This window comes from Rhodoferax saidenbachensis, assembly GCF_031457975.1.
GTDB classification, from domain to species: Bacteria; Pseudomonadota; Gammaproteobacteria; order Burkholderiales; family Burkholderiaceae_C; genus Allorhodoferax; species Allorhodoferax saidenbachensis_A.
Window position 1 is genome coordinate 1 of sequence record NZ_JAVDXO010000008.1, and the last position, 213,568, is coordinate 213,568.

Here is a 213,568-nt window from a genome sequence, read left to right on the forward strand (position 1 = left end):
CGGATTCGGTCTTCGTACGAATACATGAACTACCTCCAAGTAGTCCAAGATTTTGTCCGCACCCCCAGTGGATCAGTTTTCAACGGAAATCAACAATGTCAGCGCAGCTGGCCCGCAACGATGCCGAGTTGCCCGCTCTCAGTAGCGGTGTCCGTCTCTTGCCCAGGTGGATTCCCGCATCCGTCTGATATCGCGATTTGGTGGCTCGCCAAATAGTCGGCTGTATTCCCGACTGAACTGGGATGCGCTCTCATACCCGACACGCACCGCCGCGCTGCCCGCATCCAGGTTTTCATTGAGCATCAGTTGTCGGGCATCCTGCAGGCGATGGTTCTTCAGGTACTGCAAGGGGCTCATGCCGACCACAGCACGAAAATGCTGCCGGAATGTTGATGGACTCATATGGGCTTTAGCCGCAAGATCATCCATCGGTACGTTCTCCGTGTAGTTCTGTTTCAGCCAGGTGATTACCTTGGCAATTTGCTGGCTCGGGGAGCCAACCGCAACGAGGCGGCGCAGACAGGGGCCATGCCCACCACTCAGCAAACGGACAACGATCTCCTGCTGGATCAAGGGGGCAAGGAGGGGAATCAGCGGCGGTTCGGCCAGCAGCCGGACTAGCCGGGTCAGCGCGTCCTTCAGGCCTTCATCCAGCGTTTCGACGGACATTGCTCGCGTCGTCGAAGCCTGGAGCGGCATCGCAAACTCCATTTCTGCCGCCAACTGGGCGATGACGCGGGCATCCAGTTCCAGCCACATCCCGAGGAACGGTTCTGCGGAGCTGGCGCGGGTGACATACGACACAACGGGCAAGTCCACGGTTGCGATAAGGGATTGTCCAGCCCCGTAGTCGAAGACATCATCGCCCAGTGTGACCCGCTTGCCGCCCTGCACGATGAGCACAAGGCCCAGACCATAGATGCAGGGCATCGGATCGGTGGTGGAACTGCAGCGACGAAACTTCAGCGCCGGAATCGGCGTATCGTAGTCTCCATCGTTTTGTGCAATGTTGTCGATCAGACCGGCAAGTTCACTGATATCCGGTTGTGCTTGAATCACCATTCAATATCTCCGTGAAGTTGCGTCTTTGGCTTCAAACTGCAGAACCAAAGTTTAGCATTTTCCGATATCAACAAAATCCAGTTTTGATTGACTTTCATTGAATTGGGCAAAAAACGTGGCGGTTTTGGCAAATGAATCAGAGGCATTCAGGGCCACACTACTTGCCATCAGTCCACAACCGGCCGCGGACTTTCTTTTTCAACAACGGAGATTCAATTCAATGACCCAAACCAAAACGAAGCTGTTCCAGCCTTTTGCTTTCAAGAACGGTGTGATCCTGCGCAACCGCGCCGTGATGGCGCCGATGACGACCTGGTCGTCCAACCCGGACGGCACCATCTCCGACCAGGAGGTGGCCTACTACCGGGCGCGCGTCAAAGGCGTCGGCATGGTGGTGACGGGTTGCACGCACGTGACGCCGGACGGCATCGGCTTCACCGACGAGTTCGCCAGTCATGACGACCGCTTCATTCCCAGCCTTCGTCGCTTGTCAGAAGCAGCCAAGTGCGGCGGCGCTCCCGCCATCCTGCAGATCTTCCATGCAGGCAACAAGGCCCTTCCACAACTAGTGCCGGATGGCCGCGTTGTCAGTGCCAGCGCACTGAAGGTGCCTCCCAGCCCGTTCAATGACAATGAAGTGACCAGCCACGCCCTGACCCAGGAAGAAGTTGAGGAGATCATCATGGCTTTTGGCGACGCGGCCCGCCGCGCCATCGAGGCAGGCTTCGACGGCATCGAGCTGCATGGTGCCCATGGCTTTCTTATCCAGAATTTCTTCTCGCCTTTCTCCAACCAGCGCAATGATGAATGGGGTGGCTCTCTCGAAAACCGCATGCGCTTTCCGCTGGCCGTGGTGCGCGAAGTGCAGCGGGTAATCGCCGAACGCGCCAAGCGGCCTTTCCTGCTTGGCTACCGCATTTCGCCGGAAGAGTCGGACGAGGGAGGACTGCGCATTGGCGATACCTACGTGCTGATCGATCGGCTGATTGAGACCGGCATCGACTACATCCATGCATCGCTCTTTGACATTCCGAATGCCAAACCCGTGGACCATACCGGCGAGCACACGACCGCCGAGCTGATTGTCCAGCACGTGGGTGACCGCGTTCCTTTGATTGCGGCGGGTCTTATCCGGACGCCGGGGGACGCCGAAAAAGCATTAACGGTTGGCCTGTCACTAGTCGCAATCGGACAGGGTTTGGTGATGAATCCGAAGTGGGTCGAACTCGCCAGCGAAGGCCGGGAGGCAGAAATTACCACGATGCTTGATTCTGAACACGTACCACTGCTGGCGATCCCCGACAGCTTGTGGAATGTGATCCGGGCCATGAAGGGTTGGTTCACGCTCGCCAAGGAAGCTGCGGTTGTGGAGTGAACGAGTGAATTGCTTGGGAATCGGCTACAAAGGCTGACGCACGGAGTCCGTATGAACAAGTCCCTGTCTGCCCTCGCAATCGCCTCCATCGCCCTGTTCGCCGCCGTTGCTTTCTGCCAGGACAAGGGCTAAGCCGTGACCACCACCGTGGTGGACCGCGCTGGCACTGTGCGCGCCGTGCGACGTGCAGACAACGCTGTGGCGGTGCACCTGGCGGTCACCTGGACGAGCAGTACACGGGCCTGCTGGTGGCTGCCGGGGCCGATCCCAAGCTTCACCGACCGCAGCGGCAACGCACCGCAGCAGCTGCCTTAGTCTGGCGTCTTGGGTACCAGGGTGTAGGCCGGGTGCTGCCCGGTCAGCAGCAAAAACATGGCGAACATGGGGCCCTGCATGCAGCGCTCGTCGGTAGGGCTTTCCAGCGCCTGCCAAGTGCGGGACTGCAGGCCGCCGCGGCTGCCGGTTTGCAATGAGTAACCCATTAGCTCGGCCGCCTGGGCCTGGTTCAGCCCGGCCGCAACGCGCGCGGCCTTGAGCTGCTCGCCCGTGGGAATGGGCATGGTCAGCGTGATGGGCAGTGGGCGTGGAGTGGGGGTGGTGGCGGTGTCTGGCGTCATGCCCCGGACTGTAACGCGCGCAGCACGTTTTCGGCCGTGGCCGGGGCGGTTAGCCGCACCGCAGTGCCGTCTCCACGCGCCTGCGCCACCGCGTCGCGCAGCGCTTCGTAGACGCTGATGGCCAGCATGAACGGCGGCTCGCCCACGGCCTTGCTGCCAAACACGTTGTCCTCGCGGTTGGGCTCGGGCCACAGGTCCACCTTGAAGTGCTCGGGCACATCGCCGGCGGTGGGAATCTTGTAGGTGCTGGGCGCGTGGGTGCTCAGGTAACCCTTGTCGTTCCACACCAGCTGCTCAGTGGTCAGCCAGCCCATGCCCTGCACAAAGCCGCCTTCGATCTGCCCCACGTCGATGGCCGGGTTGATGCTGCGGCCCACGTCGTGGAGGATGTCCACTTTGAGCACCTTGCTTTCGCCCGTCAGAGTGTCGATGACGACTTCGGTGCAAGCTGCGCCATAGGCAAAGTAGTAGAACGGCCGGCCGGTGAGCGTGGTCTTGTCGTAGTGGATTTTGGGCGTGCGGTAGAAGCCGTCGCTCCACAGCTGGATGCGGTTGGCGTAGGCCAGCTTCACCACCTCGTCAAAGCTGCGCGTGGCTACGGGCGAGAACACCTGCCCACCCTTGAACTTGATGGCGCCGGCGCCGCAGCTGTCCAGCCCGCAGACAAAGGCTGCCAGGTTGTCGCGCACATGGCGCGCGGCAAACTGGGCGGCGCGGCCGTTCAGGTCGGTGCCGGCGCTGGCGGCGGTGGCCGATGCGTTGGGCACCTTGCTGGTGTCGCTCGCGGTGCACAGCACGCGCACAAACGGAATGCCCAGCTCGTCCGCCACGATCTGCGCCACCTTGGTGTGCAGGCCCTGGCCCATCTCGGTGCCGCCGTGGTTCACCTGCACGCTGCCGTCGGTGTACACATGCACCAGCGCGCCAGCCTGGTTGAACAGCGTGGCGGTGAAGCTGATGCCGAACTTGACCGGCGTGATGGCAATACCGCGCTTGAGCACCGGGCTGCTGGCGTTCCAAGTAGAAATGGCCGCTACCCGGCGTCGGTAGTGCGCGGATAGCTCCAGTTTTGATAGCAGCGGCTGGAGGATGTTGTCCTCCACCTTCATCTGGTAGTGGGTCGTATCCCGCTTCTGGTCGGTGCCGGCAATGGCCTCGTCGCTGTACAGGTTGCGCAGGCGCACATCCAGCGGGTCCAACTTGAGAGCGCGGGCGATGTCGCCCATGATGGTCTCGATGAGGATGACGCCCTGTGGGCCACCGAAGCCACGAAACGCCGTGTGGCTCTGCGTGTTCGTCTTGCAGCGGTACGACGTGATGTCCACATCCTGCAGGTAGTAGGCGTTGTCGCTGTGGAAGATGGCGCGGTCGGCCACGGGGCCCGACAGGTCGGCGCTGAAGCCGCAGTTGGCCGCCATCTGCAGCTGCAGCGCTGTCAGGCGGCCGCTGTCGTCAAAGCCCGCTGTGTACTCGTAGGCAAAGGGGTGGCGCTTGCCGGTGACCATGAAGTCATCGTCGCGGTCCATGCGCAGCTTGACGGCGCGCTTGGTCTTCACTGCGGCCACGGCGGCCCACACGGCCAGGTGGCCGGCTTGCGTTTCCTTGCCGCCGAAGCCGCCGCCCATGCGCCGGCACTCCACGCGCACGGCATGGTTGTCGATGCCCAACGCGTGGCTCACCCAGTGCTGCACTTCGCCCGGGTGCTGGGTGCTGCTGTAAATCCACCACTGGTTTTGCTCCAGCGGCATGGCATAGGCAATTTGCCCTTCCAGGTAAAAGTGCTCCTGGCCGCCCACCTCCAGCGTGCCGTGCAGCGTGTGCGGCGCCGCGGCCAGTGCAGCGGAGGCGTCGCCGCGCTTCACGGTCACGGGGGGCAGCACAAAACTCTTGGCGTCCAGCGCCTGCTGCACGGTCAGCACGGCGGGCAGGGCTTCAATGTTGAGCCTGACCTTGCGCGCCGCGTGGCGCGCCTGCATGGCGGTGTGCGCCACCACCACGCCCACCACCTGGCCGACAAACTGCACGGTGTCCATGGCAAACACGGGCTCGTCGCCGGCAAAGGCGGCCAGCATGGGGTCGCCGGGAATGTCCTCGCTCAGCACTACGCTCACCACGCCAGGCATGGCCAGCGCGGCGCTGCTGTCCACGCCCAGCAGCTTGCCGTGCGCGACGTTCGAGAGGATGGGCGCCGCATGCAGCGTACCGCGCACTTCCGGCAGGTCGTCGATGTAGTGCACCGCGCCGGCCACCTGGGCCACGGCGCTTTCGTGCGCGTGGGACACGCCGGCGGCGTGGGTGGGCAGCAGGCCGGTGAGGGGGGTGTTGGCGTTCATGCGGCTTCTCCTTCCAGCACAAAGCTTTCCAGGTTGACGGCGGCCAGGCCCTGGCTCTCCAGCCAGTAGCGTTGCAGCAGGTTGCCCAGCACCTCGGTGCGGTAGGCGCTGCTGGCGCGCATGTCCGAGATGGGCGAGAACTCGCCGCGCAGCGTGGCCATGGCGGTCATCACGGTGTCGGCCGTCCAGGCCTCGCCGGTCAGCGCCGCTTCGGTCTTGCGGGCCCGCACCGGCGTGGCTGCCACGCCGCCCACGCCAACGCTGGCGTGCACCACCTGGCCATCCACGATATGCAGGTTCAGCGCCAGGCAGACGGCCGAGATGTCATCTTCAAAGCGCTTGGAGATTTTGTAAACCCTAGACCTTTCCGCAGGCACCGCCTTGGGCACCTTGATCCAGGCCAGCACCTCGTCCGGGGCCATCACGTTTTTGCGGTAGCCGGTGTACAGGTCTTCCAGGCGCAGCTCGCGGTGGGTTACCTTTCCTTTGCGCAATGCCATCAGCACCACGTTGGCCCCCAGGGCAATCAAGAGCGGCATGGAGTCGCCAATCGGCGAGCCATTGGCCACATTGCCGCCCAGCGTGCCGGCGTTGCGCACCGGCAGGCCGGCAAAGCGGCTGGCAAAGGCGCCCAGCTGTGGCCGGTCGGCCACCAGCGCGGCAAAGGCGTCGGTCAGCGTGACGGCTGCGCCGACGGCGATGTGGTGGCGGTAGTGCTCCACGCGGCGCAGTTCGGCCACCTGGGTCACGTCCAGCACCTGGGGGAAGTCCATGTGCATCTTGTTGACCCACAGGCCCACGTCGGTACAGCCGGCCACGATTTGCGCCTGCGGGTGCTTGGCGCGCGCTGCCAGCAGCGCGGGCAGCGTGGTGGGTGATTTATATGCCAAATCGGCTTCTAGCCCCCGTGGAATCTGCGCGAGCTGCTTCAGTTTTGATAGCGTCTTGGCCTCGTCCACGGGTACGGCGGGCAGGCCCAGCATGGTCTGCGCCGCGTCCAGAATCGGCCGGTAGCCGGTGCAGCGGCACAGGTTGCCGCTCAGCGCGTGCTGGGCGTCGGCCCGGGTGATGGGCTGGCCGGCGTGGGCGTGCTGCTGGTACAGGCCAAACAGGCTCATGACAAAGCCGGGCGTGCAAAAGCCGCACTGGCTGCCGTGGCACTGCACCATGGCTTCTTGGGCGGGGTGCAGGCAGCCGTCGTCGGCGGCAATGTCTTCCACGGTCCACAGCGCCTTGCCGTCCAGGCTGTGCGCCATCTTGATACAGCTGTTGACGGCCTTGGTCTGCAGTTGGCCATTGACTTCTTCACCCACCACCACGGTGCAGGCGCCGCAGTCGCCTTCGTTGCAGCCTTCCTTGGTGCCAGTGCAGTGCAGGTCCTCGCGCAGCACCTCCAGCAGGGTGCGGGTGGGGGGCACATCGGCCAGTGTCACGATCTCGCCGCGGCGGATGAATCTCAAAACTTGGGTTGTCATGGAATGGGTTCCTCGTGCGGGAGGGTAAGTCGGGAGTGGCATCGCTCCCATACGCATTAGCATATGGCACCAATTTACACGCCTGTATGAGAGACCAATCCCTTTTCGACAAGATAGACCTTCATCTCATCAGGGTCCTTCATACCGTGTTAACCGAGCGCAGCGTTTCCAAAGCCGCCATCCGTCTGGGCATGCACCAGCCGGCGGTGAGCGCGTCGCTGAAGCGCCTGCGGGACTTTGCCGGTGACCCCCTGTTGGTGCGTTCCGGCTCGGGCATGGTGCCCACCGAGACGGCGTTGCGCATGCTGGAGCCCAGTGCCAGCATATTGCGTGCCGCCGAGATGCTGTTCTCCGACGCTCGCGGCTTCGAGCCCGCCACCGCGCGCAACACCTTCCGCCTGGCCGCCAGCGACTACCTGGACCCGCTGTTTCTGCCCCAGCTGGTGGCGCAGATCAAGTCGCACGCGCCCATGGCAGAGATCGAGATCCACGCGCTGTCTGGCGCCAGTGACTACCGCGCGCTGCTGGCCCAGGGCGATATTGACGTGGTGATTGGCAACTGGCCGCAGCCCCCCGACGACCTGCACCTGGGCCGCCTGTTTGGCGACGAGGTGGTGTGCCTGGTGTCCAAAAAGCACCCCGCGGTGCGCCGCGGCTGGGACCAGACCTCCTGGCTGGAGGCCGAGCACATTGCGCCCGGCGCCACCCACCCCGGAGCCAAGGGCGTGATTGACGACCACCTGAGTGGCCTGGGCCTGCAGCGCCATATCGTGGCGCGCTGCCCGCATTTCGGGCTGATTCCGGGCATGGTGGCATCAACCTTGCTGGTGCTCACCACCGGCCGGCAGTACTGCGAACGGTTTGTGGACACACTGCCCGTCAAAATACTGCCTTGCCCCGTGGAGTTCCCTCGCATGATGTATTACCAGCTTTGGCACGCCCGCACCCATACCAGCGCTTCCAACAAGTGGCTGCGTGAGCGCATCAAGTCGGTCGCGGCCGAACTCCGAAAAGAATAAAAGACACGCACCCATGGCCCCACCTGTACCAGACTCCCCGCATTCCTCCGTTCCCCGCCTGCAGCTCACCGGCATCACCAAGGCCTACCCCGGCGTGGTGGCCAACAGCGACGTGTCGCTCAGCGTGCTGCCGGGCCAGACCCATGCGGTGTTGGGCGAAAACGGGGCCGGCAAGTCCACGCTGATGAAGATCATCTACGGCTCGGTCAAGCCCGATGCCGGCCAGGTGCTGTTCAATGGCAAGCCCGTCACCATCCGCAACCCCAAAGAAGCACGGGCCCTGGGCATCAGCATGGTGTTCCAGCACTTCAACCTGTTTGACACCATCACCGTGGCCGAGAACGTCTGGCTGGGCCTGGACAAGGCGCAAAGCCTGGAGCATGTGACGGCCAGCATCACCGCCAAGGCCACCGAATACGGCCTGGACATCGACCCCAGCCGCCCGGTGCACACGCTCAGCGTGGGCGAGATGCAGCGGGTGGAAATCATCCGTGCGCTGCTGACCAACCCGCAGCTGCTGATCCTGGACGAGCCCACCTCCGTGCTGACACCGCAGGCGGTTGAGAAGTTGTTTGTGGTGCTGAAAAAGCTGGCCTCGCAGGGCTGCAGCATCCTCTACATCAGCCACAAGCTGCACGAAATCCGCGAACTCTGCAACGCGTGCACTGTGCTGCGCGGCGGCAAGGTCACCGGCGTGTGCAACCCGGCCGAAGAATCGAACGCCTCGCTCTCGCGCCTGATGATTGGTGCCGAGCCGCCGCAGCTGGAGCACCGGCCCCTGCATGCCGGCGCCCCGGTGTTGAGCGTGAGCCAGCTGAGCCTGGCGCGTGAAGACCAGTTTGGCGTGGACCTGGATGGCATCTCGCTGACCGTGCATGCGGGCGAGGTGGTCGGCATTGCCGGGGTGTCGGGCAATGGCCAAAAAGAACTGCTGTACGCGCTATCGGGCGAGGACTTCCGCGCACCCAAGGGCAGCGTGCGCATGGGGGCGACCGATGTGTCGGCCTTGCACCCGGGCGCACGGCGTGCGCTGGGTCTGCACTTTGTGCCTGAAGAGCGCCTGGGCCGCGGCGCCGTGCCCACGCTGAGCCTTGCGCAGAACATGTTGCTGACCCGCACCGGCTCCATCTCCATGCCCAAGTTTGCCGGGGGCTGGATCCGCGTGCGCCAACTCGAAGAGCATGCCGCCCGCATCATCAAGACCTTCGGTGTGAAAGCCAACGGGCCCACCGCCGTGGCGCGCTCGCTGTCGGGCGGCAATCTGCAGAAGTTCATCGTCGGGCGCGAGATTGACGCAGCACCCAAGCTGTTCATCGTGTCCCAGCCCACCTGGGGTGTGGACGTGGGGGCGGCCGCGCAAATCCGCGGTGCCATCCTGGCCCTGCGCGACGCGGGTTGCGCCGTGCTGGTGGTCAGCGAAGAACTGGAAGAGCTGTTTGAGGTGAGCGACCGCCTGCACGTGATTGCACGTGGCAAGCTGTCGCCTTCGGTGCCAGTGGCCGAGGCCACGGTGGAAAAGATTGGAGAGTGGATGAGTGGTTTGTGGAACGCGCCTGTGCAAGCGGAGGTGGCCCATGGCTGATTTCCGCTTCAAGCTGGAGGCCCGCCAGCAGCCCTCGCAATTCTGGAGCTACGGCTCTCCGTTACTGGCACTGTTGTGCACCGTGCTCATCGGGGTGGCGCTGTTCGCGCTGGTGGGCAAAGACCCGGTGCGCGGCCTGCAGGTGTTTTTCTGGGAGCCCATCAAAAGCGGCTATGCATTGGGCGAGCTGGCGGTCAAAGCCACGCCGCTGTTGCTTATTGCACTTGGCCTGGCGGTGAGTTTCCGTTCCAACGTCTGGAACATCGGGGCAGAGGGGCAGTACATCATTGGCGCGGTGGCAGCCAGCGGTGTGGCCCTGATGGCCGAAAAGACCACGGGCGGCTGGATCGTCATTCCCATTCTGCTGGCGGGCATTGTCGGCGGCATGCTGTGGGCCGGGCTGACCGCGTTTCTGCGCGACAAATGCAATGCCAATGAAATTCTGGTTAGTCTGATGCTGGTGTATGTGGCCGTGCAGGTGCTGGGCTATGTGGTGGTGGGGCCATGGAAAGACCCCGGCGGTTATAACTTTCCCCAAACCAAGACCTTTGAAGTGGCCACCCGCATCCCGCGTTTGTTCCAGGGGTCGCGCCTGAGCATTGGCGCCATCCTGGCGCTGCTGGGGGTGGCAGGCCTGTGGGTGTTTTTGTTCCGCACCCGGGCTGGCTTTGCCCAACAGGTGGGCGGCCTGGCTCCGGCAGCTGCACGCTATGCGGGCTTCTCGTCGCGCCGCGCACTGTGGATTGCGTTGCTGGTGTCCGGTGGGCTGGCCGGCATGGCGGGTGCGCTGGAAGTGGCCGGACCCATCGGGCAGCTCACGCCCTATGTGCCTGCCGGCTACGGTTTTGCCGCCATCATCGTGGCCTATGTGGGGCGCCTGCACCCGGTGGGCATGGTGTTTTCCGCGCTGCTGATGAGCATGTTCTATATCGGCGGTGAGCTGGCGCAGTCCCGCCTGGGCCTGCCCAAGTCGCTCACCGGTGTGTTCCAGGGGCTGCTGTTGTTTTCCTTGCTGGCCTGCGACACGCTGGTGAACTACCGCTTCAAACGGGTCGCGCAGGGAGGGAAAGTCTGATGGAATCCTACGCACTTCTGATTGCGGCCACGCTGAATGCGGGCACGCTGCTGGCCATTGCTTCGCTGGGTCTGTTGATCAACGAGAAAGCCGGCATCGTGAACCTGGGGGCCGAGGGCATCATGCTCTGCGCCGCCATTGCGGGCTTTGCCACGGTGGTCCACACCGGCAGTGACACCATGGGTTTTGCGGCCGGCATGGGGGCCGGGGCCCTGATGGCCGCCATTTTTGGCGGCCTGGTCATTTGGCTCAATACCAACCAGTACGCCACCGGCCTGGCGCTGAGCCTGTTTGGTGGCGGCTTCTCGGCCTTTGTCGGCATCTCCTATGTGCAGGAGAAGATTCCCCAGCGCCCGGTCTTCGCCATCCCCGGTTTGTCAGACATCCCTTTCCTGGGCTCGGCCGTATTCAAACAACACCCGCTGGTGTACCTCACGGTGGTGTTTGCCGGCGCCCTGATTTGGTTTTTGTACCGCACCCGCTCGGGCCTGATCCTGCGCAGCGTGGGTGAGAGCCCGGAGTCTGCCCATGCGCTGGGCTACCCGGTGCGCCGCATTCGCCTGCTGGCGGTCATCGTGGGTGGGGCCTTGTGTGGCCTGGCCGGCGCGTACCTGTCGATTGTCTACACCCCCGGCTGGACCCAGGACATGGTCGCCGGCAAGGGCTGGATTGCCCTGGCGCTGACGACCTTCGCCACCTGGCGCCCGGCACGGGTGTTGCTTGGAGCCTACCTGTTTGGCGGCGTCACCATGCTGGACTTTCATTTGCAGAGCATTGGCGTAGACATTCCCAGCCAGTTGCTCAGCAGCATGCCCTATGTGGCCACCATCGTGGTGCTGGCCCTGATATCGCGAAACCCGCGTTGGATTCGGATTAACATGCCTGCTTCCATTGGCAAGCCGTTTTATCCGGGCTCGTGATACCTGATTGTTTCGTTTTCATCCCTCGTTTTTTATAAGGAAGTGACATGACAGATTTGCAGAAACGTTCATTGCTCAAGATTGCGGCCCTGACGGCCGTTGCGAGCGCTGCCCTGGTGGGTTGCGGCAAGAAGGAAGAGCCGGCACCTGCGCCCGCACCGGCACCTGCCGCGTCGGCTCCCGCACCAGCCAAGCCAGAACCCCTGAAGATTGCATTCGCCTACGTGGGCCCTGTGGGCGACGGCGGCTGGACATTTGCGCACGACAACGGTCGCAAGGCGCTGGAAAAAGAGTTTGGCGACAAGATCGTCACGTCTTTTGTGGAAAACGTGCCGGAGTCGGCCGACGCTGAGCGCGTGATCCGCGACATGGCTTCCCAAGGCAACAAGCTGATTTTCGGTACCACCTTCGGCTACATGGAAACCATGCTCAAGGTGGCTCCTGAATTCAAGGACGTGAAGTTCGAGCACGCCACCGGCTACAAGACTGCCGAGAACATGGCCACCTACGACAGCCGTACCTATGAAGGCGCGTATATGGCAGGCGTGATTGCCGGCAAGATGACCAAGACCGGTACGCTGGGCGTGGTGGCTTCGGTGCCAATCCCTGAAGTGATCCGCAACATCAACAGCTTCACCTTGGGCGCCCAGAGCAGCAACCCCAAGATCAAGACCAAGGTGGTATGGGTGAACGAGTGGTTCAACCCACCCAAAGAAACCGAAGCCGCTACCAGCCTGATCAATGGCGGTGCCGACGTTCTGTTCCAAAACACCGACTCTCCCGCCGTGCTGAAGACCGCCGAAGCCAAGGGCAAGCGCGCCTTCGGCTGGGATTCCGACATGACCGCCTACGGTCCCAAGGCTCACCTGGCTTCCAGCGTGATCAACTGGGGTCCGTACTACATCAAGACCACCAAAGATGCGCTGGCCGGTAAATGGGCCAGTGGCAGCAGCTGGTGGGGCGTGAAAGAAGGCGCGATTGACATCGTGTCCATCGCGGAAGACGTGCCTGCAGAAACCAAGGCCAAGGTCGACGAAGTGAAGAAGGGTCTGGCCGACGGCACCTTCGCCATCTGGAAGGGCCCGCTGAAAGACAACGCTGGCAAGGAAGTCTTGAAAGACGGCGAAACGGCCGACGACAAGTTCCTGTCTGGTGTGAACTTCTACGTCAAGGGCGTGGAAGGCAAGGTCCCTGGCGCCAAGTAATTGGTTGTTGCAATCGAAAAGGCCGCATTCATGCGGCCTTTTTTTAATTTCAAAAGTAAAAAGGGAGAGATGTGAGTACTATAAAAAACACACGCCTTCACATCAGCTACTGGGCCAACCAGGCTCGAACAAGTATGCCGGTAGCTTGGTTAGTGTTGAGCGTTTTGCTTGTTGGATGTGCGGTTGAAAAGAAGCCGGAGCCAGTCGTTGCGTCTAATCCGGCTCTGCTTCCATTTGTTCCGCGGCCTGCGTCAGTGTCCGCGACAGCAGTAACGAGCGTCCAGCCTTTGCCAAAGGCGGCCCCACTCAATGTTCTCTTTTTATATGTTGGCCCTGTGGGGGATGGCGGTTGGACTTTTTCGCATGAAAAAGCAAGAAAAGAATTGGTACGCGTGTTTGGGGACAAGATTCAAACAACCTATATTGAAAATGTCCCAGAGTCCGAGGTTGCATTGCGCGTAATTCGTGAAGGTGCCATACGAGGCAATACCTTGATTTTTGGTACCACCTTTGGGTACATGGAGCCCATGCTCAAAGCTGCTTCTCAGTTCAAAGGGGTGAAGTTTGAGCACGCCACTGGCTATAAGCTAGCCGAGAACATGAGCACCTACGATGGCCGCACCTACGAAGGTGCTTACTTGGCTGGTGTGATAGCCGGAAAGATGACCAAGACCGGCACGCTGGGTGTAGTGGCCTCCATCCCAATCCCTGAAGTGATCCGCAACATTAATGGCTTTACCCTGGGGGCTCAAAGCAGCAATCCCAAGGTCAGGACCAAGGTGGTGTGGGTGAATGAATGGTTCAATCCGCCGAAAGAGGCAGCGGCTGCCACAAACCTGATGGATGGCGGTGCTGACATCCTGTTCCAGAATACCGATTCACCAGCAGTACTCCAAACGGCGCAGGACAAAGGTAAGCGTGCCATCGGTTGGGATTCCGATATGACCGCCTACGGTCCCAAGGCCCACCTGGCATCCTCCGTCATTAACTGGGGGCCGTACTACATTAAGGCTACTAAAGATGTCTTGGATGGAACATGGACTATGGGGCAGCGCTGGTGGGGTGTGAAAGAGGGTGTGATCGACGTCGTCTCTATCGCCGATGATGTGCCGGCGGACGTCAAAGCGCGGGTCGATGCGGTCAAAGCAGGGTTGAGGAAGGGAAGTTTTTCAGTCTGGAAAGGCCCTATCTTGGACAATACCGGCAGAGAGATGTTGAAGAAGGGAGAGGTGGGTAATGACCTGTTTCTTGCTGGGATGAACTTCTACGTCAAGGGTGTGGAAGGCAAAGTGCCGGGCTCCAGGTAAGGCCATTTGCGGCAGATGTAGGTCCTTCCTAGATTTTTGATTGAAGAGGCAAAAACGTGATTGAGCACACCTTCTGGCATCCCGTGGCCTTAGTTAGCGAATTGACAGACCAACCGTTGGGCATGGAATTGCTGGGTGAAGCGCTGGTGCTGTGGCGCGATGCCGAAGGCCAGCCTCACGCCTGGGCCGACCGCTGTCCCCACCGCGGTGCCCAGTTGTCGCTGGGCCGGGTGTGCAACGGGCATTTGGAGTGCCCCTACCATGGTTGGCAATTTGACGCCCATGGGCAATGCACGCATGTGCCGGCCCTGCCTGGCTTCAAGGCACCGGCCACCCATGTCGCGCATACCCATGCGGCGCAAGAGGCTTACGGCTTGGTGTGGGTGTGCTTGCAGGCCGATGCGGTGGATGGCGTTGCCTTGCCCGTGTTTGCCGCAGAGACCGATGCCCAGTTGCGCAAGGTCAACTGCGGCCCCTACGACGTGGCCACCAGTGCGCCGCGCATCATCGAGAACTTTCTGGACATGGCCCATTTCGGTTTTGTGCACGACGGCTGGCTCGGCATGCGCGAGGCCACGGCCATCGACGATTACACGGTGGAACCCACTCCCACCGGGCTGCGCGCTACGCAGTGCAAGGCCTGGCAGCCGCAGAGCAATGTGCATTCCACTGCGCCCGCGCAGGTGGAGTACACCTACGAGGTGGTCGCGCCCTATACCGCGGTGCTGACCAAGGTGCCCGATGCCGCCAGCGTGGCCTTGCAGGGGTTTCGTGAATCGATCGCGCTTTTCATCTGCCCGTTGACGCCAGAGAGCAGCCGCGTCTGGTTTCGACTGGCCATGGCCGACTTCACTAGTCCCGACACCAAACTGCAAGATTTCCAGCACACCATCTTCATGCAGGACAAGCCGGTGCTGGAATCGCAGACCCCGAAGCGTCTGCCCCTGGACCTGCGGGCCGAACTGCACACGGCCGCGGACAAGGCATCGTCCGCCTACCGCCGCTACCTGAAACAACAGAACATTACTTTTGGAGTCTGCTAATGGCCTCTACGCACCCCACCATCAAACCCGTTGCGGCAGACCGCATGCCGGCCCTGCTACGCGCCATGCCCAAGGCCGAGCTGCATATGCACATCGAAGGCTCGCTCGAGCCCGAACTGATGTTTGCATTGGCAAAGCGCAACAAAGTGCCGCTGCGCTTTCCCAGCGAACAGGCGCTGCGCGACGCCTATGTGTTCAACAACCTGCAGGAGTTTTTGGACATTTACCACGAGGGCACCATGGTGCTGAAGACCGAGCAGGACTTCTACGACATGACCTGCGCCTACTTAGCACGTGCACAGGCCGACAACGTGTTGCACACCGAAATCTTCTTCGACACGCAGACGCACACCGGCCATGGCCTGAGCGCCGATGTCGTCATCAACGGCCTGTACCGCGCCTGCGCCGATGCGCCCGCCAAGTTCGGCATGACTGCCTCACTGATCCTGTGTTTTTTGCGGCACCTGAGCGAGGAAGAAGCCTTTGAATGCCTGGAGCAGGCGCTGCCACTGCGCGACAAGATTGTCGGCATTGGCCTGGCCAGCAGCGAAGTGGGCCACCCGCCCGAAAAATTTGCCAAGGTCTACGCACGCGCCCGGCAACTGGGCTTTCGCCTGGTGGCCCATGCGGGTGAGGAGGCACCGCCGGCCTATATCTGGAGCGCGCTCGATGTGCTCAAGGTCGAGCGTATCGACCACGGCGTGCAGGCCATCCACGACGCTGCCCTCATGCAGCGCCTGGCCCAGGACAAGATGCCGCTGACGGTGTGCCCGCTGTCCAATCTGAAGCTGCGCGTGTTCCCCACCCTGGCGCAGCACAACATCGGCACCATGCTGGATGCCGGCATTGTGGCCACCATCAACTCGGACGACCCGGCCTACTTTGGCGGCTACGTCAATGAAAACTACACCCAGACCTTTGCGGCACTAGGTTTGACCGCACAGCACGCCTACACGCTGGCACGCAACAGCTTTGAGGCCAGCTTCATCGATGCGTCATTGCGCCAGCAGTACCTGCAGAGGCTGGATGCGGTGTTCGAGACCTTCAGGTAGGCGCCTGGGTCTCCAGCAAGGCGGTCACGATCTGCCCCAGGCGGCGCAGGCCCTGTTCCACGTCATGCTGGTGCGGCCAGCCGCAGTTGATGCGCAGGTAGGAGTCAAAGCGCAGGCTGTTGGAAAACATCTGCCCCGGCGTCACCAGAATCTGCTGCGCCAGGGCAGCGTCGAACACGCGCCGGCTGGAGAGCTTCTGCGGCAGCTCCACCCAGAGCGACAGCCCGCCGTCGGGCACATTCAGGCGCGTGCCTTCGGGGAAGTAGCTGGCAATGGCTTGCGCCGTTTTTTCACGTTGCACATGCAGCGTGCTGCGCAGGCGGCGCAAATGGCGGTCGTAGGCGGGTGAGGCCATGTAGTCGGCCAAGGCCAGCTGCGACAACTCTTCGTTGCTGCGGGTCTGGGTGAACTTCAGCATTTCCACCCGCGCCTGCCAGCGGCCTGCCGCCATCCAGCCCACACGGGCACCAGGCGCCAGGATCTTGTGCAACGAGGCGCAATAGATCACGTTGCCCGTGGTGTCCCAGGATTTCATGGCGCGTAAGGGCGTGTCGCCGCGGGTACTTTCATTGACCAGCTCGCTATAGGTGTCGTCTTCAATCAGGGCAACGCCCTGGCGTTCGCAGAGCTGTACCAGGCCCTGTTTGTGCGCGTCCGGCATGATGCTGCCCAGCGGGTTTTGCAGGTGTGGGACGACTACGACGGCCTTGATGTTGTCGTAGGTCTGCATCGCCATTTCCAGCGCGTCCAGCGAGATGCCGGTTTGCGGGCTGGTCGGTATTTCCAGCGCCCGGAAGCCCAGCGCTTCCAGCACCTGTAGCAGGCCATAGAAAGTGGGCGATTCCACCGCAATGGTGTCGCCGGGCTGGGCCACGGCGCGCAGTGCCAGGTTTAGTGCCTCAATGCAGCCATTGGTGACCTGCACGTCGGCGGGTGACAAGGTAACGCCCAGACTCAGCGCGCGCTTGGCCAGCACCGCGCGAAACTCCGGATTGCCGCGCGGGGACGAGGCCGACACCAACAGCTGGGGGTGCGTGCGCAGCACTCGCATGGCCGCCAGTTTCAGGGCCTCGGCAGGGTAAAGCTCGGGCGCACAGCGCGCCACGGCCAGATTGGTCTTGACCATCTGCAGCCGGCCGCGTGCGATGAAGTCAGACACCCGGGCATGGATGCCAACGTACTGCGCCGGGTCGGGCGTGATGTCCATGCGTGGCTCGCTCACCATGGCCAGGGTATTGCGCAAGGGCTTGCGCACGAAGTAGCCCGAGCGTGGCCGCGCTTCCAGCCAGCCTTCGCCTTCCAACTGGCGGCTCAGCTGCATGGCGGTGGACAGGCTGACCTCGTGCTGGCGCATCAGGCTGCGCAGCGAGGGCATGCGGTCGCCTACGACCAGAGAACCGGCCTGGATGGCGCCGCGGTAGTGCGCGGCCAGGCGCTGGTAAATGGGTTCTGTCGCGGGTGGGCTGCGGTGCGCTGCGCTGGTGGTCAATGCGGTGTCCATGGCCGATGGTCCTTCATCCGGGGTGGAGAGAACAGATACAGATTTAGCAAAACCGTACCGTAACAGATGCCCGGTGAGGCCTCTGTTCTGCCCAAGACAATACACCGCTGTGCCTGTTGCGAACACGGCGGGATGCCTACGATTTCTCCCATGCCCGACGCCATCCGGCCGGGCCTTTACCGCAGCAAACAGGAGGTGTTGTATGTCAAGCGGCACAGGATCATTCCAAACCCGCCAGCTGAGCCTGGCCAAGGGGCAGTCCCTGTTCGACAAAATGCCGCGTGGCACGGTGATCCGGGTCGCTGTCGGCACGGTGGCCCGGGTGCAGCGTATCGCTCTGGACCAGAGTACGCTGGTCCAGCGCACGGTCATGGCACGCGGTGCGGTGCACTGTGTGCAGGTGTCGGGCTGGCTGGACCTCGTGGCCCAGTCAGATGCCGAGCTGGTGCTGCTGGTGCCTCAGCCGGTGTCCTGGCAGCCGCTATGGGGCGCGCTGGCCGCGTGCTTGGCTAAGATGCTGCCGCGTCGGGCAGGGCGTCCAACATCTGCCGGCCAACCGCTTGAAACGCAGGGTGGGGTGACTGCAGCAGTTGCTCGCCCACCAGCCGCTTGTAGCCCGGGGTAGCCGTTAGCGGCACCTTGCGCAACCAGTCCAGCGCTTCGTCCATCTGGCCGCGGGCGGCCAACAGGCTGGCGTAGTTGAACTGGCCGCGGAAGTCGCCGCCGCGCGCACCGCCCTCAAACCAGGTGAAGGCGGCCGCGGCATCCTGCGCTACCACGCGGCCATCTTCATAAAAGTAGCCGATCTTGGTCATGGATTTGGCGTGTCCCTGGGCCGCGGCTTTGCGGTACCACTGCAGGGCGGCTTCGGCATCTTGTTTCACGCCCTGGCCCGTGGCCAGCAGGTTGGCGTAGTTGTACATGCCTGCGTCCAGGCCCTTGGCCGCGGCCTGGCGGAACCAGTTCGCGGCAGCAAACATGTCCACCGCTGTGCCCCAGCCATTCTCAAAACAGCGCCCCGCCATGGTGATGCCCAGGGGGTGGCCCTGTGCCGCCGCCTTGAGAAACCAGGCTAGGCCATCCGCCGGGTTGCGTGCCAGCCCATGGCCATTCAGCAGCCACTGGCCCAGGATGGTCTGGGCATCGGCATGGCCCATGCGGGCGCAGTGCAGCATCCACTGTGCGGCGGCCCCCGGCTCTGCCGCGCTGGCAGCTTGCCAGTCAGCGGGCGTCAGCGCAGCCAGTGCCTCCGGGGTCTGGGGCAAGGGTGGCAGGGGGGAGGGGGCAACAGCAGGCGAGGACATGATAACTATTCAAATAAGAATTATTCTCAATTATGCCAAGCTTGCCACCCCCTTTTTCAGAGTTCGTCGATGGGCGTGACCGTGGCCGCGTTGGTGCCTCGGCAATGCAGAGCGGTGCCACCGCGCGCGAAGGGCGGGTGTGCAGGCCCACGTTTTCCAGCTCGCTCTGGTGGGCCGGCAGGCGCTCGCCGCAGCGGTGCATTTGTTCGGCCATGGCCTCGTCGGTCATGTGCACCACAAACTCCTTGGTGCGCACGATGTTGGCGGCCGTGTCTTTCAGGTGCCCGTCGTTCAGCCGGTTGATGCTGACCATCACGATGGGGGGGCTCCTCGCCCAGCGTGGTGATGAGCGCAATGGGCCGCGGCACGATGAGGCTGGCCATCAGCTTGTAGCGCTGGTATTCGGTGAGCTGGGTGAAGTCGATGTCCATGGACCCGTTGGAAAGCAAAACCTGCGCCACACCGCGCAGTCGCTCAGCGGTTAAAATACGCCCCGAGGCCCGCTGCTCCGGCGGGCTTTGTCTTTTGTGTTCGGAGCCATGTAGAGGACTACCATGTATAAAAACCTCGCAGCCACATCCGTGGACGCTTGCCGTTTTCTCGCCATTCCCTTTCGCTAGGGATTCATATATGGCGTACCAGATCAAAGAAATTTTTTACACCCTGCAGGGCGAAGGCTCGAATGCAGGCCGCCCCGCGGTGTTCTGCCGCTTTGCCGGTTGCAACCTGTGGACCGGCCGCGAGCAGGACCGCGCCAGCGCCGTCTGCCAGTTTTGCGACACCGACTTTGTGGGCACCGACGGCACGCTGGGCGGCAAGTTCAAGACCGCGCAGGCGCTGGCCGAGTGCATTGCCGCGCAGTGGCCCGACACCGATGCGGCCCACCGCTTTGTGGTGCTGACCGGCGGCGAGCCGCTGCTGCAGGTGGACGCTGCGCTGATCGACGCGCTGCACGCGCAGGGTTTTACGATTGCGGTGGAAACCAATGGCACCATCGCGGCGCCCGCGGGCATCGACTGGATCTGCGTGAGCCCCAAGGCCGGCTCCACCTGGGTGCAACGCAGCGGGCACGAGCTCAAGCTGGTCTGGCCCCAGCCCGGCATCACGCTGGCCGACTGCGAGGCGGCGGACTTTACCCACCGCTACCTGCAGCCCATGGACAACATCCTGCGGGCCGACAACACGCGGGCCTGCATTGCCCAGTGCCTGGCGCGCCCGCAGTGGCGCCTGTCCCTGCAAACCCACAAGATCACAGGCATCCGATGACCCAAGCGCCATCCATCCCCATTCCGCGCCGCTGCGAGGTGAGCCAGAAGTTTTTCTTCGACGCCGCCCACACCCTCAAGCGCACGCTGGACGACGCGGAGGAGGTCGCCGGCAGCCGCCGCATCCACGGCCACACCTACCATGCCGAAGTCACCGTGGCTGGCAATGCCGACGAAGACACCGGCATGGTGATGGACCTGGCCCACCTGCGCCATGCCATTGCGGTGCTGCGCCCCCGCCTGGACCACCATTTGCTGGACGAAGTGGAAGGCCTGGGCCCGCCCACGCTGGAAAACCTGGCCGCCTTCATCTGGCGCGCCATGGCGGCGGAGTTCACCGGCCTGTGGCAGGTGCGCGTCTGGCGCGAGGGCATTGGCGACAGCTGCACCCTGCGGGCCTGACCGCGTACTATGCTTGCCCGCATGAAAGCCTATCGCACCTCCCTTTTGTGGTTTGCTCCCGATGTACCGGGGCAGGCCCGTTTTGAAACCGATGGCCTGCTCGTCGTCGGCCCCAATGCCCAAGGCACCCAGGTGGTGCAAGCCATCGGTGCCTACAGCGCCATTGCCCCGCAGTACCCGCAGGTGGCCGTGCAGCACTTCCCGGGCCGCATCATCGCGCCGGGCTTTATCGACCTGCACATCCACTACCCGCAGACCAACGTCATCGGCTCGCCCGCGCCCGGCCTGCTGCCTTGGCTGGAAAACTACACCTTTCCAGAAGAAAAACGCTTTGTAGCCCCCGAATACAGTGCGCAAGCAGCTACTTTTTTTATAGCAGAGCTGTTGCGCAACGGTGTCACCACCGCGCTCACCTTCGCCACCTCGCACCCTGAATCGGTCAACGCGCTGTTTGCCGAAGCCCAGGCTCAACGCCTGCGCCTGATCACCGGCCTGTGCCTGATGGACCGCCACGCACCTGCCGATTTGTTGAACCAGGGGCAGGGCAGCGTGAGCGGCACTGAGCAAAGCCTGCGCGACACCGAGGCGCTTATCCAGCGCTGGCACGGCGTGGGCCGCCTGGGCTACGCCATCACCCCGCGCTTTGCCCCCACCAGTACCGAGGCCCAGCTGCGCGGCGCGGGCGAGCTGGCCCAGCAATATGGTGACGTGTGGATCCAGAGCCACGTAGCCGAGAACAAGGACGAAATCACCTGGGCACGCGAGTTGTTCCCGGCGTCCCGCAGCTACCTGGCCACCTACGACGACTTTGGCCTGATGCGCGACCGCGCCATCTACGCCCACTGCGTCCACTTTGACGACGACGACCGCGCGCTGATGCGCGACACCGGCGCGGCCGCGGCCGTCAGCCCCACCAGCAACCTGTTTCTGGGCAGCGGCTTTTTTGACTACGAAGGTGCCAACCGCGTGGGCTACCACTACGGCCTGGCCAGTGACGTGGGCGGTGGCACCAGCTTCAGCCCCTTCCACACCATGCTGGCCGCCTACTACGTGGGCCGCGAAGGGCAAACCAAACCCGGCCTCTCGCTCTTGCCCCAGCACCTGTGGTGGCAGCACACGGCGGGCGCCGCGGCGGCCTTGGGGCTGGGTGGCGTGGTGGGCAACCTGTTGCCCGGCTGCGAGGCTGACTTCGTCGTCATCAACCCCCAGGCCACGCCGTTGTTGGCCCGCAAGACGGCGCTGGCCTCCAATTTGGACGAGCTGCTGTTCTCCCTGATCGTGCTGGGCGACGACCGGCTGATAGAGCAGACCGTCATTTCTCAAGCCCTGTGAGACGCGAGCCCATCCCAAGGAACCCATGATCGCGACAGAAGACGTCACTCCGCTGACACGGCTGCAAATTATTTTGGTGATCGTGGCGCTGGCCTGTGGTGGCTTCGCCATCGGCACCGGCGAGTTCGCCATCATGGGCCTGCTGCCCGATGTGGCCAGTACCTTTGCCGTCACCACCCCGCAGGCCGGCTACGTCATCAGTGCTTATGCCCTGGGCGTGGTGGTGGGCGCACCACTCATTGCCATTGCTGGCGCCAAGTCCTCGCGCCGCACGCTGCTGCTGATCCTCATGGCGGTCTTCACCCTTGGCAACCTTGCCAGCGCGCTGGCGCCGGGTTTTCTGAGCTTCATCGTGCTGCGCTTTCTCTCGGGCCTGCCGCACGGGGCCTACTTTGGGGTGTCCGCGCTGGTCGCTGCGTCGCTGGTCCCATTGGACATGCGCGCCCGCACGGTTGGCTACGTGATGCTGGGGCTGACCGGCGCAACATTGGCCGGTACGCCGGTCATGGCGCTCTTTGGCCAGTACCTCAGCTGGCGTGTCATGTTCCTCTCGGTTGGATTGATCAGCGCGCTCACGGTAACGCTCATCTGGATCTACCTGCCACGCGACAAGCCCGCCGAGGGCGCCAGCGTGGTGCGAGAACTGGTGGCGTTCACCCACCCGCAGGTGTTGCTGACACTCACATTGGCCGCCACCGGCTTTGGCGGCATGTTCTCCATCTTCTCCTACATCGCCAGCACGGCCACCGAGGTGGCGCACATGCCGGCGGGAATGATTCCCGTGATCATGGTGCTGTTCGGCATCGGCATGAACGTGGGCAATGTGGTGGGCTCCAAGCTGGCGGACATCGCGCTGATGGGAACGATAGGCGGCATGCTGGTTTTCAACATCGTGGTGATGACGCTTTTCAGCCTCACCGCCGCCTCTCCCTGGATGCTGTGCACGTCGGTGTTCCTGATTGGGTGCACCTTTGCAGCGGGCCCGGCCGTTCAGACGCGGTTGATGGATGTGGCGTCCGACGGCCAGACGCTGGCGGCCGCGTCCATGCACTCGGCCTTCAATATTGCCAACGCCCTGGGCGCCTGGCTGGGCGGTCTGGCCATTGCACTGGGCTACGGCTATGCCGCTACGGGCTATGTCGGCGCCTTCCTGTCGTTCATTGGCCTCTTCGTATTTGCGGCGTCGGTCTGGCTGGAGCGACGTGGCAGCTCCAGGCGCAGCACAGCGGGCTTGGTGTCCCTTCGGCAGGAATGATAGGCTTGGGGACATGAAAAATCTTCCCCTGCTCCACTGGCATTCGATGTTCATGGGGGTGGCGCTGCTGGCGTCAGGCCGCTCCAAGGACGCACGCAAGCGCAATGGCGCCTGCATCGTTAGCCCAGACAACAAGATTTCCGGCGTGGGTTACAACGGCCTGCCGCGCGGCTGCGACGACAATGATGAGCAGTATTGGCAGGACGACGACACCGACCCGCTGAACTCGCGCCATAGCTACATCGTCCATGCGGAGCAAAACGCGATCCTCAACTGCACCACGCTGCCGCTACACGGTTCGACCATCTACGCCACCCAGTACCCCTGCCCCAAGTGCGTGCAGTCCATCATCCAGGTCGGCATCAAGCGCGTGGTCTATCTGGACAAAAAGACGCACCAGGAGCGCATCAACGGGGCGTCCGAAAAAATGCTGGCCGATGCCGGCGTCGAGATCGCCTCCCTGCAGGAGCTGCACCCCGAGTCCGCCGACTGGTCAGGCGAACTGGCCCAGTTCATAGAAAACTCGACGGATAAAAAAACCACATCGTGACATTGCCCAAGGCTTGTGGGCCTAACCAGACTAGTTTGCGGTCACTTACAAAACGCCTTCAGACAAGCAGCGGTCAATAGACTTCCTTTTCTCCTACAACACGTCGGCCGTTTGGCTGATGGCGGCGGCGAGGCCGGCTCCATAGGATTCAGTCAGGTTCTAGACCTCGCACTGTGAATAGGAGCTCAGCATGGCAGCCACTGAAACCTCTACCGGTTTTTCGCCTACCTCTGTGGAGGGCAGCTTGGCGCATTCCTGTCGGTATTGGCCCTGCGAACTCCTGTCGGCGTTCATCCTGCAAATGGCGGCCAAGGGGCAGTGCGTGAATGAATCCATGATGCTGGGCAGCCGCGCATACGCGGTGAACAAGCTTGCCAATGCCCAAACCCTGAACGACGACGGTCTGCGCGAACTGGCTGTGCGTATGGAAACCTATTTTGACGATGAGCCCTGCCACGCCGTGGCTGCGCTGGTTGCGGCATCACAGCACCACTGAGCGCGGACCGTTTGCCTGCACTGCAGTACAGTGGCGCAGACGTTGGCGCATCTGCCAGCACCCCCTTGCGCTCTATAGGACGAGATCAGTATGAAATGGGAAGGTAACCGCCAATCGGACAACGTGGAGGATCGCCGCGACGGTGGTTCGGGTGGTGGTTTTAGCGGCGGCGGCCTGGGTGGCTTGCTAGGCGGGCTGCTGGGTAGCAAGTTGGGCGTGGGCACCATCGTTGTGGCCCTCTTGGGCGGCTGGGCGCTGGGTATCAACCCGCTCACCATCCTGGGCATGCTCAGTGGCGAGGGTGGCCCCGCACCCATGGTGCAGCAAGCCCCCGCCAAGCGCCCGCCGGCGGACGACCGCATGGCCAAGTTTGTTTCCACCGTGCTGGCCGATACCGAGGACGTGTGGACCGATGTGTTCAAAAAAGGCGGGGCCGACTACCAAAAGCCCAAGCTGGTGCTGTTCCGCGGCGCCACGTCCACTGCCTGCGGCCAGGGCCAGAGCGCCATGGGCCCGTTTTACTGCCCGGCGGACCAGAAGGTCTATATCGACCTGGGCTTTTACGAGACCCTGCAAAAGCAGCTGGGTGCGCCCGGCGACTTCGCCCAGGCCTATGTGATCGCCCATGAGGTGGGCCACCATGTGCAAAACCTGCTGGGCATCAGTGAAAAGGTGCAGCAGGCGCGCAGCCGCGCCAGCGCGGCCGAGTCCAACGCCCTGAGCGTGCGCCTGGAGCTGCAGGCCGACTGCCTGGCCGGCGTTTGGGCCCACCACGCCGACAACGCCCGTCAGCTGCTGGAAAAAGGCGATGTGGAAGAGGCCATGAATGCCGCCGCCAAGATTGGCGACGACGCCCTGCAGCGCGGCAGCGGCCACGCCGTGGTACCCGAGAGCTTCACCCATGGCAGCAGTGCCCAGCGCCAGCGCTGGTTTGACAAGGGCCTGAAAACCGGCACCGTCAAGGCCTGCGACACCTTCTCCAAAGGCGCAATCTGAGAGAGCCTTCGGGGCTGACCCTCCAGAAATTGCCGTTTCACGGGAGTGGGGGATAATACGGGGTTGCCCCCGGCGTCGGGGCGCAATCAGCTATCGGATGGATAGCACCCTTTATGGCTATGCCTGACCGACTTGACTACTGAACTGACTCCCACCCCCGCACCGTCCAACGAGCTGACGGCGGACACCCCCATCATGGCGTTTGCCCAGCTGCAGCTGGCCGCCCCCATTGCCCGTGCCGTGGCCGAAATGGGCTACGAAACCATGACGCCCATCCAGGCGCAGGCCATTCCCGTGGTGCTGACCGGCCAGGACGTCATGGGCGCTGCCCAGACCGGTACCGGCAAAACCGCCGCTTTCGCGCTGCCCCTGCTGCAGCGCATGATGAAGCACGAAAACCCCTCCACATCCCCCGCCCGCCACCCTGTGCGCGCGCTGGTGCTGCTGCCCACGCGTGAGCTGGCCGACCAGGTGGCTCAGCAGGTCAAGCTGTACGCCAAGTACACCAACCTGCGCAGCGCCGTGGTGTTTGGCGGCATGGACATGAAGCCCCAGACCCTGGAGCTCAAAAAAGGTGTGGAAGTGCTGGTAGCCACCCCCGGCCGCCTGCTGGACCACATCGAAGCCAAAAACGCCGTGCTCAACCAGGTCGAGTACGTGGTGCTGGACGAAGCCGACCGCATGCTGGACATCGGCTTTTTGCCAGACCTGCAGCGCATCCTGAGCTACCTGCCCAAGCAGCGCACCACGCTCTTGTTCAGCGCCACCTTCTCGCCTGAGATCAAGCGCCTGGCCAACAGCTACCTGCAAAACCCCGTCACCATCGAAGTGGCCCGCTCCAACGCCACGGCGTCTACGGTCGAGCAGCACTTCTACAGCGTGGGCGAAGACAACAAGCGCCACGCGCTGCACCAGATCCTGAAGACCCGCGGCATGAAGCAGGCCTTTGTGTTTGTGAACAGCAAGCTGGGCTGCGCCCGCCTGGCCCGTTCGCTGGAGCGCGAAGGCCTGAAGACCGCTGCCCTGCACGGCGACAAAAGCCAGGACGAGCGCCTGAAAGCGCTGGAATCCTTCAAAAAGGGCGAAGTGGACTTGCTGGTGTGTACCGATGTGGCCGCCCGCGGCCTGGACATCAAGGACGTGCCTGCGGTGTTCAACTTCGACATCCCCTTCAACGCCGAAGACTATGTGCACCGCATTGGCCGCACCGGCCGCGCCGGTGCCTCCGGCCTGGCCGTGACCTTTGTGGGCGGCGGCAACGACGCCCGCCTGCTGGCCGACATCGAGAAGCTGATCAAAACCAAGATCGAGCTCGAAGCGGTGGAGTTTGAAGAAGACCAGCCCGACATTCGCAAGCAAGGCCGCATCAACGATGGCCGCCGCATGTACCACGAAGACGGCAGTGCAGTGAGCGACAACGGCCGCAGCGCTGGTCGCGGCGAGGGCCGTGCCCCGCGTGACGATGGCGACCGTGTGCGCGTGCCCCGCGCCCCGCGCAACGACTACAACCGCCCGGTGCAAGTCTCGCGCGATCCGTTTTTTGACAAGCCCTACGAGCCTACCGCGGCTGCGCCCGAGGCTGCACCATCGTGGGAAGCCACGGCACGCACCACCACACGCAGCATCTCGGCCAACATCAAGCCCAAACGCAAGGTGGCGGCGCTGTTCAAGGCAAATTAAGCCTCATTCCCCCGGCTTTTGCGATTGTTCGCAGTGCACCTGCAGCAGCTCGGTACGCCAGGGGGCGCCCGCCGCCACGCCAGGCTCCACGCGCAGCGCACTCAGACAGCCACCCCACACACAGCCCGTGTCCAGCGCCAGCACATCGGGCCGGCCCAGCCAGCCCAGCGTAGACCAGTGGCCAAACGCCACGGTCACGTGGGCCGTTTGGCGCCCGGGTGCCTCGTACCAGGGCAGGTAGCCAGCGGGCGCCTGGTCGGCCGCACCGGAGGTGGCGAACTCCATGGCGCCTTCGGGCGTGCAAAAGCGCATGCGCGTCAGCGCGTTCACGATCACGCGCAGCCGCTCTATGCCCGCCAGGTCATCGCTCCACTGCGCCGGCGCATTGCCATACATGGCCTGGAAGAAGGCGCCCACGTCGTCCGAGCGCAGCACGGCCTCCACCTCTGCCGCCAGTGCTATGGTTTTGGTAGCTGTCCACGCAGGTAATACGCCGGCGTGCACCATTAAAAGGTCTGAACCACCGACGCGCTCCAGCATCGCCATGCGCTGTTGGCGCAACCAGTCCAGCAGGGCGGGGCGGTCAGGGGCGGCCAGCAAGTCGTCCAGCGTGTCGTGGCGGCCGGGCTTGCGCACGCCATGGGCCACGGCCAGCAAATGCAGGTCGTGGTTGCCCAGCAGGCAGCGGGCCGATGCGCCGTAGCCCACCAGCCGACGCAGCACCGCGGCCGAGTCGGGCCCGCGGTTCACCAGATCGCCCAGCAGGTACAACGTGTCGCGGCTGGGGGAGAAGTCGATCAGTTGGGTGAGCTGGTGCAGGGCTGCGTCGCAGCCCTGCACATCACCAATAAGGTACATTGCCATGGTCTCGATTCTCGCTTGGGTTCCATGGATTTTTTGCTGATCATTGTTCTGACCTTGTTGAATGGCGCTTTCGCCATGTCAGAGCTGGCGCTCACCGCCAGCCGCAAAGTGCGGCTGCACACCATGGCCGATGCCGGCGACAAGGGCGCCAAGGCTGCCCTGACGCTGATGGACAACCCCACCCAGTTCCTCTCGTCCGTGCAGGTGGGCATCACGTCCATCGGCATGCTCAACGGCATCGTGGGCGAGGCCGCTTTCAGCGATGGCGTGGCACGCTGGCTGGACGCCACGCTGCCCATCTCGCACCGCGCAGCGGAGATCTCGGCCACCGCGCTGGTGGTCACCATCATCACCTTTGTCACCATTTTGTTTGGTGAGCTGGTGCCCAAGCGCATTGGCCAGCTCTACCCCGAGACCGTGGCGCGCATCATGTCGCGCCCCATGACCTGGGTGGCCACCGGAGCCAAGCCCTTTGTGCGCCTGCTCTCCATGTGCACCCACGGCATGCTCAAGCTGCTGCGCATCGACACCACCGACACCCGCGCCGTGACCGAGGCCGAAATCTCCGCCAGCCTGGAAGAGGGCGTGGACGCCGGCATCATCGAAGAACACGAACACCAGATGGTGCGCAACGTGTTCCATCTGGACGACCGCCTGCTCACTTCCATGATGCTGCCGCGTACCGACATGGCCTGGCTGGAAGCCAGCCACACCGTGGCCCAGAGCCTGGCGCAGGTGGGGGCCAATGCCATGCACGGCGGCCACTCGTGGTACCCGGTGTGCCGCGAATCGTTGGACAACGTGGTCGGCATCATCAGCGTGGCGCGGTTGCTGGCGCTCAGCGCCCACGACGGTCCGATCGAGGCCGTGGTGGAGCCCGCTGTGTTTGTACCTGAGACGCTGAGTGGCATGGAGCTGATCGAGCAGTTTCGCGTCAAGTCGGCGCGCATGGTGTTTGTGGTGGACGAATACGGCGTGGTGCAGGGCCTGATCACCCCGCACGACCTGCTGGAAGCCATTACCGGCGAGCTGCAGCCCGACGCGCAAACCGAGGCCTGGGCCACGCTGCAGGACGACGGCACCTGGGTGCTGGACGGCCTGATGCCCGTGGGCGAGCTGAAAGCCCGGCTAGAGATTGACGACGAGCTGCCCGACGAAGAGCGTGGCCGCTACAACACGCTGGCGGGTTTGCTCATGGCCGTGTCGGGCAACCTGCCCGCGCAGGGCGAGCGAATCATCTGCGCGCAGTGGGCGTTTGAGGTGCTGCTGCTGGAAGGCCGCCGTATCGACAAGGTGCTGGCCCGCCGCACCTTGGGCGAGCCCTGAGCTACATGCGCCCGGTGAGCTTGTAGGCCACCAGGCCCAGCAGTTCGTGCAGCGCCAACTGCCAGTTCACTGCGCCGCTTGCCATCGAAAATTCCAGCCAGTCGCTGCTGTCGCCAGTGCGAAAGTCCACCGGGTAGGCCGTCACATTCCAGCCCGCTTTGGTAAACGTGGCCATGGAGCGCGGCATGTGCCAGGCCGAGGTGACCAACAGCCAGCGCTGCATGGGGTCTACGCCCGGCAGCTGCGCGGTCAGCACCGCGTTTTCATAGGTGTTGCGGGAGACCGATTCGTACTGCACCTGCGGCCCGCTCACGCCCATACTGTCGAAGAACATCTTGGCGCGCTCGGCCTCGGTCTGGCCAACGCCCATCAGTGATCCTTCGCCACCGGTGTACAGCAAGCGCAGCTTGGGGTTGCTGCGCAGCGCCGCCACGGGTGCCGTCATGCGCTCGGCCGCGTCGTTGAACATGGGCTGCACATGCGCCATCTGCGTGCGGCCCGACTCAGTAGCCCCACCCAGTACCACCATGCCAGCGTAGCCACTCAGGTCGGCCTGCGGCGCCAGCTCGGGGTATTGGGCCTCTAGCCGGCGAATGATCAGCTCGGGCAGCGGCTGCCAAGCCGTCAGCACCATCAGCACCAGTGCCAGGCCCAGCAGGCGCTTGCCTGTGCGTGGGCGGCGCTTCAGCACCAGCAGGCTCAGCACCATCAATACGAGCACCCACAGCAGCGGCTGGGACAACAGACCAAGAAGTTTGGAAGCAATGAACATGTAGAAAGGAGATGGGGAGGGTTATTTGGTGTCGTCTGGCATGGGGCGTGCTTGCTGCATGGCGCCCTCTACCGATTGTTTGACCTGCTGCTGAATCTGCTGGCTTTGCTGCTGCGGGGTGGCGCCTGGCGTGGCCCCGGGCACCACGGCGGTGGTGCCGCCCAACTGCTTCTTGGCCAACACGCCGACGATGGCCAAGACGACCAGCAAACTGACGATTCCAAAGAGTGCGCGCATGGGTGTCCTTCAGGGGTGGGGCGGCGAGCGGGGCCTCATTTTGACCGATGGTCAGCCGCACCGTGGCAAGATGGGCGCTATTTTGAAATGTGTGGGAGAACCATGGCGCGCATTCTTGTCGTTGACGACGACGCAGACCTGCTGAAGTCCCTGTCCATGCGCCTGCGCTACGAGGGGCACGACGTGACCTCGGCCGACGGCGGCCCCATGGCGCTCGCCAAGCTCGACCTCGAAGTGCCCCACATGGTCATCACCGACCTGCGCATGCCCGAGATGGACGGCCTGCAGCTGTTCGAAGCCATCCACCGCCGCTTCCCGCTCATGCCTGTGGTCATCCTCACGGCCAATGGCACCATCCCCGACGCCGTGCGCGCCATGCAAAAAGGCGTGTTCGGCTACATCACCAAGCCGTTTGAAGGCGCCGCGCTGATGCGCGAGGTGGACCGCGCCTTGGCCATCTCCAGCGCGCTGGGCGCCGACATGCCGGGCGATGGCCCGGGCGAAAGCTGGCGCGAGGCCATCATCACCCGCAGTCCGCGCATGGAGAAGCTACTGGCCGAAGCCCGCCGCATGGCGCAGAGCGATGCCTCGGTGCTCATCCACGGCGAGAGCGGCACTGGCAAAGAGTTGCTGGCCCGCGCCGTGCACGCCTCCAGCACGCGGGCGGACGAAGCCTTTGTGGCCGTGAACTGCGGCGCCATCCCCGAGAACCTGGTGGAGGCCGAGCTGTTTGGCCATGTGAAGGGCGCGTTTACCGGCGCCGTGCGCGACAACCCCGGCATGTTCACCAGCGCCCACAAGGGCACCATTTTTCTGGACGAAATTGCCGACCTGCCGCTGGCCATGCAGGTCAAGCTGCTGCGCGTGCTGCAAGAGCGCGAGGTGCGCCCCGTGGGCGCCAGCAAGCCGCACAAAGTGGACGTACGCGTCATCTCCGCATCGCACCGCACGCTGGAGGCCGAGGTGGCCGCCGGCACCTTCCGTGAAGACCTGTACTACCGCCTCAACGTCGTCGGCCTCACCCTGCCGCCGCTGGCCGACAGGCGAGAAGACATCCCGCTACTGGCTAACTACTTTTTGCAAAGCCTGGCGCTGCGCTACGCCAAGCCCGTCAACACCTTTGCGCCCGGAGGGCTGGAGCAGCTCAGCGTGGCGGCCTGGCCCGGCAATGTGCGGCAGCTGCAAAACGTGGTGGAAAAGTGCGTGGTGATGAGCACCGGCGCCGTCATCCCCGCCACGCTGGTGCAAAGCGCCATTAGCACCCAGGGGCCCGAGCTGCTCTCGCTGGACGAGGCGCGCAAAGAGTTTGAGCGCGACTACCTCACCAGCCTGCTCAAGATCACCAACGGCAACGTTGCCCAGGCCGCCAAGCTGGCCCAGCGCAACCGCACCGACTTTTATGCGCTCATGGCCCGCCACCAGCTGGAACCCGCGCAGTTCAAAAACTGAGCCTGCGGGCCGGCCCAAACTGTCGGCAAACGCCGACACCCTAAGTTGTTGATTTCATTGGGGTTTTGTTTTTGGGCGCAGGGCCGTGTCGGTGTTTGCCGACAAACCGCCACCCCTGTTTTGCGCTAAGTGGTTGATTTCATTGAAGAAAAGTTTTGGCACGCTTCGTGGATAGTAGTGCGGGTCTTATTCAACACGTACCCCAAGGTAAACACCATGAACTCCGAACAAATCAACCTCGTCCAGGCCTCCTTCGAAGACGTGCGCCCCATCGCCGCCACCGCGGCCGAGCTGTTTTACGACCGCCTCTTTACGCTGGACCCCTCGCTTAAGCAATTGTTCAAGGGCGACATGCCCAACCAGGGCCGCATGCTCATGTCCATGATCGGCTCGGCCGTGCACGGCCTGAAGGACCTGGACAACCTGGCCCCCGTTCTGCGCAGCCTGGGCGCCCGCCACGTGGGCTATGGCGTGCGCGAAGAACACTATGTGACCGTGGGCACCGCCCTGCTGTGGACGCTGAGCGCCGGCCTGGGCGAGAAGTTCACCCCCGAAGTGCGCGAAGCCTGGACCGCCGCCTACGGCCTGCTGGCCGATGTGATGCAGTTTGGCGCGCTGGAAGCGGAGCGCATCAAGCGGCATCAGGAGCAGGATGCGGCTACTGTTTGAGGCGGTAGTGCATCTGTCCGGCTTGCTTGGTCGTTTCGCAGATGATCAATACAGAGGATTTGAACAGCTGGCGCAAACCTAATTAATTCCTGCACATCAATCCATTCCACCTCCCTAACTTCCCCCTGAGGTTGGGGATGCCCACTCCATTGAGCTTCGAAACAGAGGAGTTCGACTTCTCCCGGTTCTCCGTAGGCTGGCCCTTGCACGGTATAGAGATAGCGCACGGTAGTGGGATCCGCGTGAATACCCAGCTCTTCCAGCAATTCGCGTTGGAGTGCAACTTCTGGTTGTTCCTCTGGTTCAATTTTTCCACCAGGTAAGTACCAGTGCATATTCCCACGCACACGTACCAACAACAACTTCTCATCTTGTACTGCGACCAGGCAGGCACAACGTATTGGTTTCATATAGTTGTTCCGAAAGCTGAATGTGAAGTGGCCTTAGTTAGGATATGCGGAGTATTGATCCGCTACTGCCCACCACTTCTCTGATTCTTTCACGAAGAAAAAGAGATCACGTCCGCCCATATGGATAGTTTGTCCGTTCATGTCGAATGACATGTCGAAGTCATAGGCGACAACGGCAGAGTCACCGTAAACATGAACGACGGGATCAATCTCTGTCCAGTGGTGAATGCGGGTCGATGTAGCGAAGCCTTTCCAACCTGCGATACAGGCTGCACCACCGTTTAGGCGATTGCGCTCGGTCGCAGTGATTGCAACCATGTTCCGGTGGAAATACATTGCTAGGTCATCCGGATTGCCCTTTGTCCAAGCATCGTTCAGCGCTCGCAATGTGGTCCACACTTCCTGTTGAGCTGGGCTGTTGAAAGACATTTGAGGAGTGTTCATAAGGTTTTCTTGGAGGTTCAGTGGAGTTGAAGTAGTGTTTGGAAGCTCTCGCCCGTGAGTGTTTCACGCAACTTTGAAACCAAGTCTGGTGCGTCGACAAATGGGTGCTCTCGGTACAAGGTGGTATTGGTGTCGTCGATCAAGGTGTCAAATGTCTTGCGCCCCTCGATTGAAATGTCCTTTACGCGAATGACATGTGTTCTGGCAAACACGAGTTTTGATGGATCCACAATTCCATCCCGCACAAAAGCCCGGGTCTTTCGCGCACAACGGCAAGGGTTGAGCGGATTTACCAAACCACACCGATCCTGCATGAAAGCGCTCAATTCCTGCCGCGCGCGTGACAACAACTGGCGGAAGTTGTCTTTGCTGATTTCCAACACTTGGCTGCCTACGGTGTCGCTGATCTCGAAAATCTCACCCAAGAGGAATATCAAGCGTTGCCGACGATCCAGACAGAGAAGCATTCCCATCAAGCAACTGAGTTTGGCCTCTTCTACAAGGAGGTTGCGCTCGGGCGCAGAACCATACTCAACGCCTAGATCTTCATCGACTGCGCGGGCCAAATAGTCGGCATAACAGTTGAACCCTTGCACGGCCACTTCTGGGGCGCTGCGCTTTCGATCAAGAATAAGATTGAAGGCAATCCGATAGGCCCAGGTGCTGAAAGCGCTGTGCCCCCGAAATGTTGATAGATGGGTGATGATTTTTAGCAGACTCTCTTGTGTGGCTTCTTCGGCATCTTGAGGCTGCTGGAGCATGCGCAACGCTACGTTGTAAAGCCAGTCTTGATGGCGACGCAGCAAAATATTCAGTGATTGCGTATCGCCCGACAGTGAGAGTTCTACCAGGTGTTCATCCGTGTGCATGAAATGGGCATCGTCTGAAATAGGCAAGCGTGATGGTGGATTTCTGCGGTACATGCCAATTTAGACGGTTCAGAGATAGGCACTGTGACAGTTTTGGCGAAAAAACTGAGAGCACCGTCAAAGCACATCGAGTTGAAAAAAGCCCCTAGCCATAACAGCTAGGGGCTTTCAAATTTTGGTGCCGGAGAGATGAATCGAACACCCGACCTTCTCATTACGAATGAGCTGCTCTACCGACTGAGCTACACCGGCAACTAAGCCCGCAATTATAGCGGGCTGCCTCTCACCGTCAGGCCGCTTCCGAGTGGTAGCGGGTGGCGCGTTCCACCTCGTTTTTCGATCCCAGGAACACGGCGACGCGCTGGTGCAGCTTGGTGGGTTGGATGTCCAGAATGCGTTGCTTGCCATCGGTGGCTGCGCCGCCAGCTTGCTCGATCAACCAGCCCATGGGGTTGGCTTCGTACATCAGGCGCAGCTTGCCTGGCTTCTCGGGTTCGCGCTTGTCCCAGGGGTACATGAAGACGCCGCCGCGGGTCAGGATGCGGTGCACATCGGCCACCATGCTGGCAATCCAGCGCATGTTGAAGTCTTTGCTGCGCGGGCCATCTTTGCCCTGCAGGCATTCGTCGATGTAGCGCTTCACGGGCTCGTCCCAGTGGCGCATATTGCTCATGTTGACGGCGAACTCTTGCGTGTCCTCGGGCACGCGCACGTTCTCTTGCGTCAGCACAAACGAGCCTTGCTCGCGGTCCAGCGTGAACATGGCCACGCCTTCGCCCAGCGTCAGCACCAGCGTGGTTTGCGGGCCATACAGGCAGTAGCCCGCGGCCACTTGCTGGGTGCCGGGTTGCAAAAAGTCTTGCTCGCTCACGGCGGGGCCTTCGGGCGACTTGAGCAGCACGCTGAAGATGGTGCCGATGCTGACGTTCACGTCGATGTTGCTGGAGCCGTCCAGCGGGTCAAACATCAGCAGGTATTCGCCTTGCGGGTAGCGGTTGGGCACCACGTAGATGCCTTCCATTTCCTCGCTGGCCATGGCGGCCAGGTGGCCACCCCATTCGTTGGCTTCGATCAGCACTTCGTTGGCAATGATGTCCAGCTTCTTCTGGATTTCGCCCTGCACGTTTTCGCTCTCGGCTGTGCCCAGCACGCCGCCCAGGGCGCCCTTGGTCACGGCCAGGCTGATGCTTTTGCAGGCGCGGGCCACCACCTCCAGCAGCAGGCGCAGCTGCGGCGGAATGGCACCCTGGCCGGCCAACTGGCCTTCGTGGCCGCGCTGCTTCTCGATCAGGTAGCGCGTGAGCGATATACGTTGTGTCATGGAATGGTCCCTAAGTTAAAAATCAGTCGGCTTGTTCGCGTTCGGTCAGTTCGTCCAGCCGGGCTTGTGCGTCTTCCAGCAGGTCTTCGTCGCCGCTGGCGCGGGCGATGGCTACGCGTTGTTCAAGCAAGTCGCGGGCCCGTGCCGCATCGCCTGCCTCATGCGCCAGCACGCCTTGTTGAAACAGCGTGTCCAGAACGATGTCGTTGTCTTGCAAGGCCTGGCCCAGCGCCAGGCGCTGCTGCAGGTAGGCCTGTGCCTGGGCGTGGTCGCCCAGTTCGTAGGCGTTTTGCGCCAGGTTGTTGATGACGCCAGACAGGCGCTCATCGGTGGCTGTGCCAAAGGCGCTCTGCGCATCGGCCAGCAGCTGTTGGTTGTGGGCCAGGGCTTCAGCGTAGCGCTCGGCCTCGTGCAGGGCGTAGCCAATCTCTTCGCGGATGCCCAGCTTCTGGTCCAGGCTAAGCGTGGCGCTGGCGTGCGCAGACCATTCGGCGGCCTGCTGCAGGTGGGTTATGGCCGCATCGTATTCCTCGGCCTGCACGGCCGATTTGCCGATGGCGTAGTGCTGCTCGTAGCGGTCGGTGGGGGTCAGGCCACCACGCGACTCGCGGATGGCCAGCGCGCGCAGGCCCAGGGGCAGGCCCTCAGAGTCCCACTGGCGCTTGGCAAACACCACAAACTGCAACCACAGCAGGTCGGCCATCTCCGCAGACTCCGCGCCCACCTTCTCCGCCAGCGGCAGCAGCGCTTCCAGGTCTTCCGACATGGCCGAGCCGCTGAACATGGCGTCGGCGTCGTACACCGTGTCGCGCAGCGGGTTAAACCGCCGCGCAAACTTGTCTGCAGGGGATGCGAAACCGAAGAGGGCCATGGCCGTGTGCGGTACGTTTAGTCGGCCAGCGCGCGGTCTACCACCTCGCGCACATCGTTGCTGAGGTCGACCTTGGCGGCCACGCGCACCAGCGCTTCGCGCGCGGCGCTGCGGTAGGGCTCGGCCAGCTTCTTCCAGCGGTCCAGCGCGCGGGCCAGGCGGGCAGCCACCTGGGGGTTGATGCCGTCCAGCTCCATCACGCGGTCGGCCCAGAACACGTAGCCTGCGGCGTCCGCCCTGTGGAAGCCACCGGGGTTGGCGCTGCAGTAGCTGAAGATGACGCTGCGCGCGCGGTTGGGGTTGCGCAGGTTGAAGTCTGGGTGGGCCATGAGCTGGCGCACGGCGGGCAGCACCTGGCCGCCGCGGTCGCTCGTTCCCGCTTGCAGGGCAAACCATTTGTCCAGCACCAGCGCCTCGTCTTTGAACAACGCGTGGAAACGGGCCAGGGCCTGGGCCGCCAGCGCATGGCCGCTGCCCACCAGGGCGGCGAGGGCGTTGAAGCGGTCGGTCATGTTGCCCGCGTCCTTGAAGCGCTGCAGCGTTTTGCCGGGCCACACGGTGTCACCGCTCTGCACGGCGGCCAGGTTCAAGAAGGTGAGCGCCAGGCCGGCCAGCGCGCGGCGGCCGCTGGATACGGGGTCGGGCTCGTAGGCACCGTTGTACTGGTGGGCATCAAACGCCCATTCCCAGTCGGCCTGCAGGGCCGTGGCCAGCTGCAGGCGCATGGCTTCGCGCACCGCGTGGATGCGCTGTGGGTCCACCACGTCCAGTTGCTCGGCGATGTAGGTCTCGCTGGGCAGGGTCAGCACCAGTTCCTTGAACGCGGCGTCCAGCGTGGGGTGACGCAGCACGGCGCGCATGGCGTCGATGTATGCATCATTTAAGGGTGTAGCCCCCGTGGAATATGCGCCAGCAGCTATGCAATTGATAGCGCTACGCAGCGCCAAGCGCTGGCCGGCTTCCCAGCGGTTGAACGGGTCAGGGTCGTTGGCCAGCAGGGTGAGCAGCTGGGCGTCGGTGTAGTCAAAGTCCAGCACCACGGGGGCCGAGAAGCCGCGCAGGATGGAGGGCACGGGCTCTTCGGTCACGTTGTTGAAGGTCAGGCTTTGCGCGGCCTCGGTCATCACAAACAGCTGGGTGTCGGTGTGGCTGGTGGCACCCACCAGGCCCAAGCTGACCGGGATGACAAAAGGCTCTTTGGCCACCTGGCCCGGCGTGGGCGCGCAGCTTTGGGTGAAGTGCAGGGTGTAGGTCTGCGCCGCTGCGTCGTATTCGCCGCGGGCGGCCAGGCGGGGTGTGCCGGCTTGGCTGTACCAGCGTTTGAACTGTGGCAGCAGTTTGGCCAACGCCGAATCTGGGTTGGCGTCGGCAATGCTTTGCGCGAAGTCGTCACACGTCACGGCTTGGCCGTCAAAGCGCTCGAAGTACAGCGTCATGCCCTTGGCAAAGCCGACGCGGCTGGTCAGGGTCTGCATCATGCGAACCACCTCCGCACCCTTCTCGTAGATGGTGACGGTGTAGAAGTTGTTGATCTCGATGTAGCTGTCGGGCCGCACCGGGTGGGCCATGGGGCCCGCGTCTTCGGGGAACTGGGCGGTGCGCAGCACGCGCACGTCTTCAATGCGCTTGACGGCACGGGCCGATGGCTCGGCGCACAGGTCCTGGCTGAATTCCTGGTCGCGGAACACGGTCAGGCCTTCTTTCAAGGAGAGCTGGAACCAGTCGCGGCAGGTGATGCGGTTGCCGGTCCAGTTGTGGAAGTACTCGTGGCCCACCACGCTCTCGATGTTGCTGTAGTCCACATCGGTGGCGGTGGCCTGGTTGGCCAACACGTACTTGGTGTTGAAAATGTTCAGGCCCTTGTTCTCCATGGCGCCCATGTTGAAGTCGCTGGTGGCGACGATCATGAAGCGCTCCAGGTCCAGCGGCAGGCCGAAGCGAGCTTCGTCCCAGGCCACGCTGGCCATCAGGCTGTTCATGGCGTGTTCGGTTTTGTCCAGATCGCCGGGGCGCACGTACACCTGCAGCAAATGCTCTTTGCCTGCTCGGCTGGTGATGCGCTGCTCGCGCGCCACCAGCTGGCCCGCCACCAGCGCAAACAGGTAGGAGGGCTTCTTGTGCGGGTCCACCCACTTGGCGAAGTGGCGGCCATCTTCCAGCGTGCCGTGCTCCACCAGGTTGCCGTTGGAGAGCAGCACGGGGTACTTGGCCTTGTCAGCACGCAGGGTCACCGTGTACATGGCCATCACGTCGGGACGGTCCAGGAAGTAGGTGATGCGGCGGAAGCCCTCGGCCTCGCACTGCGTGAAGAACGACTCGTTGCTGACGTACAAGCCCATGAGCTTGGTGTTCTTCACGGGCGCGCAGGTGGTGAAGATTTCCAGCGCAAAGGGCTCGTGGCCTTCGGGCAGGTTTTCCAGCACCAGCTGGTTGTTTTCCATCTTGAAGCTGGTGCCTTGGCCGTTCACCAGCACGCGGGCCAGGTTCAGCTCTTCGCCGTCCAGGCGCAGGGGGCCAGCTTCCACATCCGGGTTGCGGCGCAGCGTCATCTTGTTGAGCACGCGCGTCTTGGCGGGGTCCAGGTCAAAACTCAGATCGACGGTGTCGATCCAGTAGGCGGGGGCGGTGTAGTCGCCGCGGTGGATCACCGCAGCTGGGCCCGAGGCCTCACGAAGTTGCAACATGGTGTGTCTCCAGAAATTGGGATGTGATCAAAGCGTGGTAATCGGGTACCACGGCCAGCACGTGCGGGCCGCGGAGTTCTTCGGGCGCGTGGCTGCTGGCAATGCCCACGGCGCGCATGCCGGCGCGGCGTGCGGCTTCGATGCCCAGCGGCGCGTCTTCAAACACGATGCAGCGCGCGGGCTCCACGCCCATGCGGCGCGCGGCTTCCAGAAAGATGGCAGGGTCGGGTTTGCCGGGCAGGCCCTCGTCGCCACCCACGGTGGTGAGCGGGGCGATGGGCATTTGCAGGTTGGCGTAGGCAAAGGCCTGATTGCGGCGGTCGCCCGCCGTGCCCACGCCGAGCTTGAGGCCGCGCGCATGGGCCTGCTGAAAGAAGGCCTTGAAGCCTGCCACCTCGGCAAAGATGGGCGCAAAGATCTCACGGTACACGGCTTCTTTCTCGTGCACATGGGCCATGGCCTCGGCCGCGTCCATATCGGGGCGGCCAAACAGATCGCGCATGCACTCCAGGCCCGTGCGGCCGGTGGTACGGCGCATCAGGTCGGCAATGTCCACGTCCAGGCCCTGGCGCTGGGCAAACACCGCCCAGCTCTCCTGGTGCGAGGGCATGGAGTCGATCATGGTGCCGTCCATGTCGAAGATCAAAGCGTCCAGCATGCCTTAGATGCCCTGCTTCAACGAAGCCTGGATGAACACATCCAGATCGCCGTCCAGCACCTTTTGGGTAGCTGACACTTCGACGTTGGTGCGCAGGTCCTTGATGCGGCTGTTGTCCAGCACATAGCTGCGGATCTGGTGGCCCCAGCCCACGTCGGTCTTGGTGTCTTCCAGCTTTTGCTGGGCCTCTTGCTGCTTGCGCAGCTCGAAGTCATACAGGCGGCTGCGCAGGCGTTTCCACGCCACGTCGCGGTTGCTGTGCTGGCTGCGGCCGTCCTGGCACTGCACCACGATGCCGGTGGGGATGTGCGTCAGGCGCACGGCCGAGTCGGTCTTGTTGATGTGCTGACCGCCGGCGCCAGACGCGCGGAAGGTGTCGGTGCGCACATCGCTGGGGTTGATCTCGATCTCGATCGAGTCATCAATCTCGGGGTACACAAAGACGGACGCGAACGAGGTGTGGCGGCCACCCGATGAATCGAACGGCGACTTGCGCACCAGGCGGTGCACGCCGGTTTCGGTGCGCAGCAGGCCAAAGGCGTATTCGCCCTCGATCTTGATGGTGGCGCCCTTGATGCCGGCCGTGTCGCCATCGGTGATGTCTTCCACCGTGGCGGTGAAGCCCTTGCGTTCTGCGTACTTCAGGTACTGGCGCAGCAGCATGCTGGCCCAGTCACACGCCTCGGTGCCACCGGCGCCGGCCTGGATGTCCAGGAAGCAGGGCAGGGGGTCGGCCGGGTTGTTGAACATGCGGCGGAATTCCAGGCCCTCGATGATGGTGGCCTGTTTGGCGGTCTCGGCCTCGATGGTGAGCAGGCCGGCTTCGTCGCCGTCTTCCTTGCTCATCTCGAACAACTCGGTGTTGTCGGCCAGGTTGCTGGTCAGGTCATTGAGCGTGACAACCACGCCGTCCAGCATCTTCTTTTCTTTGCCCAGCTCCTGGGCGCGTTTGGGGTCGTTCCAGACGGTGGGGTCTTCTAACGATGCATTGACGGTGCGCAGGCGCTCGGCTTTGGCATCGTAGTCAAAGATACCCCCGAAGTTCCTGGGTCCTGGCGGTCAGGTCTGCCAGGGTGGTGCCGATAAGGTTGACGCGCTCTGCTTCGATCATGGTGTTCTCGTTCTGCGGAAAGGGAAAACCTCGATTTTCTCATGCTTGGGGGCCTGCGCCCCGCGCCAGCCCTAGCGGCCGAACAGGCCCTTGAGCACATTGCCCAAGCCGGGAACTCCGGGCACGGCCGGTAGCAGCGATTTGTTGGACTGGGAATCGTCCGGCACATCGGGTTTGGCAGGGGGCTCCGCACGTCCGCTCGCCGCGGCGTCCAGCGGCAAGGTGGCCACGCTTTTCACGCGCACGCGGGCGGCCCAGTCGGGCGCCCAAGGCACTTTTTTATCCGTGGGGCGGGGTGGGTAGACCAGGTTCAGCTCTTGCCCATAGGCAATGCCGCGCACCATGGCGCCCTTGGACTTGGCAAAAATGCCGGCCGGAATGGCGCACTGGGTCTGGCTGGTGGGCAGCAGGGTCTTGTCGGCCAGCCATTTGTCGAGGTTGGGCGTGCTCAGGTAGTCCATCAGGCCCCAGCCGGGTTCGGGCGTCTCGGCCGAGCTCCACAGCACCATTTCTCCATCACTGCCGCCCATGGCGTTCAGAAAGTAAGCGCGCGCCTGCGGCTGGGCCGGCCAGGCCAGGCTGGCGGCGGCGGCACCGCCGCCCGTGGCCGCCAGGGTCAGCGGCGGCATGAAGTCTTGCACCTGGCCAATACCAAACTGCAGGCTGGCGGGAATGCCATCGCCCGCCACCTTGTGGTCGCCCACCAGGGATGCGCCCTTGGGCACCAGTTGTTTGTTCTGCGGGTTGGGCCAGATGGCGTTGCCGGGCGCAGCGGTGGCGCCACGCTCCCGCGTGGCGCGCCCCAGCATGAACTTGGCGTAGTCCTCGGGCTTGGTGTTGGCCAGGTCCAGCACCTTGGGCTGGCCGGCACGCACCGTGTCGCCGCAACCCCAGTACAGCAGGATGCGGCCCTTGGGCTGCTCGGGTACGTTGTCTTCGGTGCCCTGGCCCTGGGGTGCGGCGGGCTTGCTGGCCACGGGCTCCGGGGGCAGCAGCGTGAGGCTGGCGCCCAGGTTCAGGCCCGGTGGAATGGTTTGGGTGGCGGTGGTGCCCGCGGGCTTGCGCTGGGTGGTGACGGCAATGTCCAGCCAGCGGCCGGGCATCATGCCCTTGGTGGCGCCAAAGCTGTTGTCGCCCATGCCTTTGACGCCCGCCATACTGGCCGCCAGGCCGCCCATGGTGCCCAGGTTGGGCAGCTCGTCCATGTCGGCCATGCGCACCGTGGCCACGTCCATCCAGTACTGCGCCACGGGGGGCTTGACGACCTGGGTTTGTGCATGGCTGGCGTTGCTGCCCAGCGCCATCAAGACGGTGGTGGCGAGAAGGCTGTGGCGGTGGCTGGTTGGCATGGGGGTCTCCTGAGGAAGGGGGCTCTCAGCCAATCATTATGGGGCGCCTAGGCGATAAAGCGTTCAATCAACCGGGCCAGTACCTCGGGTTGGTCGTGGTGCATCATGTGGCCGGCATCCTCGATGCGGGCGATTTCCACGTTGGGCACCACCTTCAGGCGCTCGTGGTACTCGGCCAGCGTGTACTTGCCTTTCCACCACAGGTCCAGGCTGTTGTCTGACGCTTCCACGGCCAGCACGGGCATGGAGAGGCGCTTGTATATCTCCGTCACCTCGTCCACACGGTACAGCTGCGCATTCGTCACCTTGTGCGCGGCGTCGCCCTGGATGGCCCATTTGCCGTCCGCCGTTTCGGCCGCCCAGTGGCGGGCCAGCCAGTCGGCCTTGTCCTGGCCCAGGCGAGGGTTGGTCTTCATGAGGCGGCGGGCCACGCCGTCGGCGCTGTTGTAGGCCTTCAGGTCCATGTCGCCCGCGCGCAGCTTCTTCAGCTCGTCCATCCAGGTCGCCAAGCGGCCGGGCGCCTGCGCGGGAATGGTGGTGGGCATGCCAAAGCCTTCCAGGTTCACCAGGCGGCGAATGCGCTCGGGGCGCACGCCGCCGTACATCATCACCACATTGCCACCCATGCTGTGGCCCACCAGGTTCACGGGCTGGTCTTGCACGTAGTGGTCCAGCAGAAAGTCCAGGTCGGCCAGGTAGTCGGGGTACCAGTAGTTGTCGGTGTGGGGGGCTTTGGTTTTTCCATAGCCGCGCCAGTCGGGGGCGATGATGTAGTGGTCGGCGGCAAACGCGTCCACCACAAACTGGTAGCTGGCGGCTACGTCCATCCAGCCATGCACCATGACCAACGGCACCTTGCCGGGCGCGGGCTGGCCCCAGACTTGCACGTGGTAGGTGAGATTACGGATGGGGACGAATTCGCTTTGGCAGGGTCTTTTGACTTGGTACATTCACCGAATCATAAGGACGCACAAGGAGACAGGGCATGCCAGTCAGTCAACACAGAGACACTACCCCGCCCGCGCTGCCCCCTGGCTACGCCGCGCTGCACGCGGGCTTTGGCTGGCAGGTGCCGGAGTTCTTCAACATGGCGCAGGCCTGCTGTGGCCGCTGGGCAGCACAGCCAGATGCTACGAAAAGAATAGCTGTTCGCGCATATTCCACGGGGGCTAGCAGTACTTTTTATACGTATGCAGAGCTGCAGGCGCAGGCCAACCGCTTGTCCAACCTGCTGCACCAGCTGGGCGTGCAGCGCGGGGACCGTGTGGGCATCGTGCTGCCGCAGCGGTTTGAGACTGCCGTGGCCTATATGGCGGTGCTGCAGCTGGGCGCGGTGGCCATGCCGCTGTCCATGCTGTTTGGGCCCGAGGCGCTGCAGTACCGCCTGCACGACAGCGAGGCCGTGGTGGCGATTTGCGATGCCACGTCGCTGGAAGCGCTGAGCAGCGTGCGTGATGACTGCCCGCTGCTGCGCACGGTTGTCGGTGTGGGGACGACTGCCGCTACGCGCAGCGCTGATCTGAATTACGCCGCAGCGCTGGCCAAGGCGCCCAAGCACTTCACCGCGGTGGATACGCGCGCCGACGAGGCCGCCGTGCTGATCTACACCAGCGGGACCACCGGCAACCCCAAGGGCGCGCTGATTCCGCACCGCGCGCTCATCGGCAACCTGCCGGGCTTTGTGGCCAGCCACAACTGGTTTGGGTTCAATGGCAAGGACAACCAGCGCTCCAACGCCGTCTTCTGGTCGCCGGCCGACTGGGCCTGGACCGGCGGGCTCATGGATGCCCTGCTGCCCAGCCTGTACTTCGGCCGGCCCATCGTGGCCTACAACGGGCGCTTCAGCCCGCAGACGGCGTTGGAATTGATGCGCGACTGCGGCGTGACCCACACCTTCCTCTTTCCGACCGCGCTCAAGGCCATGATGAAGGCTTACCCGGGCGAGGGTGGGGCACGGGGTAAAACCGTGCGCCAGCAGTTCAAGCTGAAGCTGGACGCCATCATGAGCGCGGGCGAGGCCGTGGGCGACGCAGTGTTTGGCTACTGCGAGCGGCAGCTGGGTGTGACGCCCAACGAGATGTTTGGCCAGACCGAGATGAACTACATCGTGGGCAACTCCAGCCGCCACTGGCCCGCCAAGGGCGGCAGCATGGGCATGGGCTACCCCGGCCACCGCGTGGCGGTGATTGACGACGCGGGTAACGAGTGTGCGGTGGGCATGCCGGGTGACGTGGCGTTGCACCGCCTGGACGTGCACGGCCACCCGGACCCCATCTTCTTTTTGGGCTACTGGAAGAACCCCACCGCCACGGCCGCCAAGTTCACCGGCGACTGGTGCCGCACAGGCGACCTGGCGGTGCGCGATGCCGAGGGCTACCTCTGGTACCAGGGCCGCAGCGACGATGTGTTCAAGGCCGCGGGCTACCGCATTGGCCCGGGCGAAATCGAGAACTGCCTGGTCAAGCACCCGGCCGTGATCAACGCCGCCGTGGTGCCCAAGCCCGACGCCGAGCGCGGCGCGCTGGTCAAGGCCTATGTCGTCATTGCTCCTGATTTCATAGCTGCTTGCGCAGGAGATACGGGGGCTATAGGCCAATTGCATGCCAAACTCACCGTGGAGCTGCAAGTCCACGTGAAGGGCCAGCTGGCGCCCTATGAGTACCCCAAGGAGATCGAGTTTGTGGACACCCTGCCCATGACCACCACCGGCAAGGTGCAGCGCCGCGTGCTGCGCCTGCAAGAGGAGGCGCGCTATGCAGCTGCCCGCGCTTAACGCCAGGTTTCGGCCGACATTGCTTCGGCGTATCAGCTGGCTGAGCTGGGGCAAGTGGCTGGCGGTGCCCCTGTTCTCCCTCATGCAGTATGCCGCCAGCCCCTGGCGCAGCATGTTTTTTCTGGCCCTGGTGCTGAGCGGTGCACTGTCCGTGTTTGTATTTTTTGCTTTGCGGGCCTGGGAGCTGAGCCTGCGCCGCCAGTTTGTGCGCGAGGCGCCGCTGCCACGCTTTCTGGGCGCCAAGCTCATGGCGCAGTACCCGCAGCTCAGCGCGCGCGACACCGAGCTGGTGCTGCACGGCCTGCGCCAGTTCTTCATCGCGTATCTACGCAGCAAGCGCCAGTTTGTGGCCATGCCCTCCAAGGTGGTGGACGCGGCCTGGCACGAGTTCATCCTGCACACACGCGGCTACCAGCAGTGGTGCGACGCCGCGTTTGGCAGCCTGTTGCACCACAGCCCGGCCGAGGTGCTGGGCCGCGACGCCAAGCGCAACAGCGGCCTGCGCCGCGCCTGGTTCTGGGCCTGCAAGGAAGAAAGCATCAACCCAGGCGCGCCCACGCGCCTGCCACTGCTGTTTGCGCTGGACAAGAAGTTCGCCATTGCCGGCGGCTTCACCTATGTGCCCAACTGCCGCGACATCGACAACAAGGCTGGCTCCGACGCGTACTGCGGCACCAGCTTCAGCGATGGCGGTGGTGGCGGATGTGGGGGAGGGGGCGATGGATCGTCCGACGGTTTCAGCTTCAGCTCCGACAGCAGTTCGGACAGCGGCTGTGGCGGCGACAGCGGTTGCGGGGGAGGAGGCTGTGGTGGCGACTAGGTCTTTCACTCCGCGCTACCATCGCCCGACTTCTCCTTCAACCCACCTTCTTTTGCGAGCTGCCTTCCCATGAAAACCGTTCAACTTGGCTCCAGCGACCTGCACGTCACCCCTATCTGCCTGGGCACCATGGTGTTTGGCGAACAGGTGGACGAACCCACCTCCCACGCCATCCTCAGCCATTCGCTGGAGCGCGGCATCAACTTCATCGACACCGCTGAGATGTACGCGGTGCCACCGCGTGCCGAGACCTTCAACCTGACCGAAAAAATCATCGGCAACTGGATCAAAAAGAATCCCACGGCCCGCGAAAAGCTGGTCATCGCCACCAAAGTGGCCGGCCCCTCACGCGGCATGCCCTGGGTGCGCAATGGCAGCAGCAACCTGACGGCCGAAGACATCATTGCCGCGTGTGAGGGCAGCCTCAAGCGCATGAACATCGAGACCATCGACCTATACCAGATCCACTGGCCCGTGCGCCACGTGCCCATGTTTGGCGGCATGTACTACGACCCCAAGAATGAAAACGTGGGTGGCAGCAGCATTGAAGTGCAGCTGCGCGCCATGGACACCTTGGTGAAGGCCGGAAAAGTCCGCGCCATCGGCCTGTCCAACGAAACGCCGTACGGCGTGCACGAGTTTGTGCGCCTGGCCGAGCAGCACGGCCTGCCACGCATTGCCACGGTGCAAAACAACTACGGCCTGCTGTCCCGCACGGTGGAAAACGGCCTGGACGAAACCCTGCACCGCCTGGGCGTGTCGCTGCTGCCGTATTCGCCACTGGCCTTTGGCCTTTTGACCGGCAAGTACGATGAAACTGGTTTGACCGGCGAAGGCGCGCCCAAAGACGCCCGCCTGGGCAAGTTCGAATCCACCCGCAAGCAACGCTGGGGCCGCCCCGATGCGCTCAAGGCCGCACGCCGCTACAACGCGCTGGCCAAAGAGCACGGCCTCACCCCCACGCAATTGGCCCTGGCCTTCTGCTACACCAAATGGCAAGTCGCCAGCACCATCATCGGCGTGCGTACGCTGGAGCAGTTGGACGAGAACATCAACGCCTGGGGCACTACGCTGTCGCCCGAACTGCTGACCCAGATCGACGCCATCCGCTGGGAGATTCGCGATCCGGCGGTGTGAGGGGGAGTGGGGCAAGAAATAGCCCCACAGCGGAGGTTGTGCGGCGAAACCAGATTCGCCATGACAAGGTCCAGTTTGATTCAATTCCAACGACCCTTTCAAACATCATTCGATAAGTTGCGTCAATGTCTCGCTTCGTTCTTACCTTCCGAAACCACGCGGAAAGTCCGCATACGTACTGGATCGAACCGTGGGCCCACGACTTTACGTTGCTGCAAGACGAAATGTTGGCATTACGGATCAGCTCCGCCGGCGAGCCGCTCGTGGAATTTGTCCACGGGACAACCGACACGCAGATATACATCAACGATGAGAACTGGTCGGTGGTGCAGGGCGACCAGGAGCTCCCGCTTGGACACAATCGCCAATACGCACTTTCAATGCAAGGCAAAAGCACATCGTGAACGAACAACTTAACTTGTTGATCGATTGGGCCTAACGTGGAATCGAAACCGTATGACGCACTCATAGGCCTTGCCGTCGTAGCAGCTGCCGCATTAGCCATTTGGTACACACTGGATATCAGGACGCTTCTCTGGGTTTTTGGGCTACTCTTATTTGGCATCGTGATTCTGAATCTCTGGTCTTCGAAATCGGCAGCAGCGAAAGTCCTGGCGGTCGTTTTAATGCCGGCCATTCTTCTGGTCTATCTGGTTCCGAAGAGCACGAAGCGAGTAATTCAATCAGGCTCAACAGGAGGCCATATTGGCGGGGACAACAGGTCATGAGTCCAACTCTTCATTCAAGCAGACTGGCTTCGCCAGGCACTGAATTCAATCTTCGGGTGTCACCATGAGCGGCTACCTCTGCACAACCTGCGGCAAACGGCACGATGAATTGCCAATGTGCTTTGGCTCGAGCGCTCCATACCTTTGGTACTCAATACCAGAGGCCGAGCGAGGAGCGCGAGGCGAGCTTTCATCAGATCAGTGCGTGATAGATGGCAAACATTTCTTTGTCCTTGGGCGCATCACAATCCCCGTAACCGACGGGCCTGGCCCATTCATTTGGTTGGCTTGGGTCTCGTTGAGTGAAGAAAACTTCCTTCGCACATGTCAGCTGTGGGAGAGTGAAGGCAGGGAAAACGAGCCACCATACTTTGGCTGGCTACAAAGCGCTCTGCCTTATGAGTCGACAACGCTGAGTCTCAAAACACAGCTCCAAACAATGCCGCTTGGTGAACGGCCAAGTATTGTGTTGGAGAAAACTAGCCACCCTCTTTCTGTGGAGCAACACACCGGCATATCAATGGCTCGAGTCCAGCAAATTGCCGAAGCCGCACTACATGGGAGCGGTGACGCCCAACTCAAACGATGACGACTATTTTGGAACGGTGCGAGGCGTTTGTCGGCTCGTTCCGTGAGTTCATGACAAACTATGCGAATGACCCAGGCAGCATTCTGGCTCCGGGATTCCACGTTTTTCGTCTCTGACATGCGGCACCGTAGTCTTTGAAATGCCTTTGTCTTTTTGAACCCCGACCCGCCCAATATGCATGCTGGAAAAGTTGTTTTGGTATCGAGCTCACCGTACACCGTCGGTTGCGGTGCCGCTGTGCTGCAGCAGTTAGTGGATGACAAAGTTGAACTATTTTGTGCTGTTGGCGTTGATGCCGCCAATTGGGAAGATGCGCTGGATTGGCTGTGTATCGGACCTAGTGGCGAAAGCCTCCATTTCATTACTACTACTTCTCATCCGGATGAATCAGTTGAGGAAGTTATTGCTTTTGCCGAATCCTTCACCTGTGTTCAGACGCATAAAGTTGAGGTAATTTATGTTTGAAGTTGCCTCGATGTGGCGAATTCGGAATTGCGCTTTCAATCTTCAGCAGCAATGAGACCGCTCAACCTCAGTCAGTTTCCGCAGCCGGAATCGAACGAATCAGGTAGCGTGGAGGCAGCACTCGACGCCCTTCGCCACGCGGAGGACGAATCGACGGCGGACGAAGCCTACGATGCGTTTCTCTGGGCAATAGGAAACAACCACGCCGGAACCTTCTATCCAGTCGTATTGGGTGTTCTTCCTGAAATTGAACAGATCCTCATGCATGGGAAAGCATGGGCCCAGCGAGCGGTGATGGAGTCACTCATTGATCTCGGTGGCTCATTCGTGCCGGAAGAGGGTTACGAGAACTACCTCGGGGCTTCAGTCCAAGAAACACTCAACGCGTTCATTCGTTCAATGCGTCGGCAGGTCGCGCCGCTCGCTAAAGGGAACGACGAGTGCGCCAAGAGTGCAGCTGACCTGTTGGAGCTCATTGATGACCAAGTGGCCTAGCCTCTCGATCAAGAGGATGCCCCCAAGTCGTATGAAAATACGCCCCTATGGCCAAAAAAGACCACGTCTCTGAAACCCCCGCGACCCAGCTGCTGAAGGCGAACAAGGTTGCCTTTACCGAGCACCCCTATGAGTACCTGGAGCACGGCGGCGCGCAGCACAGTGCCGAGGTGCTGGGGTTTGATCCGTTCACGGTGGTGAAGACGCTGATCATGCAGGACCAGGACGCCAAGCCGCTGGTGGTGCTGATGCATGGCAACCGCAAGGTGTCGACGAAGAACCTGGCGCGGCAGATTGGCGCCAAATCGGTAGAGCCCTGCGCGCCCGAGGTGGCCAATCGGCACAGCGGCTACCTGGTGGGCGGCACCTCGCCGTTTGGCACGCGCAAGACCATGCCGGTGTACATCGAGTCCACCATTCTGGAGCTGCCCCGCATCTGCATCAACGGCGGGCGGCGTGGCTATCTGGTGGGGATAGACCCTAGTGTTTGCGTGCAGTTGCTGGGCGCCAAGCAGGTACAGTGCGCACTGGACGATTGACCCGCGCACCGCGCATGGACTGGAGACTGGTTTGAATTCTGTTGCAGCTTTTTACCCCGCCCTGGCGGCGCTGGCGGGCTACCTGGTGGGCTCGCTCTCGTTTGCCGTGATCGTGAGCCGCGTGATGGGCCTGAACGATCCGCGTACTTATGGCAGCAAGAATCCTGGCGCCACCAATGTGTTGCGCTCGGGCTCCAAGGCCGCAGCCATTGTGACGCTGCTGCTCGATGCCCTCAAGGGCTGGCTGCCGGTGATGGCTGTGGCCTGGTGGGGTAAGCCCTATGGGTTGGAAGAGGGCACCATGGCGCTGGTGGGGCTGGCCGCGTTTTTGGGCCACCTGTACCCGGTGTTCTTCCGCTTTGTGGGCGGCAAGGGCGTGGCCACGGCCATGGGCGTGATTGTGGCCACTAGCGGCTGGCTGGGGCTGGCCGTGGGGCTGACCTGGCTGATCATTGCCTATGCCTTCCGCTACTCGTCGCTGGCCTCTCTGGTGGCGGCGGTGTTTGCGCCGGTGTACTACGCGTTTGGTGACGGCGTGGCCTGGGTGATGGACAAGAGCCTGCTGCTGTCCGCCATCGTGATGTCCCTGCTGCTGATCTGGCGCCATTCGGAAAACATCTCGCGCCTGATCAAGGGCACCGAGTCCAAGCTCGGCAGCAAAAAGAAAGCGTGATGCGGCGGGTGGCCGCGCGGGCTCAGGCCAGCGCGTGGCTGCCCAGCTGCAGGATGTGGAAGTGGTTGAGCGGCGAGCGCACCGCTGCTGAGGGCAGGGCCGAGCGGATGCGCGGATAGGCCTCTGCCGTGCTGTGCAGCCGCGGGCTGGGTTCCAGTTCACCGCTGGGCTTGCCCACCACCACTACAAAGGGCTGGTTGTTCTTGTGGCTGCGCCGCACCACCACGGCCAGCTCTTCGTTGTCCAGCCGCACATAGGTGCCGGGCGGGCACAGGCCCACGGCGCGCACCAGGGCGTGGCCAATTTCGTCCACTGAAGATGTGGCGCGGGTCATGATGGAACGTGCTGATTCAATGGCACTGCGGCCCGAACGTGATTTGCGCGGGCTGATCATGGCCGCATAGCGGTCCACCACCATGAGGATGCGCGCGAGCTTTGCCGACACTGCGGCGGTGCGCAGGTCTTCCTTTTCCAGGCTCTCGTCGTGGTGGCTGGAGACGATGTCCAGCCAGTCGTCGTCGCTCACGCCCAGGTTGGCCAGCATCATCGCGCCCTTGATGGTGTGGGCGCGGATGGCGTCTTGCTGCTGCGGGCTGGGCTTTTCCACCTGGCTGGCCAGCTCGTCCTGCAGGGCCGTCATGGCGATGTTCATGGTCAGCGCGGCATGCACCAGGCTGTTGCGTTCTTTGACGGGCAGGTTTTGTTCGGTGGCCACCAGGTGGCACAGCACGCCGCACACCAGCGCGTGGGAGGCGCTGTAGCCCACGGGCGAGTTGCTCGCCAGCTGGAACAGCAGGTACAGGCCCACATCGGGGTCGCGCTGCAGCAGACCCTGCATCCAGCGGTCGTACTGCACCACGCGGTGCGCAAACTGCTGGGTGTTGGCCGGGTTGCTGAGGATGATGCCCAGGCCACTCTCCAGGTCCGACCATTGGCCCAGCAGGTCCTCGTATTCGTTTTCGTCGCGGACTTTCATCGCAAGGCCTAGAAGCGTCTCTCCAGCACCATCTGGTCGTTGTTGCGGTTCATTTGAAAACGATTTAAGAAACTGTTTCCAAGCAACACATAGGGCATGCTGCTGGGGGACACCACGGCATCGACACCCGTCACCATGACATCTCCGACACGCACCGAGTCGAGGGTGACACGCCAACCTTGGGTGACGCCGTTCGCCGTTCCCATTTGCACAGGTTGGCCGCTTTGGTAGTTCAGGCCGATGCGCTTGGCATCACTGACGCTGAGCGCCACCGTGGTGGCACCCGTGTCCACCATGAACTGCACCACGCGGCCGTTGATCTGGCCTTCGCTCATGAAGTGGCCGCCGGGGCCGGCCGTCAGCACCACGCGACTGCCGCTGAGCTGCTGGCCGACGCCGCTGCCCACGCTGGAGGGCGCATCGCCCACGCGCACGGTGTGCTTCTGGCCGCCCACTTCTACAGTCACTGCGTCGCCGCGGATGGAAACTACCTTGACACCCTTGTAGGTTTCGCCAGTTGCCACGCTCTTGGGAAACCCCCCATCCACAATCACCAGCGCCTTGTCACCCAGCAGCCCGTTGATGGCCACGGTCTGCCCCCAGGCGCTGTGCGCCAGGAACAGGCAGGCTGCTGCGAGGAGGGGGCGGACGCAGGCCATCAGTCGCGGAAGTTGTCGAAGCTCAGGGGGATATCGGTCACGTCCTTGCGGATCAGGGCCATGGCGGCCTGCAGGTCGTCGCGCTTGGCACCGGTGATGCGCACTTTTTCTTCCTGGATGGCGGCCTGCACCTTGAGTTTGCTGTCCTTCATCAGGCGCTGGATTTTCTTGGCCAGCTCGCTCTCGATGCCGTTGCGCACCTTGATAACGACCTTGACCTTGTCGCCGCCCATTTTTTGTACATCGCCACGGTCCAGAAAGCGCACATCCACTTCCTGCTTGGTCAGTTTGTTGCGCAGCACGTCTTCAATCTGGTCGAGTTGGAACTCGGCATCCCCGATCAGGGTGATTTCCTTGTCCTTGATCTCGATCTTGGCGGACGTGCCCTTGAAGTCGAAGCGGGTGGTGATTTCCTTGACGGTGTTTTCCACACCGTTTTTCACCTTGACCAGGTTGGCTTCGCAGACGGTATCAAAAGAGGGCATACGGGACTCGAAATGGCAGTGAGACAATCCTGCCATGTTAGTCGAGAAAAACGTTCCCCTGCAGGCCTACAACACCTTTCGCATCGTCGCCAAGGCCCATGCGCTGGCGCGCATTGCCAGCGAGGCTGACCTGCAAGCCTTGCTGGCCGACCCCACCTGGGGCCCGGCCCCCAAGTTCGTACTGGGCGGGGGCAGCAACATCGTGCTGACGGGCGACGTGAAGCCCCTGGTGCTGAAGGTGGAGGTGCCCGGGCGCCGCCTGGTGGCCGAGACCGACAAACACTATGTGGTGGAAGCCGGCGCCGGCGAGGCTTGGCACGACTTTGTCACCTGGACGCTGGACCAGGGCTACCCCGGCCTGGAAAACATGGCGCTGATTCCCGGCACCGTGGGCGCCGCCCCGGTGCAAAACGTGGGCGCCTACGGCGTGGAGCTGCAGGACCGGTTTGAATCGCTGGACGCCATCGACCTGCAAACCGGCCAGGTCTTCACGCTGAACGCCGCCCAGTGCGCCTTTGGCTACCGCGATTCAGTGTTCAAGCACGGCGGCCCGTTGCCCACGGCTGGGGGGCAGTCGCTGGGCCTGAAAGACCGGGCGCTGATTTTGCGCGTGCGCTTTGCGTTGCCCAAGGTCTGGAAACCCGTGCTGGGCTATGCCGACCTGGAACGCAAGATGGCCGATAGTGGCATCCAACAGCCCACGGCGCGCCAGATTTACAACTGGGTGTGCGAGGTGCGCCGCGCCAAGCTGCCCGACCCCGCCGTCATCGGCAACGCCGGCAGCTTCTTCAAGAACCCCACGGTCAGCGTCGAGCAGTGCGCCGACATCATCGCCCGCGACCCCAAGGTGGTGCACTACCGCATGGACGACGGCTCGGTGAAGCTGGCCGCCGGCTGGCTCATCGACTCCTGCGGCTGGAAGGGCAAGAGCGTGGGCCAGGCCGGCGTGTACGAGCGCCAGGCCCTGGTGCTGGTGAACCGCGGCGCGGGCGTGGACGGCAACGGCGCCACGGGTGGCGAGGTGATGACGCTGGCCAAAGCCATCCAGACCAGCGTGTACGAGCGCTTTGGCATCCGGCTGGAGCCAGAGCCTGTGGTGGTGTAAACACGCGGCAAAGTCCCCCTGCGCGGGCTTGCTTACCACCCGCAATCGGACTAACGTTGCCTCCATGTCTTTGCAGAAATGGAGGTTGTCATGTCTGCCTTTGCACCCATCGAACATGCAGGCTACTGCGCCCGCGTCAGCACCGAACGCAAGTCCACCCACCGCTGGCGCGCCGCCGTCTGTATAGAGCGCGGCGCCGAATTCACCCGCCTGAAAACCGAAACCGCCCCACGCCGCGCAGTGCCCAACGACTTCCCCAGCGAAGAGCAGGCGGTGTTGGCGGCGTATGACTATGCGCGGGCGTTGATTGATGCGGGGCGGGTGTGAGGGAGGGCCTTTAGGAGTACCTCCAAGGAGCCCGATATCGTGCAGTTGCGGCAACTGGTATAGCCGGCGCCCGGGAGGGCGCTATGCTTTTGATAGCTGCTTGCGCATATTCCACGGGGCTATCGGTCAGTTTTGCTTGTAGAGAGTTAGCGGCCACGGGTTTCGGTCCGTCGGGCCCTTCTATTCAAGCTCGCTTTAAAAGCGGCGCTTTCTATTAAAGACATCTTTCGAACCGTGCGCAGCACTGATGTCTGGGTGCTGTATGAAATAACAGTATCATTGCCTGACATGGTGAGCCAACCTCGGGAAGCAACTCTCCGGAATTTCCGGATAACTGAAAGGGCACCGAACGGCCAGCCAAAAGTGGAGTAATTATGAAAACTGAAATCGTGCAGTCCCTCACCGACACCTTTGAAGGCCACGCGCAGCAAACAGAAGGTGGAGTGGAGTACTGGCTGGCCCGCGACATTCAGCACTTGCTGGGCTACACCGAGTGGCGCAATTTTGGTCAAGTAGTGAGCAAAGCCAAAACTGCTTGTGAGGTCAGCGGTCACACAGTGAGCAACCATTTTGTTGACGTCAACAAAATGGTTCAACTCGGGTCCGGCAGTGAGCGTGAAATTGACGACATCATCCTCACGCGCTATGCCTGCTATCTCATTGCCCAGAATGGCGATCCACGCAAACCTGAGATTGCCTTTGCACAGACGTACTTTGCTGTGCAGACCCGCCGCGCTGAACTCATCGAAGAGCGCATGCTTGCTCTGGAGCGCGTACACGCCCGACGCAAACTCAGCGAGACCGAAAAAGAGCTCTCGCACGTGATCTTTGAGCAGACTGGCGGCAACCAGGATTTCGCCCTCATCCGCAGCAAAGGCGACCACGCGCTGTTCGGCAAAAGCACCCAGGCTATGAAAGCCCAGTGGAAGGTGCCCGATAGCCGCCCGCTGGCCGACTTTGCGCCAACCATCCTGCTCAAGGCCAAAGACTTCGCCACCGAAATCACCATCTTCAACGCCCGCCAGCACCAGATGGAAAGCGAACAGGTTATCTCTGCCGAGCACATCACCAACAACAAGGCCGTGCGCAATACCTTGCTGGAGCGAGGTATTCGTCCGGAGGCCCTGCCGCCTGCGGAGGATGTAAAAAAGGTGGAGCGGCGGCTGGCATCCGAAGACAAGAAGGCGATTGACAAGCCAGACAGACTAGACACCTGAAGCATCCGCCGCACCATGGCTTTGGTGCAATTGCTCTCCCCGGGCGCAGGTATAGTCTTGCGATAAAACGGGAGAGGTAAAAAACCATGCTGATCAAATCAGCCGACGACAAGTCCAAGCTCCTGGCGCTGCTGGAAGACCTGCAAAAGTCCAGCCTGCTGGACAACCGCCAAAAAGACTGGCTGCGCGACGAACTGCGCAACCTGAATGCAGGCATCAAGGGCGAGCGCGCCGCCGCCTTTTACCTGGATGGCCACTATAAAGACGGCCAAAACAATGTGCTGCTGCACGACCTGCGCCTGCAGGTGGACGGCGAAGTAGCCCAGATCGACCACCTGGTCATCAATCGCACCGGCTACATGGTGCTGATCGAGACCAAAACTACTCGGGCGATCTGGAAGTCAACGCCCATGGTAGGTTCACCGTGCGCTATGGCAAAGACCGCTACGGCATTCCATCCCCCTACGAGCAAAGCCGCCGCCACGCGTGCATCCTGGTGGGCATTACCAAAGTTAGGCCAAACGCCCGCCCAATCAAATCAACAAGTTACGTGCACAGAATTCAAGATTAGAGCGCTCAAGTTGTCAAAGTTAGCCACTCTATTTGGAGCCCAACCTTAGCCACCACCTACGGCGGCAAAAAGTGCTGCCAGGATCCCCAAGCCAATCAATACTTCTCCAGCGCTTACAGACCTCTCATCTGTGACGGATACACCTTAGGCATTCCAAATGCCGGACATAACCATCTGCTTCAGCAAGCAGTTCATGTGGACTAGCCCCCAATTGCCTTGCGATCTGACGCATATGAACGCGGCTGAGTGCAGATTGCCCGGCTTCCAATTTTGAGCAACATGGGGGCACCAGCGCAGCAATAACAACTGATCCTTCTGGGCTACCAGGGTCGCGTGGGGCTGCCTTTAGAAGATGATCACCTGACCGCGCACGGCGTTTGACCTCTGACCGTTGATGATGGCTTTGATCGTGGTCACGTCGGCAGGGATCGTATAGCGGAAGATTTCCCCCGCCCCGACGGTGAATTGCCCGCCTGGCAGCGTCACCCACATCAGATCGTCCGTGGCCTTGTAGACGCGCACCGGCATCGCCAGTTGCCCCGTGTTCCGGAACTCCACCGTGTCATCGCCGGTGATGGTGATTGCGTCACCCGGACTGGCCAGCCCCAGGAAGCGGTCGTTTGCCGTCAGCCGCACTTGGCTCAGCATCTTGTGGAAGACCCAGGTCCCGAACTGGTTCGGCGGAACATTGAACTCTCCGGCTGGCAGCGGCGCCAGCATCGCTGTGTCACCCGGATTGAAGACCTTGACCAATTGATCGCCAGGTGTCGCATTGGTGATCTTGAAGCTGCGCTCAACCGCCGCCGGGTCAGGGGTCGGGATCGCGGGTGGCATGATGAAGGCATAGCCTTGGCTGAAGAAGGCGAAGACGTTTTCTACCACTTCCTTCCTGGCGGAATCGATATGCGAATGCCACATCCGGGTCGTCTGGCGCGGATTGCCGAGGTCCAGGTTGATCCGCACGTTGTTGTCGTCAGGGCAGTTTGGATCATAGACGAGGATCGATAGGTCATTGCCGTCCATGTCATAGCCATAGGCCAGCACCTGATGGTTGTTGCCCATCTGGAAAACGTCGCGGTCCTTGATTAGGATTAGCGCCATCGGCATTGGCATACCGCCATCGATCCCGGCGCGGATCTTCGGCCATTCCTCGACGATCGTCACCCAGGCCCGGCCATGCGGCGCAAGGCCGATCTCGCTCAATGCGGTCTCGTGATCAGGCAAGTCTGGGCTCATCAGAGCGGCGTAGCGGGCCGGGCCGACCGGAATTTCGAAGCTGTCAAACAGCCGCCGAACCAGTAGGTCGAACAGCACCCCCGAGGTCGGGCTGTCCTTCCGCGCCGGAGGCCGCTGCCCAGCCTGGAAGAAATCGCGCGCCGCAAAGGCCATGCCGCCGCACAGTCCGTTGGCCGCGTCGCCAATGGCAACATTCTGGCCCAGGATGTTGATCTGGATATCCGGCGCATGGGCGAAGGCGTTCGAGAAATGGAATCCGTTCATCGTGGGCAAGAAGCCTGTCACCCGCATCATCGTGATGTTGGTGCCGGTGGCCCATAGGGGCGTGCCGTCGACACCATAGATCACCAGGTTGCCGTCATCCTGCATGACCAGCACCGCGCCGGGATGCCCATCGGTACCCGAGGCCCAGACCGGGCCGTTCGAGTCATACATCACCAGGTTGCCATCGCCCTGCATGATGATCCCACCAATGGCGCGGCCATCGGTTCCGGTCGCCCATTTCGGCGTGCCGTTGGCGCGGTACACGACGAAATTGCCATCGCCCTGCATCACTGCACGGTGTTGGCCATTGGGAGACGCGATCTCGCTGCCTGCAGCAAGAGTCTGGTCGGGAGTAAGCCGGTCGGTCATTGGAGCCTCCTTGAGAAAGGAAAAACGTGCTACGACACGTGCAGGATGCGCGCTTCCTGTTGCGCTTGCCATTCTGGAATAGGTGCCCCAGCGGGCCTGTTGGCCCATGGTAGGACACCACCGCTATGGTCGCAGATGCGAGTAGGAATTTCAACCACATGTGACCAGGTATGGCACAGGTTTGGTGCCTCACAGGAGGCCCGTGATTTCCTTCAGAGTCATCGCGTATCTCCAGCTGGCCACAGGCACAAAAAAATCCTGTTCTCGCCAAAATTAGGCCCATCGCTCGTCTAGTTTAATGAACGAGTTACGCGCACGATATTCAGAATTGGAGCGATCAAGTGAGTCAAAGTTGTTGTCCCTAGAAACGAGGGGCACCGGACATCTCGTTCGGTCAAAATTGCTTTGACAAGAGAGCAGAACCCTAAACGCAATTGACCTGGGTCGTCGATTTGAGTTAAGCAACAACTCATGCGGCCGCCACGACATGGACAACGACACAAGCCAACAACCTGAATTCCCATCAAGGGCACTGCAAGCTTCTCTCGCGCGCGAACACATCTACGATCTAGTTTGGAAAGCGCCTATGCTACGTGTCGCAGAACAACTGGGGGTTTCCTCCAGCTATGCACCGAACTCCGCATCCCGCGACCTCCGCGCGGCTATTGGGCCCAACTTGAGTTTGGCAAGACGCCTGCTCGACCTTCCTTGTCGGCCTTAGACGTGGCGACATTGAATGTCATCAGGCGTTGGGCACTACGGGAACAAGTGTCCATCCGCGAAATATCCAGGTGTACAGGCCTGGCTCGCAACACCGTGAAGAAGTACCTGAGTTCAGAGGAAATTGAGCCTGCCTACCCAAGGCGGGTCAGTTCAAAGAAGCTGGATTCCTATGCCGAAAAGCTGGCCGGCTGGCTGGAATTGGAGGCAACAAAATCTCGGAAACAGCGGCGCAATCTGAAGCAGATCTACACAATTTAGCTTATTTGTGCGATTTCGAGAGTCCGTGTCCGTCCAGAGATGGTGGAGGATGCCCAGCTCCATAAGAAAGTTTCGATGCATCTTGAAGCGGTTCAAGACGTCCGCCGTGACGAACTTCCCCGACTTGACCTCCACCACATGAACCGCTCCCGTGGTGAGTCCCACAAAGAAATCCGGAGTCGCGTCAGGCCCACCAATCTCCTGCAGGTTGAACGGCTGCGGCTTGTAGCGTGCGAGGTATCCGAATGCCTCCCGATGGGCGTCAACCTTGAGGTAGTTTGGTGTTAATTACTCGATTCGTGGAACAAAAAAAGCCCGCCAAGTATTTCGCTTAGCGGGCTTTTTGCTTTTTAGGCTGGAGTTGGTCTACTTACCCAACTTCAAGAAATCATCACCCTTGCCCAGCTCTAGCAACCCTGCATTCGAATACACCTGCAGCTTGGCGCGGGTGTCGGTGATGTCCAGGTTACGCATGGTCAATTGGCCGATGCGGTCCAGCGGACTGAAAGGCGCGTCTTCCACCTTTTCCATGCTCAGGCGCTCTGGCGCATAGGTCAGGTTGGGGGACTCGGTGTTCAGCAGGCTGTAGTCGTTGCCGCGGCGCAGTTCCAGGGTCACGGTACCGGTAATGGCCTTGGCCACCCAGCGCTGGGCGGTTTCGCGCAGCATGATGGCCTGGCTGTCGAACCAGCGGCCCTGGTACAGCAAGCGGCCGAGCTTGCGGCCGTTGTCGCGGTATTGCTCGATGGTGTCTTCGTTGTGGATGCCGGTGACCAGGCGCTCGTAGGCGATGAACAGCAGGGCTAGGCCAGGGGCTTCGTAGATGCCGCGGCTCTTGGCTTCGATGATGCGGTTCTCGATCTGGTCGCTCATGCCCAGGCCGTGGCGACCGCCGATCTCATTCGCCTTGAGGATCAGGCTGACCAGGTCGGGGTACTGCACGCCGTTCAGCGCCACAGGGCGGCCTTCTTCAAAGGTCACGCTCACTTCTTCGGCCTTGACCACGCAGTCGTCGCGCCAGAACGGCACGCCCATGATGGGGTTCACGATCTTCATGCCGCTGTTCAAGAACTCCAGGTCCTTGGCCTCGTGCGTGGCGCCCAACATGTTGCTGTCGGTGCTGTAGGCTTTTTCGGCGCTCATCTTGTAGCCAAAGCCGTTGGCGGTGATGAAGGCCGACATTTCAGAGCGGCCGCCCAGTTCGTCGATGAACTGCTGGTCCAGCCAGGGCTTGTAGATCTTCAGCGCGGGGTTGGTCAGCAGGCCGTAGCGGTAGAAGCGCTCGATGTCGTTGCCCTTGAAGGTCGATCCATCGCCCCAGATGTTCACATCGTCCTGCTTCATGGCCGACACCAGCATCGTGCCGGTGACGGCGCGGCCCAGCGGGGTGGTGTTGAAGTAGGTGTTGCCCGCGGTGGTGATGTGGAAGGCGCCGGACTGCAGGGCGGCAATGCCTTCAGCAGCCAGCTGGGGGCGGCAGTCAATCAGGCGGGCCTTGATGGCGCCGTATTCCATGGCCTTGCGCGGGATCTCGTCGTAGTCGGCTTCGTCCGGCTGGCCCAGGTTGGCGGTGTAGGCGTAGGGCAGGGCGCCCTTTTGCTTCATCCACAGCAGGGCGGCGCTGGTGTCCAGCCCGCCAGAGAAGGCGATGCCGACCTTTTGGCCGACGGGGATGTTTTGCAGAATGGTGTTTGACATGAAATGTTCCTCTAGCCCGCGTGGAATATGCGCAAGCAGCTATGGATTTAGGAGTGACTGACTCTGTGGATCAACCGCGAATCAACCAAAGTGGCAGATGTAGTGGTAAGCCTCAAAGCCCTCGGTCACGCGGATCTGGAACTTGGCGTTGCCGGGCACGCTGAACTTTTGGCCTTCGCCGCTGGTGACCCAGGCGTCGGTGCCGTCCAGCTTGTAGTCGCAGCTGCCACCCACGCATTCCATGATTTCGGGCGCGCCGGTGTTGAAGGTCAGCGTGGCGGGCAGGATCACGCCCACCGACTTCTTGGTGCCGTCGGCCAGGGTGAAGCCGTGGCTCACGCACTTGCCGTCGAAGTAGACATTGGCCTTGGTGGTGACGGAAACGTTGTCGAAGTGGGTCGTGGTCATGGTGCTGGGCAAAAAGTAATGGAAATGAGGGCCCGGCGCGCCAGGCACCGGGCAACCCGCGATTTTACGGGAGGCGGGCCGCAAAGGCCGCGTCGCTAAAGCCGACGGTGACCGTACCGTCGCCCCAGACGACCACGGGCCGCTTGATGACGCTGCTGTGTTCCTGCATCACGGCCATGGCCGATGGCGTGTCCACCACGCTGGCTTGCGTGGCCTCGTCCAGCTTGCGCCAGGTGGGGCCGCGGCGGTTGATCAGGGTGTCCAGGCCCGCGGTGGCAATCCAGCCGGGCAGCAGGTCGGTGGGGACGCCTTGCTTTTTGAAGTCGTGAAACTGGTAGTCCACACCGTGCTGGGTAAGCCAGTCGCGGGCTTTTTTGACGGTGTCGCAGTTGGGAATGCCGTAGAGGGTGGTCATGGGTGCTATTTTGCACTCGCCCGCAGCGGAGCAACGCCTTCGGATATTCCTTCTTGGTGTGCCAGCACGGTGGTAGATCAGGCGGTGTGGGCGTTCTGCGTAGGTCAAGGAGGAGCGCGTAGCGCGGGGGACACGAAGCAGAGCGCCCACACCGCCTGATCCGAAGCACACCGCCTGATCCAAAAAGCTATGCCTGCGACAATCCACCCCAATGGAAACACCACCCAATACCCTACAAGACTGGCTAGCCCACTGCGAGCGCCTGCACCCCAAGGGCATCAACGGCATCGAACTGGGCCTGGACCGCGTCCGCGCCGTCGCCCAGCGGCTGAACCTGAAGTTCACCTGCCCTGTCATCACCGTGGCCGGCACCAACGGCAAAGGCTCCACCTGCGCCATGCTCGAATCCATTTTGGGCCAGGCGGGCTACAAGACCGGGGTCTACACATCGCCCCACCTGGTGCACTTTGAAGAACGCATGCGCCTCAATGGCGAGGCGGCGCCTGCTAGCAAATTTGTAGCTGCCTTCGCAGACGTGGAGGGGGCTAGACTGGGAAATGACGGTCAACATGGCCCCGAAATCTCGCTCACTTACTTCGAATTCACCACCCTGGGCATCCTGCTGGCCCTGTCCCGCGAAGGGCTGGACGTGGTGATTCTGGAAGTCGGTCTGGGGGGGCGGCTGGACGCCGTCAACATCATCGACACCGACTGCGCGGTGATCACCAGCATCGACCTGGACCACATGGAGCTGCTGGGCAACACCCGCGAAGCCATTGGGTTCGAGAAGGCCGGCATCATGCGCACGGGCCGTCCGGTCATCGTGAGCGACCCCGTGCCGCCGCAAAGCGTGCTGGACCGCGCGATGGAAGTGGGCGCTGACCTGTGGCGCGTGGGCACCGACTTCAATGTGTCGGGCGACAAACAGCAATGGGGCTGGGCCGGCCGTGGGCGGCGCTACAGCGGCCTGGCCTACCCGGCGCTGCGGGGCGCCAACCAGCTGGTCAATGCGTCCGGCGTGCTGGCCGCGCTGACCGCCTTGCGCGAAAAGCTGCCCGTCACAGCCCAGGCCGTGCGCGTGGGCCTGGCGCTGGTGGAGCTGCCGGGGCGCTTCCAGATCATTCCCGGCCAGCCCACGCTGGTGCTGGACGTGGCGCACAACCCGCATTCGGTGGCCGCACTGGCCGCCAACCTGGACGCCATGGGCTTTTACCCCACCACCCACGCCATTTTTGGCGCCATGGCCGACAAAGACCTGGCGCCCATGTTCGCCAAGGTGTCGCCAGTGATGGACCGTTGGTACTTCACCGATCTGCCTTCGCCGCGCGCCGCGTCGGGCGCTGACCTGCAGGCCCAGTGGAGCGTCCACAACACGCGCAAAGACGCCTCCGCCCAGGCGTTTGCCGACCCCATGCAGGCCCTGCAGGCGGCCATCGCTGCCGCAGACCCCGCTGATAGAATCGTGGTCTTCGGATCGTTCTACACCGTGGGTGGTGTCTTGCAGCAGGGCACGCCCAGGTTGCACGCCAAACACTTCCCGCCCCAAGCCACCTGAACCGTCACCCCATCCATGGCCTTTTTCAAGTTTCGCAAAGGCGGCGACGAGCAGCCCACCCCACCCACCGCCGCCGAGAGCGTGGAGGCCATGCGCAAGCGCGCACGGCACCGGTTGATTGGGGCCGCGGTACTCGTCTTGCTGGGCGTCATCGGTTTCCCTCTGCTGTTTGACAGCCAGCCGCGCCCCATCGCGGTGGACATCCCCATCGAGATTCCCGACAAGGCCAAAGTGCGCCCCCTGGGTACGCCCCAGGTGAATGTGGCCAGCGGTGCTCCGTCGCAGGTCAGCGGTGGCGCCATTGAGGGCGAAACGCCTGTGCCGGTGGCCTCTGCACCCGCCAAGCCCGAGCCCAAACCCGAAGCCAAGCCCGCTGCCAAGCCGGAGCCCAAGGCTGAGACCATCATCACCGAGTCCAAGCCGGTGCCCAAGCCCACAGCCAAGGTTGAAGCCAAACCCGAGCCCAAACCCGAGCCCAAACCGGCGGCCCCTGCTGAAAAGCCGGCCGCCAAGGTAGCCGACGCTGCCAAAGCCCAGGCCCTGCTGGATGGCAAGCCCGTGGCCGCAGCCGCCAAGCCAGCCGAGAAAAAATCGGATGCGACCGATGGCCGCTATGTGGTTCAGGTGGGCGCCTATGTAGAAGCCGCCAAGCTGCGCGAAGCGCGCCAGAAGGTGGAGTCGCTGGGCTTCAAGACCTACACCCAGGTGGTGGGCACCAAGGACGCACAGCGCACCCGCGTGCGCATTGGCCCCTTTGCCAACAAGGCCGAGGCGCAAAAGGCGGCCGACAAGATCAAAAAACTCAGCCTGCCTGCGGCCATCTTGGAACTGTAAGCAGCGGCCCCACATGCCCACCTTGGACTGGATATTTCTGGCGGTGCTGCTGCTGTCCATGGTCATAGGTGCCTGGCGTGGCCTGGTGTTTGAGGTGCTGTCGTTGCTGACCTGGGCCGTGGCCTTTGTGGTGGCGCAGTGGTTTGCGCCCGATGCGGCCGGCTGGCTGCCCATGGGCAATGCGGCAGAGCCGGTGCGCTATGCGGCAGGCTTTGTGCTGGTGTTTGTCGTGGCGATTTTTGCGGGCAGCCTGGTGGCGTTCCTGATCAAGAAATTGGTAGCGGCGGTGGGGCTGCGGCCCGCCGACCGGCTGTTGGGTGCGGGCTTTGGCCTGGTGCGTGGCGTGGTGCTGTTGTTGGCCGTGACGGTGGTGGTGGGCATGACGCCGCTGCACACCGCCACCTGGTGGCAGGAAGCCAGCGGCCCCAAGGTCACCACCGTGGTGCTTGGCGGCCTCAAGCCTCTGCTGCCTGAAGAGTTTGGCAAATATTTACCTTGAGTGAGTGAAACCCTATGTGTGGAATCGTTGGCGTTGTTAGCAATGCACCTGTAAACCAGCTCATCTATGACGCCTTGCTGCTGCTGCAGCACCGCGGCCAGGACGCAGCCGGCATCGTGACCCAGCAAGAGCGCAAGTTCTTCATGCACAAGGCCAAGGGCATGGTGAAGGACGTGTTCCGCACGCGCAATATGCGCAGCCTGCTGGGCAACTGCGGTCTGGGCCAGGTGCGTTACCCCACGGCGGGCAACGCCTTCAGCGAAGAAGAGGCGCAGCCTTTCTACGTGAACGCACCCTTCGGCATCGTGCTGGTGCACAACGGCAACCTGACCAACGCGCATGCGCTGAAGGCCGAGCTGTTCAACACCGACCACCGCCACATCAATACCGAGAGCGACTCGGAAGTGCTGCTCAACGTGCTGGCGCACGAGATCGAGAAAACCACGCGCGGCCTGCCGCTGCAGCCGCTGGACATCTTTGCCGCGGTGCGCAATGTGCACAAGCGCGTGAAGGGTTCGTATGCGGTGATCGCGCTTATCGCTGGCCACGGCGTGCTGGCCTTCCGCGACCCCTACGGCATCCGCCCTCTGTGCATGGGCAAGAATGGCGACGGCAACGTGATGCTGGCCAGCGAATCGGTGACGCTGGAAGGCACGGGCTTTCAGTTCGACCGCAATGTGGACCCCGGCGAGGCCGTGTTCGTGGATCTGGACGGCAAGGTGCACGCTCAGCAGTGCGCCGAGTCCCCCACACTCAAGCCCTGTATTTTTGAATTCGTCTACCTGGCCCGCCCGGACTCGGTCATGGACGGTATCTCGGTCTACCAGGCGCGCCTGAACCTGGGCGAGACGCTGGCCAAGCGCGTGATCTCCACCGTGCCGCCCAACGAGATCGACGTGGTCATCCCCATCCCCGAATCCAGCCGCCCCAGCGCTGCGCAGCTGGCCCAACTGCTGGGCTTGCCGTACCGCGAAGGCTTTGTGAAGAACCGCTATGTGGGCCGCACCTTCATCATGCCCGGCCAGGGCGTGCGCAAGAAATCGGTGCGCCAGAAGCTCAACGTGATTGCCAGCGAATTCAAGGGCCGCAATGTGCTGCTGGTGGACGACTCCATCGTGCGCGGCACCACCAGCCGCGAGATCGTGCAGATGGCGCGTGATGCCGGTGCCCGCAAGGTGTATTTGGCCAGCGCCGCGCCGCCCGTTCGCTTCCCCAACGTCTACGGCATCGACATGCCCACCAGCAGCGAGCTGGTGGCACACGACCGCACCGTAGAGCAGATCCGTGAAATCATTGGCTGCGACGCGCTGATCTACCAGGATGTGGACGGCATGAAGAAGGCCATCGGCTCGCTGAGTACCAAGCTGGCGGGCTTTGATGCGTCGTGCTTTGACGGCATTTACGTCACCGGCGATATCTCATCCGATGACATCGAACGCCTGAACGAAAAGCGCGTGGGCGGCGAAGAGAACCAGGAAGACACCTCGCGCCTGGCCCTGCCCAACCCTGCGGACTGACCCATGGCCCACAGCAATTTACCCGACGGCCTGCACCTCGATACCTTGGCGGTCCGCACGGCCGTGGAGCGCAGCCAGTACGGCGAAAACTCCGAGGCCCTGTACCTCACCAGCGGCTACGTGCAGTCCAGCGCCGCGTCCAGCGCCGCGCGCTTTGCCATGGAAGAAGAGGGCTTCACCTACTCGCGCGTGGGCAACCCCACGGTCAGCAGTATGGAAATGCGACTGGCCGCGTTGGAAGGCACCGAGGCGGCCATCGCCACCTCGTCCGGTATGTCCGCCGTTTTACTGCTGGGCATGGCCCTGCTCAAGGCCGGCGACCACGTGATCTGTTCGCAGTCGGTGTTCGGCTCGGTCATTCCCATGTTCAGCCGCGAGTTTGCGAAGTTCGGCGTGGAAACCACCTTTGTGCCGCAAACCGATCTCGCTGCTTGGAAGGCCGCTGTGCGCCCCACCACCAAGCTGCTGTTTGCCGAGACGCCCACCAACCCGCTGACCGAGGTGTGCGATATCCAGGCCCTGGCCGATATCGCGCACAACGCGGGCGCCTTCCTGGCCGTGGACAACTGCTTTGCCACACCCGTGCTGCAGCGCCCCGTGCGCATGGGCGCGGATTTCATTATCCACTCTGGCACCAAGTTTCTGGACGGCCAGGGCCGTGTCATGGCAGGCGCCATTTGCTGCACGCAAAAGCAGCGTGACGAAGTCTTCCTGCCCGTGATCCGCACGGCCGGTATGGTGCTCGCGCCTTTCAATGCCTGGGTGCTGCTCAAGGGCATGGAAACCCTGGCGATCCGCGTCAAGGCCCAGTCCGCCAGCACGCTGGCCGTGGCCCAGTGGCTGGAAACCCAGCCGCAGGTAGCCCGTGTTTTCTACCCCGGCCTTGCCAGCCATGCGCAACACGAACTGGCCATGCGCCAGCAGTCGGGTTGCGGCGGCGCGGTGCTGTCGTTTGAAGTGAAGGCTGCTGACGCGGACGCCGCACGCAAGAACGCCTTCCATGTGCTGGACAGCATGCAGGTTCTGTCGCTGTGCACCAACCTGGGCGACACCAAAACCTTGGCGGCTCACCCGGCCAGCACCTCGCATGGCCGCTTGACCGAAGTGCAGCGCCAAGCCGCTGGCATTGGCCAAGGCCTGATTCGCGTGGCCGTGGGCCTGGAATATCTTGATGACATCACCGCCGACTTGGCGCGTGGTCTGAATACCCTTTGAACATGAGCAAAATTCGCACGCGCATTGCGCCTTCCCCCACCGGTTTTCTGCACCTTGGTACCGCCCGCACCGCGCTGTATTCGTGGGCCTATGCCCGCCACTTTGGTGGCGAGTTTGTGCTGCGCATCGAAGACACCGACGTGGCCCGCTCCACACAAGATTCGGTGGACCAGATCCTGGCCTCCATGCGCTGGTTGGGTTTGGAGTATGACGAAGGCCCGGTCTACCAGATGCAGCGCCTGGACCGCTACAAGGCGGTGGTTGATCAGTTGATTGCGGAAGGCAAGGCCTATTACTGCTACAGCACGCCCGAAGAGTTGGATGCCGTGCGCGAAGCCAAGAAGGCGCGTGGCGAGAAGGCGCTGTACGACGGAACCTGGCGCCCCACACCCGGCAAGACCCTGCCGCCCGTGCCAGAAGGTGTGAAGCCCGTGGTGCGTTTTTGCAATCCACCCGATGGTGATGTGACTTGGAACGACCTCGTCAAAGGCCCTATCACCATCAGCAACCGAGAGATCGATGACCTCATCATCGTGCGCACGGATGGCATCCCCACCTACAACTTTGCAGTGGCGGTGGACGACTGGGACATGCAGATCACCCACGTGTTTCGTGGCGACGAGCACATCAACAACACGCCCTGGCAGATCAATATTTTCCACGCGCTGGGCGCAACGCTGCCGCAGTTCGGCCACTGCCCGGTGATCCTGGGCGACGACGGACAAAAGCTGTCCAAGCGCCGCGGTGCGGTCAGCGTCACCGCCTACGAAGAGGGTGGCTATCTGCCCGAGGCTATGCTCAACTACCTGGCCCGCCTGGGCTGGAGCCATGGCGACGAAGAGCTGTTCACGCGCGAGCAACTGGTGAGCTGGTTTGACGGCACCCACCTGAACAAGAGCCCCGCGCAATGGGATCCAGCCAAGCTGCTGTGGGTCAATGCGCATTACATCAAGCAGGCTGATAACGCACGCCTGGCCGCGCTGGTGGCGGCGCAGTTGGTCAAGCAAGGCATCAGCCTGTCGGAAGACGTCGTTGCCTCTCACTTGCCGCTGGTCTGTGGTTTGCTGAAGGACCGTTGCGACACCACGGTGGCCTTGGCGACCTGGGCTGCGAAGTTTTACAGCGACGTGGCGGTGGATGCGGCCGAGAAGGCGCAGCACGTGACCGATGCAGTGCAGCCCGCCATTGCCTTGTTGAAAGACAAGCTGCAAGCCTGTGCATGGGACAAGGCGAGCATTGCCGCCGTCATTAAGGAAGTGCTGACAGCCACGGGCCTGAAGATGCCGCAACTGGCCATGCCCGTGCGCGTGCTGGTTATGGGCACGGCGCAGACGCCATCGCTCGATGCGGTGCTTGAATTGAGCGGAAGAGAAAAAGTTATCGCCAGACTTGCCAGAGGCTGAAAAACTTGTATATAATTTGAGGCTCGGAAGATAAGAACACTACATAAGTAGCTTTCTTAGGATTAGGGGGTATAGCTCAGCTGGGAGAGCGCTTGCATGGCATGCAAGAGGTCAGCGGTTCGATCCCGCTTACCTCCACCACATCTTCTGAAACGGACAAGTTCCAAGGTTTTGACCCTATCGTCTAGAGGCCTAGGACATCACCCTTTCACGGTGAGTACCGGGGTTCGAATCCCCGTAGGGTCGCCAAGTTTTTAGCGAAAGCTAAGACGGCACAAGTTGGTAACCGCAAGCCCGCAAGGGCAGGCGACTTGGCTCGAAAGAGCAAACGTTACTACTACCAGGAGTGGTAGTTCAGTTGGTTAGAATACCGGCCTGTCACGCCGGGGGTCGCGGGTTCGAGTCCCGTCCACTCCGCCAACATAAGGCAAAGCCCTTGTAAGTCATTGATTTACAAGGGCTTTTTCCTTTTTTGCTACACAGTTTTCGAGTTTGCGGTGCTACACAGAATGCCCTTCTGTGTAGCAACTTTGTGTAGCAGTCGGGTAGCAAGCCGTATGCACTGACTTAATCGTTGGCGGCATGTTCTGGTATTGCTGACAGTTGCACATTGGAGCTGCGCGGAGGGGTTCGTCACGAACCTGACCGGAGTACCACGCAATGTCATTCGCCCCCGCTTTGAGACCTAATGCAGCACCAGAACGCCAAAGTTCAAAGCTGCCCAAGTACCTGCATCGTCGCGGTAGAAATTACTATTTCAAACGAAGAATACCGACCGATGTAGCAGATGGGTTCCCTGATTACAAAGGCCAGGTCTGGAAGTCACTCGACACTGACAATCTCACACAAGCCCGCCTGTTTCTTGCTGTCGAACTCTCAGAGTTTGACCTCACCGTTGCGGAGCTGAGGCGAACCAGGGCCCAGGAACAAGCGCAACGTAGCCCTGTGACACCTGGGACTGTACCGTTCACCATCGTCAGAAGAGCGTCCATCAGGACTGACACAGTTGGTGAGTCCATCGAGATGGCGGATGAAAAGGCCGACGACGCGAACACCTCGTCGCATGTGTTCTGGCCATCACATGGCAAGCCATCGCCAGAAGAATCCGCGAGGCAAAGCGCGGAGAGACTGACGAAATCAAATGTCCTTGCAGCAATTGGCAGAGGTGCAAGGCGCGAGTCCAGAGTGGATTCCACGGTGATTGCACCCACCATGACGCACCTGTTCGAAAGCTGGAGGCTGAAGCAGGACCGACAGCGCTCCATCAATGCGGTGCACACAGCACTTATGGAGTTTCGCACCGTCCATGGTCCCATCCCAGTAGAAGCAATTGAGAGACGGCATGCGCGCATCTATCGCGATTGGCTAATTGAGAGAGGGTTGTGCAAACGGACCATAGAAAATCGGCTGGGCTTCATGTCGACCTTGATGCGCCACGGCATGCGAGAGATAGTCGAGCACCTGAACTTCAATCCATTTGAGTTCATCGATGTCGTTGGAGCAACTGGACTGCGGCAGCCAAAAGACAGGCGTGCCTACAGAGTGTCCGAACTGAACTGCATCTACGCAAGTAGCCTGTACACAGCTGGATATCGACCAGAGGGACAAGCTGTTGATGCAGCGTACTGGCTTCCATTGCTGGGGCCATTCGTAGGTGCGCGAATCGAAGAAGTGTGTCAGATGCGCATCGAAGACGTTCAGCGAGTGAACGGTGTTTGGTGCCTGCGTCTTTGCGATTTGGACGTGAACCAGGAACTGAAAAATCCGAATAGCTTCCGTCGCGTCCCGCTGCATGAGGTGGTCATCAAATCCGGCTTCCTCCTCTACGCAGCGCAGATGGCCAATGCGGGACACGAGCGTGTCTTCCCCACGCTGACCAATGACAATACCAATGGAATCTATTCCAATGCGGTGGGCAAATGGTATGGAAGATACCTCGAGACCATTGGGTTGACTGACCACCGGCTTGACTACCATTCCTACCGATATACGTTTCGGCAACAGTGTTCACTCAGTGGCGTAGACAACGAAGTCCGAGATGCTCTCACAGGACACTGGGTTGGGAAGAACGACTCAGGTCGAACGTACATGAAAGGCGAGAATAACCAGTACTCCTTCCCCAAGCTCGTTGAAGCGATTCAGCAGTTACGTTACGACGAGTTGAAGGTGTCTCACTTGTTTGTCGAAAACCCTTTGGAGGGCGTGGAGGCTGCATTGCTGCAGTAGGGTCCTGGCAGCCATTGAATATGAATTGAGGGACATGCTGAGAGGCATGTCCCTTTTCAATTGGGGGCAGCACTCGGTCAAGGTCGAAGAATTTGCAGGTGTGCCACTGGCACAATCTCAGCATAGCCAGCGGAACTCAAATTGGTTCATCCGAAACCTGCGCTGGTGTCCCGGGACGTAGATGGAAAATCAAGGCAAGAGTGTGGCTGCAAGCGCAGCCAATGGCAAAGATGGCGTGACCAAGCCGAAGTACCTAAAGTTGCGGGGTGGTACTTACTACTTCATGCGCCGAATCCCTTCCAAGGTCGTCGCGGCCCTCGACTTAGCCAGCGACCAAATGTGGCGTTCACTGTGGACATCGGACTTGAATGAGGCTGTTAAGGCTATGCCTGACAAGCTCCGTGAGTTTGACGAGCTTGTAGCATCCGCCAAGCCCAAAAGGGAGAAATTTGGAGGACGCAAAGTCCCCGACAAGCCGCGTGAGCAAGGTACGACAAAGTACCTTCTTGATGAGCACATTCCTTCCATCTTGAATCGGTATGAGTTCGGCCTCCTGGATACGGATGACGAGCTACGGAAGGTAATGACGCGAGAGGACCGAGCTGAGTACAGGGAAATGTTGGTTGAAGGTCTTGAGGTCCTGTACGACGAGGCCTCTGCAAATGATTTCAGCAACATGGCCGAGATAGCAGAGCAACTCCTGAGCCTTGAGCGACTCATTGCGCCGCCAGGTTCCAACGCCTACACCGAGCTACTAAAACAACTCTTGCAGCGGGACATCGAGGTTACAGAGACTCTTGTCGACAGATTGAGGGGAAAGGTTCGCCTCACTCCAAGGGAGCTGCCGGCAGCTCCACGGGACCTACCAACGATGCTTGACCTAGTGAAAAACTGGAGTCGAAAGCAGAATGAGATTCGCACCATTGAGACCTACGCATCTAACGTAGAAGAGTTTGAGGCTATCAATGGCGCATTGCCCGTCATTGCCATTACCAAGAGCCACGCTGAAGGCTACCGAGACCATCTGAAGCAGTCGGGACTCTGGCGTGCCACTGTGAAAAACCGCCTGGGTGGGCTGAGCACGTTGGTGCGACATGGTCTAACCAAGAGCCTCATATCGCCCCTGACCAATCCGTTTGACAATGTTGATTTGGATGACGTCCCTGAGCGACCTGCTCTTGAAGACCGACGCCCATACAGCGCGGACGAACTGAATGTGCTATTTCAGTCACCCCTGTACACAGCGGGACCTCAGACACTGGGTCAAGCAAGGGAGTCTTCGTATTGGGCGCCACTTCTGGGTCCCTTCGTTGGTGCGCGAATCGAAGAAATTGCTCAGCTGCGAATCGAGGATGTTCTTCTCATCAACGGAATATGGGCACTTCGCATTGCTAATCTGGGGCCAGACCAAAAGCTGAAAACTGAAACCAGCTACCGTTACGTTCCATTGCATAGAGAAGTGATTCAATGCGGCTTTTTAGCCTACTGGGCAGAGACAAAGCAAGCCGGGCATAAGCGACTGTTTCCTTCACACAAGAACGAGAATAAGCACCGACGATGGTCAAACGCCTTTGGCAAGTGGTATTCCAGTTACCTGACCAAGATTGGCCTCATAGACGAGCGCCTTTGCTATCACTCATTTCGCTTCACCTTTAAGCAGCGATGTACTCAAAGCGGTATCGAAAGCGAAGTTCGTGACGCCTTGACTGGCCATTGGGTTTCCAAGAGCGATTCCGGCCGTGGGTATATGAAAGCTGAAGAACGGCAGTACCCCTTTCCTGCGCTTGTGGCTGCCATCAATAAGCTTCGCTATGACGAACTTGATTTGAAGCATCTTCACGTTGCAGAACCATTTCAAGGCGTTGAAGAAGGTCAGCATAGGACTTGCTTGTAGAGCCCGTCCGTGCAATGAAGATAAATCCTAATGGAGGACCACAATGAAATTCGAGCACCTCTCCACGCTTGAAGCCTTCTTGACTGATGTTGAGTCCGAATTGTTGGCGGAAACAAATCGAGTGGCAGTGCAATTCCCATCAGCGTCAATTTCGCCTTGGAGTGGCCGTGAACTCACCACGGCCAATGAAGCGCTACTCGCTAAGGCGTCCAAGTCGGCAAATTTATATGCGATATTCACGGCGGCGCAAGGAACCGACGGTCATTCACTTCGCTATTTGGGGAAAACGACCAAGAAGCTGGCCCGTCAGCGCATAACCAATCATCTGTTCAAGAAGGACGATAGAACTGGCTCCAAGCTAGCTGAAGTCATTAAGCATGTTGGCAGTGGTGGGGCGGTCTGGATAGCTTGGGTCGGAATTCAAACGGAGTCGCTTCGCAACTACCTTGAAGAAGAATTGATTAACAGGCATCCCGAGGCTGACTGGAACCGGGAGAACAGACAAGCAACATCCAAAGGCCAGTAAGTGGCCTCGAGCTTCGAGGCCCACAGGCAAGCATAGGACGCGATGAATGGCTGCGGACCTATCAACATTTTCTGGAGCAACCTGTGCCGCAGTGCCCTATTGGATTTTCTTGCGAATCAGTCGTGCATTCCGTGGGGGTCAAATTCCGTGGTGAAGTCGGGCTCCAGCAGTTCTGGGTCCCCACTTTGCGCGAACTGGGAGATATGGCCTGGGCCAAGCAGCTGTTTGCCGAGTTTGGGATAAACAACTTCTGCGTTGAACGGGACTTGGTAGTCGGCGTCGGACGCGACATAGACCAAGCCAGTCACGTTCCACGTCCACTGCCCAACCGACGCATCTATTGACGTAACGGCGTTGAACGAGAAAACCAGGGAGTTGTTAGGCTGACCGTTGAGCCTCCTGGCGATTTCATCTTTGATGGGATGTGCACTGTCCAGAACCAAGGGGGAAATGAGATTCCCGAAGGTGTTCAAGGCAACGGGGTAGGGCCCATTCATTCGGCACTTTTGACGGATAGCCTGAACGACATCAATGCAGTGGGCCGATGACAATTGCAGTTGAAATTCGCTTGCGCGCTGTTGCATCCTGTCGGTATCCAGCACCGCGTATTTCGCGGTTTCCATGGCGTCGACTTCCTGCAAACTGAATGATGCAAAGGACGCGTGGCCAAGACCCGCAGACAGGACTTGATGGACTTGTCCCAGAGGAATAGGAATGCCTGCCGTTTTGAGGGAGGCACGTGCGAGGTGGGACCAGGTTGAAAAAACAGACATGGGAACTCCAGTCGACGACGGACGTAGAGCGTTTAGCGTCCGCCGCATGGAGAACCATGGATGACGGGGGGTATCTGTCGAAAATGTCCCGGTTGAAGCCGCTCAAAACTTAGGCTGGGAGCCCAGGCAGGATATGCCACGGGGCAATTCTGCCATGAACGCAAAAACTCCGTCAACGTTGTTGGGCAGGGAAGTCGCGTGCGCAATGTGGGGCTTGAAATTACAACGGTTGCAGCAACGGCGAGGCTACCTTGCTCCAGGGCTTGTCAGTCCAGGGCCTGGCATAAGGCAGGTAGTTTTCATCAAACCAGCCCGCCAATGAATGACAGTTCGACGCGTCAATCCGAACCTTGGGCAACCAGGTGGGCAGCAGTTGGATGATGACTTGACCACTTAGAACATCCACGAGCTCAGTGCGTCCGTCGGCCAAAGGCATTTCCTGCGCATTCCAGACCTCGTAGGTGCCAGGCGTCTGCTCCCTGAAGTGGCGTCGTCCAGATACCAGTACCTCCGAGTTGTTGCCTTTGGCCAGTCCTTCCAGAACGGCAAGCGCCCGCAGGCGGATACGTTCCGTTTTGCAAAAGACGATGACTCGGCGCAAATTGCTGCCGTCCTTGAGCGTTCGCCCTACCGAGCTGGCCAGGGCGCGCAGCGACGCCTCGCGGTCGGTACCCCGTTTGCTGCGGTCAACCTCGAGCCAGGTGGTTCCGTCCGCCTCCATGGCAACAGCGTCCGGGCGCAACAGCATCGACCGACCTTTACTCGCCTGCTGAATTTGTACCGACAGAAGGCCTTGAATCAGGGCATGGCCGGGTTTGGTGTTTCGGTTGAGGTGCTGCAAAAGTTCTTGTTCTGTCCTCGCCTGGAGCCCCCGTGCTTCGCACGCTAGGGTCCAGAACTGTGCCCATAAGCGGTGCTCGGGGTTGGTCATATCGCTGACCCTGCGCACCGATGAGGACGCCTCAAACCCGGCCTCAGCAAGCCAGTCCACACCGCCCTGCGTCAGGCCATACACCGTCTGAAAGCGGTCGGTCCGGTACCGTCTTAGCAGGTTGGCCTTGACCATTCCTCGCATTGCCCGTTGCGCAGCAGTCAGCGCCGCTTTGTAGGGGCGTTCGGCAAAGCAGCACACGGCGACGTCAATGGTTCGAATGACCCGAAAGCGATTGGCAACCAGGAGCGTCCGTGTCCATATTCCACTGTGCAGACTCTTGGTTGATATCGATGCGGCAAGGCCGCGTGCAACGCGAGCCGATTTTTTGGCGGCCACTGGCCTCGCTTCAGAACAAGTCTTTTGGCCCACAGAGGCACCTCTGCGAGGTACCGCGTGGCCTGTTGGTTGGTCCACAGTGGTGCCTGTGGACGTGACACTGTCTGCGCCGGGTTCCGCCAAAGTGGTGTGTATGCGTGTTCCCTGTGGCTTGGATTTGTGTACTGCGGTGGACTTTTTCATGGCTACTGTTCTCACGGTTGCGGTTTTGACGGGGCGCCAAATTTGGTGGAGGCCCAAGGGCAAATTTGGCGAGGTGCACCGTCTAGCTACCGCTGAAGAATCGCGCTACCAATGCTCGACAGCCAGCACACCACGTGACTTCGATGCGTTGAATCGAGGGTGACTGCACGGCCATCAGAGGGCAGGGAGCAAGCGTTTTCCCCCTCTGATAGCCTCACCCGAAAGCGTTCGGGTGACAGCCAGGTTTTCGCCGTGACGACCTTCAAGGAGACTGTTTTGTCTGCCGGCTGCGCCGGTGCAAAACCGCCGCCGTCCCGAAAGACCTTCTTCCAAAAATAGGTGTGTATTCAGGGACGGCTTGCCCAGACGTTCATTCAGCGAGCCCGGTCGTCGTGTCTTGCCCCAAAAATCACGTCAGACGTTCATCGGTGATTCCCGGGGACCCCGAGACACTGGCGTGCGGTCGCTGACGCGCCGCGCACCCGCCTTGCAAGGTCGGCACGCGCTCGGGACGGCGGCGGTTTTGCACCGCCTTAGCCGCCCCAGTCACGACCATCTGTTCTCTCATAGCTGTGTCGCAATGGAGGCGTGACTCCGGTACGCACCAACTGTTTCAGCAATGCACAGGGCTGAACGCCCCGCGAAAGCTTGGCTAGGTTCAACAAGGGGTAAATGGATGGGTGCCTTCAGGCCGGATGCATTCAGAAGCTGTTGCGTTCGACGCCGTGGGTCCTGCCGCTCTCAACAGGCGCTGCATCCGAAGTTCCTATACCTGTTACGCCAGACCGGCGCATTTACAGGAAATATTTAGGACACCAATGAATCAACCAAATCAAACCTATTTCGACGGATTTCAAGCGGCGATGGAAATGCCGTACTACGTTGCGCGCCTGATGTCGCCTCCCGAGGTTGTTCAGGCCACCCAACGGCATCCCGCACCAGTACGGAGTTTTACCAAGGGGAAATGGTCACTCTGTGGTGACGTATCGACAACGATGTACCGTGCCATGGAGTCGTCGGAGGACAAGTGCTTCCCGACCCGTCTCACCTGCATGACAACCCCCAAGGGGGTCGACTTCGCGGTCATCAGTCATCAAGCGGGACACTTTCAGCACCGATTCCTACTCCCGCTCTTTGACGGCTCGGTTCAGAGCTTCATTGCGGCTCAGGAGCGAGAGGGACTGATGTTCATGCTGGCCAATGATGGAAGTAGTGAGTCGCTACTGTTTGCCAACATTGTTTCCAAGGCCTGCTTTCAGAGGGTGGCCAAGCGGCTGCATCCGTTCACAACGGATGAACAACGGCAGGCTACGACGGAAATGGGCTTGGTATCGGATGAGGTACGGCAACCCAATCGAATTCCCAGTCTGCTTGCTGACTTCCCGGTACGTGATGTCAGTGTGTCGGTGGTCATGCCGGCGGTGATGAGTGAGGTGGTTGACGCGCTCTATGACCGACTGTTCAGCAACCTCCATTGAGACAAAAAAGGAAAGATGGTGCGGCGTTAGCCGTCTGATTCGTGGGCCCGCGTAAGCGGGCTCACTTTTTCCATGGCCCCAATTTCACTACCTATACGCCATGCGCTATCTCGCGCATTAACAGGAAACTATGGTGAATCAAAGAAACACATTGAACGTGCGACAACAAGGAGAATTCGTCCAGCATATCGGGGTTGCTGCTTTGCAAAGCCCTGCAGAAGTACAACTTGAGTTGGCGCAATACAGTGGTGAACAACAATCGACCCTCCAAGGCAGATGGCTGTTGTCTGGGCTCTTGAGCAATTCTATGTTCGAGAGGTTGCGTCAGAACTATCCCCATGATGTCAACGCCAAGATTGAAGCCTACCCTACAAGCTGCGGAGCTTTGTATACGGTGCTGACAAACCAGATAGGGAGCTACCAGCATCGATTCTTGCTGCCTGGGTTTTCAAAGGCGTTGTCAACGTACTCCCAGGACGCTAGTGAAGGCACCCTCAATCTATTTCTTGAAGACTCAGAGAGACCGGGCGAGGGATTGCTGTACCAGGTGGACAAAGCCTTGGTAAGCATGGGAATTCAGTATGCGATGTCCCAACCTATGGGACATCGCCCTTTGCGCGATTTGATAGCTGAAATTCCACTGCAGATTGTCCGATTCTCCCGGCTCTATTCTGTCGAAAGTTTGATTCCGGGCGTTGAGGTCAAGGCAGCAGATGTTTCCATTTTGATTTCAGACGCAGAGCTACTGGCCTGGTCGACGTCAGAAGCCAGAGTGATGGCTGGAGTGGATTGACTTGGTTAATCCATCGAGCGGTGGCCCATAGGCGCAGTGCTGTAGTACCCAGACATCGAGCTTGTGGATATTGCATTTGGAGTTTTTGCCAGAGATGTTGATTCCGATTGAGCCTCCTTCATGGAGGCTCTTTTTTTTAAACGTCTTTTGCCCTGGGTTGTGCCACGGTGCTGACACCCCCCTGCGAGACGTGGAACTGGTGTGTGTACTCAGTGGCTCACCTTGCGTTCACTGTGGCTATACCAAGGTACTGATAGTTACCAACGGAGTGCACATGTACATCAAAACACGGGGCCAACGGAAGTTGCTCTACCGTTCAAAATGGGTTCGAAAAGGGGAGGCAGACAACACCCACGGTTATGCCAAGCCCTATCGGGTATGGAGCTTGCCTGCTGACACGCAGGAGCTCCCTGCCGAGCTGTCGGCGATTCTCACGATGGAAGAGCGTGCATTTGTAGACGCGAATGTCTGCGCCGTCGCGCGCCTAGAAGCTGAGAGGGTTCGAAAGAATGAGGTGGACCCCATTTGGCGCCTGGAAGAAGCGGAACGTTTGGCGTTGGAAGCCGCAAGGTGCAGTGAACGCGGCGTGGTTCCCGACAGCAAGGTGGCAGCCGTTCAATCTGCGCTGCTCAAAGTAAGGACTATGTCCACCTTCAAATCGCAGGTGTCGCCAGTTGAGGCGCCACTTTCTGCAAGCCAGTCAAAGCCTGACCCGATGCGTGAGGCTCTGAAGGCCATTCAGACCGCACGTGATGCAGTTCTTGCGGGACGGTATGGCAGTGCTCCTGCGGAGGGCGTCCGAAGCACCCAGACCTATAAGCTTTGGTCGGAAATCTTCGATGTGGTTGGAGGGGCCGACGGCAACAGCCTAATGCGTGCTCTGCAGGGCCGGGGGTTTGCAAAGACCAGGGGCAAGTAGCCCGTACGGTGCAGACTCCGTGCTTGCTCCGCTGACAGGGCTCTATCGACTCAGCAACATCCCGAGTAGCGGCGTTCCAACCAAATAGAGGATTGTCAAGTTCAGGACTACAGTGAACCAATGCATCATCCGGAAGGATGGCTTTGTGGTTTTGTGACGGAGTACCTGTTGGGCAACGATGGCGCCAGGCCAGCCACAGAACACACCCATCAATATCAGTGCTTCTTCACTGGTCCGCCACTCGCCCAGACGGGCAGACACCTTGTCATGCCAATAGAAGCCTGCACAAACAATGCTCATAACGAGGTAGGCCGCACCCACTAGTAAGGGTAACTTCCACGCCAACGACATGACGACGTAGCTCACCGCAAAAATTGACAACGCCACAACACTTGAAGTCTCCCAACTCCTGGATTGGCGGCCCTTCTGTGTATTTGTTCGTGCAGCCGACTTGCTCGCTTGCGGGAGTTGGACACGCACGGCGCGCTTTTTTCCTTCAGCGGCCGGTTCCACTTCAAAGGTCACCTTGGAACCCACTATGGGCCTTCCCATCGATGTGGGAAAAGCTTTGATGTGTACAAACAATTCCTGGCCACCGCCCGTAGGCTCGATGAAGCCAAAACCGCGGTCATCGTGCCAAGTCTTTATCGTTCCCTCGAATCGCATCTCTCATCCCGAATATTTATCTGGGTGGCATGGTAATGCAGTCCAGAAACTCAATTTAGGTGCCCGAAATTGAGGCACCCGCGCGCAGGCCTTTGTCTGCGCAGGCTTGAGCGCTTGTTCAACTGTTATCCACAGGGTAGGGCACATATTCGGTGGAGAACTCCGATGAGTTTTTTTCTATCGAGGGATAAAACCAGGGGCTAGACCTGTCACTTGGGGTCACTTTCCGGCACCAGGTGGCATTCAGCGGTTCAAACGGAGGTCGCGATGTCTTTCAAGACTCCGTGTGAAAGTAGCAATTTATGAAAGAGAACGCTGTTGACCAGCATCGTTTGCTCGACCTGGGCGAGGTGGCGCAAATTCTCGGGTGCAGTCCTGGGACTATCAAGAACAATTTGAGACGTAATCCCAATGCGGTACCACGGAGATTGGTGGTGCCCGGGGGGCGCATGTTGCGTTGGCGTCTTGAGGATGTCGTTTCATGGCTTTCGGGTCACGTGGAGGAGTCTAAAGAATGAGTATCTCGGCCACCACAACCAATTCGAATCCGGCACAACTGTCCCTTTCACTATTTGGCGACCAGGTCGAGTCTTTGAAGCTTTTGCGCCCCGCGGACCTGAAATCGCAGCCACCCTTGAGCTGGAAGGTGAAGGGGCTGTTGCCAGACACTGGAACAGCTCTGTTCTACGGTGCATCTGGCGCAGCCAAAAGCTTTTTGCTGCTTGACCTAGCCTGCGCCATTGCAGAGGGCCTGCCATGGTTCGGGCATCTCACATCGGCCTCACCGGTCATCTACCTTTGCCTGGAAGGGGCTGCCGGATTTTCCAATCGAATCCAGGCCTGGGAAAAGGGAAGCGGCCGCAGCTTTCCTGAGAATGTGCGATTCATCGTTGAGCAGTTCAGCCTCTTTGATGTTGCAAATGTCTCCGCGCTCATCAAGATTGCAAGTGCCCTGAAAGTCGAGCTTGCACACCTTGGCTCGCCGGTGGTAGTCGTTGACACCCTGAATAGGGCGATGCCTGGAGGCGACGAAAACGGTAGTCAGCACATAGGATTGATTTTGCAATCGTGCAGCCACATTGCGGGAGTCAGCGGTGGTTTGGTCATCCTTGCCCACCATATTGGGAAGGACGCCGACAGGGGGCCTCGAGGTCACTCGTCGATGATTCCCAGTGTGGATGCATCGATTGTGGTTAAGCGTAGCAAGGGTGAGCGCACATGGGAGAGTCAGAAGGTGAAGGATGGCCAAGACGGCAGGGGGTTTCAGTTTGCATTGGATTCGGTAGTGCTGGGAATCGATAGCGACGGCGACCCAATTACCAGCTGTCATATTAGGCCTGGAGCTCTGAAAGAGGAGGCGAATGGAACGGAGAATGAGCCGCTCAGTGACCAGCAGCTACTCGGTCTTCAGTCGCTTGCCGAGGTGCTTTGTGCTGGAGCTCCGGGGTGCCATATGTCCGGCGATATCGAGGCTTGGCGCTCTTCCTTCTACGCCAGGACCTCAGCCAAGAGCGATAGCGGAAAGCGGAATGCCTTTAACCGTGCGCGCAGCGACCTGCGGGAGCGGGGACTGGTGAGAGAAGAGGGGCAGGCAGTTTTCTGGGAAAATGCGGCTAATGCCTTTCACTGCCCGGCTATGACTAGTGTCTAGTCGTGTTGTTACGCGACTCACTGACTCTCACCCTAAAGGGTGAGAGTCAGTGAGTCGCATTTATCCCCCTGGGTTGAGCCCCGTTTATGCGTGATTCGCCAATCAACTAGTGGAAGTCTCGACTGGGAGCGGCCAGCCGTCCTAAGAGATTTGTCAAATCAATAAAGTGTTTGGCCACCAGATTCCGTACTTCGCCTTCGCGTTGCCAAATCCCCGCCACTCCCAACAGTCGGGCGTTCATGAGCTCTTTCCGCTGCTGTTCGCGTACGCCCTTCCAGACAATGACTTGAACCGCACCAAACTCATCTTCCAGCGAGACAAAGATGACTCCATTAGCCGTCTCGGGCTGCTGTCTGAGAGTCACGATTCCGCAAGCTCTGACAAGCCGTCCATTCGGCAAGTCTCTGAGTTCTTGCGATGACTTGAAGCGCTTCATGGACAACTGGGTTCTCAAAAGAGCCATCGGATGTCGGCGCAGTGTCAAACCGAGCGAGGCGTAGTCAAACACGATTTCCTCCCCTTCGGGTGCCTCGGGAAGTTCCAGCAAGTCTTCTTCTACGGGCGCATCACGAAGCAGGGCAGGCGGTGCATGCAGCGCAGAGGCGTCCCATACTTGCTGGCGACGGTGACCGGACAGACTGCGCAGTGCGTCGGCTGCAGCAAGAATTCGCATTTCATGCTGCTCTAGGTTCGCACGCCGTGACAAGTCCTCGGCCCCCTCGAAAGGGTGGTCCGCCCGCGCGGCAACGATACGTTCAGCAGACGTACTTTTTAATCCAGAAATCAACCGCAGACCAAGGCGTACCGCTGGCTCATGCGGTAAGTCCTCCAATGTCGCATCCACATCGCTGTACATCACGTCGACAGCTCGTACCTCCACGCCATGCCGCTTGGCGTCCTGGACCAGTTGGTTTGGCGAGTAAAAGCCCAGCGGCTGAGAATTTAGCATCGCAGCTAGGAAGCATGCCGGCTCGGCATGCTTGAGCCAGCAACTGGCGTAGACCAGGAGGGCGAATGATGCCGCATGTGACTCTGGGAATCCGTACTCGCTGAATCCTTTGATTTGCTCAAAGATTTGCTCTGCATAGGCCTTCTCATAGCCGCGCGATGTCATACCATCCACGATTTTTGAATAGTATTTTTCCAATCCACCTTTGCGCTTCCAGGCCGCCATGGCCCGGCGCAGACTATCGGCTTCCCCGGCCGTAAAACCAGCAGCGAGCATCGCAATCTGCATCACCTGTTCCTGGAAAACCGGCACGCCCAAAGTGCGCCCAAGTGCTTCCTCCAATTGTTCACTCGGGTAGTCCACGGGCTCCTTGCCCTGGCGGCGATTGAGGTACGGATGAACCATGCCACCCTGGATTGGGCCTGGCCGTACCAGGGCCACTTCGATGACCAGGTCGTAGAAGCAACGGGGCTGAAGCCGAGGCAACATTGACATCTGCGCCCGCGACTCAATCTGGAACACTCCGACCGTGTCCGCCTTGCAAATCATGTCGTAGGTGCCTGGGTCCTCTGCAGGGATGTCCTGCATCTCAAACTGGAAGCCGCGCTTGGTGCTGACGAATTCAAGCGACTTGCGCAAGGCAGTCAGCATGCCTAGAGCGAGGACGTCGACCTTGAGCAGTCCCATGGCATCAATGTCGTCCTTATCCCACTGAATGACGGTTCGGTCCGCCATGGCTGCCGATTCAATCGGCACCATCCGGGATAGAGGACCCCTGGTAAGAACGAACCCGCCTGGGTGTTGTGAAAGGTGGCGAGGGAACCCCATTAGTTGCTTGGTCAAGTCCAGCAGCTGCCGAACATCTAGGTCGTCAGCATTCAGTCCTACCTCTGCCAACCGCTCGGGGCTGACCTCTCGACCATCAAACCAGTGGTGCCCTTTGGCCAGGCGCTCCAAGACTTCGAGTTCAAAACCCAGCGCCTTGCCAACGTCACGGATAGCCGACTTGGGCCTGTACGAAATGATGACGCCTGTAAGTGCTGCACGGTGGCGCCCGTACTTTTGGTAGAGGTACTGGATGACCTCTTCACGGCGTTCGTGTTCAAAGTCGATGTCGATGTCCGGCGGTTCATTGCGCTCCTTGCTGATGAAGCGTTCGAAGAGCACGGACATGCGGGCAGGGTCGACTTCGGTGACCCCAAGGCAATAGCAGACGACGCTGTTGGCCGCACTACCGCGGCCTTGGCAAAGAATGTGCCTGGACCTGGCAAATGCAACGACATCGTAGACAGTCAGAAAATACTGTTCGTATTTGAGCTCGCAAATCAGGGCCAATTCATGTTCAATCTGCCGCTGAACCTTTGCGCTCATGCCATTGGGCCAACGGCGGCCGGCACCCTCGTAGGTCACCCTGCGCAAGTAAGACTCCGGCGACTCGCCCTTGGGAACCACTTCTTCGGGATACTGATACTGGAGCTCCCCAAGGGAAAACGTACATCGAGCGGCCACGTTGAGAGTCTCTGCCAGCAAGTCATCCGGAAATGCCTGTCCTAGGCGCAAGCGCGTACGCAAATGGCGCTCCGCGTTCTGCTGCAGCTCTAGGCCGCATTCGGTCAGGGGTTTGCACACCCGGGTCGCAGTCAGCACGTCCTGCAGGGGTTTGCGCGAGCGCACGTGCATGTACACACCACCGACGGCAACCAAGGGCATGGCCGTGGCAGCACTGGCCTCGCGCATCTTGTGCAACCAGATTTCGTCATCAATCAGCCGCAGCTGCTCCACACCGAGCCAGCAGCGCCCGAGAAAGTGCTGGAGGGACCAGCGCCCAATGGACAGCAGCAGCTCTGGGCTGCTGCCCCTGGCAGGCATAACGACCACGACGCAGTCCTTCAAATCCTCACCCTGCAGGTCCTCCTGCCGGAGGCGATAGGTTCCCTTTTTGTCGGAGGCACGTCGGAGGCGAGTGATGAATTCGCAGAGGTTGCCGTAGCCGTTGATGTCCTGTGCGAGCACGACAAGAGTGAAGGGGGTTTCGCTCTGGACGTCGAACTGAGACCCTATGAGCAGCTTGAGACCTGCAGACTTGGCCTCCACATGGGCTCTGACCACACCAGCCAGGCTGCACTCATCCACTATGGCGAGGGCGGAGTAGCCCAGCTTCTTCGCACGGATGACCAGCTCCTCAGGCTTGCTGGCACCTTTGAGGAAAGAGAAGTTAGAGAGGCAGCAAAGCTCTGCGTATGAGGGCAGTAGTGACACTTGTCTGCCTCACGCGAAGAGTCCGTGCAAGTACCAAGACGCTTTTGCATCATCCGGCAGGCGCTGCTGAAAAATCCACAAGGCCCCAGCGAATGGGCTCAGCGCCACCCAGTAGTCTCGAACCGTGACCAGATTACGTTGGCCGTTGGAGTCCTTCACCCGATGCCACCAGCCACCCTCGATGCGTTCAGGCCCTAGCAGCAGTTGCAGCGGGCCTTGATACAACGGCTGGTCGTTGCTGACGTCCAGTCGCAACGGGGTGCGCAGCATCCAAGTGGGTTGCGGGCCAGGCACTTGCTTGGCCTTTGCAGGGGGGCGTTTCTCGTTCGCCGGCTGCCAGCGGTGCATGAACTCGAGGCGGTGGTCCTCGGTTAGGACCGGACGCAACACCCGACCTTTGCCCAGTCGCGCTTCAATGCGCTCCAGCACCAGGTCAATGGCTTCGCCCGTGGCCCTGTCGTCCGGTATCAGGGACCTGCTTTCCTCAACAATGGGCGTGACCTCAGTCGCGCTCAACACCAAGTCACCTGCAGGCGCCTTCAAGGTAACCTTGGCTAGGTTCTCACTCAGCAACCGAGAAAGGTGCTCGACGTTCTGGGTCGCCTGGGCGGTGCGGATGATGAGCTCGCCGCCGTCGCCGGCATCCTTCGACCGCATGGTGTCGTGACACCACTCCAAGGTGAAGGCTGTTACCCCACAGTGTCTGGCGGCAAGCCAGCCACTCATTTGCACGAGCAGGCGGCGAGCGCCGAACATCAGGCCAACAGCGTTGTCTACCCGGCCAGGCAACTCCAACCGTGCAGAAAAGGTTTCAGGCAAAGTGGCCCAGCGGTAGCTCTCAGGGCGCAGTCCATAGGCCTGGTCCATTGCCAAAAGTAGCTCGCTATCGAAGCGTCGACTGATGCCTCCCCGAGGGAGCCGGCGTACGTCCGCCAGGGTTTTGCAACCTAAGCGTGCCAGGGTGGCCCCATGCTTGGCCACGGCTTCAAGCGTTTCAAAAGGCAGGCGGTCCAGCAACTTTGGCAGGGGTTCGGCAAAGCCGTCTGGGATACCCACGCGTGCGAAGGCCAGGGCCGCCAGGCTGGTTGGAGCCCAAGCAAGGGAAGACACACCCAACTCTCCGGCGCCGTCCTCTATCAAGCCTCGTAGGACGTCCTCACCCCCAAACAGCCGCAGACTCTGTTCCACCTCCAACAGCACCGCCTGGTCCACTTGCGCGACACGGTTTGTGTACTGCAGAGCCCAGACCGCAATTCCGGCGGAGTCAGTGGGTAGCGAGCTGTCGGAGGCGACGTCGGTGAGCAGCGCTACCCAATGTGCGGACATTGGAGACCTCTGGTTGGACAATCAGCTGACTCGGATGCATCAGCCGCGGCGTGAAAAAACTTGCCAAGGTGCCAGGCACGGAATCCAAGGCAATGGACCCATCCATCAAGGCACCTTTGCGTTTCAAGATGTGCACTTGCAGCTCCCAGTCGGTACCAAGGGTCGCTAGGACTCTTAAGGGGGCAGGTGAGGCATCGCGCTGGGCAGCTTCCGGGCGGAAAAGGAATACAGGGCAGTCGCAGTTCTGCGCATGCACTTGCAGTCGCCGAAGCTGCTCCGCCCGGGCCTGGGGAAGCCAGGCGAGGATGGCGCCACCTCGAGGGTTGGCCTTGATGAGTTGCTCCGTGGTCCATAGACGCTCAGCGGGGGTGTCCGCAGCAATCCAGACCAAGCTCTTTTCGGGAATGCCCAGCTTGCTCAGCCCTGGGGTGTGGGGGCGCTTGGGAGGTCCAACGAGCAGCACCTGGCCGCCTGCCGAGGCGACTTGCGAAAGAGCTGGCGACAGGAGCCGCCACTCGCAAAGGGAGGGCTGCGGCTGCAATAGCTCAGTCAATGAGTTGCACGGCCAACCGCCTCCGGGGAGCTGGGCGTCCAGAGCGGAGAAGCCAGTCGGAACGACCGCTTCAGTGGCATGCCCGACCTCCGTTCCCCTCCAAATTGCTTGTGAAACGCTGTTTGGCAACAGTCCGGCATCGAAGTGACGCAACCCATCCTCTCCCAGAGGGGAAGGGGTGTTGACGATGCGCTGAGCTAGCGTGGACATGGATGGTTTTAAGAAGACTGTATGCGCATCCAGTATACTGAGATTGTCCAATCCGGCAAAATAACGACGTCTTTAGTCAACCATGCGCGCCACCCGCAAGTCCCACCCGGAGTTCGACCCAGCAGGTCTCTATGAGTACCCCGAGCATCTGCGCGGGCACATCGAAGGGATGCCACAAGCACCTGGCGTTTACATCTTCCATGGAAAGGAGGGGACCTGCCGCTGTACATCGGCAAGTCCGTTAACCTGCGCAACCGCGTACTGTCCCACCTACGTAATGAGGAAGAAGCTCGGATGCTGCGCCAGAGCCGGCGCATCAGCTACCAGCGTACGGCCGGCGAGATTGGGGCCTTGTTGCTTGAGGCCAGTCTTATCAAGACAATGCACCCGCTTTTCAATCAGAAGTTGCGCCGCAGCCGCCAGCTATGCGCATGGCAGCTTCCAGCATCCGGCCCACCCGTCCCAGAGCTGGTGTTTTCTACGGAAATCAATTTCAGCAGCAGCCCGCGTCTTTACGGCCTTTACTCCAGCCGCCGTTCCGCATTGCTGGCACTGCAGGCCATCGCAGACCTGCACAAGCTCTGCTACGGCGTACTGGGCCGGGAGAAGCTCGCCTCAGGCAGAGGGTGCTTTCGGGCCATGCTTCAGCAATGCGCGGGTGCCTGCTGTGGAAAGGAAAGTCGGGAGTCGCACGACGCCCGACTCCTGGCTGCTCTTGAAGAGGTTCAAGTCCAATGCTGGCCTTATCCTGGCGCTATTGGCTTAGTGGAGACCTTTGAAGACACTCAGCAGGTACACGTCATTCATCAATGGTGCTACCTCGGTAGTGCAAACACAGTCGAGGCGGCGAGCAAGCTGCAATGCACGGCTCCAGGGTTTGATGCAGATGGCTATAAGATTCTTTGCAAGCCATTGATGACCGGTCGGCAAGAGGTCATCTTGCTTTGACGCCCACGAGGTCGGCACCCTCGGCACCATCCAGGGACGGCGCCCAATATCAATGACCAGTCGCATGTAGCCGCCGTCATCACCCATTTATGATGGTGCAAAAGCATCTAAATCAGGGGGGAATATGGCACGCAGGGATAAATCGAGTCCGGCTGAGGACTTCATCGTTGTGGCATCCAAATTGCCCTGGTGGGTTTCGCTACTACTTGCATTGGTTAGCTACCTCGTGCTTCGCGCTTTTGCCAACCAGCCCATTGTGATTTCGACAGTCCCCGGAAAATCGATGGACTACCTCCTCCCATCGATGCTGAAAGGCATCGCAACATACGGACAGTACGTATTGCCAATTTTGCTGGTCATCGCTGCTGGCGTGTCTTGGTACAAGTCATGCAAAGCTGAGACCACGCAACAGCCAGCTTCTGGACTGGGTACTAAGCCCAGCCCAGTTTCAAACCAACAGTCGCCCAGTTGCCCAGTTTGCTCCAGCGCAATGATTCTGAGAGAGGCCAAGCGCGGCGCCAACGCAGGTAAGTCCTTTTTTGGATGCTCTGACTATCCCCGGTGCAAGGGCACCAGAGCTGCCGGCTGACTCTGTCGAACCGGTTTGACATGCCTAGAATTTGGGCCCCGTCAAAGCTAGGCAAGCTGATTACCGGTGCGCCTGAGTGGGTCCTTGCCCTGGATGGTGAGCAATTCATCTTGACGGTGGAAGACAAATCCCTCAGGGACGGTGTCTTGCTGCTGTCGGACTTGGAAATCAAGACCGGGCTCATCTGGGCGACATTGCGCCTAACCCTGAACAAAGGACAGTGGCGAACGCTCGGAGGCATTCCAAACCGAAAGGCAAAGGAACTCCACAAAGCCATCAACCAGGCAGTGCAGGTTCGGAGGTTCAAGTCAGCCCAAGGGCCATTGATGGTCTGGGCGACTGAACTGACACAAACAGCGAAGACCCAACTGCGCATGAAGGGATGGCTCAGCGGTGAGTTCATCAAGCGCCAAATCCAAAGCAAGCCCGTTGACCTGGGCAGCCTGCTATCCACTCCAGAGGTTGTCAAACACATCGAGGGCGAGTCGCCCCAGGTTCAAGAGGCTGTCAAACTGTGGAAACACGATTTGCAGGTGTTCTTCAGCAAAATCAATGAAGGCCACCTCGCCAAACAGATTGTCGACTTCAAGCCATTCTTTGACACTGTGGAGAAGTCGCCCCTGACCCAGGAGCAGGCCAAGGCCGTGGTCTGCCTGGATAACCGCGTGCTCCTGGTCGCCTCCGCTGGGTCGGGGAAGACCTCCACGATGGTCGCCAAGGCGGGCTACGCGCTGAAGAATGGCTATTTCGAGCCAGAGCGCATGCTCCTACTAGCGTTCAACAGCGACGCGGCCAAGGAGCTTGGGCAGCGCCTCAAGGAGCGGCTGACGCCTCTTGGACTGCCGGCAGAGCGCGTCGTGGCCAAGACGTTCCATGCCTTTGGCCTTGATGTCATCGGTCAGGCGACTGGTAAGCGTCCATCTCTTGCGCCTTGGCTCGAGAACGGCAAGGACCTCGAACATCTGCTGGAAATCGTGGATGACCTCAAAGACCGAGACGTCGTCTTTCGCGCCAGCTGGGACATCTTCCGAATCGTTCTGGTCCAAGACCTTCCCAAATTTGGGAAGGAGGAAGAATCCCCAGACTCTTGGGACGGGGCCACTAAACAAGAGGGGTTCAGGACGCTCAACAACGAAGTCGTCAAGAGCCGTGGAGAACAAGTCATTGCAAACTGGCTCTTCTACAACGGTGTCAAGTATGTCTACGAAGCAGATTACAAGGTCGACACCGCTGATGCTCAGCATCGACAGTACAAGCCAGACTTCTACTTCCCCGATGCAGACGCCTATCTGGAACATTGGGGTGTGAATGAAAAGGGAGAGCCGCCCCCCTCATTCGTTGGCTACAAGGAGAGCATGTCGTGGAAGCGGGAGGTGCATACCCGAAATGGGACCAAACTCCTTGAAACGACCATGGCTGACCTCTGGTCGGGCAAAGCCTTCCAGTACCTTGAGGCAGAGTTGCCGAAGCTTGGCATAACGCTGGACCCGGACCCCGAAAGACCCGTGCCAGGCCGGGCACCCATCGAGAACCCACGGCTTGCCCGAACCATCCGTTCATTCATTACCCATTGCAAAAGCAACCGCCTGTCGGGTAGTGAGCTGCGGGCTCGGCTGGACTCCGGGGTTGCGGGGAACTTCAAGTTTCGACACGCGCTGTTCCTCAGACTGGCTGAGAGGATTTCCGAAGAATGGGAAGCTCGCCTGAAGCAAGCCAACTGCATTGACTTCGAAGACATGCTGAACCATGCGACTGATTGCGTCGAGCAAGGGCGGTGGACCAGTCCCTATGAGCTGGTGATGGTGGATGAGTTTCAGGACGCGAGCCAGGCCCGCGCTAGGCTGGTCGCGGCGCTGGTGAAGGCCTCGGATAAGTATCTGTTTGCGGTGGGCGATGACTGGCAGAGCATCAACAGGTTTGCAGGTGCAGATTTGGGCGTGATGACTGACTTCGAGAGCAAGTTCGGACGTGCAGTCACGCTGAAGCTGGAGACGACCTTCCGTTGCCCGCAGGAACTATGCGACATCAGCAGCGCATTCGTCCAGAAGAATCCAGCTCAGCTGCGAAAGGTGGTTCGTTCATCACAGCAGCATGTTGAAGACCCTGTAAGTATTGTCCGGGTTGAGGATGAGGCTCAGATTCGGACCGCGGTGGCCAAGCGGCTTGCGCAAATCGCGGAAGCGGTCAGCCCAGGCAGCAAGCAAAAGGTCTTGCTCTTGGGGCGATACCAAAAAGACAGAAGCTATCTACCGCTGGACTACGACCAGACTCGAATTGAGCTGGAGTTCATTACGGTTCACTCGTCGAAAGGGCTTGAGGGCGACCATGTCATTCTGCCGAGAGTTACTTCTGAGACCTTGGGATTCCCGAGCGGTGTGGCTGACGACCCTGTGTTGCGGCTGGCGATGCCTGGAGGCGATGCGTACGACTATGCAGAAGAGCGGCGGCTGTTCTATGTGGCGCTCACCAGAGCTCGCTCGACGGTGACGCTGGTCACCATGGCGCACAAGGAATCTCCTTTCATCACAGAGTTAGTGAAAGAGCACCAGATTGGGCTGCGGAAACTGGACGGGTCGGTCGGTTCCGAGGAACTGTGCCCCAAGTGCAGCAAGGGATTCATGGTGCAGCGCCGGGGCAAGTATGGGCTTTTCATGGCGTGCAGCGCCTTTCCAAAGTGCAAGCACACGCAGAAAGCTCAGGGTGTAGCTAAAGCCCCTTGTAGAGAGACCAATTAGTTGAGAAATTGCTTCTTGGCGAAACAAGGACTTACGGCTTTGTGAGAACCATACTCTGAGAAATTAGCATTCATAACCTGAGAAAAAACGCTTGCATATCTAGTCCCCGCATTTCAGTTGACTGAAGATTTCTACTTAACCGGTCACATGACTTTCCGGCGAGCGCAACCAAGGCCAATTCGGCGATGAGCGGACAGACGGCTACTACGCCGTAACTATAGCCGCCTAGGAATCGCCGTGGGTTGGTTTACCTGGACAGGATGAGTGCCTACATCCTGTGTTTCGGGCGTGGTCTCGGCTTTGGTGCTTCCCTTGTGCAACAGCAAATGTGTCCACATCCTGGGCATGTGCACGACAAGAGACACGAAGGCATTCCCTTCGGCGGAGTGTGATTTTGCGAATGCTCTTTGTAGAGCGATGCACCGCAAGCGGGGCAAGTGTAGTTGCCTTCGCTAACGCACAGGCACTCGCTAGATGGCTGACTCATGTGTTCACGTCCTCGGTACTTTGGAAGTATGGACGTTACCCGCTTTCGTAGACATAAATCAACTTCCAGTTTGAAGTTGCTCGAACGCAGGCGGGCTCATTTGGTCAAGATGACTGTGCCTGTGGGCCCGATTGCAAAAACCTTCAATGTAATCAAACACGTCTGACTTGGCTTCCTGGCGAGAAGCATAGATACGACGTTTGAATCGCTCTTTCTTCAAGTTGCTGAAGAAGCATTCGGCAACGGCATTGTCCCAGCAGTTCCCCAGCGGCTCATGCTGGGCACCAGGTGGTCGTCATTGCACCAGCGGTTGAACTCATCACTGCCAAAATGGCTGCCTTGGTCAGAATGAATCATCACCGGGGTTTTGGGGCGCCTGCGCCACACCGCCATCATTAATGCATCCAGCACCAATTCGGTGGCTATGGTGGGTTTCATGGACCAGCCGACCACTGCGCGTGAGTACAGGTCAATCACCACCGTCAGATACAGCCACCCCATGCGTTTTGCGGATTTTTCGGGCGCGGCTACTTCTGCTGTCATGTTTTCTCCCTGTATTGGTTGTCCAATTTGGCAGCAGTTTAACGCTCAAGTGCTGGGGCTGGAGCCGACTCCTTGCTAGCTACCTCGATTGACTTCAGCCATCTTTTTCTTGTTGCCGAATTCTCAGTTAGACCAGAGCAGAGTGCCGCAAAATAGCGCTGCATAAATTCTAAATTTCAGGAGGAATCATGAGCGTCACACATAGCGTAAACACATCTTGGGACCCCGATGAAAACCAGCTTATTCAGCGTGCGCGTCTGCTGAACTCAAGCCCGGAGGTGGTTTACGACGAATTGATGGCGTATGGGAGTTTTTTATCCTCCGGTCACATGATTCTCAATAGGTTCGACAAGGAGCTTGAGGTTAAGCTTGCAGAGCGTAACGACCCCTTGATTAATCTGGGGCTCGCTTACAACGGGGTCAATCACGAAGTGCTGAGAAATCTTTACGCTCAAGCCAAAAGCGGCAGCGGAGATGCCGCGTACAACAAGGCCCTACAAGTCGCTGTCCTTTCAAACAAAGCGGCAGCGGACATGGACATCTCATTTGCGATGCTTCCGGCTATCAGCAAAGATGAGTTCTGGAGAATCGCGAAAGAGGGCGATGAGGACGAACTTTCTGCACTATTGAGAAACCCGGGTGCACGAGGAGTGTTGAAAGATATTTTCAACAGAAATCCTCCGCTGGATTCGCTTCCGGATGAGCGATGGAGACAGCTGGTCATGTATGCCACAAGTAATCCAGGACTTAACTATGACGACAGTAACGAGCACGGCCCGGATTTGACTGCCTGGGATATTCAGAAGGGCGTACTTAATGTACTGAGGACAGCGCCAGTGGATTCGCACTGGGTTTGGGCACTTCACCCGCTACTTATGGTCCTGAATCCATCAAACGTTTCAAGGCTGCCGTCGAAAGATGAGGCAATCAAGCTAATCGAGCGCTGGCGCAACGTGAAGGTGTCAAAGATGTTCGGCGAAGACAAAAATGAGGATGACGAGGGGTATTACACAGGAGCAAGGATGTCAGATGAGTTCTCTTGTTTGCTTGCCGCACTCTTTGGGCGGGTCTTCGTTAACAACAAATTCGAGAATATTGGCAGCAAAGGACATGAAGACCTGGTAATGCGGTGCGCGTGGTATGGCAGCGAAAAAATGAAGTCAGAAGAGGTTCAAGCCGGCATAGACAAAGACGGAAACGTCTTTGCGATGACTGCGCTACTTAATGACAACATACTTCTCGACAAGGGGTGCCGTCGAATACTTGAGACGACACTATCTAGGCCACTTGCGGCAATGTATAAGAGGCGGTGCGAACAGATGAGGTTGCGCTACAAATGGTTTGACACCTCGCCAGTTTCGGAAGATTTTGAAGAAGAGTCTGTAACGGATGAAATATCAGCGCTTGCAGATGCGGCTTCGGTTAAAGCCTTGGCAACGGAGTTGGCTGTGCTGAAAACAAGCCTCGCTGCGATATCAAGGTCCATATTCTGGGCTACCCTGATTCTTGGCGGGCTCATCCTGTACAAGTGAGCACTTCGAGCCCTAGTGGACGGCAGGTAACAGATAGTCATTTAGCGGAAGACCATCTGTAACACAGTGTGTCAGAATCATCCAAAAATATTCAAGGAGGTGGGATGGTTGCTGTTGTCGAGGTTGGCCTAGGCGCGCTTGGCGAGAGTTTCCTTTGCGGGGAATTCGTCAAGGTAGTGCATAAGGAGTAACCATGGAAACCAAGCATCAGGTCCCAAGGTGGCAGCGCGACTTCGAGCGATTTCTACCGCTAAAGAGCCAGTTTGTTCTTTCTGGAAACGTGCGAGACCTCCAAGTAGTGGAGGTTCAACCAGGTGTGGTTACCGCACAGGCTCTCAACCAGTCGATGGCCGCAGCCCTCAAGCGTGTGGGATATGCACACGTCTTGATGTTTCAGCCTTTGGCCGGCTTCAGCGTCATTTCCTCACTAGGCGCTACCAACGATAGCGGCGCAGCCCTTTTGCAGGAGCTTGGCTTGGCGAGCGAGGGGACGCAGGGTAGAGCCGGCGCAGAAGTCCTGGCGAGCGGCCTTGGTCAAATCGTGCGCCGCCAAGGCGAGCCGATTGCGCTCATTGTCGACTTCGCCGCCCGGCTGCTCACCCGGCCCACAGACCCTACCGCTGCCGAACACCATTTGTTCACTCAAGCTTTGTTACTGTCCCAGCAGGCGGTGCCAAGGCCCTCAGGCCCTGAGCGCAAACCCTTCTACAACACAGTGGTCTGGGTTGTGGAGAAAGAGGGAGACTTGCCCGACTGGTTCATCGTAGGCAACCCGCGCCTTCGCCACATTCCTGTGCCTCGACCCGACAACCGAGCTCGGCGTTCATTAGCCCCCGCGCTGCTCAAGCCACTAGTTGGGGCTGACAAAGTTAACGCGGAGGCCCTCAAGAAGGCGCAAGACGACTTCGTCGATGGAACGGAAGGAATGTTGCTGGCAGACGTAAACGCAATTTCCGTCCTGGCGCGTGTCGAGGGCGTAAGCGTTGACAAGATTGCAGATGCAGTGCGGCGTTACAAGGTCGGCGTTACTGAAGACCCGTGGCTACAGCTCGACCGCCAAAAAATTAAGAACGCTGAAGAATTTATCCGTGCGCGCGTGAAAGGCCAGCCTGACGCAGTCGTACATATGCTGGACATCGTCAAGCGCGCCGTCACCGGCGTTGGTGCAGGCCGGCGCGGTGGTCGCCCACGCGGGGTCGCGTTTCTTGCCGGACCTACCGGTGTGGGGAAGACCGAGCTCGCAAAGACCATTACTAGCCTCCTTTTCGGAGACGAGAGCGCCTACATACGTTTTGACATGTCCGAGTTCAGTGCGGAGCATGCCGACCAGCGGTTGCTTGGGGCTCCTCCGGGCTACATTGGCTACGACGCTGGAGGGGAGCTGACGAATGCGATTCGTGAGAAGCCTTTCAGCGTTGTTCTATTCGACGAAATTGAAAAGGCGCATCCCAGGGTGCTGGACAAGTTCCTGCAAATTCTGGACGACGGCGTCTTGACCTCAGGCCGCGGCGACCGTGTTTACTTCTCTGAGGCACTCATCGTCTTCACGTCAAATCTTGGCATCTATAAGTCCACGGACACAGGTGAAAGGACCTTGAACGTATCCCCCAGCGAGCCATTCCAAATGGTCAAGCAAAAGGTCGAGGAAGAAATCGAGCGGCACTTTAAATTCGTCCTGAACCGTCCTGAAATCTTGAATCGCATGGGCGAAAACATCATCGTCTTCGACTTCATCCGCGAGGACACTGCGGAGCAAATCTTTGAGCAGATGGTGAGCAGCACACTTGCTGACCTGAAGGCACAGGAAATGAGCGTCTCGATAGTGCCGGAAGCCAAGGCTAGTTTGAAGACACTGTGCCTGGCAGATTTGTCTAATGGTGGCCGGGGCATCCGTAATCAGGTCGAGGCGAACTTGCTAAACCCACTTGCTAGGGCTTTGTTCGACGCTGATGCCGAACCAGGGAGTAGCTTCTCCATTACGTCGCTGCAGGCAGGGCAGTTAAGCCTGGAAGCCGTCGCCTGATGGAAATCTCCCTGTCGAGAGTCCACTTTCCAGTGACTACGCTGGGGCCAGGTCGCCGGGTTGGCATTTGGATGCAGGGATGCTCCATTCGATGCCCCGGGTGCATCTCGTCCGATACTTGGGTTGAGAAGGCGCCTGGTACAACCGTGGACGAACTGCTCGTGCGCGTTGGCTCGTGGCTAGAGGAATGCGACGGCGTGACTATTTCAGGGGGAGAGCCGTTCGAGCAGGCCCCCGCACTCGAGATGCTGCTGCGGGGAATCCGCAAATTGACGAAGGCAAACATTCTGGTCTACAGCGGCAAGCGTTTTTCAGCGCTGACTGAGGAGTCGTCCGTCACTGCAGGTCTCATTGACTGCATGATTTCCGAGCCTTTCGAGCTCGATTCGCCTCAGACAAGGTACCTAATGGGAAGCGACAACCAACGAATGACGTTCATCACACCGCTTGGGCGGAAGGTGTTTGGTCCCTTGAATCGTCAGGCAGAGGACTCGGACCGCCGCTTGGACGTGATGTTTGATGAAGATGGCGTTGTTTGGCTAGCTGGCATCCCTGGTCGTGGGGACATGGCTCGTCTGCAGGTCCTCCTGGAAGAGAAGGGTACCTACTTGCGAACGACTGAGGCCAAAGCATGACGGAACTCGTTCGCTACTGCCCGAGCTGCCATACAGAGCGCCCTGTCTCTGAATTCTCATGCGAGGGCCTGGTCGATGGCCACCTGTGCAACTGGCCGCTATTGGAAATCCAGATTACTCCCGCCGGATGGAGACCTGCGACCGTCGTGCCTGCGGAGCAGCAGACTGCACCAGTCGAACCGACACCTTCCGTCTGTATCAACGGTCACCCTCTCGAGTTGGGCGACTTTATTTGCAGCACTTGCGGAGCTGATGCTGCAGGGCCTGAGCAGAGTGCCCCCTCGTTTGAGGACCCCCAGCCGGGGGGGAGCGCTGAAACGGTCATCGCTGGATGGCGCGTACTGCGCATGGCTAGTTCGACAGCGGGTCGCAGAGACAGATACCTAGTGCAGGAAGAAGCCGGGGAAGGCCAAGCAATCCTGACCCTGTATCACCATGGATGGGAACCGGACCCAGCCGTTTACGACGCGCTGCGAAGAGTGTCGTTGGAGCATGTGCCCCAGATTTTGACTACTGGACGGTGGCAGGATAGGGCATATGAGGTCGCCGAGGCACTCACGGGCGGAACGCTCACTGACCTTGGCATTGTTGCGTCTGATTCTGACTCAGTGCGACGCATCGCCTACGAGTTGGGAAAGGCGCTGGACGCCTTGGCCGAGGTCGGTTTACGGCATCGTGATATTCGCCCAGGGACGCTGCTGGTGCGAAACCGCAACCCTCTCGACCTCGTCATCGGGGGATTCGGTTCTGCCCGGCTTTCGGAGCACGACCTAGACATCGTCTCGCCTTTGGAGGTAACTAGATACACGGCACCTGAGGCGGTTGCTGGTGGCGTTGCGGCTGCATCGGATTGGTGGAGCTTGGGCATCGTATTGCTCGAGCAAGTGACTGCCGGCAAGTGCTTTGAGGGCATCGACCAGCAGGCGTTCCTCATACACGTGCTCGCCAATGGTGTGCCTATTCCGCCAGAGGTGCCGCAGGACGTCGCGCTGCTGCTGCGTGGGCTCTTGGCGCGTGACCGTCACAAACGGTGGAAGTGGAAGGAAGTTCAAGCCTGGCTCGACGGTCAATCCCCTGAAGCGCCAGAGGCCGGTGCAGAGGGCGGCGGCGGTGTAGGTCCTGCAATTACGCTTGGTGGCAAGGAGTACCGCAATCTAACTTCGTATGCCCTTGCGGCAGCCTCTGCTGACAAATGGGACGAAGCGCGAGACCAGTTGCTCCGAGGCGTTGTCACAGACTGGACGCAGGCCAGGGTGGCGCCAGCGGCCCAGGTTGCGGCGTTGCGGCGAATCGCCAAGGATGAATCCGTTACTGACGACTGGCGTCTCCTTGTCGCCCTGAAGGTGCTCAATCCCGACATGCCCCCGGTGATAAAGGGGGCCATCGTCAGTCCGAAATGGCTGCTAGAAAACCCCCTGGAAGGATATGAGCTCATTTGCGGTCCGGTACCAGACCTGCTGCATGAGCTGGACCAGGACAACTGGCTCCTGCGCCTGAAGGTTAGAGCCGCCACGGTGAGGGAACGGGCGGAACACCTGCACATTGAGCTGGATGAAGACACCCTGCGTGTGTATTTGCTCAGCACCTCTAGGGCGAGGCTGACGGCCGAATGGAGCGCTCGCCGGCGTGTGTTCCCCGACTCGGAGCACCTCGGGCTGTTGAATCTCTTGGAGCGACGTAGCCTCGCAGAAGAAGACCTTATCGTGGTGCTGAGCGCGGCCCCCACGCAGTTTCGCTCATGTGAAGCGCTGGTGGAGGAAGCACGCCAGCTTGCTCTGTCCGGAGGGGTTTCGACCTTCGATGTGGCCGTTGCGACAGACATGGTCAATTGGCCGCGGGGTGAGATTCTTGAGGCGGCAACCGAGCGCATCGAGGGCTTTGCCACGTGCGCTTACGCGCTAGTAAACGAGTGGGCGGACCGGTTCCGGCTTGACCGGCGGATGCCACTTTCCCAGGCGTTGGTGCTCCTTTCCGTACCCAAAGAGCAGTGGCAGGAACCTCATAAACAGCAGTACGTATCCCACCTGCTTTCCTTCTTCGAGAAGAAGGTCGTCTCGACCGTCATGCGTGGGCCCCTTGTGCGAATGACTATTGGCAAGAGCACGCCTAGGGTAGACATCAAGGAGCTACACACCAAGCGAATGGATGCTAGCGGACTCTTGGACCATCTTCTCAAGCGTACCGCCACTACTCAAACGCTGGACCCAACTGCACTAGACCCTTCCACGACGACGGCTTTCCGCCTTCAGGCGCTGGACCGAAGCAGCGAGTTGTACAAGCGAGATACAGGCATCGACGGCATGTACCTCGGGTTCCCATTTCTGCTGACCAAGGAAAGAAAATCAGGTGCAAGTACGCGTATCGCACCCGTCCTGCTGTGGCCGGTTCGCGTACATCACGAGGTCGGTGCCCGCAACAATGTCCAAGTATCCTTTGACAACGACCGGGAGGAGGTTCGCTTAAACCCAGCGCTGGAAGCGCTCGTCGGACAGGAAACTGTCAAGAAGTGGGCCAAGGTCGCGGAGGAGCTGCTTGGGCGTTCCGCCTTGCGGGCGGTAGACGTCATCGACGCTTTCGGAGCTCTGGCCACCCCCCGCTCCCGAGAGCTGTCGCCGTTGCCCAATCCGAAGACAGATGTGCCGGTAAACAGCATGCAACTCGAGTATGCGGCCGTGTTGTTCCACATGACCTTCATGGGACAGGCTATCGGAGAGGAGATTCGCAACCTGAAGGCACTCCCGCCGGCTGGAACAGGACTGGAGACAGCGCTGCGCCTACGCAATAGCGAGGCGGCTACACCTGCCGCATCGCCCCGGCCGAAGGAGCTGGACCGGTTCTTCACTGTATTCAGCGACCCATCTCAGGAAGCGGCAGTGTTGCAAGCGAGAACGGCTCCCGGCTTGCTCGTGGAGGGACCGCCCGGTACGGGTAAGAGCCAGACCATCGTGAATATGGTCGGTGACGCCATTGGGCGAGGCAAGAGCATCCTCATCGTTTGCCAGAAGCACGCTGCGCTGGAAGTTGTGCACAAGCGATTGGTTGCAGAGGGCTTGGGCGAGCGCATCGTCATGGTCAACGACGTAAACAAGGACCGACAGCCCATCATCAGGGCGGTGCGAGAGCAGCTCGATACGGTGGTGCGCCGGCCAACCGATGCAGCAGCGCAGATTCAACGTAAGAGAGAGGCTGTGGCGGCTCGCATCGAATCGAACGAAGCGACGCTGGACAAGCACCACACTTCTTTGCACCAAGTCGATGAGGCCATCGGCCTGAGTTACCGCGTCCTGCTAGGAGAACTCATTGAGCTGGAGCAGCCCTCGGCCCCCCCTGAAGTTCCAGCTCTTCGGGCGATGCTCCAGCGGATGAACATTGGCCAACTCGTTACGTTGGAGGAGGAAGTAGCACCAGCTGTTCGCTATTGGCTTCCAGCCAAGTACGAGAGCAGCGCCCTGGCCTCCCTGCAGCCGTTCGCAGCGGATTTGGCGACTCTGAACGATTTCCGAGCGGCTTTCGAGCAATTTGCGAGAACCGAAGAAACACGTCATCAGGTACTGACCACGCGGGCATGCAGCTTTGAGGTCGACGACCCACAGCCGCACCGCATCTGGCTGTCGTCGTACGGGAATGAATTCCTTTCGATGCCTGAGGAACAGCGGGCATTTCTAGCGAAGTGGCTTTCGCTTTTCCGCGAATCCGGGGCGGCAGAGCCTGCGGGCATACGGCTAATAGACCAGCTCCGCAAGCTACGTGATGGTCTTTCTGCCTGTCGCAACCAAGATTACGACTCGAAGCTCTCCAGTGTTGTCGCGCGTTTGCCCGTGGATGGCCTGGAGCAGCTGCGCGTCTTGACCAAGGAAGCCCTCGAGCCTCTGAGCTTTTTCGGCCGGCTGAACATCTTCCGCATCCTGCGCAAAGGCAAGGTATCTAAGTTCCTTCAATTCGCTGGCGATGTGGCAACCGAAGAGCGCATTACAAGGCTTCTTGCGGCGGTGCAGTTGGAGCAAGCTTGGCGGCCTTACCGTGGAACCGCTGGGCAGTTGCATTCGGAGCTTTCTTTGCCCGGGTTAGACCCGGACGCTGGCCCGACGATGCTCGCCACCGAGGCGAAAACGTTGTCTTCCTTGCAAGCAGTGGCTACCCAAGCCGCACACCTGCAGTCGGCGCCTTGGGCGAACCGGATGGATGTTACCGCTCTGACTGGAAGCCGTGACGCTTTTCTCAAGCTCTTTGCCGAGTTCGATTCCGCGTTTGCCCGACACGAGGTGCGCACGGACAGCCTTGTCGCGCTAAATGACTTGAGGCCTTGGATGCAGCCTCCCTGGCTGCAGGAGTGTCAGCAGACCATCATTCGCAACGAAGGAAACGGGCAGCGTGTCACACCTATCGCATCTGCCATGCCTTCTCTGGCGGCTTATCAGTTGTTCCGCGGGCGGGCTGCCAAGCTGTCGCAGCAGGCCTTACAGGTCTTCGCTGTACTTCGCACCAAAGAAGGCCAGTTGGCCGCATTGCCTGCCGCAAATTTGGAAGACGTCACCCGTCGCATCTTGAATCGCGAGGCCCGGCTGGCCTGGAAGCAGGCGATGGAGCAGAGCGTGCCCGAGTTGTCGATGGAACGGCGCGAGTTAGCTCAGAAGGTTTCGGTCTTGGAGCAGTTGGATAAGGAGATGCGTCTATTGAATCGCCAGCTCCTCCAAGTGAATTTCGACTTGGCCAGTATTCGCCCCGCGAGGGAGTGGGACGACATCACTAGACTGGTCGGCGCCCGGGCTAGGCGCCTTCGGGAGTTCATCGAACTTGGAACAGGACTCGGCTTGATGAAGCTACGTCCTGTCTGGCTGATGAACCCAGATGTTGCTAGCCGCGTCCTGCCGCTCAAGGCTGGCCTGTTTGACACAGTCATTTATGACGAAGCGTCACAGATGCCAGTGGAGTACGCTTTGCCGACGCTCTTCCGGGGCAAGGTGACAGTGGTGAGTGGGGACGAAAAACAGATGCCGCCCACGGCCTTTTTCGCAAGCAAGGTGGAAAGTGACGAGGGGAATGCTTTTGATGGCGAGCTTCCAGATGAGGACGCCACTGCGGAAGAGAAAGATGCCTTCGAGGAAACCTGGAACCGTCGGGAAATCAAGGATTGCCCTGACCTTTTGCTGCTTGCACGGTCGAATTTGCCCAATGCGCGGCTGCAGATTCACTACCGTTCTTTGTTCCGCGAGTTGATTGGGTATTCCAACGCTGCCTTCTACGCAAACGACCTGAGTGTTCCGGTGCGCCACCCTGAAGAGATTGTCAGAGCGGCACGCCCTATCGAGCTGGTAAGGGTTGATGGCGTTTACACGGAGCAGACCAACCCGGCTGAAGCGCAGCGTGTGGTTGAGATTCTTGCTCAGCTCTGGAGCGTGCCTCACGGGCAACGTCCGTCCGTGGGCATCGTGACTTTCAACCGCAAACAAGCAGACGTCATAGAGGATGCTATTGAAGCGCGGGCCGAGGAGGATGCTGCTTTCAGGTCTGCCTACAGCCAGGAGAGTCAACGATACGAAGATGGCGAGGACATGAGTGTTTTCGTAAAGAACGTCGAAAACGTGCAGGGCGACGAGCGCGACGTTATCGTGTTCTCTTCGACGTTTGGGCGAAATGCACAGGGCTCGTTCCTGCGATTCTTTGGCGTTCTGGGTCAAAAAGGCGGTGAGCGGCGTTTGAATGTTGCGGTGACCCGCTCGCGCAAGAAGGTCTATATGGTGACGTCCATGCCCATTCCGGAAATCAGTGACTTGCTGACCACGCGGCGTGCTCCCGCAACGCCCCGGGATTTCCTGCAGGGCTACATGGAGTTTGCGCGGCTCATATCCTCTGGTGAGTTTGCCGCTGCCAAGGCGCTGCTCGCACGCATAACCCCTCGGCGAGACGTTGTGCGTTCCGAGACTTACGGTGGTGGAGCCGACGATGCCTTCTACCGCTCCGTGGGTGACTATTTGCGCTCGTTGGGTTATGAAGTCAAGGCTTCGGAGGATGCGGACGCTTTCGGCCTAGATTACGCCATCGAGCACCCGGAGACAGGTCTGTTCGCCATTGGCATCGAGTGCGACTCCCCTCGCCATCCTCTGCTCGCGCACGCCAGGGCACGGGAGGTCTGGCGTCCACAAGTGCTCCAGCGCTCACTGTCAGTTTTGCACCGGGTTTCCTGCCATGGCTGGTTCCATGACGGAGAGCAGGAGCGGGTGAGGTTACTGAACGCCGTGAAGATGGCGCTGGAAATGAGGCAAGCCGCATGAGTGGACCAAAGGTCGTCAGAGTTGTTACCCGAGAAGAGCTCGTTGCAGCAGGCACGTCCCTTCTCGCCCGGCTTGATGCAGCTGTCCAACAGTGGCAACGCAATTGTGGTGACTCGGCGAAGCCGGCTGATGTGCAGGTCACGAAAAGCCGGCGTGACGCTTTGGCAGCGATGCTGGCTGCGGACAGATTCTCTGAGTTTGAACAAGCGGCAGCCAAAGAAATCGACTTTTTGCAGGCCGATACAGAACAGCGCCGCGAACGCGCCGCTCAAGCCCGGGCTCAAGAACGAATTCGAAATGCGAACGGCCAGCAGTTGGCGAGAACGCTACTGCGGTCTGGCTCGAATCTAACTTCGCAGGTGCGCACAGAACTAGAGAAAGCGTCCGCGGGGCAGCTGTCCGTGGCTGAGATGGATGCGGCTTTGTCCCGCGCAAGACAAGCATTGTTCCCTGCCGCTTCTCAAGACATTACGCCCGAGCAAAAGTCGCTTGCGCAGCGGCTGGGAGTACAGGAGACGGAGACGTCCTTCGAAACGTGGAAAGCCAAATCGGCGAAGCCGGATGTTCGTCTTCAGTCTGTATTCACGCACCTCGCGGAGCTTGAGACGCTTGGTTTTGGGGCGGAAGCGGGTGGGCTCGAGGCGCAGCTACGCTCGGTGCAGTCGATGGACGAAGACGCTAACCGTGACATGCGCCTGGACACGCTCGTCCTTGCGGTACGCAAGGCGAAGGATGGAGCAGTTGCCAAGGTGAAGCGTCTCAATCAGGTCGAGTTGCATGCCGCGGAGCTATCCGCAGCTGTTGGCGACTCAGAGACGCTGAGTAAGCTGCGCAGCGTTACTCTCGCCACAAGTCAGGAACAGCTTCAGGCGATGGTCACGCTAGCCCAAACAGAACTCGCTAAGTCGCAAGAGGCTGCCAGCGCAGCTGCGCGTCGCAAGGCTGTTCTTGAGGGCTTGCAAAAGCTTGGCTACCTGGTTCAGGAAGGTCTATCGACTATGGCGGTCGACTCAGGCCGACTCATTGCGCGTAGTCCCGTGAATGGTGTCTATGGAGTCGAGCTCGTGACGGGTGCGAATCAGAAGGTGCAGGTCAGGTCTATAGCCTTTGACGCTGCGCGTGACTCGTCCCAAGACGTAGCCGAGGAGCGCAGGTGGTGTGGAGACTTCGGCAAACTGCAGGCCGCCCTGCAGGCAGGCGGCTGCGAAGTGGTGGTGGAGAAGGCGCTCGGTGTTGGCGCAACGCCTCTGCGTGTCGTAGAGGCGGTCGAGGAAAACCGACGTGGCCAAACTTCGCCCGGAGTGGTTGGTCGGAGTAGGTAACCGTAACTATTATCCGCAGCAAGCTGAAAACGCAGTTCTGCGGTCGTCCAATCAGCCCCAGGTCTAGCCTGGGCCGAGTACGAACCGATGCAAGTTGGAGGCGAGAACTGAGACCACCTCAATAGGCCTGAGCAGCAAGCATTTCCATGGCAAACCAATTTTCGGGACTGTCCCACCCAACAAGATTCTTCTCGAGTTTGTCGATACCCTTGTTGCTGTTCTCCTTGATGGCAGTCGTTAGCGCCGATGTGTTGAAGCGTAAGTGCAGCATTTTCAATCTCCAAAGCTCACTGTCTACTTCGTGGCGCTTTGAGTCGGAATCCATCCAAACAAATGCCATTTGGTCGACACAAACAAGAAAGACTTGCCAAGCGCACAATGCAGACAAGATGTTTGGAGCAGACAAAAATTGGTTCCACCAATGGCGGGCATGATGGGCGCGAATTTGCATTTCTTGAGCGCGTATCCGCAGGTCCTCCCAACTACTGTCTGCCAATCCTTCACGCCATTTTGGCTGAAAGGTTGAGGAAGGCGGCAGAAAGCCGCGAAGCGTGATTGCCCGCCTTCTGCGAAAAGGCTCGATTGCTTGTTCATCTCGGACAATTGCGGCTTCCAGCCATGCAATTGCACCTTGGCTGATTGCTGCAAGCACTAGGTCAAAGTATGACTTGTCATTGGCATTTTCTGAGATGCAATAGACCTGCTGCCTGAGTTCGAGCACAGAGTTGCTTTCGGGTGCTCTAAAGAGCATTAGCAACAGCTCGTTGAGTTGGCCGACCCCAACAAAACTAATAGCAAGATGTCGCCTCAGCACTTGCCAAAGCTGCGCTCCGCGCGGAGGGTCGGATTCAAGCAATGACTCGCACAGCGCTAGGTACAGCCCGCCAGCCAAGTTGATTCGGAGCAGAAGTTCCTTTGTCGTGCCTTCAAGCCCATCAAGCCATCGGGACACCGAAGTCGGGCAGGACGTTACCAGCATTTTTGCAGCTGCATTGCTTACAACGCGGGTGGCCATTGTGGCGCCGGCGGACTTGACGTTGCGGATATAAGATTCGCCAGACTCTCGAGCAGTCTCGAGTCGCGCATACCGTGCATCAGCATCAAGCGAAAAGAAGAAATCATCAGCATCGGTGACCTCGGAGCTCGGCTCAATTGAAATGAAGTTCCTCTCTCCGATGGAATCAACTGAGATTTGAGCCACGGTTGGAATAGCTGAAAAAACGTCAGACCGGAGTGTTTTCTCAATTGCCTGTGCGGCCACTTCAAGGTCTTCAAGGAGTCCCCCGCGCGCCACGGCTGTATCCAAAAGAAACCATGCTGGAACCAAGTCAGCGATTTCAGTGAGGCTACTTTCCGAAGATGCAGAGAGCACCGCTTTACTCCCGGCTTCCTGCAAGAACTCGTGGTCTGGCTGGGATGCTTTCCACCCTTTGCTAACTAGAAACTTTCCAAAATCTCGACACCGACAAGCCGATAGAGCCATAAACGCAAGCGTCTGATGTTCTCCACCCGGAGTTAGGGAATGCTGAATCAGTCGCTGGAACAAGTCATCATCTATTTCTGTGGGGTGCCGCCACAAATAGTTGCAAATCACCTCCAGTGCTCTAGGTTTCTCAAGCCCCCATCGGTGAACAAACTCACGGACTGTGTCGGCATTCGGTGGCCGAAAAGCGTCTGCGAGTGCAGTCGAAATAAATGCTGTTTGCTCAGTTACCACCAGGTCCAACTGAGCTTCCACGGGAGCACTTAGAAGCTCACCCTGCAATAGTTGTAGAAGAACAAATTGCTCTTGTTTGTCGGAGTTCTTTGGGGCTCGTTGCCGCATTTCACGTATCTTTGCAACGTCTATGGGCATTGCCAAGATAGCAAAGCGGGGTACCCTTTGTGCAATCCAGCGACGTTCTTCGCCCTCTCTGCTGCCGAGCTGGTCGAACCAGCGTGACACGATGCTAGCGATGGTCTGTGAAGACACCCGGGCCACTAAGGGGAGAATCGACTCAAAGTCGTGGTCTTCGGCCGTGTAGTAGCGACCTCGGCTTAGCCCTCCTATGTTGAATGAGTCTCCCCACTCAATCACCTCTTGCAGAAGGCTTTCATGAAGGGGCATAGAGGGGTCAGGAAAAAGCGCTTTGCCTCGCTGAGATTTTCTCGATAGGGAAACTTTGTCGCTCTGCCAGAATATGTCGCCGTGTCTGTGTTCAATTGCAAAAAGGCTCAGTGCTGGGTCTGCCAAATAGTCAGTGCTATAGCGGAAGAGTTCGGGAGTTTCTACTCGCCGCCTGCTTGCCTCGCGTTCCAGTTGCTCGTCTCCGGTCAGAAAATTGAGCAGGTTGCTCACGCGTTGTACAACGTGAGGATGAACGTGAGTTTCCCAATCACCGACCAGGGCGAACGTAGAGGCGTCCTCGAGCGCCACTTGGAGCTGGGCCCTATCCACTGAATTCAGCATTACCAGCCATTTCAATCCTTGCCATGATTTAGGCGGGTATGTGACGGCTGCTGCTACCGCTGCTGCAACTAAAACTTTCAGTGCGGGTATGAGTGGCTTACCTAGTAGTAGTTGAGGTACGTATGTGCCAAGGTTGTCGTGCTCCGCCGTGTGCAATTGCAGTGGGACTCCGAGCACCATTTGCAATCCGGGTGCGGCGGTACCGATACTTTTCTCTAGAGATTTGACTTGCTCGGGGCGAGGGAAATCGGTACGCGCTACCCACGTGACCATCCGATTGACGATGACCTCCCATGCCAACGAATTCAAAGCTGGGATTCCGCGTAGCGCGACCAAGGCCCAGTGGCGTGCCGACGCATTCGCTCGGCTATTCGAGTCCTCCACCACATGTAGTAGAGGCTCGACCAGTGCTGGTGCAAGGCGAACTGCATGTTGTCGTTGCTCATCCGTCGCGTTTTGACTTTGCAATAGCGCCGATAGGACTAGTCGTGGTATCGCCGAAGCTGGAGACCATTCTTTCTCAACGAGGACTGAAAGCGCTGCGGTCAGTATGCTGGCAGTTGCTGGCAATGACCGAATTGGGTCCAAGTACTCGTCAAGCATTCGAGCCGCATGCTGAGTACTCCTCTGCTCGGCGGCATCAAGCGTGCCAATCACTGCAAGACCCAAAGCTAGGTGGATAGTTATTTTTTTAGGTCTGAACCTTCCGAAGGTTCCTGGTATCTGCTCCAACCAGGTTCCACTCATAATTTCATGCAGCCGCCGGTTTGTTTCATCCGGCGACCCAGAGGGGTCCCGGACCATCTCTGCTAGCTCCCTTCTCGAAAATCCCGTATGGTCATCCTCAACCGAGTCACCCGCAGCAATATCTTGCCAGTACCTTGTCGCGAGTTCTTGTAGCCACTCGGCCCAATCGGTTTCGCTTAGTGAGCGCCGAGACTTTAGCCCCAGCTCATCAAGCGCATGTGCCCAGAGTAGTCGCTCTACAGTCGGCGCACCTAAAAAAGCCGCATCGTTCCTCATCCGTATTGTCAATTCAAACAGGCGTGGAACCCGAGCAAGCTCAATTACCTCTGGTGGCAGGTGAGAACGGCTTATCCCGTGTTGCGTTAGCAGGGTGTCGAACTCTCCGCCGTTGGACAGTTCATACTGGCCAACTTCAAGTTTCATTATGGGATTCGTTAGTCCTCGCAAACTGTTGAGGTCTTCTTGGAGGAAGTGAGTCTGAGCAGTAAAGACAATCCGTACGCGGCCACTAAATGAATCGCCTTCCATCAATTGAAGAAAACGAAACCAATCAAACGATGGCTCTTGGTTTGCTCCGTCCACAAATAGAAGCACTGCTGGGCCGGCGTTTAGCGGTCGCTGAAGAAGTCGCTCCATCCGTGCCTGCCAGTAAATCTTGTCCGCGCCCCGGTTAAGGTCATGAAGCGCTACCCCGAGGAACTCAATGACGCTTGAGTTCGTGATGCCATTCAACACTTTGAATGCAGATGAGGGCATCATGAGGACGATGGGCAGAGTGTCCATTCGACTTTGCACCCACTGCAAAACACTCCAGGTCTTACCCATGCCCTCTGCGCCATGTACGACCGCTGCGCCCTTTGTGTTGGATGCCCACCAAGACTCCATTCCCTTCGACACGGATTCTCTGACTACCAGCGGTACAAGGCCACCAGCAACGTTCTGGCCGAATACACTTTTTGACTCGGCTGCATCACGCCACAGTTTCTTAAGATAGGTCCTAGAGCTGGACAAGAGGCCTTTGTATCCGATGGCCCAGGGTGATAGCTCTCGCCTTAGGCGTGTGACCATAGGAGCCGCTGCTCTCGCGACAGCTGGGGACTGGGACACCTTTCCGTAGTGCTTGTCCACGATATTGGGAGCCCACGCACACAACGCAGCAAGGGTTGGAAGGTCAGCGCTGTCATCTCTCCAATCGACTACGATAACTGGCACGCCCGTCGTTCTGGCTTTGATTTGCAGGCTATCTTCAGTTTGCTGATTGATTCCGCGTGTGGAAACAAGAATCCAGGCCTCAAGGGCAGAGTTTCGCTTTATCGCATCGTCGATTTCACCCTGCAGATTCCGGTCATCAAGCGGCGAGTTGTCCGCATAGCGCTTGCATTCAAGACTCAAGTGTCTTCCTACACGTCCGCCAGTACCTGCGTCTGAGCCATGCTGAAATCCGGATTTGGCAACGCTCAGTCGAACGCCAAGGAGCTTGCTGATTAGGTCTGTCGCAAGCAGTTCAAGTTTTCTTGGGTCGCCCTTTTGAAGTTTTTTCTTAAGTTCGTTCAAGTACTTTTTCGTCATAGACTCTCCCTTCAACAGCTCGCTGCTCGACACTTATCTGCTTGTTCATTGTTGGACTATTCCTCTACAGTCGAAGCGAAAGCAAAGCGCATATTCAGTCTTCATCAACGTTCGTCCCTGGAAAATGCCGCTCAATAATTTGGCGCAATTCAGGTCTACCTGAATTCCTCTCCCTGTCCCTTGCCTCACGGATGAGGTTGCGTCCGCGCCAGTCCTTTCTGCTGATGTCAACTTTGTAGCTGCAAAGAATCTCTAAAGCCTCTAGGCTGGGCGGGTCGCCTTTGGCAGTAAGCATGGCGGCGTTCGACCCATTGAGTGACACTGCATTGACATCCGCCCCGGCTTCAAGCAAGCGGCGAACCACTGGTAAATGCTTTCGATTGACGGCCCACATAAGCGGCGTGTAACCGGTGGTCAACTCCTGCTCGAGAAGCGGTTCGTCAGGACTCTTGTTGGCAACAAGCAAAGCATCGACGATTGTCAAATAGCCTCGCATAGCTGCATGAGCCATGGAGCCGTCGCCTAGGTATGCGCCTCCGCGCAGAATGAACTCATGTGCGAGCTGGAGATTTCCCGCTGAGATGGCCGCGACCAACGGGGACTGGCCAAACTCTCCTACAGACTTTTGTAGAGTACCCGGCGTTGCCAAGCGTAGCGCCGCGGCGTCATCACCTTGCTCAATGGCTGAAAAAATCCTTGCCCGAAATCGGCGACGAAACTGAAGGCGGAAGTCGTGCCACCACTTTGAAAACCGATACGGGTCAACCAGAATTACTCGTGCCATTCAATGCCTTGCATGAAAGTGAGGGTCCGTCTCGGCCGAACCTTGCCTTGACCACTGACTTTAAGGCACTATTTCTGAGTAGCCTGATGGACGCGAAACTGTCTTGAGTTTGAACCAAGTCTCTTTGACTAAGTTGACCGGACTCCCTAGTCCCCGTACGATAAATCGCACTGTGCCGCTCAAACCTCCTACGCCCGCCGCCACGCCTGCCTCTCCACCGGATATTGGTGACGAGTCTATTCGGAGAATTTCCAATCAAACTAGCGTGCCTACGGCGGGCGTTCGTACGTTTGCGGCGATTTCTGACCCCAAGGATTCCGAGCACTTCACGGTCGAAAGTGCACTGAAAGCCTTTAGAAATTCTGCGGAGAGCCGTCCCGAAGTGGAGGAGCCCCCTTATGCAGCCCTACAGAGAGAAGTCCAACGCAGGCTAGGCCGATGCCTCATCCGAATTCAGCAGTACGAGATTCTCCTGAGGGAGATGGTCGCGAAGCTGGAGGTCACAGGCATGCTTGGAGTGAGTACTGTGCAGACCGCTGAAGCATCCTCTGCCTTGCCAAATATGACGATGGGCAATCTGGTCGGAGAGCTCACCGGCAAGTATTTTCGGCCCACATTGCTCGACTCAGGTGAGACGCAATCGGACGAGCCCAATGACGAAACTGAGCATCCAGTCGGATGGATGTGCTTTCGCTCTAGCGTGTCGATGCCGCCCGATGCTCATGCCAAGCTGACGACGGACCTGCAAGAGCTTGTGGACCTGCGAAACGACCTGGTGCACCACTTTGTTGAAGGGCAGGACCTCGTCACGGAAGTGGGATGCATCGCAGCTGACATGTATCTGCATGACTGCTACGATGAGATTGACCGCCATGTAGTGACTATGGAGAGCTGGGCGAAATCTAGGAATGACGCATTGCGCTCGATGGACGCGTTCATTACGAGTGATGCATACAAGGACTTCCTTCGAACGGAGGTTTCGGAACCTGCAGCGCCGCGCGAGGTCGGGGTCCAAGAGCTGGTTGAGTTGCTTTCCAGGGCCGAGGGCGAACTGACCGGAAACGGTTGGACTTCATTGGATGCGGCGATTGAGTTCATCAGGACGGTGGCGCCCGAAGCCAGTCCAAGACAGCACGGGTTCGGTAGCTGGCGTCATATGATGAGCAAATCACAGGCATTTGACGTTCGCAGAGGGCCGACGGGCCCACAGGGCCGAATGGAAACACGGTACCGTTCACGCGCCGGTGCTGAGTGAATGCAGCCAAGCTCCTGCTGATACCGTCTCGGCTTTCGGATAAGCTGGGAGTCATGAACGCTCTCGATTTGACATTCCTTCTGTGGTCGCTGGACGAGATACTCGCGAAGTGAACGAACTCAACGACCTGCTCGGCGCAGCGACTTCGGCAGTCGAGCACATCTACTTTCAACTCCCGATAGCAGGTCAAGCCCCTGCCTATCGAGAGCGGGTGTATTGCTATGAGCTTTACCACCAGCTTAGACTTCGTTGGCCTCAGGGTTGTCCTTTCAAACTCAATGGAGAGGTGGATAAGGCCGGGCATAAGCTCCTTCGACAAGTTGAAGCGGACAAGTACAAGCCAGACCTCCTGGTTCACATCCCCGGCGACATGAGTGGAAACTTCGCTGCCATTGAGGTGAAACCGTGCACTGCGAGTCTCAATGCGATAAGGAAGGACTTGAGGAGCTTGGCTTTGTTTTCAAATAGCGTCGGCTACCAGCGGGCCATCTACTTGGTTTACGGCAACGAGACGGCGCGAGCGGTGAAACGAATTCAACGAGCGATGACCGAGATTGGTGGAACCGAGAAAATTGAGCTGTGGCTCCATCCCGGAGCTTACATTCCAGCTGCTCTGTGGCACCAGTAGCAATGTTCACGTTTAGCACCATTGCGCCCAAAGTCGCGATAGCTCCATAGGCAGCCACCAAAATTCAGCATCGAAAATTTAACAGGCGGCCTGCGCGGGATGCTGGCGGTGTTCAGGACAAGTGCACTGGTCACCAATTGCCGGAGCGATGGACAGTGAGTTCCGGCGTATGCAGATTGCTAAATCCGCTCTGCAAAATGAAGCTGGCCGGGGCACTTGGCAAGCCGCCTTAGAACAGGTCGCCCGTGGTGCCGATGCCTGGTTCTTTGGGAGGCAGCGTCTTGCCCCTCTTCGTTTTCTGGATTGGCCCAACCGCTCCCGACATCCCAGCACCGCTGCGTAGCTCGTCGTCACCGGCAATCAGGTCCAAAAGGGACGTCGAGTCCGAACGGGGCGTGGCCGTCCTTTTGGGACGCTTCGGCAGCGGCACAGGCTCACCCACCAGCTCTCCATGCCATTGTTGGCAGTACCTCGCCTTTGCCTCCGAAACCGGGCAGGTCAGCCACCCCTCAAAGTCCTCTGGCTCAAGGATAACGACCATGCGCTTTTCGTCGCCCGGTGCATGGAATTGACGCATGAAGGGGTGGTCATCGGCATTCACGGTCAGCATTGAAAATGCGAACATCTCTCTGCCGCCAGGTCCCTGGTAGCTACGGTAGATGCCAGCGACGCCTATGGGCTCGCCGTTTCCCTTTCGGATACGCCACCGGACCGACTGACCGGACTCGTAGTTCGGCTCGTAGATTGCCTCAGTTGGGATGATGCACCGATGCCCAGCCGCCCAAGCCTTCTTGTACGTGGTCTTGGTGTCAACGGTCTCAGCCCGGGCGTTGTAGGTGTGGCGTGCCCAGTCGACCTTCGCAATGAAGTCCGGCACGAACCGAAAGATGCCGTCCGCTACGGTGCGAATGAGCTCACCCGACTCGGTGCCATCTGGTGCGAGCCGAATGAAAGGGGCTCGGCCCGCTGGGAAGACGTCTCGCTCTGGTTCGTCCACACCACGGACTACTCCGAAAAATTGGAGGAGCCGTTCAGCACTGGTGACCGGGATGTAGTTCGCGCACATGGTGCGGAAAAGCTTACCCCAAACGCATTCAGAGCGACAGTCTGCTGCGCACAGACAAGCCGATGCAGAGCGGTACCTTAGCCTGGCGTGCCGCGATTCTCTTCCCAGATAGCCTTTGTCCGAGAGATAACTCGCTGCGCTTCGATTGAAAGCTCAATGCGATTTTGCGTCTGAGGGCGAACGATAAACGGCCAGGGCCTGGCGTTTCGGCGCTGACCCGCTTGGGCTGAGTTGGGGCGTGATGTATTTATTTGCATGGGTCCTCCCGGGTCTTTCTTATGAGCCCAATGCTACATGAATACTGTACGAATAAACAGTAACAAATCGCAACGAAACTCGGAAATCGCACCTGCAGAGCTGGAGACTAAATTTGCCTCAGGCTCTTAGGCGTGCCTACGAAGGCCGAGGCCGGGAAAGCGTTAGCCCAAACGCTTGCAAGCCTTCTACTTGCCCTGCGCAGTGGCTGCGAACTGTTGGCTGCGCATCTTCTAGATTGTTCTTTACGGCGCGCGAAATTGAAAGGGCAGACGTCGTGCGCGTTGTTCGATAGAGCTGTGGCCAGCGGCGTGCCTCACTCGAATGGGGGAGGGGAAAACCCTCGCGAGCACACTTTCAAAGGGCAAATGAACTGCAGCGCCCCATGGGCTCAGCTTTCAACGAAGAGAAGCGGAGGATTTCTGGAATACTCCCCGAGTGGAAATGCGATTTCTCAGAGCCACTCCATGCCCGTTGGAGTTCTCCGCACTTATAGAGTGAATATCCCGCCTTCCATCATCTAGATGAACCTGAATACACCTTATGTCACGGGGCCAATGGCCACAACAGATTTGCACGCAGGTGGAGTTTTCTTCAGTCTTGTGTACCGTGAATGTCTACAGTTTGAAGCGAATGGTGCCGTGTCATGGTGGAGGGAAGTGCTTGATTCCTCTCGCCCATACTGGGATAGCGTCGAAGAGTTTGCAAAGTATCGCCTGGCCGGGACGTACCTTACAAATGACCGTGACCTCCTTGTCTGCACGTTTCCCACCATGCATTTGACAGGCGCTCAATGTAGGGAGCGTGTCGACCTTCTTGCCTTTAATGTCTGGTTTCCGGGTTCTCAAACGTCTGATGGACGTGTTTTTCAATTGCCGTCCTAGCATTCGATGAAACCGACTCAGCTCATTCGTTCTGTGTTGGACGTTGCTCTTAGCGCCGGTCTGTTCGCATGGGCAATCTGTGCTCAATATGCCCTTGCGGAGGAACCCCCTGGGGCGCCCGGCACGGAGCAAAGCGCCAAGCAGCCCCTTGTCGAGTCAGAAAGAGTTGAGCGGAGAAAGCAAGAATTCAAAGTTACGCCGATTAGCTTGGCGTACGTAGGTCGACTTAGAACAGAAGTCATACGCAACTTGGTCTACAAGGGCGAGGTTGAAGGCGTGAATCCTACCGACGTAGAAGTAAGAACTGCCGCGGATGGAGTAATCCTCGACTTCCGAATTGTCAAATCCAGCGGAACCCTGGCGTGGGACGACGCGGTGCTGGGCGCAATCAAAAAAATCGACCGACTCCCTCTTGATGGCTTTGGACGCGTTCCGCCAATTATTGTCTTCCACATGCTTCCTGCAGCAGTTCCTGGACGATATTGAACGAGAGCTTATGTCTACAGGCCTCACCATCGTCGTTGTACTGCTCGGAATCACTATTGGTGCCTGGGTATGGTGGAAACTGTTCAATACGCCAGATGGCGAGCGCTATTTGAAGATGCGCACCCAGGGTCCATTTGCACCAATAAATGCAGACGCTCCCGACAAAGCGAAACGTGGCGATTTAGACCGGATAGCAGTGGAAGACACGCCGCTTCATATCGTCTACACAGAGTCAGAGATGCTCCTGTCGAAGAAGGCGTATGCGTCGTGGAGAGAAATCCAGGACGAGTACCAAGAGTTCAAGTCTTCGCTTGGGCCGTGGCCGGCCGATGAAGTCATCGAATACCTCGAGTCTGACTATCCAAAACTGGAACCTTCGGCTTCCGTCCAAGTAAGCACGTTCATCGCGATGGATTGTGAGACCCACCGCCTGACTTTCAAAGAAACCCAAGCCGAGCCTCTGCCGCACATGGGAGAGAGGTCAATAAGTGGGGAGGCAAAGCTTGTTCTACTGATTGAAACGCTCTCGGAACTTGTGACTGTGCTCGCTCTCGACCCCAGTTGCCAGTGGCATGAACACTTCCAGGGCTGTCTTTCTGAAGCGATGGGATTGCGGTCCGGTAGGGTCGACCAGAAGGCATTGAGCATGCTTTCTGCCTCTATTCGCTCAGTTTACGGAGGTGCCGGAAGTTTCAACGACTATGTCCCTGTCGTGTTCGACGCCGCCGGTTCATATGCCGTTATCAAAGGAGCGGAGGGTTTTGAAGCGTTAGCCAGCAGAACTTACGACTTAGCCCTTGAGCTTGTCGCTTCTGGGAAGCTCTAAGCCATCTTTGGAGCTAATGAGAATTGCTGGAGCGGGCTGAAGTACCAGCAGCTCCAGGTCAAATTCATCAGTTCGGAACCCCGTAGCAGGTAACGTCCACCGATTCACTCGAATGGGGGATGGTCAAATCACGCTATGGCCAACACAATCCCCCAGGAGTGAAATTCGCCCATCTCTACGACCCAATTTACAAGAATGAATTGCCCAGAATTGCCGGTAGCCTTCTGCGAGGTGCAGACAGATGAAAAGACTGTCACATACGTCACCTTATCTGAGCCCGCCAACGCGTTTAAGCGGGGCCTTGTATCCGAGCAAATCATTGGCCAGTTGCTCAATCCGCTAAAAGCTGGTGAGGCACTTGAGCCCGACAACTTTGGGCGCAATCCGGCATTCGTGAGCTTTCTGCACGCATCAATTAAGTCTCGTGGACCAAGTGTTCCTGGACTCATCGACGCGGCACAAAAACAGGGCGATGGGCTGGTCGTCATCACAGATGGCAGGACTCGAACCCCTCAAGATGCAATTCCTCCGGAAGACATTCTTGGCGGATTTGAGGTTGTAGCGGGTTTCATTGTTCCTGACGCTTACCACCCAAATCCGAACCACAGACTGCTCACCAGCGACGGCTTTTTCCGGTTAGAGGCAACCTTGCTTGAGGGTTTGCTTGAGGACATCGCAAACATCAACACGCACGAACCAAGTTGAAACAGCTCACAAGCCGCACCGCCATGAAGCTACTAGCTTCAGTCATTCTCGTCGTTGCATTCTCATCCCTCGCAAATGCGGGGCCGAAAGAGCCAAACTTGGAGGGAAGCTATAGCGTGAAAGGTGAGTGCGCATTTCGAGCCAAAAATGGCGAATACAAGAAATGCGTTGAGTGGAACAGGCTCGCACTCAAGAAGGCGCCGTCGGCCAATGAGTACATCTTCGACTTGTATACAAATACCTTCGCGACGACACAAGGCTCATGTCAGTTCGAAGGGAAATTTCGACTCGAAAGCACAAACGGGGGCCGACGGCTTGTGCACTCAGACCCCGTCGAGGATGGATGCCATTCCCCTCTGATTGGAAAGCTCCAGTGAAGTCATAAAAAAATATCAAATCTTCTAAAACCCCTTGAGATTTACGCTACATTACGTCCATCAATTAATGACTAGCCCAACAGCTAGCTCATCCCACGGCAAGTAACGCTGAAAAGCGTGAACGTTGTCACTCGCCCAAAACGCTAGACGATGCGGGCCGGCAAAGAGACCCTCCGGGGTCTCGAAAAAATCTTCTATTTGTCAGTTTTCGCCAAAGGCTTCTTCGCTTTGGTTTTAGCTCTCCGCATCGCCGGACTGCGTTGGTTCATTAAAAATTTACGAGCAGCCAGATGACCGACAAGGTGAGCGTTACTCTGTCCTATGAGACGAAACCCACCCTCGGGGTACGCAATGCGTAGAACCTGACAGGCTGAGAAGGTGAGTACCAAGGGTCCCACCAACCGCTGGAACTGCGGTGTGATAGTGAAGACTGAATTCAGAAATTCATAGATGGTCATGTGCCAGGCATGTGGCCGGCAGCCTGAGAGCTGTCAAACCCACTAGCTATACCTAGCTAGTCAAACAACAAATTCAAGGAAATACAAAATGGCAAATATCGATGGCTACCAACTTCAACAACGTGACATCCTCGTGTATCCAGAAATCTGGGACGACAAGAAGAAGACACTCAAGCCTATCAAAAGCATGGCTGAACTAGACCTTCATGAGGTGCTTGACAGCATCACTTTGGCCGTTGAAGCCGGCGCACTGGATAACTACAAGTGGCCACAGCAAATTTTCGCAAAGAAGTCTGCATTCGAAGACTTTATTGAACAACTCAGCGAGTATGACGATTTCTACCGAATTACGGACCGTTGGTGGTGGGCGTTGGCCACAATTTGCGAGGGCGGCGACGAGGAGGGGTTTGTTAGCAGCTCTGAAATTGCTCGTGAACTGCTGGTCAAGGCGATGGAAGACGGAAAACTCGACAACTTCGGAAAAAAATCCCCCTCTCACAAATTCTCGGTGGAGGAGTGCATTGCGGCTAGTTTGAGCATTTCAAGGGACTGCGGTTCAGGCTACAACTTGCTGAGCCAAGATGAGCGCGTCAAAGCGCAGGACATCTCTTCGTATGGGCGGTACTACACCCAACGTGCCACGAAAGCAGAACATACGGCGGCCTACCAAGAAGGTGTCGTCCTCGAAAAGCAAAAGCGCGCCGCTGAGAAAGCCGCATCCAAGAAGACAACCACTCGCAAGGCGGGTAAACAGCATGCGTAAATTTTCAATTGAAGGCTACCCCCTGAGCATGCAGCCATCTGACGCTGTTGAGCAGAAGAAGGACGCCATGCGCGCAATGGCCCACCAGTTTCTCCTATCTGTTTTGGAGGCGTTGGCAAAAAGATTCAGGGACCAACCCGAGGCTACTGAAGTAGCAAGGCTCCACCAGGAACTGAGCTGTATGGAACCCACAACCGAAGCGCTTGAGCAAGCAACCCGATATTGCACAAGTGACCGGTGCAGGGGTCTAACGATTGAATAGAAATTGATTGCATGAAGCCACCGTGAGAGGTGGCTTCATTTTTGGACTTGGAACGATTGAAGATGAATTCGATGTCGTTGTTGCTTCAATGCACCGAGTCGGTACGTGATACCTCCTTCGCCAATCCAGATGCACTATGACGTGGGTGTCCATGTCCAGTGTATGCACTTTGCACTTGCCGAAAGTGGCACGTTTTGTTAAAATGATTACTTCAGTGGCCAACTATTCTGCATGGTCACATTACTCAAGTAGCGGTTACCCCGTGAACGATGTCATTACCCAAAGCGCGTAAGCGCTGCGGCAACACGAGCCTCTAGAGCGGCTCAAAGACTAATCTCAATTTAGTCCCGAAGCACTTTGCTTCGGATTCGGCGCGTCCCAGTTTTGGGCCGCAGCTAAAACACGTCTGAAAGAACTAAATGAACACTGAAACGAATACAACTGAGAGTGCGGACACTGGACTTCCAATGGCCGAATTCATGAACCTCTTGTCTGCCGACGGCGGGGCTGAATACGAGCGCGACTACTGGGAACATAGGGAATGCCAATACCTGAAAGAGCAAATTGACCTGCGAAATGGAAGCTTGGGAACCTCTGCCCGAATACAAATTCCTGCTCAGTTTGTGGGTCGAGAAGCCGCCTCAAGACACTTCAAACTGATGGAATTTACGCGGTACTCACTACGCCACGTGTTTACTGAAAAGGAGATGGTCATCATTTTGAACACCACCTGCGACACAGTATGGGAATGGCGCCCAGGTCGTAGCTCTGTAGCTGGCATGGTGGCCGATGACAATGGGATAGAGCACCCCAACCTCCTGCCAAAAGACTCATTGCTATATGGGTTACTTGTGAAGTTGAGCAACCTAACGCCTGCTCAGAACTTGGCTCTGGTCGACGTATGCGAAGGCGTTTGGCGCGCCCTAAGCGGTGGGCCGCTAGGTGAGATGTGCGACAAGCTTGGAATGCCACTCGCCGAATAAAGCTGAACTCCGCGGGTGCCCCCCAAGTCAAAAGGGCACCCTCAAATTTCTGCTACCTGGCATCTTCAGCCGCTTGTGTGCTGAAGGAATTGCCACGGATGCAACTTAAGAATCTACAAACTAATTATGAAAATGAATACAAACAGCTCCGTAACAATTGACCTGAAGAAAGCTATTGCAATTGATGGTTCGTCCCCGCGGTGGTCCGGAGAATTTGATGTCGTGGAATTGCGGAGACCTGGTGGCCCGCTAATTGCGGCACTCGTTCGATGCGCAAAAGAAAGATTCCTTATGAAAAAGGACTTGGCTCTTAAGTTGGGCGTGACATACGGCTACATCAATCAGTTGAGAAATGGAATCCGCCCGGTCAAATGCATCTCTGAAAAGTTCTCTTCCGCATGCGCAAGATTTCTTGGAGTGCCTCGCATGAGGGTATTAGTTCTTGCTGGCATAGTGACCATCGATGACCTAAGCGAGTGCAAAAGCATGCTCGCTACTGAGGTTCATCGCGCGATGGACTTCATTTGTGCTGACCCAAGTTGGGGGCCGCAAATGACACATGAGATTCGCCAGTCAGATGAGCTAAGCCTGTTTGGTGTGGTGAAACTCTTTGAAGCAGCGACTGGCAAAGTTCTGCTCAGCGCGAGCTTGACTGCCGAGAATTTGCTCGAAGAACTGGAAGTACTGAAGTCACTGCAGGCCTATAGGGCCTTGAAGGTGGAGGAATACAAAGCGAAGAAGAGACGATTCCGCGATTAAATTACTGACCTCGGACTGAACCTTGCCCGACGTTGCCGCAGGGTGGTAAAGTCTCCGCTGGCCATACGGCCCTCTGTCTTACCTCCCTGGACAGAGCCCTAAAGGGGTTAGCCCAGCCATCGTGCTGGGCTTCTTTTTTTTTGCGAATCGCATTGATGTTTCACACAAAGCATTTGAATCCAAAGCTGCGACGATTTGCGTGCGCTATCGTTGTTCGAATGTTGGCCATGCTCGCCACAGTGGCATTTGCCTCTCAGGCCGGTGCATGGGGTGTCCAAGGCCATCAGGTGGTAGCCGGCATTGCGCAAAAGCACTTGAGTCCTAAGACTCGCGCCGAAGTTGAACGCCTTCTTCAGGTTGAGCCAGGAGCGACGCTCGAGTCCATTTCCACATGGGCTGATGAACACAAAAATCGTACAACCGCTCCCTGGCATTACGTCAATTTTCCGCGAGATACTTGCGTCTATGAAGCAAAGCGGGACTGCCCTGATGGCCAATGTCTGATTGCAGCCATTCAGCGGCAGATTGAAGCACTCGGCTCAGCCGTACCAGACGAAAAGCGCCTACTGGCTCTGAAGTACCTTGTGCACTTGATTGCGGACGTCCACCAGCCGCTGCATGCGGGCTATCTGGACGACAAGGGAGGCAACAAGTACCAGCTACAAGCGTTTATGCGTGGCTCAAACTTGCATGCTGTTTGGGATACCGGACTCATTCGAAATTTAGATGAAGGGCCCAGCGAAATAGCCAAAAGGCTTACTGACGCGTCTCTGAACCAGGCTTCACTCGAACTTGAACCCATTCGAGCTGCAGAGGAGTCTTGCAAGATTGTGGGTACACCAGGGTTCTATCCTGACCGGAAAATTGATGCGACCTACATTCGCAGGTACACGCCAGTGATGGAAAGCAGGTTGCAGCTGGCAGGTCTTCGGTTGGCTGGTATCTTGAACAGAGCGCTGAAGTAGGGATGAGCACCGTGCCCGCTGGTTTCTTGCTTCGTAAGTCCTTGATTTCAAAAAGGTTTAACGGTTGAACGATTGCAAAGTGCTTCATCCAGAGGTACCCAGACATAATCGTTGGGTCTGCACAAACTGCAGAGCACGCAATAGTGCCTGATGCTTTTCAGACCCGGCATTACAAACAAATATGTCGGCGTCGCGAGAGTTGTTCCAGCGTTGATTTCCGCGGGAGACCCAGCGCGCCCGCACCCGGAATGCAGGGACTATGAGGATGTGCGGGGCAGGGGGGACAGATTGGACTGTCTATGCCGGAGGTTGCCTATGGCTGCGCTGGACACTCCGTTACCGTAACCTGTTATCGAATCTTTTGGAGTGTCCGGCGCGTGCGCTTTTGCCGTGAAACAATTGCTGTTTCTGGACCGTAAAAGGGCTGGAAACCTAGTACTGGCGCGGGTTTCGGCGTGGGTGCTGTGAAACCCGTGAAACATTGAACTTTCCGGCGCTTAGAAGTCTTGCCTCGAGGCAAGATTCAGATGTTCTCGTAATGGCCGCAAGGCGGCGTAGGTAGTCTTGGACACCCATTTGCAATTGATACCCCTGGTCTGCGCTTGCTCCAAACAAAAAATGGTTTCTGAATGGAGAAACGACACGACCTGTCACTCACGACATGAATACTGCACTTCCTCAAAACTACTTAATAGGAGTGAAATCATGTTCTGGCTAGCAATCATTGGTCTTGGAGTGTCGTTCGCCTTTATCAAACTAGGCGCGCTATCGGTATGGGTGGGGATATTGGCGGCGGGCATAAAACTAGCGCTGCTCGTCATCTCTAGTCTTGTGGTCGTGCTGATTTGGAAGATGACGTTTGGTTCAAAAAGCTGAGCGACCGATTGTGGGGGCTCGAAATAGGAGCATTGAGCGATATCAAGTTCAGTGCCCACCTTGGAGCCAATCCCGCTAATATCATCATTCAAACAAGTGCGGAAACCGCAAAGAACATTTCATAACGGGGGGATTTATGGCCGTAGGCGCTCAGGCAATGTTGAATGTCGCAAATTTGCATCCAGCAGGGATGGTGCTGAGTTCAATGGCCACGGCCATTCAAGGCATTTACAACATGGGTACTTCAGTCAATGAGTTCATTGACGACCACATCGACTTGATGAAGAAGTCTGAAAATTCGACCGTTTCAAAGACGGGTCGGGTTCTGGAAATGGCGAAGTTCGGGTTCGGTCTTGGATACATGAGCTCCGTCACCATCATTGCAACCGGACAATTGCTGCTTGGGAATACCCTCGCCGCGGCTGGGACTGTTGCAACCGCAGTAACGTTGACGAATCCGATTGCAATGACATGCGCTGCATTCGGGGCAATCTATTACGGCTGGAACGCGCTAAGCGACGCTGAACGCAATGAGCTTCTTGACAAGTTACGCGCAGGATTAGAAATTGGGGTTGAAACAATCAAGGCAATTATTGCGTTCGTTGTAAAGACAACCAATGAAATATTGAGCCCGGAAAACATCGCGGAATTCAAAGGCTTTATCAAAACCTATGCCGCAAAGTTTGGAAGGAGTCTGTCAGACGTCACCGGCAGGATGGTTGATATCTTGAAGGATGCCGCTGAACAGACTGTAAAGAAATCGAGCGAGATTTATGAGTCAACCGCAGGCGTTCTCTCAGAGGTTGCCACCCAAACAGGACAAGTTGCTTCCAGCGCAGCCGAAGCCACATCCAGTGCTGCAAAGAGTGCGCTGGAGTCAACCGGGGCCATGTTGGGAACAACGTCTATGGCAGTCAAAGGCGCGGTGGGCAAAGCCAGTGAAGCCGCATCCGAAACTGCAAAGGGACTTTACGTACGGACGGTTGATGCCGCGCAGCAGTTGAAAACGTCCAAAGCGAAGCCTGGATTACTAGCGGTTGATACATCTAAGGCTGTAGCGGACGAAGAGGTAGCAAAGGACATCCACCCCCCGAAGGTTTGATTGCAGCGAATCTTTAAGCCTACTGACTTGTACCTTGACTGTTGCCAACCACGACACCCTTGTTCGCCGCCTGGCGATGATTCTCATTAAGCTCAATCAAGGTGAGAAGCTGGACCCAAGGCAACTTGCACACGAGTTCGACGTCAATTTGCGAACAGTGCAACGGGATATCAACGAACGATTCAGCTATTTGCCATTAGAGAAGAGTGAAGGCAAGTACTATTTGAATCCCGCCTTCCTTGGCAAGCTCGCATTGAAAGACATTGAGCGCTTCGCAAGCCTGGCAGGAGTGGCAGGCCTTTTCCCGACACTCTCAGAAGACTTCCTTCGGGAAATATTCGACGCGCGGATTCAATCGGCGCTCCTGATAAGGGGGCATCACTATGAAGACCTTCGGGGAAAGGAAGAGTCCTTCAAAAAGCTCGAGCAGGCCATCTTTGCGCGCGCTATTGTCAGTTTTTTTTACCAGGGCACTGACAGTTCAAAGGTCTATGACGTTGAACCTTATAGGCTCGTGAATAACAAGGGAGTTTGGTACCTTGCAGCCAGGCATTCCGACAAGTTAAAGACCTTCTCATTTTCAAAAATTGAAGGCCTTCTGGTATCCGAGCAGAAGTACCACTTTAATCAGAGCGTGAATGACACGCTGGATTTGGAAGAAGGGGTTTGGCTCAGCGAGCAACCCACCGAAATTGTTCTGAAAGTGGACAAGGCCATCGCCCCTTATTTCAAACGACGCAAACTCATTGCCAATCAGGTTATCGAAAAGGAACTTGTAGACGGCAGCCTGATTTTGTCGGCGAAAGTCGGCCATCGCAACCAGGTGGTTCCCATCGTCAGGTATTGGATTCCCAACATTTGGGTCATCAGCCCTGATGGATTGCAGGAAGAAATTGACACTGAGTTGCGTGGCTATTTGTCAGATAGCCGAAAAAATCATTGCCATGATTGAGTGCGGTATGAAGAGCGAGGGCTTTCGCTGGGCAGTCAGAATCGTTACGGACCCGCCCATCTTCATAGACTGGCGAGGCTTTCCAATGGGCATAATTGGCCATATCAAAGGCGCTTTTAAGCGCTTGAAATCGCATTTCGGGGAGTGCACATGAACTTAGGTTTTCCAAGGTTAGACCCTCCAACTTTGCTTTTTTCAGTCGCTATTCTTGCGGCAATGTTGGGAACGGTTGCATTCACAATGGCCCGTGGAAACATCGGTAGTCAGTCTGCCCTCAGATATTGGGGCAAGAGCATGGCCTGTGGCGCGGGGACTTTTTTCCTTTGGACCTTTACGGGGTATTGGCCTTTTATAGCGACATTTCTTATTGCAAATTTGTTCGCGATTTCAGCAGTTCCGTTGGGCACGATTGCCTATTCAAAACTTTTTCAAGTCGAGCCGCCCAAGCAGGTATTTCAGGCTACTGTTTTGTTCGGTTTAGCTGGAGTGCTCGGTACGTATTTTTTTGATACATCCAGAGGCATTGCCATCTTCACTATGAATGCGAGTTTGGCTGTTCAGCTCGCTGTAATGGGGCATTTGGTCTTCCGACACAGAGGGGAACACACGCTGGGAATTTCCGTTCTAGCAACCCTTGTTATTGCTTTTTTGGCGCTGACACATAGTGCTCGAGCAGTTACAGCGATTATTGGTAATACTTCTGCCGTAATTCCTACGGGCAATTCGATTACTCTTATTTTTTACTACCTGACATTTGTTGCGTACATCTCCTCAACATCCATTGCTCTCTTTGCAATAAACAATGAAAAGAACCGCCGCGAAACAGTTGAAAGATTGCGCCGAGACGGATTGACTGGACTCTACACGCGGACGGCGTTCGTCGAGATGGAACAGGAAATCGAAAATGCTGGTCGCATCGACGGCTACGCACTCATGATGATTGACATTGACCACTTCAAGTCAATCAATGACCGTTTTGGTCATGGCGGTGGAGATGTCGTGCTAGCGCACGTAGGACGTCTACTCACGAATGCTTTCCGATTGTCAGACATTGTTGTCCGATACGGTGGTGAAGAGTTTTGTGTCGTGTTGCGTGCTTGCTTAGAGACGGATGCTGAAAAATATGCGAGCAGGCTCGTTAAAGATGCAAATGCGCAAACGGTCAGACTGCCCGATGGAAAAACTGCCCGGTTTACTCTGTCCGTCGGTTACGCCAGCGCTTTGCCTGCTTCCAGCAATAATACTCTGCCGGAGTCACTCCAAAGCGTCATCAATCGGGCAGACGCGGCACTTTACAAGGCCAAGGAAGCAGGGCGAAATCAAGCAGTTTCGGCAGCTCCGTTAGAGTTGTTGGTTGCGGTATAGCTCAAGCCGTTGTTCTGAACTGCTGTCATGTACACAGCAAAGGGCCACAACCGTTCACTCGTCAATGACCGCTTGGGGGGCAAGCGTCGCACGGACAACGTAAGCGCGCGGCGAAGTCTCCTTGACAACTCTCGGCGAGCTCACCAGCGCCAAGCGAGGACACGATGACAGAAAAGACCGCATGGGAGAAGGCGGCTGCGGCAAACGGAACGACCCCGTCAGAGCGGGCGCTTGCGAGCCTCGCGCGCAAGGCATTCCTAAGCTTATGGAGCTATCCGAACGTCTTCACGGACGAGGGACGGGCCAATGGCAAAGGGGATGGCAAGGAGCTCTGCGACCTGCTGGTTGTTTTCGGAAACGACGTGCTGCTGTTCTCAGACAAAGACTGCGCCTACCAGAGCAATCTGGATGTGAAGGTCGCCTGGCCCCGTTGGTACAGAAGCGCAATTGACAAGTCGGCGAGGCAACTTGCGGGAGCCGAAAAGTTCATCAAGGCATTCCCGAAGCGAATCTTCTTGGACAAGGCATGTCAATCCCTGCTGCCCATAGAGCTCCCCGACGCCAGCGTAGCGCGCTACTACCTCATCGCTGTGACACGAGGGTCGCACTTGCCCGCGCAGCAGTTTTTTGGCGGTGGAAGCTCGGGAAGCGTCATGCTGTTCAACCATCTGGTGGGAAAAGCAGCTCATGCACAAACACCGTTCCACATCGGCCTCCCCTTGGAGAGCCGCCGTTTTGTCCATGTCCTTGACGAGATGACGGTTGACATTCTGCTCGAAGAGCTCGACACGGTGCCCGACTTGGTTGGATACCTTAGGAAGAAGGAGGAGTTCATGCAGCAACCCGGTGTCATCGTCTCCGTACCGGGTGAGGAAGAGCTACTTGCACGATATATGTCCACGATGCGCGACGAGGAACACGCATTCCCCAAAACACCGAAGGGCGTCGACTTCGTCGCTCTTCCGGAGGGCGACTGGGCGGTGTATCGAGCAAGTCCACAATGGAAAGCCAAGCAAAAGGCCAACGAAATCAGCTACATGTGGGATGCGCTCATCGAACACCAGAGCGGGTTTATCCGCTCTGGCAAAGCTATCACCGTACCCTGGCTGCCGAACACGGACGGCGTTAATCACGAGCGTATCGTTCGAGCCCTCGCCGCCCAACCGCGTCTCGTCCGGCGCAGCCTGTCCACGGACCTTCAAGTTGCGATGCACCGCAGCGACCCGGGCCACATGTTCGCCCGCGTCAAGATGACCGGCCGTCCACCCGACCAAGCCTTCGTTTTCCTTACCATCCCCAGGACAGAAGGCGAGGACTACGACACGACCTACCGGCACCGGCGGATGCACACCCTCATGGTCTACTGCCACGCCGTCAAAGACGCAATGCCAACGCTGAAGGAAGCCATCGGGGTGGCCAGTGAGCCGTTCTCAGAGGGGACAGCGTCCCAAGATTTCATACACGTTGACCTGTCTGAGATGTCTGACGAGGAACTCAAGGAATGGCGTGAGCAAGCGGACGAACTCGACATTCTGCGACCGAAAACCGAGACGAAATTATTTCGGCACACCGAGCCCGAATTTCCTGCCCCGTTCCGGTTCGTCGACTCCTCACCACGCTATCTTGGCGAAGGAGGCCTGCCAATGAATAGGGCCGCGCGGCGGCAGGCGGATAAAGAAGCGCGGCGAGACCGGAAGACCCGCTAGGTGGGGCTTCGAGGTGCGTGGCTGGTGTCCGCTATGCGGCGAGCAACTCAGCGCCCTAGAAGTCGCTTCAGGGCCCGTAGGCGTCGTTAGTGCCTCTCTGAATCTGACAGCTCCATATTTGTAATCAAATCAGCTCATGCGCCGACTCTGCCGGGCTATACACGCCGCACTCTTCCTCCGCCGGGGAGTAGCACACTGGAAGCAGGTCGTCCTCGGGGGGCGGCACGTCGAGCGCTTTTAAGTGCTGCAGTACTTCAAACAGACCGATTTGCGTTATACAAGTTTCCTTTTTACCAACGGTTAATCTTTCTTGTAATCAATTCATCTGCAGCTGCGAGCCGGTCCTCTGCCTGTACCACCGACAGCACCTCCGCCTCGCTCACCGGCATTTGAAAAAGCTGCAGGCTGAAGGCGTACTGGTGCGCAAATTTACGGGAGAGGTGGTAGTAGCGCTCAACGACGATTAAGGCCTCCTGGGCGGACTCTGGCCAGTCATCCAAAATCTTTTCTGGCTTCATTCGGCTGGCGTGCCCCGTTTCCGCCGAGCACGGAATTCGGCCAAGCGCTCAGGCGACAGAACTTCCTCAAGCGAAATTGACTGGTCCCCGCGCGGGTACTTCTCTGCAATCTTTGCCATCAACGTTGCCTCATCAACAGGTGCAGTGACTGAAAGCAAAATCAGGTGCGACAGTTCTTCCTTGGTCACCAGCCCGTACCTATGCAGTTCCCGGGCAGTTTCGGTTAGCTCTTGCATCACTCGAGAGCCGCCATCAACGCGCACGTGTTTGAAGGCCTCGAATGCAGCTTCTTTAGTGAATAAATGCCTGTTGTCAGGGTCGGAGATAGCGCAAAACGTGCTCCAAACCGCCGGGTCAATACCGTGCTTTGGTGGAGGGTAGTTCTTGCGCTCTGTCAATGCTGCTCTCCCGCCATCTCCAGGAGTTTTTCCTTGATTTCAAAAAGCACTTCCGGGTCAGAAATGCCTTCGTTTTCGTCGGTTTGAATAAACCTCCCCGCGGCTTCGGGCGGCCAGCCCTCATTCGTATCATCTAATGCCAACCAAGCGCGCGGCCGGCGGCGCAGAACGTCTTCGTACACCTGCAGCCCCCGTGGCTTGTCGTACTGAAATTCAGACCTCGACATGTGTCTCGAATGAAACGTCCCACCAATAACACGGCGCTGCAAAGCCTCTGGCAGTCGCTTCGCTGCGCCAGTCACCCCGTACTGGAGCGCCCACGACGTACTGAGCACTATCTGCACTTCCGGGAATGGCTCCAGCAGCTCTGCAAGCAGTGAGGCGTGCTGGAACAGTTCGTACCCAGGGGGTACGTGTAAATACGCCCCTTTCTTGGGGTGCCAAAGGACATTTTCATGATGCATGACGCCATCAAAATCCAGGTACAGCACCAATCCGTCTCGGCCTCTCACTGTCATTCCAATATCACTCCCTGGATATCCCCGTCCGGGGCAATCTCATAACTCCGGATGGGCAGTGGAAAATCTGCCAACTTCTCTACCGCTCGCATCTGCACTGGCAGCGGTTTAGAGCACAGGCCGAACACAATGTACGCGTCAGCAAGTTCGTTATTTCTGGGCTGCACAACAACAGCATCCTGCGGCTGTTGTTGCAAATGTGCAATCAATTCAGCGACGGTCATACCTTCTGCTTCTCCAATTTCCGACAAGCTGGTGAGTAATCTGTACTTAATTCCGTGGAAGTAGTGCCAGTCCGTCACTATCTATCTCCCGCTTGCGAAGTTGCATCCAAGATTCCCAGAATTTCCGGGTTCTGGATGACGCGCTGGAAAGGCGGCACCGGCCCAAATACTTCTGGAAGTTCTTTGTGTGCAGCTTCAATGTCTCGCAACGTCGGGAAGTGACGCAGGAGCGCTTCTGCCTCGGTCACCATTGTCAACGGCAGCACGTCATCCCCAAGGGAACACAAGCGGTGCAAGAATTCTTTTGTCAGCACGAGCGACCGCGTGCGCTGGTACGGTGTTGTCATTTCTTGCTCCGTCTGCGTCTGTGTACAAACGCACTTAGCTCAACCAGCGTGCCGCCCCCAAAGTCTGGGGTGCTCTGCATACGTGCAATGAGCGCGTCGTCGCCGACGTGGTCGCGCGCCTCCATTCGTGCCATCTCTTGCAGCTCTGTAGCAGTTACCGTGTCAACTGACAAGGTGTTTCCATCCTCGCGAAGCACTTCGACTTCGTAAGCCTCGCCATCTTTGTACGTGTGCACGACTACGCCCGTTGCCCCCGGCTTCACTCGATTTGCGTACAGCTTTACGGCGTTCTCAAGTGAAAAAGCTTCGCAATTGATGCCCCGTAGCCATGCCTCTTGCGCTGTCGTCAACACCGGCACCGGCCGTGGTGGTACGACGTCCAGCAACGAATCGAGCACTGCTCCGTGCTGGGCAGTGGCTGCTTTTCCGAGAGCAGCGTGCTGCGCGGGAGTTAGCGGCGCGAAGTCTGTGCGTTGCATTTTTGATAGCAAATCTCGCTGCATTCTCCGGACCGCTTTCTGTTGATTGCGGGTGTAATTCTTCCAAAAGTATTCCAGTTCTGGATATCTGTTTTCAAGCTGCAATCTTGCTATTGCTCGCAAAGCCGGACGCCAATCGCGAGATATTCGAACTGGCATCAATTCATCCCCCGTCTTGACTGCAACCGGTTCAGCTCACGCTCCTGCGCAGCCGTAAGCGGCAACAAGGTGCGCATTTTTCTTTGCACGCAAATCTTGCCGACCATCTCCTCAGTGCGGTCCCAGAAATCTGAGGTGTACTGTTCGCCGGCAGGCAGGAGCCACACTACGCCCTCCACATCGAGGGCTAGATTCTTTTCAGTGTCGAAAAACCTAATGACCCCTGATTCCATGGGCTCGCCATCGCGGTAATCGAGCCCGGACAGGGTGTATGCCTCACCGTAGGGCGAGCAACGCAAAGCCAGCACTTTCCACTGGCGGAGGACTCGGTCTGGGCGACGGTGGATAGGGGCTTCCAACATCCCCAAAGTTTATGAATTCCACTGTCAAAACGCCAGAAAACACCCCCAGAATTCTGGTGCTGGTGTGCAACTGAACATCCAGTATTGCTAACTAGAAGATTGCTTTTTTTCGGGCGTGCACACTCGTGAGAGACGCTGGTACCTCCCCGGCCTTGAGGGCTTCCAGGTGCTCCTGCATGAAGCGGTACACCGGCCCTTTTTCCATGGCTTCTCCCGCATCGGTTTGGAGCGTCAGCCCATCGGCGGACTCGTAGGCAACGAAGAGCTTGCCCTGGACGGTCAGTGCAGCCAGCAGGTTTCGTTGCCCAAAGAAATTAAAAACCTGCGTCTCCCCAATAGCCTTGGGAAGAAAGGAGGGCGGTCGTTTGCAGTGGATGGGAGTCATCCACTGTGTAGCAACGCCTGGATAGGTTTTGCAGCAACTGATTTCACCGTTCCAAATAAAAAAGCCACCCAGAACAGGTGGCTTTCCGAATCACTGGACGATGGGTCCTTCTCGATAGCGACGGTTTCGCGTCAGTCGTACCAACCGTCGTTGTTGGTAGGTACGCGCTGCACAACGCTGACTGGCTCCTCGGGTGAGGTGACAGCTTCGCCGGTCGACCTTTTTTTTTCTTGGGCCTGTGCTTGTGCCTGTAAGTCAGCCATCAGGGCCGCCGGCTTGGCAATCTTCTGGGCCTCGAACGCAATCACCAGGAGATTCCCGGTGGGTTTGCCTTCGCGGCTCATATAAAAGTCGGCCTTGAGCTTGCCGGTGACCCGAACGAAGTCCCCTTTTTCCAATTGGGGGTCGACGTCCTTCATGACGCGCACCGTATAAAAAGTGGGGGAAGAATCTATGCCCCGTTGGCTCTCAGCTAGCCTCATCTCGTAATACCCGCGCTGGGTGGTTTTTGACACCTTGCGCTCTGGATTTTTTGCGATGTTGCCGAATACCTGCATGTGTTTGTCCTCAATTAAATGGGATGGCAAGTGCCATCTGAGAACGTATAGCGACGTGATTCGGGTGGGACTATGTCCAGTGCTTTCTCAGCGTGAGAGCTGATGTATGGACGTCAACGGTGGTGCACCATGAGGGGGCAGCGTCGATTAAGATGAAGTCGGCATTTCAGACTTGCTGTTTGACCTGCTACACAGGTTACGGTACCATTCTGCAACACCGCAGATTCAAAAATTGCAATAGAAACAAGGTCTTGCGAGTGGGTGGGGATAGTCCCGTCCACTCCGCCAAATTGAGAAGCCCTTGCATGCAAATGCAAGGGCTTTTTCTTTGGTCAAGCTGAGTAGCCCACTCTAGCCATCCGATGAAGCGCCTGTCTCTACCTAGGTAGTTGAAGGGTTTTGCGTCGCATCTAGCATCAGGCGATGCGGATCATCACCAGGGTTTGGTTCAGTAACTGGTAGGCAATTTCGCCAAAGGTTACCGGGCCTTGCACGCCACCGATGGCCTTGCCTTCGAGTTCGCCGTAGAGGAAGTTCAGGATGCAGTTGCAGCCCAGTACCACCCCGGCGGGGTCCACCTCGGCTAGGCGGGCGCGGAAGGCTCCGGCATAGTCGGGCACCGGTTTGGCCAAGTGGTAGTCCACCCCCGGAAACACTGGCGCGTACAGGTTGACCAGGCCCTTGGCGTCGTCGATGCTTTGCAGAGATACGTTGACGTGCGCACCGGCGAAGTCACCCACCAGCGGCAGCTTGCCGTGGTCCAGCCCGCGACTGCGCAGGTACTGGGCCAAGTCGACCCGTTCGCCATTGACTTCACACTCGCGGACCTGGAACGAGGTTTCGCTGAAACGCAGCACATCGCCATCATCGGGTTCAAACAGGTTGACGATTTCCAGCGAGGCCATTTTGTCGGCGGGAAGCCCGACATAGGCTACCACTGCGCGGTCTTCGTACTTGGTCGCGGTGCGGCCATCGTAGACCTTGGGACAGATACGGCCCAGGTCGGACAGGTGCACGCCAGAAATCCAGCCCACCGTGGGTTTAAGGAACGCGTCGGGGTTGTTCGAAGCCTCAGCAGCATAGCGTTGGTGGCACTGGCCGCCTGCGGGAATGATGGTCAGGGAAAAACCGTTGTCCGGCGCATTTTTCACGATCCCCGCCAAGGCATCGGGACCATAGCAGGCGATGTGGACTTCACCGAGATGGGACAGGTCGGTGGCGAACACCTTGCCTTCGGTCACTACGGTGCCGCCGCCGACGACCATGAAGTAGGGAATGGTGCCGCCGATCCAGTTGCCCGTGGGCAATTGGTCCAGGGCCGACTCGGGGCCGGCCAGGCTGAGTGAAGCACCGCTGCGGATCAGTTCGGCTGCAGCGCCGATGGAGATGAGTTCGTTCATGGTGACTTCCGATCAGAGGGTTGCAAGTTGTTGGACTTCGTTGGGCAGTGCACGCTCCCATCTGGCAAAGTACGCGTGGAGTTCACCTGCCTTGACGGAGATGGGGTCGGTGCTGCGCTCGATGCGCTTGGTCATTAGCTGGGTTCCCAGGTGCTGCGTCTTCAGCCGCGACAGGGTGCCGCCGGCAAGGCGCTGCCAGCATGGATGGTTGGGGCCGGGAACAGTCATAGGGATATCTCCGTTTTTGATGGCTAGGTGGACTGACATACGGTGTCGCATCCGTCGCGCCTAGTATTTGTGAAGAGGTCGCTACCGGCCTGCGAGCCGCAACATGATGGTGCTTGCTGAGCGCCTTCAGCCATTTGTGCTGGATCAAAAGGACGCGCAAATTTTGTACTGATGAATTGCGCCGGAGATGCGCTTGGCAAGTGGCGCTCGTTGTGTTTCGCTAAAACCGGTTGCTATGCATGGAGTTGAATTTCAAGTGGGACTTTGATCGAAATCAAATCCAATCAGGTCTTTGCTGATGAAGATAGAAACATCGGTAGGTGGCATCGGACTACCCGCCCCAGGAGGCAACATATGCAGCAACATCGAGAGACTGGGAGCTTGGTGATTTGTCGTTTCAAATCTAGACAACGGCGCCGGTGCTCCTGCGCACACATAGACTGGAAGACGGCCCCATCCCTGCGAGTTCAGCCATGACTCGCAATAGCCCCCTGACAGACTTCTGCGCCCAGGACGTCTTGGCAGGGGATGCGGAACATTCGATGGACACATGGGCACCAGAGATCATTGCATCGGCCCCCGATGGGGTTTTGCTGGTGAATCTGGAGGGCATTATTTTGCTCACGAACCAGGCCATGGAGAACATCTCTGGGTACTCCGAATCTGAACTCGTGGGCCACCCGGTGGAGATTCTTCTGCCCGCAGAATTGCGGGCGCGCCACAAAGAGAGCTCCCGTCGCTTTGGTAGCAATCCTGTGCGTCGCCCGATGGGAATGGTCAAGGATCTTTGCCTACAACACAAGGATGGCACATCTGTAGCCGTGGACATCGCATTGAGCCAGTGCGTGGCGCACGGCGCAACTGCAACGATCGTTTTTGTGCGGGATATCTCAGGCATCAAGTTGCTTCAGAAGCAAATGCAATTCCAGGCAACACGAGATGCCCTCACCGGCATGCCGAATCGTTGGATGCTAGGCCAACACCTGGGGCACGCGCTCTTGCAGGCAAGACAGAACCAGACGCAACTGGCTGTGTTGATGATTGACCTGGATGACTTCAAGTCGGTCAAGGACCTCCATGGGCATAGCCTCGGAGACAAGGTCCTGATTGAGGCGTCCCAACGCATCGCTGAAAGCGTGCGTCCGTGCGACACCGTCGCTCGGCTGAGCGGTGATGAATTTGTCGTTCTGTTGAACGGACTCAGCATGCCGACGGAGGCAGTTGCGGTAGCTGACACGCTGGGGTATCGGCTGGAGCAGCCCTGCAGCGTGGAGGGTCAGAAGATCCGCCTGAGCGGCAGCGTTGGTATTGCGATCTACCCTGACGACGCAAAGGACGCGGAAACACTGATGCGCTGCGCCAACATGGCCATGTTCCGCGCAAAGGCTGAGGGAGGGGGGCGCTACGCCCTGTACTCTGTCAGCATGGCGGCGCGGGTAGCAGAACGAGTACGAATCCAGGACCGACTTGAAACGGCGATCAGAACCAATACCCTTGAACTTCATTACCAGCCGCAGATCGATGTGGTGACCGGTGCCATTGTGGGTGTCGAGGCGCTGTTGCGCTGGACGGACGAAGAGCTCGGGGATATGCCACCCGATCGATTCCTGTCCATCGCGGAAGAAACGGGTTTGATCATTCCACTGGGTAACTGGGTGCTGGACAGTGCCTGCCGGCAGGCTGCGATTTGGTTTCGGGCAGGCTTTCCGATCCGGGTCGCCGTCAATATATCCGCACGTCAGTTCCGTCAACCCGACTTGTCCGAACAGGTACAGCGGCGAATCCGGGAGGCAGGCTTGCCGCCGCATCTGATCGAACTGGAGATTACAGAGTCTGAGGCGATGACAGACCCGCAGCAAACGAAAGCGCTACTGACCGAGCTTTCCGGGCTGGGTGTGGCGGTCGCTCTGGATGATTTTGGTACCGGGCATTCGTCGCTGGCCTACATACGCGACTTTCCGATTTCCCGCTTGAAAATTGACCGCTCTTTTGTCCAACCGATCACACAACGCAAAACAGATGCCGCATTGGTGAAAGCCATTTTGGTGTTGGCCCACATAATGAGCCTTGAGGTCGTTGCGGAAGGGGTTGAAACCCAGAGTCAGTTGGAGTTTCTGCGCGCACATGGCTGCAACTACTACCAAGGATGGCTGTTTTCCAAAGCAGTGTCCGCTGGGGAAATCAGTGCGATGTTGCAACGATCCCAGCAGCTTCTTGCCGTTTGATACAGCGGTGCGGCTAAGCAGCGTGCTCTCACCGGACGAATCGTCGAACGGGTAACGTGACAGCGTCGAACTGCGGGCGAGTTTTTATGCCGATGATGGCTCATCGTGTCGAATTGCGCTGAACCCCCATACGGACTGCTGCGCCCCAATGGTCTTGGCGACCGCGATACAACCCTGTTGCAGCGCTAGGTTGTGTCTTTGGGTATTTTGGGCGGTGATCGGTTCAGCGCCAGTGGTGATGCCCACCCCAGCCCCAGCCGTATCCAAAGTGCAGGTTGACGGGCGGGTAGTAGGGCCGCGTGTAGTAGATGGGGTACACCGGTTGCGACATCACGACCACGGGTGGCTGGGTGTAGACGGGCTGCGGCGGTGCCGCCGCATAGGCGGGGGGCATCTCTTGCTGTGGGCTAGCGCCTATTGGGGCTACCGACAGCGGGATGGTGGGGCCTGGGTCGTTGGGCATTTGCACCGAATACTGCCTGCCCGCATATTCGTAGACCACGTTGTAGGCCACGGTGCGGTTCTCGTAAAAGTTTTGCGTGCTGCAGGTTTGTACGGTCTGCACTTGTGGCTCGGGATTGCCCTCAATACGGTTGCCCACGATGGCGCCACCAATCAACCCGATCACCGTGGCGGCCGCCTGGCCAGAGCCGCGGCCGACAGCATTCCCCATGGCGCCGCCCGCAATGGCACCCATGACCGCACCGGCGCCTGATTTTTGTGGCTGCACCGCCACTTGCTGGTTGGAACACACCTGGCGTGGCATGGCCACTTGCTGCTGTACCGGTGTGGATGAGAGCACGCGCCCCACGTCCTGGGGCTGGGCCTGCGCAAGGCACGTACCGCCCAAGGCCAGGACGAAGGAGGACACAAGGGTTTTGGCAAGGGGTGTCATGGTGTGGTTTTCAACGGCTTTGTGTAGTTGGAATAGGCAAACTCACTCTTTAACGCGCTCCCTTCTGCCGCCCGTTGACAGGGTTCATGTAAAGCTGCGGCCACCCCATTTCATGTTGCGGCGCAACACGACGACAATGGCTTATGCGCAAACACTTCTCTGAAACCACAGGGCATCAGCGCCTGGTCTATGGCGCCATCGCGGGCGGCTTGATGGCGGTGCTGCCGCTGCCGATTGGCGCACCGTCACGGGCCCTGCTGGCCTGGACCGTGGGCGCCAGCGCCTATCTGGTGTTGTCGTGGTGGCTGGCCGTAGAGTTTGATGCGCAGCGCACGCGGGCTCGCGCGCAAGCGCAGGACCAACCAGGCATGATGCTGTTTGCGCTGCTATTGCTCTCGGTATTCGCCAGCTTTGCGGCCATCGCGCTGATGCTGCTGCACGTCAAGGACCTGTCGGGCGCGCAGCGCGCGGCGCACTTGGGTCTGAGCATGCTGGCGCTGGCGTCCACCTGGTTGCTGATGCAAACCATCTTTGCGTTCCGCTACGCCCATGTGTACTACCAGGAAGAGCTGCGCGGCCATCCGCGGGGCGCGGGGCTGGAGTTTCCGGGCAAGTTGCCGCCGGATTACTTTGATTTCATGTACTACGCCCACGTGGTGGGTATGACCTCGCAGGTGTCGGATGTGGTGGTCACCGCGCGCCATATGCGCCGCCTGACCCTGATGCACAGCGTGAGTGCCTTTGGATTCAACATGCTGGTGCTGGCGCTGTCCATCAACGTCATGGCCGGCGCGATCCAATGATGCCGGTGGATAGCGAAGTCCCCAGCAAAATCACCAGGCCGCAGCCCACCATCCACGGGGTGACCACCTCGCCCAGCAGCACCACGCCGTAGAACACGGCAAACACCGGCACGGCAAAGGTCACAGCCAGCGCCTTGGCCGGCCCGGCGCGTTCGATCAAGCGGAAGTAAAGAATGTAGGCAATGCCGGTGCACACCACGCCCAGCGCCAGCACGGCCAGCCAGGCCTTGGCGCTCACCGTGTGGTCCGGCCAGAAGTACCAGGCCAGTGGCGCCAGGCCCAGCGTGGCACCCAACTGGCTGCCGGTGGCCAGCACCAACGAGGGCACACCGGCCAAGTAGCGCCGCGCAAAGCTGGCCGAGAAACCGTAGAAGAAGCACGCCGCAAGGCAGGCCAACACGGCCCAGCCGGTGGACACGCCTTCGGCATTGGGCTTGAAGCTGGCCTTGTTCCAGGCCAGCAGCGCCACGCCTAGAAAACCGATGAGCAGGCCCAGAATGCGCATGCCGTGTGGCCGGTCTTTCAGCCACAGCCAAGCGACCGCGGCGCCAAACAGCGGCACCGTGGCATTCAGGATGGACGACAAGCCCGTGGAGATGGACAGCAGCGCAAACGACAGGCAGGCAAACGGAATGGCCGAGTTCATTACGCCCACGGCGAACAGCAGCTTCCAGTGCTGGCGCAGTGTGACCACCTGCCCCTTGTAGGCGAGCAATGGCAGCAAAAACAGTGCGGCAATGCCGACGCGCACACCGGCCGTGGGCAGCGCGCCAAACTCCACCGCGCCCAAGCGCATGAACAAAAAAGACGAGCCCCAGATGGCGGCCAACAACAAAAAGTCTCGCACCCAGGCGGGGGTGTGCGAAGGGGAAGAAGAGGTCGGTTCAGTCACACAAGGCTTTCAAGTTGCAGCAGGGCCACCTTACGGTCCAGGCCGCCGGCGTAGCCGGTGAGCGCGCCATTGGCACCCAGCACGCGGTGGCAGGGCACGATGATGCTGATGGGGTTGCGCCCCACAGCCGCACCCACCGCCCGTACTGCCAGCGGGTTGCGCATCTGCTGGCCAATGTGGCCGTAGCTGACGGTGGCGCCACTGGCAATGGCCCGCAACTGTGCCCACACCTGTTGCTGAAAAGCGGTGCCGCCCGACAGGTCCAGCGGCAGGTCAAACACCGTGCGCTCTTTCGCGAAGTACTGCTGCAATTGATCGCCAGCAGTCTGCATCACGGGGTGCTTGGTCGTTTGTGGCCAGATGCTGGTATCGGGCTGGTGGCTTTGCCCGTCAAACCACAGGCCGACGAGTGCGGTGTCGGTGGCCGCCAGGATGATGGTGCCCAGCGGGCTGCGCAGGGTGCTGCGGGTGGTGGTAGATGGATATTTCATACAAATAGGCCTGTAGCCCCCGTGGAATATGCGCAAGAAGCTATGGTTTTCATAGCGTCTCTGTGGTGGATGGATCGACGTGGTTGCCCGACCAGGCGCGCACCGTGGCGTAGCTGCGCCACGGTTGCCAGGCGTGTGATGCTTGCTCTGCAGCCAGCGCAGGGCGCTTGGCGTCCCGCACGCCCAGCGCTTTTTGCAGCGCCACATCACCGGCCGGAAACGCGTCGGGCCAGCGCAGCGCGCGCATGGCGATGTATTGCGCGGTCCAGGGACCCAAGCCCGGCAATGCCTGCAGAGCTGCCACCGTGCCGGGCACGTCGGCGCTGGGGTTCAGCACCAGCGCGCCATCGGCCATGGCGGCGGCCAGCGCGCGGATGGCGTTCTGCCGCTGGCGCACGATGCCAAGCTGGCCCAAGTCATCGTCACTGGCATGGCGCAGCACCTGTGGTGTAGGAAACAGGTGCGTGAGTCCGGTCACAGGAGTGGCCAGCGGCGCACCAAAGCGCGCCACCAGCCGCGCACCCAGCGTGCGCGCGGCCTGCACCGTGATCTGCTGGCCCAGCACGGCACGCACGGCCAGCTCAAAGCCATCCAGCGTGCCGGGCACGCGCAGGCCCGCGCTGTTCGGAAAGCTCGGGCTCAGCACCGCGTGGATGGCGTTGGGGTCAGCGTCCAGGTCCAGCAGCGCACGCAGGCGCACCAGCACCAGGGGCAGGGCGGCGATCAGTGATTCGCTGACCAGGGCCTGCACCTCACAGCGGACCTCGTCCACGCGTAGCTGCACCCAGCCCTGCAGGTGTTGGCCCGCCCAGTCCAGTGCCAGGGTGCGGGCCAGCGTGTGGGTGGGCAGGTCCACGTGCTCCACGCCGTCCAGCGCGCGCGTGGCAAAGAACTGCAACAGCGCCGTGGCGTCCAGCGGCGGACGGTAGGCCAGTTTGCAGCGCACGCCGCTGTGGTCCGCGGGCACTGTGCCCTCGGCATCGCTACCCGCCTTGCGCAGTGCACGGGGCTGAAAGCGGTATTGCTCGGCAAACACGGTGTTGAAGCGCCGCACGCTGGCAAAGCCGCTGAGCGCCGCCACCTGGGCGATGGGCAGATGTGTGTCCGTCAGCAGCTGCTTGGCCGTCAGCAGGCGGCGCGTCTGCAAATACTGCAGGGGTGAGACGCCCCAGTGTGTCTCGAAGATGCGGCGCAGGTGGCGTTCGCTCACGCCCAGGCGCTGGGCGGTTTGCGCCATGCTGGGGCAGCCGTCGCTCCACAGCTGCGGCGCGTCCAGCAGGCCTGCCGCCTGGCGCGCCAGGATGGCGGAGGCGTCTTGCGTGGACCAGGCCCGTGCGCCCAGTACATGCAGGGCGGAGGGCGCCAGCTCGGGGCGGCAGCGCATGCAGGGCCGAAAGCCCGCGGCTTCGGCCTGCGAGGCCAGGGTGAAGAAGCGGCAGTTTTCGGCGCGCGGCGTGCGGACCTTGCAGACCGGGCGGCAGTAGATGCCGGTGCTGGTCACGCCCGTGAAAAAGCGCCCGTCAAAGCGCGCATCGCGCGCCTTCAGCGCCAGGTAGTTCGCCTGGTCGCTATGGGTCGTGGTATCTGCGTTGGTCGGCACTGTGGGGGTGGGCATGGGGTCATGATACGCAGCCGTTGGCGACAAATGCGCCGTTTTCGGACATGTGCCTGGGGCGCAGTGCACAGGTGCACCCTACAATCCACGGCCAACCTGAAAGTGCCTTTCTCTCCATGCAAGTTGCGGCCAGCCTGTTCAAGGCTTATGACCTTCGCGGCATCGTGCCCGCCACCCTCACGCCCGCCGTGGCGCTGGGCCTGGGCCGCGCCTTCGGCACGCTGGCCATGGCCCGGGGCGAGACCACGGTGGCCGTGGGGCGCGATGGCCGTTTGAGCGGCCCCGTGCTGGTGGCCGCCGTTATCGAGGGCCTGCAGGACACTGGGGTGCAGGTCATTGACGTGGGTATGGTCACCACGCCCATGCTGTACTTCGCCACCAGCACGCTGTGCCGCAGTGGCATCCAGGTCACGGGCAGCCACAACCCGCGCGACTACAACGGCTTCAAGATGGTGCTGGCTGGGGCCGCACTGTATGGCGACGCCATCCAGGCGCTGCGCCAAACCATGGAAGCCGAGACTTGGGTGCTGCAGTCCGGCGGCAGCTGCCGCAGTGTGGAGCTGCTGGCCGACTACACGGCACGCATCGCGGGCGATATCACATTGGCGCGCCCGATCAAGATCGTGGTGGACAGTGGCAACGGCGTGGCCGGTGCCTCGGCGCCCGGCGTGCTGCGTGCCATTGGCTGCGAGGTGCAGGAGCTGTTCAGCACCGTCGATGGCAACTTTCCCAACCACCACCCCGACCCTAGCCAGCCCGAGAACTTGCGGGACCTCATTGCCGCGCTGCAGGCGGGCGATGCCGAACTGGGCCTGGCCTTTGATGGCGATGGCGACCGTCTGGGCGTGGTGACGCGTGATGGAGCCACCATTTACGCCGACCGCCAGATGATGCTGTTCGCGCGCGATGCGCTATCGCGCACGCCCGGCGGCACCGTGGTGTTTGATGTGAAGTGCTCGCAGCTGCTGGCTCCCGTGATTGAGGCCGCGGGTGGCACGCCGCTGATGTGGAAGACGGGCCATTCGCTGATCAAGGCCAAGATGCGGGAAGTGAACGCACTGCTGGGCGGCGAAATGACGGGCCATATCTTCTTCCAGGAGCGCTGGTACGGCTTTGACGACGGCACTTACGCCGCCGCCCGCCTGCTCGAAATTTTGAGCCGTGCGCCCGATGCGGGTGCCGTGCTGCAGGCCCTACCCAGCAGCTATTCCACGCCAGAACTGCATGTGGCCTGCGAAGAGGCGCATGCGGTGGTGCCGCAGTTGGTGGCCCACGCGCAATTCGCAGCACCGGCCACAGTCAGCACCGTGGACGGCCTGCGTGTGGACTGGCCCGATGGCTTTGGCCTGGTGCGCGCCTCCAACACCACCCCCGCTTTGGTGCTGCGCTTTGAGGGCCAGACCGAAGCCGCATTGCAGCGCATCCAGGCCGACATGCTGGCCCTGCTGCGCACCGTGCTGCCGCACGTCCAACTGAGTAAGGTGACCCATTGAAAGCAGCGACTATCCAACGCATTCTGATCGTCAAGCTCTCGTCGCTGGGCGACGTGGTGCACGCCATGCCCGCGGTGCAGGACCTGCGCCGTGCCTACCCCCAGGCGCAGATCGACTGGGTGGTGGAGGGCGCGTTTGCGCCGCTGGTGGCGCGCTGCGAGGGCGTGGGCCAGGTGATCGCCTGCGACCTGCGCCGCTGGCGCAAGGCCCCCTTCGCCACCACCACGCGCCGCGAGTGGAAAGCCTTCAAGACGCAGCTGCAGGCCCAGGCCTACGATGCGGTGATTGACCTGCAGGGCCTGAGCAAATCGGCGCTGGTGTCCTGGCTGGCCCGCACCACGCCCAAGGGCAAGCGCTACGGTCTGGCCAACCAAACGGAAGGCTCGGGCTTTGAGGCCCCGGCACGCTGGGTGGCCGATGTGGCTATCGAGATCGAGCCCCATGTGCACGCGGTGCAGCGCTCGCGCATCCTGTGCGCCGCATCGCTGGGCTATGACTTGCAGGGCCCCGCGCTGTGCGGCCTCAAGCCTGGTGACTTGGCCATCGTCCAGCCCGGTCCGATTGGCCAGGTGGACAACCCGTTCACCCCCAAGAAGGCGGTGGTGGCGCTGGTGCATGGCACCTCGCGCGTCGACAAGGAATGGCCATTGGCTGCCTGGGTGGAGCTGGGCCAGCGCCTGAACCACGCGGGCTTTGCCGTGGCCCTGCCGCATGGCAATGCAGCCGAGAAGGCGACTAGCGAGGCCATCGCCCAACAACTGCAAGACGCCTGGGTCTGGCCCGCCATGGCGCTGGACGCGATGACCGACACGCTGGCCCACTGCGCCGGCGTGGTGGGGGTGGACAGTGGCGTGAGCCACATTGCCGTGGCGCTGGATTTGCCGCATGTGCAGATCTACAACTTCGACACCGCCTGGCGTACCGGGCCCGAGGTGCTGGCTGGCACCGACGCGGCCACCGCGCCGCGCCTGCCGCTGCGCCAGCTCAGCGTGTTTGGCCAGCCGCAGCCCACGGTGGATGCGGTCTGGCAGGCCTGGGACAGCCTGGCCACGCCGGTGCTGTGCCGATGATGCGTGCGATCTATTCCTGTGCCACCTGGCTGATGCAGCCGCTGGTGCGTCGCAAGCTGCGCCGCCGCGCCGTGGCCGAGCCGCTGTATGGCGAGCAGATGGACGAACGCTTTGGCCACTACACGCAGCCTGCTCCCACCGGCGAAGGCCCGCTGGTCTGGCTGCACGCGGTGTCGCTGGGTGAAACCCGGGCTGCCGTCGCATTGCTGAAGGAGTTGCGCCTGGCGTTGCCTGGCATGCGCCTGCTGCTCACGCATGGCACGGCCACGGGGCGCGAGGCCGGCCGCAGCCTGCTGCAACCGGGTGATGTGCAGGTCTGGCAACCGTGGGACACGTTGGGCGCGGTGCACCGTTTCCTTGCGTACTTTCGGCCACAGATCGGTCTGCTCATGGAGACTGAGTTGTGGCCCAATTTGGTGGCAGAGAGTGCGCGTGCCGGTGTGCCGCTGTGCCTGGTAAATGCGCGCCTGAGCGAAAAGAGCCTGCGCCAGGCGCTGCGCCTAGCCTGGCTGGCCCGCCCCACCTACCGGGCTTTGCATGCGGTGTGGGCGCAGTCCCTGGCCGATGCGGATCGTCTGCAGCAACTGGGCGCGCCAGTGCGCGGCGTGTTCGGCAATTTCAAGTTTGACGCCACGCCCAATGCGGCGCTGCTGGCCCAGGGGCTCGCGTGGCGCGCTGCGGCTGCGTATCCCGTGCTGATGTTTGCCAGTTCGCGCGAGGGGGAAGAGGCGATGCTGCTGGAGGTTTTGAAGCGAAATAGGCCTCTAGCCCCCGTGAAATATGCGCCAACAGCTCCTGAAACCATAGCATCCGGTGTGCAGTGGTTGATCGTGCCACGCCACCCGCAGCGCTTTGACGATGTCGCTGCGCTGTTCACCGCCGCGGGCTACACGGTTGCGCGCCGCAGCCAGTGGGGCGATACGCCCGTGGTGGCGGATGTGTGGCTGGGCGATTCGTTGGGAGAGATGGCGCTGTACTTTGGCCTGGCCCAAGCGGCACTCCTGGGTGGCAGCTTTGCGCGCCTGGGTGGGCAAAACCTGATTGAAGCGGCGGCCTGCGGCGTGCCCGTGTTCATGGGGCCGCACACCTACAACTTTGCAGAGGCCGCGCAGTTGGCAGCCGAGGCCGGTGCGGCGTTTGCCTGTGCCGATCTGGCGCAGGCCTTGGACCGTGCAACTGCGATGCTGCACGACGACGCGGCGCTGGCCCAAGCGCAGCAGGCCGCCTTGGGCCTGGGCGCAGCCCACCGCGGTGCGGCACTGCGCACCGCGCAGGCCGTGGCCGCGGTGCTGACGCTCAGTTCGTGAGCTGGCTGTTGATGGGGCTCAGGTCTTCGGCCTTGAGCGTGCCATTGGCCTGGCGCAGCTTCAGCCCACCCACCAGCACGTCGTAGCGCGCCTTGGCCAGCTTGGCCTTGGTGTCAAACAGCTGGCTTTGCGAGTTCAGCACGTCGATGTTGATGCGCACACCCACTTGGTAGCCCAGCTTGTTGGCGTCCAGCGCGCTTTGGCTGGATGCCTCGGCCGCTTCCAACGCCTTCACCTGGCCCTGGCCCGACAGCACGCCGAAGAAGGCGGTGCGCGTGCCCTGCGCCACGTTGCGGCGGGTGGCTTCCAGATCGGTACGGGCCTTGTCTTCCAGCGCCAGGGTTTCCTTGATGCGGTTTTGCGTGGCGAAGCCGGCAAACAGCGGCAGGTTGAAGGCCAGGCCCACGGTGGCCACATTGCTGCGCGTGTCATACGCGGTGGGGCCGCTGGAGCTGCCTTTCTGGCTGTTGGCCACGGTGTAGCTGCCGGTCAGGTCCAGCGTGGGTTTGTGGCCAGCTTCGGCCTTGGCGGTTTCCAGCTTGGCCACTTCCAGCGCCACCTTCAGTTGGGCCAGGCCGGGGTGCTGGTCTTCCGACTGTTGCACCCAGACTTCTGCATCGGCTGGCTCCAGCGGGGCCAACACCACGGGTGCGGCCAGGGGCTTAGGCGCGGCGTCGCTCTTGCCCACCAATTGGTTGAGCGCAATGCCCTTGACGCGCAGGTCATTCTCGGCGGCCAGTTCCTGTGCAATCACCAGGTCGTAGCGGGCCTGGGCTTCGCGGCTGTCGGTGATGGTGGAGGTGCCCACTTCAAAGTTGCGCTTGGCCGAGGCCAGTTGTTCGGCCACCGCCGTTTTCTGGCTCTTCACAAAGGCCAGGCTGTCGCTGGCGGCCAGCACATCAAAGTAGGCCTGGCTCACCCGCACGATCAAGTCCTGTTCAGCCGCCAACAGCTGGGCATTGGCCAGTTCGACCTGCTTCACGCCCTGGTCGTAGCTGGCCTTGTTGGCGGGGCGGTACAGCGGCTGCGCAGCGCTGACGGTGGCAGTCTGGGAGTCGTAGCTGAAGCTGCGGTTGACCACCGGCGAGTTGACGTCCTGGTTGTTGGTGTTGGCGCCCAACGATAAGTTGGCCGTGGGCAACAGCAGGGCCTTGGCCTGGTCGGCCTTGGCCAGCGTCGCATCGAACTGCGACTTGGCCGACTGGTAGGTGGCATCAAAGCCGCGCGCGGCGGTGTACAGGTCAACCAGGCTTTGGGCCTGCGCGGATGCGGCCAGGCAAGAGGCCATGGCCACAAACAGGGGTAGCAGGCGCAGGTGGGTGGAGGCAGTAGATCGGGACATGGAGTGCTTTCTCAGGCTCGGGGAGGTGGAACTATCGGGTGGGGAATGACGCCGGTTCAGTAGCGCGCCACGCTGGCGTCGCGCTCTGCCGACCAGGCGTCAATGCCGCCGGCAATATTGGCCACGTGGGTGAACCCGTGGCTGTGGAGAAACATAGCCACCTGCATGCTGCGTGCGCCGTGGTGGCACAGGCAGGCCACAGGCCTGGAAGCATCTAGCTCAGTGAGTCGCTGCGGCACCGTGCCCATGGGAATGGCCAGCAGCTCAAACCCGTCGGCTTGCACGCTGGCAACGGCCAGTTCGTGCGGCTCGCGCACGTCCAGTACCAGCGGCGCGCCGTGCTCGGCCACGCTGGCAAACCAGGGTGTAAGTTGGGAAGGGCGGACTTGGTCAATCATGGGCAGGGCGCACAGCGTGAACTAGCGGGTTAGAGGGCAGGTTAGAAAGAAAAGCGCGAAGGCTCGGCAAAGTGCTGCAGTCGGGGGGCATTCACATCCCAGGGCTGGGTGGTGCGGAAATCGGTAGTGCTGGTGCGGGTAACAAAGGTGGCGCGCATCTGCGGCTCATCGCCCACCACAGCCGCCAGGCGGCCACCTACATTCAGGCGTTGCAGCAGGTCCTGCGGCACCTGGGTGACAGAGCCGCTGAGCAGGATGACATCAAAGTTACCTTCGCCGGTGGCCAGCTTGGCGCCATCGGCCTCGCGCACGGTCACGTTGTTGATGCCAGCGGCAGCCAGGTTGGCGCGCGCCAGGGTGACCAGTTCGGGTACCAGGTCAATGCTCAGCACGTGGTGGGCGCGGTGGGCCAGCAGCGCCGCCATGAAGCCGGAACCGGCACCGATTTCCAGCACCGACTCGTGCGGCTGGATGGCCAGGTCTTGCAGCAGGCGCGCTTCCAGGCGCGGGGCCAGCATGCACTGGCCGCCAGGCAGCGGAATTTCCAGGTCGGCAAAGGCCAGCAGCTGGTGGGCCTTGGGAACAAAATCCTCGCGCGGTACCGTGCTCAGCAGTTCCAGCACGTCGGTGTCGAGCACGTTCCAGGGGCGGATCTGCTGCTCAATCATGTTGAAGCGGGCTTGGGCAAAGTTCATCGTTCTCTCTCCTTCGGAATTACGGTCGGCAAAGGGCCAAATTTTACGGGGCCAGGGTGCTGGGAGCGCTGCCCCACAGGCGCTTGGCCCATTGGGCCAGATCGTCCATGTAGCAGTACACCACGGGCACCACCACCAGCGTCAGCAGCGAGGAGGTGATGACCCCGCCAATCACAGCCTGGCCCATGGGGGCGCGGGTCTCAGACCCTTCGGTCAGCGCAAACGCCAGCGGCACCATGCCAAAAATCATGGCTAGCGTGGTCATCAGAATCGGGCGCAGGCGCACCTTGGCGGCCAGCAGCAGGGCCTCAGACCGCTCCATACCGTCCTCACGTGCGCGGATGGCAAAGTCCACCAGCAAAATCGCGTTCTTGGTCACCAGGCCCATGAGCATCACCACGCCGATGATGGAGAACATCGACAGCGTGGAGTTGAAGATCATCAGCGCCAGCACCACACCAATCAGCGTAAGCGGTAGCGCCGTCATCAGCGCCAGCGGTTGCAAAAAGCTCTTGAACTGGCTGGCCAAAATCATGTAAATAAAAATGATGGCCATGGCCAGCGCCGACACCGCATAGGCAAACGACTCGGCCATGTCTTTGGTGGAGCCGCTGAACTGGTAGCTGTAGCCCGGGGGCAGGGCAATGCTGTCCATGGCGGTCTTGATGTCGGCCGACACTTCACCCGCCGATCGGCCTGACACGTTGGCGCTGAAGGACACCTCGCGCGTCAGGTCGCGGCGGTTGATCTGGTTGGGGCCGGTGGACTCGACCACTTTGGCCACCTGGTTCAGGCGCACGATGCGCTGGCTGCCATCGGCATTGGTGCCCAGTGCAAAGGGAATGCGCTCCATGTCCAGCGCGCTGGCGCGGGCTTCGGGCGCCAGGCGCACGTTGACGTCGTAGGTTTGGTCATCCGGCGCGCGCCAGTTGCCCACGGTTTGCCCGGCCACCAGGGTGCGCAGGGCTGTGCCAATTTGGCCCACGCCCACACCCAGGTCGGAGGCGGCATCGCGCTGCACCTGCACGTCCAGCGTGGGCTTGTTGGGCTTCACACTGGAATCCAGGTCCACCAAGCCGACAACTGGCCGCACCTTGTCGATGGCCAGCTGGGTCAGGCGCTCCAGTTCACCGGTATCGGGCCCGAGGATGGAGAACTGGATCTGCTTGTTGCCGCCCACCGAGTCCAGCAGGCCCACGTGGGTTACGGTAATGCCAGGCACCTGGCGCAGGCGGTCGCGCAGCAACACGGACATGGCGTCCACGCCGCGCGTGCGGGCCTTGCGGTCCACCAGGCGCACATAGATGCTGGCGTACATCTTGCCCTGGGCGTTGCCGGTGTTGATGGTGGTCAGTGTGTAGCGCACTTCGGGGAATTCACGGATGATGGTTTCGACCTGCTTGGCCCGTGCCTCGGTCACTTCCAGCGATGATCCCACCGGTGTGTAAAAGTTAAGTGAAGTTTCGGAAAAGTCTGACTTCGGCACAAATTCGGTACCCAGCAGCGGCACCATGAAGATGCTGAGCACAAAGATGCCCACAGCCAGTAACACGGTGGCCAGCTTGTGGACCAGCGACCAGCGCAGGATGGTCTGGTAGGCATCGCCCAACCAGTCGGTGCCGCGATCAAACAGGCCGGTGACCCGGCCAATGGTTTTGTCGTAGAACGTGACGGACTGGTCCCGACGGCCGTGCGCTTCAATGCTGGGGTCATGCCAGATGCTGGAGAGCATGGGGTCCAGCGTGAAGCTCACAAACATGGAAATCATCACCGCGGCCACGATGGTGATGCCGAACTCGTGGAAGAACTTGCCGATGATGCCGCCCATGAAACCGATGGGCAGGAACACCGCCACGATGGACAGCGTGGTGGCCAGCACGGCCAGGCCGATTTCCTGCGTGCCGTCCATGGATGCATCAAAGGCACTCTTGCCCATCTGCACATGGCGCACGATGTTTTCGCGCACCACGATGGCATCGTCGATCAGCAAGCCCACGCACAGCGAGAGCGCCATCAGCGTGATCATGTTGATGGTGAAGCCAAACAGGTTCATGAACAGGAAGGTGCCAATCAGCGCGATGGGCAGCGTGAGGCCGGTGATGACCGTGGAGCGCCAGGAGTTCAGGAACAGGAACACGATGAGTACGGTCAGTACCGCTCCCTCGATCAGCGTACGCCGCACGTTCTCCACCGACACGCGGATCTGGCGCGAGCCGTCCATGATGGGTTCCAGCCGCACGCCAGGGGGCAGCTGCTTCTGCATCTCGGCCAGTGTCTTGGCCAGGCCGTCCACCACGGCAATCGTATTCTCGTCCTGCGACTTTTGCACGTTCAGCAGCAGGGTGCGCTGGCCGTTGTACAGCGCGAGGTTGTCGACTTCCTGCGCACCGTCAGAAATGCGGGCCAGCTGCTGCAGCAGCACAGGCGCGCCGTTTTTGCGGGCCACGATGATCTTGCCAAAGTCTTCTGGCCGCTCCATGCGCCCGGCAATCTGGATCACACGCTCCTGCTGATTGGAGTGGATGGTGCCTACGGGCACGTCCTGGTTTTCATTGCGCACCGCGCTGACCACCTGGTCGGGCGTGATGCCAAAGGCTTCGAGCGCCCGGGGGTTCAGGTACAGGTTCAGTTCGCGCCGGGTGCCGCCCACTACGGTGACCGAGCCCACGCCGCGCACATTTTCCAGGCGCTTCTTCAGGGTTTGCTCAGACCAGTTGGTCAGCTCCACCGCGCTGGGGGCTTTGGCACCCGCTGCGGTGTCGGGCAGCACGGCCACCGACCAGATGGCACGCGCCGCCGGGTCAAAGCGCAGCACGCGGGGCTCTTTCACTTCCGTGCGCAAATTCGGCTTCACCGAGGCCACTTTCTCGCGCACATCCTCAGCAGCCTTGCGGCCATCGATGTGCAGGCCGAACTCGATGACGACCACCGACTGGCCTTCGTAGTTGCGTGAGGTCAGCGCCTTGATGCCGGCGATCGAGTTCACGCCTTCCTCGATCTTCTTGGAGACTTCGCTCTCCACGATTTCGGGCGCGGCGCCGGGGTAATCCGCGATCACCACCACCACGGGAAAGTCGATGTTGGGGAACTGGTCTACCTGCAGGCGCTGCAGCGAGAACAAGCCCAGCACCACCAGGGCCAGCATGACCATGGTGGCGAACACCGGGTTCTTCAGGCTGACTTTGGTAAACCACATGGCCTACTGCGCTGCGGTTTGGGCTTTGGCGAGGGTACCTTCGCGCACCGTGCCAACGGTACCGCCCAGCACCCGCGCGCCTTCGGCCACACCTTGCACCGCGACCATGCTCAGACCGTCCACGTCGCCGCGCGGGCCCAGGGTGACCGTCTGGTGCACCACCTGCCCATTGCTTAGCACCTGTACGTAGGGCTGCGGCTTGTCGGTGCGCACCGCATTCAGTGGCACGACCAGGCTGTTGCCCTTGCCGGTGGCCAGCGTGCCCTGCGCAAACAGGCCCTGGCGCAATTCTGAATTGCCCTCAATCGACAGGTAGGCCAGTACAGCGCGGCTGCCGGCGACAGCGCTGGGGTTCACGCGCACCACTTTGGCGGTTAGTGGTTTGGCTGCGCCCTCTACGGTCAGTTGGGCGGTTTGCCCGACCTTGACGCTGAGGGAGTCGGTAGCGCTGAGGCTGGCCTCGAGTTCCAGGCGGCTCAGGTCCACGATCTCCACCACACGGCCATCGATCGCCACGCGTTCGCCGGGTTGCGTGAGGCGCTGGGCGATCTGGCCCGCAATCGGGGCGCGCAGCACCGCGTCGTCCAGCGACTTGGTGGCCACGTCCACCCCGGCCTGGGCCGCGCGGTAGGTGGCTTCGGCCGAGGTCAAGGTAGCAATGGACGAGTCCAGTGCGGTCTTGGAGATAAAACCCTGGTCTACCAGCGAACGGTTGTTGTCAAAGTTGCGCTTGGCAATGTCCACCTGGGCCCGGGCACTCTCGGCCTGTTGCTGGGCCTGGCGCACGCGCGCCTGGAATTCGGTGGGATCCACGCGGGCTATGATTTGCCCCGCCTTCACAAAGTCTCCTTCGCGCACGGTCAGGCCTTGCAGCTCGCCAGCCACGCGGGCTTTCACAAATGCGGAGTTGACGGCCTTGAGCGGGCCGGAGATGGACAGGCCCTGCGTCAGCTCCACGGTCTTCACCGTCACCAGGTCGGCGGCGGGCAGCACCAGCGAGGCCTGGGCTTTCTGGGATGCTTGTTGCGCCTCCAGCTCTTCTTTCTTGGCTTTGCGTGACGCCATGAGACGGGCGGCAACCACGACGACCAGGGCAATGATGAGCCCGATAACAATCCATTTCAGCCAGCGTTTCATGGAGGTGTTCAGGTGGGGGAGGGTGCAGGGGCGGCGCGCGCGCGCAGGCCGTACAAAATGTTGTCGACTTGGGAGTTGATGTACTTCACGGGGTCCAGCGGCTCATTGGCTGGCATGCAGCCGCTACCGGAGTGTTTGGAAATGGCCAGGAACAGCATGGGCGCCAGCACGTTGTAGACACCATAGGTCAGGTCCATGGGGCGAAATTCGCCGCTGTCGATGCCCCGCTGCAGCACGCGGCGGATCAGCTCACGGCCCGGGATGATGACTTCGGCTTGGTAGAAGGCGGCCAGCTCGGGGAAGTTGCCAGCCTCGCTCATCATGAGCTTGGAAATGCCGGCGGCCTGGGTCGAGCCCAAGCGCTCCCACCAGGTGTTGACGCAGTAGCGCAGCAGATCGGCGCTACTGCCTTGGTACTGCTCCAGTTCCAAGCGCCATTCGACAAAGCGCCCGGACAGGTTTTCCCGCACCACGGCCTTGAAAAGTTCTTCTTTGCTGGAAAAATACAGGAACAGCGTGCCCTTGGATACACCGGCCCGCTTGGCCACTTCCTCGGCGCGGGTGGCGGCAAAGCCTTTTTCCACGAACAGCTCCAGCGCGGCGGCCAGCAGCTCGCCGGGGCGTGCGTCCTTGCGGCGCTCGCGCTTGGCGCGCGCGTTGGCGGCGATGTCACAGAGGTTGAAGGGCGTGGGCATGAAAGTTACTGACTGATTGGTTATTAATGTAGCCGCCTGTCTGCAGGCTGTCAAACGCAGGGCTGGCAAAGCTGCTTGGCGGCGCGGGGTTTTGGAGACGCTGCGTAAGATGGAGCGGTCCGGGGCGACTAAGTTGCGTGAACCCTCTTGATCTTATTGGAGAACCCATGTCTGAATCCCTTCAAACCCTGGTGCTGGGCGGCGGCTGCTTTTGGTGCACCGAGGCGGTGTTTGTGCAGGTTAAAGGTGTGGTGGACGTGGAGTCCGGCTACAGCAACGGCCATGTGGTCCGGCCCAGCTACGAAGACGTGTGCACCGGCAGCACCGGGCACAACGAGGTGGTCAAGCTGGTGTACGACCCGGCGCAAATCTCCACCCGCGAGGTACTGGAGATCTTCTTTGTGATTCACGACCCGACCACGCTGAATCGCCAGGGCAACGACACGGGCACCCAGTACCGCAGCGGTATTTATGTGTCCACGCCCGAGCAGCAGGCGGTGGCGCGCGAGGTGATGGCCGAAATGGCCGCCAGTGGCATTTACAGCCGCCCCATCGTCACCGAGGTGCTGCCAGTGGACAACTACTGGCCGGCCGAGGCCTATCACCAGGACTTTTTTGAGCGCAATCCGCACCAAGGGTATTGCATGGCGGTGGCTGCCCCCAAGGTGGCCAAGTTTCGCAAGACGTTTGCGCGTCTGCAAAAGCCCTAGCGTCGCAGGGGCGAGTCGCCCGCGATGCCCCAGTTGGACACCGGCTTGGCAATCTGCGGCGGTCCCTGCACCTGGTCCACATACCAAAGGGCGAGGCCCACGCCGCCGATCAGCACGACGGCTCCAACAACGAGTTTCAAGATGGTGACCCAGAGTTTGGGGTCTTCATTGCGCTTCATGGCACTTTCTCCAGTTGGCCAATATTGTGCCTTCCTGGCCGTAACTCCCGCGCAGTGTGCGCGGGAGTTACTACAGATATAGCAAAAACCGGCTTTAGTTCAAGCGCATACCAGTCACCAGATGCGTCACGTTGTAGCGCATCATCTGCAGGTAGGTGGTGGCGTCGGGCTGGTCGGCGGCAGATAGGGCATCGGCATATAAGGTGGGGCCCAGTGTGGCGCCGGCGTCCTTACTCAGCTGGGCAATGAGCTTGGGGCTGCCCATGTTTTCGAGGAACACCGCGCGTATTTTTTCACGCTGGATTTGCCGGATCAGCTGCGCCACCTGTTTGGCGCTGGGCTCCGCCTCCGTGCTGATGCCCTGAGGCGCCAGGAACTGGATGCCGTAGTGCGCGCCAAAGTAGCCAAAGGCGTCGTGCGAAGTGATCACCTTGCGCTTGGCCGCGGGAATGCTGGCGATTTGTGCTTGCGCCCAGGTGTCTAGCGCTTGCAGTTCCTTCACATAGGCCTCGGCATTGGCCTGGTAGCTGCCGGCGCCGGCCGGGTCGGCATGGGCTAGGCCAGTGGCGATGTTGCGCACGTAGAGGATGACGTTCTGCGGGTTTTGCCAAGCGTGGGGGTCGGCCTCGGTGTGGCCGTGTTCATCGGCCAGGCTGCGCGGCCTCACGCCCTTGCTGGCCACCAGCACGGGGCCGCGGTAGCCAGCCGACTTGACCAGCTTGTGTGCCCAGGGCTCGAAGCCCAGGCCGTTGGTGACCAGCAGCTTGTTGGCCAGCACAGTCTTGGCGTGGCCGGGCGTGGGTTCAAACACGTGGGCGTCTTCGTTGGGGCCGACCAGCGAGGTCACGGCCACGCGCTCACCACCCACCACGCGCACCAGATCGCCCAGGATGCTGAAGCTGGCAGTGACGGGCAAGGGCGTGTCGGCATGCGCTGAACCCAGCAGCGTCAGGGCGGTGGCAGTGGCGAGCAGGAAACGGCGGGGAAAGGTGGCAAAGGCGGGGTCGTGCGGCATGAAAGCTCCAGAGGGTTGGTAAAAAAGGGTAGGAAGGTCAGGCCACGCGGTGGGTCGTGGTGCGCAGCCGGGGCAGCCAACCCCCGGGGGCGATAAGCAGCGAGATGGCGTAGAGTCCGCCCGCGCAGCCGATGATGGTGGGCCCCGACGGCGTGTCGCAGTGGTAAGACAGCAGCAGCCCGGCCACGCCGGCCAGCGCGGCCTGGGCGCTGGCATTGAGCAACTGGGCGGGCAGGGTGTCGTGCCAGAGGCGCGCGCTCACGGCGGGCAGCATCATCAGGCCCACGGCCATCAGCGTGCCCAGCGTCTGAAAGCCCGCCACCAGGTTCACCACCACCAGCACGAGAAAGCCTTGGTGCCACACCCACGCGGGCAGGCCATGGCGGTGGGCGGCCAGAAACACGGGGTCCAGCGTCTCCAGCACCAGGCCACGGTACATCAGCGCCAGCGCCAGCAGGCTCACGGTGGTCACACCGGCCACCAGGCGCAGGCCTGCCGTGTCCACGCCCAGCGCGCTGCCAAACAAAATGTGCAGCAGGTCCAGCTGGGTGCCATGGCGTGCAATCAGTGTGACGCCCAGCGCCAGCGCTACGAGGTAGATGGCGGCCAGGCTGGCGTCCTCCTTCAGTGTGGTGAAGCGGCTTACCGCGCCCGCCACACCTGCCACCAGCAAGCCGGCCAGCACGCCGCCCAGCGCCATGGCCGTGAGCGACAGCCCACTGACCATGAAGCCCAACGCCACGCCGGGCAGGATGGCGTGGCTGAGCGCATCGCCCAGCAGACTCATGCGCCGTAGCGTGAGAAACACGCCCAGTGGCGCAGCGCTGAGTGACAGCGCCAGCGTGGCCACCAGTGCGCGGCGCATGAAGGCGAAGTCGGCAAAGGGCGCGACGAGCAGGTCCCAGGCTTGGGGAAACACGGTGTCCATGGGGTTCAGCTCGCGGTTTGCAGTAGAGGCGCAGCGGCTGGGGCATCGGCTTCACACCAGGGTGCCTGCTCGTCCCAAGCTTCTGCCATGGCGCGGGCGCGCTGCAGATTCGCAGGGGTCAACACCTGTGCTGTATGGCCCCAAGCAACGAGCTCGCGTGCCAGCAGCAGCGTGTTCGGAAAGTGCGTGTGCACCTGGGCATCGTCGTGCAACACGGCCACCACGGTGCGGCCTTGTGCATGCCACTGCTGCACCAGGCCCAGCAGCGTGGCGGTGGTGTTGGCGTCCACCGCGTTGAAGGGTTCGTCCAGCAGGATGAGTTGCGCGTCCTGCACCAGCAGGCGCGCAAACAGCACACGCTGCAGCTGGCCGCTGGAGAGCGTGCCCACGGGGCGGCGCTCAAACCCTTGCAGGCCCACGGTGTGCAGGGCGGCGTCCACATCGCGCAGCATGGTGGTCGTGGCGCTGCCAAAGGCGCCGCTGCGCCGCCACAGGCCCAACAGCACGCAGTCGCGCACGTCCAGAGGGAAGCTGCGGTCCAGCTCGCTTTGCTGGGGCAGGTAAGCCAGCTGCTGGCGCGGCAGACCCAGCATGACGCCCGCCGCGGGAAGCAGCCCGGCGATGCTTTTGAGCAGCGTGCTTTTGCCTGCCCCATTAGGCCCCACCACCGCGGTGAGCGAGCCTGCGGCGAACTCCCCGCTGACATGGTGCAGCGCCGGGTGGCGGCGGTAGCTCACTGTCAGGTTGTCCAAGGTGACCAGTGCGCTCATAGCGGGGCCACCTCGGTGCAGGCCCAGGCCACGGCCAGCCACAGCAGCACCAGCGCGGGCACCACCACGGCAGCACGGCGCCAGGCGGGCCAGGCCAGCACGCTGGGGCGCGAGGGGCTGTGTAAAGACGGTGTAAAAGGGCGTGGATCGGTGGGTGCCATCGTTAATAATGCAACTAGATTGCAGTAAATGGAGTGCAAATATAACGCAACTTGGTTGCGTATTTGCATTTAATGCAACACAATTGCATTTTTAAAAGGCGTTGTATGGCCCCCTTGCCCCCGTCCACAGACCCGATTGACGCGCTGTTGTCGGCCCACGGCCTGCGCCGCACGGCCGCAGCCCGCCAGGTGCTGGGCTGGCTGCTGGCCCACCCGGACACCAGCTACACCCATGCCCAGTTGCAGGTCGCGTTGGCCGACGACACGGACGCCGCGCTGGACCGTGTGACGCTGTACCGCCTGATCGACCGGCTCACCCAGGTGGGCCTGCTGCTGTGCCGCGTGGACAGCCAGCGCGTGCGCCGCTACCAGGCCATGCCCACCAGCGTGCATGCCATTCCCCATTTCGAATGCCAAAGCTGCCACCGCGACAGCCCGCTGGCCGGCGCGCTCAAGGCCAATGCCAATGACCTGGAAAAAGCCGCCCAAACTGCGCTGGAAACGCTGGCGGCGCTGGGCTACCAGGGCATGAGCATGGACTTTGCGGTGCGCGGCGTTTGCGTGGACTGCGCCACCGGTACAGCAGCGCCCGAAGTTGCAGCAGGGCCTGCCGCATGATCCGCACGCAGGACCTGCGCTACCAATACGCGGGCGCCGATGCGGCGCTGCAGTTCCCCGATGTGGACGTCGCCCAGGGCGCGGTGCTGCTGCTCAGCGGCCCCTCGGGCTGCGGAAAATCGACCTGGTTGGCGCTGGTGGCGGGGCTGGTTGCGCCGACGGCCGGCACCGTAGAGGTGGCCGACCAGTCGCTGCATGCTCTCAAATCTGTAGCTGCTGACGCATGGCGGGCAAGGGCTATTGGCTTCTTGCCGCAAAAATTGCACCTGAGCGCTGCGCTGACCGTGCAGCAAAACCTGGCCATGGCGCAGTGGGCGGCGGGCCAACCGGAAGACGCCACCGCCATCCACACCGCGCTGCAGGCGCTGGGCGTGGCCGAGTTGGCGGGGCGCAAGCCTGCGCAGCTGTCGGGCGGGCAAGCGCAGCGCGTGGCGCTGGCGCGTGCCGTGCTGCTGCAGCCGCGTGTGCTGCTGGCCGACGAGCCCACGGCGAGCCTGGACGACGAGGCTGCGGCGGACGCCGTCGCACTGTTGCTGGCCACCGCCCGCACCCACGGCGCCACGCTGGTGATTGCCACGCACGATGCACGCGTGGCGGCGCTTATTCCCACCGGGCCTGATGGTCAAATAGGCTTCCAGCCCTTGCACTTATTGCGCCAGCCGCTCCTGAAACAGGAGCAAGTCGCATGAAGACGCTGTCGTTTGCCTGGCGTTATCTGTGGTCGCGCCCACTCGGCGCCGCACTCAATGTGCTGTTGCTGAGCCTGGGGCTGGCGTCCATCACCTTTTTGCTCTTGGTGGGTGCGCAACTCAGCAAGGCGTTTGACCGCGATCTGGCGGGCATCGATGTGGTGGTGGGCGCCAAGGGCAGCCCCATGCAGCTCATTCTCTCGGGCGTGCTGCACATCGACGTACCCCCCGGCAATGTGCCGCTCAAGGCCGTGAAAGAGTTGGCCAAGAACCCGCTGGTGGCGCAGATCATTCCCATCAGCCTGGGTGATAACTTTGCCAGTTACCGCATCGTGGGTACTTCGCATGCGTACATGGACCACTACGGCGCCACACTGGCCCAAGGTCGCGTGTGGGATGCGCCCATGCAGGTGGTGCTGGGCGCCACCACCGCGCGCAAGCTGGGCCTGCAATTGGGCCAGAGCTTTGTAGGCTCACACGGCCTGGGCGCGGGTGGCCATTTGCATGGCGACAACCCCTACACCGTGGTGGGCATCCTGGCGCCCAGCGGCAGCGTGCTGGACCGCCTCATCCTGACCGACACTGCATCCGTCTGGAAGGTGCATGAGGACTACACGGCGGTGGACGACGACGACCGCAAGGTGATGGAAGAGGAGCGCGAGATCACCATGGCGCTCGTTAAGTACAAGACGCCCATGGCGGCGCTGAGTTTTCCGCGCTACGTGAACACCAGCACCGAGATGCAGGCCGCGGCGCCCGCGCTGGAGATCAGCCGCCTGCTGCACATGCTGGGGCTGGGCACCGACGTGCTGCGCGCCTTTGCCGGCGTGCTGCTGCTCACCGCCGGGCTGAGCGTATTCATCGCACTATGGAGCGCGGTGCGCGAGCGCCGGGCCGATTTGGCGCTCCTGCGCATGCTGGGCGCACCGCCGCGCAAGGTGGCTGCGCTGTTGTTGAGCGAAGCCTTGTGGCTGGGGCTGGTGGCCGCCGTGCTGGGCGTGCTGCTGGGCCAGGCCTGCACGGCTGCGCTGGCCTGGTTGCTGCAGCTGGACAACTCACTGCTGATCGGTGGCGTGGTCTGGCCCGTGGAGCTGTGGATCGTGCCCTGCCTGGCGCTGGGCGTGTCGCTGGTGTCAGCCCTGTTGCCCGCCATCGGTGCCTATCGCGTCAGCGTATTGGAACTCTTGCAATCCCGATAAACCAACTGAAGAGGTATTTATGAAAAAAGCACTCCTAGCCCTCGTATTCCTTGCGCAAGTAGCTACGTTTTCCATAGCAAAGGAAAGCGCAGAAGACACCAAACAGGATGTACTCAAGCACCGTGCCATCGCCGCCGCACACCTGGCTGCGGCCACCTGCCGCGAGTCCGGCAAGGACGAAGACGTCTGCAACAAGGACTTGCAAGCCGCCTGCAAGGGCCTGGCCATTGGCAAGTTCTGCGGCATGAAGCACGAACACTGAGGGCGTAAACTAGGCCCGTTGGAGATCACACCATGAAACCCTTGGCCCGCGTCCTTGCCCTGTCCCTCAGCCTGATGGCCGTCGCGGCAACAGCCCAACTGAGCTCGCCCATGGGCGGCGCAGCCATCCCGCCCGGCGGTATTCCGCTGGGCAGCGGCCCCGGTGTGCACAGCCCCAACAGCCCGTTCGCCCCGCTGCAAGACCGCGCCGATGTGCTGCCCTGGTCGGTGCTGACCGCGGTGAAGACCAAAAATGAGAAGAACCGCCTGCTGCCGGTGTTTCCGTCGGACGTGCAGGCGCTCAACAAGAAGAGCCAGCGCATCCAGGGCTTCATGATGCCGCTGGAGCCCGGCGAGAAGCAGAAGCACTTTTTGCTGAGCTCGGTGCCACTGACCTGTGCCTTCTGCGTGCCCGGTGGGCCCGAGAGCATGGTGGAGGTGAAGACCAAAACCCCAGTCAAGTACTCGCTGGAGGCCGTGGTGGTGGAAGGCCAGTTTGCGGTGCTGAGCGACGACCCCTACGGCCTGTACTACCGCATCACCGACGCGGTGCCCGTGAAGTAAAGCGGTTACGCCGCGTATGCCCTTGGACCATCCGGTCGTCTCGTCCCTGTTGCCGGTGGTTCTGCTGATTGTGGTGGGGCTCATCACCGGCAAACTCAAACTGATCCGCCAGGAGGCGGTGCGCGATCTCTCCAACCTCGTGTTTCTGGTGCTGACGCAGGCGCTGCTGTTTCGCACCATGAGCAGCGTGCACATCGAGACGCTGGACTTTCGCCCCGTCTCGCTCTATTTCGCCGTGGCCGCAGGCCTGTTCACTGCGCTCTTGTTGATACAAGGCGCCAGCAGCCGCGCGGCGGTCATTGCGCTCTCGGGCACGTTCAGCAACACCGTGATGATCGGCATCCCGCTGGTCGGTCTGGCCTATGGCAAAGAGGCACTGGTGCTGCTGTTTACGCTTATCTCTCTGCACGCGCTGGTGTTGCTCACCTTTGCCACCGTGGTGCTGGAGCTGCTGCACGCGCGTGAGCAGTCCCGGTACAGCGATGCGCCCGAGCGCCATCCGCTGGTGTCCATCGGCTTGGCCGTGCGCAACGCGGTGGTGCACCCCGTGCCCATGCCCATCATCGCGGGCCTGCTGTTTGCGCAGACGGGCTGGACCCTGCCCGACGTGGTGGACCGGCCGCTGGTGTTGCTGGGCAATGCCTTTGGCCCGGTGGCGCTGGTACTGGTGGGCGTCACGCTGTCGCAGGCCTCCATCGGTCGGCATCTGAAAGGCGCCCTGGTCGTGTCTGCGGTGAAGACCCTGCTGCACCCCGCGCTCATGGCGCTGGCGGGCTATGTGTTTGGCCTGCGCGGTATGTCGCTCACGGTGCTGGTGGTAGCGGCATCGCTGCCCATCGGTGCCAATGTGTTCTTGTTCTCGCAGCGGTATCAAAAGGCGGAGGATCTGGTCACGGCCAGCGTGGCGGTGTCTACGTTGGTGGCCTTGGTCAGTGTGACCTTGGTGATGACGTTGGTGCCGTTGATTGCCTGAGCTGTTAAGTACCGTTTTTTTAACACCCACTCCCCCAGCCCCTCGCCCCGTCGGCGAGGGGAGTCTTAACAGCCGTATCTTGTTGTGTCGCGCCGGCTACGTTGCTACTGGCGGTGCTTTAGATCTGCGGGTTCTCTCCACGGCCCACGCCTGCGTTGGAGGGTCTTCGGAGATGTGGGGTGGTCAACGCTGGCGGCTGTGCTCGCCAGTGGCGGTGCGCAACCTGTTCGAGTTCGCCACAACCGTTGGTGCTGGCCGCAGAGCGAAATAACGGTGGCAACCTCACTGAATTAATTCCGTATTCGGCGCGCAGACACCAAATCGGCTGTTAAAGGCTCCCCTCGCCGACGGGGCGAGGGGCTGGGGGAGTGGGTGTTAAAAAAGCGGTGCAGCTGAACAAAAAATTAGGGCGCAAGCCGCTCGCGCCGCCAGCCGCCGCTGTCTTCCAGCGTATACCGCAACCGGTCATGCAGCCGACTCTTGCGCCCCTGCCAGAACTGCCAGTTGTCGGGTTTGAGACGGTAGCCCCCCCAATGCGGCGGGCGTGGAGGCTTCAACAAGAACTGCGCGGCGTACTTGGCGGCATTGGCCACCAGCACACCACGCCCCGGGATGACTTCGCTCTGGGGTGATGCCCACGCGCCAATGCGCGAATCCAGAGGGCGACTCTGGAAGTAGGCGTCGCTTTCTTCATCACTGACCTTTTCCACCAGGCCTTCAATGCGCACCACGCGCTCTAGCTCCACCCAGTGGAACTGCAGGGCCGCGTATGGGTTGCCGGCCAGCTCGTGGCCCTTGCGGCTGTCGTAGTTGGTGTACCAGACGATGCCTTGCGCGTCATAGCCCTTGATCAGCACCACGCGGGTGCTGGGGCGCAGGTCGCTGCCCACGGTGGCCAGCGTCATGGCGTTGGGCTCGGGCACCTCGCCGCTAATGGCTTCTTTCAGCCACTGGTCAAATTGTTGCAAGGGATCGGCGTGTGAGGCTTTTTCGTCCAGTTCGGCGCGCTCGTAGCTTTTGCGAAGGTCGGCAATGGAAGTCATATGGCCAGTATAGGGATGAAGGGTACCGGGCGATTTCATGGGGTCATGCTTTTATTAGGGATTCCCCTTGCTGTGCTGGAGCCCGGCAGTGACTACGCTGTGTTGGCTAAGGCACCTTCAACAAGGAGACACCCCCATGAGCGTCAAATTCCAAGTCAATGGCAAGGCGGTGACCGCGAACGCAGAGCCTGATACCCCGCTGCTGTGGGTAATCCGCGATGAACTGGGCATGACCGGCACCAAATTCGGTTGCGGGGCTGCACTTTGCGGGGCGTGCACGGTGCATGTGAATGGTGCGCCCGTGCGGGCCTGCCAGACGCCGCTGTCCACCGTGGCAGGCAAGAAGGTGGCCACCGTGGAGGGGCTGTCGCGCAACAACACGCACCCGCTGCAGGTGGCATGGATCAAGCACGACGTGCCGCAGTGCGGCTACTGCCAGTCGGGCCAGCTCATGAGCGCAGCGGCATTGCTCGCCGGCAACAAGAACCCCTCCGATGCGGACATCGATGCCGCCATGAGCGGCAACCTCTGCCGCTGCGGCACCTACTCCCGCATCAAGGCTGCCATCAAGGATGCGGCCTCCACGATGCGCAAAGCCTGAGGAGCAGCACCATGACCAAGATCCAAAACGCTTCGCGTCGCGACTTCCTCAAGACATCTACAGCCCTGGCCGGTGGCGGCCTGCTCATGGGCATTGCAGTGCCCGGCGCGCTGCAGGCCGCTGGCACTGTGCACACGCCCAATGCCTGGGTGCACATTGCTGACGACAACACCATCACACTGATATCGGCGCGCTCCGAGATGGGGCAGGGGGTGTACACCTCCATGCCCATGCTGATTGCTGAAGAGCTCAACGTGGACCTGCGCAAGGTGAAGGTGCGCATTGCGCCGCCCAATGCCAAGCTCTATGGCAACCCACTGCTCGGCGGCCCGCAGCTCACAGGCGGATCGACCTCGGTGCGGGATGGCTGGGAGAAGCTGCGCATCGGTGGTGCCCAGGTGCGTGAAATGCTGATCAGCGCGGCCGCCAACCAATGGAACGTGGACCGCTCCACGCTGAAAGCAGCCGACGGCATGGTGATTGGCCCGAACGGCAAAAAGGCTAGCTACGGATCGCTGGCGGCCGACGCCTCCAAGCTGCCTGTGCCGGAGAAGGTGAGTATCAAGGACCCCAAGGACTTCACCATCGTGGGCAAGCGAACCAAGCGTCTGGATACGCCCATGAAGGTCAACGGCACGGCCGAGTTTGGCATCGACGTGAAGCTGCCCGGCATGGTCTACGCGGCGCTGGAGCAGTGTCCGGTGATCGGTGGCAAGGTCAAGTCGTTTGATGCAGCCAAAGCCAAGCCCATGCCCGGCGTGATTGCCGTGGTGGAGATTCCCGACGGCGTGGCCGTGGTGGCCAACAGCTGGTGGCGGGCCAACACCGCACGCAAGACGGTCAACATCACCTGGGACGAAGGGGCTGGTGCTGCGCTGAACGAAGTGGCCATGCTCGACAGCCTGCGCGGCGCGGCCAAGACCGGCACACCGATTCCGCTCAAGGCCGTGGGCGATCCCGAGGCCGTGATTGCTGCGTCCAGCAAAGTGGTGCGTGCCGAGTACGCCAGCCAGTTGCTGTCGCACTCGCCACTGGAGCCCATGAACTTCACCGCCGACTACAACAACGGCAAGGTGCGCCTGATCGGCCCCACACAGTGGCAGGACGCTGCGCAGAGCGCCATCGCCGCCGCTGTGGGTGTGAAGCCCGAAGACGTGAGCGTGGAAACCACTTTCCTGGGCGGTGGGTTCGGGCGGCGCATTGACATCGACTTCATCATCCAAGCCGCGCAAATCTCCAAGGCGGTGGGCAAGCCGGTCAAACTGGTGTGGTCGCGTGAAGATGACATGACGCACGATTTCTACCGCCCGCAGGCCATCCACACCATGGCCGCAGCGCTGGGCGCCGACGGCAAGCCCAGCGCCATGACGTTCCGCTTAACTTCGCAGTCGGTCACCGGGCGCATCTTTGGCTTGCCCGCCCCGGTGCAGGACCCGCTGATGACGGAGGCCGCCGTGGCGGGCTACGACATCCCGGCCTCGCGCCACGACGTGGTCAAGCACGACGCTGGCCTGCGCGTGGGCTACTGGCGCTCGGTCAGCCACGCGCTCAACGCCTTTGCCAACGAGAGCTTTATTGACGAACTGGCGATTGCCGCAGGTCAAGACCCCTACGCCTACCGCATGAGCTTGCTCGACAAGCAGCCGCGCTTTGCCAACGTGCTCAAGTTGGCGGCGGACAAGGCGGGCTGGGGCAAGCCGCTGCCGGCAGGCCGCTCGCGCGGCATTGCGCTCATGGAGGGCTATGACACCTACATGGCCCAAGTGGCCGAGATCAGTCTGGAAGGCGGTGCCGTCAAGGTGCACAAGGTCACGGTGGCCGCGGACTTGGGCCGCATGGTGAACCCGGACACGGTGGAGGCGCAGATCCAGTCCAGCATCGTGTTTGGTCTGGGGGCCGCGACCATGCAGGAGATCACGCTGGTGAACGGGCGCGTGCAGCAGACCAACTTCAACACCTTCCCATTGGTGCGCATGTATGAGACGCCCGTGATCGACATCACGCTGGTCAACAGTACCGAGAAGCCCGGCGGCATTGGCGAACCTGCCACGGCCTTGGTGGCGCCCGCCATCGCGAATGCGGTGGCAGCGCTCACCGGCAAGCGCGTGCGCAAGCTGCCCATCAACGAAGCGGCGATCCGGGCCGCCTGAGCGGCCAAGTCGCTACAGTGCGGGTATGGAAAGTCTGGATTTAAGGGTGCTGGGGGACGCGCTGGCCTGGAAGCAGGCCGGCCACGCCGTCACGCTGGTCACGGTGGTGGAGACCTGGGGCAGCGCGCCGCGCCCGCCGGGGGCCCTGCTGGCCGTGCGCGATGACGGCGTGGTCAGCGGCTCGGTCTCGGGCGGCTGTGTGGAGGACGACCTGATCGCCCGTACCAAGGCGGCGCTGAACCAGTCGACCGATGCCCAATCCACCAAGCCGTCGATGATGGCCTATGGCGTCAGCAAGGAAGAGGCCGCGCGCTTTGGCCTGCCCTGCGGTGGCACGCTGCGCCTGGTGCAGGAGCCATTGCATGACACGGGCTGGATCCGCACGGTGCTGCAGCGCACGGCAGACCACCAACTGGTGGCGCGCACGCTGACCTTGTCGACCGGTGCGGTCGCGCTGCACCCTGCGGCACGCGGCCAGGCCATGCAGTTTGACGGCACCACGCTCACCACGCTGTTTGGCCCACGCTGGCGCCTGCTGCTCATCGGCGCCGGCCAGTTGTCGCAGGCGGTGGCCCACATGGCGACCGCGCTGGACTTTGAGGTGCTGGTATGTGACCCACGCGAGGAATACGCCGCCGTGCTGGAGATGGCTGCTGTGCCGGGCGTGCGCCGGGTGGAGGGCATGCCAGACGACGTGGTGCGCAACCTGCAGCCGGACGCCCACACCGCCATCGTGGCGCTCACGCACGACCCCAAGCTGGACGACATGGCCCTGCTGGAAGCGCTGGGCAGTGATGCGTTCTACGTGGGGGCACTGGGCTCGCGCCGCAACCAGGAGGCACGCAAGCAGCGCCTGGCCGAACACTTTGACTTGACCGAAGCCCAGCTGGCCCGCTTGCACGGCCCCGTAGGGTTGAAGATTGGCGCGCGCACCCCGGCCGAGATTGCTGTGTCCATCGTGGCCGAAATCATCCAGGTGAAAAACACCGTGGCCACGCCCGCCGTGGCCCACGCTGCATCCGGCTGTGCTACCTGAGGCGCAGCGCCTGCCCGTGGTGCTGGTATTGGCCTCGGGCCGGGGCGAGCGCTTTCTGGCATCCGGCGGCACCACCCACAAGCTGCAGGCCGACCTGTGCGGTGCCACCGTGCTGCAGCGCACGCTGGACGCCGTGCGCGCCAGCGGCCTGCGCTGGCATCTGGAAGACGCGGGTCACCCCGGCATGGGTGACAGCATTGCCGCCGCGGTGCGTGCCACGCGCGATGCGATGGCGGGCTGGATGGTGCTGCCGGCGGACCTGCCGCTGGTACAACCGGATACCTTGGTTACCATCGCCCGCGCACCCCTGGAAGGGGAAGTTCTGGTACCGTGGTTTGAAGGCCAGCGGGGCCACCCGGTGCGCTTTGCAGCCAGCTGTGGTCATGCGCTTGCCAGTTTGCAGGGTAATCAGGGTGCAGCCCCCGTAGTATCTGCGCGAGCAGCTAGCAAAATGATAGTGACTGATGCGGGCTGCGTGCTGGATATTGACACCGTGGACGACCTGGAGCGGGCCCGCGCCGCGTGGCGGCAATCCCGCTAGTTCGTACCCGCCTGGTAACTCTGCCTGCACACAAGCTGGGGTTTCCCAGTTACCATCAGGAGGTGTAATTTAGTTACAAGACCACCATGCCAGACACCACTCCATCCTCCGCCGCTTTGCACCCCGTTGTCGAGGCCGTCACCCGCCGCATCCGCGAGCGCAGTGTGGTCACCCGCACCGCCTACCTGGCCCAACTGGACCAGGCCGCCAACCGCAAGCCCGGCGCCGACCGCATGGGCTGTGCCAACGTGGCCCACGCCTTTGCCGCCATGCCCGACGCCGACAAGACCCGCGTCACCGGGCTGGACAAGCTCAAGATCGTGGAAGAGAAGGGCGCCAACATCGGCATCGTCAACGCCTACAACGACCTGCTCTCGGCCCACGCGCCGCTGCAGCACTACCCCGACCTCATCAAGGTGGAAGCCCGCAAACACGGCGCCACGGCCCAAGTGGCTGGCGGTGTGCCCGCCATGTGCGATGGCGTGACCCAGGGCACCCCCGGCATGGAGCTGAGCCTGTTCAGCCGCGACGCCATCGCCATGGCCACCGCCGTGTCGCTGAGCCACGATGTGTTTGATGCCGCGCTGATGCTGGGCGTGTGCGACAAGATCGTGCCCGGCCTGCTGATTGGCGCGCTGCACTTTGGCCACCTGCCCACCGTGTTTGTGCCCGCCGGCCCCATGACATCCGGCCTGCCCAATAACGAAAAAGCCAAGGTGCGCGAGAAAGCGGCCCAAGGCCTGGTGGGCCGCCCCGAGCTGCTGGCTGCCGAAAGTGCTGCGTACCACGGCGAAGGCACCTGTACCTTCTATGGCACGGCCAATAGCAACCAGATGCTGCTCGAAGCCATGGGCCTGCACGTGCCCGGCACCGCCTTCATCAACCCCGGCCAGGATGTGCGCCAGGAACTGACGCGCGAAGCCGTGCGCACCGTACTGGCCATCACCAAGGCCAAGCGCTTTGCGCCCATTGGCCGTGTGGTGGACGAGCGCTGCATCGTCAACGCCATGGTGGCCCTGCTGGCCACCGGCGGCTCCACCAACCACCTGATCCACTGGGTGGCCGTGGCCCGTGCCGCCGGCATCGTGATCGACTGGAATGACTTCTCGGCCCTGTCGGACGTGGTGCCGCTGCTCAGCCGCGTGTACCCCAATGGCAGTGCCGACGTGAACCAGTTCCAGGCCGCAGGCGGCCCGGGCTATGTGATCCGCGAATTGCTGGACGCCGGCTTCATGCATGCGGATGTGTTGACTGTGCGCGCCAACGGCCTGCGTGAATTCACCGCCATCCCCTCGGCCAAGGCCGACGGCGCCTTGCAGTGGACCGACCCCGGCGCCAGCAAGGACGAATCCGTGGTGCGCCCTGCGAGTGCGCCCTTCAGCGCCAGTGGTGGCCTGAAACTGCTCAAGGGCAACCTGGGCCGCAGCGTGATCAAGGTGTCTGCCGTGCCGGACGACCGCCACATCATCGAAGCGCCTTGCCGCGTGTTCGACTCACAAGACGCGCTGCACAAGGCCTTCAGCGCCAACGAGTTGAACCACGACGTGATCTGCGTGGTGCGCTGGCAGGGCCCGCAGGCCAACGGCATGCCCGAGTTGCACAAACTCACGCCGCCGCTGGCCGTGTTGCAAGGCAAGGGCTACCGCGTGGCGCTGGTCACCGACGGCCGCATGAGCGGCGCGTCGGGCAAGGTGCCTGCCGCCATCCACGTGTCGCCCGAAGCCGCCGCTGGTGGCCCCTTGGCCAAGGTGCGCGATGGCGACATCATCCGCCTGGACGCGAACGCCGAAACCCTGCAAGTGCTGGTGAGCGACGCTGAATGGGCCGCCCGCCCGCTGGACACCATGCCCGACGAGCTGCGCGCTGCCAATGGCATTGGCATGGGCCGCGAACTGTTTGCCAACTTCCGCCGCAACGCACTGGCCGCCGAAGAAGGCGCCTGCACCTGGTTCTGAACCCAACAACCTATAACGTCGATCTGGAATTACTATGTCTCAAGTCCCCGCCTTTACCGCCCTGCAAGTGATGCAGGACGCCCCCGTCATCCCCGTCATCGTGTTGAACGATGTGGCCCACGCCGTGCCCATGGCCCGCGCCCTGGTGGCTGGCGGTGTGCGCATGCTGGAAGTGACGCTGCGCACCCCTCAAGCCCTGGCCTGCATGGAAGCCATTGCCCGTGACGTGCCCGAAGCCGTGGTCGGCGCCGGTACTGTGCGCAGCAAGGCCGATGCACAAGCCGCCGCCAATGCGGGCGCGCGCTTTGCCGTGAGCCCCGGTTACACCAGCGCCGTGGGCCAAGCCTGCCGCGACCTGGGCCTGTCGCTCCTGCCCGGTGTGGCCACCGGCAGCGAAATCATGATGGCGCAAGAAGACGGCTTCACCCAACTCAAGTTCTTCCCCGCCATGCAGGCCGGCGGCCCGGCCATGCTCAAGGCCTGGAGCGGTCCGTTCTTCGACGTGAAGTTCTGCCCGACAGGCGGCGTGACGCTGCAAAACGCGCCCGAATTCCTGGCCCTGCCCAACGTGATCTGCGTAGGTGGTTCGTGGATCGTGCCGGCCGATGCGATGCTGAAGGGCGAGTGGGACAAGATCACCCAGCTGGCGAAGGATACGCAGGCGCTGCGCAAGTAAGCTGATTTTTTGGATGAAAATGAAAGAGGGCTGCAGCCCTCTTTTTTATTGCCCAAGTAGCTATGGATTTCGTAGCGTATGGCGCTACTGGTGGTGCGTGACCAAGCGGTGACGCACGGTGTGGACGGATGCGGGATTGTGAATCTCTGCCTACGCTAAGGCCAGCTTCAGGGCATGTGTGGTTCAATACCCAGCGCGCTGTTGCGGCCCATTCACGGTCAACATGGGGCGTCACAAAGGGGAACTGTGCTGCTACTCAAATCGCTCCTGACTTGGCTGCTCATACTGTGCCTGGCGGTGGCCAACGGAGCCTTGCGCGAGGTAGTTCTGATCCCTTCTATTGGTAAGAGCCTCGGTTTCATTCTGAGTGGTGCACTGCTCTCCGTGTTCGTGGCATTTGTGGCGTATGCCTTTGTTCGTTTTCAGCCAGGCATCACCGTCTCGCAAGGTTTCCGAATCGGCATCCTTTGGGTGTGCCTGACGCTGGGCTTTGAGTTCAGCTTTGGGCGCTACGTCCAGCACAAGTCCTGGGCTGAGCTGCTCGACGCCTACACATTCAAGGACGGCAACGTCTGGCCTGTTGTCCTTCTCATCACTCTTCTGGCACCATACTTTGCTGCCCTGTTTCACGCAAAATCAAGGCATGCAAAGAGTGGCTGTTAACTCAAAATGTTGCGCCTCGGCAAACTAGAGCTCACATCCCCTCCCACAACTGAAGGAGAGTCCATGTCCAAACTTCGCGTAGAAAGCTTCACCATCTCGCTGGACGGCTTTGGTGCAGGCCCTGACCAAGATCTGAACAACCCACTCGGTGTGGGCGGGACCTCCTTGCATGGTTGGGCGATACCGACCAAGACGTTTCAGAAGCACCTGTTTGGCAACGACGTCGGAGCGACAGGCATTGACGAGGACTTTGCCCAGCGCGGCTTTCAGAACATGGGCGCCTGGATCATGGGGCGCAACATGTTCGGCCCCGTGCGCGGGCCCTGGCCCGATGAGAGTTGGCGCGGCTGGTGGGGCGAGAACCCGGTGTACCACGTGCCAGTGTTTGTGCTCACCAACCACGCGCGCCCGCCGCTGGTCATGGAAGGCGGCACAACATTCCATTTTGTGACTGAAGGCCCCATGGTCGCGCTGGAGCGCGCCCGTGCAGCGGCAGGTGGCAAAGATGTGCGGGTGGGCGGTGGCGTGAACACCATCCAGCAATACCTGCGCCTGCGCCTGATTGACGAGATGCACATTGCCATCTCGCCAGTGTTGTTGGGGGCGGGGGAGCGGCTGTTTGAAGGCATCAACCTGCCTGCTTTGGGCTACGCTTGCACCCGGCACGAAAGTTCACCACTAGCCACACACGTGGTGTTGACGCGGCAGTGACCACGGGAATGCATACCCCATGCTCCTCCTTGCTTCTCTGCTCATCTTCATCACGGGCTGTGCCCATTCCTACCTGGGTGAGCGCTACATCATCATGCGGTTGTTGAAGCGCGACGGGCTGCCCAAGCTTTTCGGCGGCACAGAGTTCACAGCGGGCACGCTACGTTTTGCTTGGCACATCACCACGGTGGCTTGGTGGGCCTTTGCGTTGCTGTTGGCGCTGGCTAGCCAGAACGCACTCTCTTCAACCCGTGTCCTGCAGGTCATCGCCGGGGCGTCCGTCGTCTCCGCTGCGCTCCCGCTATTGTTTACACGCGGCAAGCACCTGTCCTGGCTCGTCTTTCTGCTCGTTGCGGCCCTTGTTTGGCTGGCTATCTAAGTTCCACTGACGCAGAATTGGTTACCCAAGGAGAATGCCCATGACCCCCAAGAACACGATTTGTATCTGGTACGACGGTGGCGCACTGGAGGCCGCTGAGTTCTACGCCAAGACCTTCCCCGATAGTGCGGTGGGCGCGGTGCATTACGCGCCCGGCGACTACCCCATGGGCAAGCAGGGCAATGTGCTGACGGTGGAGTTCACCGTGATGGGCATTCCGTGCCTGGGCCTCAATGGCGGGCCGATGTTCAAGCACACCGAGGCCTTTTCCTTCCAAGTGGCGACGGACGACCAGGAAGAGACTGACCGCCTGTGGAATGCCATCGTGGGCAACGGTGGCCAGGAGAGCCAATGCGGCTGGTGCAAGGACAAATGGGGCCTGTCGTGGCAGATCACGCCGCGCGCCCTGACAGACGCCATGGCAGCCCCTGACCGCGCAGCGGCCAAGCGTGTGTTCGAGGCGATGATGGAAATGCAGAAAATAGACATCGCCAAGATCGAAGCCGCCCGGCGCGGTTGATTCGATCGCAGAACTCAAGCCATTCGCCACCCCATCCACAGGGTCCACACTGCCGTCAGCACTAGCAAGCCGCCCAGCCAATGGCTGAATGTGGTTTGGCTGCTAGAGCTTGCGCGCAACCACACGCGCAATTGCGCGGCCACCAGCACCACACCACCATACACGGCGATTTGCGCAGCGGCAGTGATGGCGCCCAGGGCGACGGACTGGGCGGCGATATTGCCCAGTTGCGGGCGGATGAACTGGGGGAACACGGCCAGCATGAAGATATACGCCTTGGGGTTCATGAGGCAGGTGAGGGTGGCGCGCACGAATGTGCTGTGCAAGGGGCGTGAGGGCTGGTCTTGCACTTCCGACAGCGCCTGCGTGTTGCGCAGCAGGCCGTAGCCCATCCACGCCACATACAGGCTGCCGGCCAGCAGCAGCACGTTGAACGCCACGGGCAAGTGCTGCAACAGCAAGCCCACGCCTAGCGCACCCATGGCCACATGCACCATGCCGCCCAACACAATGCCTGCCACGGCGGCGGCCCCGGCGCGCCGGCCGTCCACCAGTGTGCTGGCCAGCACAAAGGCCATGTCCATGCCCGGCAGCACCACGATGCCAGCCACCAAAACCGCATAAAGCCAGAGGTGTTCCATCTCGATTCCCTGTTCATTTGTGAAGATGGGAGTGAGTGTGTGCAGTAATAGCTGCCACCGAATGTCAGCTTTTATCGATACTATGCAAAGATGCGTGCCAGCCGCCTTTTGACCATCCAGATGCTTTTGCAAACCCGCGGGCGCATGAGCGCACAGGCGTTGGCCGAGGTGCTGGAGGTGTCGGTGCGCACGCTGTACCGCGATGTGGACCAGCTCACCGCAGCGGGTGTTCCCATTTATGCAGAGCAGGGGCGCAATGGTGGCTTTCAGCTAGTAGAAGGCTGGAAGACCACGCTCACCGGCTTCACAGCGTCCGAGTCGCAGGCGGTGTTTATGAGCGGGCTGGCCGGCCCGGCGGCCGAGCTGGGCCTGGGCCAGCAGGTGGTGGACGCGCAGCTCAAGCTCATGAGTGCGCTGCCCGCGCACCAGCGCGATGACGCCCAGCGCGTGCAGGCCCGCTTTCACCTGGACCCGGCCGACTGGTACCGTGAGGCCGACCCGGTGCCACACCTGGCCACAGTGGCCGCAGCCGTGTGGCAAGACCGGCAACTGAGCCTGCGCTACGACAGCTGGAAGGCCGAGGTGCAGCGCATCGTGCACCCACTGGGTCTGGTGCTGAAAGCGGGCGTCTGGTACCTGGTAGCCACCAGTGACGCCAAACCGCACACCTACCGCATCTCCAATATCCTGGACGCCGAGCTGCTGGACAAGGCCAGCACGCGGCCCAAGCGCTTTGACCTGCCAGCCTATTGGACCGAATCGATCCAGCGCTTTGAAGCCGAGCTGTACCAGGGCCACGCCGTGGTGCAAGCCACAGCCCAGGGTGTGAAGCAGCTGCGCCAGCTCAGCAGCGCGGTGGCCAAGGCCGTGGCGGCGCAGGCACCTTCCGTACAGCCCGGCAAGACGGTGCGCATCAAGATCCCGATAGAAACGCTGGAGAACGCCAGCTACCAACTGCTGCGCATGGCTCCGGATGTGGAGGTGCTGTCGCCCGTCGCCCTGCGCCGGGCCATAGTGCAGCGCCTGAAGGCGATTCAGGCCTGCTATGCGAGTGATTGATAGAGAAATCGGTCTCTAGCCTCCGTGGATATTGCGCAAGCAGCTATCTATTTAATAGCGTACTGGCTTAGCGCAGCCCGCCACCTACGGCCTGCTCGGCGCGTTGGATCAGCTCGATCTTGTAGCCATCGGGGTCGGTCACAAACGCGATCACTGTGGTGCCGCCCTTGACGGGGCCGGCCTCGCGCGTCACGTTGCCACCGGCCGCCTTGATCTTCTCGCAAGCCGCATACGCGTCGGGCACGCCCAGCGCGATGTGGCCGTAGGCGGTGCCCAGCTCGTAGCTCTCGGTGCCCCAGTTGTAGGTCAGCTCGATCTCGGCCTGGCCGGGGTTGCCGCCGTCAAAGCCGAGGAAGGCGAGGCTGTACTTGTACTCGGGGTTTTCCGAGGTGCGCAGCACTTGCATGCCGAGCACGTTGGTGTAGAAATCGATGGAGCGTTGAAGGTTGCCAACGCGCAGCATGGTGTGGAGGAATCGCATGCCGAACATTGTGCCGCAGCCTGCGTTTACCCGGGCAGCTTGAGGTCAAACACCAGGCAGGTGGTGGTGGCATGGGCGTACAGCGTGCCGTCGGGTCCGACGATGCGTGCCTCGGCCGTGGCTAACTGGCGCCCGCAGTGGATGACCTTGCCTTCGGCACGCACGCGGGGTGTCTTGGCGGGGTTGATGGCCTTGACGAGATTGACGCCCAGCTCTGCCGTGGTGTAGCCGCGTCCCACCGGCATGAGCGTGTGCACCGCGCAGCCCAGGGCCGAGTCCAGCATTGTGGCGTACCAGCCGCCATGGATGCCGCCCATGGGGTTCAGATGCTCCGGGCCAGGGCTGCCCTGAAACACGGCGCGCCCCTCAGACACCTCAATGATGGTGAAGTCCAGCGTCTTGGCAATGGCGGCATAGGGCAGTTCGCCGCGCAGCATGGCTTGCAGCAGTTCTATCCCGGTCAGGTGCATCACTTGGTCTGGCCGGGCCACGCCGGGGCCTGGGCCGGCGTTCAAACGTGCAAGCACGGCGGCTTCTTCGGCCAGCCAGGCGTCCAGGGCGGCGGGAGTGGTCATGGTGTTCATTGAAATCTCGTCAATAAGGTCATTAAAAATACATTGTTGTATATGCAACTGATGTAGATACAATAATTGACATGAAAACCCTTGTCAAGCCAATTGCTGTCGCGGATGTTCTCAAGCCGCAGGGCTGTACGAATTTGAAGCTGCGTCAGCTCATGCGCCGCGTGGCCCAGTACTACGACGCGGAGCTGGCCAAGACTGGCCTGAAGACCACGCAATACTCTCTGCTCTCCCATGTGGTGAAGCTGGGGCCGATTCGCGCAGTGGACCTGGCCGGTGCCATGCGCATGAGCACCTCCACACTGTCGCGCAACCTGCAGCCGCTCATTGCTGCCGGCTGGATTGAGGTGAACGCGGGCGACGACGCGCGCAGCCGCCTGATCACCGCCACGGATGCGGGGCAGACCAAACGCACCGAGGCGCAGCGCAAATGGCGTATTGCTCAAGAAGGCATCAACGCCACCTTGGGCATAGCGCGCGTGTCGGCCCTGCACGCCCTGATTGACGAATCCCTGGAACTTTTATCCCCCCTGGAATCTGGAGACGACGATGTCTGATACTCCCACGACGACTTCCACCCCCCGCACGTTCGCCGTGTGGGTGGTCCTGCTGGCTGCGGCCGGCGCCTTCGCTCTGACCATGGGCACGCGCCAAACCATGGGTCTGTTCTTGAGTTCGCTGAACACCTCCACTGGTCTGGGGGTGGGCAGCATCAGCCTGGCGTTTGCGTTTGGCCAGCTGTGGTGGGGGCTGACGCAGCCGTTTGCCGGTGCGTTTGCTGACCGCGTGGGCGCAGGGCGCGTGCTGTTGCTGGGTGTGTCGTTGGTGGCGCTGGGTACCTTCATCACCCCGTTCATGTCCACGACCGCCGGGTTGATATTTGCGATCGGCGTGCTGGCTGCCGGTGGTGCCGGCATGGCCGGTCCTGCGGTGCTGATGGCGGCCACCACGCGCCTGCTGCCCGCCAACAAGCGCGGTATGGCCACTGGCATCGTGAATGCGGGCGGCTCCTTCGGTCAGTTCATCATGGCGCCGATTGCCGGAGCGCTCATGGTCAGTGTGGGCTGGGGCCACGCCATGCAGGTGATGGCTGGCCTAGTGCTGTTGGCGCTACCTGCGGCCTTCTTCCTCAAGGGCAATAACGTGCAGGTGGCGGCACCCGGCGTCAAGTCCATGAGCACGGGCGACGCAGTGCGTCTGGCGCTGCGCACGCCCAGTTTTTTGCTATTGGCGGCGGGCTTCTTTGTTTGTGGTTTCCACGTGGCGTTTTTGGCCACGCACTTGCCGGGCGTGGTGGCTGCGTGTGGCCTGCCTACCCAGTGGGGTGCCTGGGCGCTGGGGATTCTGGGGCTGTTCAACATCGTGGGCAGCATCGCCATGGGCTGGGCCGTAGGCCGCTGGCGCATGAAGTCGCTGCTGTCGCTGGTCTACAGCGTGCGTGCCATCGCCGTGCTGGTGTTTTTGCTGGCGCCCAAAACCGGCCCCGTGGTGCTGGTGTTCGCCGCCGTCATGGGGGTAAGCTTTCTGTCCACCGTACCACCCACCGCGGGCCTGGTGGCCAAGTTCTTTGGCACAGCCCACATGGCCACGCTGTTTGGTCTGGTGATGCTGACGCACCAGGTGGGGGGCTTCCTTGGCGCATTCCTGGGTGGCAAGATTTTTGATGCAACCGGCAGCTACAACTGGGTCTGGTACATCGACATCGTGCTGGCCGTGGGCGCCGCGTTGATCCACTTCCCGATCAAGGAAGCCAAGCTGGTGCGCCAGCCCGCGTAAACTCCGGCCGCATGAGCACCTTCACCAAAGTCATTCTGTTCACCGACACCGATGGTTTCGCCAAATTCCGCGAGGAGACGATCCCGCTGGACGGAGGCACGCCGCAGGCCATGTTGTCCGATGTGTTTGCCTCCGGTGGCTACCAACTGCGTACCAGCCCCGTAGGCTTTCGCAGCCAGTTCCACTGCTCGGGCCACACACAGTGGTGCTTCATCCTGCAGGGGCAGATGGAGATTGGTGTGCACGGCGAGTCGCGCATCTTCAAACCCGGTGAGCATTTTTACTCTGCCGACTTGCTGCCAGAAGGCGCCACATTCGATGCCGCTATCCATGGCCACTGGAGCCAGCAGGTGGGGCCAGATGCGCTGGTGACCCTGTTCGTGCGTGGTTAAGTCCTGGTGGCCGCACCTTGCAGTGCGCCCGAATGAATCCGCTGTACGCCGGGTCGCCCCGCCTTGACGGCTTGCACAAGACCCGCAGCCACATCCGTGACCAGGATGGAGCGGTAGTTCGCGGGAATCAGCGGCCCGAGCCAGCGGGACACATTCAGCGCCCAGATCTCGCCCTTGCGTACCGGTTGGTCCAGTGAAGCGCGGTTGCCCGCCAGCATGGACGGCTGTGCAATGGAAATACTGGCGTAGCCAATGGAAGACACCGCAGCCTCCATATCGCCCTTGGTCCGGTTGTAGAAAATGCTGGATTTGGCGTCTGCGCCCATGGCACTGACTACTCCTAATTTCGTAGCGCCTTGCGCATAGGCTGCGCGGGCTACAGCCACAACGGCCTCATAGTCGACGGCACGGAAGGCCTGCTGGCTGCCCGCCACCTTGATGGTTGTGCCCAGACAAATAAAAACATCGTCGATCCGCGGCAGCTCGGGGAGCGCCGCGAAGTCGACGATGTGTTGGGTCAGCTTGGGGTGGGTGAGAGGCAGCGTGCGCCGCCCCAGACTGTGTACCGCGCGGTAGTGCTTATCGGCTAGAAGAGCCGCCAGAACCTCGCGGCCCACGAGACCCGTTGCCCCCGCCACCAAAGCCACCCGAGCGGCCACCGCCGCCGAAGCCTCCGCCACCACCACCGTATCCGCCACCGCCATTGCCGCCTCCGTTGCGGTTGCCACCGCCGTAACTGCGGCGAGCGCCGCGTTCGGCCATCATATCGACGCTGGTGCGCATGGGGTCTGGTTGACCAGCAGGTGCGCGGGGCGCACGGGGTTCATTGGCAAAGCCGGCAGGCTGGCCCATGCCGGGACCGCGGCCACGGCCTTGGCCCTGGGGAGGACGAGCACCTTGCGGGCGTGGCGGCTGGAATTCGCCGCTGCGGTCGGCACCGCGGCCTTGGCCGCCGCCGCCGTTACCACCACCATTACCGCGCTGGCCTTGGCCGCCACGGCCACCGCCATTACCACCGTTACCACCACCAGAGCGTGCACCGCCCTGGCCGGTCTTGCTGTCACGCACGCGTTGCAGCATTTCGGTGCGGGCAGCCTTGGCAGCTGCCTGCATCACATCGCGGCTAGGCGGCTTGCCTGCACCGCCCCAGATGGTCTGGCGGCCCATGGCGATGGGTTCGCCCTTTTCACCGGGTTCGGGGCCGAAGCCGTCGATGACCTTGACGTCAATCTTTTGCTTGGTGAAGCGCTCGATGTCCTGCATGAAGCCTTCTTCGTCCAGGCACACCAGGTTCACGGCAGCGCCGTCGGCACCCGCGCGGCCGGTACGGCCGATGCGGTGCACATAGTCTTCGCTGACGTTGGGGATTTCGTAGTTCACCACGTGCGGCAGATCGTCAATGTCGATACCGCGGGCGGCAATGTCGGTGGCCACCAGGGCGCGCACATCGCCGCTCTTGAAGCCCGACAGCGCCTGGGTACGGGCGGCCTGGCTCTTGTTGCCGTGCAGCGCCATGGCGGTGATGCCGTTTTTCTCGAGAAACTCGGCCACGTTGTTGGCGCCAAACTTGGTGCGGGTGAACACCAGCACCTGGCTCCAGTTTTGTTCATTGATGATGTGGGCCAGCAGGGCCTTTTTCTTGCCGCGACCCACGGGGTGGATCACTTGCGTGATGCGCTGCACCGTGGTGTTGCGTGGCGTTACTTGCACGCTTTGTGGGTTCTTCAGCAGGCCGTTGGCCAGCTCGCGGATTTCATCGCTGAAGGTGGCGGAGAACAGCAGGCTTTGCTTTTCCTTGGGTACCAGGGCCAGCACCTTCTTCACGTCGTGGATGAAGCCCATGTCCAGCATACGGTCAGCTTCGTCCAGCACCAGCATTTGCACCTGGCCCAGGTCCAGCATGCCTTGTTGGGCCAGGTCCAGCAGACGGCCGGGGGTGGCCACCAGAATGTCCACGCCTTTTTTGACCTTGGAGATTTGCGGGTTCATGCCCACGCCGCCAAAGATGACGGTGGAAGACAGTTGCAGGTATTTGCCGTACTGGCGCACCGACTCTTCCACCTGGGCGGCGAGTTCGCGGGTGGGGGTCAGCACCAGCGCACGGATGCCGGTGCCGCCAAATTTGTTTTGCGCACTGCGGCTCATGGAGAGGCGGTGCAGCAGGGGCAGGGTAAAGGCTGCCGTTTTGCCGGTACCAGTCTGGGCGCCGCCGAGCAGGTCATGGCCTTCCAGCACCAGCGGAATCGCCTGGGCCTGGATCGCGGTGGGGGTCTCGTAACCCTGCTCGCGCACGGCTTTGACAATGGCAGGGGCCAGGTTCAGTTCTTCGAAGTTCATTGGATAGATGCGTCCGTCCGGGACGCTTGGGAATCGGCCGTTCTGCAGGCACCAGGGCCAGCAGTCAGTCAAAGGCAGATGGATTCAAAAGTGGGACGCCCTGTGTCGTGGGGTCCCCAGCAAGGTGCTGGTATTGCGGGCAACTGAAGCGCCGCAATGGACCGTATTGTCGCATGCTCTTGCTTTCGTCTCAGAAACACCCCCATTGCGCCGCAAAAATATGGGATTACAGTGCGGTAACAAACTGTCAAACCACTGGCACTGCAGCCCCGGATGTGGAGAATGTCTGCCAATGAAAAAATACCTATTGCGGCGGCTGGGTGTGGCCCAGGACCCGGGGCAAACCAAGCCCTCGCTGCAAACCTGCATTGAGGCGGTGTTGGACCAAAGCGATGCGCTGATGGACGATGTGCTGTCCGGGTTGCAATCCGCCCTGTCCCCTGTCAACAGCAAAAACCTGCACGCACGGCAAAACCCGGTGCGCCGCGCCACGGTGGAGCTGCTCGTGCAGCGCCAGGCCGAACTCAAGTCCCTATTTTCCAAATCCCTGCGCGCTACGGTGTATGGCGGAGATACGCAGCGGCGCGTCAGCCCGGCACGGGTCAAGTTCGATGATTTTCAATTTCTCGAAGACGAGCAGATCGATGCCAACATCGAGTTGGCGCTGACGGAGCAAGAAGTCACCTCCGCGGTGGAGGATGTGCTGCCCGCCTTGAACGCCTACGTCAGCAGTCTGCTGGGATGGTCCAGTGTGCAGCCCCACCTCAACCCGATCAAGCCTGAAGCCTTTGTGTTTTCCCTGCGCGAGGCGCTGGGCCAACTGGTGCCCGAAGACGAAGCACGTGGTGCCGTGATGACGCCGGCGGCCGGACTGCTGGGCGCCACCCTGCACCAGCTGTACCGCGAGGTGACGGACTGGTTACGGTCACAGGGGGTGGAGCCGGTGGCTTCGGCCACCTCCAGCACCGGTCCGTTTGGCGGACAGGTCAAGGTGGCGGAGAACTCGGTGACCCGCACCCTGCTGACGCTGGACAAATTGCGCCGCCTGCTGTCGGGCGAGCTGGACCCCAGCGGCGCGGCCAGGGGCATCAAAGACTTCACGCACACAGTGCCAGCCTCATTCCTCGCGTTGGAAGACATGAAGCTCGTCGAGCCCATGATGAAGCGCCTGGCGGAGCGAGCCAACCTGTCGGGCCAGGCGTCACCTAAGGCGAAGGCCCATGGCAGGGAAGCGGCGAAAGACGGCATACAAGGCCGAGCGCTGGGCCAGCAACTGGGTGAGGAAGTGGTGCGCCTGATGCTGGAAAACCTGATGCAGGACCGCCGCTTGCTGGCGCCGGTGCGCCAGGGGCTCAAAAGTATGGAGTCGGTGCTTATTCGCCTCTCGCAATCTGATCCGCGGTTCTTCAGTGAGAGAAAGCACCCAGCGCGCCTGTTTCTGGACAAGATCACCAACCGCAGCCTGGCCTTTACGTCCGTGGACGAGCCCGGCTTCAGCCGGTTCCAAAAGACCTTTGACAACGCGTTCAGCGTGTTGAGCGGGGGGGAGGGTGACGCCAACGCCTTTGCGCGCCTGTTGCGCAAACTCGAAGAGGGCTGGACGCAGGATGAAAAAGTGCAACGCGCGCGCGCCGAAGAAGCGGCCCGTGGCCTGCTGCATGCCGAGCAGCGCAATTTGCTGGCAGAGCGCTTCAGCAAGGACTTTACCGAGCGCCTGAGCCGCAAGACCGTACCCGAGCTGGTGGTGAAGTTTTTGCAAGGCCCCTGGGCGCAGGTCGTGGCCGAGTCGCAGCTGCGCTGCGCCGACGGCACGCAGGATGCCGATGGCTACCTGGCGTTGGTCGACGACCTGATTTGGAGCGTGCGTCTGCGCCTGGCGCGGCGCAACCGCTCGCGCCTGGTGGAACTGGTGCCCCAAATGCTGGTGAAAATTCGCCAGGGCTTGCAGCTCATCGAATACCCGGAAGACCGCATTCCCGTCTTTTTCGATGGCCTGATTGCCGTGCACGAGCAGGTATTTGAAAGTGCCAAGGCCGCTGCCGCAGAAGCTACCCCGGCGGATGCTATCCCCGCGGTGGTGTCCGATGCGCAGGAGGACGAAGACAGCGTGGCACCCGAGGCCGAGGGATTCTGGATGGCCGAGAGTGAGGCCACCGATTCGGGCTTCTTGCGCGATGGCTTTGAGCCCCCACCCTCGCTGCCAGAGGTGGCGGAGGTGACAGATCCAACTCTTCAAACTGCATGGGGCGCCGACACCTTACAAACCGGGTCGTGGGTGGACCTGGCGCTGGGCGGGCAATGGGTGCGCGCCCAGCTCACCTGGGCCAGCCCGCACCGCACGCTGTTCATGTTCATCTCCTCGGGCGGCCTGGCGCACTCCATGTCGCGCCGCACCATGGACCGCCTGCGCGGTTTGGGGCTGATCCACCTGGTATCGGACGGCCACGTGATGGACAACGCGCTGGATGCGGTGGCTCAGGCGGCCTTGCGCAACGACCTCGGAAACGCTGCCAGCACAGGCTAATTCCGGTGCTGCATGGCCCAACCGGAGTGCGGCAGTCGATAATGTGGGTTTTCCCGCTGAAACAACCAGACTCGCAATGGCCCAATACGTTTTCTCCATGAACCGCGTCGGCAAGATCGTGCCGCCCAAGCGTCACATTCTTAAAGACATCTCTTTGAGCTTCTTCCCGGGCGCCAAAATTGGCGTGTTGGGGACCAACGGCTCCGGCAAGTCCACCTTGCTCAAGATCATGGCGGGCATTGACAAGGAGATCGAAGGCGAAGCCATTCCCATGGCTGGCCTGAACATCGGCTACCTGCCCCAGGAACCCCAGTTGGACCCGACCCAAACCGTGCGCGAAAGCGTGGAAGCGGGCATGGGCAAGGTGTTCGCCGCCAAGGCGCGCCTCGAAGAGGTCTACACCGCCTACGGTGCCGAAGATGCCGACTTTGACGCGCTGGCCGCGGAGCAGGCCGAGCTGGAGGCCATCATCGCCACCGCCGGAACCGACTCCGAGCACCAATTGGAAATTGCCGCTGACGCGCTGCGCCTGCCGCCCTGGGATGCCAACATCGGCGTGCTCTCCGGCGGTGAAAAGCGCCGCGTGGCGCTGTGCCGTCTGCTCCTAAGCAAGCCCGATATGCTGTTGCTTGACGAACCCACCAACCACTTGGACGCTGAATCGGTGGACTGGCTGGAGCAGTTCCTGCAGCGCTACCCCGGCACCGTGGTGGCCATCACCCACGATCGCTACTTCCTGGACAACGCGGCCGAATGGATTCTGGAACTGGACCGTGGTTCCGGCATTCCGTACAAAGGCAACTACTCCGATTGGCTGACCCAAAAGGGTGCCCGCCTAGAGGCCGAGCAAAAGGGCGAAGAAGCCCGCGCCAAAGCCTTGAAAAAGGAATTGGAATGGTCACGCCAGAATCCCAAGGCGCGTCAAGCCAAGAGCAAGGCCCGTTTGGCCCGCTTTGAGGAACTGAGCGACTTTGAATACCAGAAGCGCAACGAGACGAACGAAATCTTCATCCCGGTGGCCGACCGCTTGGGTAGCCAGGTGATCGAATTCAAGGGTGTGAGCAAGTCCTTTGGCGACCGCGTGCTGATCGACAACCTGAGCTTCAACATTCCCGCAGGCGCCATCGTCGGCATCATCGGCCCCAACGGGGCTGGTAAGTCGACCCTGTTCAAGCTGATTGCGGGCAAGGAGAAACCCGATTCGGGTGAAGTCGTCATCGGCTCTACCGTCAAGATGGCCTTTGTCGACCAACACCGTGACGACCTGTCCAACGACAAGACCGTGTGGGAAGACGTGTCCGGCGGACTCGACATCCTGAACGTTGGCAAATTCCAGATGGCCAGCCGCGCGTATTGCGGCCGCTTCAACTTCAACGGTGCCGACCAGCAGAAGAAGGTCGGCATGCTCTCTGGTGGTGAGCGCGGTCGTTTGCACCTGGCCAAAACGCTGATCGCCGGTGGCAACGTGCTGATGCTCGATGAACCGTCGAACGATCTGGACGTGGAAACCCTGCGCGCGCTGGAAGATGCGTTGTTGGAGTTCGCCGGCACTATGTTGGTAATCTCCCACGATCGCTGGTTCCTGGACCGTATTGCCACACACATCCTGGCCGCCGAAGGCGACAGCCAGTGGACCTTCTTCGACGGTAACTACCAAGAGTACGAAGCCGACAAGAAGAAGCGCCTGGGTGAAGAGGGCGCCAAGCCCAAGCGCATGCGCTACAAGGCCCTGAAGTAATCCTGTTTATCCCGCCTGTGGAGTGTCCACGCCATGAATGAGCCCACCCCCCAGTACGCTGCCCTGTACCAAGCCACGGTGAAGGATGCGGCTGCAGGAGGCGGGGCCATCATGGGCAAGCTGACTGCAGCGGTGCGCAAATCGTTGCATGCGCGGGTTGCGGGTGCGCGTGACATGCGTGAGCGCGACGTGCACGAGGAGTCGCTCAAGCACCTGTTGGTGCAAGAGCCGGTGCTGCGCGCCCAGTATCCGCAGGTACTGCTGGAAGCCTTCAATAAGCCGGTGCTCACCGCCAAGGCGCCCAGCCTATCCCTGGCCGAGGTGCACTTTGACCAGTTGGAGCTGATGGACGAAGTGCAGGTGCAGGAAAGCGTGAACATGGCGCGCGCCCAGCAAATGGCCATGCTGGTGGCGGAAGCCAGCCTGGCCGACCTCAATACCCTTATTTGTTCCACGCTGGGCCTGGCCACGGTGCGGCCGGAGCGCAACCCGTTGCGGCCCGAGATTTATCTGCAGGCCCTCAAGCACGTCGTGGAGCGCCTGGCCGTGCCCGCGGCGGTGCGGCTGGACTGGCTGACCACCATGGGTGTGTCGCTGGGCGGCGAGCTGCGCGAGCTGTACACCAGCCTGTCACAGCACATGCGGTCTCAAGGCGTCGTGGCGGCAGGCTATGCCGTGGTGCCGACGCCAGGTGGTGGCACGTCCGGTAGCGGTTCTAAAGGTGTGACGGCACAGGCCATCAGCTCGGGCGCGCCGGGTAGTGCGGAGCGAGAAGCGCTGGTGGCCTCCGAGATGCGGGCCGCGCGACGCGTGAGCGACCCGGCGCTGCTGACCCTGGACCGCTTGCGCCGCCTGTTGGCGGGGGAGTTGGACCAACACGGCACACCGCACCGGGTGGCGGCCTTTGCCCAGCAATTTGCCCGCGAATTTGAGAGCGGCGGCATCCCCATGCCGGGGGCTGACCAGGATTTTGATGCCACCATGCCGGCCGCTCTGGAAGCATTGACCGAAATGAAACAGGTGGACCGCGTGGTCCAGCGTCTGGAGCAGCGGCGCAGTGCGGGCACCCTGATCGCCCCCGATGAAAAGGTGGCCCATGCGGCGCGGGAAGCCATACGCCGCAGTGCTGCGGGCATTGCGCAGGCCCTGAGCCTGGAGGTGATCAACCTGATGGTGGACAACATCGCCCGTGATCCACGCCTAGTGACACCGGTGCAGCAGGTGGTGTGGGGTCTGGAGCCCGCCTTGATGCGCCTGGCGCTGGTAGACCCGCGCATCTTTACCGACAAGCAGCATGCGGCCCGCGTATTGGTGCAGGAGCTGACGCATCGCAGCCTGGCGTTTACTTCACCGCAGAGTCCGGGCTTCGCTGAGTTTTTCCAGCAGGTGCAAGATGCCCTGGCTCCCGTAGTCGATGCCGCTATCACCAGCGCCGAGCCCTTTGAACATGCGTTGGCAGATTTGCGCCAGCTCTGGGATGCCCAGGCCCGGCAACAGGAGGCCTCCCGTGCGCAGGCTGTGCGGGCCCTGCAGCAGGCCGAGCAGCGCAACCTGTTGGCCGAGAAGATTGCGCGTGAAATTGACTCCCACCCCGATGCGGCCAAGGTGCCCGAGGTGGTGATTGCCTTTCTCTGTGGCCCTTGGGCCCAGGTGGTGGCGCAGGCGCGCCTGAAGGGGGGCGCAGGTTCTACCGTGGCAGACAAATACCAGGCGCTGATTTCGGCCACGCTGTGGAGTGCCCACCCGGACCTGGCCCGCATGAATGTGTCCAAGCTGACGCGTCTGGTGCCGCTGCTGATCAGCACCCTGCGTGAAGGTCTGGACACCATCCGCTACCCCGTTACCAAAACCAGCGCCTTTCTCGAAGCCCTGATGGGCTTGCACCAGCTGGCGTTTCGCGCAGGCGCCAAGCCGGCGGAGCCGCTGGCCGCTCCTGTCGAGCCTGCAGCGGCTGGGGCGCGTACCCGTCCGGTGGAGGATGGCGACCCCTGGGTGGCCCCCGAAGAGGCCCACGATTCCAATTTCATCGAACTGCCGGAGTCTGCGCAGAGCACCGAGGCCGTGGCATCTGCGGGCACGGCAGACAATCCGGGCGCTGCGCCGACAGAGCTGGCCGTGGCAAGCACAGGCAGCTTGCCGCTGGGCTCATGGGTGGAGCTGATGGTGGGTGAGCAGTGGGTGCGTACCCAGCTCACCTGGGCCAGCCCGCATGGCACGCTGTTCCTGTTTACCAGCAGTGCAGGTACGACCCAGTCCATGACACGGCGCACGCATGACAAGCTGGTGGCCGGTGGCCAGTTGCGCGTGATTTCGGGACAGCCCGTGGTGGACGGCGCGCTCGATGCCGTGGCCCAGCAGGCCATGCGCAACAGCGTGGACTCTACGCTGTAGGCTGTTTACGCGGCTTTGCCGGGGAGCTTGGCCTGCAGCTTTTGCCGCACCAGGCCAATGTGGTTACGCAGGGTGTACAGCTCGTCGGTGTAGGACAGCGGCACGATCACTTTTTCTACCTTGGCTTCCAGAGCTTCCAGCTCTTCCAGCAGCGTTGGTGCCTGTTCGGTGTCCTTCTCCAGCCGCTCTTCAATCTCGCGCAGCTGGCCATACCAGCGGAACACGCGCGAACGCACCCGGAACGCATACAGCGGCGGCGCAATCTTGCCCAGCGGCAGCAGCACGGCAATGATGATGCCCATGGCCAGCCACATACGCTCGATCAGGTTGGCCAGGGTGAACGGCAGGTAGCGCTGCAACGAGGGCGTGCCGTTGCGCAGCGTGCGCTCGGCCTCCGGGGCCAGCGGGTACTCGGCATTGGCTGCGTTGGGGTACTCACGGGCGCGGTTGAACCAGCCGCCCTGGCCATGGACCTGCAGCGCCGCCTGGGACAGCAGTTGGCGCAGGGCGGGGTGTACGCCGTCGCGCGCCAGCATGCTGGTGGTGGTGGCGATCAGGTGCACATCTTCTTTGGGCATGTTGCGCGCCAAATCGACAATGCCATTGGGCAGCACGACCGGGCTGACAAAGGGCAGGCGTCGTGCGTAGGCCTCATTTTGTGAAAAATCCATGAGCCGGATGCCCGGCGTCTGCAGCAGCATTTGCACAATCGGCGCTTCCGGGGCGGAGGCAAACACCACGGCATCGAGCTGGCCGTCCAGCAGTTTGACGGTGGCGGGGGTTTGCTCCAGCTGCGAGAGCTTGAGCGAGCGGGGCTCTACACGGTTCATGTCCAGCAGGGTTTGCATCAGCGTGGGCACGCCGCTGCCGGCCGCACCCACATTGACGCGCATGTGGGCCAGCTGGGTGAGCGAGCTCAGGCGTCCGCTGGGGACGACGGCCCGCGCGGACGTGGTGCGGTAGAACAACCAGATGGGTTCGACAAAGAGGTTGCCCAGCGTGACCAGTTCTTCGGCCTCGTCATCGGGCACATTGCCATTGCCGGTGCCGCCTTGCACAAAGCCCGCATCGGCCTGGCCGGTGCGCAGCAGATTCAGATTGGCAGAGGAGCCCTCGCTGGGCAACAGCACGACTTCAATGCCGCTGGCGGCCAAGGCTTTGGCATAGCGTTTGCCCAGTTCGGCATAGGCGCTTTGTTCGGGGCCGGTGGCCAGCGTCAGGCGTTTGGGCGGCATGGGGTCCAGCCACCAGTAGGCCAGCCACAGCAGGCCCGCAGCCGCCAAAACCAAAGGACTGGCCGAGGTCAACAGGTCGCGCAGGGACAGTAGAACATGGCGTACGGAGCGGGGCAAAGATGGCATGGGCGTCTGGTTAGAGGGGGTGTTCGGTGTAGAACCGCCCGCCGTGGAAGAGCAAGGGGGCGGCGCCTTGCCGGTGGCTGCAGCATTCGACCTCACCCACAAAAATCACATGGTCGCCTTCTTCGTAGCGGCTGCGGTTGAAGCACTCAAAGGTGGCGGCCGCCCCTTCCAGCAAGGGGGCTCCACCGGCGCCCGTGGTGAATGCCACACCAGCGTAGCGGTCGCCTTCGCGCGCGGCGAACTGGCGGGCTAACGCTTGCTGATCAGCGCCCAGGATGTTGATGGCGTAATGCGAACCGGTGCTGAACGCGGCCATGGAGCCGGCCGTGCGCGCCAGGCTCCACAGCACCAGCGGCGGGGAGAGTGACACCGAGTTGAACGAGTTAGCGGTGAGGCCGACCAGGCTGCCATCGGGCGCGCGGGCCGTCACAATGGTCACACCGGTGGCGAACATACCCAAGGCCAGGCGGAATTCAGCGGACGAGAAATTGGGGGGCACCGCGTGCTGCGGTGAGGGATGCGACGACATGCATGCAATTTAACTGGTTTTGGCAGACTCCTGCGGTCGCCAATGGTTAAAACTCCAGTAACCAACGCCCCCTACAATCCGGCCTATGTACATTCGAACCTTGGTGGCGTGTATTTTTGCTATCGTTTCAATAGCTGCACGCGCAGATATGGCGAGGGCTTGCGCCGACTATTCTTCCAAAATCCCCAATGTGAGCCCCGGCATGTGCGAGGCGGCTGCATTGCACGACATGCAGGTGCGCTCGGTGCAGGGGCGCACACTGTGGGGGCGTGACATCCAGCCGGCAGACGCCAACTTTCGCGTGCTGGTGGTCGGTGGCATCCACGGGGACGAGATGGCATCGAGTTCGCTGGTGTTCCACTGGATAGGCTTGGCCCAAACCCCGCCGTCGGACATGGCGCTCTCGGTACACTGGCGCTTCATTCCGGCGCTGAACCCCGATGGCCTGTTTGCCCGGCCCTCACGCCGTACCAATGCGAATGGCGTGGACCTGAACCGCAACTTCCCCACGCCCAACTGGGCGCGTGACGCCCGTGAATACTGGGAGACGCGCACCAAGCGCGACCCGCGCCGCTGGCCGGGCAACAAACCTTTGTCGGAGCCCGAGTCGCGCTTTCTGCTGGAGCAGATGGACAGTTTCAAACCCAATCTGATTGTCAGTGTGCATGCGCCGTATGGCGTGCTGGACTTTGATGGCCCCTCGGTGCCCCCCAGCAAGCTGGGCCGTCTGTACCTGGACCAGGTTGGCATCTTCCCCGGGTCACTGGGCAATTACGGAGGCATCCACAAGCGTGTGCCGGTGGTCACCATTGAGCTGCCCAGCGCCTCCCGCATGCCGCAAGAGGCGGAGACGCGGCAAATGTGGATGGACCTGCTGCGCTGGACCACCGACCGGCTGGGGCCGGCCCACGTGGCGGTCACGCAGTAAGGCTCAGGCGTTTTGCCGGACCGTGCCCAGTTGGGCACTGGCTTTCTCCAGCCAGATTTGCAGGTTGTCCAGCAGGCCCTGCTGGCTGAACGAGCAGCTCTCCTCCGAAAACAGGGCGCTGGATTCCAGCCGGTCCATGAGCTGCAGCAGCACCTCGCGGTAGCGGGGCCCCAGCGCGTCCAGCAGGGCGTGCTGGCTGCGCGCCAGGTCTGACAGACCATGCGCGCCCAGGGCGCCACTGCGCAGCTGGGCCAGCCCGGTGTTCAGGGCTTCCCATTGCAAACGTGCCGGTGTGGTCATAGAACTTCAGTGGCCCAGGATCTTGGACAGGAAGTCCTTGCTGCGGTCGCTTTGCGGGTTGTTGAAGAACTCGGTGGGCGTGTTCTGCTCCACGATTTGGCCCTGGTCCATGAAAATCACGCGATCGGCCACGGCCTTGGCAAAGCCCATTTCGTGGGTCACGCAGATCATCGTAATGCCGTGGCTGGCCATCTCCACCATCACGTCCAGCACTTCCTTGATCATTTCGGGGTCCAGCGCCGAGGTGGGCTCGTCAAACAGCATGATCTTGGGCTTGAGGCACAGCGCACGAGCAATCGCCACGCGTTGCTGCTGGCCACCAGAGAGCTGCAGCGGGTACTTGTTGGCCTGCTCAGCAATGCGCACGCGCTTGAGCTGTTCCATGGCCTTTTCTTCAGCATCTTTCTTGGGCATCTTGCCCACCCACATGGGCGACAGCGTCAGATTCTCAAGCACCGTCAGATGGGGGAACAGGTTGAACTGCTGGAACACCATGCCGACTTTCTTGCGCACGTCGTCGATGGCTTTCACATCGTCGGTCAGCTCCACACCGTCTACGGTCAGGTTGCCTTGCTGGTGCTCTTCCAGTCGGTTGATGCAGCGGATCAGCGTGGACTTGCCGGAGCCGGAGGGGCCGCAAACCACGATGCGCTCGCCCTTGGTCACGGTCAGGTCAATATCGCGCAGCACATGGTAGTTGTTGCCGTACCACTTGTTGACTTTGTTGAAGGTAATGATGGGTTCAGACATATTCGTTCCTTAGCGGAGTTTGCTTTTGTTGACTTGCTTTTCAATCCACAGGCTGTAGCGCGACATGGAGAAGCAAAAGCCGAAATAGATCAGGGCGATGAACAGGTAGCCTTCGATCTTGAAGGGGCGCCAATCTGCGTCCGAGTTCAGGGCCAGGCTCATGGAACCCGTGAGTTCGTACAGGCTCACGATGGTCACCAACGAGGTGTCCTTGAAGGTGGAGATGAAGTTGTTCATGATGCCGGGCACCACCATGGCCAGGGCCTGGGGCAGCACGATCTTGCGTTGGGTCTGCCAGTACGACAGGCCTAGCGTGGCGGCGGCTTCGATCTGCCCCTTGGGTAGCGACTGCAGGCCCCCGCGGATCACCTCGGCCATATAGGCGGCAGCGAACAGCGTGATACCGGCCAGCACACGGATCAGCACGTCGATGTTGAAGCCCTGGGGCATCAGCAGCGGGAACATGAACGACGCCATGAACAGCACCGAGATGAGCGGCACGCCGCGGATCAGCTCCACGTAGATCGTGCAAAAGCTGCGGATGGCAGGTAGTGTGGAGCGGCGCCCCAGCGCGATGAGCAAGGCAATGGGGAAGGCCATGGCCATGGACAGGGAGGACAGCAGCAAGGTCAGTGGCAGGCCGCCCCACCGGTCGGTGTCCACACGGCTCAGGCCCAGCACGCCGCCGTACATCACCACAAAGAAGAAGCCCAGCACCGCAATCCAGGCCAGGCCCAACCAGGCCTTCCAGAACATGCGCATGCAGCTCACCACCAGCAGGCTCAAGAGCAGCAGGGTGGAGATCAGCGGACGCCACTGTTCTTCAAACGGGTAGCGGCCAAAGATGATGATGCGGAATTTCTCCACCACCACACCCCAGCAGGCGCCAGCGCCCTCGGCGTGACAGGCATCGAAGTTGGGCACCCACACAGCGTGGACCAAGGCCCAGCCCAGCAGGCGCGGCAGCAGGGTCAGCAGCAGTGCGCCGATGATCACGGTGCCCAGCGTGGTCTTCCAGTCGCCAAACAGGTTGGTGCGAATCCACGCCGCCAGTCCTTCCGTTTTCACGGGGGCGGGACGCGCGGCAATGGGTTGAAAAGTCGTTGCGCTCATGTGCGTCCCCTAGCGTTCTTTGATGGCGGAGCGGGTGTTGTACCAATTCATGCTGATCGACGTGAACAGCGAGGTACTCAGGTACACCAGCATGATGATGGCAATGCACTCCACGGCGCGCCCGGTCTGGTTGATGGCCGTGTTGGCGATGGACACCACGTCGGGGTAACCAATGGCCACGGCCAGCGATGAGTTCTTGGTCAGGTTCAGAAACTGGTTGGTGACCGGTGGAATGATCACGCGCAGAGCCTGCGGCAGCATCACCAAACGCATGGTCTGGCCACGGCTCAGGCCCAAAGCTGCAGCAGCCTCCGACTGGCCCAGCGCCACGGACTGGATACCGCCCCGCACCACCTCAGACACAAAGGCCGCGGTGTAAATCGTCAGGCCCAGCAGCACCGATAGGTACTCCGGTGTGAGTGCGCCGCCGTTTTCAATGGCAAAGTCGCCTTGCACCGGCATGTTCAGCGCGGTGGGTGCACCACCCAGCAGCCAACCCACCATGCCGGTGGCCAAGACGATGGCAACCGGCACCCAGAACATGCTTTTGGGCTTGCCGGTTTTCTCGAACGTACGGTAGGCGTAGCGGCGATAGGCCCACGCCAGGCCCACACCGGCCAGCAGGCCCCAGGCGCCCCAGACGTGGCCTGCAGCCCATTCGGGAATCGGGAAATTCAGGCCGCCCTTGCTCAGGAAGAAAGGCCCGAGCACCAGCGGTTCGTTGGAGGCAGGCAGTACCTCGGTGAACATCAGGTACCACATCAACAGCTGCAACAGCACCGGGATGTTGCGGAAGAACTCCACATACACCGTGCACAGGCCGCGGATCAGCGCATTGCGCGAGAACCGGCCCACGCCAATCAGCGTGCCCAGGATGGTGGTGAGGATGATGCCCACCACAGCGACACGCAGGGTGTTCACAAAACCGACCAGGTAGGCGCGCCAGTAGGACTCGCCCGAATCAAACGCAAACAGGCTCTCGCCAATGTCAAAGCCCGCGGGGCTGGACAGGAAATCAAAGCCGCTCTGGATGCCACGCAACTTCATGTTGGTGGTGGTGTTGTGGGCCAGGTACAGCACGGTGACTAGCACCACCACGACGGCGATGATCTGGTACACCAAACCACGGAACGCCTGGCTGCGCCAGGACCATGATTTTTTAGGAGGGGAGGAGGGTGTGGACATGTCGGCCCTTGTAGTCACGGAGAATTCGACCAACCAGTTGAAAAGGGCAGCGCACGGTGACTGCGGCTGCCCTTTTGCGGTGCGAAACGCCGGGTCACAGCGTCTCGCATGGCCTGTTTAACGGACAGGAGGTGCGTATTGCACGCCGCCCTTGTTCCACAGGTTGTTCAAACCGCGTGGCAATTGCAGGGGCGACTTGGGGCCCACGTTGCGCTCAAAAATTTCGCCGTAGTTGCCGGTGGTCTTGACGGCGCGTGCCAGCCATTCTTTGTCCAAGCCCAGCAGCTTGCCGGTGTCTTCAGTGGAACCGAGCAGGCGGCCCACGACGGGATCTTTGCTGGTGGTCTTGAGGTCGTCCACGTTGGCGGCGGTGACACCGTACTCTTCGGCTTCCAGCAGACCGTAGATCACCCATTTCACAATGGTGGTCCACTCGTCATCGCCACGGCGCACCATGGGGCCCAGGGGCTCTTTGGAGATCAGTTCGGGCAGGATGATGTGGTCGGCGGGGTTCTTGGCCACCTTGTTGCGGGTGGAGGCCAGGCCGGACGCATCGGTGGTATATGCCACGCAACGGCCTGCGAAGTACGCGCCTTCAGCGGCTTCCAGCTTTTCAAACACGATGGGCTTGATGCCCAGGCCATTGGCCTTGGAGTAGTCGGTCAGGTTCTTTTCGGTGGTGGTGCCGGATTGCACGCACACGGTCTGGCCCTTGAGCTGCTTGGCGCTCTTGAGCTTGCTCTTCACAGGCACCATGAAGCCCTGGCCGTCGTAGTAGGTCACGGCAGTCTGGGTCAGGCCCAGAGAGGCATCACGGGTCAGCGTGAAGGTGGTGTTGCGCGACAGGATGTCGATTTCACCAGACTGCAGAGCGGTAAAGCGGGCCTGTGCGTTCAGCGGGACGTATTTGACTTTTTCGCCATCACCCAAAGTGGCGGCGGCTACTGCGCGGCACACGTCCACATCCAGGCCGGTCCATTTGCCATTGGAATCGGCCGCACCGAAACCTGCCAGGCCTGTGTTCACGCCGCAGACCACTTGGCCACGCGCCTTGATGGCGTCCAGTGTTTTGCCGGCGTGGGCGGGGGCTGCGATTACAGCACCCAGCGCAGCCACGACGGTTGCCAGGGTCTTCAGTTTTTTGATGCTCATAAGTCATTACTCCAAATAAATGAATCAGCAGGGTGCACCAGAGCGGTGTCTGCGCCCCGATTCTGACGCTGAACTTTAGCGTCGCCCCCAAGCGGGGATCATCGGGGTTTACCATCGAGCGGCATGCAAAAAAGTAATAAGCTAATTCGTGCGCATGCCGCTCTGCGGTGAATGCGTCAAGCAGAAAGCATGCCACGGCCTCTCAATCTTGCAAGTGGATACAGGGCTTTGACGCTTCCGTACAAAGGGAGTCAGGCTGCACGGGTTGGCCCGGTTGGTCACTGCGGTGACAGACACGGCTTTCAAGCTGCGCGGGTTCACGTATCGTGCACGCACAACCATACGGAGACCCGGCACCATGAACCCCAGCGCGCACCACGCGGTGTGGCCCACGCGGCTACCTAAGCAGATCACCGTTCCTGCCACCTCCCTGTGGGACAACCTGGCCACCAATGCCCGCCGCTACCCGGACAAGGCCGCACTCATCTTCTTTGGCCGCGTCATCACCTATGCCGCGCTGGCGGCCCAGGCCGAACAGGTCGCTGCCTGGCTGCACGCCCAAGGCGTGGCCAAGGGCGACCGCGTGCTGTTGAATATGCAGAATTGCCCGCAGCTGGTGGCTGCGCACTTTGGCATCTTGCGGGCCAACGCCGTGGTGGTGCCGGTCAACCCCATGAACCGGGCCGAAGAGCTCAAGCACTACATCACCGACCCCGACGTGCGCGTGGCCATCACCACTTCGGACCTGGCCCCTGAACTGGCGCGCGCCAGCGATGCCCTGCCTGAAGCCCAGCGCCTGCAGCATTTGCTGGTCACCCACTTCACCGACGCCTTTGACCCTGGCGCGGGGGACGATGCGCCGCCCGCGGCCTGGGCCGACTGGTTGCTCACCCGCCATGCATTGCCTGCATTGGCTGGCGGCCAGGTGCATGCCTGGCAAGATATTCCCCAAGACGCCACGCCGCCCGCACTGCAGACGGGGTCTGCCGATTTGGCCTTGTTGCCCTACACCAGCGGCACCACTGGCTTGCCCAAGGGCTGCATGCACACCCACGCCAGCATCATGCACAACGCGGTGGCCAGTGGGCTGTGGGGCAATGCCAGCATGGAAACCGTCACGCTCATGGTCGTGCCCATGTTCCACATCACCGGCATGGTGAGCCTGATGCACGCCAACATCTACGTGGGCGCCACCATGGTGCTGATGCCGCGCTGGGACCGTGAGTTAGCCGGTCAGCTGATCTCGCGCTGGCAGGTCAGCAGTTGGACCAATATCCCCACCATGGTCATCGACCTGATGGGCAGCCCCAACTTTGCGCAGTTCAACCTCTCCAGCCTGCTCTATATCGGGGGCGGTGGTGCGGCCATGCCGCAGGCCGTGGCGCAGCGATTGCAAGACCAATTTGGTCTGCGCTATGCAGAAGGCTATGGCCTGACCGAAACCGCCGCGCCCAGCCACAGCAACCCGCCAGACCATCCGAAGCAGCAGTGCCTGGGCATTCCCTTCATGGGGGTGGACGCGCGCGTGGTGGACCCCGAAACCCTGCAAGACCTGGAGGTGGGCGAGCAGGGTGAAGTCGTGGTGCACGGCCCCCAGGTGTTCCAGGGCTACTGGAAGAACCCGGACGCCACGCGCGCCGTGTTCTTTGAACGCGAGGGCAAGCGCTTCTTCCGTACGGGTGACCTGGGCCATGTGGATGCCGACGGCTACTACTTCATCACCGACCGGCTCAAACGCATGATCAATGCCTCGGGCTTCAAAGTCTGGCCCGCCGAGGTGGAGGCGCTGATGTACCGCCACCCCGCGGTGCAAGAGGCCTGCATCATCTCCATGCAAGACAGCTACCGCGGTGAGTCGGTCAAGGCCGTGGTGGTGCGGCGTGCCAGCCACGCCAGCACCACCGAGGAAGACATCATTGCCTGGTGCCGCGACACCATGGCTGTCTATAAGGTGCCGCGTGTGGTGCAGTTTGTAGACGCCCTGCCCAAGAGTGGCGCGGGCAAGGTCATGTGGCGCCTGCTGCAGGACAATGAACGCCGATCTTCCACCTGAACGCGCAAGGAGCTCCCATGTTTGAAACCGCCATCGCCGGTAGCCTGCCTAAACCCTCCTGGCTGTCGGAAACCGAAAAACTCTGGCCGCAATGGAAACTGGCCGGCCCCGAATTGCAACAGGCCAAGGCCGATGCCACGCTCTTGTGGATCAAGGAACAAGAGGATGCGGGGCTGGACGTGGTGGGCGACGGCGAGCAAAGCCGCCAGCACTTTGTGCACGGCTTTCTGGAGCAGGTGGACGGCATCGACTTTGAGAACAAGGTCACCATGGGCATCCGCAACAACCGCTACGACGCGCAGGTGCCCCAGGTCATCGCCGCGCTGCGCCTCAAGGGCCGTGTGCATGCGTTTGAGGCCCAACTGGCACGCGCCCACACGAAGAAGAAACTCAAGTTCACACTGCCCGGCCCGCTGACGATTGTGGATACCGTGGCGGATCGCTTCTATGGCGACCGCAAGACCATGGCCTTCGCCTTTGCCGAGCTGCTGAACCAGGAGGCCCTGGCCCTGCAGGCGGACGGCGTGGACATCATCCAGTTCGACGAGCCCGCCTTCAACGTCTACATGCAGGACGCGGCGGACTGGGGCGTGCAAGCGCTGGAGATTGCTGCGCGCGGCCTGACCTGCACCACGGCCGTGCACATCTGCTACGGCTACGGCATCAAGGCCAACACCGATTGGAAAGAAACTTTGGGCGGCGAGTGGCGTCAGTACGCCCAGGTGTTCCCCGCGCTGGCCGCCAGCAGCATCCAGCAGGTGAGCCTGGAGTGTTACCACTCGCACGTGCCGCCGGACTTGATGGCGCTGCTGAAGGACAAGGACGTAATGGTGGGCGTGATCGACGTGGCCAGCGACGTGATCGAGACCCCCGAGCAGGTGGCCGATACCATTGGCATCGCGCTGCAGCACGTGCCCAAGAACCGCATTTTCCCCTGCACCAACTGCGGCCTGGCGCCCATGAGCCGCGAGGTGGCGGTGAAGAAGCTCCAAGCCCTGGCGCAAGGCGCGGCACTGGCATGCCAGCGCTATGGGGTGGGTGCGTGAATACCAGCGTGGGCTTTGATGCAGACCGCACCGCGCACTTGGTGCAGGTGTTGGAGCGCGAAGTGGCCAAAGCCCGCCTGCCCGGGGCGGTGGCGCTGATTGCCCGCCATGGCCAGCTGGTGCTGCACCGTGCCGTGGGCCAGCAAAACCCTGCGGACGGCACGCCCATGGCGCTGGACAGCATCTTTCGCATCTACTCCATGACCAAACCACTGGTCTCGGTGGCGGTGATGCAGCTCATGGAGCGCGGGCTGCTGCTGCTGAGCGACCCCGTGGCGCAGCACCTGCCCGCGTTTGCGAATGTGCCCGTGGCGACGCAAGTGAACGGCGAGACCGTGCTGCAGCCGCCCAAGACCCAGCCCACAGTGCAAGACCTGCTGCGCCACACCTCGGGCCTGACGTACGAGATTTTGGGTAACGACCCGATCCAGGTGCAGTACGCCAAGGCACGCCTGGGGTCGCGTGAACACACCAATGCCCAGTTTGCGCAAGCGCTGGCACAGATCCCTTACCGTTTTGAGCCCGGTACCGTGTGGGAGTACAGCCGCGCCACCGACCTGCTGGGGGCGTTGGTAGAACGTGTCACCGGCCAGACGCTGGGCGCCTACCTGCAGCAGCACATCCTGGGCCCGCTGGGCATGGTGGACACAGCGTTTGTGGTGCCGCCCGCACAGCACCACCGCATTGCCGAACCGTTTGCACACGACCCCGACGGGGGTGTGCCCATGCGCCTGCTGGACCCACGCAAGCCAGCAGCGATGGAGGCCGGTGGCGCGGGGCTGATGTCCACGGCGTCCGACTACGCGCGCTTTCTGCAGTGCTTGTTGAGCGGCGGTGCGGCGCCTAATGGCCCACGCATTCTCAGTCCCGCCACCGTGCGCACCATGACCGCAGACCACCTGGGCAGCATCGAGCCCTACCGCGCAGGCCGCTCCGGCGAACTGCTGCCGCCCGGCCATGGCTTTGGCCTGGGCTTTGCGGTGCGCACCCACGACGGGCTGGCGGCGATGTCCGGCAGCAAGGGCTTGTACTACTGGGGTGGCATAGCGGGCACCACCTTCTTTGTGGACCCGGCTAAAGACTTCTTCGCCATCCTGATGACCCAGGCACCCAACCAGCGTGACTACTACCGCCCGCTGTTTCGCAACCTGGTTTACGCTGCGCTGCTGGACTGAACAAGGAGCGCTGTATGGGCCATGACCACCCGCACGATCACACGCACCCCCAGACCGATTGGAAGCACGACGGCGTGCGCGTGGTGCCCGGCAACCAGCTGGACGACAACGTGCCCTCCACGCCGGGCATGGACCGCAAGGCGGCGATCAACTTCGCCCGCGTCGGCGCACAAAAGTTGTGGGCCGGTACCGTCACCATCCACGCCAATGCCAAGACCGGTGCCCACCACCATGGCCCGCTGGAAAGCGTGATCTACGTCGTCAAGGGCCGCGCCCGCATGCGCTGGGGCGAGCATTTGGAATTCACCGCCGAGGCCGGCCCGGGCGACTTCATCTACGTGCCGCCCTACGTGCCGCACCAGGAAATCAACGCCAGCGCCACCGAAGTGCTGGAATGCGTGCTGTGCCGCAGCGACGGCCAGGCCGTGGCGGTGAATCTGGATATTGAGCCGGTAGAAAAACCGGAGAACGTGCTGTGGGTCGATCCGACCCATCCACACGGTGGGGTTTAGAGGGTTTTTGGCCTCTAGCCCTCGTGGAATATGCGCGAGCAGCTACTAAAAATGTAGCAACCCGCGCAATCCAAACTCTCAGCCCTTGGCCACTTCCAGCACCAGCTTGCCGAAGTTTTCACCGTTGAACAGCTTGAGCAGCGTGTCGGGGAAGGTGTTCAGGCCCACCACCACGTCTTCCTTGCTCTTCATGCGGCCGTCTTTCAGGTAGACGGCCATCTCGGCCACGGCCAGGTGGTAGCGGTCGGCGTAGTCGAACACCACAATGCCTTCCATGCGCGCGCGATTCACCAGCAGGCTGAGGTAGTTCTTGGGGCCTTGCACGGCGGTCGTGTTGTTGTACTGGCTGATGGCGCCGCAGATGATGATGCGCGCGCCGCGCGTGATCTTGGCCAGCACATCGTCGAGGATTTCCCCGCCCACGTTGTCAAAATAAATGTCCACGCCCTTGGGGCAGTGATCTTTGAGGCCCGCGCGTACGGCGCCAGGGCCTGCCTTGTAGTCGATGCAGGCGTCAAAGCCCAGCTCCTTCACCACCCAGTCGCACTTGGCGGCGCCGCCGGCAATGCCCACCACGCGGCAGCCTTTGATCTTCGCGATCTGGCCCACGGTCTGGCCCACGGCACCGGCTGCGCCGGACACCACGACGGTCTCGCCGGCCTTGGGCAGGCCCACATCCATCAGGCCAAAGTAGCCGGTCATGCCGGGCATGCCCAGCACGTTGAGCCACTGCGTGGGCGTGCCCACGCGCAGGTCGATCTTGAACAGGCCATTGCGCTTCATTTCTTCCTGCGCAATGGTGATGTACTCCTGCACGCCAAAGGTGGCGCTTACGTGGTCGCCCACGGCGTACTTGTCGTTCTTGCTGGCCACCACCACGCCCACACCGCCGGCGCGCATCACTTCGCCAATGCCCACGGGCGGGATGTAGCTCTTGCCCTCATTCATCCAGCCGCGCATGGCGGGGTCCAGGCTCAGGGCCAGGGTCTTGAGGGTGACGCCGCCTTCAGCGGGTTCGGCCACAGCCTCGGTGGTGTGGCTCCAGTTGGCCGCGGTGGGCAGGCCCACGGGGCGGGCGGCCAGGCGAATTTGGTGGTTAACGAGGGTGGCGAGGGACATGAGAGGCTCCGTAAAAATGGCCGAGCTGCGCATGGTAGCCCCGGCCGCCGCAGGGGTGGGTAGCCAAGGTGACAAACCGGCGCCTCAGTGCGCGCGGGCGCTCAAAGCCTGCACCTGGGCGGTCAAATCCCGCACCGCCTGGGTCAGGGCCAGCAGCTCCTGGTCCTTCAGCAGGTCCATTTTTTCATGCAGGAGCTCGATTTCCAGCTCCGCCTTGACGTTGATCTCGTAGTCCGTCTCGGCGTGGCGGCGGTCCAACTCGCTCTGGCGGTTCTGGCTCATCATGATGGCCGGTGCGGTGTAGGCCGCCTGGAAGGACAGCAGCAGGTTCAGCAAGATGAAGGGGTAGGGGTCCCAGGCGCCGTGGCCGGCCAGCACGTTGCCTGTCATCCAGATCACGATGGCCGTGCTCTGGATCATGATGAAGCGCCAGGAGCCAATGGTGGACGCCACGCCGTCGGCCAGCCGCTGCCCCCGGGTGGGCGCGGGCACCTCGAAATGCTCGGCGGCCGGACTCAGTGGCGCTGTCTGTTTGTGCCGGTGGGCCCGGCGGTGCGCACGCAGGGCGTGCAGCTGGTGTTGCTCTTCCAGGGCGAGGGCGTGTGCCGGCGGAATATTGGAGGGTGAAGAGGGGGCGGTCATGCAGGGCTTCCAAAAGCGTGGGAAGGCTGCAGTGTGCACCTATGCGCAGATGGCGCCCTTGGTTAGGTCGTAGCCCGCGGAGCGCAGGTGCAGCGCCAACGATGCGTCCATGCTCTGCGCATGCTGGGGAAACCAGGCGCCCAGCTCACGCGCCATCTGGCGCACCACATCCAAATCGCCCGTATGGCCGCGGGCCTCGCCCTCGCGCATCACCTGCAAGACGACCTTGTGTTGCGTGGTGTGGCAGTTGTCTGTGGCAAAGCCGGTGTCCCGCATCCATTGGTCTTCGCGGTCGAAGTGGTCCTGCGTGTGCGCAATCAGCGTCACCCAACGGGGCAACAGCAGCGCATCGGGCGCTTGTACGACCTCGGCCAGCAGTGCCACAAACTCCTGGTGGGTGGCGTCCATCAGCGGCATGTCCAGCGACAGGGCGTCGCTCCATTGCAAGGGTGCGGGGGTAAATGGGGTTGGGGTCTCGGTGGCGGTCATGGGGCACTCTTAAAAGGGGTGTGCCAGAGTAGCCCGCCAGGGCCGGTGCAGCCTTGACCCACATCAGGCCGCGTGCACTCTTCTGGGTTGATAATGCCTCGCAGCCAAACCCCGCAGCGTGTGCTGTGCTTGTTGCCACCATGACTATTTCCTTTTCGCCCCCCGCCATTCCTGATCCCCACGCGCTGGATGCCACCCTGCAAAGCCAAGGCTATGCCGTGCTGGCTGCAGAGCAGGTGGGTACGCTGGCCGGTCTGGCCTTGCCGACTCTGCTGGCCTGGCGCCCCCTGTGGGCCGATCTGCCGCCCGACGCCTACTTGCGCGACGGTGGCCGTTACCGGCGCAGGCGCCATGCCTGCTTTGTGGTGGACGGTGCCGCCGTGACCCTGGCGCCGCACCGCCCGCACTGGCAGCCGGTGGAATACAACGCTCTGCACGGCGGCATGCAGCGCCACTTTGAACCCATGCAGCCAGCCCTGGTGGGCCAACCCGACTGGCAACAGCTGCTGGCCTGGCTGGGTCAGGTGGCCTCCTCGCTCAAAGGTGCACGCACCTGGTATGTAGAAGCGCACCAGTTCCGCATTGACACCACTGACGGCATTGGCCGTCCCACGCCCGAAGGCGCGCACCGCGACGGTGTGGACCTGGTGGCGGTGTTTTTGGTGGACCGTGAAGGCATCAAGGGTGGTGAGACCCGCGTGTTCGACGCGGCCGGCCCCAACGGCCAGCGCTTCACGCTGACCCAGCCCTGGTCCTTGTTGTTGCTGGACGATGCGCGCGTGATCCACGAGTCCACGCCCATCCAGCCCGAGGCTGCGGGTGGCCACCGCGACACGCTGGTGGTGACCTTGCGCAGCGGTGCTTTTCAGGGCGACGCGGAGCGCTAAGCCCATGATGTCCTGTTCGCCCGAAGAGCTGCAGAAGAAAAGCCAGGAGCTGTTGGCCAAGTGGCAAGCCTGCCAGGCCCAGCCGGGGTTTGACGGGCTGGTGGAGTTTGCCGTCACCGTCTCCAGCCTGACCGAGTTTCTGGAGGCCCGCGGTCTCTCGGGTTTGCACCAGAGCGCCCACGCGCTGGAGCAAAAGGTGCTCTCGCAGTTCGACCAGACCTCTGGCACCACCCTGGGCACTGAGGCCCTGCAGGCCCTGAGCCAGCAGGTACAGGAGTTTTTGGACCGGGCCCAGGCTTTCGCGCGTGGACAGGTCGCGCCTGCCGAAGAACGGCGCAACCAGCCTGAGGCTCCGCAGACTGTGACCCTGGTGCCTGTGCACAAGGTGGCGTTTGTCACCACTCAGCCTGTCCCCTGGAGAGACCTGGTCGCCCAGGTGGGCTACTTCAATGTGCAGGTGGAGGTGTTTGCCACGGTACAGGCCTTGCCCGCGGCGCCCGAGCCCTCCATCGTGTTGGTGGACGCGGTGGGGCTGGCGCTGGCGGACTTTGTGGCGCGGGTGCAGGCCCTGCGCGGCCAGTTTTCGGCCAGCACCATCATGGGCCTGAACCTGGGTAGCGATTTCGAGAGCCTGCAGCACGCGTTGGGCGCCGGCTGCGACGCCTGCTTTGCCGAGGGCACGCAGCATGCGGCCATCATCGCGCGCATCATCAAACTCTGTAGCAACGAAGAAGAGCCGCCCTACCGCGTATTGGTGGTGGAAGACTCCAAAACCGCAGGCGCCCTGATCCGGCGCACGCTCTCAGAAAGCGGCATGGAGTCGCAGGCCATCACGCGCCCGCAAGAGGTGCTGACCGCGCTGGCCCAGTTCCAGCCCGACCTGGTGCTCATGGACATGTACATGCCGGGTTGCACGGGGGTGGAGGTGACGCGGGTGATTCGCCAGCACGCCGAGTTTTTGTCCACACCAGTGGTGTACCTGTCGGGTGACAGCAATGTGGCGTTGCAAGTGGACGCCTTGCGCCTGGGCGGTGACCACTTTCTGACCAAACCCTTCAACCCCGTGATCCTGAACGCGGTGGTGAAGAGCAAGATCGACCGCTACCGCACGCTGCGCCGCACCATGCTGCACGATAGCCTGACTGGCCTGTACAACCACACCACCTCCAAACAGTATCTGCAAACCGCCATCAACGCGGCGCGCCAACAGGGCAGCCAGCTCTGTGTGGCGATGATTGACATCGACCACTTCAAGGCGGTGAACGATACGTATGGCCACCCCATGGGCGACCAGGTGATTCGCAATGTGGCCTGGCTGCTCAGGCAGCGGGTGCGAAAGACCGATTCGGTGGGGCGCTATGGGGGAGAAGAGTTTGTGGTGCTGTTGCCGGGCTCAAATGCCGAGCAGGCCCATGCGGTGCTGGACCGCATCCGTGTGGACTTCTCCCACATTCGCCAACCCGTGGAAGACGGCTGGTTTTCTTGCACCTTCTCGGGCGGCATCGCGCAGTGGAATGCCGACCTGGACTCCGAGGTGCTGCTCAAGCGTGCCGACGAGGCCCTGTACCTGGCCAAGCGCGCCGGCCGCAACCAGGTGTCGATGGGCGCCTAGCAGACTGGTGCCAGGGCCGCAGCAGGGGTCAACAGACGCTGCACCAGTTCACGCACGGTCCGGATTTGGTTGCCAAAGGGCAGCTCCCCCGCACCGCGGAAGAACAGGCCTTTTTTGGTGTCGCCGCGCAGGGCCGCGGCCAGCTGGTTGTCAATGCAAAACTGGCCCCAGCCCGGCAAGCCATCGCGCAGGCCGCACTGCGCCAGACAGTCGAAGCTTTTGGTGCAGCGTGCTTTCGCATGGGCCACCGCCTGCAGCTTGGGCTCAATCTTCAGGTAGGCGCGAAGCCAAGGGGTGCCCACCGCACGAGCAGGCAAACCGGCCACGCTGGTGAATTCCAGCATGTCTTCCTCGCGGGCCTCGGCCAGCACGCGTTTGAACTCGGCATGGGCATCGCTCTCCTCGGTCACCGCAAACGCACTGCCCAGCTGGACTGCATCGGCCCCCAGCGCCTGCAGGCGCGCAATGTCCTCATAGCTGCGAATGCCGCCGGCCACGATGAGTGGGATGTGCCGCTCATAGCCTGCGTCTTTGAAGAACTGGCGCACTTGCGGCACCACGGTTTCAAAATCAAAGCGCGGGTCTTGCAGGTCGGAAATTTTTGCCGCACCTAGGTGGCCACCGGCCAGGCGTGGGTGCTCAATGACGATGGCGTCTGGCAGGCGCTTTTTGCGCTCCCATTTCTTCACCAGCAGTTGCACGCCGCGCGCGTCGGACAGGATGGGGATGAGCGCCGCCTTGGGGTGGTCCTGGGCCAGGTCTGGCAGGTCCAGCGGCAGGCCCGCGCCCACCACCACGGCGTCAATGCCGCACTCCAGCGCCCGCTTCACGTTGGCTGCGTATTCGCTCACGGCGCGCATCACGTTGATGGCCAGCAGGCCGCGTCCACCGGTGCGTGCCCGCGCGGCCGCGATTTCGCGGCCAATGGCTTCCAGGTTGGCCTGGTTGATGCCGGCTTTGGCCGCCTCGCCTGGCGCCAGTTCCCGGGTCTGGTCCATCAGGTCCGCATGGTGGCGGCGCAGGTCCACGCTGGAGAGCGTGCCCACCCCACCCAGCGCCGCTACGCTGCCTGCCAGTCGGTTGCCCGAGATACCAATGCCCATGCCGCCCTGCACGATGGGCAGCAGCGTGCGACCCGCCAGGCGCAGCGATTGCAGGCCGCTTCGGCGCAGCCAATCGCAGGAATCAGAGGGTAAATACGGGGATTCGTTACTTGCGTGGATCATGGGCTGCTCTAAGATGTGGGTGTTGTTCGCGGGTCACACAGCTTAGGACGCGACCGCACACAGTGCTTTGAGATGCGTCAAATTGACCAACAATCGGGGGTTGGGCCCCGTTCAATACAAAAAATAGAAATAGGTAGACACCAGGAATGAACGCACTTGTGCAAAGTTTGGCGAAGATGAGCGGTCTGCGTGACCGTGATGCGCTCGACTTCGCCTTGGTGCAACTGGTGCTGGACTGTAGTGAGGGGGCAGTGCAGTCGGCCTGCCTGGTTCGGGTAGTGGGCGAGGGGGATGACCGCCGCTGCCTGACCCTGGCGCGGCTAGAGGCCGGGCAGAATGAGCCCGTGCGCGATGTGGTCTGGACCGACTGGACCTTGCTCCCCCATGTGACGGACTACCCCATGCGCCAGCAGGCCCTGGAGCGTGTGCGCGCCGTGCACTCCAAGGGTGCGCCGTTTACTGGCGTGTTGCCACTGCCTGGCGTACCGGGCGCTGCAGCGCTGCTGGAGATTACCTCCACCGAACCCCTGAATGCCCGCACGCTGGATCTGGTTCAGGGCGTGTTGCAAACCTACAACAATCTCTTGGGCCTGTTGGACTACGGCGAAAAAGACGCCCTGACCGAGCTGCTGAACCGCAAGACCTTTGATGGTGCCTTTTTCAAGGCCACAGCAGACCACCGCACCGAAGACAACAACCAGGGCCCGGATCGCCGCGTGTCGTCGCCCGACGAAGGCGTATGGCTGGCGGTGCTGGACATTGACCACTTCAAGCGCGTGAACGACAACTTTGGCCACTTGATTGGTGACGAAGTGTTATTGCTGCTGGCGCGGCTGATGCGTGCGAGCTTCCGCTTCCATGACCAGCTGTACCGCTTTGGCGGGGAAGAGTTTGTGATCCTCATGCGCTGTGACAGCGTGGACCATGCCCATGCCGCGTTGGAGCGCTTGCGCTTGCGCGTGCAGGAATATGCGTTTCCGCAGGTGGGCACCATCACGGTCAGCATTGGTTGCTCGGTGCTGCTGCCCAACGACACACCCAGTGGTGCGTTTGGCCGGGCGGACAAGGCGGTCTACCACGCCAAGGAACATGGCCGCAACCAGGTCTGCAACTACCAAGCCCTGGTGGCGTCGGGCCTGATCGTGGAGCAGGCCGCCGAGAACATGGACGTGGACCTGTTCTAGTCCTGCGCGTGCCTCCTGCCCGCCGCGGTCAGGTTGTCATCCCTTTTTCACACAGCTGACACACGATTTGCCTAGCCTTGGAGGGTAAACACCCGTCCATCCAGGAGTAGCCCGTGAGTTCCAGTGAAGATGATTTGATCCGCCGTATCCAGAGCGACATGTTGGACAGCTACGACGAAGAGCTGGAGATGGAGCTGGACGACGGTTCTCCGCGCGACCTGAGTGCGGAGGCCCGGGTTGCACGCCGCACCTATTTCAAAGAACTGTTCCGCATGCAGGGCGAGCTCGTCAAGCTGCAGGACTGGGTGGTGAAGACCGGCCACAAGGTAGTGGTAATTTTTGAGGGGCGCGATGCTGCCGGCAAGGGCGGCGCCATCAAGCGCATCACCCAGCGGCTGAACCCACGCGTCTGCCGCGTGGCGGCGCTGCCTGCGCCCAATGACCGTGAGCGCACCCAGTGGTATTTCCAGCGCTATGTATCGCATCTGCCTGCGGCGGGTGAGATCGTGCTGTTTGACCGCAGCTGGTACAACCGCGCCGGAGTCGAGCGCGTCATGGGCTTTTGCAATGACGAACAGTACGAAGAGTTCTTTCGCACCGTGCCCGAGTTTGAGAAGATGCTGGTGCGCTCGGGCATCCAGGTCATCAAATACTGGTTTTCCATCTCCGACGAAGAGCAGCACACACGCTTTTTGGGCCGCATCCACGACCCGCTGAAGCAGTGGAAGCTCAGCCCCATGGATCTGGAGTCACGCGCACGCTGGGAAGACTACACGCGGGCCAAAGAGGTGATGCTGGCGCGCACCCATATTCCCGATGCGCCGTGGTGGGTGGTGCAGGCCGTGGACAAGAAGAAGGCGCGTCTGAACTGCATCCACCACCTGCTGCAGCAAATGCCCTACGAGGAAACAGAGCACCCGCCCGTGGTGCTGCCTCCGCGTGTGCGCCACGACGACTACGAGCGCCAGCCGGTGCCGCAGAACATCATCGTTCCCGAGATTTATTAGCCGCGCACGTCCGCCACGGGTTGGCTGCCAAAGTCGCTGCGCGCCAAATAGGCCAGCACGCGCTGCGCTGCCTCGGTGGGGCTTGTCAGTTGCCCCTGGCTGTACAGGCCGTCAAAGCTGCTGCGGTCAGGAAACTGCGTGGCATCGGCGCTACGCAGTTGCAGCTGCATGTCAGTGTCAATCACGCCGGGCGCCAGTGCGCACACCTTGGCACCATTGGCTTGCAGGGCTTCGTCCAGCGCCAGGCAGCGCGTGAAGTGGTCCAGGCCGGCCTTGGCGGCGCAGTAGGCGGCCTGCGAGGCCATGGCGCGTCGGCCTAGCCCCGACGAGATATTCAGCACCTTGCGGGGCAGCTGCCAATCGCGCGTGGCGCCTAGAAAGGCCGAGGTGAGCAGCATGGGGGCCTCTAGCCCCACCCGCAGGGCCTGTGCCAGGCCTGCCGCATCGGCGTCGCGCAACGGCACCAGCGCGGGGATGACGCCTGCGTTGTTGATCAGCGTGGCGCTGGCCAATGCAGCATGGTCTTGCTGCGCCAGCCAGTTGCCCAGTTGCGCGGCGACTGCAGCGCCATCGTTCAGGTCCACAGGCCACTGCAGCAGCGTGGCACCCACGCGTTGGGCCTGCTCGGCCAATGCAGTATTGGTTTGGCGGGAGAGGCAGAGCAGCAGGGCATCGGGTGCCAGCAGCTGCTGGGCTAGGCCCAAGCCCATGCCGCGGGAGGCGCCGGTCAGGATGGTGAGGTGGTGTTGCATGGGTGGCGGCTATTCGCGTTGTTTGCGCAACGCAAACCAGCCCGCTACGGCGGTAAACGTGACGATGATGGCCACCACAATCCAGAAACCGTGCGGATGATCGGCCCAGGGAATACCCCCCACGTTCATGCCCAGCAGCCCCGCAATGATGTTGATGGGCAAGGCCAGCACGGTCACGATGGTGAGCACGAACAGGCTGCGGTTATTCGCCTCCGCCACTTGGGCCGCCACCTCTTCCTGCAAGGACTTGATGCGCTCCTGCAGCGCGGCCATGTCGCTGAGCGCCACGGTAAATTCCTCGGTGGATTGGCGCAGGTCCTGCAAGTCTTCTTCGCCAATCCAGGTGGGCGGTTTGTGCAGCAGGCGAAACAAGGCGGCGGGTTCGGGCGCCAGCAGGCGCTGAAGGCGCACCAGCAAGCGGCGCAAGCTGCCCAGGCCGGCGCGCTTGGTGTTCAGCCGCCCCGCCAACAGCTGATCTTCGATCGTGTCCACGCGGGTGGTGGTGTTGCGCACGATAGATACCAGCACATCGCCCTGGTCATGCATCAGGTGCACCAGCAGAGCCATCGAAGACGCGAGTCGGGTGCCGCGTCGCACGGCATCACGCAAGCGGTCGATGGAGCGCAGGGGCTGCAGCCGTGCACTAACCACCAGTCTGGGCCCTACAGACAGCCAGAGAGTGGAGATATCGGCGGGCTCAAATGCAAAGTCGTAGTGCACATCATTCACCACCGCCACCAGCATCTCGTCGTCCAGTTCCACGCGGGTGGAGCGAGATCCGTCTTTGAGCGATTCGTAGAACAGGTCTGACAGCTGCAAATGGGTTTGCATCCACTGGGCGGTGGCGGCCTGTGACAGGTTGAAGTGCAGCCAGACGAAGCCCTCCTGCGGGCCCGTACCTTCGTGGGCATTCAACCACCGCAGGGCTTGTTCGGTGTCCACCGGAATGCCTTGGCCCTGGGCGCCAAACTGAAAGCCGTAAATCAGCCCGGAAAAATCTGCGCCGTAGGTAGCAGGAGGGAGTGTGCTCATGGTGTGTCGCTCGGTGCGTTGCCTATAGAAGTCCCAGGCCTTGCGCGAGCGAGGCGATGGTGTCGGCGGTGAATTCTCCCTGTTGTACCCTGCTCACCACCGCTTCGGGCGTCAGGCACAAAAAATCTTGCACTTCGCCGTCCTGGTTGCGTGGCACCACGTGAGCTGCCAGTGTGAGATTGAAGACCCGCAGCATTTCGTCGTGCCAGCCTTCTTTTTCGGGGCGCGTGGTGCGCCGCGCGCCCGCGTCCGCCAGCGCAGTGGCGTCCATCTGCAGGCCGGCTTCCTCCTGCAATTCCCGCAGGGCGCAGCCCAGCACTGTTTCACCTGCAGGCAGACCGCCTGCGGTCACGTTGTCCAGCAAGCCCGGGTCGGTGGCCTTGTTGGCGGCGCGGCGGCCGCACCACAGCCGCCCATCGGAGGTAAAGCCATTGATGTGTACCGCATGGCTCATGAGCCCCAGGTAGCGAAACCCGGCGCGTTCTATCGTCACGAAAGGCTCCCGGTCCAGCAGAGGGCCGTCGCAACCGGCATGCCAGAACGCAAATGTCTCGCCGCGCCAGCCTGGCAGCAGGCCCTGGGCGTGGTCGTGCTCCAGCAGGCCTTGCAGTGCCGCGCTGCGTTGGGGACTACTCCAGGAATCGCTGTCCCAGACCAGGTGATCGTGCTCCCAGCGGCAGCCCGCCAGTTGATTCAAAAGTTGCTGCGCCCGCGCTGTGCGCAGCCAGCCCAGGGGCCGCAATGGGGTGTGCCATGCGGTCCAGTCGGCGGGGGGCATTTGCTCGCAGGGATGCTGTGTCAAAACATCACGCTCGGCCGCGCTGAGTTGCGCCAAAAATGCAGCGGCGCCTGAGTGTAGGGAAGGGGTGGTAGTCAGGGTCATCCGCTGTGATGGAGAGGGACAACCACGGTACCCAAGGCGTGTGACAAGCGGTTTAAATCTCCGCGCCTTCGACCAAAAACCGCACCCGCCGCACGCCGTTCCATTCATCGGCATCCAGCCGGAAGGCCAGCGTCACCTTGGCAGGCAGCGGGTCGGTGTGGCCGAACCAGATGCCGTCCACGGGCTGGCCCTGGTGTTTGAGCTTCAGCGCCAAGTGTTTCTCCCCCACCAGGCGCTGCGACACCACTTCCACCTCTTCGCTGAAGGTGGGCGCCGCAAAGCCTTGGCCCCAGACTTCCTTGTGCAAGGTGTCCACCAGGTCGACCCGCCGGTATTCTGGGTTGAGCGGGCCATCGGTTTCCAGGCGGCGCGTCAGCGTGGCGGCGTCCAACCACTCTTGGGCGACTTCATTCAGGCCGTTCTCGAAATCGTCAAAAAACTCTTCGGCCACCGTGCAGCCCGCGGCCATGGCGTGGCCGCCAAAGCGCAGGATGACGCCGGGGTAGCGCTTGGCCACCAGGTCCAGCGCGTCGCGCAGGTGGAAGCCGGGGATGCTGCGGCCCGAGCCTTTGAGTTCGTGCTCCTTGCCCTCGGCGGCGCTTGCGGCAAACACAAAGGTGGGGCGGTGCAGCTTGTCCTTGATGCGGCTGGCCACAATGCCCACCACGCCTTCGTGGAAGTCGGGGTCGAACACGCAGATGGCGGGTGGCGGCTCATCGCCTTCGTCAAACAGGCTCTCGGCAATCATCATGGCCTGCTCGCGCATGTCGCCTTCAATTTCGCGGCGTTCCCGGTTGATGCCGTCCAGCGTCTTGGCCAGCTCGTCGGCGCGGCCGGGGTTGTCGGTCAGCAGGCACTCGATGCCTAGCGTCATATCGCTCAGGCGGCCTGCTGCGTTGATGCGTGGGCCCAGGGCAAAGCCAAAGTCAAACGTGGTGGCCACCTCGGCCTTGCGTCCGGATGCTATAAAAAGGCTAGCTAGTCCCGCAGGCATGGCGAGGGCCCGCACACGTTTTAACCCTTGGGCAACAAGGCGGCGGTTGTTCGCGTCCAGCTTCACTACATCGGCTACGGTGCCTAGCGCCACCAGGGGCAGCAGGGCGTCCAGCTTGGGTTGGGTGGCGGCGTCAAACACGCCGCGCTTGCGCAGCTCGCCGCGCAAGGCCAGCAGCGTGTAGAACATCACGCCAACCCCGGCGATCGACTTGCTCTCAAACGTGCAGCCCGGCTGGTTGGGGTTGACGATCACATCCGCGTTGGGCAACTCTGCGGCGGGCAGATGGTGATCAGTCACCAGCACCTGCAGGCCCAGCGCCTTGGCGCGCGCCACGCCGTCCACGCTGGCAATGCCGTTGTCCACGGTGATCAGCACATCGGCGCCGGACTTCTTCACGCGTTCACTGATAGGTGCGGTCAGACCGTAGCCGTCCACCACGCGATCGGGCACCAGGTAGTCCACGTGTTGCGCGCCCAAGAGGCGCAAGCCGCGCACGGCCACGGCGCAGGCGGTGGCGCCATCGCAGTCGTAGTCGGCCACGATGCAGAGCTTCAGGTTTTGCGCGATGGCGTCGGCCAGCAGCACGGCGGCGCGGTCTACGCCCAGCAGGGTGCTGGGGGGCAGCAGCTTGGCCAGCGCGTCGTCCAGCTCTTCGGGGCTGTGCACGCCGCGGGCGGCATACAGGCGGGCCAGCAGTGGATGTACGCCGGCTTGCTCTAGTGCCCAGACCGAGCGGGGGGGGATGTCGCGGGGGACGATGTTCATAGCGTGAGCAGTAATTCTTGCGGTGGGGGTGCGGTGAAACGGCGCTGCAGGCGGTTCCACCACGCCGTGTTTTTGAGTTCAAACGTCGGCGCCAGCCGCTCGCCACACAGCGTGAGTTGCAGGGGTTGGCCGGCCTTGGCGCGCTGCAGCAGCGTGGCAATCACGGTGCTGTCCAGCGTGTGCCAGGCCTTGAGCCATTGGTAGGCGTCGTCGCGCAGCGCGGCGGCTTCCAGGGCCAACACCATATCTATGCGCTCCCCGGGGGCCAGGGGCGTGTGGGCGGGCAGGCGGCCGGTGCCGCTGATCCAGAAGGAGTTGACCGTGGGCTGGCCCTGGGCGCTGCGGGCGTCGTTCACCGGGTGGGTGTAGAGCAGCATCTGCATCTCATTTTGCAGGCGGCGCAGGCCCTGGGCCTCGGGTTGGCGTGGCATCCAGTTGTCCACCTGGGTGCCGCAGGCGCGTGCCAGCGATGCCGTCGGCAGGTCGGTGAACACCGCGCCTTGCGCCAGCCAGGTGCTGTTGGACAGCGCATGCAGACTGATGCCGTCTTCGGCAAAGTAGGGCTGCATGGTGGCGCGCAGCGCGTCCGATGCATGGGCGCCCAGGGCCAGCGTGTCGGGGTGGTCCATGGCCACGTGGTCGGCGTTGATCTGCCAGTGGCAGGGCGTGATCCAGGCCCAGCCCGTGGTGCCATGCGCCTTGGTCAGGCCCAGGTGCTCAGCATCCAGGGCAGCCCAAGGCACCAGACCATCAGCGCCCTGCAGGCCCAGACTCTTGGCGCGCACCCGCTCGTGCAGCGGCGTGAGTGACTCCACCGAGCCCAGCAGGGGCGGTTTCGGGTCCAGCAGGCTAACCAGTTCACCCAGGTTGGGAAGGCTCAGCTGCGCAATGGCCGCCTGGCACTGGGGGCCGGCCGGGGCCGCATGGGGAATAACGGTGTGCATGGCAGGATTGTCCCGCATGGATGCCACAATCCGGCCACCCCTGCACTTTGTCACTTATTAATGCAACTGCCCTACGAGCTCACCATTGGCTGGCGCTACACCCGCGCCGGCCGTGCCACCCGGCGCAATGGCTTTATTTCCTTCATCTCGGGCGTGTCCATGCTGGGCATCGCGCTGGGCGTGGCTGCCCTGATCATCGTGCTGAGCGTGATGAACGGTTTCCAGAAAGAAGTGCGCGACCGCATGCTGGGCGTGGTGTCGCACATCGAGGTCTATGCCGCAGGCGGCGTGGCCCTGCCCGATGTGAACCTGACGCTGGCCCAGGCCAAGGCCAACCCGCAGGTGATTGGCGCTGCGCCTTTTATTGCGGCGCAGGCCCTGGTGGCACGTGGTGAAGAAATGAAGGGGGCTTTGGTGCGCGGCATCGACCCCGCGCTGGAGCCCCAGGTCTCTGACGTGGCCACCGGCGCGCAGGGCGCCGTTCTGGCCCAGTTAGTGCCGGGCGAGTTTGGTGTAGTGCTGGGTGGCGAGCTTGCGCGCAGCATGGGCGTGATCAAGGGCGACAAGATCACGCTGGTGGCACCCAGCGGCCAGGTCACCCCGGCCGGCGTGGTGCCCCGCCTCAAGCAGATGACCGTGGTTGGCACCTTCGATTCGGGCCACTACGAATACGACTCGGCCCTGGTGTTTGTGCACTGGGAAGACGCCGCCAAGATCTTCCGCCTGGAAGGCCCCACCGGCGTGCGCCTCAAGCTCAAGGACCTGCACCAGGCGCGCGAGGTGGCCGAAGAACTCAGCCACACCATGACCGGTGATCTGCTACTGCGCGACTGGACGCGCCAGAACCGCACCTGGTTTGCCGCGGTACAGGTTGAAAAACGCATGATGTTCATCATCCTCACGCTCATCGTGGCGGTGGCCGCGTTCAACCTGGTCAGTACGCTGGTGATGACGGTGACCGACAAGCGCGCCGACATCGCCATCCTGCGCACGCTGGGTGCCAGCCCGCGCAGCATCATGGGCATCTTCGTGGTGCAGGGCGCCATGGTGGGTGTCATCGGCACGCTGGCCGGCCTGTTGCTGGGGTTGGGTGTGGCGTTCAATATCGACGTCATCGTGCCCGCGCTGGAACACGCGCTGGGCGCCAGCTTTTTGCCCAAAGACATTTACCTGATCAGCCGCATGCCCAGTGAGCCGCAGCAAAGCGACATCGTGCCGATTGCGGTGATCGCACTCATCATGGCCTTTGTCGCCACCCTGTACCCCAGCTGGCGCGCCAGCCAGGTGAACCCTGCCGAGGCCCTGCGTTATGAGTGATGTGTTGTTACAAGCCACGGGTCTGACGAAGCGGTTTCACGAAGGTCGCCTCGATGTCACCGTGCTGCACGGGGTGGACCTCGAAGTGTGTCGCGGCGAGACGCTGGCGATTGTGGGGGCCTCGGGCTCCGGCAAAAGCACCTTGCTGCACCTGCTGGGCGGGCTGGACGCACCCAGTGCAGGCGCCGTGACGCTATGCGGCCAGCCGCTGGCGGGGTTGGATGCCGCAGCCCAAGGCCGTTTGCGCAACAAGCACCTGGGTTTTGTCTACCAGTTTCACCACCTGCTGCCCGAGTTCAGCGCGCTCGACAACGTCGCCATGCCATTGACAATTCGGCGTGTAGCCCCCGTGGAATGTGCGGCAGCAGCTACAAAAATGCTAGCGCTGGTGGGGCTGGAGCACCGCGTGCACCACCGCCCGGCCGAGCTGTCGGGCGGCGAGCGCCAGCGCGTGGCCATTGCCCGCGCACTGGTGACCAACCCCGACTGCGTGCTGGCCGACGAGCCCACGGGCAACCTGGACCGCAGCACGGCCGACGGCGTGTTCGACCTGATGCTGTCGCTGGCGCGTGACCAGGGCACGGCCTTTGTGCTGGTCACGCACGACGCCACGCTGGCTGCGCGCTGCAGCCGCCAGCTGCAGCTGGTGTCGGGGCGGTTCGCGTCCTAGGTTCTCTGGGGTGACCCGGCAGGGCGCCTGGCTTGCGGTTTGCTGACGGTGCCGGTTCCACACCCGCCGTTCAAGGGTTCCCGCGGATGGTGCCGGGGCTTGGCGCGCCCTAAGCTGGGCGCATCCAATTCTCTGAGAGTCACTATGAACCGTCGTTGGTCTTGCTGGATGGGCTTGTGGGTGGGCGTGGCCCTGTCGTGCGGCGTGGCCGCCCAGGGGGCCAAGCCGCTACGCATCGGGCTCATTGGTCCGTTCACGGGCCCCTCGGCCGACTTTGGCCTGCCCATGCTCAATGGCGCCAAATTGGCCGTAGACGAAATCAACGCGGCGGGTGGCTATCTGGGGCGACCGCTGGAGCTGGTGATCAAGGACGACACCGCCAATGCTGACGTGGGCTTGCAGCAATCCCAAGAGGTACTGAAAGAAGGTGTGGTCGGCACCATCGGGTTTTGCAACACCGGGGTGGCCATGAAATCGCTGGAAACTTTCCAGACCGCCAAGGCGCCGCTCATTGTTCCCTGCGCCACCGGCACCCCCATCACCGCCAAGTACCCGGCGCCCGAGAGCTATATCTTTCGCACCTCGGCGCGCGATGGCATCCAGGCGCCGTTTGTGGTGGATGACATTGTGAGCCGTGGCTGGACCAAGGTCGCCATCTTTGCCGACAAGACACCATATGGCGAAGGTGGCATGAACGACGTGGTGAGGGCGCTGGCTGCCAAAAACTTGCAGCCCGTGTTTGTTGCGCGCTTTGATCTGGGCGTGAAGGACCTGCAGACCGAACTCAAGGCCGCGCAAGCTGCGGGTGCCAATGTGGTGTTCAGCTACACCGTGGGGCCGGAGAACGCGGTGATTGCCAAGGGCCGCCAAGCCCTGAAGTGGGCCGTGCCCCAGGTGGGCGCCTGGCCGCTGTCGTTTCCGTTCTTCATTGACGGTGCCAAGGAAGCGGCCGAGGGGGCGCTGATGGCGCAAACCTTCATCGCCGAGCCCAGCAACGAGCGGCGCATCTCCTTCTTGACGGCCTACGCACGCAAGTTCAATACCAAGAAAATCACCGTGCCCATGGCCGCGGCGCAGGCCTACGACACGGTGTACCTGTTGACCTACGCCATCCTGTCCATCCGGGACGGCAATTTGTCAGGCCCCTCGGTCAAGGCGGCGCTGGAGACCATGCCCCGCGTCTACTACGGGGTCACCGCCACGCATGAGCACCCTTTCAGCAAGGACGACAAGGACGCCATCACCAGCAATATGCTGGTGATGGGCATGGTGAAGAATGGTTTGGTGACCTTTGCCTACCCCGAAGACCGCACGCGCAACCTGTTTGTGCAGCGCAAACGCTAGACCTTCACAGAGCCCCGACAATGGCGGCATGCGCTGGATAGACACCCACTGCCATTTGGATGCCTTTGTGACGGGCCAGGAACTGGACGCCGTGCAGCAGCGCGCGCGACAGGCCGACGTGGTGCACTGCGTGATTCCGGCGGTGGAGGTGGCGAACCTGGACACGGTGCGCGAACTGGCCCATGCCGGGGGGCACAGCTATGGGCTGGGCATCCACCCGCTGTACACGCCCACGGCGCAGGACGATGCGCTGGCCGTGCTGGCGCAGCGGCTGCAGGCCCACCATGCCGACCCGCGCCTGGTGGCCCTGGGCGAGATCGGGCTGGACTACTTTGTGCCCCAGCTCACCCAAAGCCCTTGGCGCGAGAAGCAGGAGGCTGTGTACCGCGCCCAACTCAAGCTGGCACGCCAGTTTGACCTGCCTGTGGTGGTGCACGTGCGGCGTTCGGCCGACCGGTTGCTCAAGCATTTGCGTGAACTGGCCGGCCCCGGCGGGCGCTGGCAGGGCATTGCGCATGCCTTCAACGGCAGCGACGTGCAGGCGCAGGAATTCATCAAGCTGGGCTTCAAGCTGGGCTTTGGTGGCGCGGTGACCTTTGAGCGTGCCCACCAGCTGCGCCACCTGGCGCAGACTTTGCCGCTGGACGCGCTGGTGCTGGAAACCGATGCGCCCGACATTCCGCCACATTGGCTGTACACCACAGCCGCTGAGCGCGGGGCGGGCGTGCCCCAGGGCCGCAACACCCCGGCAGAGTTGCCGCGCATCGCCCAGAGCATGGCTGAACTGCGCGGCATGCCCCTGGCCGAGCTGGCCGACGCCACCACGCACAACGCCTGTAAAGCCCTGCCGAAGCTGGCCGCGCTGCTGGTATAAATCCCTATGGCACGAAAAGCATCTCTCTCACTCCCCGAAGTCAATTTCTCCGAAGAAGGCGATATCCGCCATTTGCACCTGGGCAGCCAGTGGATCCAGGGCTCTATGCAGGTGGACGCCCCCACGGCGCTGGTGCATGAGTACATCCAACGCATGATGGCCTGGCTGTTGTTTGTCGATCCCATCACCGTGCCCAAGCGTCAGGCGCTGCAACTGGGGTTAGGGGCGGGATCGCTCACCAAGTTCTGCCATAAAGAACTGCGCATGAAAACCACCGCCATTGAGCTCAACCCGCAGGTGTTGCATGCCTGCCGTGGTTGGTTCAAGTTGCCGGCGGACAACAGCCGCATGCAGGTGGTGTTGGCGGACGCCTCGCAAGAAATCAAGGAATCCCACTGGTTGGGCGCGGTGGATGCGCTGCAGGTGGACCTGTACGACGAAGAGGCCGCAGCCCCCGTACTCGACAGCGCAGACTTTTACGCCGACTGCCGTGCCACGCTGACCGACGAGGGTTGCATGACCGTGAACCTGTTTGGCCGCAGTTCCAGTTTCCAGAAGAGTGTGGACAAGATTGCCCAGGCCTTTGGCGACGAGGCCATCTGGGCTTTCAAGGCTACGCGCGAAGGCAACACCGTGGTGCTGGCCCAGCGCACCCCCAGCCGCCCCAAGCGTTCCCAGATGATGGAGCGGGCCGAGTTCATCCAGTCCCAATGGGGTCTGCCCGCCGACAAATGGGTGCGCGTTTTCAAACCGGTGCAAGCATGAGTACGACCTCCAAAAAGCCTGCGCACGCCGCAGCCACGCACATGGGCCCGGTGGACTGGCGCCGCCTGGTGGAATGGTTGCAGCACGACAAGGTGATTGCCGAGGAAGAGGCCCAGCGCACCATCAGCCGCTGTGCCCAGGCCGAAAGCTCGCAGCACCCGCTGGTGCGCCTGGCCAGTGTGTCCATGCGCCGCGCATCGGACCAGAAGCCGCTGGACATGGAAATGCTGACCCAGTGGTTGGCGCAGCGCGCCGGGCTGGAGTATTTGCGTATTGACCCGCTCAAGGTGGACGTGGGCAAGGTGGCCGACGCCATGGGCGCGGCCTATGCCGAGCGCCACAAGATCTTGCCGGTCGTGGTCACGCCCAGTGAAATCACCGTTGCCACGGCCGAGCCCTTCATCACCGATTGGGTGGCCGAGGTGGAGCGCCAGAGCCGCCGCAGTGTCAAACGCGTGGTGGCCAGCCCGCAGGAGATCACACGTTACACGGCCGAGTTTTACGCACTGGCCAAGTCGGTGCGCGCTGCCAGCAAATCGGGTGTGAATAACGGCGCCAGTTTTGAGCAACTGGTGGAGCTGGGCAAGAGCAACAAGCAGCTGGACGCCAACGACCAGGGTGTGGTGCAGGTGGTGGATTGGTTGTGGCAGTACGCCTTCGACCAGCGCGCCAGCGATATCCACCTGGAGCCACGCCGCGAGCAGGGCGTGATCCGCTTCCGCATCGATGGCGTGCTGCACCCGGTCTACCAGATGCCCATGGGCGTGCTCAATGCCATGACGGCGCGCATCAAGTTGCTGGGTCGCATGGACGTGATCGAGAAACGCCGTCCGCAAGACGGCCGCATCAAGACGCGCAACCCGCGGGGTGACGAAATTGAAATGCGGATTTCCACCTTGCCCACCGCCTTTGGCGAGAAGATGGTGATGCGGATTTTTGACCCCGACAACGCGGTCAAAGACCTGGATGCACTGGGTTTCTCCAGCCACGATGCCACACGCTGGGAGCAGCTGGTCAAACGGCCCCATGGCATCATTCTGGTGACAGGCCCCACGGGCTCGGGTAAGACCACCACGCTGTACTCCACCCTGAAGCGCGTGGCGACCGAAGAGGTGAACGTGAGCACGGTGGAAGACCCGATCGAAATGATCGAGCCGTCTTTCAACCAGACCCAGGTGCAGCCGCAGCTGGACTTCGGCTTTCCGCAAGGCCTACGCGCCCTGATGCGGCAGGACCCCGACATCATCATGGTCGGCGAAATCCGCGATCTGGAAACCGCCGAAATGGCGGTACAGGCCGCGCTCACGGGCCACCTGGTGTTCTCCACGCTGCACACCAATGATGCACCCTCAGCTGTGACGCGCCTGATGGAGCTGGGTATTCCCGCCTACCTGATCAATGCCACGCTGCTGGGCGTGCTGGCGCAGCGCCTGGTGCGCACGCTGTGCAAGCAGTGCAAGGTGCGCGATGAAGAAGCCAGCCGCGATGCGCTGAGCGAGATGGTCAAGCCCTGGCAGATCAATGGGGGCTACAAACCCTACAAGGCCGTGGGCTGCGTGGACTGCCGCATGACGGGCTTCATGGGGCGCATGGGCTTGTATGAGTTGCTGGTGGTGTCTGAAGGCTTCAAGGCCCGGGTCAGCGGGGAGCCAGGCATTGACGCCTTGCGCCGCCAGGCCGTGACCGATGGCATGCGGCCTTTGCGGCTGGCGGGTGCCCTGCGGGTGGCTGAAGGGCTCACCGTGATTGAAGAAGTGTTGTCGTCTACGCCACCATTACAAGGGTAGATCACGAGTTGGGGAGCCTGCTTTTGCAGGCAGAATGCAAACCGGTTTAAAACCAGGAGACAGACAGTGAATATAAAAAGCCAAAAAGACTTTTTCTCGGGCCTGATGTTCATGGGCGTTGGCGTGGCCTTTGCCTGGGGCGCCAGCGGTTACACCATCGGCAACGGGGCCCGCATGGGGCCGGGGTACTTCCCTCTGGTGCTGGGCATTCTGCTCGCTGTTTTGGGGAGTGTCATCACCTTCAAATCGCTGGTGGTGGA

197 protein-coding genes, 4 tRNA genes and 4 pseudogenes are annotated in these 213,568 nt (G+C 60.9%); 118 read left to right on the top strand and 87 right to left on the bottom strand.

From position 1 onward, the window contains the following. Positions 1 to 138 precede the first annotated feature (138 nt). Positions 139 to 1,062 (bottom strand): AraC family transcriptional regulator, encoded by a 924-nt coding sequence (locus tag J2X15_RS15630; RefSeq protein ID WP_310344395.1) that lies wholly within the window; start codon positions 1,060 to 1,062, stop codon positions 139 to 141. 220 nt (positions 1,063 to 1,282) lie between these two features. On the opposite strand from J2X15_RS15630, the gene J2X15_RS15635 reads away from it, so the two are divergent. Both J2X15_RS15635 and J2X15_RS15640 read left to right on the top strand, forming a co-directional pair. Next, complete coding sequence (locus J2X15_RS15635) at positions 1,283 to 2,437, top strand: NADH-dependent flavin oxidoreductase (RefSeq protein WP_310344396.1); 1,155 nt, start codon at positions 1,283 to 1,285, stop codon at positions 2,435 to 2,437. A 135-nt stretch (positions 2,438 to 2,572) separates the two neighbouring features. After that, positions 2,573 to 2,752: a hypothetical protein gene (locus tag J2X15_RS15640; protein ID WP_310344398.1), complete on the top strand. Its 180-nt coding sequence runs from the start codon at positions 2,573 to 2,575 to the stop codon at positions 2,750 to 2,752. Here the strand turns inward: J2X15_RS15640 and J2X15_RS15645 are convergent. Genes J2X15_RS15645 through xdhA form a run of 3 tightly spaced genes read right to left on the bottom strand, consistent with a single transcriptional unit; the run spans position 2,749 to position 6,862 of the window. Further along, on the bottom strand, positions 2,749 to 3,054 hold the full coding sequence (locus J2X15_RS15645; protein WP_310344400.1) for a helix-turn-helix domain-containing protein: 306 nt from the start codon (positions 3,052 to 3,054) through the stop codon (positions 2,749 to 2,751). The genes J2X15_RS15640 and J2X15_RS15645 overlap by 4 nt on opposite strands. Continuing rightward, a complete protein-coding gene (gene xdhB, locus J2X15_RS15650) occupies positions 3,051 to 5,387 on the bottom strand; it encodes a xanthine dehydrogenase molybdopterin binding subunit (RefSeq protein WP_310344402.1) in 2,337 nt (778 codons plus the stop codon). The genes J2X15_RS15645 and xdhB overlap by 4 nt, the downstream gene beginning before the upstream one ends. After that, positions 5,384 to 6,862 carry a xanthine dehydrogenase small subunit gene (gene xdhA, locus J2X15_RS15655; RefSeq protein WP_310344404.1) on the bottom strand — a complete coding sequence of 493 codons (1,479 nt, stop codon included), beginning with the start codon at positions 6,860 to 6,862 and terminating at the stop codon, positions 5,384 to 5,386. Before xdhA ends, xdhB begins: the two co-directional genes overlap by 4 nt. A gap of 86 nt (positions 6,863 to 6,948) precedes the next feature. Here xdhA and J2X15_RS15660 point away from each other — a divergent pair, with 86 nt between their 5' ends. From J2X15_RS15660 to J2X15_RS15695, 8 genes are all read left to right on the top strand, one after another. Then, complete coding sequence (locus tag J2X15_RS15660; RefSeq protein WP_310344406.1) at positions 6,949 to 7,881, top strand: LysR family transcriptional regulator; 933 nt, start codon at positions 6,949 to 6,951, stop codon at positions 7,879 to 7,881. A 13-nt stretch (positions 7,882 to 7,894) separates the two neighbouring features. Continuing rightward, a complete protein-coding gene (locus tag J2X15_RS15665) occupies positions 7,895 to 9,463 on the top strand; it encodes an ABC transporter ATP-binding protein (RefSeq protein ID WP_310344408.1) in 1,569 nt (522 codons plus the stop codon). Then, positions 9,456 to 10,538 carry an ABC transporter permease gene (locus J2X15_RS15670; RefSeq protein ID WP_310344410.1) on the top strand — a complete coding sequence of 361 codons (1,083 nt, stop codon included), beginning with the start codon at positions 9,456 to 9,458 and terminating at the stop codon, positions 10,536 to 10,538. The genes J2X15_RS15665 and J2X15_RS15670 overlap by 8 nt, the downstream gene beginning before the upstream one ends. After that, on the top strand, positions 10,538 to 11,458 hold the full coding sequence (locus J2X15_RS15675) for an ABC transporter permease (RefSeq protein WP_310344411.1): 921 nt from the start codon (positions 10,538 to 10,540) through the stop codon (positions 11,456 to 11,458). Before J2X15_RS15670 ends, J2X15_RS15675 begins: the two co-directional genes overlap by 1 nt. Positions 11,459 to 11,505: 47 nt before the next feature. Beyond that, entirely contained in the window at positions 11,506 to 12,663 is a 1,158-nt protein-coding gene (locus J2X15_RS15680; protein WP_310344413.1) for a BMP family ABC transporter substrate-binding protein, read from the top strand. A gap of 134 nt (positions 12,664 to 12,797) precedes the next feature. Further along, positions 12,798 to 13,970: a BMP family ABC transporter substrate-binding protein gene (locus tag J2X15_RS15685; protein ID WP_310344415.1), complete on the top strand. Its 1,173-nt coding sequence runs from the start codon at positions 12,798 to 12,800 to the stop codon at positions 13,968 to 13,970. Between the two features lie 56 nt (positions 13,971 to 14,026). Beyond that, positions 14,027 to 15,013: an aromatic ring-hydroxylating dioxygenase subunit alpha gene (locus tag J2X15_RS15690; protein ID WP_310344417.1), complete on the top strand. Its 987-nt coding sequence runs from the start codon at positions 14,027 to 14,029 to the stop codon at positions 15,011 to 15,013. Further along, on the top strand, positions 15,013 to 16,065 hold the full coding sequence (locus tag J2X15_RS15695) for an adenosine deaminase (RefSeq protein ID WP_310344419.1): 1,053 nt from the start codon (positions 15,013 to 15,015) through the stop codon (positions 16,063 to 16,065). Before J2X15_RS15690 ends, J2X15_RS15695 begins: the two co-directional genes overlap by 1 nt. On the opposite strand, the gene J2X15_RS15700 is transcribed toward J2X15_RS15695, so the two are convergent. From J2X15_RS15700 to J2X15_RS15715, 4 genes and pseudogenes are all read right to left on the bottom strand, one after another. Further along, the gene (locus J2X15_RS15700) at positions 16,058 to 17,566 is read right to left on the bottom strand and encodes an aminotransferase-like domain-containing protein (protein WP_310344421.1); all 1,509 of its coding nucleotides are present in this window, start codon (positions 17,564 to 17,566) and stop codon (positions 16,058 to 16,060) included. The two genes, J2X15_RS15695 and J2X15_RS15700, sit on opposite strands and share 8 nt — an antisense overlap. 220 nt (positions 17,567 to 17,786) lie before the next feature. Then, entirely contained in the window at positions 17,787 to 17,957 is a 171-nt protein-coding gene (locus J2X15_RS15705; protein ID WP_310344423.1) for a hypothetical protein, read from the bottom strand. 118 nt (positions 17,958 to 18,075) lie between these two features. Next, a complete protein-coding gene (locus J2X15_RS15710; RefSeq protein ID WP_310344424.1) occupies positions 18,076 to 18,870 on the bottom strand; it encodes a tetratricopeptide repeat protein in 795 nt (264 codons plus the stop codon). Between the two features lie 91 nt (positions 18,871 to 18,961). Beyond that, positions 18,962 to 19,301 (bottom strand): annotated as a pseudogene (locus J2X15_RS15715) (flavin reductase family protein); the annotation flags it as partial. A gap of 199 nt (positions 19,302 to 19,500) precedes the next feature. On the opposite strand from J2X15_RS15715, the gene queE reads away from it, so the two are divergent. From queE to J2X15_RS15755, 8 genes are all read left to right on the top strand, one after another. After that, positions 19,501 to 20,136 (top strand): 7-carboxy-7-deazaguanine synthase, encoded by a 636-nt coding sequence (gene queE / locus J2X15_RS15720; RefSeq protein WP_310344426.1) that lies wholly within the window; start codon positions 19,501 to 19,503, stop codon positions 20,134 to 20,136. Further along, positions 20,133 to 20,537, top strand: a complete 405-nt coding sequence (locus tag J2X15_RS15725) for a 6-carboxytetrahydropterin synthase (protein WP_310344428.1) — start codon at positions 20,133 to 20,135, stop codon at positions 20,535 to 20,537. Before queE ends, J2X15_RS15725 begins: the two co-directional genes overlap by 4 nt. 21 nt (positions 20,538 to 20,558) lie before the next feature. Beyond that, the gene (gene guaD, locus J2X15_RS15730; protein WP_310344430.1) at positions 20,559 to 21,869 is read left to right on the top strand and encodes a guanine deaminase; all 1,311 of its coding nucleotides are present in this window, start codon (positions 20,559 to 20,561) and stop codon (positions 21,867 to 21,869) included. A 25-nt stretch (positions 21,870 to 21,894) separates the two neighbouring features. Further along, positions 21,895 to 23,124, top strand: coding sequence for an MFS transporter (locus tag J2X15_RS15735; protein ID WP_310344431.1), 1,230 nt, complete (start codon positions 21,895 to 21,897; stop codon positions 23,122 to 23,124). A 13-nt stretch (positions 23,125 to 23,137) separates the two neighbouring features. Continuing rightward, positions 23,138 to 23,674, top strand: a complete 537-nt coding sequence (locus J2X15_RS15740; RefSeq protein ID WP_310344433.1) for a deoxycytidylate deaminase — start codon at positions 23,138 to 23,140, stop codon at positions 23,672 to 23,674. 190 nt (positions 23,675 to 23,864) lie between these two features. Further along, a complete protein-coding gene (locus J2X15_RS15745; protein WP_310344435.1) occupies positions 23,865 to 24,170 on the top strand; it encodes a hypothetical protein in 306 nt (101 codons plus the stop codon). 90 nt (positions 24,171 to 24,260) lie between these two features. Further along, on the top strand, positions 24,261 to 25,166 hold the full coding sequence (ypfJ, locus tag J2X15_RS15750) for a KPN_02809 family neutral zinc metallopeptidase (RefSeq protein WP_310344437.1): 906 nt from the start codon (positions 24,261 to 24,263) through the stop codon (positions 25,164 to 25,166). A gap of 195 nt (positions 25,167 to 25,361) precedes the next feature. Then, the gene (locus J2X15_RS15755; RefSeq protein WP_310344821.1) at positions 25,362 to 26,846 is read left to right on the top strand and encodes a DEAD/DEAH box helicase; all 1,485 of its coding nucleotides are present in this window, start codon (positions 25,362 to 25,364) and stop codon (positions 26,844 to 26,846) included. 3 nt (positions 26,847 to 26,849) lie between these two features. On the opposite strand, the gene J2X15_RS15760 is transcribed toward J2X15_RS15755, so the two are convergent. Beyond that, entirely contained in the window at positions 26,850 to 27,710 is an 861-nt protein-coding gene (locus tag J2X15_RS15760) for a symmetrical bis(5'-nucleosyl)-tetraphosphatase (protein ID WP_310344438.1), read from the bottom strand. A 24-nt stretch (positions 27,711 to 27,734) separates the two neighbouring features. On the opposite strand from J2X15_RS15760, the gene J2X15_RS15765 reads away from it, so the two are divergent. Next, on the top strand, positions 27,735 to 29,036 hold the full coding sequence (locus J2X15_RS15765) for a hemolysin family protein (RefSeq protein WP_310344440.1): 1,302 nt from the start codon (positions 27,735 to 27,737) through the stop codon (positions 29,034 to 29,036). A gap of 1 nt (position 29,037) precedes the next feature. Here the strand turns inward: J2X15_RS15765 and J2X15_RS15770 are convergent, their stop codons facing one another. Beyond that, complete coding sequence (locus J2X15_RS15770; protein ID WP_310344442.1) at positions 29,038 to 29,808, bottom strand: YdcF family protein; 771 nt, start codon at positions 29,806 to 29,808, stop codon at positions 29,038 to 29,040. A gap of 21 nt (positions 29,809 to 29,829) precedes the next feature. Beyond that, positions 29,830 to 30,045, bottom strand: coding sequence for a hypothetical protein (locus J2X15_RS15775; protein ID WP_310344444.1), 216 nt, complete (start codon positions 30,043 to 30,045; stop codon positions 29,830 to 29,832). 102 nt (positions 30,046 to 30,147) lie between these two features. Here J2X15_RS15775 and J2X15_RS15780 point away from each other — a divergent pair, with 102 nt between their 5' ends. Then, positions 30,148 to 31,494, top strand: a complete 1,347-nt coding sequence (locus J2X15_RS15780; protein WP_310344446.1) for a sigma 54-interacting transcriptional regulator — start codon at positions 30,148 to 30,150, stop codon at positions 31,492 to 31,494. A gap of 216 nt (positions 31,495 to 31,710) precedes the next feature. Continuing rightward, positions 31,711 to 32,163, top strand: a complete 453-nt coding sequence (locus tag J2X15_RS15785; RefSeq protein ID WP_310344447.1) for a globin family protein — start codon at positions 31,711 to 31,713, stop codon at positions 32,161 to 32,163. Here the strand turns inward: J2X15_RS15785 and J2X15_RS15790 are convergent. From J2X15_RS15790 to J2X15_RS15840, 11 genes are all read right to left on the bottom strand, one after another. Beyond that, positions 32,136 to 32,573: an NUDIX hydrolase gene (locus J2X15_RS15790; protein WP_310344448.1), complete on the bottom strand. Its 438-nt coding sequence runs from the start codon at positions 32,571 to 32,573 to the stop codon at positions 32,136 to 32,138. The two genes, J2X15_RS15785 and J2X15_RS15790, sit on opposite strands and share 28 nt — an antisense overlap. A 33-nt stretch (positions 32,574 to 32,606) precedes the next feature. After that, complete coding sequence (locus J2X15_RS15795; RefSeq protein WP_310344451.1) at positions 32,607 to 33,017, bottom strand: YybH family protein; 411 nt, start codon at positions 33,015 to 33,017, stop codon at positions 32,607 to 32,609. A 17-nt stretch (positions 33,018 to 33,034) separates the two neighbouring features. Next, complete coding sequence (locus J2X15_RS15800; RefSeq protein ID WP_310344454.1) at positions 33,035 to 33,940, bottom strand: RNA polymerase sigma factor; 906 nt, start codon at positions 33,938 to 33,940, stop codon at positions 33,035 to 33,037. A 122-nt stretch (positions 33,941 to 34,062) separates the two neighbouring features. After that, positions 34,063 to 34,138 (bottom strand) — tRNA-Thr (locus J2X15_RS15805). 37 nt (positions 34,139 to 34,175) lie between these two features. Then, the gene (locus tag J2X15_RS15810; protein WP_310344456.1) at positions 34,176 to 35,207 is read right to left on the bottom strand and encodes a class 1 fructose-bisphosphatase; all 1,032 of its coding nucleotides are present in this window, start codon (positions 35,205 to 35,207) and stop codon (positions 34,176 to 34,178) included. Positions 35,208 to 35,229: 22 nt separating this feature from the next. Beyond that, positions 35,230 to 36,078 carry a tetratricopeptide repeat protein gene (locus J2X15_RS15815; protein WP_310344457.1) on the bottom strand — a complete coding sequence of 283 codons (849 nt, stop codon included), beginning with the start codon at positions 36,076 to 36,078 and terminating at the stop codon, positions 35,230 to 35,232. A gap of 17 nt (positions 36,079 to 36,095) precedes the next feature. Further along, a complete protein-coding gene (gene pepN, locus J2X15_RS15820; protein WP_310344460.1) occupies positions 36,096 to 38,762 on the bottom strand; it encodes an aminopeptidase N in 2,667 nt (888 codons plus the stop codon). Continuing rightward, on the bottom strand, positions 38,746 to 39,420 hold the full coding sequence (locus J2X15_RS15825; RefSeq protein ID WP_310344462.1) for an HAD family hydrolase: 675 nt from the start codon (positions 39,418 to 39,420) through the stop codon (positions 38,746 to 38,748). The genes pepN and J2X15_RS15825 overlap by 17 nt, the downstream gene beginning before the upstream one ends. A gap of 3 nt (positions 39,421 to 39,423) precedes the next feature. Further along, a protein-coding gene (gene prfB, locus J2X15_RS15830; RefSeq protein WP_310344824.1) for a peptide chain release factor 2 occupies positions 39,424 to 40,528 on the bottom strand; the annotation gives its coding sequence in 2 pieces (ribosomal slippage) (positions 39,424 to 40,446 and positions 40,448 to 40,528; 1,104 coding nt in all). A 74-nt stretch (positions 40,529 to 40,602) separates the two neighbouring features. After that, complete coding sequence (locus J2X15_RS15835; protein ID WP_310344465.1) at positions 40,603 to 41,880, bottom strand: hypothetical protein; 1,278 nt, start codon at positions 41,878 to 41,880, stop codon at positions 40,603 to 40,605. Between the two features lie 47 nt (positions 41,881 to 41,927). Continuing rightward, on the bottom strand, positions 41,928 to 42,830 hold the full coding sequence (locus tag J2X15_RS15840; protein WP_310344467.1) for an alpha/beta fold hydrolase: 903 nt from the start codon (positions 42,828 to 42,830) through the stop codon (positions 41,928 to 41,930). 35 nt (positions 42,831 to 42,865) lie between these two features. On the opposite strand from J2X15_RS15840, the gene J2X15_RS15845 reads away from it, so the two are divergent. The 9 genes from J2X15_RS15845 (at position 42,866) to plsY (ending at position 50,099) form a co-directional block, all read left to right on the top strand. Beyond that, positions 42,866 to 44,653: an acetate--CoA ligase gene (locus tag J2X15_RS15845; RefSeq protein ID WP_310344470.1), complete on the top strand. Its 1,788-nt coding sequence runs from the start codon at positions 42,866 to 42,868 to the stop codon at positions 44,651 to 44,653. After that, a complete protein-coding gene (locus tag J2X15_RS15850) occupies positions 44,634 to 45,473 on the top strand; it encodes a glycine-rich domain-containing protein (RefSeq protein WP_310344473.1) in 840 nt (279 codons plus the stop codon). Before J2X15_RS15845 ends, J2X15_RS15850 begins: the two co-directional genes overlap by 20 nt. Before the next feature lie 69 nt (positions 45,474 to 45,542). After that, complete coding sequence (locus J2X15_RS15855; protein WP_310344477.1) at positions 45,543 to 46,610, top strand: aldo/keto reductase; 1,068 nt, start codon at positions 45,543 to 45,545, stop codon at positions 46,608 to 46,610. 125 nt (positions 46,611 to 46,735) lie between these two features. After that, positions 46,736 to 47,014, top strand: a complete 279-nt coding sequence (locus J2X15_RS15860; protein ID WP_310344479.1) for a hypothetical protein — start codon at positions 46,736 to 46,738, stop codon at positions 47,012 to 47,014. A gap of 388 nt (positions 47,015 to 47,402) precedes the next feature. Continuing rightward, positions 47,403 to 47,927 (top strand): DUF2199 domain-containing protein, encoded by a 525-nt coding sequence (locus J2X15_RS21260; protein WP_409034293.1) that lies wholly within the window; start codon positions 47,403 to 47,405, stop codon positions 47,925 to 47,927. A gap of 174 nt (positions 47,928 to 48,101) precedes the next feature. After that, positions 48,102 to 48,392, top strand: a complete 291-nt coding sequence (locus J2X15_RS15865; RefSeq protein WP_310344482.1) for a DUF7684 family protein — start codon at positions 48,102 to 48,104, stop codon at positions 48,390 to 48,392. Positions 48,393 to 48,443: 51 nt separating this feature from the next. Continuing rightward, entirely contained in the window at positions 48,444 to 48,887 is a 444-nt protein-coding gene (locus J2X15_RS15870; RefSeq protein WP_310344484.1) for a hypothetical protein, read from the top strand. A 47-nt stretch (positions 48,888 to 48,934) separates the two neighbouring features. Further along, positions 48,935 to 49,426, top strand: coding sequence for an aminoacyl-tRNA deacylase (locus J2X15_RS15875; protein WP_310344489.1), 492 nt, complete (start codon positions 48,935 to 48,937; stop codon positions 49,424 to 49,426). 31 nt (positions 49,427 to 49,457) lie between these two features. Then, positions 49,458 to 50,099: a glycerol-3-phosphate 1-O-acyltransferase PlsY gene (plsY, locus tag J2X15_RS15880; RefSeq protein ID WP_310344492.1), complete on the top strand. Its 642-nt coding sequence runs from the start codon at positions 49,458 to 49,460 to the stop codon at positions 50,097 to 50,099. A gap of 22 nt (positions 50,100 to 50,121) precedes the next feature. Here plsY and J2X15_RS15885 read toward each other — a convergent pair whose 3' ends face one another. The 3 genes from J2X15_RS15885 to J2X15_RS15895 are packed head-to-tail and all read right to left on the bottom strand — an operon-like array spanning position 50,122 to position 52,219. Then, entirely contained in the window at positions 50,122 to 51,075 is a 954-nt protein-coding gene (locus tag J2X15_RS15885) for an HD-GYP domain-containing protein (RefSeq protein WP_310344495.1), read from the bottom strand. Between the two features lie 8 nt (positions 51,076 to 51,083). Continuing rightward, positions 51,084 to 51,734 (bottom strand): retropepsin-like aspartic protease family protein, encoded by a 651-nt coding sequence (locus tag J2X15_RS15890; protein WP_310344496.1) that lies wholly within the window; start codon positions 51,732 to 51,734, stop codon positions 51,084 to 51,086. Continuing rightward, on the bottom strand, positions 51,734 to 52,219 hold the full coding sequence (locus J2X15_RS15895; protein WP_310344497.1) for a YajQ family cyclic di-GMP-binding protein: 486 nt from the start codon (positions 52,217 to 52,219) through the stop codon (positions 51,734 to 51,736). The genes J2X15_RS15890 and J2X15_RS15895 overlap by 1 nt, the downstream gene beginning before the upstream one ends. 34 nt (positions 52,220 to 52,253) lie before the next feature. Here J2X15_RS15895 and murB point away from each other — a divergent pair, with 34 nt between their 5' ends. From murB to J2X15_RS15915, 4 genes are all read left to right on the top strand, one after another. Continuing rightward, positions 52,254 to 53,324 carry a UDP-N-acetylmuramate dehydrogenase gene (murB, locus tag J2X15_RS15900; RefSeq protein WP_310344499.1) on the top strand — a complete coding sequence of 357 codons (1,071 nt, stop codon included), beginning with the start codon at positions 52,254 to 52,256 and terminating at the stop codon, positions 53,322 to 53,324. A gap of 90 nt (positions 53,325 to 53,414) precedes the next feature. Beyond that, positions 53,415 to 53,651, top strand: a complete 237-nt coding sequence (locus J2X15_RS15905) for a DUF6566 family protein (RefSeq protein WP_310344502.1) — start codon at positions 53,415 to 53,417, stop codon at positions 53,649 to 53,651. A gap of 374 nt (positions 53,652 to 54,025) precedes the next feature. Beyond that, the gene (dinD, locus tag J2X15_RS15910; RefSeq protein ID WP_310344504.1) at positions 54,026 to 54,868 is read left to right on the top strand and encodes a DNA damage-inducible protein D; all 843 of its coding nucleotides are present in this window, start codon (positions 54,026 to 54,028) and stop codon (positions 54,866 to 54,868) included. Between the two features lie 86 nt (positions 54,869 to 54,954). Continuing rightward, positions 54,955 to 55,488, top strand: coding sequence for a nuclease-related domain-containing protein (locus J2X15_RS15915; RefSeq protein ID WP_310344506.1), 534 nt, complete (start codon positions 54,955 to 54,957; stop codon positions 55,486 to 55,488). Between the two features lie 296 nt (positions 55,489 to 55,784). Here the strand turns inward: J2X15_RS15915 and J2X15_RS15920 are convergent, their stop codons facing one another. Next, the gene (locus tag J2X15_RS15920; RefSeq protein ID WP_310344508.1) at positions 55,785 to 57,416 is read right to left on the bottom strand and encodes a hypothetical protein; all 1,632 of its coding nucleotides are present in this window, start codon (positions 57,414 to 57,416) and stop codon (positions 55,785 to 55,787) included. Positions 57,417 to 58,016: 600 nt separating this feature from the next. Between J2X15_RS15920 and J2X15_RS15925 the strand changes: the two are divergent. Then, positions 58,017 to 58,280, top strand: a pseudogene (locus J2X15_RS15925) (IS21 family transposase); the annotation flags it as partial. A 375-nt stretch (positions 58,281 to 58,655) separates the two neighbouring features. Here the strand turns inward: J2X15_RS15925 and argG are convergent. The 3 genes from argG to J2X15_RS15940 form a co-directional block, all read right to left on the bottom strand. Then, complete coding sequence (argG, locus tag J2X15_RS15930; RefSeq protein WP_310344511.1) at positions 58,656 to 59,987, bottom strand: argininosuccinate synthase; 1,332 nt, start codon at positions 59,985 to 59,987, stop codon at positions 58,656 to 58,658. A gap of 81 nt (positions 59,988 to 60,068) precedes the next feature. Next, positions 60,069 to 60,395, bottom strand: coding sequence for a pyrimidine/purine nucleoside phosphorylase (ppnP, locus tag J2X15_RS15935; RefSeq protein ID WP_310344513.1), 327 nt, complete (start codon positions 60,393 to 60,395; stop codon positions 60,069 to 60,071). A gap of 64 nt (positions 60,396 to 60,459) precedes the next feature. Further along, positions 60,460 to 60,810: an ArsC family reductase gene (locus J2X15_RS15940; protein WP_310344515.1), complete on the bottom strand. Its 351-nt coding sequence runs from the start codon at positions 60,808 to 60,810 to the stop codon at positions 60,460 to 60,462. Positions 60,811 to 61,021: 211 nt separating this feature from the next. On the opposite strand from J2X15_RS15940, the gene folC reads away from it, so the two are divergent. The 12 genes from folC (at position 61,022) to J2X15_RS16000 (ending at position 72,479) form a co-directional block, all read left to right on the top strand. Continuing rightward, a complete protein-coding gene (gene folC / locus J2X15_RS15945; RefSeq protein ID WP_310344518.1) occupies positions 61,022 to 62,365 on the top strand; it encodes a bifunctional tetrahydrofolate synthase/dihydrofolate synthase in 1,344 nt (447 codons plus the stop codon). A 15-nt stretch (positions 62,366 to 62,380) separates the two neighbouring features. Further along, complete coding sequence (locus tag J2X15_RS15950) at positions 62,381 to 63,199, top strand: SPOR domain-containing protein (RefSeq protein ID WP_310344521.1); 819 nt, start codon at positions 62,381 to 62,383, stop codon at positions 63,197 to 63,199. A gap of 13 nt (positions 63,200 to 63,212) precedes the next feature. Beyond that, on the top strand, positions 63,213 to 63,698 hold the full coding sequence (locus J2X15_RS15955) for a CvpA family protein (protein ID WP_310344522.1): 486 nt from the start codon (positions 63,213 to 63,215) through the stop codon (positions 63,696 to 63,698). Positions 63,699 to 63,712: 14 nt separating this feature from the next. After that, a complete protein-coding gene (gene purF, locus J2X15_RS15960) occupies positions 63,713 to 65,215 on the top strand; it encodes an amidophosphoribosyltransferase (protein WP_310344525.1) in 1,503 nt (500 codons plus the stop codon). Positions 65,216 to 65,218: 3 nt separating this feature from the next. After that, the gene (locus J2X15_RS15965) at positions 65,219 to 66,430 is read left to right on the top strand and encodes an O-succinylhomoserine sulfhydrylase (RefSeq protein WP_310344528.1); all 1,212 of its coding nucleotides are present in this window, start codon (positions 65,219 to 65,221) and stop codon (positions 66,428 to 66,430) included. A 2-nt stretch (positions 66,431 to 66,432) separates the two neighbouring features. Beyond that, the gene (gene gltX, locus J2X15_RS15970; protein ID WP_310344529.1) at positions 66,433 to 67,833 is read left to right on the top strand and encodes a glutamate--tRNA ligase; all 1,401 of its coding nucleotides are present in this window, start codon (positions 66,433 to 66,435) and stop codon (positions 67,831 to 67,833) included. A 65-nt stretch (positions 67,834 to 67,898) separates the two neighbouring features. After that, positions 67,899 to 67,974 (top strand) — tRNA-Ala (locus J2X15_RS15975). 32 nt (positions 67,975 to 68,006) lie between these two features. Continuing rightward, a tRNA-Glu gene (locus tag J2X15_RS15980) sits at positions 68,007 to 68,082 on the top strand. Between the two features lie 94 nt (positions 68,083 to 68,176). Then, positions 68,177 to 68,253: transfer RNA gene (locus tag J2X15_RS15985), tRNA-Asp, on the top strand. A 240-nt stretch (positions 68,254 to 68,493) separates the two neighbouring features. After that, the gene (locus tag J2X15_RS15990) at positions 68,494 to 70,059 is read left to right on the top strand and encodes a DUF6538 domain-containing protein (protein ID WP_310344530.1); all 1,566 of its coding nucleotides are present in this window, start codon (positions 68,494 to 68,496) and stop codon (positions 70,057 to 70,059) included. A gap of 181 nt (positions 70,060 to 70,240) precedes the next feature. Then, positions 70,241 to 71,953: a DUF6538 domain-containing protein gene (locus tag J2X15_RS15995; RefSeq protein WP_310344531.1), complete on the top strand. Its 1,713-nt coding sequence runs from the start codon at positions 70,241 to 70,243 to the stop codon at positions 71,951 to 71,953. Positions 71,954 to 71,996: 43 nt separating this feature from the next. Further along, positions 71,997 to 72,479 carry a hypothetical protein gene (locus tag J2X15_RS16000; protein ID WP_310344532.1) on the top strand — a complete coding sequence of 161 codons (483 nt, stop codon included), beginning with the start codon at positions 71,997 to 71,999 and terminating at the stop codon, positions 72,477 to 72,479. A 116-nt stretch (positions 72,480 to 72,595) separates the two neighbouring features. Here J2X15_RS16000 and J2X15_RS16005 read toward each other — a convergent pair whose 3' ends face one another. Both J2X15_RS16005 and J2X15_RS16010 read right to left on the bottom strand, forming a co-directional pair. Beyond that, positions 72,596 to 73,252, bottom strand: coding sequence for a hypothetical protein (locus J2X15_RS16005; protein WP_310344534.1), 657 nt, complete (start codon positions 73,250 to 73,252; stop codon positions 72,596 to 72,598). Positions 73,253 to 73,472: 220 nt separating this feature from the next. Then, complete coding sequence (locus J2X15_RS16010) at positions 73,473 to 74,522, bottom strand: hypothetical protein (protein ID WP_310344536.1); 1,050 nt, start codon at positions 74,520 to 74,522, stop codon at positions 73,473 to 73,475. A 1,001-nt stretch (positions 74,523 to 75,523) separates the two neighbouring features. On the opposite strand from J2X15_RS16010, the gene J2X15_RS16015 reads away from it, so the two are divergent. From J2X15_RS16015 to J2X15_RS16025, 3 genes are all read left to right on the top strand, one after another. After that, a complete protein-coding gene (locus tag J2X15_RS16015; protein ID WP_310344539.1) occupies positions 75,524 to 76,183 on the top strand; it encodes a hypothetical protein in 660 nt (219 codons plus the stop codon). Between the two features lie 133 nt (positions 76,184 to 76,316). Then, positions 76,317 to 76,976: a hypothetical protein gene (locus J2X15_RS16020; protein WP_310344541.1), complete on the top strand. Its 660-nt coding sequence runs from the start codon at positions 76,317 to 76,319 to the stop codon at positions 76,974 to 76,976. Positions 76,977 to 77,250: 274 nt separating this feature from the next. Further along, positions 77,251 to 77,895: a hypothetical protein gene (locus J2X15_RS16025; RefSeq protein ID WP_310344543.1), complete on the top strand. Its 645-nt coding sequence runs from the start codon at positions 77,251 to 77,253 to the stop codon at positions 77,893 to 77,895. Positions 77,896 to 77,937: 42 nt separating this feature from the next. Here the strand turns inward: J2X15_RS16025 and J2X15_RS16030 are convergent, their stop codons facing one another. Next, positions 77,938 to 78,561: a DUF1294 domain-containing protein gene (locus J2X15_RS16030; protein ID WP_310344544.1), complete on the bottom strand. Its 624-nt coding sequence runs from the start codon at positions 78,559 to 78,561 to the stop codon at positions 77,938 to 77,940. A 514-nt stretch (positions 78,562 to 79,075) separates the two neighbouring features. Here J2X15_RS16030 and J2X15_RS16035 point away from each other — a divergent pair. Further along, positions 79,076 to 80,212 carry an AAA family ATPase gene (locus J2X15_RS16035; protein WP_310344545.1) on the top strand — a complete coding sequence of 379 codons (1,137 nt, stop codon included), beginning with the start codon at positions 79,076 to 79,078 and terminating at the stop codon, positions 80,210 to 80,212. A 106-nt stretch (positions 80,213 to 80,318) separates the two neighbouring features. Here the strand turns inward: J2X15_RS16035 and J2X15_RS16040 are convergent, their stop codons facing one another. Genes J2X15_RS16040 through imuA form a run of 3 tightly spaced genes read right to left on the bottom strand, consistent with a single transcriptional unit; the run spans position 80,319 to position 85,509 of the window. Then, positions 80,319 to 83,420: an error-prone DNA polymerase gene (locus J2X15_RS16040; protein WP_310344549.1), complete on the bottom strand. Its 3,102-nt coding sequence runs from the start codon at positions 83,418 to 83,420 to the stop codon at positions 80,319 to 80,321. 9 nt (positions 83,421 to 83,429) lie between these two features. Beyond that, positions 83,430 to 84,746, bottom strand: a complete 1,317-nt coding sequence (locus tag J2X15_RS16045) for a Y-family DNA polymerase (RefSeq protein WP_310344552.1) — start codon at positions 84,744 to 84,746, stop codon at positions 83,430 to 83,432. Further along, complete coding sequence (imuA, locus tag J2X15_RS16050) at positions 84,685 to 85,509, bottom strand: translesion DNA synthesis-associated protein ImuA (protein WP_310344554.1); 825 nt, start codon at positions 85,507 to 85,509, stop codon at positions 84,685 to 84,687. The genes J2X15_RS16045 and imuA overlap by 62 nt, the downstream gene beginning before the upstream one ends. Positions 85,510 to 85,803: 294 nt before the next feature. Between imuA and J2X15_RS16055 the strand changes: the two genes are divergently transcribed. The 3 genes from J2X15_RS16055 to J2X15_RS16065 all read left to right on the top strand — a co-directional run bounded on the left by J2X15_RS16055 (position 85,804) and on the right by J2X15_RS16065 (position 89,781). Further along, a complete protein-coding gene (locus tag J2X15_RS16055) occupies positions 85,804 to 86,457 on the top strand; it encodes an endonuclease (RefSeq protein ID WP_310344559.1) in 654 nt (217 codons plus the stop codon). A gap of 304 nt (positions 86,458 to 86,761) precedes the next feature. Further along, positions 86,762 to 87,046, top strand: coding sequence for a topoisomerase DNA-binding C4 zinc finger domain-containing protein (locus tag J2X15_RS16060; RefSeq protein ID WP_310344826.1), 285 nt, complete (start codon positions 86,762 to 86,764; stop codon positions 87,044 to 87,046). Between the two features lie 20 nt (positions 87,047 to 87,066). Next, positions 87,067 to 89,781, top strand: a complete 2,715-nt coding sequence (locus tag J2X15_RS16065) for a UvrD-helicase domain-containing protein (RefSeq protein ID WP_310344827.1) — start codon at positions 87,067 to 87,069, stop codon at positions 89,779 to 89,781. 545 nt (positions 89,782 to 90,326) lie between these two features. Here J2X15_RS16065 and J2X15_RS16070 read toward each other — a convergent pair. After that, positions 90,327 to 90,766: pseudogene (locus tag J2X15_RS16070) on the bottom strand (IS3 family transposase); the annotation flags it as partial. Between the two features lie 233 nt (positions 90,767 to 90,999). Here J2X15_RS16070 and J2X15_RS16075 point away from each other — a divergent pair. From J2X15_RS16075 to J2X15_RS16095, 5 genes are all read left to right on the top strand, one after another. After that, positions 91,000 to 92,343: a hypothetical protein gene (locus tag J2X15_RS16075; RefSeq protein ID WP_310344563.1), complete on the top strand. Its 1,344-nt coding sequence runs from the start codon at positions 91,000 to 91,002 to the stop codon at positions 92,341 to 92,343. 193 nt (positions 92,344 to 92,536) lie between these two features. Further along, a complete protein-coding gene (locus tag J2X15_RS16080) occupies positions 92,537 to 94,366 on the top strand; it encodes an AAA family ATPase (RefSeq protein ID WP_310344566.1) in 1,830 nt (609 codons plus the stop codon). Beyond that, on the top strand, positions 94,366 to 95,001 hold the full coding sequence (locus tag J2X15_RS16085; protein WP_310344568.1) for a 4Fe-4S cluster-binding domain-containing protein: 636 nt from the start codon (positions 94,366 to 94,368) through the stop codon (positions 94,999 to 95,001). Before J2X15_RS16080 ends, J2X15_RS16085 begins: the two co-directional genes overlap by 1 nt. Positions 95,002 to 95,348: 347 nt before the next feature. Then, on the top strand, positions 95,349 to 101,273 hold the full coding sequence (locus tag J2X15_RS16090; protein WP_409034294.1) for a protein kinase domain-containing protein: 5,925 nt from the start codon (positions 95,349 to 95,351) through the stop codon (positions 101,271 to 101,273). Further along, on the top strand, positions 101,270 to 102,595 hold the full coding sequence (locus tag J2X15_RS16095; RefSeq protein ID WP_310344574.1) for a hypothetical protein: 1,326 nt from the start codon (positions 101,270 to 101,272) through the stop codon (positions 102,593 to 102,595). The genes J2X15_RS16090 and J2X15_RS16095 overlap by 4 nt, the downstream gene beginning before the upstream one ends. Before the next feature lie 118 nt (positions 102,596 to 102,713). Here the strand turns inward: J2X15_RS16095 and J2X15_RS16100 are convergent, their stop codons facing one another. Further along, complete coding sequence (locus tag J2X15_RS16100) at positions 102,714 to 107,360, bottom strand: ATP-binding protein (protein WP_310344577.1); 4,647 nt, start codon at positions 107,358 to 107,360, stop codon at positions 102,714 to 102,716. 94 nt (positions 107,361 to 107,454) lie between these two features. Beyond that, positions 107,455 to 108,144: an ankyrin repeat domain-containing protein gene (locus J2X15_RS16105; protein ID WP_310344580.1), complete on the bottom strand. Its 690-nt coding sequence runs from the start codon at positions 108,142 to 108,144 to the stop codon at positions 107,455 to 107,457. A 172-nt stretch (positions 108,145 to 108,316) separates the two neighbouring features. On the opposite strand from J2X15_RS16105, the gene J2X15_RS16110 reads away from it, so the two are divergent. Continuing rightward, positions 108,317 to 109,399 carry an OST-HTH/LOTUS domain-containing protein gene (locus tag J2X15_RS16110; RefSeq protein ID WP_310344584.1) on the top strand — a complete coding sequence of 361 codons (1,083 nt, stop codon included), beginning with the start codon at positions 108,317 to 108,319 and terminating at the stop codon, positions 109,397 to 109,399. Positions 109,400 to 109,508: 109 nt separating this feature from the next. Then, on the top strand, positions 109,509 to 110,027 hold the full coding sequence (locus J2X15_RS16115) for a hypothetical protein (RefSeq protein ID WP_310344587.1): 519 nt from the start codon (positions 109,509 to 109,511) through the stop codon (positions 110,025 to 110,027). 229 nt (positions 110,028 to 110,256) lie between these two features. Here J2X15_RS16115 and J2X15_RS16120 read toward each other — a convergent pair whose 3' ends face one another. Then, the gene (locus J2X15_RS16120; RefSeq protein ID WP_310344588.1) at positions 110,257 to 111,093 is read right to left on the bottom strand and encodes an SOS response-associated peptidase; all 837 of its coding nucleotides are present in this window, start codon (positions 111,091 to 111,093) and stop codon (positions 110,257 to 110,259) included. 1,145 nt (positions 111,094 to 112,238) lie between these two features. Between J2X15_RS16120 and J2X15_RS21265 the strand changes: the two genes are divergently transcribed. From J2X15_RS21265 to J2X15_RS16175, 12 genes are all read left to right on the top strand, one after another. Next, positions 112,239 to 112,718, top strand: a complete 480-nt coding sequence (locus tag J2X15_RS21265; protein WP_409034295.1) for an energy transducer TonB — start codon at positions 112,239 to 112,241, stop codon at positions 112,716 to 112,718. Next, complete coding sequence (locus J2X15_RS16125) at positions 112,648 to 113,544, top strand: DUF6966 domain-containing protein (protein WP_310344590.1); 897 nt, start codon at positions 112,648 to 112,650, stop codon at positions 113,542 to 113,544. The genes J2X15_RS21265 and J2X15_RS16125 overlap by 71 nt, the downstream gene beginning before the upstream one ends. A gap of 195 nt (positions 113,545 to 113,739) precedes the next feature. Further along, a complete protein-coding gene (locus J2X15_RS16130; protein ID WP_310344592.1) occupies positions 113,740 to 114,249 on the top strand; it encodes a hypothetical protein in 510 nt (169 codons plus the stop codon). 923 nt (positions 114,250 to 115,172) lie between these two features. Then, positions 115,173 to 115,847 carry a hypothetical protein gene (locus tag J2X15_RS16135; RefSeq protein WP_310344594.1) on the top strand — a complete coding sequence of 225 codons (675 nt, stop codon included), beginning with the start codon at positions 115,173 to 115,175 and terminating at the stop codon, positions 115,845 to 115,847. A gap of 681 nt (positions 115,848 to 116,528) precedes the next feature. Further along, entirely contained in the window at positions 116,529 to 117,092 is a 564-nt protein-coding gene (locus J2X15_RS16140) for a hypothetical protein (RefSeq protein WP_310344597.1), read from the top strand. Positions 117,093 to 117,218: 126 nt separating this feature from the next. Next, positions 117,219 to 117,851, top strand: coding sequence for a hypothetical protein (locus J2X15_RS16145; RefSeq protein ID WP_310344599.1), 633 nt, complete (start codon positions 117,219 to 117,221; stop codon positions 117,849 to 117,851). Positions 117,852 to 118,069: 218 nt separating this feature from the next. Beyond that, a complete protein-coding gene (locus J2X15_RS16150) occupies positions 118,070 to 118,816 on the top strand; it encodes a S1/P1 nuclease (RefSeq protein ID WP_310344602.1) in 747 nt (248 codons plus the stop codon). 705 nt (positions 118,817 to 119,521) lie between these two features. After that, on the top strand, positions 119,522 to 119,692 hold the full coding sequence (locus tag J2X15_RS16155; protein WP_310344604.1) for a hypothetical protein: 171 nt from the start codon (positions 119,522 to 119,524) through the stop codon (positions 119,690 to 119,692). Between the two features lie 157 nt (positions 119,693 to 119,849). After that, complete coding sequence (locus J2X15_RS16160; RefSeq protein ID WP_310344605.1) at positions 119,850 to 120,794, top strand: hypothetical protein; 945 nt, start codon at positions 119,850 to 119,852, stop codon at positions 120,792 to 120,794. 34 nt (positions 120,795 to 120,828) lie between these two features. Continuing rightward, entirely contained in the window at positions 120,829 to 121,746 is a 918-nt protein-coding gene (locus tag J2X15_RS16165) for a helix-turn-helix transcriptional regulator (RefSeq protein ID WP_310344608.1), read from the top strand. A gap of 150 nt (positions 121,747 to 121,896) precedes the next feature. Beyond that, positions 121,897 to 123,111 (top strand): GGDEF domain-containing protein, encoded by a 1,215-nt coding sequence (locus J2X15_RS16170; protein WP_310344611.1) that lies wholly within the window; start codon positions 121,897 to 121,899, stop codon positions 123,109 to 123,111. 164 nt (positions 123,112 to 123,275) lie between these two features. After that, complete coding sequence (locus tag J2X15_RS16175) at positions 123,276 to 124,817, top strand: hypothetical protein (protein ID WP_310344613.1); 1,542 nt, start codon at positions 123,276 to 123,278, stop codon at positions 124,815 to 124,817. Positions 124,818 to 125,107: 290 nt separating this feature from the next. Here the strand turns inward: J2X15_RS16175 and J2X15_RS16180 are convergent, their stop codons facing one another. The 11 genes from J2X15_RS16180 to J2X15_RS16230 form a co-directional block, all read right to left on the bottom strand. Next, positions 125,108 to 125,335: a hypothetical protein gene (locus J2X15_RS16180; RefSeq protein ID WP_310344614.1), complete on the bottom strand. Its 228-nt coding sequence runs from the start codon at positions 125,333 to 125,335 to the stop codon at positions 125,108 to 125,110. Continuing rightward, entirely contained in the window at positions 125,332 to 125,733 is a 402-nt protein-coding gene (locus tag J2X15_RS16185) for a hypothetical protein (RefSeq protein ID WP_310344617.1), read from the bottom strand. The genes J2X15_RS16180 and J2X15_RS16185 overlap by 4 nt, the downstream gene beginning before the upstream one ends. Continuing rightward, positions 125,730 to 126,224 (bottom strand): HAD domain-containing protein, encoded by a 495-nt coding sequence (locus J2X15_RS16190; RefSeq protein ID WP_310344828.1) that lies wholly within the window; start codon positions 126,222 to 126,224, stop codon positions 125,730 to 125,732. The genes J2X15_RS16185 and J2X15_RS16190 overlap by 4 nt, the downstream gene beginning before the upstream one ends. Before the next feature lie 23 nt (positions 126,225 to 126,247). Beyond that, positions 126,248 to 126,553: a hypothetical protein gene (locus J2X15_RS16195; protein WP_310344619.1), complete on the bottom strand. Its 306-nt coding sequence runs from the start codon at positions 126,551 to 126,553 to the stop codon at positions 126,248 to 126,250. Further along, positions 126,553 to 126,822 (bottom strand): BPSL0761 family protein, encoded by a 270-nt coding sequence (locus tag J2X15_RS16200; protein ID WP_310344621.1) that lies wholly within the window; start codon positions 126,820 to 126,822, stop codon positions 126,553 to 126,555. Before J2X15_RS16200 ends, J2X15_RS16195 begins: the two co-directional genes overlap by 1 nt. Continuing rightward, a complete protein-coding gene (locus J2X15_RS16205; protein WP_310344624.1) occupies positions 126,819 to 127,406 on the bottom strand; it encodes a DUF4926 domain-containing protein in 588 nt (195 codons plus the stop codon). Before J2X15_RS16205 ends, J2X15_RS16200 begins: the two co-directional genes overlap by 4 nt. 53 nt (positions 127,407 to 127,459) lie before the next feature. Next, complete coding sequence (locus tag J2X15_RS16210) at positions 127,460 to 127,822, bottom strand: hypothetical protein (RefSeq protein ID WP_310344626.1); 363 nt, start codon at positions 127,820 to 127,822, stop codon at positions 127,460 to 127,462. Positions 127,823 to 127,913: 91 nt separating this feature from the next. Beyond that, positions 127,914 to 128,207 carry a hypothetical protein gene (locus J2X15_RS16215; protein WP_310344629.1) on the bottom strand — a complete coding sequence of 98 codons (294 nt, stop codon included), beginning with the start codon at positions 128,205 to 128,207 and terminating at the stop codon, positions 127,914 to 127,916. A 131-nt stretch (positions 128,208 to 128,338) separates the two neighbouring features. Next, positions 128,339 to 128,764 carry a single stranded DNA-binding domain-containing protein gene (locus J2X15_RS16220; protein ID WP_310344631.1) on the bottom strand — a complete coding sequence of 142 codons (426 nt, stop codon included), beginning with the start codon at positions 128,762 to 128,764 and terminating at the stop codon, positions 128,339 to 128,341. Positions 128,765 to 129,180: 416 nt separating this feature from the next. Beyond that, a complete protein-coding gene (locus J2X15_RS16225) occupies positions 129,181 to 130,164 on the bottom strand; it encodes a DUF6976 family protein (protein WP_310344634.1) in 984 nt (327 codons plus the stop codon). Positions 130,165 to 130,176: 12 nt separating this feature from the next. After that, on the bottom strand, positions 130,177 to 130,392 hold the full coding sequence (locus J2X15_RS16230; RefSeq protein WP_310344637.1) for a hypothetical protein: 216 nt from the start codon (positions 130,390 to 130,392) through the stop codon (positions 130,177 to 130,179). Between the two features lie 473 nt (positions 130,393 to 130,865). Here J2X15_RS16230 and J2X15_RS16235 point away from each other — a divergent pair, with 473 nt between their 5' ends. Further along, positions 130,866 to 132,617 (top strand): putative bifunctional diguanylate cyclase/phosphodiesterase, encoded by a 1,752-nt coding sequence (locus J2X15_RS16235; protein WP_310344639.1) that lies wholly within the window; start codon positions 130,866 to 130,868, stop codon positions 132,615 to 132,617. 223 nt (positions 132,618 to 132,840) lie between these two features. Here J2X15_RS16235 and J2X15_RS16240 read toward each other — a convergent pair whose 3' ends face one another. Next, complete coding sequence (locus J2X15_RS16240) at positions 132,841 to 133,512, bottom strand: glycine zipper 2TM domain-containing protein (RefSeq protein ID WP_310344642.1); 672 nt, start codon at positions 133,510 to 133,512, stop codon at positions 132,841 to 132,843. Between the two features lie 143 nt (positions 133,513 to 133,655). Here J2X15_RS16240 and J2X15_RS16245 point away from each other — a divergent pair, with 143 nt between their 5' ends. Beyond that, on the top strand, positions 133,656 to 134,315 hold the full coding sequence (locus tag J2X15_RS16245; RefSeq protein WP_310344645.1) for a DUF1345 domain-containing protein: 660 nt from the start codon (positions 133,656 to 133,658) through the stop codon (positions 134,313 to 134,315). Here the strand turns inward: J2X15_RS16245 and J2X15_RS16250 are convergent. From J2X15_RS16250 to J2X15_RS16260, 3 genes are read right to left on the bottom strand one after another with little or no spacing between them, the layout of a single operon-like run. Further along, entirely contained in the window at positions 134,293 to 135,207 is a 915-nt protein-coding gene (locus tag J2X15_RS16250) for a DMT family transporter (protein ID WP_310344647.1), read from the bottom strand. The two genes, J2X15_RS16245 and J2X15_RS16250, sit on opposite strands and share 23 nt — an antisense overlap. Continuing rightward, a complete protein-coding gene (locus J2X15_RS16255; RefSeq protein ID WP_310344649.1) occupies positions 135,204 to 135,698 on the bottom strand; it encodes a methylated-DNA--[protein]-cysteine S-methyltransferase in 495 nt (164 codons plus the stop codon). Before J2X15_RS16255 ends, J2X15_RS16250 begins: the two co-directional genes overlap by 4 nt. Before the next feature lie 49 nt (positions 135,699 to 135,747). After that, entirely contained in the window at positions 135,748 to 137,313 is a 1,566-nt protein-coding gene (locus J2X15_RS16260) for an Ada metal-binding domain-containing protein (protein ID WP_310344651.1), read from the bottom strand. Positions 137,314 to 137,429: 116 nt separating this feature from the next. Between J2X15_RS16260 and J2X15_RS16265 the strand changes: the two genes are divergently transcribed. The 3 genes from J2X15_RS16265 to J2X15_RS16275 are packed head-to-tail and all read left to right on the top strand — an operon-like array spanning position 137,430 to position 141,183. Next, positions 137,430 to 138,806 (top strand): phosphomannomutase/phosphoglucomutase, encoded by a 1,377-nt coding sequence (locus J2X15_RS16265; protein WP_310344653.1) that lies wholly within the window; start codon positions 137,430 to 137,432, stop codon positions 138,804 to 138,806. Then, positions 138,803 to 139,876, top strand: coding sequence for a lipopolysaccharide heptosyltransferase I (gene waaC / locus J2X15_RS16270; protein WP_310344655.1), 1,074 nt, complete (start codon positions 138,803 to 138,805; stop codon positions 139,874 to 139,876). The genes J2X15_RS16265 and waaC overlap by 4 nt, the downstream gene beginning before the upstream one ends. Then, complete coding sequence (locus tag J2X15_RS16275) at positions 139,873 to 141,183, top strand: 3-deoxy-D-manno-octulosonic acid transferase (RefSeq protein ID WP_310344657.1); 1,311 nt, start codon at positions 139,873 to 139,875, stop codon at positions 141,181 to 141,183. Before waaC ends, J2X15_RS16275 begins: the two co-directional genes overlap by 4 nt. Here the strand turns inward: J2X15_RS16275 and J2X15_RS16280 are convergent. From J2X15_RS16280 to J2X15_RS16305, 6 genes are read right to left on the bottom strand one after another with little or no spacing between them, the layout of a single operon-like run. Next, positions 141,173 to 142,525, bottom strand: coding sequence for a TolC family outer membrane protein (locus J2X15_RS16280; protein ID WP_310344660.1), 1,353 nt, complete (start codon positions 142,523 to 142,525; stop codon positions 141,173 to 141,175). The two genes, J2X15_RS16275 and J2X15_RS16280, sit on opposite strands and share 11 nt — an antisense overlap. Before the next feature lie 56 nt (positions 142,526 to 142,581). Then, on the bottom strand, positions 142,582 to 142,923 hold the full coding sequence (locus tag J2X15_RS16285) for a rhodanese-like domain-containing protein (RefSeq protein ID WP_310344663.1): 342 nt from the start codon (positions 142,921 to 142,923) through the stop codon (positions 142,582 to 142,584). Between the two features lie 41 nt (positions 142,924 to 142,964). Further along, positions 142,965 to 143,618 carry a protein-L-isoaspartate O-methyltransferase family protein gene (locus tag J2X15_RS16290; protein ID WP_310344664.1) on the bottom strand — a complete coding sequence of 218 codons (654 nt, stop codon included), beginning with the start codon at positions 143,616 to 143,618 and terminating at the stop codon, positions 142,965 to 142,967. Between the two features lie 43 nt (positions 143,619 to 143,661). Then, complete coding sequence (locus J2X15_RS16295; RefSeq protein WP_310344667.1) at positions 143,662 to 146,814, bottom strand: efflux RND transporter permease subunit; 3,153 nt, start codon at positions 146,812 to 146,814, stop codon at positions 143,662 to 143,664. Between the two features lie 3 nt (positions 146,815 to 146,817). Then, entirely contained in the window at positions 146,818 to 147,951 is a 1,134-nt protein-coding gene (locus J2X15_RS16300; protein ID WP_310344670.1) for an efflux RND transporter periplasmic adaptor subunit, read from the bottom strand. Between the two features lie 8 nt (positions 147,952 to 147,959). Then, a complete protein-coding gene (locus J2X15_RS16305; protein WP_310344673.1) occupies positions 147,960 to 148,646 on the bottom strand; it encodes a TetR/AcrR family transcriptional regulator in 687 nt (228 codons plus the stop codon). A gap of 167 nt (positions 148,647 to 148,813) precedes the next feature. Between J2X15_RS16305 and msrA the strand changes: the two genes are divergently transcribed. Further along, the gene (gene msrA, locus J2X15_RS16310) at positions 148,814 to 149,356 is read left to right on the top strand and encodes a peptide-methionine (S)-S-oxide reductase MsrA (RefSeq protein WP_310344676.1); all 543 of its coding nucleotides are present in this window, start codon (positions 148,814 to 148,816) and stop codon (positions 149,354 to 149,356) included. Here the strand turns inward: msrA and J2X15_RS16315 are convergent. From J2X15_RS16315 to J2X15_RS16335, 5 genes are all read right to left on the bottom strand, one after another. Beyond that, complete coding sequence (locus tag J2X15_RS16315; protein ID WP_310344680.1) at positions 149,353 to 149,535, bottom strand: hypothetical protein; 183 nt, start codon at positions 149,533 to 149,535, stop codon at positions 149,353 to 149,355. The two genes, msrA and J2X15_RS16315, sit on opposite strands and share 4 nt — an antisense overlap. 94 nt (positions 149,536 to 149,629) lie before the next feature. Then, a complete protein-coding gene (locus J2X15_RS16320) occupies positions 149,630 to 150,550 on the bottom strand; it encodes a metal ABC transporter substrate-binding protein (RefSeq protein WP_310344682.1) in 921 nt (306 codons plus the stop codon). A 37-nt stretch (positions 150,551 to 150,587) separates the two neighbouring features. Further along, a complete protein-coding gene (locus J2X15_RS16325; RefSeq protein WP_310344684.1) occupies positions 150,588 to 151,478 on the bottom strand; it encodes a metal ABC transporter permease in 891 nt (296 codons plus the stop codon). 5 nt (positions 151,479 to 151,483) lie between these two features. Beyond that, the gene (locus tag J2X15_RS16330) at positions 151,484 to 152,248 is read right to left on the bottom strand and encodes a metal ABC transporter ATP-binding protein (protein WP_310344686.1); all 765 of its coding nucleotides are present in this window, start codon (positions 152,246 to 152,248) and stop codon (positions 151,484 to 151,486) included. After that, entirely contained in the window at positions 152,245 to 152,409 is a 165-nt protein-coding gene (locus J2X15_RS16335; protein ID WP_310344688.1) for a hypothetical protein, read from the bottom strand. Before J2X15_RS16335 ends, J2X15_RS16330 begins: the two co-directional genes overlap by 4 nt. Positions 152,410 to 152,514: 105 nt before the next feature. On the opposite strand from J2X15_RS16335, the gene J2X15_RS16340 reads away from it, so the two are divergent. Genes J2X15_RS16340 through J2X15_RS16365 form a run of 6 tightly spaced genes read left to right on the top strand, consistent with a single transcriptional unit; the run spans position 152,515 to position 156,713 of the window. Next, positions 152,515 to 153,027 (top strand): Fur family transcriptional regulator, encoded by a 513-nt coding sequence (locus J2X15_RS16340; RefSeq protein WP_310344690.1) that lies wholly within the window; start codon positions 152,515 to 152,517, stop codon positions 153,025 to 153,027. Beyond that, positions 153,024 to 153,716, top strand: a complete 693-nt coding sequence (locus J2X15_RS16345; protein WP_310344691.1) for an ABC transporter ATP-binding protein — start codon at positions 153,024 to 153,026, stop codon at positions 153,714 to 153,716. Before J2X15_RS16340 ends, J2X15_RS16345 begins: the two co-directional genes overlap by 4 nt. After that, a complete protein-coding gene (locus J2X15_RS16350; protein ID WP_310344694.1) occupies positions 153,713 to 154,915 on the top strand; it encodes an ABC transporter permease in 1,203 nt (400 codons plus the stop codon). The genes J2X15_RS16345 and J2X15_RS16350 overlap by 4 nt, the downstream gene beginning before the upstream one ends. A 19-nt stretch (positions 154,916 to 154,934) precedes the next feature. After that, positions 154,935 to 155,177, top strand: a complete 243-nt coding sequence (locus tag J2X15_RS16355; protein ID WP_310344698.1) for a hypothetical protein — start codon at positions 154,935 to 154,937, stop codon at positions 155,175 to 155,177. Positions 155,178 to 155,209: 32 nt separating this feature from the next. Then, complete coding sequence (locus J2X15_RS16360) at positions 155,210 to 155,740, top strand: DUF3299 domain-containing protein (protein WP_409034296.1); 531 nt, start codon at positions 155,210 to 155,212, stop codon at positions 155,738 to 155,740. A gap of 16 nt (positions 155,741 to 155,756) precedes the next feature. Next, the gene (locus J2X15_RS16365; protein ID WP_409034297.1) at positions 155,757 to 156,713 is read left to right on the top strand and encodes an AEC family transporter; all 957 of its coding nucleotides are present in this window, start codon (positions 155,757 to 155,759) and stop codon (positions 156,711 to 156,713) included. Between the two features lie 404 nt (positions 156,714 to 157,117). Here J2X15_RS16365 and pdxH read toward each other — a convergent pair whose 3' ends face one another. After that, positions 157,118 to 157,756, bottom strand: a complete 639-nt coding sequence (pdxH, locus tag J2X15_RS16370) for a pyridoxamine 5'-phosphate oxidase (RefSeq protein WP_310344700.1) — start codon at positions 157,754 to 157,756, stop codon at positions 157,118 to 157,120. 136 nt (positions 157,757 to 157,892) lie between these two features. Here pdxH and J2X15_RS16375 point away from each other — a divergent pair, with 136 nt between their 5' ends. The 10 genes from J2X15_RS16375 (at position 157,893) to J2X15_RS16420 (ending at position 166,988) form a co-directional block, all read left to right on the top strand. Next, positions 157,893 to 158,357, top strand: a complete 465-nt coding sequence (locus J2X15_RS16375) for a (2Fe-2S)-binding protein (protein WP_310344702.1) — start codon at positions 157,893 to 157,895, stop codon at positions 158,355 to 158,357. Between the two features lie 11 nt (positions 158,358 to 158,368). Beyond that, positions 158,369 to 160,507, top strand: a complete 2,139-nt coding sequence (locus J2X15_RS16380) for a xanthine dehydrogenase family protein molybdopterin-binding subunit (protein WP_310344705.1) — start codon at positions 158,369 to 158,371, stop codon at positions 160,505 to 160,507. A gap of 25 nt (positions 160,508 to 160,532) precedes the next feature. Then, positions 160,533 to 161,543 (top strand): XdhC family protein, encoded by a 1,011-nt coding sequence (locus tag J2X15_RS16385; protein WP_310344708.1) that lies wholly within the window; start codon positions 160,533 to 160,535, stop codon positions 161,541 to 161,543. After that, positions 161,533 to 162,084, top strand: a complete 552-nt coding sequence (locus J2X15_RS16390) for a nucleotidyltransferase family protein (protein ID WP_310344711.1) — start codon at positions 161,533 to 161,535, stop codon at positions 162,082 to 162,084. The genes J2X15_RS16385 and J2X15_RS16390 overlap by 11 nt, the downstream gene beginning before the upstream one ends. Positions 162,085 to 162,170: 86 nt before the next feature. Then, complete coding sequence (gene edd / locus J2X15_RS16395) at positions 162,171 to 164,039, top strand: phosphogluconate dehydratase (RefSeq protein WP_310344714.1); 1,869 nt, start codon at positions 162,171 to 162,173, stop codon at positions 164,037 to 164,039. Positions 164,040 to 164,073: 34 nt separating this feature from the next. After that, a complete protein-coding gene (gene eda, locus J2X15_RS16400; RefSeq protein WP_310344717.1) occupies positions 164,074 to 164,715 on the top strand; it encodes a bifunctional 4-hydroxy-2-oxoglutarate aldolase/2-dehydro-3-deoxy-phosphogluconate aldolase in 642 nt (213 codons plus the stop codon). 246 nt (positions 164,716 to 164,961) lie between these two features. Further along, entirely contained in the window at positions 164,962 to 165,378 is a 417-nt protein-coding gene (locus J2X15_RS16405) for a hypothetical protein (protein ID WP_310344720.1), read from the top strand. Positions 165,379 to 165,441: 63 nt separating this feature from the next. After that, a complete protein-coding gene (locus J2X15_RS16410) occupies positions 165,442 to 166,089 on the top strand; it encodes a dihydrofolate reductase family protein (protein WP_310344723.1) in 648 nt (215 codons plus the stop codon). A 19-nt stretch (positions 166,090 to 166,108) separates the two neighbouring features. Beyond that, positions 166,109 to 166,468, top strand: coding sequence for a hypothetical protein (locus tag J2X15_RS16415; RefSeq protein ID WP_310344725.1), 360 nt, complete (start codon positions 166,109 to 166,111; stop codon positions 166,466 to 166,468). A 40-nt stretch (positions 166,469 to 166,508) separates the two neighbouring features. Further along, positions 166,509 to 166,988: a VOC family protein gene (locus J2X15_RS16420; protein ID WP_310344726.1), complete on the top strand. Its 480-nt coding sequence runs from the start codon at positions 166,509 to 166,511 to the stop codon at positions 166,986 to 166,988. Between the two features lie 14 nt (positions 166,989 to 167,002). Here the strand turns inward: J2X15_RS16420 and J2X15_RS16425 are convergent, their stop codons facing one another. Further along, a complete protein-coding gene (locus J2X15_RS16425) occupies positions 167,003 to 167,629 on the bottom strand; it encodes a LysE family translocator (RefSeq protein ID WP_310344728.1) in 627 nt (208 codons plus the stop codon). Positions 167,630 to 167,749: 120 nt separating this feature from the next. Here J2X15_RS16425 and J2X15_RS16430 point away from each other — a divergent pair, with 120 nt between their 5' ends. Next, positions 167,750 to 168,688 (top strand): helix-turn-helix transcriptional regulator, encoded by a 939-nt coding sequence (locus tag J2X15_RS16430; RefSeq protein WP_409034298.1) that lies wholly within the window; start codon positions 167,750 to 167,752, stop codon positions 168,686 to 168,688. Positions 168,689 to 168,755: 67 nt separating this feature from the next. On the opposite strand, the gene gloA is transcribed toward J2X15_RS16430, so the two are convergent. Then, positions 168,756 to 169,169 carry a lactoylglutathione lyase gene (gloA, locus tag J2X15_RS16435; RefSeq protein ID WP_310344732.1) on the bottom strand — a complete coding sequence of 138 codons (414 nt, stop codon included), beginning with the start codon at positions 169,167 to 169,169 and terminating at the stop codon, positions 168,756 to 168,758. Positions 169,170 to 169,195: 26 nt separating this feature from the next. Further along, entirely contained in the window at positions 169,196 to 169,744 is a 549-nt protein-coding gene (locus tag J2X15_RS16440; RefSeq protein WP_310344832.1) for a PaaI family thioesterase, read from the bottom strand. Between the two features lie 80 nt (positions 169,745 to 169,824). Here J2X15_RS16440 and J2X15_RS16445 point away from each other — a divergent pair, with 80 nt between their 5' ends. From J2X15_RS16445 to J2X15_RS16455, 3 genes are read left to right on the top strand one after another with little or no spacing between them, the layout of a single operon-like run. Further along, positions 169,825 to 170,307: a MarR family winged helix-turn-helix transcriptional regulator gene (locus tag J2X15_RS16445; RefSeq protein WP_310344734.1), complete on the top strand. Its 483-nt coding sequence runs from the start codon at positions 169,825 to 169,827 to the stop codon at positions 170,305 to 170,307. Next, positions 170,300 to 171,526: an MFS transporter gene (locus tag J2X15_RS16450; protein WP_310344737.1), complete on the top strand. Its 1,227-nt coding sequence runs from the start codon at positions 170,300 to 170,302 to the stop codon at positions 171,524 to 171,526. Before J2X15_RS16445 ends, J2X15_RS16450 begins: the two co-directional genes overlap by 8 nt. 11 nt (positions 171,527 to 171,537) lie before the next feature. Beyond that, a complete protein-coding gene (locus J2X15_RS16455; RefSeq protein ID WP_310344741.1) occupies positions 171,538 to 171,918 on the top strand; it encodes a cupin domain-containing protein in 381 nt (126 codons plus the stop codon). Here J2X15_RS16455 and J2X15_RS16460 read toward each other — a convergent pair. Continuing rightward, complete coding sequence (locus J2X15_RS16460) at positions 171,915 to 172,535, bottom strand: Rossmann-fold NAD(P)-binding domain-containing protein (protein WP_310344744.1); 621 nt, start codon at positions 172,533 to 172,535, stop codon at positions 171,915 to 171,917. The genes J2X15_RS16455 and J2X15_RS16460 overlap by 4 nt on opposite strands. After that, complete coding sequence (locus J2X15_RS16465) at positions 172,498 to 174,255, bottom strand: DEAD/DEAH box helicase (RefSeq protein ID WP_310344747.1); 1,758 nt, start codon at positions 174,253 to 174,255, stop codon at positions 172,498 to 172,500. Before J2X15_RS16465 ends, J2X15_RS16460 begins: the two co-directional genes overlap by 38 nt. 292 nt (positions 174,256 to 174,547) lie before the next feature. On the opposite strand from J2X15_RS16465, the gene J2X15_RS16470 reads away from it, so the two are divergent. From J2X15_RS16470 to J2X15_RS16480, 3 genes are all read left to right on the top strand, one after another. Further along, entirely contained in the window at positions 174,548 to 176,779 is a 2,232-nt protein-coding gene (locus J2X15_RS16470) for a DUF1631 family protein (protein WP_310344750.1), read from the top strand. Between the two features lie 76 nt (positions 176,780 to 176,855). Next, a complete protein-coding gene (gene ettA / locus J2X15_RS16475; protein WP_310344753.1) occupies positions 176,856 to 178,517 on the top strand; it encodes an energy-dependent translational throttle protein EttA in 1,662 nt (553 codons plus the stop codon). Positions 178,518 to 178,550: 33 nt separating this feature from the next. Continuing rightward, positions 178,551 to 180,908 carry a DUF1631 family protein gene (locus tag J2X15_RS16480; protein ID WP_310344756.1) on the top strand — a complete coding sequence of 786 codons (2,358 nt, stop codon included), beginning with the start codon at positions 178,551 to 178,553 and terminating at the stop codon, positions 180,906 to 180,908. Between the two features lie 5 nt (positions 180,909 to 180,913). Here the strand turns inward: J2X15_RS16480 and J2X15_RS16485 are convergent, their stop codons facing one another. Both J2X15_RS16485 and J2X15_RS16490 read right to left on the bottom strand, forming a co-directional pair. Then, entirely contained in the window at positions 180,914 to 182,269 is a 1,356-nt protein-coding gene (locus J2X15_RS16485) for a TAXI family TRAP transporter solute-binding subunit (protein ID WP_310344758.1), read from the bottom strand. 10 nt (positions 182,270 to 182,279) lie between these two features. Further along, positions 182,280 to 182,798, bottom strand: coding sequence for a flavin reductase family protein (locus tag J2X15_RS16490; RefSeq protein WP_310344760.1), 519 nt, complete (start codon positions 182,796 to 182,798; stop codon positions 182,280 to 182,282). Positions 182,799 to 182,883: 85 nt separating this feature from the next. On the opposite strand from J2X15_RS16490, the gene J2X15_RS16495 reads away from it, so the two are divergent. Continuing rightward, complete coding sequence (locus tag J2X15_RS16495; RefSeq protein WP_310344762.1) at positions 182,884 to 183,726, top strand: M14 family murein peptide amidase A; 843 nt, start codon at positions 182,884 to 182,886, stop codon at positions 183,724 to 183,726. A 3-nt stretch (positions 183,727 to 183,729) separates the two neighbouring features. Here J2X15_RS16495 and J2X15_RS16500 read toward each other — a convergent pair whose 3' ends face one another. The 5 genes from J2X15_RS16500 to J2X15_RS16520 form a co-directional block, all read right to left on the bottom strand. Continuing rightward, entirely contained in the window at positions 183,730 to 184,026 is a 297-nt protein-coding gene (locus J2X15_RS16500) for a hypothetical protein (protein WP_310344765.1), read from the bottom strand. Positions 184,027 to 184,032: 6 nt separating this feature from the next. Further along, a complete protein-coding gene (locus J2X15_RS16505) occupies positions 184,033 to 184,776 on the bottom strand; it encodes an amino acid ABC transporter ATP-binding protein (protein WP_310344766.1) in 744 nt (247 codons plus the stop codon). Positions 184,777 to 184,785: 9 nt separating this feature from the next. Then, positions 184,786 to 185,889: an amino acid ABC transporter permease gene (locus tag J2X15_RS16510; protein WP_310344768.1), complete on the bottom strand. Its 1,104-nt coding sequence runs from the start codon at positions 185,887 to 185,889 to the stop codon at positions 184,786 to 184,788. Between the two features lie 9 nt (positions 185,890 to 185,898). Further along, on the bottom strand, positions 185,899 to 187,074 hold the full coding sequence (locus J2X15_RS16515; protein ID WP_310344771.1) for an amino acid ABC transporter permease: 1,176 nt from the start codon (positions 187,072 to 187,074) through the stop codon (positions 185,899 to 185,901). A gap of 117 nt (positions 187,075 to 187,191) precedes the next feature. Further along, positions 187,192 to 188,226 carry an amino acid ABC transporter substrate-binding protein gene (locus tag J2X15_RS16520; RefSeq protein ID WP_310344773.1) on the bottom strand — a complete coding sequence of 345 codons (1,035 nt, stop codon included), beginning with the start codon at positions 188,224 to 188,226 and terminating at the stop codon, positions 187,192 to 187,194. 358 nt (positions 188,227 to 188,584) lie between these two features. On the opposite strand from J2X15_RS16520, the gene J2X15_RS16525 reads away from it, so the two are divergent. From J2X15_RS16525 to J2X15_RS16540, 4 genes are read left to right on the top strand one after another with little or no spacing between them, the layout of a single operon-like run. Continuing rightward, positions 188,585 to 190,279 (top strand): long-chain fatty acid--CoA ligase, encoded by a 1,695-nt coding sequence (locus tag J2X15_RS16525; RefSeq protein WP_310344775.1) that lies wholly within the window; start codon positions 188,585 to 188,587, stop codon positions 190,277 to 190,279. A 17-nt stretch (positions 190,280 to 190,296) separates the two neighbouring features. Further along, positions 190,297 to 191,325 carry a methionine synthase gene (locus tag J2X15_RS16530; RefSeq protein WP_310344777.1) on the top strand — a complete coding sequence of 343 codons (1,029 nt, stop codon included), beginning with the start codon at positions 190,297 to 190,299 and terminating at the stop codon, positions 191,323 to 191,325. Next, the gene (locus tag J2X15_RS16535) at positions 191,322 to 192,500 is read left to right on the top strand and encodes a serine hydrolase domain-containing protein (protein ID WP_310344780.1); all 1,179 of its coding nucleotides are present in this window, start codon (positions 191,322 to 191,324) and stop codon (positions 192,498 to 192,500) included. Before J2X15_RS16530 ends, J2X15_RS16535 begins: the two co-directional genes overlap by 4 nt. Before the next feature lie 14 nt (positions 192,501 to 192,514). Then, positions 192,515 to 193,012 (top strand): cupin domain-containing protein, encoded by a 498-nt coding sequence (locus J2X15_RS16540; RefSeq protein ID WP_310344782.1) that lies wholly within the window; start codon positions 192,515 to 192,517, stop codon positions 193,010 to 193,012. Positions 193,013 to 193,090: 78 nt separating this feature from the next. Here the strand turns inward: J2X15_RS16540 and J2X15_RS16545 are convergent, their stop codons facing one another. From J2X15_RS16545 to J2X15_RS16555, 3 genes and pseudogenes are all read right to left on the bottom strand, one after another. After that, positions 193,091 to 194,131 (bottom strand): NADP-dependent oxidoreductase, encoded by a 1,041-nt coding sequence (locus J2X15_RS16545; protein WP_310344784.1) that lies wholly within the window; start codon positions 194,129 to 194,131, stop codon positions 193,091 to 193,093. A gap of 84 nt (positions 194,132 to 194,215) precedes the next feature. Then, positions 194,216 to 194,773 (bottom strand): DUF1003 domain-containing protein, encoded by a 558-nt coding sequence (locus J2X15_RS16550; protein WP_310344785.1) that lies wholly within the window; start codon positions 194,771 to 194,773, stop codon positions 194,216 to 194,218. A 42-nt stretch (positions 194,774 to 194,815) separates the two neighbouring features. Further along, positions 194,816 to 195,262: pseudogene (locus J2X15_RS16555) on the bottom strand (hemerythrin domain-containing protein); the annotation flags it as partial. Positions 195,263 to 195,402: 140 nt separating this feature from the next. Between J2X15_RS16555 and J2X15_RS16560 the strand changes: the two are divergent. Both J2X15_RS16560 and J2X15_RS16565 read left to right on the top strand, forming a co-directional pair. Continuing rightward, positions 195,403 to 196,149: a 2OG-Fe dioxygenase family protein gene (locus J2X15_RS16560; protein ID WP_310344789.1), complete on the top strand. Its 747-nt coding sequence runs from the start codon at positions 195,403 to 195,405 to the stop codon at positions 196,147 to 196,149. Positions 196,150 to 196,153: 4 nt separating this feature from the next. Then, positions 196,154 to 197,761 (top strand): GGDEF domain-containing protein, encoded by a 1,608-nt coding sequence (locus tag J2X15_RS16565; protein ID WP_310344792.1) that lies wholly within the window; start codon positions 196,154 to 196,156, stop codon positions 197,759 to 197,761. Here the strand turns inward: J2X15_RS16565 and J2X15_RS16570 are convergent. After that, positions 197,758 to 198,987: an NAD(P)H-dependent flavin oxidoreductase gene (locus J2X15_RS16570; RefSeq protein WP_310344794.1), complete on the bottom strand. Its 1,230-nt coding sequence runs from the start codon at positions 198,985 to 198,987 to the stop codon at positions 197,758 to 197,760. The genes J2X15_RS16565 and J2X15_RS16570 overlap by 4 nt on opposite strands. Positions 198,988 to 199,133: 146 nt before the next feature. Between J2X15_RS16570 and J2X15_RS16575 the strand changes: the two genes are divergently transcribed. Continuing rightward, positions 199,134 to 200,171, top strand: a complete 1,038-nt coding sequence (locus J2X15_RS16575) for a GGDEF domain-containing protein (RefSeq protein WP_310344796.1) — start codon at positions 199,134 to 199,136, stop codon at positions 200,169 to 200,171. A gap of 158 nt (positions 200,172 to 200,329) precedes the next feature. Further along, positions 200,330 to 201,178 carry a polyphosphate kinase 2 gene (gene ppk2, locus J2X15_RS16580; RefSeq protein ID WP_310344834.1) on the top strand — a complete coding sequence of 283 codons (849 nt, stop codon included), beginning with the start codon at positions 200,330 to 200,332 and terminating at the stop codon, positions 201,176 to 201,178. Here ppk2 and J2X15_RS16585 read toward each other — a convergent pair. Genes J2X15_RS16585 through J2X15_RS16605 form a run of 5 tightly spaced genes read right to left on the bottom strand, consistent with a single transcriptional unit; the run spans position 201,175 to position 206,551 of the window. Continuing rightward, the gene (locus J2X15_RS16585) at positions 201,175 to 201,930 is read right to left on the bottom strand and encodes an SDR family NAD(P)-dependent oxidoreductase (RefSeq protein ID WP_310344799.1); all 756 of its coding nucleotides are present in this window, start codon (positions 201,928 to 201,930) and stop codon (positions 201,175 to 201,177) included. The two genes, ppk2 and J2X15_RS16585, sit on opposite strands and share 4 nt — an antisense overlap. 9 nt (positions 201,931 to 201,939) lie before the next feature. Beyond that, entirely contained in the window at positions 201,940 to 202,962 is a 1,023-nt protein-coding gene (locus tag J2X15_RS16590; protein WP_310344801.1) for a transporter, read from the bottom strand. A 22-nt stretch (positions 202,963 to 202,984) separates the two neighbouring features. Next, positions 202,985 to 203,845 (bottom strand): NUDIX hydrolase, encoded by an 861-nt coding sequence (locus J2X15_RS16595; RefSeq protein ID WP_310344803.1) that lies wholly within the window; start codon positions 203,843 to 203,845, stop codon positions 202,985 to 202,987. A 52-nt stretch (positions 203,846 to 203,897) separates the two neighbouring features. Next, the gene (gene recJ, locus J2X15_RS16600; RefSeq protein ID WP_310344804.1) at positions 203,898 to 205,607 is read right to left on the bottom strand and encodes a single-stranded-DNA-specific exonuclease RecJ; all 1,710 of its coding nucleotides are present in this window, start codon (positions 205,605 to 205,607) and stop codon (positions 203,898 to 203,900) included. Continuing rightward, positions 205,604 to 206,551 (bottom strand): phosphoglycerate mutase, encoded by a 948-nt coding sequence (locus J2X15_RS16605; protein ID WP_310344806.1) that lies wholly within the window; start codon positions 206,549 to 206,551, stop codon positions 205,604 to 205,606. The genes recJ and J2X15_RS16605 overlap by 4 nt, the downstream gene beginning before the upstream one ends. Before the next feature lie 60 nt (positions 206,552 to 206,611). Here J2X15_RS16605 and J2X15_RS16610 point away from each other — a divergent pair, with 60 nt between their 5' ends. The 7 genes from J2X15_RS16610 to J2X15_RS16640 form a co-directional block, all read left to right on the top strand. Then, positions 206,612 to 207,868 carry a lipoprotein-releasing ABC transporter permease subunit gene (locus J2X15_RS16610; protein WP_310344809.1) on the top strand — a complete coding sequence of 419 codons (1,257 nt, stop codon included), beginning with the start codon at positions 206,612 to 206,614 and terminating at the stop codon, positions 207,866 to 207,868. After that, positions 207,861 to 208,538, top strand: coding sequence for a lipoprotein-releasing ABC transporter ATP-binding protein LolD (gene lolD, locus J2X15_RS16615; RefSeq protein WP_310344811.1), 678 nt, complete (start codon positions 207,861 to 207,863; stop codon positions 208,536 to 208,538). Before J2X15_RS16610 ends, lolD begins: the two co-directional genes overlap by 8 nt. 168 nt (positions 208,539 to 208,706) lie before the next feature. Next, on the top strand, positions 208,707 to 209,882 hold the full coding sequence (locus J2X15_RS16620; protein WP_310344836.1) for an ABC transporter substrate-binding protein: 1,176 nt from the start codon (positions 208,707 to 208,709) through the stop codon (positions 209,880 to 209,882). A gap of 28 nt (positions 209,883 to 209,910) precedes the next feature. Beyond that, complete coding sequence (locus J2X15_RS16625; RefSeq protein ID WP_310344813.1) at positions 209,911 to 210,756, top strand: TatD family hydrolase; 846 nt, start codon at positions 209,911 to 209,913, stop codon at positions 210,754 to 210,756. A 6-nt stretch (positions 210,757 to 210,762) separates the two neighbouring features. Continuing rightward, on the top strand, positions 210,763 to 211,521 hold the full coding sequence (locus J2X15_RS16630; RefSeq protein ID WP_310344815.1) for a class I SAM-dependent methyltransferase: 759 nt from the start codon (positions 210,763 to 210,765) through the stop codon (positions 211,519 to 211,521). Then, the gene (gene tfpB / locus J2X15_RS16635) at positions 211,518 to 213,308 is read left to right on the top strand and encodes a type IV pilus assembly ATPase TfpB (RefSeq protein ID WP_310344817.1); all 1,791 of its coding nucleotides are present in this window, start codon (positions 211,518 to 211,520) and stop codon (positions 213,306 to 213,308) included. The genes J2X15_RS16630 and tfpB overlap by 4 nt, the downstream gene beginning before the upstream one ends. Before the next feature lie 66 nt (positions 213,309 to 213,374). Beyond that, a partial coding sequence (locus J2X15_RS16640; protein ID WP_310344820.1) for a tripartite tricarboxylate transporter TctB family protein occupies positions 213,375 to 213,568 on the top strand: 194 nt, incomplete at its 3' end.

What these genes read in the sequence shown, in the direction of transcription:
- J2X15_RS15630 (WP_310344395.1), bottom strand. Translation starts at nt 1,062, where the DNA reads ATGGTGATTCAAGCACAACCGGATATCAGTGAACTTGCCGGTCTGATC.
- J2X15_RS15635 (WP_310344396.1), top strand. Translation starts at nt 1,283, where the DNA reads ATGACCCAAACCAAAACGAAGCTGTTCCAGCCTTTTGCTTTCAAGAAC.
- J2X15_RS15645 (WP_310344400.1), bottom strand. Translation starts at nt 3,054, where the DNA reads ATGACGCCAGACACCGCCACCACCCCCACTCCACGCCCACTGCCCATC.
- xdhB (WP_310344402.1), bottom strand. Translation starts at nt 5,387, where the DNA reads ATGAACGCCAACACCCCCCTCACCGGCCTGCTGCCCACCCACGCCGCC.
- xdhA (WP_310344404.1), bottom strand. Translation starts at nt 6,862, where the DNA reads ATGACAACCCAAGTTTTGAGATTCATCCGCCGCGGCGAGATCGTGACA.
- J2X15_RS15660 (WP_310344406.1), top strand. Translation starts at nt 6,949, where the DNA reads ATGAGAGACCAATCCCTTTTCGACAAGATAGACCTTCATCTCATCAGG.
- J2X15_RS15665 (WP_310344408.1), top strand. Translation starts at nt 7,895, where the DNA reads ATGGCCCCACCTGTACCAGACTCCCCGCATTCCTCCGTTCCCCGCCTG.
- J2X15_RS15670 (WP_310344410.1), top strand. Translation starts at nt 9,456, where the DNA reads ATGGCTGATTTCCGCTTCAAGCTGGAGGCCCGCCAGCAGCCCTCGCAA.
- J2X15_RS15675 (WP_310344411.1), top strand. Translation starts at nt 10,538, where the DNA reads ATGGAATCCTACGCACTTCTGATTGCGGCCACGCTGAATGCGGGCACG.
- J2X15_RS15680 (WP_310344413.1), top strand. Translation starts at nt 11,506, where the DNA reads ATGACAGATTTGCAGAAACGTTCATTGCTCAAGATTGCGGCCCTGACG.
- J2X15_RS15685 (WP_310344415.1), top strand. Translation starts at nt 12,798, where the DNA reads ATGCCGGTAGCTTGGTTAGTGTTGAGCGTTTTGCTTGTTGGATGTGCG.
- J2X15_RS15695 (WP_310344419.1), top strand. Translation starts at nt 15,013, where the DNA reads ATGGCCTCTACGCACCCCACCATCAAACCCGTTGCGGCAGACCGCATG.
- J2X15_RS15700 (WP_310344421.1), bottom strand. Translation starts at nt 17,566, where the DNA reads ATGGACACCGCATTGACCACCAGCGCAGCGCACCGCAGCCCACCCGCG.
- J2X15_RS15710 (WP_310344424.1), bottom strand. Translation starts at nt 18,870, where the DNA reads ATGTCCTCGCCTGCTGTTGCCCCCTCCCCCCTGCCACCCTTGCCCCAG.
- queE (WP_310344426.1), top strand. Translation starts at nt 19,501, where the DNA reads ATGGCGTACCAGATCAAAGAAATTTTTTACACCCTGCAGGGCGAAGGC.
- J2X15_RS15725 (WP_310344428.1), top strand. Translation starts at nt 20,133, where the DNA reads ATGACCCAAGCGCCATCCATCCCCATTCCGCGCCGCTGCGAGGTGAGC.
- guaD (WP_310344430.1), top strand. Translation starts at nt 20,559, where the DNA reads ATGAAAGCCTATCGCACCTCCCTTTTGTGGTTTGCTCCCGATGTACCG.
- J2X15_RS15735 (WP_310344431.1), top strand. Translation starts at nt 21,895, where the DNA reads ATGATCGCGACAGAAGACGTCACTCCGCTGACACGGCTGCAAATTATT.
- J2X15_RS15740 (WP_310344433.1), top strand. Translation starts at nt 23,138, where the DNA reads ATGAAAAATCTTCCCCTGCTCCACTGGCATTCGATGTTCATGGGGGTG.
- J2X15_RS15745 (WP_310344435.1), top strand. Translation starts at nt 23,865, where the DNA reads ATGGCAGCCACTGAAACCTCTACCGGTTTTTCGCCTACCTCTGTGGAG.
- ypfJ (WP_310344437.1), top strand. Translation starts at nt 24,261, where the DNA reads ATGAAATGGGAAGGTAACCGCCAATCGGACAACGTGGAGGATCGCCGC.
- J2X15_RS15755 (WP_310344821.1), top strand. Translation starts at nt 25,362, where the DNA reads ATGGCGTTTGCCCAGCTGCAGCTGGCCGCCCCCATTGCCCGTGCCGTG.
- J2X15_RS15760 (WP_310344438.1), bottom strand. Translation starts at nt 27,710, where the DNA reads ATGGCAATGTACCTTATTGGTGATGTGCAGGGCTGCGACGCAGCCCTG.
- J2X15_RS15765 (WP_310344440.1), top strand. Translation starts at nt 27,735, where the DNA reads ATGGATTTTTTGCTGATCATTGTTCTGACCTTGTTGAATGGCGCTTTC.
- J2X15_RS15770 (WP_310344442.1), bottom strand. Translation starts at nt 29,808, where the DNA reads ATGTTCATTGCTTCCAAACTTCTTGGTCTGTTGTCCCAGCCGCTGCTG.
- J2X15_RS15775 (WP_310344444.1), bottom strand. Translation starts at nt 30,045, where the DNA reads ATGCGCGCACTCTTTGGAATCGTCAGTTTGCTGGTCGTCTTGGCCATC.
- J2X15_RS15780 (WP_310344446.1), top strand. Translation starts at nt 30,148, where the DNA reads ATGGCGCGCATTCTTGTCGTTGACGACGACGCAGACCTGCTGAAGTCC.
- J2X15_RS15785 (WP_310344447.1), top strand. Translation starts at nt 31,711, where the DNA reads ATGAACTCCGAACAAATCAACCTCGTCCAGGCCTCCTTCGAAGACGTG.
- J2X15_RS15790 (WP_310344448.1), bottom strand. Translation starts at nt 32,573, where the DNA reads ATGAAACCAATACGTTGTGCCTGCCTGGTCGCAGTACAAGATGAGAAG.
- J2X15_RS15795 (WP_310344451.1), bottom strand. Translation starts at nt 33,017, where the DNA reads ATGAACACTCCTCAAATGTCTTTCAACAGCCCAGCTCAACAGGAAGTG.
- J2X15_RS15800 (WP_310344454.1), bottom strand. Translation starts at nt 33,940, where the DNA reads ATGTACCGCAGAAATCCACCATCACGCTTGCCTATTTCAGACGATGCC.
- J2X15_RS15810 (WP_310344456.1), bottom strand. Translation starts at nt 35,207, where the DNA reads ATGACACAACGTATATCGCTCACGCGCTACCTGATCGAGAAGCAGCGC.
- J2X15_RS15815 (WP_310344457.1), bottom strand. Translation starts at nt 36,078, where the DNA reads ATGGCCCTCTTCGGTTTCGCATCCCCTGCAGACAAGTTTGCGCGGCGG.
- pepN (WP_310344460.1), bottom strand. Translation starts at nt 38,762, where the DNA reads ATGTTGCAACTTCGTGAGGCCTCGGGCCCAGCTGCGGTGATCCACCGC.
- J2X15_RS15825 (WP_310344462.1), bottom strand. Translation starts at nt 39,420, where the DNA reads ATGCTGGACGCTTTGATCTTCGACATGGACGGCACCATGATCGACTCC.
- J2X15_RS15835 (WP_310344465.1), bottom strand. Translation starts at nt 41,880, where the DNA reads ATGCCAACCAGCCACCGCCACAGCCTTCTCGCCACCACCGTCTTGATG.
- J2X15_RS15840 (WP_310344467.1), bottom strand. Translation starts at nt 42,830, where the DNA reads ATGTACCAAGTCAAAAGACCCTGCCAAAGCGAATTCGTCCCCATCCGT.
- J2X15_RS15845 (WP_310344470.1), top strand. Translation starts at nt 42,866, where the DNA reads ATGCCAGTCAGTCAACACAGAGACACTACCCCGCCCGCGCTGCCCCCT.
- J2X15_RS15850 (WP_310344473.1), top strand. Translation starts at nt 44,634, where the DNA reads ATGCAGCTGCCCGCGCTTAACGCCAGGTTTCGGCCGACATTGCTTCGG.
- J2X15_RS15855 (WP_310344477.1), top strand. Translation starts at nt 45,543, where the DNA reads ATGAAAACCGTTCAACTTGGCTCCAGCGACCTGCACGTCACCCCTATC.
- J2X15_RS15860 (WP_310344479.1), top strand. Translation starts at nt 46,736, where the DNA reads ATGTCTCGCTTCGTTCTTACCTTCCGAAACCACGCGGAAAGTCCGCAT.
- J2X15_RS21260 (WP_409034293.1), top strand. Translation starts at nt 47,403, where the DNA reads ATGAGCGGCTACCTCTGCACAACCTGCGGCAAACGGCACGATGAATTG.
- J2X15_RS15865 (WP_310344482.1), top strand. Translation starts at nt 48,102, where the DNA reads ATGCATGCTGGAAAAGTTGTTTTGGTATCGAGCTCACCGTACACCGTC.
- J2X15_RS15870 (WP_310344484.1), top strand. Translation starts at nt 48,444, where the DNA reads ATGAGACCGCTCAACCTCAGTCAGTTTCCGCAGCCGGAATCGAACGAA.
- J2X15_RS15875 (WP_310344489.1), top strand. Translation starts at nt 48,935, where the DNA reads ATGGCCAAAAAAGACCACGTCTCTGAAACCCCCGCGACCCAGCTGCTG.
- J2X15_RS15885 (WP_310344495.1), bottom strand. Translation starts at nt 51,075, where the DNA reads ATGAAAGTCCGCGACGAAAACGAATACGAGGACCTGCTGGGCCAATGG.
- J2X15_RS15890 (WP_310344496.1), bottom strand. Translation starts at nt 51,734, where the DNA reads ATGGCCTGCGTCCGCCCCCTCCTCGCAGCAGCCTGCCTGTTCCTGGCG.
- J2X15_RS15895 (WP_310344497.1), bottom strand. Translation starts at nt 52,219, where the DNA reads ATGCCCTCTTTTGATACCGTCTGCGAAGCCAACCTGGTCAAGGTGAAA.
- murB (WP_310344499.1), top strand. Translation starts at nt 52,254, where the DNA reads ATGTTAGTCGAGAAAAACGTTCCCCTGCAGGCCTACAACACCTTTCGC.
- J2X15_RS15905 (WP_310344502.1), top strand. Translation starts at nt 53,415, where the DNA reads ATGTCTGCCTTTGCACCCATCGAACATGCAGGCTACTGCGCCCGCGTC.
- dinD (WP_310344504.1), top strand. Translation starts at nt 54,026, where the DNA reads ATGAAAACTGAAATCGTGCAGTCCCTCACCGACACCTTTGAAGGCCAC.
- J2X15_RS15915 (WP_310344506.1), top strand. Translation starts at nt 54,955, where the DNA reads ATGCTGATCAAATCAGCCGACGACAAGTCCAAGCTCCTGGCGCTGCTG.
- J2X15_RS15920 (WP_310344508.1), bottom strand. Translation starts at nt 57,416, where the DNA reads ATGGGCCAACAGGCCCGCTGGGGCACCTATTCCAGAATGGCAAGCGCA.
- argG (WP_310344511.1), bottom strand. Translation starts at nt 59,987, where the DNA reads ATGTCAAACACCATTCTGCAAAACATCCCCGTCGGCCAAAAGGTCGGC.
- ppnP (WP_310344513.1), bottom strand. Translation starts at nt 60,395, where the DNA reads ATGACCACGACCCACTTCGACAACGTTTCCGTCACCACCAAGGCCAAT.
- J2X15_RS15940 (WP_310344515.1), bottom strand. Translation starts at nt 60,810, where the DNA reads ATGACCACCCTCTACGGCATTCCCAACTGCGACACCGTCAAAAAAGCC.
- folC (WP_310344518.1), top strand. Translation starts at nt 61,022, where the DNA reads ATGGAAACACCACCCAATACCCTACAAGACTGGCTAGCCCACTGCGAG.
- J2X15_RS15950 (WP_310344521.1), top strand. Translation starts at nt 62,381, where the DNA reads ATGGCCTTTTTCAAGTTTCGCAAAGGCGGCGACGAGCAGCCCACCCCA.
- J2X15_RS15955 (WP_310344522.1), top strand. Translation starts at nt 63,213, where the DNA reads ATGCCCACCTTGGACTGGATATTTCTGGCGGTGCTGCTGCTGTCCATG.
- purF (WP_310344525.1), top strand. Translation starts at nt 63,713, where the DNA reads ATGTGTGGAATCGTTGGCGTTGTTAGCAATGCACCTGTAAACCAGCTC.
- J2X15_RS15965 (WP_310344528.1), top strand. Translation starts at nt 65,219, where the DNA reads ATGGCCCACAGCAATTTACCCGACGGCCTGCACCTCGATACCTTGGCG.
- gltX (WP_310344529.1), top strand. Translation starts at nt 66,433, where the DNA reads ATGAGCAAAATTCGCACGCGCATTGCGCCTTCCCCCACCGGTTTTCTG.
- J2X15_RS15990 (WP_310344530.1), top strand. Translation starts at nt 68,494, where the DNA reads ATGTCATTCGCCCCCGCTTTGAGACCTAATGCAGCACCAGAACGCCAA.
- J2X15_RS15995 (WP_310344531.1), top strand. Translation starts at nt 70,241, where the DNA reads ATGGAAAATCAAGGCAAGAGTGTGGCTGCAAGCGCAGCCAATGGCAAA.
- J2X15_RS16000 (WP_310344532.1), top strand. Translation starts at nt 71,997, where the DNA reads ATGAAATTCGAGCACCTCTCCACGCTTGAAGCCTTCTTGACTGATGTT.
- J2X15_RS16005 (WP_310344534.1), bottom strand. Translation starts at nt 73,252, where the DNA reads ATGTCTGTTTTTTCAACCTGGTCCCACCTCGCACGTGCCTCCCTCAAA.
- J2X15_RS16015 (WP_310344539.1), top strand. Translation starts at nt 75,524, where the DNA reads ATGAATCAACCAAATCAAACCTATTTCGACGGATTTCAAGCGGCGATG.
- J2X15_RS16025 (WP_310344543.1), top strand. Translation starts at nt 77,251, where the DNA reads ATGTACATCAAAACACGGGGCCAACGGAAGTTGCTCTACCGTTCAAAA.
- J2X15_RS16030 (WP_310344544.1), bottom strand. Translation starts at nt 78,561, where the DNA reads ATGCGATTCGAGGGAACGATAAAGACTTGGCACGATGACCGCGGTTTT.
- J2X15_RS16035 (WP_310344545.1), top strand. Translation starts at nt 79,076, where the DNA reads ATGAGTATCTCGGCCACCACAACCAATTCGAATCCGGCACAACTGTCC.
- J2X15_RS16045 (WP_310344552.1), bottom strand. Translation starts at nt 84,746, where the DNA reads ATGTCCGCACATTGGGTAGCGCTGCTCACCGACGTCGCCTCCGACAGC.
- imuA (WP_310344554.1), bottom strand. Translation starts at nt 85,509, where the DNA reads ATGTCCACGCTAGCTCAGCGCATCGTCAACACCCCTTCCCCTCTGGGA.
- J2X15_RS16055 (WP_310344559.1), top strand. Translation starts at nt 85,804, where the DNA reads ATGCTGCGCCAGAGCCGGCGCATCAGCTACCAGCGTACGGCCGGCGAG.
- J2X15_RS16060 (WP_310344826.1), top strand. Translation starts at nt 86,762, where the DNA reads ATGCTGAAAGGCATCGCAACATACGGACAGTACGTATTGCCAATTTTG.
- J2X15_RS16065 (WP_310344827.1), top strand. Translation starts at nt 87,067, where the DNA reads ATGCCTAGAATTTGGGCCCCGTCAAAGCTAGGCAAGCTGATTACCGGT.
- J2X15_RS16075 (WP_310344563.1), top strand. Translation starts at nt 91,000, where the DNA reads ATGAGCGTCACACATAGCGTAAACACATCTTGGGACCCCGATGAAAAC.
- J2X15_RS16080 (WP_310344566.1), top strand. Translation starts at nt 92,537, where the DNA reads ATGGAAACCAAGCATCAGGTCCCAAGGTGGCAGCGCGACTTCGAGCGA.
- J2X15_RS16085 (WP_310344568.1), top strand. Translation starts at nt 94,366, where the DNA reads ATGGAAATCTCCCTGTCGAGAGTCCACTTTCCAGTGACTACGCTGGGG.
- J2X15_RS16090 (WP_409034294.1), top strand. Translation starts at nt 95,349, where the DNA reads ATGGCTAGTTCGACAGCGGGTCGCAGAGACAGATACCTAGTGCAGGAA.
- J2X15_RS16095 (WP_310344574.1), top strand. Translation starts at nt 101,270, where the DNA reads ATGAGTGGACCAAAGGTCGTCAGAGTTGTTACCCGAGAAGAGCTCGTT.
- J2X15_RS16100 (WP_310344577.1), bottom strand. Translation starts at nt 107,360, where the DNA reads ATGACGAAAAAGTACTTGAACGAACTTAAGAAAAAACTTCAAAAGGGC.
- J2X15_RS16105 (WP_310344580.1), bottom strand. Translation starts at nt 108,144, where the DNA reads ATGGCACGAGTAATTCTGGTTGACCCGTATCGGTTTTCAAAGTGGTGG.
- J2X15_RS16120 (WP_310344588.1), bottom strand. Translation starts at nt 111,093, where the DNA reads ATGTGCGCGAACTACATCCCGGTCACCAGTGCTGAACGGCTCCTCCAA.
- J2X15_RS21265 (WP_409034295.1), top strand. Translation starts at nt 112,239, where the DNA reads ATGAAACCGACTCAGCTCATTCGTTCTGTGTTGGACGTTGCTCTTAGC.
- J2X15_RS16125 (WP_310344590.1), top strand. Translation starts at nt 112,648, where the DNA reads ATGGCTTTGGACGCGTTCCGCCAATTATTGTCTTCCACATGCTTCCTG.
- J2X15_RS16130 (WP_310344592.1), top strand. Translation starts at nt 113,740, where the DNA reads ATGAATTGCCCAGAATTGCCGGTAGCCTTCTGCGAGGTGCAGACAGAT.
- J2X15_RS16135 (WP_310344594.1), top strand. Translation starts at nt 115,173, where the DNA reads ATGGCAAATATCGATGGCTACCAACTTCAACAACGTGACATCCTCGTG.
- J2X15_RS16140 (WP_310344597.1), top strand. Translation starts at nt 116,529, where the DNA reads ATGAACACTGAAACGAATACAACTGAGAGTGCGGACACTGGACTTCCA.
- J2X15_RS16145 (WP_310344599.1), top strand. Translation starts at nt 117,219, where the DNA reads ATGAAAATGAATACAAACAGCTCCGTAACAATTGACCTGAAGAAAGCT.
- J2X15_RS16150 (WP_310344602.1), top strand. Translation starts at nt 118,070, where the DNA reads ATGTTGGCCATGCTCGCCACAGTGGCATTTGCCTCTCAGGCCGGTGCA.
- J2X15_RS16155 (WP_310344604.1), top strand. Translation starts at nt 119,522, where the DNA reads ATGTTCTGGCTAGCAATCATTGGTCTTGGAGTGTCGTTCGCCTTTATC.
- J2X15_RS16160 (WP_310344605.1), top strand. Translation starts at nt 119,850, where the DNA reads ATGTTGAATGTCGCAAATTTGCATCCAGCAGGGATGGTGCTGAGTTCA.
- J2X15_RS16170 (WP_310344611.1), top strand. Translation starts at nt 121,897, where the DNA reads ATGAACTTAGGTTTTCCAAGGTTAGACCCTCCAACTTTGCTTTTTTCA.
- J2X15_RS16175 (WP_310344613.1), top strand. Translation starts at nt 123,276, where the DNA reads ATGACAGAAAAGACCGCATGGGAGAAGGCGGCTGCGGCAAACGGAACG.
- J2X15_RS16180 (WP_310344614.1), bottom strand. Translation starts at nt 125,335, where the DNA reads ATGAAGCCAGAAAAGATTTTGGATGACTGGCCAGAGTCCGCCCAGGAG.
- J2X15_RS16200 (WP_310344621.1), bottom strand. Translation starts at nt 126,822, where the DNA reads ATGACAACACCGTACCAGCGCACGCGGTCGCTCGTGCTGACAAAAGAA.
- J2X15_RS16210 (WP_310344626.1), bottom strand. Translation starts at nt 127,822, where the DNA reads ATGTTGGAAGCCCCTATCCACCGTCGCCCAGACCGAGTCCTCCGCCAG.
- J2X15_RS16215 (WP_310344629.1), bottom strand. Translation starts at nt 128,207, where the DNA reads ATGACTCCCATCCACTGCAAACGACCGCCCTCCTTTCTTCCCAAGGCT.
- J2X15_RS16220 (WP_310344631.1), bottom strand. Translation starts at nt 128,764, where the DNA reads ATGCAGGTATTCGGCAACATCGCAAAAAATCCAGAGCGCAAGGTGTCA.
- J2X15_RS16225 (WP_310344634.1), bottom strand. Translation starts at nt 130,164, where the DNA reads ATGAACGAACTCATCTCCATCGGCGCTGCAGCCGAACTGATCCGCAGC.
- J2X15_RS16230 (WP_310344637.1), bottom strand. Translation starts at nt 130,392, where the DNA reads ATGACTGTTCCCGGCCCCAACCATCCATGCTGGCAGCGCCTTGCCGGC.
- J2X15_RS16235 (WP_310344639.1), top strand. Translation starts at nt 130,866, where the DNA reads ATGACTCGCAATAGCCCCCTGACAGACTTCTGCGCCCAGGACGTCTTG.
- J2X15_RS16240 (WP_310344642.1), bottom strand. Translation starts at nt 133,512, where the DNA reads ATGACACCCCTTGCCAAAACCCTTGTGTCCTCCTTCGTCCTGGCCTTG.
- J2X15_RS16245 (WP_310344645.1), top strand. Translation starts at nt 133,656, where the DNA reads ATGCGCAAACACTTCTCTGAAACCACAGGGCATCAGCGCCTGGTCTAT.
- J2X15_RS16255 (WP_310344649.1), bottom strand. Translation starts at nt 135,698, where the DNA reads ATGAAATATCCATCTACCACCACCCGCAGCACCCTGCGCAGCCCGCTG.
- J2X15_RS16260 (WP_310344651.1), bottom strand. Translation starts at nt 137,313, where the DNA reads ATGCCCACCCCCACAGTGCCGACCAACGCAGATACCACGACCCATAGC.
- J2X15_RS16265 (WP_310344653.1), top strand. Translation starts at nt 137,430, where the DNA reads ATGCAAGTTGCGGCCAGCCTGTTCAAGGCTTATGACCTTCGCGGCATC.
- J2X15_RS16275 (WP_310344657.1), top strand. Translation starts at nt 139,873, where the DNA reads ATGATGCGTGCGATCTATTCCTGTGCCACCTGGCTGATGCAGCCGCTG.
- J2X15_RS16280 (WP_310344660.1), bottom strand. Translation starts at nt 142,525, where the DNA reads ATGTCCCGATCTACTGCCTCCACCCACCTGCGCCTGCTACCCCTGTTT.
- J2X15_RS16285 (WP_310344663.1), bottom strand. Translation starts at nt 142,923, where the DNA reads ATGATTGACCAAGTCCGCCCTTCCCAACTTACACCCTGGTTTGCCAGC.
- J2X15_RS16290 (WP_310344664.1), bottom strand. Translation starts at nt 143,618, where the DNA reads ATGAACTTTGCCCAAGCCCGCTTCAACATGATTGAGCAGCAGATCCGC.
- J2X15_RS16295 (WP_310344667.1), bottom strand. Translation starts at nt 146,814, where the DNA reads ATGTGGTTTACCAAAGTCAGCCTGAAGAACCCGGTGTTCGCCACCATG.
- J2X15_RS16300 (WP_310344670.1), bottom strand. Translation starts at nt 147,951, where the DNA reads ATGAAACGCTGGCTGAAATGGATTGTTATCGGGCTCATCATTGCCCTG.
- J2X15_RS16305 (WP_310344673.1), bottom strand. Translation starts at nt 148,646, where the DNA reads ATGCCCACGCCCTTCAACCTCTGTGACATCGCCGCCAACGCGCGCGCC.
- msrA (WP_310344676.1), top strand. Translation starts at nt 148,814, where the DNA reads ATGTCTGAATCCCTTCAAACCCTGGTGCTGGGCGGCGGCTGCTTTTGG.
- J2X15_RS16315 (WP_310344680.1), bottom strand. Translation starts at nt 149,535, where the DNA reads ATGAAGCGCAATGAAGACCCCAAACTCTGGGTCACCATCTTGAAACTC.
- J2X15_RS16320 (WP_310344682.1), bottom strand. Translation starts at nt 150,550, where the DNA reads ATGCCGCACGACCCCGCCTTTGCCACCTTTCCCCGCCGTTTCCTGCTC.
- J2X15_RS16325 (WP_310344684.1), bottom strand. Translation starts at nt 151,478, where the DNA reads ATGGACACCGTGTTTCCCCAAGCCTGGGACCTGCTCGTCGCGCCCTTT.
- J2X15_RS16330 (WP_310344686.1), bottom strand. Translation starts at nt 152,248, where the DNA reads ATGAGCGCACTGGTCACCTTGGACAACCTGACAGTGAGCTACCGCCGC.
- J2X15_RS16335 (WP_310344688.1), bottom strand. Translation starts at nt 152,409, where the DNA reads ATGGCACCCACCGATCCACGCCCTTTTACACCGTCTTTACACAGCCCC.
- J2X15_RS16340 (WP_310344690.1), top strand. Translation starts at nt 152,515, where the DNA reads ATGGCCCCCTTGCCCCCGTCCACAGACCCGATTGACGCGCTGTTGTCG.
- J2X15_RS16345 (WP_310344691.1), top strand. Translation starts at nt 153,024, where the DNA reads ATGATCCGCACGCAGGACCTGCGCTACCAATACGCGGGCGCCGATGCG.
- J2X15_RS16350 (WP_310344694.1), top strand. Translation starts at nt 153,713, where the DNA reads ATGAAGACGCTGTCGTTTGCCTGGCGTTATCTGTGGTCGCGCCCACTC.
- J2X15_RS16355 (WP_310344698.1), top strand. Translation starts at nt 154,935, where the DNA reads ATGAAAAAAGCACTCCTAGCCCTCGTATTCCTTGCGCAAGTAGCTACG.
- J2X15_RS16360 (WP_409034296.1), top strand. Translation starts at nt 155,210, where the DNA reads ATGAAACCCTTGGCCCGCGTCCTTGCCCTGTCCCTCAGCCTGATGGCC.
- J2X15_RS16365 (WP_409034297.1), top strand. Translation starts at nt 155,757, where the DNA reads ATGCCCTTGGACCATCCGGTCGTCTCGTCCCTGTTGCCGGTGGTTCTG.
- pdxH (WP_310344700.1), bottom strand. Translation starts at nt 157,756, where the DNA reads ATGACTTCCATTGCCGACCTTCGCAAAAGCTACGAGCGCGCCGAACTG.
- J2X15_RS16375 (WP_310344702.1), top strand. Translation starts at nt 157,893, where the DNA reads ATGAGCGTCAAATTCCAAGTCAATGGCAAGGCGGTGACCGCGAACGCA.
- J2X15_RS16380 (WP_310344705.1), top strand. Translation starts at nt 158,369, where the DNA reads ATGACCAAGATCCAAAACGCTTCGCGTCGCGACTTCCTCAAGACATCT.
- J2X15_RS16385 (WP_310344708.1), top strand. Translation starts at nt 160,533, where the DNA reads ATGGAAAGTCTGGATTTAAGGGTGCTGGGGGACGCGCTGGCCTGGAAG.
- edd (WP_310344714.1), top strand. Translation starts at nt 162,171, where the DNA reads ATGCCAGACACCACTCCATCCTCCGCCGCTTTGCACCCCGTTGTCGAG.
- eda (WP_310344717.1), top strand. Translation starts at nt 164,074, where the DNA reads ATGTCTCAAGTCCCCGCCTTTACCGCCCTGCAAGTGATGCAGGACGCC.
- J2X15_RS16410 (WP_310344723.1), top strand. Translation starts at nt 165,442, where the DNA reads ATGTCCAAACTTCGCGTAGAAAGCTTCACCATCTCGCTGGACGGCTTT.
- J2X15_RS16415 (WP_310344725.1), top strand. Translation starts at nt 166,109, where the DNA reads ATGCTCCTCCTTGCTTCTCTGCTCATCTTCATCACGGGCTGTGCCCAT.
- J2X15_RS16420 (WP_310344726.1), top strand. Translation starts at nt 166,509, where the DNA reads ATGACCCCCAAGAACACGATTTGTATCTGGTACGACGGTGGCGCACTG.
- J2X15_RS16425 (WP_310344728.1), bottom strand. Translation starts at nt 167,629, where the DNA reads ATGGAACACCTCTGGCTTTATGCGGTTTTGGTGGCTGGCATCGTGGTG.
- J2X15_RS16430 (WP_409034298.1), top strand. Translation starts at nt 167,750, where the DNA reads ATGCTTTTGCAAACCCGCGGGCGCATGAGCGCACAGGCGTTGGCCGAG.
- gloA (WP_310344732.1), bottom strand. Translation starts at nt 169,169, where the DNA reads ATGCGATTCCTCCACACCATGCTGCGCGTTGGCAACCTTCAACGCTCC.
- J2X15_RS16440 (WP_310344832.1), bottom strand. Translation starts at nt 169,744, where the DNA reads ATGACCACTCCCGCCGCCCTGGACGCCTGGCTGGCCGAAGAAGCCGCC.
- J2X15_RS16445 (WP_310344734.1), top strand. Translation starts at nt 169,825, where the DNA reads ATGAAAACCCTTGTCAAGCCAATTGCTGTCGCGGATGTTCTCAAGCCG.
- J2X15_RS16450 (WP_310344737.1), top strand. Translation starts at nt 170,300, where the DNA reads ATGTCTGATACTCCCACGACGACTTCCACCCCCCGCACGTTCGCCGTG.
- J2X15_RS16455 (WP_310344741.1), top strand. Translation starts at nt 171,538, where the DNA reads ATGAGCACCTTCACCAAAGTCATTCTGTTCACCGACACCGATGGTTTC.
- J2X15_RS16465 (WP_310344747.1), bottom strand. Translation starts at nt 174,255, where the DNA reads ATGAACTTCGAAGAACTGAACCTGGCCCCTGCCATTGTCAAAGCCGTG.
- J2X15_RS16470 (WP_310344750.1), top strand. Translation starts at nt 174,548, where the DNA reads ATGAAAAAATACCTATTGCGGCGGCTGGGTGTGGCCCAGGACCCGGGG.
- ettA (WP_310344753.1), top strand. Translation starts at nt 176,856, where the DNA reads ATGGCCCAATACGTTTTCTCCATGAACCGCGTCGGCAAGATCGTGCCG.
- J2X15_RS16480 (WP_310344756.1), top strand. Translation starts at nt 178,551, where the DNA reads ATGAATGAGCCCACCCCCCAGTACGCTGCCCTGTACCAAGCCACGGTG.
- J2X15_RS16485 (WP_310344758.1), bottom strand. Translation starts at nt 182,269, where the DNA reads ATGCCATCTTTGCCCCGCTCCGTACGCCATGTTCTACTGTCCCTGCGC.
- J2X15_RS16490 (WP_310344760.1), bottom strand. Translation starts at nt 182,798, where the DNA reads ATGTCGTCGCATCCCTCACCGCAGCACGCGGTGCCCCCCAATTTCTCG.
- J2X15_RS16495 (WP_310344762.1), top strand. Translation starts at nt 182,884, where the DNA reads ATGTACATTCGAACCTTGGTGGCGTGTATTTTTGCTATCGTTTCAATA.
- J2X15_RS16500 (WP_310344765.1), bottom strand. Translation starts at nt 184,026, where the DNA reads ATGACCACACCGGCACGTTTGCAATGGGAAGCCCTGAACACCGGGCTG.
- J2X15_RS16505 (WP_310344766.1), bottom strand. Translation starts at nt 184,776, where the DNA reads ATGTCTGAACCCATCATTACCTTCAACAAAGTCAACAAGTGGTACGGC.
- J2X15_RS16510 (WP_310344768.1), bottom strand. Translation starts at nt 185,889, where the DNA reads ATGAGCGCAACGACTTTTCAACCCATTGCCGCGCGTCCCGCCCCCGTG.
- J2X15_RS16515 (WP_310344771.1), bottom strand. Translation starts at nt 187,074, where the DNA reads ATGTCCACACCCTCCTCCCCTCCTAAAAAATCATGGTCCTGGCGCAGC.
- J2X15_RS16520 (WP_310344773.1), bottom strand. Translation starts at nt 188,226, where the DNA reads ATGAGCATCAAAAAACTGAAGACCCTGGCAACCGTCGTGGCTGCGCTG.
- J2X15_RS16525 (WP_310344775.1), top strand. Translation starts at nt 188,585, where the DNA reads ATGAACCCCAGCGCGCACCACGCGGTGTGGCCCACGCGGCTACCTAAG.
- J2X15_RS16530 (WP_310344777.1), top strand. Translation starts at nt 190,297, where the DNA reads ATGTTTGAAACCGCCATCGCCGGTAGCCTGCCTAAACCCTCCTGGCTG.
- J2X15_RS16540 (WP_310344782.1), top strand. Translation starts at nt 192,515, where the DNA reads ATGGGCCATGACCACCCGCACGATCACACGCACCCCCAGACCGATTGG.
- J2X15_RS16545 (WP_310344784.1), bottom strand. Translation starts at nt 194,131, where the DNA reads ATGTCCCTCGCCACCCTCGTTAACCACCAAATTCGCCTGGCCGCCCGC.
- J2X15_RS16550 (WP_310344785.1), bottom strand. Translation starts at nt 194,773, where the DNA reads ATGACCGCCCCCTCTTCACCCTCCAATATTCCGCCGGCACACGCCCTC.
- J2X15_RS16560 (WP_310344789.1), top strand. Translation starts at nt 195,403, where the DNA reads ATGACTATTTCCTTTTCGCCCCCCGCCATTCCTGATCCCCACGCGCTG.
- J2X15_RS16565 (WP_310344792.1), top strand. Translation starts at nt 196,154, where the DNA reads ATGATGTCCTGTTCGCCCGAAGAGCTGCAGAAGAAAAGCCAGGAGCTG.
- J2X15_RS16570 (WP_310344794.1), bottom strand. Translation starts at nt 198,987, where the DNA reads ATGATCCACGCAAGTAACGAATCCCCGTATTTACCCTCTGATTCCTGC.
- J2X15_RS16575 (WP_310344796.1), top strand. Translation starts at nt 199,134, where the DNA reads ATGAACGCACTTGTGCAAAGTTTGGCGAAGATGAGCGGTCTGCGTGAC.
- ppk2 (WP_310344834.1), top strand. Translation starts at nt 200,330, where the DNA reads ATGTTGGACAGCTACGACGAAGAGCTGGAGATGGAGCTGGACGACGGT.
- J2X15_RS16585 (WP_310344799.1), bottom strand. Translation starts at nt 201,930, where the DNA reads ATGCAACACCACCTCACCATCCTGACCGGCGCCTCCCGCGGCATGGGC.
- J2X15_RS16590 (WP_310344801.1), bottom strand. Translation starts at nt 202,962, where the DNA reads ATGAGCACACTCCCTCCTGCTACCTACGGCGCAGATTTTTCCGGGCTG.
- J2X15_RS16595 (WP_310344803.1), bottom strand. Translation starts at nt 203,845, where the DNA reads ATGACCCTGACTACCACCCCTTCCCTACACTCAGGCGCCGCTGCATTT.
- recJ (WP_310344804.1), bottom strand. Translation starts at nt 205,607, where the DNA reads ATGAACATCGTCCCCCGCGACATCCCCCCCCGCTCGGTCTGGGCACTA.
- J2X15_RS16605 (WP_310344806.1), bottom strand. Translation starts at nt 206,551, where the DNA reads ATGCACACCGTTATTCCCCATGCGGCCCCGGCCGGCCCCCAGTGCCAG.
- J2X15_RS16610 (WP_310344809.1), top strand. Translation starts at nt 206,612, where the DNA reads ATGCAACTGCCCTACGAGCTCACCATTGGCTGGCGCTACACCCGCGCC.
- lolD (WP_310344811.1), top strand. Translation starts at nt 207,861, where the DNA reads ATGAGTGATGTGTTGTTACAAGCCACGGGTCTGACGAAGCGGTTTCAC.
- J2X15_RS16620 (WP_310344836.1), top strand. Translation starts at nt 208,707, where the DNA reads ATGGGCTTGTGGGTGGGCGTGGCCCTGTCGTGCGGCGTGGCCGCCCAG.
- J2X15_RS16625 (WP_310344813.1), top strand. Translation starts at nt 209,911, where the DNA reads ATGCGCTGGATAGACACCCACTGCCATTTGGATGCCTTTGTGACGGGC.
- J2X15_RS16630 (WP_310344815.1), top strand. Translation starts at nt 210,763, where the DNA reads ATGGCACGAAAAGCATCTCTCTCACTCCCCGAAGTCAATTTCTCCGAA.
- tfpB (WP_310344817.1), top strand. Translation starts at nt 211,518, where the DNA reads ATGAGTACGACCTCCAAAAAGCCTGCGCACGCCGCAGCCACGCACATG.